This window comes from Paractinoplanes ovalisporus (assembly GCF_016834655.1).
GTDB lineage: Bacteria > Actinomycetota > Actinomycetes > Mycobacteriales > Micromonosporaceae > Actinoplanes > Actinoplanes ovalisporus.
In genome coordinates this window covers 57,277-287,962 of record NZ_JAENHP010000013.1, presented here as the reverse complement: position 1 = coordinate 287,962, position 230,686 = coordinate 57,277, and the positions used below count along the sequence as shown (strand labels likewise).

At 71.3% G+C, this 230,686-nt stretch carries 194 protein-coding genes and 4 pseudogenes (2 of these 198 running past the window's edge); 102 read left to right on the top strand and 96 right to left on the bottom strand.

Translation table 11 applies throughout. The annotated features are described in order from the left end of the window. The 7 genes from cpaB to JIG36_RS32490 all read right to left on the bottom strand — a co-directional run. A protein-coding gene (gene cpaB, locus JIG36_RS32520; protein ID WP_203380224.1) for a Flp pilus assembly protein CpaB crosses the window boundary here: on the bottom strand, positions 1–493 show its 5' portion. 308 nt of this gene lie to the left of the window's left edge; 493 of the gene's 801 nt are visible here — the first part of the coding sequence; the start codon lies at positions 491–493; its stop codon lies off the left edge, out of view. 71 nt (positions 494–564) lie between these two features. Beyond that, positions 565–1,806 (bottom strand): Tad domain-containing protein, encoded by a 1,242-nt coding sequence (locus JIG36_RS32515; RefSeq protein ID WP_236048585.1) that lies wholly within the window; start codon positions 1,804–1,806, stop codon positions 565–567. Next, positions 1,794–2,159: a TadE/TadG family type IV pilus assembly protein gene (locus JIG36_RS32510; protein WP_203380222.1), complete on the bottom strand. Its 366-nt coding sequence runs from the start codon at positions 2,157–2,159 to the stop codon at positions 1,794–1,796. The genes JIG36_RS32515 and JIG36_RS32510 overlap by 13 nt, the downstream gene beginning before the upstream one ends. Positions 2,160–2,268: 109 nt before the next feature. After that, positions 2,269–2,463 (bottom strand): Flp family type IVb pilin, encoded by a 195-nt coding sequence (locus JIG36_RS32505; protein WP_203380221.1) that lies wholly within the window; start codon positions 2,461–2,463, stop codon positions 2,269–2,271. Positions 2,464–2,559: 96 nt separating this feature from the next. Next, complete coding sequence (locus tag JIG36_RS32500; RefSeq protein WP_203380220.1) at positions 2,560–2,976, bottom strand: response regulator; 417 nt, start codon at positions 2,974–2,976, stop codon at positions 2,560–2,562. 129 nt (positions 2,977–3,105) lie between these two features. Then, entirely contained in the window at positions 3,106–4,029 is a 924-nt protein-coding gene (locus JIG36_RS32495; RefSeq protein ID WP_203380219.1) for a siderophore-interacting protein, read from the bottom strand. 77 nt (positions 4,030–4,106) lie between these two features. Then, positions 4,107–5,627 (bottom strand): CpsD/CapB family tyrosine-protein kinase, encoded by a 1,521-nt coding sequence (locus JIG36_RS32490; RefSeq protein ID WP_203380218.1) that lies wholly within the window; start codon positions 5,625–5,627, stop codon positions 4,107–4,109. Between the two features lie 174 nt (positions 5,628–5,801). Between JIG36_RS32490 and JIG36_RS32485 the strand changes: the two genes are divergently transcribed. Both JIG36_RS32485 and JIG36_RS32480 read left to right on the top strand, forming a co-directional pair. Then, positions 5,802–7,703: a beta-galactosidase gene (locus JIG36_RS32485; protein WP_203380217.1), complete on the top strand. Its 1,902-nt coding sequence runs from the start codon at positions 5,802–5,804 to the stop codon at positions 7,701–7,703. An 11-nt stretch (positions 7,704–7,714) separates the two neighbouring features. Further along, the gene (locus tag JIG36_RS32480) at positions 7,715–8,287 is read left to right on the top strand and encodes a hypothetical protein (RefSeq protein WP_203380216.1); all 573 of its coding nucleotides are present in this window, start codon (positions 7,715–7,717) and stop codon (positions 8,285–8,287) included. Here the strand turns inward: JIG36_RS32480 and JIG36_RS32475 are convergent. Together JIG36_RS32475 and JIG36_RS32470 are read right to left on the bottom strand one after the other, a co-directional pair. Continuing rightward, complete coding sequence (locus tag JIG36_RS32475) at positions 8,246–8,548, bottom strand: protealysin inhibitor emfourin (protein ID WP_203380215.1); 303 nt, start codon at positions 8,546–8,548, stop codon at positions 8,246–8,248. The two genes, JIG36_RS32480 and JIG36_RS32475, sit on opposite strands and share 42 nt — an antisense overlap. A gap of 7 nt (positions 8,549–8,555) precedes the next feature. Continuing rightward, entirely contained in the window at positions 8,556–9,410 is an 855-nt protein-coding gene (locus tag JIG36_RS32470; RefSeq protein ID WP_203380214.1) for a helix-turn-helix transcriptional regulator, read from the bottom strand. A 144-nt stretch (positions 9,411–9,554) separates the two neighbouring features. On the opposite strand from JIG36_RS32470, the gene JIG36_RS32465 reads away from it, so the two are divergent. The 3 genes from JIG36_RS32465 to JIG36_RS32455 all read left to right on the top strand — a co-directional run bounded on the left by JIG36_RS32465 (position 9,555) and on the right by JIG36_RS32455 (position 14,795). After that, entirely contained in the window at positions 9,555–10,628 is a 1,074-nt protein-coding gene (locus JIG36_RS32465; protein WP_236048582.1) for an FAD-dependent oxidoreductase, read from the top strand. Positions 10,629–10,729: 101 nt separating this feature from the next. Then, on the top strand, positions 10,730–13,633 hold the full coding sequence (locus JIG36_RS32460) for a glycoside hydrolase family 3 protein (RefSeq protein WP_203380213.1): 2,904 nt from the start codon (positions 10,730–10,732) through the stop codon (positions 13,631–13,633). Between the two features lie 151 nt (positions 13,634–13,784). Further along, positions 13,785–14,795 carry a LacI family DNA-binding transcriptional regulator gene (locus JIG36_RS32455; protein ID WP_203380212.1) on the top strand — a complete coding sequence of 337 codons (1,011 nt, stop codon included), beginning with the start codon at positions 13,785–13,787 and terminating at the stop codon, positions 14,793–14,795. 73 nt (positions 14,796–14,868) lie between these two features. On the opposite strand, the gene JIG36_RS32450 is transcribed toward JIG36_RS32455, so the two are convergent. Together JIG36_RS32450 and JIG36_RS32445 are read right to left on the bottom strand one after the other, a co-directional pair. Next, positions 14,869–15,279 (bottom strand): VOC family protein, encoded by a 411-nt coding sequence (locus JIG36_RS32450; RefSeq protein WP_203380211.1) that lies wholly within the window; start codon positions 15,277–15,279, stop codon positions 14,869–14,871. A 10-nt stretch (positions 15,280–15,289) separates the two neighbouring features. Next, positions 15,290–15,733 carry a helix-turn-helix transcriptional regulator gene (locus JIG36_RS32445; RefSeq protein WP_203380210.1) on the bottom strand — a complete coding sequence of 148 codons (444 nt, stop codon included), beginning with the start codon at positions 15,731–15,733 and terminating at the stop codon, positions 15,290–15,292. A 97-nt stretch (positions 15,734–15,830) separates the two neighbouring features. Between JIG36_RS32445 and JIG36_RS32440 the strand changes: the two genes are divergently transcribed. Continuing rightward, positions 15,831–18,077 (top strand): HelD family protein, encoded by a 2,247-nt coding sequence (locus JIG36_RS32440; protein ID WP_307873001.1) that lies wholly within the window; start codon positions 15,831–15,833, stop codon positions 18,075–18,077. Here the strand turns inward: JIG36_RS32440 and JIG36_RS32435 are convergent. After that, complete coding sequence (locus tag JIG36_RS32435) at positions 18,067–18,576, bottom strand: DUF4362 domain-containing protein (RefSeq protein ID WP_203380209.1); 510 nt, start codon at positions 18,574–18,576, stop codon at positions 18,067–18,069. The genes JIG36_RS32440 and JIG36_RS32435 overlap by 11 nt on opposite strands. A 545-nt stretch (positions 18,577–19,121) precedes the next feature. On the opposite strand from JIG36_RS32435, the gene JIG36_RS32430 reads away from it, so the two are divergent. From JIG36_RS32430 to JIG36_RS32405, 6 genes are all read left to right on the top strand, one after another. After that, positions 19,122–20,438, top strand: a complete 1,317-nt coding sequence (locus JIG36_RS32430) for an ABC transporter substrate-binding protein (protein WP_203380208.1) — start codon at positions 19,122–19,124, stop codon at positions 20,436–20,438. A gap of 65 nt (positions 20,439–20,503) precedes the next feature. After that, positions 20,504–21,388 carry a carbohydrate ABC transporter permease gene (locus tag JIG36_RS32425; RefSeq protein ID WP_203380207.1) on the top strand — a complete coding sequence of 295 codons (885 nt, stop codon included), beginning with the start codon at positions 20,504–20,506 and terminating at the stop codon, positions 21,386–21,388. Further along, entirely contained in the window at positions 21,385–22,266 is an 882-nt protein-coding gene (locus tag JIG36_RS32420; RefSeq protein ID WP_203380206.1) for a carbohydrate ABC transporter permease, read from the top strand. Before JIG36_RS32425 ends, JIG36_RS32420 begins: the two co-directional genes overlap by 4 nt. Positions 22,267–22,275: 9 nt before the next feature. After that, a complete protein-coding gene (yicI, locus tag JIG36_RS32415) occupies positions 22,276–24,513 on the top strand; it encodes an alpha-xylosidase (protein WP_203380205.1) in 2,238 nt (745 codons plus the stop codon). Between the two features lie 69 nt (positions 24,514–24,582). Then, positions 24,583–25,611, top strand: a complete 1,029-nt coding sequence (locus JIG36_RS32410) for a carbohydrate kinase family protein (protein ID WP_203380204.1) — start codon at positions 24,583–24,585, stop codon at positions 25,609–25,611. Continuing rightward, positions 25,595–27,037: a family 4 glycosyl hydrolase gene (locus JIG36_RS32405; protein ID WP_236048581.1), complete on the top strand. Its 1,443-nt coding sequence runs from the start codon at positions 25,595–25,597 to the stop codon at positions 27,035–27,037. Before JIG36_RS32410 ends, JIG36_RS32405 begins: the two co-directional genes overlap by 17 nt. 1,889 nt (positions 27,038–28,926) lie before the next feature. Here JIG36_RS32405 and JIG36_RS32400 read toward each other — a convergent pair. Then, on the bottom strand, positions 28,927–29,397 hold the full coding sequence (locus JIG36_RS32400) for a CGNR zinc finger domain-containing protein (RefSeq protein ID WP_203380202.1): 471 nt from the start codon (positions 29,395–29,397) through the stop codon (positions 28,927–28,929). A gap of 104 nt (positions 29,398–29,501) precedes the next feature. On the opposite strand from JIG36_RS32400, the gene JIG36_RS32395 reads away from it, so the two are divergent. The 4 genes from JIG36_RS32395 (at position 29,502) to JIG36_RS32380 (ending at position 33,413) form a co-directional block, all read left to right on the top strand. Then, complete coding sequence (locus tag JIG36_RS32395; protein ID WP_203380248.1) at positions 29,502–31,022, top strand: MFS transporter; 1,521 nt, start codon at positions 29,502–29,504, stop codon at positions 31,020–31,022. A gap of 264 nt (positions 31,023–31,286) precedes the next feature. After that, the gene (locus JIG36_RS32390; protein WP_203380201.1) at positions 31,287–31,847 is read left to right on the top strand and encodes a redoxin domain-containing protein; all 561 of its coding nucleotides are present in this window, start codon (positions 31,287–31,289) and stop codon (positions 31,845–31,847) included. A 93-nt stretch (positions 31,848–31,940) separates the two neighbouring features. Then, positions 31,941–32,621: a phosphatase PAP2 family protein gene (locus JIG36_RS32385; RefSeq protein ID WP_203380200.1), complete on the top strand. Its 681-nt coding sequence runs from the start codon at positions 31,941–31,943 to the stop codon at positions 32,619–32,621. 96 nt (positions 32,622–32,717) lie between these two features. Next, on the top strand, positions 32,718–33,413 hold the full coding sequence (locus tag JIG36_RS32380) for a phosphatase PAP2 family protein (RefSeq protein ID WP_203380199.1): 696 nt from the start codon (positions 32,718–32,720) through the stop codon (positions 33,411–33,413). Here the strand turns inward: JIG36_RS32380 and JIG36_RS32375 are convergent. Next, complete coding sequence (locus JIG36_RS32375; protein ID WP_203380198.1) at positions 33,399–34,880, bottom strand: mannitol dehydrogenase family protein; 1,482 nt, start codon at positions 34,878–34,880, stop codon at positions 33,399–33,401. The genes JIG36_RS32380 and JIG36_RS32375 overlap by 15 nt on opposite strands. Before the next feature lie 1,033 nt (positions 34,881–35,913). Between JIG36_RS32375 and JIG36_RS32370 the strand changes: the two genes are divergently transcribed. The 4 genes from JIG36_RS32370 to JIG36_RS32355 all read left to right on the top strand — a co-directional run bounded on the left by JIG36_RS32370 (position 35,914) and on the right by JIG36_RS32355 (position 39,596). Further along, complete coding sequence (locus JIG36_RS32370) at positions 35,914–36,651, top strand: Type 1 glutamine amidotransferase-like domain-containing protein (RefSeq protein ID WP_203380197.1); 738 nt, start codon at positions 35,914–35,916, stop codon at positions 36,649–36,651. Then, positions 36,627–38,192 (top strand): class I SAM-dependent DNA methyltransferase, encoded by a 1,566-nt coding sequence (locus JIG36_RS54320; protein WP_203380196.1) that lies wholly within the window; start codon positions 36,627–36,629, stop codon positions 38,190–38,192. Before JIG36_RS32370 ends, JIG36_RS54320 begins: the two co-directional genes overlap by 25 nt. A 232-nt stretch (positions 38,193–38,424) precedes the next feature. Beyond that, on the top strand, positions 38,425–38,802 hold the full coding sequence (locus JIG36_RS54315) for an HAD family hydrolase (protein ID WP_203380195.1): 378 nt from the start codon (positions 38,425–38,427) through the stop codon (positions 38,800–38,802). After that, positions 38,799–39,596: an HAD family hydrolase gene (locus JIG36_RS32355; RefSeq protein WP_203380194.1), complete on the top strand. Its 798-nt coding sequence runs from the start codon at positions 38,799–38,801 to the stop codon at positions 39,594–39,596. Before JIG36_RS54315 ends, JIG36_RS32355 begins: the two co-directional genes overlap by 4 nt. A 167-nt stretch (positions 39,597–39,763) precedes the next feature. On the opposite strand, the gene JIG36_RS32350 is transcribed toward JIG36_RS32355, so the two are convergent. Next, a complete protein-coding gene (locus JIG36_RS32350; protein ID WP_307873000.1) occupies positions 39,764–41,068 on the bottom strand; it encodes a HEAT repeat domain-containing protein in 1,305 nt (434 codons plus the stop codon). A 589-nt stretch (positions 41,069–41,657) separates the two neighbouring features. Here JIG36_RS32350 and JIG36_RS32345 point away from each other — a divergent pair. Beyond that, positions 41,658–42,515, top strand: coding sequence for a DUF3800 domain-containing protein (locus JIG36_RS32345; protein ID WP_307872999.1), 858 nt, complete (start codon positions 41,658–41,660; stop codon positions 42,513–42,515). A gap of 335 nt (positions 42,516–42,850) precedes the next feature. Here JIG36_RS32345 and aceB read toward each other — a convergent pair whose 3' ends face one another. After that, complete coding sequence (gene aceB, locus JIG36_RS32340; protein WP_203380193.1) at positions 42,851–44,473, bottom strand: malate synthase A; 1,623 nt, start codon at positions 44,471–44,473, stop codon at positions 42,851–42,853. Further along, complete coding sequence (aceA, locus tag JIG36_RS32335; RefSeq protein ID WP_203380192.1) at positions 44,473–45,762, bottom strand: isocitrate lyase; 1,290 nt, start codon at positions 45,760–45,762, stop codon at positions 44,473–44,475. Before aceA ends, aceB begins: the two co-directional genes overlap by 1 nt. 220 nt (positions 45,763–45,982) lie before the next feature. On the opposite strand from aceA, the gene JIG36_RS32330 reads away from it, so the two are divergent. Continuing rightward, positions 45,983–47,422 carry a helix-turn-helix transcriptional regulator gene (locus JIG36_RS32330; protein WP_203380191.1) on the top strand — a complete coding sequence of 480 codons (1,440 nt, stop codon included), beginning with the start codon at positions 45,983–45,985 and terminating at the stop codon, positions 47,420–47,422. 103 nt (positions 47,423–47,525) lie between these two features. On the opposite strand, the gene JIG36_RS32325 is transcribed toward JIG36_RS32330, so the two are convergent. The 3 genes from JIG36_RS32325 to JIG36_RS32315 form a co-directional block, all read right to left on the bottom strand. Then, positions 47,526–48,236, bottom strand: a complete 711-nt coding sequence (locus JIG36_RS32325) for an NUDIX hydrolase (RefSeq protein ID WP_203380190.1) — start codon at positions 48,234–48,236, stop codon at positions 47,526–47,528. Between the two features lie 172 nt (positions 48,237–48,408). Beyond that, positions 48,409–48,930, bottom strand: coding sequence for a DUF8453 domain-containing protein (locus JIG36_RS32320; RefSeq protein ID WP_203380189.1), 522 nt, complete (start codon positions 48,928–48,930; stop codon positions 48,409–48,411). After that, the gene (locus JIG36_RS32315; protein WP_203380188.1) at positions 48,927–50,441 is read right to left on the bottom strand and encodes a hypothetical protein; all 1,515 of its coding nucleotides are present in this window, start codon (positions 50,439–50,441) and stop codon (positions 48,927–48,929) included. The genes JIG36_RS32320 and JIG36_RS32315 overlap by 4 nt, the downstream gene beginning before the upstream one ends. 157 nt (positions 50,442–50,598) lie before the next feature. On the opposite strand from JIG36_RS32315, the gene JIG36_RS32310 reads away from it, so the two are divergent. The 4 genes from JIG36_RS32310 to JIG36_RS32295 all read left to right on the top strand — a co-directional run bounded on the left by JIG36_RS32310 (position 50,599) and on the right by JIG36_RS32295 (position 55,228). Further along, on the top strand, positions 50,599–51,336 hold the full coding sequence (locus tag JIG36_RS32310; RefSeq protein WP_203380187.1) for a lytic polysaccharide monooxygenase: 738 nt from the start codon (positions 50,599–50,601) through the stop codon (positions 51,334–51,336). A 62-nt stretch (positions 51,337–51,398) separates the two neighbouring features. Then, complete coding sequence (locus tag JIG36_RS32305; protein WP_307872998.1) at positions 51,399–51,878, top strand: DUF305 domain-containing protein; 480 nt, start codon at positions 51,399–51,401, stop codon at positions 51,876–51,878. Between the two features lie 11 nt (positions 51,879–51,889). Next, a complete protein-coding gene (locus JIG36_RS32300; protein WP_203380186.1) occupies positions 51,890–54,691 on the top strand; it encodes an NACHT domain-containing protein in 2,802 nt (933 codons plus the stop codon). Between the two features lie 9 nt (positions 54,692–54,700). Then, entirely contained in the window at positions 54,701–55,228 is a 528-nt protein-coding gene (locus JIG36_RS32295; protein ID WP_203380185.1) for a GNAT family N-acetyltransferase, read from the top strand. A 12-nt stretch (positions 55,229–55,240) separates the two neighbouring features. On the opposite strand, the gene JIG36_RS32290 is transcribed toward JIG36_RS32295, so the two are convergent. Beyond that, the gene (locus JIG36_RS32290) at positions 55,241–55,879 is read right to left on the bottom strand and encodes a response regulator (RefSeq protein ID WP_203380184.1); all 639 of its coding nucleotides are present in this window, start codon (positions 55,877–55,879) and stop codon (positions 55,241–55,243) included. Next, positions 55,876–57,066, bottom strand: a complete 1,191-nt coding sequence (locus JIG36_RS32285; RefSeq protein WP_203380183.1) for a sensor histidine kinase — start codon at positions 57,064–57,066, stop codon at positions 55,876–55,878. The genes JIG36_RS32290 and JIG36_RS32285 overlap by 4 nt, the downstream gene beginning before the upstream one ends. Positions 57,067–57,224: 158 nt before the next feature. On the opposite strand from JIG36_RS32285, the gene JIG36_RS32280 reads away from it, so the two are divergent. The 4 genes from JIG36_RS32280 (at position 57,225) to JIG36_RS54310 (ending at position 63,504) form a co-directional block, all read left to right on the top strand. Next, positions 57,225–57,977, top strand: coding sequence for an ABC transporter ATP-binding protein (locus JIG36_RS32280; RefSeq protein WP_203380182.1), 753 nt, complete (start codon positions 57,225–57,227; stop codon positions 57,975–57,977). Then, positions 57,974–60,502 (top strand): ABC transporter permease, encoded by a 2,529-nt coding sequence (locus JIG36_RS32275; RefSeq protein WP_203380181.1) that lies wholly within the window; start codon positions 57,974–57,976, stop codon positions 60,500–60,502. Before JIG36_RS32280 ends, JIG36_RS32275 begins: the two co-directional genes overlap by 4 nt. Before the next feature lie 102 nt (positions 60,503–60,604). After that, complete coding sequence (locus tag JIG36_RS32270; RefSeq protein ID WP_203380180.1) at positions 60,605–61,237, top strand: GNAT family N-acetyltransferase; 633 nt, start codon at positions 60,605–60,607, stop codon at positions 61,235–61,237. Between the two features lie 53 nt (positions 61,238–61,290). Next, complete coding sequence (locus JIG36_RS54310; RefSeq protein ID WP_203380179.1) at positions 61,291–63,504, top strand: N-acetylmuramoyl-L-alanine amidase; 2,214 nt, start codon at positions 61,291–61,293, stop codon at positions 63,502–63,504. A gap of 12 nt (positions 63,505–63,516) precedes the next feature. On the opposite strand, the gene JIG36_RS32260 is transcribed toward JIG36_RS54310, so the two are convergent. The 8 genes from JIG36_RS32260 to JIG36_RS32225 all read right to left on the bottom strand — a co-directional run bounded on the left by JIG36_RS32260 (position 63,517) and on the right by JIG36_RS32225 (position 74,048). Then, positions 63,517–65,511 (bottom strand): response regulator, encoded by a 1,995-nt coding sequence (locus JIG36_RS32260; RefSeq protein ID WP_203380178.1) that lies wholly within the window; start codon positions 65,509–65,511, stop codon positions 63,517–63,519. Beyond that, the gene (gene cheB / locus JIG36_RS32255) at positions 65,508–66,620 is read right to left on the bottom strand and encodes a chemotaxis-specific protein-glutamate methyltransferase CheB (RefSeq protein WP_203380177.1); all 1,113 of its coding nucleotides are present in this window, start codon (positions 66,618–66,620) and stop codon (positions 65,508–65,510) included. Before cheB ends, JIG36_RS32260 begins: the two co-directional genes overlap by 4 nt. Then, positions 66,620–68,761, bottom strand: coding sequence for a hybrid sensor histidine kinase/response regulator (locus JIG36_RS32250; protein ID WP_203380176.1), 2,142 nt, complete (start codon positions 68,759–68,761; stop codon positions 66,620–66,622). Before JIG36_RS32250 ends, cheB begins: the two co-directional genes overlap by 1 nt. A 55-nt stretch (positions 68,762–68,816) precedes the next feature. Then, entirely contained in the window at positions 68,817–70,289 is a 1,473-nt protein-coding gene (locus JIG36_RS32245; protein WP_236048580.1) for a methyl-accepting chemotaxis protein, read from the bottom strand. Further along, on the bottom strand, positions 70,286–70,840 hold the full coding sequence (locus tag JIG36_RS32240; protein WP_203380175.1) for a chemotaxis protein CheW: 555 nt from the start codon (positions 70,838–70,840) through the stop codon (positions 70,286–70,288). Before JIG36_RS32240 ends, JIG36_RS32245 begins: the two co-directional genes overlap by 4 nt. Continuing rightward, positions 70,837–72,249, bottom strand: a complete 1,413-nt coding sequence (locus JIG36_RS32235; RefSeq protein WP_203380174.1) for a CheR family methyltransferase — start codon at positions 72,247–72,249, stop codon at positions 70,837–70,839. Before JIG36_RS32235 ends, JIG36_RS32240 begins: the two co-directional genes overlap by 4 nt. Beyond that, a complete protein-coding gene (locus JIG36_RS32230; protein WP_203380173.1) occupies positions 72,246–72,737 on the bottom strand; it encodes a chemotaxis protein CheW in 492 nt (163 codons plus the stop codon). The genes JIG36_RS32235 and JIG36_RS32230 overlap by 4 nt, the downstream gene beginning before the upstream one ends. Before the next feature lie 87 nt (positions 72,738–72,824). Next, positions 72,825–74,048, bottom strand: a complete 1,224-nt coding sequence (locus tag JIG36_RS32225; protein ID WP_203380172.1) for an acyltransferase family protein — start codon at positions 74,046–74,048, stop codon at positions 72,825–72,827. A gap of 288 nt (positions 74,049–74,336) precedes the next feature. Here JIG36_RS32225 and JIG36_RS32220 point away from each other — a divergent pair, with 288 nt between their 5' ends. Further along, positions 74,337–75,359, top strand: coding sequence for a CAP domain-containing protein (locus JIG36_RS32220; protein WP_203380171.1), 1,023 nt, complete (start codon positions 74,337–74,339; stop codon positions 75,357–75,359). A gap of 357 nt (positions 75,360–75,716) precedes the next feature. Here the strand turns inward: JIG36_RS32220 and JIG36_RS32215 are convergent, their stop codons facing one another. Together JIG36_RS32215 and JIG36_RS32210 are read right to left on the bottom strand one after the other, a co-directional pair. Then, positions 75,717–76,061, bottom strand: a complete 345-nt coding sequence (locus tag JIG36_RS32215; RefSeq protein ID WP_203380170.1) for a hypothetical protein — start codon at positions 76,059–76,061, stop codon at positions 75,717–75,719. Beyond that, a complete protein-coding gene (locus tag JIG36_RS32210) occupies positions 76,058–76,333 on the bottom strand; it encodes a hypothetical protein (protein ID WP_203380169.1) in 276 nt (91 codons plus the stop codon). The genes JIG36_RS32215 and JIG36_RS32210 overlap by 4 nt, the downstream gene beginning before the upstream one ends. 225 nt (positions 76,334–76,558) lie before the next feature. Here JIG36_RS32210 and JIG36_RS32205 point away from each other — a divergent pair, with 225 nt between their 5' ends. After that, positions 76,559–77,263 (top strand): L,D-transpeptidase family protein, encoded by a 705-nt coding sequence (locus JIG36_RS32205; RefSeq protein ID WP_236048621.1) that lies wholly within the window; start codon positions 76,559–76,561, stop codon positions 77,261–77,263. Between the two features lie 24 nt (positions 77,264–77,287). Here JIG36_RS32205 and JIG36_RS32200 read toward each other — a convergent pair whose 3' ends face one another. Further along, positions 77,288–77,467, bottom strand: a complete 180-nt coding sequence (locus JIG36_RS32200) for a hypothetical protein (protein ID WP_203380167.1) — start codon at positions 77,465–77,467, stop codon at positions 77,288–77,290. 89 nt (positions 77,468–77,556) lie between these two features. Here JIG36_RS32200 and JIG36_RS54305 point away from each other — a divergent pair, with 89 nt between their 5' ends. The 3 genes and pseudogenes from JIG36_RS54305 (at position 77,557) to JIG36_RS32185 (ending at position 80,734) form a co-directional block, all read left to right on the top strand. After that, positions 77,557–78,882, top strand: a complete 1,326-nt coding sequence (locus tag JIG36_RS54305; RefSeq protein WP_203380166.1) for an efflux RND transporter periplasmic adaptor subunit — start codon at positions 77,557–77,559, stop codon at positions 78,880–78,882. Then, positions 78,879–79,547: pseudogene (locus tag JIG36_RS32190) on the top strand (ABC transporter ATP-binding protein); the annotation flags it as partial. The gene JIG36_RS54305 and the pseudogene JIG36_RS32190, both read left to right, overlap by 4 nt. A gap of 2 nt (positions 79,548–79,549) precedes the next feature. Next, the gene (locus JIG36_RS32185; protein ID WP_203380164.1) at positions 79,550–80,734 is read left to right on the top strand and encodes an ABC transporter permease; all 1,185 of its coding nucleotides are present in this window, start codon (positions 79,550–79,552) and stop codon (positions 80,732–80,734) included. 193 nt (positions 80,735–80,927) lie between these two features. On the opposite strand, the gene JIG36_RS32180 is transcribed toward JIG36_RS32185, so the two are convergent. Next, on the bottom strand, positions 80,928–81,347 hold the full coding sequence (locus JIG36_RS32180) for a MarR family winged helix-turn-helix transcriptional regulator (RefSeq protein WP_203380163.1): 420 nt from the start codon (positions 81,345–81,347) through the stop codon (positions 80,928–80,930). Positions 81,348–81,429: 82 nt separating this feature from the next. On the opposite strand from JIG36_RS32180, the gene JIG36_RS32175 reads away from it, so the two are divergent. Together JIG36_RS32175 and JIG36_RS32170 are read left to right on the top strand one after the other, a co-directional pair. Next, positions 81,430–82,212 carry an SDR family NAD(P)-dependent oxidoreductase gene (locus tag JIG36_RS32175; RefSeq protein ID WP_203380162.1) on the top strand — a complete coding sequence of 261 codons (783 nt, stop codon included), beginning with the start codon at positions 81,430–81,432 and terminating at the stop codon, positions 82,210–82,212. A gap of 84 nt (positions 82,213–82,296) precedes the next feature. Beyond that, positions 82,297–83,340 carry a GGDEF domain-containing protein gene (locus JIG36_RS32170; RefSeq protein WP_203380161.1) on the top strand — a complete coding sequence of 348 codons (1,044 nt, stop codon included), beginning with the start codon at positions 82,297–82,299 and terminating at the stop codon, positions 83,338–83,340. Positions 83,341–83,467: 127 nt separating this feature from the next. On the opposite strand, the gene JIG36_RS32165 is transcribed toward JIG36_RS32170, so the two are convergent. Further along, entirely contained in the window at positions 83,468–90,856 is a 7,389-nt protein-coding gene (locus JIG36_RS32165) for a hypothetical protein (protein ID WP_203380160.1), read from the bottom strand. A gap of 862 nt (positions 90,857–91,718) precedes the next feature. Here JIG36_RS32165 and JIG36_RS32160 point away from each other — a divergent pair. Continuing rightward, the gene (locus JIG36_RS32160) at positions 91,719–92,510 is read left to right on the top strand and encodes a pirin family protein (protein ID WP_203380159.1); all 792 of its coding nucleotides are present in this window, start codon (positions 91,719–91,721) and stop codon (positions 92,508–92,510) included. A 122-nt stretch (positions 92,511–92,632) separates the two neighbouring features. On the opposite strand, the gene JIG36_RS32155 is transcribed toward JIG36_RS32160, so the two are convergent. Continuing rightward, the gene (locus tag JIG36_RS32155) at positions 92,633–93,910 is read right to left on the bottom strand and encodes an NsdA family TPR-like regulatory protein (protein ID WP_307872997.1); all 1,278 of its coding nucleotides are present in this window, start codon (positions 93,908–93,910) and stop codon (positions 92,633–92,635) included. A gap of 185 nt (positions 93,911–94,095) precedes the next feature. On the opposite strand from JIG36_RS32155, the gene JIG36_RS32150 reads away from it, so the two are divergent. Together JIG36_RS32150 and JIG36_RS32145 are read left to right on the top strand one after the other, a co-directional pair. Then, positions 94,096–94,335 (top strand): hypothetical protein, encoded by a 240-nt coding sequence (locus tag JIG36_RS32150; protein WP_203380157.1) that lies wholly within the window; start codon positions 94,096–94,098, stop codon positions 94,333–94,335. 62 nt (positions 94,336–94,397) lie between these two features. Then, entirely contained in the window at positions 94,398–94,949 is a 552-nt protein-coding gene (locus JIG36_RS32145; RefSeq protein WP_203380156.1) for a DUF2321 domain-containing protein, read from the top strand. 54 nt (positions 94,950–95,003) lie between these two features. On the opposite strand, the gene JIG36_RS32140 is transcribed toward JIG36_RS32145, so the two are convergent. The 10 genes from JIG36_RS32140 to JIG36_RS32095 form a co-directional block, all read right to left on the bottom strand. Next, positions 95,004–95,288 (bottom strand): hypothetical protein, encoded by a 285-nt coding sequence (locus JIG36_RS32140; RefSeq protein WP_203380155.1) that lies wholly within the window; start codon positions 95,286–95,288, stop codon positions 95,004–95,006. Further along, positions 95,288–95,743 (bottom strand): hypothetical protein, encoded by a 456-nt coding sequence (locus tag JIG36_RS32135; RefSeq protein WP_203380154.1) that lies wholly within the window; start codon positions 95,741–95,743, stop codon positions 95,288–95,290. The genes JIG36_RS32140 and JIG36_RS32135 overlap by 1 nt, the downstream gene beginning before the upstream one ends. A gap of 353 nt (positions 95,744–96,096) precedes the next feature. Further along, positions 96,097–97,110, bottom strand: coding sequence for a hypothetical protein (locus tag JIG36_RS32130; RefSeq protein WP_203380153.1), 1,014 nt, complete (start codon positions 97,108–97,110; stop codon positions 96,097–96,099). A gap of 19 nt (positions 97,111–97,129) precedes the next feature. Then, positions 97,130–97,342, bottom strand: a complete 213-nt coding sequence (locus tag JIG36_RS32125) for a hypothetical protein (protein ID WP_203380152.1) — start codon at positions 97,340–97,342, stop codon at positions 97,130–97,132. Beyond that, complete coding sequence (locus JIG36_RS32120) at positions 97,339–97,713, bottom strand: hypothetical protein (protein WP_203380151.1); 375 nt, start codon at positions 97,711–97,713, stop codon at positions 97,339–97,341. The genes JIG36_RS32125 and JIG36_RS32120 overlap by 4 nt, the downstream gene beginning before the upstream one ends. After that, the gene (locus JIG36_RS32115; RefSeq protein ID WP_203380150.1) at positions 97,710–98,063 is read right to left on the bottom strand and encodes a hypothetical protein; all 354 of its coding nucleotides are present in this window, start codon (positions 98,061–98,063) and stop codon (positions 97,710–97,712) included. Before JIG36_RS32115 ends, JIG36_RS32120 begins: the two co-directional genes overlap by 4 nt. Before the next feature lie 121 nt (positions 98,064–98,184). Then, a complete protein-coding gene (locus JIG36_RS32110; RefSeq protein WP_203380149.1) occupies positions 98,185–99,756 on the bottom strand; it encodes an AAA family ATPase in 1,572 nt (523 codons plus the stop codon). Beyond that, on the bottom strand, positions 99,753–100,079 hold the full coding sequence (locus JIG36_RS32105) for a hypothetical protein (protein WP_203380148.1): 327 nt from the start codon (positions 100,077–100,079) through the stop codon (positions 99,753–99,755). The genes JIG36_RS32110 and JIG36_RS32105 overlap by 4 nt, the downstream gene beginning before the upstream one ends. After that, complete coding sequence (locus JIG36_RS32100) at positions 100,076–100,390, bottom strand: hypothetical protein (protein WP_203380147.1); 315 nt, start codon at positions 100,388–100,390, stop codon at positions 100,076–100,078. The genes JIG36_RS32105 and JIG36_RS32100 overlap by 4 nt, the downstream gene beginning before the upstream one ends. 353 nt (positions 100,391–100,743) lie before the next feature. Further along, positions 100,744–102,132: a recombinase family protein gene (locus tag JIG36_RS32095; protein WP_203380146.1), complete on the bottom strand. Its 1,389-nt coding sequence runs from the start codon at positions 102,130–102,132 to the stop codon at positions 100,744–100,746. Positions 102,133–102,195: 63 nt separating this feature from the next. On the opposite strand from JIG36_RS32095, the gene JIG36_RS53545 reads away from it, so the two are divergent. Both JIG36_RS53545 and JIG36_RS32085 read left to right on the top strand, forming a co-directional pair. Further along, complete coding sequence (locus tag JIG36_RS53545) at positions 102,196–102,318, top strand: hypothetical protein (protein WP_268919767.1); 123 nt, start codon at positions 102,196–102,198, stop codon at positions 102,316–102,318. Positions 102,319–102,997: 679 nt separating this feature from the next. Then, positions 102,998–103,435, top strand: a complete 438-nt coding sequence (locus JIG36_RS32085) for a hypothetical protein (RefSeq protein WP_203380145.1) — start codon at positions 102,998–103,000, stop codon at positions 103,433–103,435. Positions 103,436–103,475: 40 nt separating this feature from the next. Here the strand turns inward: JIG36_RS32085 and JIG36_RS32080 are convergent, their stop codons facing one another. The 4 genes from JIG36_RS32080 to JIG36_RS32065 all read right to left on the bottom strand — a co-directional run bounded on the left by JIG36_RS32080 (position 103,476) and on the right by JIG36_RS32065 (position 108,590). Then, entirely contained in the window at positions 103,476–103,880 is a 405-nt protein-coding gene (locus tag JIG36_RS32080) for a pyridoxamine 5'-phosphate oxidase family protein (protein ID WP_203380144.1), read from the bottom strand. Between the two features lie 357 nt (positions 103,881–104,237). Further along, positions 104,238–105,650, bottom strand: coding sequence for a DUF2252 domain-containing protein (locus JIG36_RS32075; RefSeq protein ID WP_203380143.1), 1,413 nt, complete (start codon positions 105,648–105,650; stop codon positions 104,238–104,240). Between the two features lie 186 nt (positions 105,651–105,836). Then, a complete protein-coding gene (locus tag JIG36_RS32070; RefSeq protein WP_203380142.1) occupies positions 105,837–107,066 on the bottom strand; it encodes a DUF1501 domain-containing protein in 1,230 nt (409 codons plus the stop codon). 6 nt (positions 107,067–107,072) lie between these two features. Next, positions 107,073–108,590: a DUF1800 domain-containing protein gene (locus JIG36_RS32065; protein WP_203380141.1), complete on the bottom strand. Its 1,518-nt coding sequence runs from the start codon at positions 108,588–108,590 to the stop codon at positions 107,073–107,075. A gap of 115 nt (positions 108,591–108,705) precedes the next feature. On the opposite strand from JIG36_RS32065, the gene JIG36_RS32060 reads away from it, so the two are divergent. From JIG36_RS32060 to JIG36_RS32050, 3 genes are all read left to right on the top strand, one after another. Next, on the top strand, positions 108,706–109,749 hold the full coding sequence (locus tag JIG36_RS32060; RefSeq protein WP_203380140.1) for an ROK family protein: 1,044 nt from the start codon (positions 108,706–108,708) through the stop codon (positions 109,747–109,749). A gap of 60 nt (positions 109,750–109,809) precedes the next feature. Continuing rightward, the gene (locus JIG36_RS54300) at positions 109,810–110,997 is read left to right on the top strand and encodes an MFS transporter (protein ID WP_203380139.1); all 1,188 of its coding nucleotides are present in this window, start codon (positions 109,810–109,812) and stop codon (positions 110,995–110,997) included. A gap of 105 nt (positions 110,998–111,102) precedes the next feature. Continuing rightward, positions 111,103–113,076, top strand: a complete 1,974-nt coding sequence (locus JIG36_RS32050) for a PPC domain-containing protein (RefSeq protein WP_203380138.1) — start codon at positions 111,103–111,105, stop codon at positions 113,074–113,076. Positions 113,077–113,107: 31 nt separating this feature from the next. Here JIG36_RS32050 and JIG36_RS32045 read toward each other — a convergent pair whose 3' ends face one another. Continuing rightward, entirely contained in the window at positions 113,108–113,440 is a 333-nt protein-coding gene (locus JIG36_RS32045) for an STAS domain-containing protein (RefSeq protein WP_133877285.1), read from the bottom strand. Positions 113,441–113,580: 140 nt separating this feature from the next. Between JIG36_RS32045 and JIG36_RS32040 the strand changes: the two genes are divergently transcribed. Further along, a complete protein-coding gene (locus JIG36_RS32040) occupies positions 113,581–114,051 on the top strand; it encodes a peroxiredoxin (RefSeq protein WP_203380137.1) in 471 nt (156 codons plus the stop codon). On the opposite strand, the gene zwf is transcribed toward JIG36_RS32040, so the two are convergent. Beyond that, the gene (zwf, locus tag JIG36_RS32035) at positions 114,048–115,541 is read right to left on the bottom strand and encodes a glucose-6-phosphate dehydrogenase (protein ID WP_203380136.1); all 1,494 of its coding nucleotides are present in this window, start codon (positions 115,539–115,541) and stop codon (positions 114,048–114,050) included. The two genes, JIG36_RS32040 and zwf, sit on opposite strands and share 4 nt — an antisense overlap. A gap of 154 nt (positions 115,542–115,695) precedes the next feature. On the opposite strand from zwf, the gene JIG36_RS32030 reads away from it, so the two are divergent. After that, positions 115,696–116,634, top strand: coding sequence for an exopolyphosphatase (locus JIG36_RS32030; RefSeq protein ID WP_203380135.1), 939 nt, complete (start codon positions 115,696–115,698; stop codon positions 116,632–116,634). A 162-nt stretch (positions 116,635–116,796) separates the two neighbouring features. Here JIG36_RS32030 and JIG36_RS32025 read toward each other — a convergent pair whose 3' ends face one another. Next, positions 116,797–117,633 (bottom strand): DUF1775 domain-containing protein, encoded by an 837-nt coding sequence (locus tag JIG36_RS32025; protein WP_203380134.1) that lies wholly within the window; start codon positions 117,631–117,633, stop codon positions 116,797–116,799. 80 nt (positions 117,634–117,713) lie between these two features. Here JIG36_RS32025 and JIG36_RS32020 point away from each other — a divergent pair, with 80 nt between their 5' ends. The 6 genes from JIG36_RS32020 (at position 117,714) to JIG36_RS31995 (ending at position 122,441) form a co-directional block, all read left to right on the top strand. After that, complete coding sequence (locus JIG36_RS32020) at positions 117,714–117,926, top strand: RNA-binding S4 domain-containing protein (protein WP_203380133.1); 213 nt, start codon at positions 117,714–117,716, stop codon at positions 117,924–117,926. A 144-nt stretch (positions 117,927–118,070) separates the two neighbouring features. Beyond that, entirely contained in the window at positions 118,071–119,441 is a 1,371-nt protein-coding gene (locus JIG36_RS32015; protein WP_203380132.1) for an ABC transporter substrate-binding protein, read from the top strand. Beyond that, the gene (locus JIG36_RS32010) at positions 119,438–120,397 is read left to right on the top strand and encodes a carbohydrate ABC transporter permease (protein ID WP_203380131.1); all 960 of its coding nucleotides are present in this window, start codon (positions 119,438–119,440) and stop codon (positions 120,395–120,397) included. The genes JIG36_RS32015 and JIG36_RS32010 overlap by 4 nt, the downstream gene beginning before the upstream one ends. Next, positions 120,394–121,245, top strand: a complete 852-nt coding sequence (locus JIG36_RS32005; protein ID WP_203380130.1) for a carbohydrate ABC transporter permease — start codon at positions 120,394–120,396, stop codon at positions 121,243–121,245. The genes JIG36_RS32010 and JIG36_RS32005 overlap by 4 nt, the downstream gene beginning before the upstream one ends. 129 nt (positions 121,246–121,374) lie before the next feature. Then, the gene (locus JIG36_RS32000; protein WP_203380129.1) at positions 121,375–121,941 is read left to right on the top strand and encodes a hypothetical protein; all 567 of its coding nucleotides are present in this window, start codon (positions 121,375–121,377) and stop codon (positions 121,939–121,941) included. Positions 121,942–121,943: 2 nt separating this feature from the next. Further along, positions 121,944–122,441, top strand: a complete 498-nt coding sequence (locus tag JIG36_RS31995; protein WP_203380128.1) for a copper resistance CopC family protein — start codon at positions 121,944–121,946, stop codon at positions 122,439–122,441. Positions 122,442–122,602: 161 nt separating this feature from the next. Here the strand turns inward: JIG36_RS31995 and ku are convergent. Beyond that, a pseudogene (gene ku / locus JIG36_RS31990) lies at positions 122,603–123,373 on the bottom strand (non-homologous end joining protein Ku); the annotation flags it as partial. A 122-nt stretch (positions 123,374–123,495) separates the two neighbouring features. Here ku and JIG36_RS31985 point away from each other — a divergent pair. Next, positions 123,496–124,167, top strand: coding sequence for an O-methyltransferase (locus JIG36_RS31985; RefSeq protein WP_203380126.1), 672 nt, complete (start codon positions 123,496–123,498; stop codon positions 124,165–124,167). Here JIG36_RS31985 and JIG36_RS31980 read toward each other — a convergent pair. Further along, complete coding sequence (locus tag JIG36_RS31980; protein ID WP_203380125.1) at positions 124,164–125,186, bottom strand: RNA polymerase subunit sigma-70; 1,023 nt, start codon at positions 125,184–125,186, stop codon at positions 124,164–124,166. The genes JIG36_RS31985 and JIG36_RS31980 overlap by 4 nt on opposite strands. A gap of 163 nt (positions 125,187–125,349) precedes the next feature. Here JIG36_RS31980 and JIG36_RS31975 point away from each other — a divergent pair, with 163 nt between their 5' ends. Further along, on the top strand, positions 125,350–126,174 hold the full coding sequence (locus JIG36_RS31975; protein ID WP_203380124.1) for an SAM-dependent methyltransferase: 825 nt from the start codon (positions 125,350–125,352) through the stop codon (positions 126,172–126,174). A 224-nt stretch (positions 126,175–126,398) separates the two neighbouring features. Next, the gene (locus JIG36_RS31970) at positions 126,399–126,929 is read left to right on the top strand and encodes a DUF1579 family protein (protein ID WP_236048578.1); all 531 of its coding nucleotides are present in this window, start codon (positions 126,399–126,401) and stop codon (positions 126,927–126,929) included. A gap of 56 nt (positions 126,930–126,985) precedes the next feature. Here JIG36_RS31970 and JIG36_RS31965 read toward each other — a convergent pair whose 3' ends face one another. Beyond that, entirely contained in the window at positions 126,986–127,741 is a 756-nt protein-coding gene (locus JIG36_RS31965; RefSeq protein WP_203380123.1) for an SDR family NAD(P)-dependent oxidoreductase, read from the bottom strand. Between the two features lie 159 nt (positions 127,742–127,900). On the opposite strand from JIG36_RS31965, the gene JIG36_RS31960 reads away from it, so the two are divergent. Further along, positions 127,901–129,019 carry a glycoside hydrolase family 113 protein gene (locus tag JIG36_RS31960; protein WP_203380122.1) on the top strand — a complete coding sequence of 373 codons (1,119 nt, stop codon included), beginning with the start codon at positions 127,901–127,903 and terminating at the stop codon, positions 129,017–129,019. Positions 129,020–129,067: 48 nt separating this feature from the next. Here the strand turns inward: JIG36_RS31960 and JIG36_RS31955 are convergent, their stop codons facing one another. From JIG36_RS31955 to JIG36_RS31925, 7 genes are all read right to left on the bottom strand, one after another. Beyond that, positions 129,068–130,273 (bottom strand): cytochrome P450, encoded by a 1,206-nt coding sequence (locus JIG36_RS31955; protein WP_203380121.1) that lies wholly within the window; start codon positions 130,271–130,273, stop codon positions 129,068–129,070. Between the two features lie 207 nt (positions 130,274–130,480). Then, a complete protein-coding gene (locus JIG36_RS31950; protein WP_203380120.1) occupies positions 130,481–131,245 on the bottom strand; it encodes a hypothetical protein in 765 nt (254 codons plus the stop codon). Positions 131,246–131,437: 192 nt separating this feature from the next. Next, the gene (locus JIG36_RS31945; RefSeq protein ID WP_307872996.1) at positions 131,438–132,289 is read right to left on the bottom strand and encodes an alpha/beta fold hydrolase; all 852 of its coding nucleotides are present in this window, start codon (positions 132,287–132,289) and stop codon (positions 131,438–131,440) included. Positions 132,290–132,393: 104 nt separating this feature from the next. Continuing rightward, on the bottom strand, positions 132,394–132,861 hold the full coding sequence (locus JIG36_RS31940; protein ID WP_203380119.1) for an enediyne antibiotic chromoprotein: 468 nt from the start codon (positions 132,859–132,861) through the stop codon (positions 132,394–132,396). A gap of 138 nt (positions 132,862–132,999) precedes the next feature. Continuing rightward, positions 133,000–134,589, bottom strand: coding sequence for a (2,3-dihydroxybenzoyl)adenylate synthase (locus JIG36_RS31935; RefSeq protein WP_203380118.1), 1,590 nt, complete (start codon positions 134,587–134,589; stop codon positions 133,000–133,002). Next, positions 134,586–139,619 carry a type I polyketide synthase gene (locus tag JIG36_RS31930; RefSeq protein WP_203380117.1) on the bottom strand — a complete coding sequence of 1,678 codons (5,034 nt, stop codon included), beginning with the start codon at positions 139,617–139,619 and terminating at the stop codon, positions 134,586–134,588. The genes JIG36_RS31935 and JIG36_RS31930 overlap by 4 nt, the downstream gene beginning before the upstream one ends. Continuing rightward, a complete protein-coding gene (locus JIG36_RS31925; protein WP_203380116.1) occupies positions 139,616–140,662 on the bottom strand; it encodes a methyltransferase in 1,047 nt (348 codons plus the stop codon). The genes JIG36_RS31930 and JIG36_RS31925 overlap by 4 nt, the downstream gene beginning before the upstream one ends. Before the next feature lie 170 nt (positions 140,663–140,832). On the opposite strand from JIG36_RS31925, the gene JIG36_RS31920 reads away from it, so the two are divergent. After that, positions 140,833–142,200 (top strand): FAD-dependent monooxygenase, encoded by a 1,368-nt coding sequence (locus tag JIG36_RS31920; protein WP_203380115.1) that lies wholly within the window; start codon positions 140,833–140,835, stop codon positions 142,198–142,200. 230 nt (positions 142,201–142,430) lie between these two features. Here the strand turns inward: JIG36_RS31920 and JIG36_RS31915 are convergent, their stop codons facing one another. Continuing rightward, positions 142,431–142,697, bottom strand: a complete 267-nt coding sequence (locus tag JIG36_RS31915; RefSeq protein ID WP_203380114.1) for a phosphopantetheine-binding protein — start codon at positions 142,695–142,697, stop codon at positions 142,431–142,433. A gap of 162 nt (positions 142,698–142,859) precedes the next feature. Between JIG36_RS31915 and JIG36_RS31910 the strand changes: the two genes are divergently transcribed. The 6 genes from JIG36_RS31910 to JIG36_RS31885 are packed head-to-tail and all read left to right on the top strand — an operon-like array spanning position 142,860 to position 152,261. Next, entirely contained in the window at positions 142,860–145,862 is a 3,003-nt protein-coding gene (locus JIG36_RS31910) for an AMP-binding protein (RefSeq protein WP_203380113.1), read from the top strand. Beyond that, positions 145,859–147,460: a tyrosine 2,3-aminomutase gene (gene cmdF, locus JIG36_RS31905; RefSeq protein WP_203380112.1), complete on the top strand. Its 1,602-nt coding sequence runs from the start codon at positions 145,859–145,861 to the stop codon at positions 147,458–147,460. Before JIG36_RS31910 ends, cmdF begins: the two co-directional genes overlap by 4 nt. Continuing rightward, a complete protein-coding gene (locus JIG36_RS31900; RefSeq protein WP_307872995.1) occupies positions 147,457–148,896 on the top strand; it encodes a tryptophan 7-halogenase in 1,440 nt (479 codons plus the stop codon). Before cmdF ends, JIG36_RS31900 begins: the two co-directional genes overlap by 4 nt. Continuing rightward, complete coding sequence (locus JIG36_RS31895) at positions 148,893–150,233, top strand: condensation domain-containing protein (RefSeq protein WP_236048577.1); 1,341 nt, start codon at positions 148,893–148,895, stop codon at positions 150,231–150,233. Before JIG36_RS31900 ends, JIG36_RS31895 begins: the two co-directional genes overlap by 4 nt. Then, positions 150,223–150,837 carry a hypothetical protein gene (locus tag JIG36_RS31890; RefSeq protein ID WP_203380110.1) on the top strand — a complete coding sequence of 205 codons (615 nt, stop codon included), beginning with the start codon at positions 150,223–150,225 and terminating at the stop codon, positions 150,835–150,837. Before JIG36_RS31895 ends, JIG36_RS31890 begins: the two co-directional genes overlap by 11 nt. Next, entirely contained in the window at positions 150,834–152,261 is a 1,428-nt protein-coding gene (locus JIG36_RS31885; protein WP_307872994.1) for a nucleotide disphospho-sugar-binding domain-containing protein, read from the top strand. Before JIG36_RS31890 ends, JIG36_RS31885 begins: the two co-directional genes overlap by 4 nt. Before the next feature lie 54 nt (positions 152,262–152,315). Here JIG36_RS31885 and JIG36_RS31880 read toward each other — a convergent pair whose 3' ends face one another. Genes JIG36_RS31880 through JIG36_RS31870 form a run of 3 tightly spaced genes read right to left on the bottom strand, consistent with a single transcriptional unit; the run spans position 152,316 to position 156,177 of the window. After that, positions 152,316–153,854 carry a 4-hydroxyphenylacetate 3-hydroxylase family protein gene (locus JIG36_RS31880; RefSeq protein WP_203380108.1) on the bottom strand — a complete coding sequence of 513 codons (1,539 nt, stop codon included), beginning with the start codon at positions 153,852–153,854 and terminating at the stop codon, positions 152,316–152,318. Beyond that, complete coding sequence (locus JIG36_RS31875) at positions 153,851–154,816, bottom strand: NAD-dependent epimerase/dehydratase family protein (protein WP_203380107.1); 966 nt, start codon at positions 154,814–154,816, stop codon at positions 153,851–153,853. The genes JIG36_RS31880 and JIG36_RS31875 overlap by 4 nt, the downstream gene beginning before the upstream one ends. Beyond that, a complete protein-coding gene (locus tag JIG36_RS31870) occupies positions 154,813–156,177 on the bottom strand; it encodes a nucleotide sugar dehydrogenase (protein WP_203380106.1) in 1,365 nt (454 codons plus the stop codon). The genes JIG36_RS31875 and JIG36_RS31870 overlap by 4 nt, the downstream gene beginning before the upstream one ends. Positions 156,178–156,377: 200 nt before the next feature. On the opposite strand from JIG36_RS31870, the gene JIG36_RS31865 reads away from it, so the two are divergent. Next, positions 156,378–157,601, top strand: coding sequence for a class I SAM-dependent methyltransferase (locus JIG36_RS31865; protein ID WP_203380105.1), 1,224 nt, complete (start codon positions 156,378–156,380; stop codon positions 157,599–157,601). 46 nt (positions 157,602–157,647) lie between these two features. Here the strand turns inward: JIG36_RS31865 and JIG36_RS31860 are convergent, their stop codons facing one another. Genes JIG36_RS31860 through JIG36_RS31845 form a run of 4 tightly spaced genes read right to left on the bottom strand, consistent with a single transcriptional unit; the run spans position 157,648 to position 161,708 of the window. Next, positions 157,648–158,739, bottom strand: a complete 1,092-nt coding sequence (locus JIG36_RS31860) for a carboxymuconolactone decarboxylase family protein (RefSeq protein ID WP_203380104.1) — start codon at positions 158,737–158,739, stop codon at positions 157,648–157,650. Further along, positions 158,732–160,366 carry an FAD-dependent oxidoreductase gene (locus JIG36_RS31855; RefSeq protein WP_203380103.1) on the bottom strand — a complete coding sequence of 545 codons (1,635 nt, stop codon included), beginning with the start codon at positions 160,364–160,366 and terminating at the stop codon, positions 158,732–158,734. Before JIG36_RS31855 ends, JIG36_RS31860 begins: the two co-directional genes overlap by 8 nt. Continuing rightward, on the bottom strand, positions 160,363–160,914 hold the full coding sequence (locus tag JIG36_RS31850; protein ID WP_236048576.1) for a DUF5987 family protein: 552 nt from the start codon (positions 160,912–160,914) through the stop codon (positions 160,363–160,365). The genes JIG36_RS31855 and JIG36_RS31850 overlap by 4 nt, the downstream gene beginning before the upstream one ends. After that, positions 160,911–161,708 (bottom strand): TIGR03084 family metal-binding protein, encoded by a 798-nt coding sequence (locus tag JIG36_RS31845; protein ID WP_203380102.1) that lies wholly within the window; start codon positions 161,706–161,708, stop codon positions 160,911–160,913. The genes JIG36_RS31850 and JIG36_RS31845 overlap by 4 nt, the downstream gene beginning before the upstream one ends. A 137-nt stretch (positions 161,709–161,845) precedes the next feature. On the opposite strand from JIG36_RS31845, the gene JIG36_RS31840 reads away from it, so the two are divergent. The 6 genes from JIG36_RS31840 to JIG36_RS31815 are packed head-to-tail and all read left to right on the top strand — an operon-like array spanning position 161,846 to position 171,950. Further along, positions 161,846–162,841 carry a DUF1702 family protein gene (locus JIG36_RS31840; protein ID WP_203380101.1) on the top strand — a complete coding sequence of 332 codons (996 nt, stop codon included), beginning with the start codon at positions 161,846–161,848 and terminating at the stop codon, positions 162,839–162,841. A gap of 37 nt (positions 162,842–162,878) precedes the next feature. Continuing rightward, complete coding sequence (locus JIG36_RS31835) at positions 162,879–163,850, top strand: DUF1702 family protein (RefSeq protein ID WP_203380100.1); 972 nt, start codon at positions 162,879–162,881, stop codon at positions 163,848–163,850. Between the two features lie 30 nt (positions 163,851–163,880). Next, positions 163,881–169,679, top strand: a complete 5,799-nt coding sequence (locus JIG36_RS31830) for a type I polyketide synthase (RefSeq protein ID WP_203380099.1) — start codon at positions 163,881–163,883, stop codon at positions 169,677–169,679. After that, complete coding sequence (locus tag JIG36_RS31825) at positions 169,676–170,110, top strand: acyl-CoA thioesterase (RefSeq protein WP_203380098.1); 435 nt, start codon at positions 169,676–169,678, stop codon at positions 170,108–170,110. Before JIG36_RS31830 ends, JIG36_RS31825 begins: the two co-directional genes overlap by 4 nt. Next, positions 170,110–170,607 carry a flavin reductase family protein gene (locus JIG36_RS31820; protein ID WP_203380097.1) on the top strand — a complete coding sequence of 166 codons (498 nt, stop codon included), beginning with the start codon at positions 170,110–170,112 and terminating at the stop codon, positions 170,605–170,607. The genes JIG36_RS31825 and JIG36_RS31820 overlap by 1 nt, the downstream gene beginning before the upstream one ends. Next, positions 170,604–171,950 carry a cytochrome P450 gene (locus JIG36_RS31815; protein WP_203380096.1) on the top strand — a complete coding sequence of 449 codons (1,347 nt, stop codon included), beginning with the start codon at positions 170,604–170,606 and terminating at the stop codon, positions 171,948–171,950. The genes JIG36_RS31820 and JIG36_RS31815 overlap by 4 nt, the downstream gene beginning before the upstream one ends. Positions 171,951–171,952: 2 nt before the next feature. Here the strand turns inward: JIG36_RS31815 and JIG36_RS52455 are convergent, their stop codons facing one another. After that, complete coding sequence (locus JIG36_RS52455; protein WP_236048640.1) at positions 171,953–172,291, bottom strand: hypothetical protein; 339 nt, start codon at positions 172,289–172,291, stop codon at positions 171,953–171,955. 105 nt (positions 172,292–172,396) lie between these two features. Then, a pseudogene (locus JIG36_RS52450) lies at positions 172,397–172,666 on the bottom strand (helix-turn-helix domain-containing protein); the annotation flags it as partial. Between the two features lie 770 nt (positions 172,667–173,436). Here JIG36_RS52450 and JIG36_RS31805 point away from each other — a divergent pair. The 10 genes from JIG36_RS31805 (at position 173,437) to JIG36_RS31760 (ending at position 183,481) form a co-directional block, all read left to right on the top strand. Continuing rightward, positions 173,437–175,338, top strand: coding sequence for a CRTAC1 family protein (locus JIG36_RS31805; RefSeq protein ID WP_203380094.1), 1,902 nt, complete (start codon positions 173,437–173,439; stop codon positions 175,336–175,338). Positions 175,339–175,358: 20 nt separating this feature from the next. Further along, entirely contained in the window at positions 175,359–176,291 is a 933-nt protein-coding gene (locus JIG36_RS31800; protein ID WP_307873004.1) for an enediyne biosynthesis protein, read from the top strand. Positions 176,292–176,617: 326 nt separating this feature from the next. Next, the gene (locus JIG36_RS31795) at positions 176,618–177,394 is read left to right on the top strand and encodes a helix-turn-helix domain-containing protein (protein ID WP_203380092.1); all 777 of its coding nucleotides are present in this window, start codon (positions 176,618–176,620) and stop codon (positions 177,392–177,394) included. 41 nt (positions 177,395–177,435) lie between these two features. Next, complete coding sequence (locus tag JIG36_RS31790; protein ID WP_203380091.1) at positions 177,436–178,611, top strand: acyl-CoA dehydrogenase family protein; 1,176 nt, start codon at positions 177,436–177,438, stop codon at positions 178,609–178,611. An 11-nt stretch (positions 178,612–178,622) separates the two neighbouring features. Beyond that, positions 178,623–179,036 (top strand): SgcJ/EcaC family oxidoreductase, encoded by a 414-nt coding sequence (locus tag JIG36_RS31785; protein ID WP_203380090.1) that lies wholly within the window; start codon positions 178,623–178,625, stop codon positions 179,034–179,036. A 93-nt stretch (positions 179,037–179,129) separates the two neighbouring features. Further along, positions 179,130–180,374, top strand: coding sequence for an aminotransferase class V-fold PLP-dependent enzyme (locus tag JIG36_RS31780; protein ID WP_307872993.1), 1,245 nt, complete (start codon positions 179,130–179,132; stop codon positions 180,372–180,374). Continuing rightward, entirely contained in the window at positions 180,374–181,252 is an 879-nt protein-coding gene (locus JIG36_RS31775) for a formylglycine-generating enzyme family protein (RefSeq protein WP_203380088.1), read from the top strand. Before JIG36_RS31780 ends, JIG36_RS31775 begins: the two co-directional genes overlap by 1 nt. Continuing rightward, on the top strand, positions 181,249–181,518 hold the full coding sequence (locus JIG36_RS31770) for a MoaD/ThiS family protein (protein ID WP_236048575.1): 270 nt from the start codon (positions 181,249–181,251) through the stop codon (positions 181,516–181,518). The genes JIG36_RS31775 and JIG36_RS31770 overlap by 4 nt, the downstream gene beginning before the upstream one ends. Continuing rightward, on the top strand, positions 181,515–182,471 hold the full coding sequence (locus JIG36_RS31765) for a quinone oxidoreductase family protein (protein ID WP_203380087.1): 957 nt from the start codon (positions 181,515–181,517) through the stop codon (positions 182,469–182,471). The genes JIG36_RS31770 and JIG36_RS31765 overlap by 4 nt, the downstream gene beginning before the upstream one ends. Continuing rightward, positions 182,468–183,481, top strand: coding sequence for a glucose-1-phosphate thymidylyltransferase (locus JIG36_RS31760; protein ID WP_203380086.1), 1,014 nt, complete (start codon positions 182,468–182,470; stop codon positions 183,479–183,481). Before JIG36_RS31765 ends, JIG36_RS31760 begins: the two co-directional genes overlap by 4 nt. Positions 183,482–183,536: 55 nt before the next feature. On the opposite strand, the gene JIG36_RS31755 is transcribed toward JIG36_RS31760, so the two are convergent. The 3 genes and pseudogenes from JIG36_RS31755 to JIG36_RS52445 all read right to left on the bottom strand — a co-directional run. Then, a complete protein-coding gene (locus JIG36_RS31755; RefSeq protein WP_203380085.1) occupies positions 183,537–184,736 on the bottom strand; it encodes an acyltransferase family protein in 1,200 nt (399 codons plus the stop codon). Between the two features lie 110 nt (positions 184,737–184,846). Beyond that, on the bottom strand, positions 184,847–186,208 hold the full coding sequence (locus JIG36_RS31750; protein ID WP_203380084.1) for an NAD(P)/FAD-dependent oxidoreductase: 1,362 nt from the start codon (positions 186,206–186,208) through the stop codon (positions 184,847–184,849). An 83-nt stretch (positions 186,209–186,291) separates the two neighbouring features. Beyond that, a pseudogene (locus tag JIG36_RS52445) lies at positions 186,292–186,555 on the bottom strand (ArsR/SmtB family transcription factor); the annotation flags it as partial. A gap of 194 nt (positions 186,556–186,749) precedes the next feature. On the opposite strand from JIG36_RS52445, the gene JIG36_RS31740 reads away from it, so the two are divergent. The 6 genes from JIG36_RS31740 (at position 186,750) to JIG36_RS31715 (ending at position 193,374) form a co-directional block, all read left to right on the top strand. Next, positions 186,750–187,940 carry an epoxide hydrolase family protein gene (locus JIG36_RS31740; protein ID WP_203380082.1) on the top strand — a complete coding sequence of 397 codons (1,191 nt, stop codon included), beginning with the start codon at positions 186,750–186,752 and terminating at the stop codon, positions 187,938–187,940. Positions 187,941–187,995: 55 nt separating this feature from the next. Next, positions 187,996–189,603 (top strand): MFS transporter, encoded by a 1,608-nt coding sequence (locus JIG36_RS31735; protein WP_307872991.1) that lies wholly within the window; start codon positions 187,996–187,998, stop codon positions 189,601–189,603. 57 nt (positions 189,604–189,660) lie between these two features. Beyond that, positions 189,661–190,677: a hypothetical protein gene (locus JIG36_RS31730; RefSeq protein WP_203380081.1), complete on the top strand. Its 1,017-nt coding sequence runs from the start codon at positions 189,661–189,663 to the stop codon at positions 190,675–190,677. A 77-nt stretch (positions 190,678–190,754) separates the two neighbouring features. Further along, on the top strand, positions 190,755–191,138 hold the full coding sequence (locus tag JIG36_RS31725; protein WP_203380080.1) for a hypothetical protein: 384 nt from the start codon (positions 190,755–190,757) through the stop codon (positions 191,136–191,138). After that, the gene (locus JIG36_RS31720) at positions 191,135–191,914 is read left to right on the top strand and encodes a YaaA family protein (RefSeq protein ID WP_203380079.1); all 780 of its coding nucleotides are present in this window, start codon (positions 191,135–191,137) and stop codon (positions 191,912–191,914) included. The genes JIG36_RS31725 and JIG36_RS31720 overlap by 4 nt, the downstream gene beginning before the upstream one ends. A gap of 86 nt (positions 191,915–192,000) precedes the next feature. Continuing rightward, positions 192,001–193,374, top strand: a complete 1,374-nt coding sequence (locus JIG36_RS31715; protein WP_203380078.1) for an FAD-dependent oxidoreductase — start codon at positions 192,001–192,003, stop codon at positions 193,372–193,374. A 41-nt stretch (positions 193,375–193,415) separates the two neighbouring features. Here the strand turns inward: JIG36_RS31715 and JIG36_RS31710 are convergent, their stop codons facing one another. Continuing rightward, positions 193,416–194,342: an esterase/lipase family protein gene (locus JIG36_RS31710; protein WP_203380077.1), complete on the bottom strand. Its 927-nt coding sequence runs from the start codon at positions 194,340–194,342 to the stop codon at positions 193,416–193,418. A gap of 341 nt (positions 194,343–194,683) precedes the next feature. On the opposite strand from JIG36_RS31710, the gene JIG36_RS31705 reads away from it, so the two are divergent. Beyond that, positions 194,684–197,365, top strand: a complete 2,682-nt coding sequence (locus tag JIG36_RS31705; RefSeq protein ID WP_203380076.1) for an AfsR/SARP family transcriptional regulator — start codon at positions 194,684–194,686, stop codon at positions 197,363–197,365. Here the strand turns inward: JIG36_RS31705 and JIG36_RS31700 are convergent. After that, positions 197,358–198,215, bottom strand: a complete 858-nt coding sequence (locus JIG36_RS31700; protein WP_203380075.1) for a UbiA prenyltransferase family protein — start codon at positions 198,213–198,215, stop codon at positions 197,358–197,360. The two genes, JIG36_RS31705 and JIG36_RS31700, sit on opposite strands and share 8 nt — an antisense overlap. A gap of 82 nt (positions 198,216–198,297) precedes the next feature. On the opposite strand from JIG36_RS31700, the gene JIG36_RS31695 reads away from it, so the two are divergent. Further along, positions 198,298–198,789: a GNAT family N-acetyltransferase gene (locus JIG36_RS31695; protein WP_203380237.1), complete on the top strand. Its 492-nt coding sequence runs from the start codon at positions 198,298–198,300 to the stop codon at positions 198,787–198,789. Position 198,790: 1 nt separating this feature from the next. Beyond that, on the top strand, positions 198,791–199,429 hold the full coding sequence (locus tag JIG36_RS31690; RefSeq protein ID WP_307872990.1) for a ribonuclease FAU-1 family protein: 639 nt from the start codon (positions 198,791–198,793) through the stop codon (positions 199,427–199,429). 97 nt (positions 199,430–199,526) lie between these two features. On the opposite strand, the gene JIG36_RS31685 is transcribed toward JIG36_RS31690, so the two are convergent. The 3 genes from JIG36_RS31685 to JIG36_RS31675 form a co-directional block, all read right to left on the bottom strand. Beyond that, positions 199,527–200,354 carry a TIGR02452 family protein gene (locus tag JIG36_RS31685; RefSeq protein WP_236048574.1) on the bottom strand — a complete coding sequence of 276 codons (828 nt, stop codon included), beginning with the start codon at positions 200,352–200,354 and terminating at the stop codon, positions 199,527–199,529. A gap of 164 nt (positions 200,355–200,518) precedes the next feature. Next, on the bottom strand, positions 200,519–201,307 hold the full coding sequence (locus tag JIG36_RS31680; RefSeq protein ID WP_203380074.1) for a TIGR02452 family protein: 789 nt from the start codon (positions 201,305–201,307) through the stop codon (positions 200,519–200,521). 89 nt (positions 201,308–201,396) lie between these two features. Further along, positions 201,397–202,341, bottom strand: coding sequence for an AraC family transcriptional regulator (locus tag JIG36_RS31675; protein WP_307872989.1), 945 nt, complete (start codon positions 202,339–202,341; stop codon positions 201,397–201,399). A 59-nt stretch (positions 202,342–202,400) separates the two neighbouring features. Between JIG36_RS31675 and JIG36_RS31670 the strand changes: the two genes are divergently transcribed. Then, positions 202,401–203,264 carry an SDR family NAD(P)-dependent oxidoreductase gene (locus JIG36_RS31670; protein WP_203380072.1) on the top strand — a complete coding sequence of 288 codons (864 nt, stop codon included), beginning with the start codon at positions 202,401–202,403 and terminating at the stop codon, positions 203,262–203,264. Here the strand turns inward: JIG36_RS31670 and JIG36_RS31665 are convergent. Then, on the bottom strand, positions 203,251–204,864 hold the full coding sequence (locus JIG36_RS31665) for a glycoside hydrolase family 10-like protein (protein WP_203380071.1): 1,614 nt from the start codon (positions 204,862–204,864) through the stop codon (positions 203,251–203,253). The two genes, JIG36_RS31670 and JIG36_RS31665, sit on opposite strands and share 14 nt — an antisense overlap. A gap of 42 nt (positions 204,865–204,906) precedes the next feature. Next, positions 204,907–206,106 (bottom strand): glycogen synthase, encoded by a 1,200-nt coding sequence (gene glgA, locus JIG36_RS31660; protein ID WP_307872988.1) that lies wholly within the window; start codon positions 206,104–206,106, stop codon positions 204,907–204,909. A gap of 135 nt (positions 206,107–206,241) precedes the next feature. Here glgA and glgC point away from each other — a divergent pair, with 135 nt between their 5' ends. Continuing rightward, a complete protein-coding gene (gene glgC, locus JIG36_RS31655) occupies positions 206,242–207,474 on the top strand; it encodes a glucose-1-phosphate adenylyltransferase (protein WP_203380070.1) in 1,233 nt (410 codons plus the stop codon). A gap of 6 nt (positions 207,475–207,480) precedes the next feature. Here glgC and JIG36_RS31650 read toward each other — a convergent pair whose 3' ends face one another. From JIG36_RS31650 to JIG36_RS31630, 5 genes are all read right to left on the bottom strand, one after another. Next, positions 207,481–208,479: an AraC family transcriptional regulator gene (locus JIG36_RS31650; protein ID WP_203380069.1), complete on the bottom strand. Its 999-nt coding sequence runs from the start codon at positions 208,477–208,479 to the stop codon at positions 207,481–207,483. A gap of 202 nt (positions 208,480–208,681) precedes the next feature. After that, positions 208,682–209,065 carry a phospholipase gene (locus tag JIG36_RS31645; protein ID WP_236048573.1) on the bottom strand — a complete coding sequence of 128 codons (384 nt, stop codon included), beginning with the start codon at positions 209,063–209,065 and terminating at the stop codon, positions 208,682–208,684. Further along, positions 209,062–210,456 carry a DUF4331 domain-containing protein gene (locus JIG36_RS31640; RefSeq protein ID WP_203380068.1) on the bottom strand — a complete coding sequence of 465 codons (1,395 nt, stop codon included), beginning with the start codon at positions 210,454–210,456 and terminating at the stop codon, positions 209,062–209,064. The genes JIG36_RS31645 and JIG36_RS31640 overlap by 4 nt, the downstream gene beginning before the upstream one ends. 14 nt (positions 210,457–210,470) lie before the next feature. Next, on the bottom strand, positions 210,471–210,740 hold the full coding sequence (locus JIG36_RS31635) for a hypothetical protein (protein WP_203380067.1): 270 nt from the start codon (positions 210,738–210,740) through the stop codon (positions 210,471–210,473). A gap of 91 nt (positions 210,741–210,831) precedes the next feature. Then, positions 210,832–211,734, bottom strand: a complete 903-nt coding sequence (locus JIG36_RS31630; RefSeq protein ID WP_203380066.1) for a lytic polysaccharide monooxygenase — start codon at positions 211,732–211,734, stop codon at positions 210,832–210,834. A 110-nt stretch (positions 211,735–211,844) separates the two neighbouring features. Between JIG36_RS31630 and JIG36_RS31625 the strand changes: the two genes are divergently transcribed. Then, positions 211,845–212,213: an FKBP-type peptidyl-prolyl cis-trans isomerase gene (locus JIG36_RS31625; RefSeq protein ID WP_203380232.1), complete on the top strand. Its 369-nt coding sequence runs from the start codon at positions 211,845–211,847 to the stop codon at positions 212,211–212,213. A gap of 108 nt (positions 212,214–212,321) precedes the next feature. Then, complete coding sequence (locus JIG36_RS31620) at positions 212,322–213,170, top strand: helix-turn-helix domain-containing protein (protein WP_203380065.1); 849 nt, start codon at positions 212,322–212,324, stop codon at positions 213,168–213,170. On the opposite strand, the gene JIG36_RS52440 is transcribed toward JIG36_RS31620, so the two are convergent. The 5 genes from JIG36_RS52440 to JIG36_RS31600 all read right to left on the bottom strand — a co-directional run bounded on the left by JIG36_RS52440 (position 213,052) and on the right by JIG36_RS31600 (position 215,697). After that, entirely contained in the window at positions 213,052–213,600 is a 549-nt protein-coding gene (locus JIG36_RS52440) for a DUF6010 family protein (RefSeq protein ID WP_236048597.1), read from the bottom strand. The two genes, JIG36_RS31620 and JIG36_RS52440, sit on opposite strands and share 119 nt — an antisense overlap. A gap of 145 nt (positions 213,601–213,745) precedes the next feature. Continuing rightward, on the bottom strand, positions 213,746–214,117 hold the full coding sequence (locus tag JIG36_RS31615) for a VOC family protein (protein WP_203380064.1): 372 nt from the start codon (positions 214,115–214,117) through the stop codon (positions 213,746–213,748). 55 nt (positions 214,118–214,172) lie between these two features. Next, complete coding sequence (locus tag JIG36_RS31610; RefSeq protein ID WP_203380063.1) at positions 214,173–214,361, bottom strand: hypothetical protein; 189 nt, start codon at positions 214,359–214,361, stop codon at positions 214,173–214,175. 299 nt (positions 214,362–214,660) lie between these two features. Beyond that, positions 214,661–214,810: a hypothetical protein gene (locus JIG36_RS31605; RefSeq protein ID WP_203380062.1), complete on the bottom strand. Its 150-nt coding sequence runs from the start codon at positions 214,808–214,810 to the stop codon at positions 214,661–214,663. Further along, positions 214,807–215,697 (bottom strand): hypothetical protein, encoded by an 891-nt coding sequence (locus tag JIG36_RS31600; protein WP_203380061.1) that lies wholly within the window; start codon positions 215,695–215,697, stop codon positions 214,807–214,809. The genes JIG36_RS31605 and JIG36_RS31600 overlap by 4 nt, the downstream gene beginning before the upstream one ends. Before the next feature lie 519 nt (positions 215,698–216,216). On the opposite strand from JIG36_RS31600, the gene JIG36_RS31595 reads away from it, so the two are divergent. From JIG36_RS31595 to JIG36_RS31580, 4 genes are read left to right on the top strand one after another with little or no spacing between them, the layout of a single operon-like run. Continuing rightward, on the top strand, positions 216,217–218,754 hold the full coding sequence (locus JIG36_RS31595; RefSeq protein ID WP_203380060.1) for a PEP/pyruvate-binding domain-containing protein: 2,538 nt from the start codon (positions 216,217–216,219) through the stop codon (positions 218,752–218,754). Then, positions 218,751–219,335, top strand: coding sequence for a hypothetical protein (locus JIG36_RS31590; protein ID WP_203380059.1), 585 nt, complete (start codon positions 218,751–218,753; stop codon positions 219,333–219,335). Before JIG36_RS31595 ends, JIG36_RS31590 begins: the two co-directional genes overlap by 4 nt. Positions 219,336–219,339: 4 nt before the next feature. Next, positions 219,340–219,930 (top strand): TetR/AcrR family transcriptional regulator, encoded by a 591-nt coding sequence (locus JIG36_RS31585; protein WP_203380058.1) that lies wholly within the window; start codon positions 219,340–219,342, stop codon positions 219,928–219,930. Next, on the top strand, positions 219,927–220,220 hold the full coding sequence (locus JIG36_RS31580; RefSeq protein WP_203380057.1) for a cold-shock protein: 294 nt from the start codon (positions 219,927–219,929) through the stop codon (positions 220,218–220,220). The genes JIG36_RS31585 and JIG36_RS31580 overlap by 4 nt, the downstream gene beginning before the upstream one ends. Before the next feature lie 234 nt (positions 220,221–220,454). Here JIG36_RS31580 and JIG36_RS31575 read toward each other — a convergent pair whose 3' ends face one another. Beyond that, positions 220,455–221,606 (bottom strand): hypothetical protein, encoded by a 1,152-nt coding sequence (locus JIG36_RS31575; protein WP_203380056.1) that lies wholly within the window; start codon positions 221,604–221,606, stop codon positions 220,455–220,457. Between the two features lie 162 nt (positions 221,607–221,768). Next, entirely contained in the window at positions 221,769–222,662 is an 894-nt protein-coding gene (locus JIG36_RS31570; RefSeq protein WP_203380055.1) for a helix-turn-helix transcriptional regulator, read from the bottom strand. A gap of 238 nt (positions 222,663–222,900) precedes the next feature. On the opposite strand from JIG36_RS31570, the gene JIG36_RS31565 reads away from it, so the two are divergent. Genes JIG36_RS31565 through JIG36_RS31550 form a run of 4 tightly spaced genes read left to right on the top strand, consistent with a single transcriptional unit; the run spans position 222,901 to position 228,814 of the window. Further along, complete coding sequence (locus tag JIG36_RS31565; RefSeq protein ID WP_203380054.1) at positions 222,901–225,759, top strand: glycoside hydrolase family 78 protein; 2,859 nt, start codon at positions 222,901–222,903, stop codon at positions 225,757–225,759. A gap of 12 nt (positions 225,760–225,771) precedes the next feature. Continuing rightward, positions 225,772–227,085 (top strand): ABC transporter substrate-binding protein, encoded by a 1,314-nt coding sequence (locus JIG36_RS31560; protein WP_203380053.1) that lies wholly within the window; start codon positions 225,772–225,774, stop codon positions 227,083–227,085. Between the two features lie 2 nt (positions 227,086–227,087). Further along, positions 227,088–227,993, top strand: coding sequence for a carbohydrate ABC transporter permease (locus JIG36_RS31555; protein ID WP_307872987.1), 906 nt, complete (start codon positions 227,088–227,090; stop codon positions 227,991–227,993). After that, entirely contained in the window at positions 227,990–228,814 is an 825-nt protein-coding gene (locus JIG36_RS31550; RefSeq protein WP_203380051.1) for a carbohydrate ABC transporter permease, read from the top strand. Before JIG36_RS31555 ends, JIG36_RS31550 begins: the two co-directional genes overlap by 4 nt. Positions 228,815–228,864: 50 nt before the next feature. On the opposite strand, the gene JIG36_RS31545 is transcribed toward JIG36_RS31550, so the two are convergent. Beyond that, positions 228,865–230,686, bottom strand: the 3' portion of a protein-coding gene (locus JIG36_RS31545) for a glycoside hydrolase family 5 protein (protein WP_203380050.1). 14 nt of this gene lie beyond the right edge of the window; 1,822 of the gene's 1,836 nt are visible here — the last part of the coding sequence; its start codon lies beyond the right edge, outside the window; its stop codon occupies positions 228,865–228,867.

Sequence of the window (230,686 nt, the reverse complement as noted above, 5' to 3'; positions counted from 1 at the left end):
GCGGGTTGTTCGCGGTCTCGGTGCGGGGCACGGTGACGAACACGGTGACCTTGTCGCCGCGTTTGATGTTGCCGGCCACCTGCGGGGCGATGCTGAGCTCGACGCTGACCGCGAGCATGTCGGCCGGCACCTTGAACGTCGGGGTGGGGCTGGCCGTCGGCCGCGACGCCGCCTCGAACTGGCGGCTCAGCAGCATCTGGTCGGGCAGCAGTTCGGCGTTGAGCTTCTTGCCGTCCATCGCGGAGTCGAGCTTGGTCAGCGCACCCGACGGCACGGTCTCGGCGGGCATCAGCACCTGACGCACGAGGCGTTTGGACCGGATCTGGGCGGCGGTGGTGCCGCTCGGGATGGTGGCGGTGGCGAGCAGCACCCACGTGCCCTTCTTGCCCTCGACCGCGCGGCGGTCGGCGGTGCGCGCGTAAGCCACGACCGCCACCGCGCTCAGGAGCGCCAGCATGGCGGCGAAGCCCAGCATCACGATGCGCCTGCGCATCTCCTACCTCCTCTCCGAGCCAGAGATCCCGTACGTCCGAAGGCCGCGCCGCGTCATGCCGTGCGCCCGATTCATCCCGTACGTCCGATGATCGTGGCGCCGAAGTCGGGACCGGTGCCGAAGTTCGGGCTGTCGACGGGCACCAGCGTCTTGGTGAAATAGCCGAGGATGCACTGGGACAGACCGCAGAGCGCGTTCTGCAGGAGCCCGGGCGCGCTGCCGTTGAGCAGGCTGCCGACGCCGTTGAGCAGGCCGCCGAGCAGGCTCGTGTAGCCGGTGAAGACGAACGGCGCGAACCCGGCGATCCGGTAGGTCGGGGCGATCGACAGCAGGGTCTGCTCGATCTGGTCGAAGATCGGCACCAGCACCGGCTGCTTGCTGGTGAGCTGCTGCTGGAGCCGTCCGGCGCAGGGGATGCCCTGGGTGAGGCCGGAGAGCACGAACGACCGCGGCAGGTCACCGACCTTGAGGCTGATCTCACAGTTGGCGTCGGGCGGGGACAGGTCGTTGTTGGCGAGCCAGACCCATCCCCGGGGAACGGTGAGGTCGACCGGCGAGGTGCACGAGGGCAGCGGCAGACCGAGCACGGCCGCCGGGAGCACGGCCGGGATGGCACTCTCGGTGGTGGCACTGGGGGCCGGCATGCCCAGCACCGAATAGAGACCGAGCTGGCTCAGCAGGGGATCGAGGGGACCGTAGAAGGTCGACCCGTTCTGGGTCATGCGCTTCCAGTCGCACATCGAGAAGCCGAGGGCCAGCACCTTGGTGATGCCCGGCGGTCCCCACGCCACCCGTCCGCAGGCGCCGACCCGGGTGCCGTTGTAGGTCGTGCCCGCCAGGGAGCCGGCGAAGGTGGGCGGCAGCAGGGTGGAACCGTTGGCCAGCTTGGTGCTGGTGCGCACCTCGACATACTTGCCGCCGGTCACGGTGTTGGCCGGGCAGGCGGTGGGACTGCTCCAGGTGCAGCCGGTGGTGAACGAGAAACAGACCTGCGCGTCGGCCGTGCCGCGTTTGGTGTTCTTCGCGGCGTACGTCTGGGCGACGGAGGTCTGGGCGGCGACGGTGCAGGTGGTGGAGTCTCTGATGCAGCGCATGGCGATGGCCCACGACGCGGCGTCGGCGCCGGTCTGCAGCTGGGTGCGCTCGTAGGAGAGCTGGGTGACGTCGATGACGAGGGCGCCCGTCCCGAAGAAGACGCCGGTGCTCAGAAGCACAGCAAGGAGCGCGGCGACAGCGCCGTGCTCCGAGTCTTCTCTTCGATTGACGCGCAGAAGGGCGGACAACACCCGCCGCACGAGGCTCATCCGGTGCATGACATCACCCCGGTCGCGGTGACCGAGCCGAGGTTCCCGCTCGCGCCGAACAGCTGCATGAACGCGAAGACCGGGGTCAGCGGCGTGAACGTCTGCCGGGCGGTGACGGTCGAGTCGGTCAGTCCGGAGCCGCCGGTGCAGACGGTGAGCGTGGGGTACGTGAGAGTGCCGCCGCTGTTCGCCACGGCCGAAACCTTGGTCTGAACAGCGGCGGCAGTTCCGTTCAACGCGCCGACGCGGGCCCCTTCCCGCACGGCGGCAGCCAACTGGGTCTGCTGTTGCAGAGCCCGGCCGAAGTCGATGATCCCGAAGACGAGCAGCAGGATCACCGGCAGCACGATCGCGGTCTCCACCGCGGCCGCACCCCGGTCGCCCCGGGCCGGCCGGCGTACGGCACGCGGCCCGGAGCGTTCAGGAGCACGACTGGCGGAGCACACGGTTCGTGGCCACCGGCCTTTCGGGTCAGGGGGCGACGAGCTTGTTGCCCACAGAGGTGAAGAGGGCGCCGATCTTGTTGCCGAACAGCGTCGCGCCGGTGATCAGGGCGATGGCGATCAGCGTGACCAGCAGGCCGTACTCGACGGCGGTGGCGCCTTCGTCGTCGTTCTTGGTCAGACGGGCCTGGATGTAAGCGGCGACGTAGTGCAGCGGCAGCATTTGGGTTCCCCCCCGTTTTGGTCAGGCGCGGTGTTCCGTGCCTGTGCCATATGTATCGGGACCCAGTGCTGAGAGTTAAGCCGGATGTACGCAGAGTCAGGGTGCAGGAGCGTTGCTGTTGTGCTGGGCCAGAACCGAGCGCAACATGCCCGCCAGCTGGTCGGCCGTGAACGGCTTGGCGATGAAGGGCGCGCCGCGCTTGATGATGCCCCGCCGGATCGCGATCTCCTGCGGCATGCCGGAGACGTAGACGGTCTCCATGCCGGGTCGCACGGCGTGGGCCGACCGGGCCAGCTCGCCGCCCGAGACCCCGGGCAGCCCGAGGTCGGTCAGCAGCACGTCGATCTTGCCCTCATGCACCCGGCACTTGGTGATGGCGCTGACCGCGTCGGTCGCGACCAGAACCTGGAAGCCGCGCAGCTCGAGCATCTGGGACGTCATGTCGCGCAGGTCCTCGTCGTCCTCCACCAGCAGGACGACCGGACCCTGCTGGGGCGCCGAGGTGTTCCACATCGCCTCTCCCCTCAGGCTCGGGCTCGGTAAAGCCCACCAGCCTCAGACGGCTGGGCGCCTCACCTGAAACGCTAGGCGACCGGACCACCCTGCCGGAGGAATTCGGCGGAAAACGGGATAAGTGACTGGCTACGAGCCTTCGGCGCGGCCCAGGCGCCAGTAGCCCATGAAGGCCACCAGCTTGCGGTCGACGCCGCACTCGGCGACCAGGTGGCGGCGTAACTTCTTGATCATCGCGACCTCGCCGGCCAACCAGGCGTAGAACCGGCTGACGTCCACGACCTCCTCGGGGACCTCCCAGAGCACGTCGTGGTCGACGTCCACGTCCTCGAGCTCGACGGCCGGGCCCAGCTGCTCCTCGCCGAAGATCCGGCGGGTCGCCGCCCGTACGGCGGGAATGAGCTTGTCGCCGTGGACACCGCCGTCGCGGGCCAGCCAGGTGATCCGCACGCCCTCGGGCGCCGTCAGCTGCTGCGCGTCCTCGGCCGAGGGCGCCTCGAGCAACGCCTCACCGCGGGCGTCGGCCGGCAGGCGCTCCAGGATCGAGGCGATGGCCGGCACCGCGGTCTCGTCCCCGCCCAGCAGCAGGCACTCGGCGTGCGCGGGCGGGTGGAAGTCGATGCCGCCGTGCAGCCCGTCGAACCGGGCGTTCGGGCCCATCAGGTAGGCCGGGGTGCCCGGACCGGCCTCGGCCGCGAACTTCGACGCGGGGCCCTCGATGCCGTGCAGCACCATGTCGACGTCGACCTCGCGCAGCTCGGGCCGCACGGCGCGGACCGTGTACGTCCGGATCGGGTTGCGCCTCTCCTCGGGCAGCTCACGCCACTCGGTGTACCAGTCCTCGCCGGTCGGCAGGTGGGCCAGGCCCGAGCCGGGCAGCGGCGGGATCAGCTTGATCCGCTGGTCGAAGCCGTTGTCGGCGAAGCAGTCGAGGTCGTCGCCGGTGAAGGTCACGCGCACGAAGTGGGGGCTGAGCCGCCGCACCGCACGCACCTCGGTGGCGAAGAACCGCCACGGCACCGTGCTGGTGGCCGGGTCGACGGTCTGGGTCACGAGAGGCCTCCTGAGCAACTTCCGGAACTTAAGGCATGCCTAACCTAACCCGTCGGTTCCGGAGCTGACCAGTGGGGCTACTTCTCGGCCGGCGCCCCCTCCTTCTCCTCCGGGGTGGCCTCGGCCGCCGCCTTGGCCTGCACGCGGGCTTCGGCCTCGGCCTTCGCGGCCGACGTGTAGACGCGGGGCTTCGGGATCGCCGCCTTGGCCCGGGCCGGCCGGGGCTGCTTGGGCTTGGGCGCAGCCGGTTTCTCGGGCTCCGGGTGCGGCGGAGGCGGCGGGTCGGCCGGCCCCTCGAGCAGGGCGAACCGGTCGACCGGGGGAGCGGCGAGCGCGGCCGGAGCGGGCGCCCGACCCGAACGGGTGCGGGGGATCAGACCGCCGTCGCGCTCGGGCACCCCGATCAGCACGGCCGCGACCCGGCCCGGCGCGACCTGTTCGAGCTCGCCGGCGGCCCGGACGGCGGCGGCCCGGGTGCCGCGGCGATAGTCGGTGACCAGCAGCACGTGGTCGCTGTGGGCGGCCAGGCCGAGCGCGTCGGCCACGCTGAGCACCGCCGGGGAGTCGAGCACCACCACGTCGACCTGGGTCTTCAGCTCGTGCAGCAGGCCGGTCAGCCCGCCCGCCGCGAGCAGGTCGGGGTCGCCCTCACGCTCGGCCCCGGCGGCCAGCACGCGCAGGTTCACGATCGCCCCGGCGGCCAGCGTCTCGGCCAGCGAATGCTCCCCGGCCAGCACGTTGGTCAGCCCGCGGTCGCGGGACAGGTCGAACATCAGGTGCAGCGCCGGGTTGCGGACGTCGGTGTCGATCAGCGCCACCCGGCGGCCGGCCTGGGCCAGCGCGACGGCCAGGTTGGCCGCGACGGTGCTGCGGCCCTCGCCATCGCGGCCGCCCGCGACCAGCACCGTCGACGGGCCCTCGAGACGCGGGTCGAGCCGGGCCCGCAGGAAACGGTAGGACTCGGCGTCGGCCGAATCGGGGGAGCGAAGCAGCACCGGAAGCGGGGCGCCCGGACCGCGCGAGCGGCGGGCGCGGGGGATCGTGGCCAGCACCGGCACGCCGGTCGCGCGCTCGAAGTCGGCGCGTCCCCGGATCCGGTCGCGGCGCCGGGCCAGCACCACTGCCGAGAGCAGGCCGAGCAGCAGGCCCAGGGCCGCGCCGGGGACCAGATAGACCCAGAGCGGCCGGCGCTGCTCCTCGGCCCGGCTTGCCGGCGAGACCAGCGAGGCGGCGATGCCGTATTGCGTGATGCTCGAGTTGCGGTAGCGCACATATTCCGCGGCGACGGCCTGGGCGCGCTGCTGGGCGGTCGTGGCGTTGCGGTCGGTGTAGGTGAAGACGACCGCGACCCCGCCGTCGTCGGCCGGTTCGACGGTCAGGCCGCGGGACAGCTGCTCCTCGCTGATGCCCAGCCCTTTGGCGACCGTCTGCAGCACCGTCGTCGAGCGGGCGATCTCGCGTTCGGTGCCGGGGTTGGCGGCCACCGCCGGGACGTCGGGCTTCAGGCGGGGGCTGGCGACGGCGGTCGCGACCGATCGGTGATCGGGCTTTTCGAGGAGGCTCACGGCAAAGGCCCCGGCCGTGATCACAACGGTCACCAGAAGGATCCACCAGCCGTACCCACGCAGAAGTGGCACAGGTCTGCCGTCCGTCGTCATGCCGGGTCCGCCCTCCCGTCGATGCCGCCTGGCCCCGAGCCTACGGCGGGATCGACGCGAGCCGCTACCGCCGCCGCTGTCGGTTACCGGCGGGTTCTGCCGCAGGATAGGGGCATGCCGATCTTCTACGGCGGGGACTACAACCCCGAGCAGTGGCCGCCGGAGGTGTGGGCCGAGGATGTGCGCCTGATGCGGGAGGCCGGGGTCAACCTGGCCACCGTGGGCGTCTTCTCGTGGGCCCGGATCCAGCCCGACGAGGGGGTGTTCGACTACGCCTGGCTCGACCGGGTCGTCGACATGTTGCACGACGCCGGCATCGCGGTCGACCTGGCCACCGGCACCGCCTCGCCGCCGCCCTGGCTGACCGCGAAGTATCCGGGCGTGCTGACCGAGAACGCCGACGGCGTGGTGCGCTGGCCGGGCAGCCGCCAGCACTACGCCCCGACGTCACCCGACTACCGCCGACTGGCCTCGGCCCTGGTCGAGGCCACGGTGGAGCGGTACAAAGACCATCCGGCGGTGGTGCTCTGGCACATCAACAACGAGCTCGGCTGCCACGTCGCCTACGACTACTCCGACCAGGCGGCCGTCGCCTTCCGGGCGTGGCTGCGGTCGCGGTACGGCGACATCGACACCCTGAACGACGCGTGGGGCACGATGTTCTGGTCGCAGCGCTACACCGGCTTCGACCAGGTGCTGCCGCCCCGGCACGCGCCCTACAGCGTCAACCCGGGCCAGGTGCTCGACTTCCGGCGGTTCAGCTCCGACATGCTGCTCGAGCTGCTGCGCATGGAGAAGCGGATCATCCGGGAGTCGGGCGCGACCCAGCCGCTGACCACGAACATGATGAGCGCCTTCGAACCCACCGACTACTGGTCATGGGCGGACGAGGTCGACGTCATCGCCGACGACACCTACCCCGACCCCCGAGACCCGGTCTCCTACCGCGACGGCGCCTTCGCCCGCGACCTGATGCGCTCGCTCAAGCCGGGCCGGCCGTGGATCCTCATGGAGCAGGCGTCGAACTATGTGAACTGGCGGCCCAACAACGCGGCCAAGAAGCCCGGTCAGATGGCCGCGATGAGCATGCAGGCGGTCGGCCGGGGCGCCGACGGCGTGCTGTTCTTCCAGTGGCGGCAGTCGGCGGCCGGGGCGGAGAAGTACCACTCGGCGATGCTGCCCCACGGCGGCCCGTCGACCCGCACGTTCCGGGAGATCTCGAAGCTGGGCGCCGAGCTGGCGGCGCTGGGCGACCTGCCCGCGCCGGGCGGGGAGGCGCCGGTCGCCATCGTGCTCGACTGGGACAGCTGGTGGGCCCTCGACCAGCCCAACCATCCGGCGCCGCTCGACTACATCGCGCAGGTGCGGGCGTGGCATGCCGCGTTCCTGGCGGCGGGCGTGCAGACCGATTTCGTACGGGCGTCCGGCCCGTTCGACGGATACCGCCTGATCGTCGCGCCCAGCCTGCACCTCGCGCCCGGCTTCGACGCGCTCACCGCATACGTCTCCTCGGGCGGGAGCCTGCTCACCACCGCGTTCACCGACATCGTGGACGAGCACGACCGGTTCCGGCCGGGCGGCTTCACGCAGCGGCTCGGCCCGGTGCTGGGGGCCTCGGTCATGGACTTCGCCGGCGTGCTGCCCGGCGAGGCTCCCGTACACGGGGAGGGTTTCCGCTTCGAAGGCACGGCCGTGGCCGAGGTGCTGCACGTCGAGGGCGCGACGGTGCTGGCCACGTTCGGCGACGGCGCGCCCGCGTTCATCCGCCACACGTACGGCTCGGGCCGCGCCTACCACCTGGCCACGGTGGCCGACGAGCCCGGCGTCGCGGCCCTCACGGCGTACGTCATCGACGCCCTGGGCCTGCCCCCGGTGGTGGCGAACCTGCCCGCCCACGTCGAGGCCTGCGCCCGCGGCCCGGTCGTCACACTGATCAACCACAATCCGACGCCGATCGAGGTCGGCGGCGAGATCCTCGAGCCGTACGGCTACCGGCTCACCGGCCTTGCGGAGTGAAGCAGGCAGTGGTGGAGAAACAGCGGTTTCTGGTGCTGCACGACTACGGCATGGGTGGGCTCTGGTGGTGGGTGCACGCCCGGTCGGCCCGCGAGGTGGTGGAGACGTTCGCCGAGGCCGAGGTGGTCGACGATCCCGAGACGATCGCCCGGTTCGCCGACGACGACGATCTGGACGAGGTGGACGTCGACGACGCGGTGATGCCGCCCGGCCTGGACGACATGCGGGCCCGGCGGGACGAGCAGCGGGGCCGGCCGGGGTTCGGCGCGCTGGCCGACCGCGAGATCGTCCATCTGCGACGGGCGTGGGACGAGGACGATCCGGCGGTCTATCTCATGGAGGTGGGCCGCGACGGGCGGCGGTTGCGGCAGGTGGAGTTGCGCGAGACCGGGCCCGGGGTGCGCGGTGTGCCGGACGACTGGGCCTTCAACCCGCCCGTGGTCGACATCTTCGACCCCGTGCTGGTCGAGCAGCAGATCGACCAGGCCGAGTTCGAGCGGGCGTGGGAATCGGCCGTGCCGGACGACTCAACGGTTGACGGCTCAGCTTTCGACGGTGACCAGGAACTGGAGGACCGGCTGTAGGGCGGGCGGGACCGACGCCTGCGAGACGGTTCCCTTCCAATGGTCGTCGCCGCGTTGCAGGGTCAAATGGTAGGTGAACAGGTCGGCGCCGGCGGCCGGGTGTGCGCTGCCGTGCAACGAGGTGAAGTCGACTGTGGACAGAAGCTGGCGCAGCCGGGCCGACTGCGGCGGGGGCAGGCTGCGGGAGTCGGCCACGGTGTGCAGCGGGCGGCCGGTGAAGCCGCCGGTGCGGTGCAGTTCGGCTCGGACGTGCTCGGACATGACTCTCCTAACCGGAGACCAGACGCAGCGGAGGGTGGGCGGCCGGGCCCTCCAGGGCCTCCGTGGTGGCGGGGTCGGCGGGCAGATAGACGAGCAGGCGGAGGCTGTCGTCGGCCGGGAGTTCCAGGGATTCGTACGCGAGGCGTAGCGGGCCCAGCGACGGATGGTTGACGCGCAGGACGCCGGTGGGGGCCGGGATGCCGGGGACCGTGGCCACGCGGGCGGTGAACTCGTCGCCCGCGGTGACGGCGAGCTCGTCGGCCAGGGCCGCCACATAGGGGTCGGCGCGGAACGGCCCCTCCTTGAGCGTGGCCACCCAGTGGTCGGCCACCGCGGGCCACTCCGGGAACACTTCCCGGGCGCGGTCGCCGGTCAGGACGTACCGCAGGAGGTTGGGCGGATCGGTTCCCTCGCCGGCCAGGCCCAGGGGAGCGGCGAAGGAGTCGAACGACGCCGTGCGGGCCACCAGGTCACCCAGGTGGTTGACGAGCACGGCCATCGTCGGTTCGAGGCGTTCCAGCAGAGCGCGGACCGTGGGGCGGACGACCCGGTTGGGCGTCATCTCGGCCCGGCACGGGAAGCGGGCCTCGGCGCCCTTGGTCAGCCGATAGAGGTGAACACGCTCGTTGCTGGTCAGCCGCAGCACGTCGGCCAGCGCGCCCAGCACCGGCGGCGAGGGGTGACGGTCGCGGCCCTGTTCGAGGCGGGTCACGTATTCGACGCTGACGCCGGCCAGCGCGGCCACCTCGGAGCGGCGCAGCCCGGGGGTGCGGCGGCGCGAGCCCGTGGGCAGGCCGGCCGTGGCGGGGTCGATCGACTCACGGCGGCTGCGCAGGAACAGGCCGAGCTCGTTCCCGCTCACCGGCCGGCCTCGCCTCTGCTCGCGCCGACCTCGGCGGTATTCATCCGTCGACCGTAGCTCCGGCGCGGCGGCTTAGCGTGTCCCCGCTGCTACCCGTCTGAGCCCGGCCTGGTTGCGGAACGGCCGGGACAGCACGGTTGCGGCATGAGCGAAAAACGAGTGATCGTGGTGGGCGGCGGTTACGGCGGCATCACCGTGGCCAAGGCGCTGGACGACGTGGCCCGGGTGACGCTGGTCGAGCCGCGGGCCAATTTTGTGCACAACGTCGCCGCGCTGCGGGCCGTCGTCGACCCGTCCTGGGCCGAGAGGATCTTCATCCCGTACGGGGGAATGCTCGTCCATGGCGACGTGCGGCGTGACCGGGCCGTGGCCGTGCGCGAAGGAACCGTCGAGCTTGCCTCGGGTGACGTGCTGACGGCCGACTATGTGGTGCTCGCGACCGGGTCGTCCTACCCGTTCCCGGCGAAGATCGAGGACGACGGGCCGCAACGGCTGCACGAGCTGCACACCGCCCTGCTCGGGGCCGGGAGTGTGCTGCTGATCGGCGCGGGGCCGGTCGGGATCGAGTTCGCGGGCGAGATCAAGGCGGCCTGGCCGGAGAAGCGGGTGATCGTCGCCGACCGTTCGGCCGAGCTGATGCCGGGCGACTTCCCCGAGGAGTTCCGGGTGCGACTGCGGGAGCAGATCGACGAGATGGGGATCGAGCTGCGGCTGGGGGTGGACGCGGCGGAGATCGAGACCGACCTGTCGTTCCGGTGCTACGGCGCGGAGGTGAACACGGACTACCTCGGCGGTGGGCGGGTCGACGTGGCGCCTCACGGGGGTGGGCGGGTCGACGTGGCGCCTCACGGGGGTGGGCGCGTCGACGTGGCGCCTCACGGGGGTAGGGGTGTCGAGGTGACGCCGGAGCTGCGGGTGCGGGGAAGCGGGACGATGTTCGCCGTCGGTGACATCACGGCGCTGCCCGAGCTGAAGATGGCGCGGCTGGCCGGGATGCACGCCGAGGTGGTGGCGGCCAACATCCGCTCGCTGCTGGCCGGGGGAACGGCCGACCGGACGTACGCGCCTCAGCCCGACGCCATCGTGCTGCCGTTGGGGCCCAAAGGCGGCGTCACGTTCTCGCCCGAGGTGGGCGTGCTCGGCGCCGCCGAGAGCGCCGCCATCAAGGACGGGTTCTACCTGGACATGTACCGGGAACTGCTCGGCGCGAACGGCTGATGTACATCTGATCGACGTGCATCTATGGTGAGCGGATCCGCCGCATTATCGAAGCGCTTCGACGGGCAGGTCGGGCGCATCGCCGATGAGGAGAACCGCTCATGCGAAGGCGTTTCCTGGCGGTCCTGGCCGCCGGGTTGCTGGCCGCTCCGGTCGTCCCCGGAGCGGCCCGCGCCGAACCGTCCTATCCGTTCCGTGACCCCGCCCTGCCCCTGCAGGCGCGCGTCGACGACCTCGTCGGGCGGCTGACGCTCGACGAGAAGGTCGCCATGCTCCACCAGTTCCAGCCGGCCGTCCCGCGGCTGGGCGTCGGCTTCTTCAAGACCGGCACCGAGGCGCTGCACGGCGTCGCCTGGTCGACCGACATCGACAACGGCGGCGCCGTGGTGACCGCCGACGGCACCAGCTTCCCGCAGGCGGTCGGGCTGGCCAGCACCTGGGACCCCGACCTGATCAAGCGGGTCGGCGCGGTGGTGGGCGACGAGGCCCGCGGCTTTTACGCCCGCGACCCGCGTGTGTTCGGGCTCAACCTGTGGGCGCCGGTCGTCAACCTGCTGCGTGATCCCCGGTGGGGGCGCAACGAGGAGGGCTACTCCGAGGACCCCTACCTGACCGGGGCGATCTCCACCGCGTACGGGAAAGGGTTGCAAGGTCCTGATCCGGCGCATCTGAAGACGGCGCCCACCCTGAAGCACTATCTCGCCTACAACAACGAGAAGGGGCGCGACGTCACCTCGTCCAACGTGCCGCCGCGGGTGCTCAACGAATACGACCGGGCCGCCTTCAAGCCGGCGCTGACCGCCGACGCGGCGACCGGCGTGATGGCCTCCTACAACCTCGTCAACGGGCGGCCCACCACAGTGGACCCGGATCACGCCGGGCTGCTGCGCGACTGGTCCGACTACCCGCTGTTCAACGTGAGCGACGCGTGGGCGCCGGCCAACCTGACCGGCTCGCAGGGCTACTTCGCGACCCAGGCCGAGGCGAACGCGGCGCTGCTCAAGGCGGGGCTGGACAGCTTCACCGTCAACGACACCAACGGCGCCCCCACGGTCGCCGCGGTCAAGGAGGCGCTGGCCCGGGGACTGCTCACCGAAGGCGACGTCGACAAGGCGGTCGGGCACGCGCTGAGCATCCGGTTCCGGCTCGGTGAGTTCGATCCGGGCGGGGGCCCGTACGGGGGAATCGACGCCTCGGTCATCAACGCGCCGGCCCACAAGGCCCTGGCCCGGGAGGCCGCGGGTGACGCGATGGTGCTGCTGAAGAACGCGCGCGGGACCCTGCCGCTCAAGCCCGGCGGGACGGTTGCCGTGGTCGGGCCGCTGTCCGACACGCTCTACACCGACTGGTACGGCGGCAAGCTCCCGTACGAGGTGACCGCCGTCGACGGCATCGCGTCACGCTCGACCGTCCGGGCCGGCTCGGGCGCCGACCGCATCGCGCTCAAGCAGGTCGCCACCGGCCGCTACCTGACCGCCAACGGCACCGGCCTCGCCACCGTGACCGGCGCCGCCCCCGACGCCGCCGCGCAGTTCGACGCCGTCGACTGGGGCCAGGACGTGCTGACCCTGCGCAACGTCGCCACCGGCCGCTACCTGGGCTCGTTCGACGGCTCGTTCGGCACCCGTGACGAGCAGCCCGGCGGCTGGTTCGTCCAGCAGCAGTTCAAGATCGAGCCGCAGGCCGACGGCAGCGTGGTGCTGCGCTACGCCGGGTACGAGACGACCGAGAGCTGGTTCGGTCCGAACGTGTACGTGACGGCCGGCCCCGACGGCCGGTTGACGCTCGGGTCGCCGGACGCGGCCGGGGCCACCCGTTTCACGCGGGAGGTGCTGCGCAGCGGTATCGAGGACGCGGTGGCGGCGGCCTCGGCGGCGCAGACCGCGGTCGTGGTCGTCGGCACCCAGCCCATGATCAACGGCCGGGAGGCCCACGACCGGACCGGCCTGAGCCTCGGCGACGCGCAGATCGCCCTGGTCAGGGCCGTGGTCAAGGCCAATCCCCGGACGGTCGTGGTGCTGCAGACGAGCTACCCGGTCACCGGGCTGCCGGAGGACGTGCCGTCGGTCGTGTGGACCACGCACGCCGGGGCCGAGACCGGGAACGCGCTGGCCGACGTGCTCTTCGGCGACCGCGATCCGGCCGGACGGCTCACCCAGACCTGGCCGCGCTCGGTGTCGCAGCTCCCCGCCGACCTGGGCGAGTACGACATCATCTCGTCCCGGCAGACCTACCAGTACTCGCCGGACCGGCCGCTGTACCCGTTCGGCTTCGGCCTGTCCTACACGAGCTTCGCCTACGGCCCCCTGTCGGTCGGCGACGGCCGGGTGCGGGTGACCGTCCGCAACACCGGGAAGCGGGCCGGCTCGGAGACCGTCCAGCTCTACACCCATCAGCGGTCGTCGCGGGACCCGGTCGCGGTCAAGCAGCTCCGCGGCTTCCAGCGGGTGACCCTCGGGCCCGGCCAGGCGAAGACGGTGACGTTGCCGCTCCCGGCCTCGGCTCTGGCCCGGTGGGACCAGACCCGTAGCCGCTGGATCGTCGAGTCGTCCACCTATGACGTGCTGGCCGGTTCGTCGTCGGCCGACATCCGGGCCCGGGGCGTGCTGCGGGTCGCGGGCTCGGTGATTCCGCCCCGCGCCCTGTCGGCGGTGCGGGCCGAGACCTTCGACGCGTACGAGGGTGTCCGCCTGCTGGACGAGACGAAGGCCGCGGGCACGGTCGTCGGCGCGGTCGCGGACGGGCAGTGGGCCGCCTACAAGGACGCCGACCTGCGAGGCGTCACGTCGTTCACGGCCCGGGTCGCCTCGCCGGGACCCGGCACGATCCAGATCCGGTCCGGTTCGCCGACCGGGAGGCTGCTCGGAACCGCGCCGGTGGCGGCCACGGGCGGTGTGTACGAGTACGCCGACGTGCGGGCCGCGCTGACCCGCACCAGCGGCCGCCACGACGTGTATCTGGTGCTGAGCGCCGGGGTCCGGCTGGCCGAGTTCGCGCTGAGGTAGGGCCCGGACGGGCGGGGGTGTCGGGCGACGACTCGTCCGATACCCCCGTTCCGGCCGGGTTTGCCGAGCTCATGCGGCGTACGCTTGCCGGCCTGCGCCCGGCCGTCGCTTAGGATCCCCACGAAGCAGGCGGCACGCGAGGGGAGGGCGGATGGCGACGATCAACGACGTGGCGAAGGCGGCGGGGGTGTCGCCCAGCACGGTGTCGTACGTGCTCAGCGGCCGCCGGCCGATCTCGGCCCAGACGCGGGAGCGGGTGCAGGCGGCCATCGCCGAGCTGGGCTTCCACCCGCACGCGGGGGCCCGGGCGCTGGCCAGCAGCCGGACGAGCGTGCTCGCCCTGGTCGTGCCGCTGCGCGTCGACGTCAACGTGCCCGTGATCATGCAGTTCGCGACCGCCGTGGTGACCGCCTCGCGCACCCACAACCACGACGTGCTGCTGCTCACCAAGGACGAGGGCACGGCCGGCCTCGAACGCGTCGCGCACAGCACCATGGTCGACGCGCTGATCGTGATGGACGTCGAGCGGGACGACGTACGCATCCCGGCCCTGCGCCGGCTCAAGCAGCCGTCGGTGCTGATCGGCCTGCCCGAGGACCCGGCCGGCATCGTCTGCGTCGACCTCGACTTCGAGGCGGCCGCCGCCGAGACCCTGCGGCACCTGGCCTCCCACGGGCACCGCCGGATCGCGCTGGTGGGTCCGTCGCCCGCCGTCTACAAGCGAGGCACCACGTACGCGGAAAGGTTCCTGACCGGTTTCACCGCGACCTCGGAGGAGCTGGGCCTCGAGACGCTCGCGCACCCCTGCGAGCCGGGGCGGGAGGGCGTGCGGGCCTGTCTGGCCGACATCGACGCGCAGCTGCCGGGGGCGACCGCGTTCGTCGTGCACAACGAGGAGGCCCTGCGGCTGGTGCTGGAGGAGCTGCAGGCAAGCGGGCGGCGGGTCCCCGCGGACATCTCGGTCGTGGCCGTCTGCCCGCGGGACGTCGCCCTCAACATGCCGCTGCCGCTGACCTCGGTCGACATCCCCGCTCACGACGTCGGCGGGCTGGCGGTCGAGACGGCGATGAAACTTCTCGACGGGCGTCAGACCGAGCCCGTGAGGTTGCTCCCGCCCACTCTGGTCGAGCGCGAAAGCACTACCCGAGCACCTGGTCGCTGACGTCCGGTCTCCTGAGCGCCCGGTCCCCTGAGCGCCCGGTCTCCTGAACGCCCGGTCTTCGTACCGCCGCGTCTCAGATCGCCTGATTGATGCGGACCATGTTGCCGGCCGGATCGCGGAAGGCGCAGTCGCGCAGCCCGTACGGCTGGTCGGTCGGCTCCTGCACCACGTCGGCGCCGTTCTTCTGCACCTGATCGAACGCCTCGTCGACGTCGGGGCTGCTCAGCACGATGCTGGCGTAGCTGCCCTTGGCCATCAGCTCGGCGATCACGCGCTTCTCGTCGTCGGTGAGGCCAGGGTCGATGGCCGGTGGGTGCAGCACGATCGACGTCTGGGGCTGTCCGGGCGGGCCGACCGTGATCCAGCGCATCTCGCCGTAGCCGACGTCGTTGCGGACCTCGAAGCCCATGGTGTCGCGCCAGAAGCCCAGCGAGGCCTCGGGGTCGTCGGCCGGAAGGAAGGTGTTGTGAATGGTGAGGTTCATGCCCTCAACGCTAGAGCCCGCCGCTGGGGGTTGCTTCTCGATTCCTGACCGGTCGGGTGACCTGCTTGACGACGCATCCCGGCAGCCCCTCGGCCTGCGACTGCTCGGCGGTCAGGCGGCGGTAGGCGCTCGGTGACATGCCGACCAGCTCGGAGAAGCGGGTGCTGAACGTGCCGAGCGACGAGCAGCCGACCGCGAAACACACGTCGGTGACGCTCAGGTCGCCGCGCCGCAGCAGGTTCATCGCGCGCTCGATGCGCCGGGTCATGAGATAGCTGTACGGGGATTCGCCGAACGCCCCGCGGAACTCGCGGCTCAGGTGACCGGCCGACATGTTCACGCCCCGGGCCAGGGCCTCGACATCGAGCGGCTGGGCGTAGTCACGGTCGATGCGATCCCGGACGCGGCGGAGAAGCTTCAGATCCTTCAGGCGTTGCTGGTGCTTGTCCGCCATTCCCGCCACTTTTACCGTATACCACACATAGGGTCTTGCGGCAAGACCCCGGGCCTGCCGGAGAATCGCTGACCGTAGCCACTCTCAGGGGGAAAGTGTGGATTCGTTCAACCTGCCCGGCAACCTCGCCGCCAAGGCCGACCCGGCCCTGATCGCCGAGGACACCAAGCACTTCGCGGCCATCGCCTCGAGCCTGACCGCCACCATCGCCGACCTCACCCAACGGCTGGAGACCGTGCGCAAGGCGCCCGCCGGCAAGGGGCGTCAGGCCGTCGACCGCGACGAGGAGGTGAAGCGGCTGACCGCCCGGTTGCGCTCGCTCCGGCGCTACAGCCTCGACATCTGCCTGGGGCGGATGGTCTCGGGCTCCTCCCCGGTTTACATCGGCCGGTTCGGGCTCACCGACGACGACGGGCGACGCCTGCTCGTGGACTGGCGGTCGCCCGCGGCCGAGCCGTTCTTCGGGGCCACCCACGCCAACCCGATGGGCCTGGCCAGCCGCCGCCGCTACCGGTGGACCGGCGGGCAGGTCACCGACTACTGGGACGAGGTGTTCACGCCGGGCGCGCTCGAGGGGCACGCCGCGCTCGACGACCAGTCCGCGTTCATCGCCAGCCTGGGCAGCAACCGGTCGGCGCGGATGCGGGACGTGCTCGGCACCATCCAGGCCGACCAGGACGCGATCATCCGGGCCGGGTCGGGTGGCGCGCTCGTGGTCGACGGCGGGCCCGGCACCGGCAAGACGGTGGTCGCCCTGCACCGCACCGCGTACCTGCTCTACTCCGATCCGCGTCTCGGTGACCGCCGGGGCGGGGTGCTCTTCGTCGGGCCGCACGAGCCCTATCTGGCGTACGTCTCGGACGTGCTGCCCAGCCTGGGTGAGGAGGACGTGCAGACGTGCACGCTGCGCGACCTGGTGCCTTGGTCCGTGGCTGACACTTCTGCGGCTGCCTCTTCTGGGGCCGGCTCCATTTCGGCTGATTTTCCGGCCGGCTCGGTTTCGGTCGGCTCGGTTTCGGTCGGCTCGGTTTCGGTCGGCTCGTCTTCGGTTGGCTCGTCTTCGGTTGGCGATGCGTTGAAAACTTCCGTCGGGATGGTGCGGGCGATCGAGGCCGCGGTGCGGTTCTATGAGGAGCCGCCGGCCACGGGGATGACGGTCGCGACCGAGGACGACGACATCCGTCTCACCACCGACGACTGGGACGAGGCGTTCGGCGCGCCCGGCCCCGGGACCCCGCACAACGAGGGGCGCAGCCAGGTGTGGGAGGAGCTGATCACGATCCTGCTGGCCAAGTACGAGGGGGAGGAGCCGATCGACCTCGTACGGGGAACTCTCCTGCGCGACCGTGAGCTGGCCTCGGCCTTCAACCGGGCCTGGCCGATCCTCGAACCGTCCGACATCGTCGCCGATCTCTGGTCGGTGCCGGCGTACCTGCGCAAATGCGCGCCCTGGCTCAGCTCCGACGAGATCCGGTCGCTCCAGCGGGCCGACCCCCGCGCCTGGACCGAGGCCGACCTGCCGCTGCTCGACGCGGCGCGGCTGCGGGTCGGGGATCCGCTGGTGTCCCGTGAGGAGCGCCGTCGCGATGCGGCCGAGGCCGCCCAGCGCAAGGGCTATGCCCGGGTCATCGACGACCTGATCGCGTCGCACGAGTACGACGACGGCGAAGGCCTGATGCAGATGTTCATGCAGCAGGACATGCGGGACGTCCTTCTCGACGAGGACGCGTTGCGGAGCTCCGATGTGGACCGGTTGGCCGGGCCGTTCGCGCACATCGTGGTGGACGAGGCCCAGGAACTGACCGACGCCGAGTGGCAGATGCTGTTGGTGCGCTGCCCGTCGCGCAGTTTCACCATCGTGGGCGACCGGGCCCAGGCGCGGCACGGGTTCACCGAGTCGTGGTCGGAGCGGCTCGGGCGAGTGGGGCTGGAGCGCGTCCACCTGGCGTCTTTGACCATCAATTACCGCACGCCGTCGGAAATCATGGCCTCGGCCGAGCCGGTGATCCGGGCCGTGCTGCCGGACGCCAACGTGCCCACGTCCATTCGCGACAGTGGCGTTCAGGTGGCGTACGGGCCGGTCTCCGATCTGCCGTCGATCATCGCCGAGTTCGTCGCGTCCTCGGGGGACGGTGTCGCCTGCGTGATCGGGGATCCGTCGTTCGCATGGCCGTCGCCGCGGGTGCGGTCGCTGACGCCGGTGCTGGCCAAGGGGCTCGAGTTCGACCTGGTGGTGCTGGTCGACCCGGAGCGTTTCGGCTCCGCGGACTCCATCGAGCGGGCCGTGGACCGCTACGTGGCGATGACCCGCGCGACGCAGCGGCTGGTGATCCTCACTTCCTGACCGGCGCGCAGGTGGTGAAGTCGATGCCCTGCGTGGCCGGTTTCGGGCCCTGGCAGTTCTCGGTGGTGATGGTTTTGGGACCGAAGTTGTCGGCACGGGAGTCGGTGACGACCTCGGTGTGGCCGTCGGTGCCGGACGTGTAGGTGACCTGGATCGGGTCGCCCTCGACGGTGGGCCAGGTGACGGTCAGGGTCGCCCGGTGGCCGGCGCTCGCCGCGTCGATGAAGCAGCGTTTCGCGTTGTCCGGTAGCGCTTCGCCCTGGCCGAGTCGGAAGGTGCCGCAGTCTTGGGCGCCCTGGCCGGGGTTCAGAGTGGTGCTGGGCTGGTCGGGACCGCCGCCGGCGAGGGGCCGGGGCCCGAGAGTCGGATCAACGAGCGGCGCCGTCGTGGTCGGGGTCGCCGTGGGGGTGCCTTCGCCTGTGCTGCCTTCGCTTGGAGTGGCGCAGGCGGCGCAGGTCAGCAACGTCATCAGGGGAGCGAGGCCGGTCAGTCGACGCACGGCGGAAGCCTTCCTCGGCGTGGGCGGGCGTTCAGGGGCGTGGATGGGGCGTTCGGGTAGGACGCTCGGGAGCCACGCTGGGTTCCGTCACTGATCGTCAGGGAAAACGCGGTGACGTTGGCCCGCGCTGACGGGGTGGCCCGCGCTGACGGGGTGGGTCGAGGGTGGCTGCCTAGCCTCCTAGGATACCGAAGGAGGTGTGTGGGGGGTGGATGCAGGCTGCGCGGAGGTGGGCAACGACGTGGCGGGCGGACTTGGACGTTGAGCGGCTGCGTCCCGATCGGTGCGCAGGCGGACGCCGGTGCTCGGGTCGGGACGGCGTGCCTGGGTTGTGGCGGGTGCCGGGAGCGTTCCCATGGGTGGGGTCTCAGTCTTGGAAATGTCGTTGACACACCGTTGACATGTGGGCGCGGGCGGGCCTAGCGTCTGCGCAAAGTCCCGCGTCGAAGCGCTTCGACACCAGCGATCCCGGTCAGTGAACAAGGGGCTGGGGTCGGCGGATCGTCGAAGCGCTTCGACGGACCCCTCCCGGAGGACGAACAGACATGATTCGATCGCGAGCCGGCCTCTCGGCCGGTGCACTGTTGATGGCCGCCTCGCTCGCTCTCACCGCTTGCGGCGGTTCCGGCGATGGCGACAGCTCGAACGAAGGCGCCGACGCCAAGACCCTGACCCTGTGGCACTACGAGGGGCCGACCAGCGCGATGGGCATCGCCTGGAACAAGGCCATCGAGGAGTTCAAGGCCAGCCACCCGGGTGTCGAGGTGAAGTTCGAGGAGAAGGGCTTCGAGCAGATCCAGCAGAACGCCCAGATGATCCTCAACTCGGACAGCGCCCCGGACATCATGGAATACAACAAGGGCAACGCCACGGCCGGTCTGCTGTCGAAGCAGGGGCTGCTCACCGACCTCACCGAGGAGGCGGGCAAGCGCGGCTGGGACAAGGCCCTCAACTCGAGCCTGCAGACGACCACGAAGTATGACGACGACGGCATCATGGGCTCGGGCAAGACGTACGGGATCCCGAACTACGCCGAGTACGTCGAGGTCTACTACAACAAGGACCTGTTCAAGAAGTACAACCTGCAGGTCCCGACCACGCTCGACGAGTTCACCAAGGTGATGGACACCTTCGTCCAGAACAAGGTGACCCCGCTCGCCGTCGGTGGCGCCGAATACCCGGCCCAGCAGATCCTCTACTCGCTGGCGCTGAGCAAGGCCGACCGCGCCTTCGTGGACGACTACCAGCTCTACAAGAACAAGGTCGACTTCAAGGGCCCGCAGCTCAAGTATGGCGCGGACACCTTCAAGCAGTGGGTCGACAAGGGCTACATCGCCAAGACCTCGGCCGGCATCAAGGCCGAGGACATGGGCGTTTCGTTCACCCAGGGCAAGTTCCCGATCATGATCTCGGGGTCGTGGTGGTACGGCCGGTTCGTCAACGAGATCAAGAACTTCGAGTGGGGCACGTTCCTGTTCCCGGGCAACAAGCTGCACCCGGGCTCGAGCGGCAACCTCTGGGTGGTGCCGGAGAAGAGCAAGGCCAAGGCGCTCGCGTACGACTTCATCGACATCACCATGAAGCCGGAGATCCAGGCGCTGCTCGGCAACAACGGCGGTGTGCCGGTGGCGGCCGACGCGGCCTCGATCACCGACGCCAAGAACAAGGAACTCATCGAGAACTTCAACAAGATCTCGTCCGAGGACGGTCTGGCCTTCTACCCCGACTGGCCGGCCCCGGGCTACTACGACGTGCTGGTCGCCGGCGTGCAGGGCCTGATCAACGGCTCGAAGACCCCGGACCAGGTGCTCGACGAGATCGCCAAGCCGTACGACGAGAACCTCGCCGACCTCGGCAAGTGACCCGAGGCGCGGGTGGACCGCACACAAAAAAGGGCGGTCCACCCGCGTACGGAAGGAAGGCTTTTATGAGGCGCAGAGGCTATTGGCCCTTCCTCATCCCCGGCGTGCTGGCGAGTGTCCTGGTCATCGTCGTGCCGCTGGTGATGACCGTCTACACGAGCTTCACCAAGTGGAACGGCGTCGGCGAGCAGCGCTGGATCGGCTTCGACAACTACACCCGGTTGTTCGACGACACGCTGTTCTGGTCGTCGTTCGGCAACATCGTGCTGCTGATCCTGGCCATGGCCGTGGTGCCGACCCTGCTCGGGCTGTTCCTGGCCGCGGTGCTGTTCGACTATGTGGCCAAGAAGTTCAGCAGCCGCTGGGCGTCGTTCTTCCGGTCCGGGTTCTATCTGCCGCAGATCATCCCGGTGGCGGTCACCGGCATCCTGTGGGGCTGGATCCTGCACCCCGAGTACGGCGCGCTCAACCGGATCCTCGACACGGTCGGGCTGGGCGGCCTGGCCCACAACTGGCTCGGTGAACCGGGTTCGGCGCTGTACAGCGTCATGGGCATCATGATCTGGGTCCAGCTGGGCTATCCGATCGTCATGTTCATGGCCGGTCTGCAGCGGGTCGACCCCGAGCTCTACGAGGCGGCCGACCTCGACGGCGCGACCTGGTGGCAGCGGTTCCGCAAGATCACGGTGTATCTGATCCGGCCCGAGTTCTACGTCGTGCTGGTGACGACCACGATCGCCGCGCTGAAGATCTTCGGTCCGATCTTCGTGCTGACCGGCGGCGGGCCGAGCAACGCCACGCTCGTGCCGTCGTACTTCGCGTACAAGAACTTCTTCGAGAAGGCCCAGGTCGGGTACGGCTCGGCGATCTCCACGGTGCTGACCGTGCTGATCATCCTGCTGTCCATCGTGTTCCTGCGCCTGCAGAACCGCGCGGAGCGTAAAGCATGACTCTCACCGCAAATCGGACGCCCGTCAAGCCGGCCGAGGATGTCAAGGCGGCGAAGCGGTCAAATCCCGTACGCTTCGTCATCCTCGCGGCCCTCCTGGCCCTCCTGCTGATCGTCGTAGCGCCGTTGCTGATCATCGCGATCAACGCGGTGAAGAGCCCGGCTGATTACGCCAGTGGCGGCCCCCTGTCGTTGCCTCCGCATCTCTACTGGGACGGCATCGTCGACTTCTGGAACCGGGTCAACTTCGGCCAGAAACTCTGGAACAGCTTCGTCACGAGCTTCGTGGTGGCGGTCCTCGGTGTGCTGCTCTCGATCCTCAACGCGTACGCGCTGGGCATCGGACGGGTGAGGGGGCGGGTCTGGTTCCTGGTGTTCTTCCTGGTGGCGAACCTGCTGCCGCAGGAGGTGCTGGTCTATCCGCTGTACTTCCTGAGCAAGGAGGCCGGCCTCTACGACAGCCTGATCTCGATCGTCATCATCTTCACGGTCATCCAGGCCGCGTTCGGCACCTACCTGCTGACCTCGGTCTATCAGGAGTTCCCGACCGAACTGCTGGACGCCGCCGACGTCGACGGCGCGGGGAAGCTGCGCACGTTGTGGAGCGTCGTCGTGCCGGTCAGCCGGCCCACGCTCGGCGTGCTGTTCACGTTCTTCTTCATCTGGACCTGGAACGAGTTCTTCCTGCCTCTGGTCTTCCTGGTCAGCAACGACAACCAGACCGTGCCGGTGGCCCTCGGCGTGCTGCAGGGCGACCGGCTGATGGACGCCACCATGACCAGCGCCTCGGGGCTGATCGGCATCCTCCCGGCCCTGATCTTCTTCCTCATCTTCCAGCGCACCCTGACCCGCGGCATCACCGCCGGCGCCATCAAGTAAAGGACGCTCATGAAGTTCACCGACGGGTACTGGCTCAAGCGCAAGGGACTGACCGTCCTGCACCCGGCTCAGCTGCGGGACACGCAGGCCGACGAGAAGACCCTGACCGCGTATGCCACGACCAAGCCGGTACGCAGCCGGTCGGACACGCTGGACACGCCCCTGATCACGATCAAGGTCGAGGCGCCGATGCCCGACGTGATCAAGGTGACGCTCGGGCACTTCCTCGGCGGCGCGGCCAAGGGACCGAACTTCGCCGTCACCACCGAGGACCACGACGTCACGATCGGGGAGAGCACGCTCACCTCGGGGCGTCTCACGGCCTCGTTCCGTACGGGAGAGAAGTGGGGTCTTGATTTTGAGGCGGACGGCAAGCGGCTGACCGGAAGCGGCTGGCGGGGCATGGGAATCGTCGACACCGCCGACGGTGAGCATTTTGTGCACGAGCAGCTCGACCTGGGCGTCGGCGAGGCCGTCTACGGGCTGGGGGAACGGTTCGGCCCGCTCGTGAAGAACGGGCAGAGCGTCGACATCTGGAACGAGGACGGCGGCACCAGCAGCGAACTCGCGTACAAGAACGTGCCGTTCTATCTGACCAACCGCGGCTACGGCGTGCTGGTCGACCACCCGGGCAAGGTGTCGTTCGAGGTGGCCAGCGAAATGGTGTCGCGCACCCAGTTCAGCGTGGCCGGGCAGACGCTTTCCTATTTCATTGTGTACGGGCCCACGCCGGCCGACGTGCTGCGCAAGTACACCGCGTTGACCGGCCGGCCCGCGCTGCCCCCGGCCTGGTCGTTCGGGCTGTGGCTGACGACGTCGTTCACCACCCCGTACGACGAGGAAACGGTCACGTCGTTCGTGGACGGGATGGCCGAGCGGGATCTGCCGTTGAGCGTGTTCCATTTCGACACGTTCTGGATGCGTGAGTTCCACTGGTGCGACTTCGAATGGGACCCGGCCATTTTCCCGGACCCGCCGGGCATGCTGAAGCGGCTGCACGACCGGGGCCTGCGGACGTGCCTCTGGATCAACCCGTACATCGCGCAGCGGTCCGCGATGTTCGCCGAGGGACTCGCCAACGGCTATCTCGTCCGCAAGGCCGACGGCGACGTCTGGCAATGGGACAAGTGGCAGGCCGGAATGGCGCTGGTCGACTTCACCAACCCGGATGCGCGCGAATGGTATGCGGCGAAGCTGGCGGCCCTGGTCGAAATGGGGGTCGACGCCTTCAAGTCGGACTTCGGCGAGCGGGTTCCGACCGACGTGGTCTGGCACGACGGGTCGGACCCGGAGCGGATGCACAACTACTACACGCAGATCTACAACCAGGTGGTCTTCGACGTCCTGCGTTCGGCGAAGGGCGAGGGCGAGGCGGTGCTGTTCGCGCGGTCGGCCACCGTGGGCGGGCAGCAGTTCCCGGTGCACTGGGGCGGGGACAATTCGGCCACGTACGAATCCATGGCCGAGAGCCTGCGCGGCGGCCTGTCGCTGATGAGCTCGGGCTTCGGGTTCTGGAGCCACGACATCGGCGGGTTCGAGGGCCGTCCCGACCCGGCCGTGTTCAAGCGGTGGATCGCGTTCGGGCTGCTGTCGTCGCACAGCCGGCTGCACGGCAACCACTCGTACCGGGTGCCGTGGCTGTTCGACGACGAGTCGGTCGAGGTGCTGCGGGCGTTCACCCACCTCAAGTACAGCCTGATGCCGTACCTCTGGAACGCCGCCCGCGAAGCGCACGAGCAGGGCCTGCCCGTGATGCGCCCGATGATCCTGGGCTTCCCGGACGACCCGGCGGTGACCCATCTCGACCGGCAGTACCTGCTCGGCGGCGACCTGCTGGTGGCGCCGGTGTTCAGCGAGGACGGCGAGGTCAGCTACTACGTGCCGGCCGGGCGCTGGACACGGTTCACCGACGGGTCGGTGGTCGAAGGGCCGGGCTGGGTGCACGAGACGCACGGCTTCGACAGTGTGCCGCTGCTGGTGCGGCCGGGTGCGGTGATCCCGGTCGGGGCGCGGACCGATCGGCCCGACTACTCCTACGCGGACGGCGTGACGTTGCGGCTTTTCTCGCCGGCTCTCCTTGGTGAGTCGACGACCGTACGAGTGGGGGAATCGGTCTTCACGGTGACGCGTGACGGTACGGCGGTCCGTGTCGATCGGGACGGTCCCGCCCTGCCGTGGCGGGTGGAGGTCGTCGATGGTCCGTCCGCGGACATCCCCTTCGATACGGCGTCCTGGGTTCTGGGGTAGCTCGCTTTGTGGGTGGGGTCGCATCGTTTGGGCGGCCCCACCACGCCTGACCTCGCATAGGATCTCCAGATGACCCCGGAACTGGACCTGTTCGTTCCCGGTGTCGTCTATCTCGACATCATCTTCACCGGCCTGGAAGGCCTGCCCGAGCCGGGCACCGAGGTGTGGGCGTCGGGCATGGGCTCCTGCCCCGGCGGCATCGCCAACCTGGCTGTCGCCGCCGCGCGTCTCGGCCTGCACACCGGGCTCGGCACGGCGCTGAGCACCGACGCGTACGGGGATTTCTGCGCCCACATCCTCTGCGAGCAGGAGAACATCAACCTGGACGCGTCCCGCCGCATCGACGGGCACTCGCCGGTCACGGTTTCCCTCGCGTACGACCGGGACCGCAGCATGATCACCCACGGTCACCCGCTGCCGGTCGGCGCCGACGGCCTGGTCGGCGAGCTCCCGACCTGCCGGGCGGCGTCGGTCTCGCTGACCAAGGACCGGCTCGGCTGGGTGCGCCGGGCCAAGGAAGCGGGCACGATGGTGTTCGCCGACGTGGGCTGGGACGCCAGCGCCGAATGGCCGCCCGAGGTGCTCGACATGCTCGAGGACTGCCACGCCTTCCTGCCCAACTCGGTCGAAGCCATGCAGTACACCCGCGCCTCCACCCCCGCCGAGGCGCTGCGCCGGCTGTCCGGCTTGGCTCCCGTTGTGGTGGTGACCTGCGGCGGCGACGGTGTGCTGGCCCACGACGCGCGCACCGGCGAGACCGTGCACGTGCCGGCCGTGCCGGTGCCCGCCCTCGACCCGACCGGGGCCGGTGACGTGTTCACGGCCGGGTTCATCCTGGGCAGCCTGCGCGAATGGCCGCTGGCGCAGAGCCTGGCCTTCGCCAACCTGATCGCCGGCCTGTCGGTGCAGCACTTCGGCGGGTCGTTGTCGGCGCCCGGCTGGGGCGACATCGCGGACTGGTGGCGGCAGGCGGCGACCCTGCCCGACCTGGCCGCCCGTTACGCGTTCCTCGACGACGTGATTCCCCGCGGCGAGCAGCGCACGGTGCGCCGGGCCGGGGCCACCATCGCCCGTCTTTCGGATGCCCATGTCTCCTAAGAAGCTGGTCATCCTGGGCGGCGGCGGATTCCGGGTGCCGCTGGTCTACGGCGCCCTGGTCGGTTCGTTCATCGACGAGGTCGTGCTGCACGACGTCGACACGTCCCGGTTGTCGGCGATCGGGCGGGTGTTGCGCGGTTTCGAAGGCGGTCCCCGGGTTTCGGCGACCACCGACCTGACCGAGGCGCTGACCGGGGCGACGTTCGTGTTCAGCGCGATCCGGGTGCACGGGCTCGAGGGGCGCGTGATCGACGAGCGGGTGGCCCTGGGCGAGGGATTGCTGGGCCAGGAGACGGTGGGGGCGGGCGGGATCGCGTACGGGTTGCGGACCGTGCCGGTGGCCCAGGCGATCGCGCGGCGCATCAGTCTGGTGGCGCCCGACGCGTGGGTCATCAACTTCACGAATCCGGCCGGCCTGGTGACCGAGGCGATGTCCCGCTTCCTGGGCGACCGGGTGATCGGCATTTGCGACTCGCCGGTGGCGCTGGTGCGGCGGGTTTTGCGGGCGCTCGGGCGGTCGTCGGCCTTTTCTTATGGCGCTGCTGGGTTTTCGGGGGGCTCTTCTGCGAGTTCTTCTGACGGCGGTGCTGGGGCTTCTGCGAGCTCCTCTGGCGGCGGTGTCGGGTCTTCTGCGGGTGCCGGGCCCTCGACAGTCTCGGTTGAGTACGCCGGGTTGAACCACTTGGGCTGGCTCACCGCCGTACGGGAAGGGGAGCGTGACCTGATCCCGCAGCTGTTGGCCGACGAGGCCCGGGTCGAGTCGTTCGAGGAGGGCCAGCTCTTCGGCGCGGCCCGGCTGAAGGCCCTCGGGGCGGTGCCGAACGAATACCTGCACTATTACTACGACCACGCGGCGGTGGTGCAGTCGTTGCTGGCGGCCGAGGAGACACGTGGCGAGTTCCTGCTACGCCAGCAGCGCGAGATCTACACCCGCCTGACCACCTCCGGCGCCGACGCGCGGTCAGCGTGGGACGCCGCACGCCGCGACCGAGACGCCACCTACATGGCCCAGGAGGGCTTGGGTGAACGCGACGCCGAGTCCGTCGAGGGCGGCGGTTACGAGGGCGTGGCGCTGGCTTTGATGACGGCGATCGCCACCGACACACCAACGCCGCTGATCCTGAACGTCCGCAACCGCAGCACCCTATCCGCCCTGGACGTTGATGCCGTGGTGGAGGTGCCCTGCCTGGTAGATGGTTCAGGCGCGCGGCCGCTGCCATCGAGCGGCTTGTACGCGCCCGGAGTCCCGCTGGTGCAGAGAATCAAGGCCACCGACCGGGCCGTCCTGGAGGCAGCCACACACGGTTCCCGAGCCGTAGCCGTGCGGGCCATGGCTTCCCACCCCCTGATCGACTCAGTCCCCATCGCGCGGCGGTTGATCGCCGAATATCAGGGGCGGCTCCCAGAATTGGCATACTTGAGCTGACACGAGGCCCCCTTTCTTGTCAGACCGCGGCGCTAGTGTCGGTTCACTCCCTGGGCGGGCGGGGGAGGTGGTGGCTGCTCCTCTTTCGAGGCGGTGTTTTGTATTGCATCTCGAATGCCCGGATTCGCGGCTTGATGCACGAGTTGAGCGCTTCCGCCACCTGATCCCTCCCCCCGAAGCGATCAGGTAAATGGGGGAATGGGGCCGTCGCGGGCACAATTTCGAGACACGATTCGGGGTGGGCGGCCGGGTCGTTCGCCGCAGCACCCCCTCGGCGTCCAGATGGTTGGTGGGCTCGTTCAGCAGCAACACATCCGGCTCGTCACAGCCTACGGACTGCGCACGAACTGGCATCCCGATTTCTTGCCACCGAGACCGAATACTTCGGGGCGCATATAGGAGCCGCAGTCGACGCTCTCCACCGCCTTTGAATCGGACGGCCTGCTTTACCGCTACGGCAACCGTGCCACACGCGCGGCGTAGTGCAGTCCAGTTCGTCACTGACATGCGGAGTTCGCGCGTGGCTTCCGCGGCCGCCGCCTTCAAGTGTGCGTTTGCCGAGCATCGTCCACGGCTCGAACGGCCGAGGACATCGGAGAAGGCTCTGCCATCGGTTGTCGGGGTTGGATGGAGGGCTGTCCCGCATCGGGTAGTCGAGGTTGACCGGGGCTGGTCCAATTTCGGGTCGTCCAGGTTGACGGAGGGCTGGCCCTGTTCTCGGCCGGCCGAAGTCGACGACGGACAGTCGCGCGCGGCGGTTCTCCCTGCTCGGGTTGCATGTGCGGGCCTTGCTTCTTCCGGGCGTGATGCTTTTGCCGGCCTGGTCCCCTCAGGCCGAGACGCTTGCGCTGCTAGATGCTGTGAGGCGGCGGCGTGGCCGGAAGTTTGCAACGGCGCGCTTATGGATCGCGGGGCGTCACGGTGGTCACGGTTATAACGCAGCCGCGCGGCGTGGCGCTGGGCGAGCCCCCAGGCGCGGTGTCTCGCATGCTCGCGGCGAAACTCTTCACCCTCTGGGGAATAGTTGCGGCGCTTTGTGCGGTCGCGCATTCCGGCAAGTTCCGCCCGGCTGAACAATTGAAGCTGTCGCATGCTCAATTATCTCGCACCAAGCTACCGCCACATCAGCATTCGATCGTGCCAAAATGGCGAAACGCAAAAATGAAAGAGGGCGCAGAGAGGCAACGAGAATTTCGCGTTACAGGCCGCCGCCACAATACCGCTCAGCGAAAGTGGCGGCACCCACCCGGACCACGCCGCGCCCGCCGCCTGGTGAGCCGCGCGACCACCGGCTCGCGGTGAGTGGCGGCACCCCGCAGTGACCACGACGGCGGGCGCCTGGTGGGCTGCGAAACCATCGGCTCGCGGTGGGTGGCGGCACCGAGGGTGACCATGACGGCGGGCGCCTGGTGGGCCGCCCAACCATCGGCTCGCGGTGGGTGGCGGCACCGAGGGTGACCACGACGGCGGGCGCCTGGTGGGCCGCGCAACCATCGGCTCGCGGTGAGTGGCGGCGCCCAGGGTGACCACGACGCCCGGCGCCTGGCTAGCTGCGTGACCACCGTCCAGCCCGAGTGGCCGCACTCGCCGCGACAAACACAGAAGGTCGGGGCCGCTGGGCGAGCGCCGTCGTGGCTGCGCTGGGTGCGGCCGCTTGCGGTGGGTGGGTGGTTGGCGGCTTGCCAGGCGCCGGGCGTCGTGGTCATTGTGGGTGCGGCCGCTCGCGGTGGGTGGGTGGTTGGGCGCTTGCCAGGCGCCGGGCGTCGTGGTCACCGTGGCTGCCGCCGCTCACGGCGAGCCGATGGTCGCGCGGCCTGCTGGGCGCCGGCCGCCGTGGTCCACCGTGGGCGGGGTGGCGCTCTCCTGGCCTCCGCCTGCTGCCTGGGCGCTCAGCTCTGGGCTGCGGCTTCGGCCTTTCGCTTTCGGAAAGCGGCCGCCCGCGCCCGGTTCTGGCATGTCAGGCAGCAGAAACGGCGCTTCCCGGCGGGTGACGTGTCTACATAGACGTCTGCGCACTGGATGTCGGCGCACACGCCGAGGCGGCCGGGATGGTGGGCCAAGTGGTGGCGCAACGCCAACGCGGCCGCGGCCCTGGGGGCCTGGGCCGGGTCGTCCACCGTCCAGGATTCGGTCAGGTCGGGGGCGAGCTCGGGGCGTACGAGAGTGGCCCGCAGCAAGTCAGTCACCAGCGCTGCCCTGGTGGTGGCGTCATCGGCCGCGAATATCGGGTGCAAGTCGTCGGCCAGGGACCTCTGTTCGGCGCCGGGGTGGGGGGTGCGGCCGTCCATGCGGCAGGGCACGGTTCCCCACTCGTTGACCAAGGTCACCACCTCGGCGATGTCCATCTCTGTCAGCCGCATCCTGTCACCGTAACGCAATGGGGGCTGTTTTCGCGTTGCGGTGGGCGGGGATCATCCGTAACGTCATGACTGTCTTTATTGCGTGACGGAGGGATGTGTTGGTGATGCGTGCGAAGGCCGACGCACGTGACTGGCTCGGGCTTGCGGTCCTGGCTCTGCCCTGTCTGCTGGTGTCGCTCGACGCCGAAGTTCTCAACATGGCCGCACCCCAGCTGGCCGGCGACCTCCGCCCCACCGCGGTGCAGCTTCTCTGGATCATGGACAGTTACGTGTTCGTGGTGGCGGGGGCTCTGATCGCCATGGGGGTGCTCGGGGACCGGATCGGGCGGCGCCGGCTGCTGCTCTGGGGCGCCGCTGCCTTTGCGTTCTCGTCGTTGCTCGCGGCCACCGCCCGTACGCCGGAACTGCTCATCGCCGCCCGTGTGCTGATGGGGCTGGCGGGTGCGTCGCTGATGCCGTCGACGCTGGCGCTGATCCGGGCCATGTTCGCCGACGCGCGTCAGCGGGGGATCGCGCTCGGCGTCTGGGCCGCCTCGTTCTCTCTGGGTGGGCTGGCCGCGCCGCTCATCGGCGGGGTGCTGCTCGAGCACTTCTGGTGGGGCTCGGTCTTCCTGCTCGCGGTGCCGGCGACCCTGCTGCTCATCGTGCTCGGGCCGGTGCTGCTGCCGGAGGCCCGCGACGGCGACGCCAAGGGATTCGACCTCGGGGGTGCGGTCATGAGCCTGGCCGGGGTGCTGATTTTCGTGTACGGGATCAAGCGCCTCGCCGCCGAGGGTGCGGTGGCCATGCCGTTCCTGGCGATCGTGGCCGGCGGCGTGCTGGGCGCGCTGTTCCTGCGGCGGCAGCGTCGCATCGCGCGCCCGCTGCTCGACCTGGGCATGTTCCGGGACGCCCGGGTGCGGGTCGCGCTGTCGGCCAACGCGCTCTCGTTCTTCGTGCTCTACGGCACCCAGCTCGCCATCGTCCAGTACCTGCAGATCGTGCTCGGTCTGTCGCCCCTGCGCGCGGGGCTGTGGGCGCTGCCCTCGGTGGTCGCGTTCCTGACCGCGTCGCTGCTCGGGCCGGTGCTGGTGCGCTGGTTCCCGGCCGGGCGGGTGGTTGCCGTGGGCGCGGTCGTGCTGGCCGCCGGGCATGCGGTGATGGCCTTGACCCCGTACGGCGGTGGGCTTGCCGCCCTGGTCACCGGCATGGTGGTCGGGGGTCTGGGGCTGGCGCCGGTCTACACGCTCACCACCGATCTTGTCGTTTCCTCCGTACGGCCGGAGCGCGCCGGAATGGCCGCGGCGGTGACCGAGACCGGGGCCGAGCTGGGCGGCGCCGTGGGGATCGCGGTGCTCGGTTCGGTGGTCGTCGCCGCGTACCGCACCGGGATGTCCGGAGTGCCGGGCCTGCCCGCGGACGGCACGCTGATGGACGCGGCCGCCGCCGGCGCGGGTGTGGCCGAGCGCGCCTCCCATGCGTACGGGAATGCCTTTGCCCTGGTCTCTCTCGTCGCCGCGGCTCTGGTGGCGGTGGCGGCGGTGCTGGCCTGGCGAGTGTTGCGGCCCACTGTGGTGGCGGTCGATGAAGCCGCGCCCGAACCGTCCGATATGGTCCCGTGCGCGACCGGTGCCGCGCGCCGGTGACGTTCATCCCTTACGTTCCCGGCGCCCATCCCGCTAAGCTACATCTCCTATCTGTGAAATAGCCTATCGGCGATGCGGGCGCGGCAAAAGCAGCGCGGGCGCGGCGAGAGGCAAAAGCAGCGCGGGCGCGGCGAGAGGCAAAGGCGACGCGGGCGCGATGACGGGCAAAGGCAACGCGGGCGCATTGAGGGCAAGGACGGCGTGAGCGCGATGGCAAGCAAGGGCGGCGTGGACGCGATGACGGGCAGAGGCGGGGGAGGTGCGATGACGGGAACCAGGGCAACGACGCGGGTGGCGGGCCTCCCGCTCGACCGCGACGACATCTGGAGCCGCCTGGTCAAACCGGGCGACCGGCTGCCGTCGGCGGTGCTGCTCGAGGCCGACCTCGGGCCGATCCACCTCGACCGGCTACGGCTGACCGGGCCGATCGTGCTGGTCTTCTTCCCGTACGCGTCGTCCGAACCCGCCAACGCGGCGCTCGGTGACTACGAACGCCACCTCTACCCGGTGCTGCTCGGGACCGACGCCCATCTGGTCGCGGTGAGCCCGCAACGGCCCGACCGGCTGGCCGAGGTCAAGCGGCGGCACGACCTGAGCTACTTCGTCGGGGCCGACCCCCGCCACCAGCTCATCGACGCGTTCAACCTGGGGTTCCAGGCGCCCGGGGCCGAGGTGCTGCTGGGCGCGGGCCGGTCGGTCCTGCCGTTCCCGGCGGTCGTGGTGGCCGACCGGGCAGGCGTGGTGCGTCACGCCGACGTCCGCCCCGACGGCGCGGCTTATCCCGGCCCCGAGCAGGTGCTGGCCGCGGTCGAGGCGCTGCGCTAGCGGCTGCGGCGAGGCCGATCTCCGGATCGCGCCCGTCCACTGAAGTGAACGGAAGGTGCATCGGAGGTTAATAGCCGGGTATAGCTAGTCGCGATGAGAGATCAGGAACGGGCCCTCGAAGCGCGCGTGGCGGCGGCCGCCGCCGGTGCGGTTGTGCTGCTCGTGCCGTTCGCGGTGATCGCTGCCCTGATCGTCGGGAACGTCGACTGGCTGCACGACCTCGACCACGATGTCAGCGTGCCGGTGCACGACTTCTCGCTCGCGCACCCGGGCTGGGCGAGCTTCATGTGGTGGTGGTGCCTGGTCTTCGACCCGTGGACCTGGCGGGCGGCGGCCCTCGCGCTGGTCATCTGGCTGGTGCGGCGCGGGGCCCGTCCCTCGGCCTGGTGGGTGGGTGTCACCACGGTCGCCGGTGGGCTGCTCGGCATGTTGCTGAAACTGGTCTTCGAACGGGACCGCCCCTCGTTCCTCGACCCGGTGGCGACCGCGGTCGGCTATTCGTTCCCGTCCGGGCACGCGCTGAACAACGCGCTCGGCGCCGCCGTCGTGGTGATGGTGCTCTGGCCCGTGGTGCGTCACCGGCGCCTGCTGCTGGCCGCCGGCATCGCCGTCCCGGCCCTGACCGGGCTGTTCCGGATCGGGCTGGGCGTGCACTGGCTCAGCGACGTCGTCGGCGGCTGGCTGTTCGGACTGGCGGTCGTCGCCGCGACGACGGCGGCCTTCGCGGTCAAGACGAAACGGCGGGCGAGGACAAAGGCAACCGTCGACGTGTAGCGCGGCGTCCGCGGTCAGGGCGCGACAAGAACAGGGACAAAGACTAAGACAACCATCGAGGTATAGCGCGCGCCACGATCGGGTACCAGGGCCGCCATGCCCCCCGTCATCGCGCAAGTGGCCAAGCGGCTTCTGCTGCCCGTGGCCGCACTCTTCGCCGTGATGGTCGGCCTCGGTCTGCTGGTGACGCGCGTGGCCGAGAAGGCCTGGCCGTTCACGATCGAGGACGACATCAACCGTGGCCTCGAGGCCCACCGCACCGCACCCCTGAACGTGATCAGCGAGATCACCAGCCTGATCGGCAGCACCCCGGTCATCATCGCCGTCACCGGGGTGGTCGCCGCGATCCTGCGCTGGAAGCTGGGCCGCTGGCGCGAACCGCTCTATCTGTGCGCCGCGGTCAGCGCCCAGGCCCTGGTCTTCCTGTTCACCACGCTGGTGATCGACCGTGAACGTCCGGCCGTGCACCGCATGGACGACTCGCCACCCACGTCCAGCTTCCCGTCCGGGCACACCTCGGCCGCGGTCGCCCTCTACGTGGGCATGGCCTTCCTGTTCTTCACACTGCTGTACCGCACCTGGGCCCGGAGCCTGATCTGGCTGCTCGTCCTGGTGCCGGTCCTGGTGGCGCTGGCCCGCCTCTACCGCGGCATGCACCACCCGTCCGACGTGCTGGCGTCGTTCCTCAACGGCTGCACGTGCGTGGCCATCATGGCCCGCCAGATCCTGAACCGGGCCGTCGACTGGACAGTGCCGGCCCGGTTCCGAACCGCTCGGTTAAAGGCTTCCTGACACCAGCGCCTCGAGGGTGGCCTTGGCACCCCGGGAGTGCAGGGACGACAGGACGGAGGTGTACGCCGAGACGAAGCGCTCGCTCTCGGCCAGGTCACCGAAGAGGTCGCGGTCCTGGATGAACGCCAGCGGCTCCTCGCGCTGGCGCCGGGCCGCCGCGTTGAGCTTGTCGCGCAGCCGGTCGACGATCTCGATCGGCTCGCCCTCCTCGTCGACGCCCTCGTCGTAGCGGGCCCAGGAGGCGACGACCGCCGTGGCGAGGATGATGTCGCCGCCCGAGTCGAGGTTGTGACGGATCACCGGGAGCAGCCACTTCGGGATGCGGTCGGAGCTCTCCGCGCACAGCCGGGCCACGGTGTCCTTGACCTGGGCGTTGGAGAACCGGTCGATCAGCTGGTGCTGGTATTCCCGCAGGTTGATGCCGGGGACCGGCTCCAGCGTCGGCTCGGCCTCCTTCTCCATGTACGCCAGCAGGAACTTCGCGAACGCCGGGTCACGGGCCACGTCGTGCACGAGGCGGTAGCCCGACAGGTAACCGAAGTAGCACAGCGCCTGGTGCGACGCGTTCAGAAGGCGCAACTTCATCAGCTCGTACGGCTCCACGTCCGGAACCACCTGCACGCCCGAGTCTTCCCACGGCGGGCGGCCGTTGCCGAAGCTGTCCTCCAGGGCCCACTGGGTGAACGGCTCGCACACCACCGGCCAGCCGTCGTCGACTCCGAAGTGCTTGCGCACGTCGTCCCGGTCGTCGTCGGTGGTCACCGGCGTGATCCGGTCGACCATGCTGTTCGGGAAGAGCACATTCCCTTCCACGTACGCCGCGAGGTCGCTGTCCCGCAGCGCCGCGAACGCGACGAAGCTGCGCCGGGCGGCGTCACCGTTGCCCTGGATGTTGTCGCAGCTCATGATCGTGAACGGCGGGAGCCCGCGCTCGCGGCGGCGCTCGATGGCCGCCGTGATCAGGCCGAACGTCGTCCTGGGGGAGCGCGGCTGGGCCAGGTCGTGCTGCACGTCGGGGTTCTCGGCCATGAACTCGCCGGTCACCGCGTTGAAGTTGTAACCGCCCTCGGTGACGGTCAGCGACACGATCCGGATCTCGGGCGACGCCATCTTCTCGATCACCGCGTCGGGGTCGTCCGGCGCGAACAGATATTCCTTGATCGAGCCGATCACCCGGGCGTCGAGCGTGCCGTCGGGCGACTTGACCACCAGCGTGTAGAGCCCGTCCTGCGCGTCGAGCACCTGCTGCATACGCCGGTCGGCCGGCATCACCCCCACACCGCAGATCGCCCAGTCGAGGGCCTTGCCCTCGTTCATCAGGCGGTCCAGGTACATCGCCTGGTGCGCGCGGTGGAAACCGCCCACCCCGAAGTGGACGATGCCGGTGGTCAACGCCTCCCGATCGTACGAGGGGACGGCGAGGTCTCCGGACAGTTGGCTGAGGTTCTCAGCGTTGAGGGGCAGCATGGTGGCTCTTCCTCCCGGCAGTGGATCGGGGATACCCAAAAGCATCCCATTGGATGGTCCAGGTCACGGGCGACCGGCTTGGGGAATCTTCTGATGGCAACGGCCGTGCGAAACCACCCCGCAGGGTGTGAGCGCGCGGAACACGCCGTAAATTGATGCCCGGTTCAGCGCTCGCCATGCCCGTTTCCCACAACCGGCCTCCGCGCGACACCGCCAAAATTCCCTCCCGTACGCCCCCACGCCCGCCCGCCCGACCGAACGCGCGAGCCCGATCGTGCGTCCGCCCGGGTGCGCGAGTCTGGTCGCGCGCTTGCTCGGACGCGCCCGCCCGATCGCGCCCGCCTGTTCAAGGTGCGCGAGTCTGATCGCGCGCTTGGCTGTTCGTGCGCGCGTGAGTGGTTTACGTGTTCGTCTGATGGGTGCGCGCGAGCCTGATCGAGCTTCCGGCTGTTCGTGAGCGCGTGAGTGGCTGCGTGCCCGGCGGTTCGTGTGCGTGGGCGGTTGCGCGTTCGTCCGTTCGGAGTGCGCGAGTGTGATCGCGCGGTTGGCTGTTCGTGCGTGCGTGAGTGGCTGCGTGCCCGGCGGTTCGTGTGCGTGGGCGGTTGCGCGTTCGTCCGTTGGGGCTGCGCGAGTGTGATCGCACGGTTGGCCGTGCGTGCGTGAGTGGCTGCGTGCCCGGCGGTTCGTGTGCGTGGGCGGTTGCGCGTTCGTCCGTTCGGGCTGCGCGAGTCTGATCGCGCGGTTGGCTGTTCGTGTGCGCGTGAGCGGTTTGCGTGTTCGTCCGTTTGGGTGCGCGAGCCTGATCGAGCTTCCGGCGTTCGCGTGTGTGTGAGCGGCTGCGCGTTTGCTGTTCGTGTTCGCGCGAGCGGCTGCGCGTTTTGCTGTTCGCGTGAGTGGCTGCGCGTTCGTCTGTTCGGGGTGCGCGAGTTTGATTGCGCGCCTGCTCGAATGTGCGCGAAAAGACCGAGCTGCTGTCCGCGACGGCCGGCCGTACCGGGCAGCGCGGGACGGCCGCAACCGCGAGGATGGGGGCATGAGAGCGCTCCTCACCTCGTCCGGGATCAGGAACCGCAGCATTCACGACGCGCTGGTCGACCTGCTGGGCAAACCGGTGGCCGAGTCCCGCGCGCTGATCGTTCCGACCGCCCTCCACCCGTTCCCCGGCGGCGCCGAGATGGCGTGGCGGACGGTCACCGGCCAGGGGTCGGCACCGCTGGCCGGACTGGGCTGGAAATCGCTGGGCCTGCTGGAACTGACCGCGCTGCCGCATATCGCCGAGGCGGCCTGGGTGCCGGCCGTCCGCGAGGCCGACGCCCTGCTGTTCTGCGGCGGCGACCCGTTGTTCCTCTCGGCCTGGATGCGTCGCTCCGGGCTGACCGCGCTGCTGCCGTCGCTGCGGCCCGAGGCCGTCTATGTCGGAGTCAGCGCCGGAAGCATCGCCGCCACCACCACGTTCGTCGAGACCTTCGACGACCCGCCAAGCGCCGACGACGAGCCGCTGAAGTCGGAACCGGCCGTCTTCACCACCCCCGACGGCGACCTCTCCCGGCTTCTGGTCACCGGCCGGGGTGCGGGCCTGGTCGGCTTCGGGGTGATCCCGCACTTCGAGCACGAGCACCACCTCGACGCGTCACCGGCCAATGCCGCGATCTGGGCCTCCCACATCCCCGCCCCCACCTACGCGATCGACGACGAGACCGCCATCAAGGTCGTCGACGACACCGTCGAGATCGTCTCGGAGGGCCGGTGGAAACTGTTCACACAGCCGTGACGCGGGAGCTGCTGGCGGCCGGGTGGACCCACGCCGGCGCCGGGGACTGGGCGGTCGCGCTGCGGTCACCCGACGGGTGCCGGGCCGCGCGGATCAGCCCGTTCGACCCGGTCGGCCCCTACACGGCTGCGCTTTACCGCGAGGCCGCCCACACCCGGCAGGTGCCGCGCCTGTTCGAGCACCGGCGCCTCGACGGCGGGGGCGACCTGCAGATCCTGGAATGGCTCGACCCGGTGCCCGAGCCGGAGGCGGCCGCGTTCCTCCGGTCCATCGCCGCCGGGGAACCCGAGGTGGCCGAACTGGCGGGCATCGTCCGGCGGGTACACGAGCGTGCACGACGCGAATTGCCCTGGTGCGGCCCGCTCGACACCAACCCGGCCAACGTGATGCGCGGCGACGACGGGCGGCTCGTCATGATCGACCCCTACTACGCCGACGGTCCGGCGCTCTATGCGACGGCCGCACGCGAACCCGAGGTCGTGGCGGCGCGGATCCCAGAGAACGAACGGCGCTACATGACCGAGATCCCGCTCGCCAGTTCGGGCCCGTGGAAACCGGCCGAGCGGGAGGCCATGCGGGCCGGGCTGGCGGCGGCCGACCGGCGCCCCTTCGACGACCAGCTGATCACCGATCCGGCCGAGCCGGGGGTGGAGGCGGCCGACCGGCGGCCCTTCTACGACCAGCTGATCACTGGTCCGGCCGGGCCGTGGGTGGAGGCGGCCGACCGGCGGCCCTTCTACGACCAGCTGATCACTGGTCCGGCCGGGCCGTGGGTGGAGGCGGCCGACCGGCGGCCCTTCTACGACCAGCTGATCACCGATCCGGCTGAGCCGTGGGTGGAGGCGGCCGACCGGCGGCCTTTCTACGCTCGGCACGCCGGCTTCTACGACCAGCTGATCACCGACCCGGCCGGGCCGTGGGTCGAGGCGGTTGACCGCGAACTCGGCGGCCCGGCTGCCGTACTCGACGCGGGCTGCGGAACGGGCCGGCACGCGGCCGGGTTGATCGCCCGGGGACATCGGGTCGACCTGGTGGACGCGTCGGCCGACCTGCTCGCCATCGCGGCCGCCCGGTGCCCTGGTTCGCGGGCGACGCGGGCCGACCTGCGGCATCTGAAGACCGAGCCGGTGTACGACGCGGTCACCTGCCGGGGCGTTCTCAACGACCTGATCACCGACGACGAACGCCGGGCCGCGCTGCGGTCGCTGACCGGGAGCCTGCGTGCGGGCGGGTTCCTGCTGCTCGACGTGCGCGAACGGGAGGGGTCGCGGCGCCGCGCCGACGGTTCGGCAAAGGTGCGGCGGGCCGGTCCGCTCACGTTCACCAGCCGTACGACCTGGGACAGCGGCCTGCTGCGGGTGGCCGAGACCTACGACCTGGACGGGCAGACCACGCATCACGAGTTCACGATGCGCCCCTGGACGGAGGAGGAGCTGCGCGCCGGCCTGAGCGGGTGCGGCCTCGACGCCGTACGGGTGGAACCGGGCATCGGACGCCGCACCCCCGACCGCCTGTACGTGGTGGCGGGGCCGCGCTCATGAGAGGGGCCAGGTGACGCTTGTCGGGAGGGCGGGTGGTGCGCGCGCGGACGGCCGGGTGGCGCCTGTGAAGAGGGCCAGGGGTGGTGCTCGTGGGAGGGGCCGGGAGAGGGCTGGGTGGCGCGTGCAATGCCCGGTGCCGTGCGTGGGGAGGGCGGGTGGCGTGCGCGTGGACGGCCAGGTGGTCCCCGTAAGGACGGCCAGGTGACGCTTATCAGGAGGGGTCGGTGGCGCTGTGAAGGCTGTGGTCTTTGACCTGCTTTACACGCTTGTGCACCCGGGGAGGTATCCCGGCGGCACCGGCCGGGCTGGGTGGCTGAGCGGGATTCTCGGGATCGACGCGGAGGTTGTTCGGCGGCGGGGGGCCGAGTTCGAGCCGTGGCTGGAGTCGGGCCGGGCCGACCGCACCGAACTGGAGTGGATCCGCGACCTTGCCGGCGAGCTCGGGGTGACCGTGACCGGGGACGACCTGACCCGCATCGACGCCGGCTGGGGCCTGACCCGGCGCGAGGCTCTGCTCGACCCACCGCCGGCGACGATCGCCACCCTGCGCGCGCAGGCCCACAGCTCGGTCACCGCCCTTCCGGACGTCAACCCCCTGGTCGTGCCGTGATTCGCGCCGTCGTGACGGATCTGGACGGGACGATCGTGCTGGCCGGTGACGTGGTCACGCCGGCCACGGTGGCGGCGGCGGGACGGCTGCGCGAGCTGGGCATCCCGCTTGTCGCGGCCACGGCCCGGTCGCCCGCCGGGGTGGGACGGCTCGGCGGGTTCGGGCGGGGGTTCGCGCTGGCGGTCGGCAACGGCGGCTCGCGGGGCTGGGATCCGGCGACCGGGCGGACTCTGTGGGAGGAGTTCATCGAGCCGGACGAGCTGCAGGACCTGGCCGGGTTCGTCGGTTCGATGCCGGGTGCGGGCATGTCGGCGTTTGTCGTCGACGGCCGGGTGATGACTCCGGAGCACGTCGTGCTGCGCGGCGGCCTGCCGTCCGAGCCGTGGCGTGAGATGGGCCTGGGTGATTTGTGGAGGAAGCCCGCTTACGCCGTCGACATCCGGCATCCCACGTTGAGCTCGGACGAGCTCGTGGCGGGGCTGACCGCGGCTGGCTTGAGCCGGCGGGTCACGATCTCCTACTCGGCCGACCACCTCGTCGACATCGGGCCGCTCGGTGTGGACAAGGGAACGGGCGTACGGCGGGCTCTGGATCTGCTCGGCCTCTCGCCGGCCGAGGCCGTCGCGTTCGGGGACATGCCGAACGACCTGCCCATGTTCGCCGCGTGCGGACGCTCGGTGGCGATGGGGAACGCCCACACGACCGTACGCGCGGCGGCCACCCGGGTCACGGGGAGCGCGGCCGAGGACGGTTTCGCGCGGGCGTTGACGGGAGTGGGCGGTCTGCTCGGGTAGCCATAGGGCGGCGGGCGTTGACGGGAGTGGGTGGTCTGCTCGGGTAGCTACAGAGCGGCGGGCGTTGACGGGAGTGGGTGGTCTGCTCGGGTAGCTACAGAGCGGCGTGCGTGGCCGGGGGTGGGTGGTCTGCTCGGGTAGCTACAGGGCGGCGGGCGTCGCGCACTTTAACGGGAGTGGGCGGTCTGCTCGCGTAGCCACAGGGCGGCGGCGTCGCGAACCTCGGTGGACGGGTCGTCCAGGAGGTGGCGGATCTGGTCCTCCAGGTGGCGGGAGTCCTTCTTCCAGAACAGCAGCGACAGGATCGCCATGCGGCGTACGGCCGGGTCGGGGTCGTTGCGGGCGGTCGCGGCCAGGGCGGGCAGCACGTGGCGGCCGAGGTTGCGCTCGCCCAGCACTCCGGCGGCGTGACGGCGGATCAGCGGGTGCGGGGACGACAGGGCCTCGATCGCGGTAGCCGCCTCGTCCGGTGTGATGGCGCAGCTGCCGCGGCCGGGGCGCAGACAGTCGTCCAGGGCGGGGGAGTAGCCGGGCCAGCGGGTGAGAACGTCGGCCAGCGGGGTGTAGTCGAGCGGCGCGAACCGGACCGCGGAGTTGCGGAACGACGTGTACGGCGCGGCCACCGCCCCGGCCACGACGTCGGTGGGCAGTGCGGACCGGCGGTCAAGCACCACGTCGAGCCGGCCCAGCCGGGAGAGCGCGACCGCGGTCCAGGCCAGGTCGGGGCCCTTCGCCTTGCGCAGAGCTGTGGTCAGCGCCGCTACGACCTCATCGCCGGGCTCGCCGATGTCGGCCAGCAGCCGGGCCGCCTGCCACGCCCGGTCGCGCACGGTCAACAGCGGGATCAGCGCCGGCCAGGCGTCTCGGCCCAGGGCGCGGAGCGCGTCCTCGATGTCCTCCGACATGAGCGGACCGTCGAAGCGACCCAGCCGACCGACCAGCTCGGCCGCCCGGTCGGCGGGCGGGAGACCCTGGAGCCGGGCGAGTTCCGCGGTCCGCTCGTCGAGCTCGGGGAACAGCCGCCGCACGTCGGACGCGGGCAGCACACGCCGGATCAGCTCGGCGTGGTGTTCGTCGTCGAGCAGGACCACGACGAAGTTCCGGTCGACCACGCCACGGGTGCGCAGCGTCTTGCGGGCCGCTTTGCACGCCCGTACGAGGGTTCCCAGGTATTTCCGGAACGTCGCGTGCCAGCGCGCGGTCGTCCCGGAGCACGCGGCCGTGGTCAGGTTCTTCTCCCACTGGCGGCCCACCTCGTCGGGCAGCCACTCGTCGTCGTCGAACGTCCAGTCGGCCGGGCTCCAGCCCTCCGGGTCGCCGGTGACGGCCAGCGACGGCAGCGTGATCACGCCGTCCTGCTCCCGGTAGAGATGGTGCAGCGCCGCCGCGCCCAAGTGCTCGCCCGAGGCGGCCGACACCACCGCGGCCACGATGCCGTCGTGCACGACCCGTTCCATCTCCGCCCAGTCCACCCCGCCATCCTGCCCGACAACCACCCGCGACCGGGTTGCCCGACGCGGTAGGGGATGGGCGCTGTCCGATGACCGGCTGTGATCGGGTTGTCCGTCGGCGGTGCGTGGACGGGGGATGGGGCGTGCGTGCGGCCGGCCGTGATGGGGTTGTTCGATGGCCGCTCGGGGATGGGGCGTGCGGCCGGCTGTGATGGGGTTGTTCGACGGCTGCGCGGGGATGGGGCGTGCCGCCGGCTGTGATGGGGTTGTTCGACGGCTGCGCGGGGATGGGGCGTGCGGCCGGCTGTGATGGGGTTGTTCGACGGCTGCGCGGGGATGCAGGTGCGGCCGACTGTGATCGGGCTGGTCAGTGGCGGCGTGGAGTGCATCGGTGGCTTGTTGTGATGGGGTTGTTCGGTGCCGGCGTGTGGGCGGCTCGCCGTGATCGGGATGTTCGAGCGGCGCGCGAGGGCTGGGGATGGGGATGTGCGGGCGACCGGTCGGGATGGGGTTGTCTGGCGGCGGCGTGCGGACGGGGGATGCGGGCGCTGTTCCGGTGGGTGGCCGTAATCGGGTTGTTCGATGAGGGTGGGCGGACGAGCATGGGGGCGTGCGGACGCCGATGCAGGGTGGGCTGCCGCCGGTCGGGGCGGTGGCCGGGCCCGTGGTGCGGATCGCCTGTGACGAGTCCGGGTTCTCCGGCACCAATCTGCTCGACCCGGCCGATCCTGTGATCACGCACGCGAGCGTCGACCTGAGCGAGGCCGAGTCCGACGAGCTGATCGGGGCTCTGCGGTCGCGGTTCCGGTTCTCGCCCCACGAACTCAAGTCGGGCCGGCTGCTGCGGGCGGGCGTGGCGGCCGGCTGGTTTCAGCAGGCGCTGCGCGGCCGGGCCCTGGTGCAAGTTGTCGACAAGGAGTTCTTCCTGGTCACACGGATCGCCGATCTGCTGCTGGCCGAACCCTCGTACGCGACCGGGACGCGCCTCACCCTCGACCGGCGTGCGGATGCCGTCGCGCTGCTTCCCGCCGTACGGGAAAAGGGTCTGCTTCCGCTCTTTGTCGAGTTGGCGCGCACCAAACATCGCCGGGCGACGCGGGCCGATGTGGACCGGTTCGCCGAGCTTTCCGGGATTGCGCGCGAGCGGGTGGAGGCCCTGCCGGTCAGTCGCGAAAACCTCGAACCGCTGCTGCCGGCGCTGGCCGAGACGGTGTTGAGCTGGAGCGAGGGCGGCCGGCGGGTGCTGGTGACGCACGACGAGCAGAGCGCCCTGACCGCCGACCGGCTCACCCGGCTGCAGCTGGCCCTGGCCGGTGACGACGGCGTGTCGCCGCTGGCGGGGCTGGTCATGGCCGACTCCCGCGACGACCCGCGCGTCCAGGTGGCCGACCTGCTGGCCGGCGTGGCCCGGCGCGGCACCCTCGACCCGGCCCTGCTGGCCCCCTACCCGCTGGTCAGCGGCGTTTGAAACGCGGCTCCGAGATGGGTGCCCGGCCTGGTCAGTGGTGATGGAAACGCGGTTCAGGTGCGCTCGCGGCGTGACGGGAATCGTGAGGGGACGGCCCGGTCGAAACCGTGTGGGAGCGGCCGGGTTGGGACCGGGTGGGAATCGTGAGGGAGCGGTCGGATGGAAACCGTGACGGAACGGCCGTGAGGAAACGGTGAGTGGGGGGCCGTCTGGGAACGGTCGGGTATGAACCGTGAGAGGGCGGCCGAGCGGAAGCCGTGACAGGGCGGCTGGACCGACACCGAAGAGCGCGATCCCCCCGTACGGGGAAATCGCGCTCTTGGTCTCCGAGAGGATCAGACGGCGACAGGCGCCTGATCGGGAACCGGAGCGGCTGACCCGCCGGACAGGTGCCGAAGGTAGGCCGGCAGGGTCAGGAACTCGGGACAGGTGCGCTCGGTCAGCAGCACCGTGAGCAGGGTGCGGGCCTGGCCGAAGAGCCGGGCCGCCTCCTCGTCGAGGGCGCCGGTCTCACTGAGCACGTCGACCTCCTCACGCAGCATCCGGGTGACCAGGGCGGCGCTCACCGGAACGCCGTAGTCGGTCGGGGTGGCGGCGTGGATCCACTGCCACAGCTGGGCCCGGCAGATCTCGGCGGTGGCCGCGTCCTCCATCAGACCGCCCAGCGCCACCGCGCCCCGGCCGCCCAGCCACGCCGCGATGTAACGCAGGGCGACACTGACGTTGTTGCGCAGCGCGACCTCGGTGATCTGGACGCCGAGCACCTTCACGTCGAGCAGTTCGGCCGCCGTCACCCGCACGTCCTCGCGCTTGCGGACGATCTGGTGCGGCTCCTCGCCGAGCCACTGGTCGAACACCTCGCGGCACGTCTCGACCAGGCCCGGGTGCGCGACCCACGAACCGTCGAAGCCGTCGCCGACCTCGCGCCGCTTGTCCTGCCGCACCTGGTTGAGGGCGCGCTTGGCGGCCACCGGGTCCTTCGACGGGACGACCGCGGCCATGCCACCGATGGCGTGTGCGTTACGGCGGTGGCAGGTGCGCACCAGCAGCTCGGTGTAGGCCCGCATGAACGGCGTGGTCATCGTGATCTGGGACCGCTCGGGCAGCACCATGTCCGGCCGGTTCTTGATCATGCTGAACAGGTAGTCCCAGCGGCCCGCGTTCAGGCCGGCCGAGTGTTCCCGCAGCTCGTACAGGATCTCGTCCATCTCGAACGCGGCGGTGATCGTCTCGATCAGGACCGTGGCCCGGATCGTGCCGCGCGGGATGCCGAGTGCCTCCTGGGCGAAGACGAACACGTCGTTCCACAGCCGGGCCTCGAGATGCGACTCGAGCTTGGGCAGGTAGAAGTACGGGCCGCTGCCGCGGTCGAGCTGCCGCTGCGCGCAGTGGAACATGTAGAGCCCGAAGTCGAACAGCGCCGCTGACACCGCCCGGCCGCCGATGCGCAGGTGGCATTCCGGCAGGTGCCAGCCGCGGGGCCGCACCATGATGGTCGGGGTCCAGCCGTTGACCCGGTACTCCTTGCCCGACGCGTCGGTGAAGTCGAGCGTGCCGTCCAGCGCGTCGCGCAGGTTGGCCTGGCCGAGCACGACGTTCTCCCAGGTGGGCGATGTGGCGTCCTCGAAGTCGGCCATCCACACCTTGGCGCCCGAGTTGAGCGCGTTGACGGTCATCTTGCGCTCGGGCGGCCCGGTGATCTCGACGCGCCGGTCGAGCAGGTCGGGCGCCGGCGCGGCGACGGTCCAGTTTCCGTCCCGCACCGACCGGGTCGAGGGCAGAAAGTCCAATTCGTTGGTACGGGTCGTACGGCGGCGACGGCGACGTTCGAGGAGCTGGACGCGGCGGGCGCCGAACTCCCGGTCGAGCGCGACGACGAACTCGATCGCCGCCGGGGTCAGGATGTCGGCGTAGCGACCCGACGTCGTACCGGTGATGGTGATCTCTTCGGCACCCATCAGAACTGCTCCGTCTCGGTCGAGCCCTTCAGGGCGGTGGTCGAGCTGTCGGGGTTCAGCGCGGTGGAGACGGCGTCGAAGTAGCCCGTCCCGACCTCGGCCTGGTGCTTGGTGGCGGTGTAGCCGTCGAGCTCGGCCGCGAACTCGGCCTCCTGCAGCTTCACGTACGCGGTCATGCCGGTCTCGGCGTAGCCGCGGGCCAGCTCGTACATCGAGTGGTTGAGCGCGTGGAAGCCGGCCAGCGTGACGAACTGGAACTTGTAGCCCATCGCGCCGAGCTCCTTCTGGAACCGCGCGATGTCGGCGTCGTCCAGGTTCTTCTTCCAGTTGAACGAGGGCGAGCAGTTGTAGGCCAGCATCTTGCCGGGGTGCTCCTTGTGCACGGCCTCGGCGAACGACTTGGCGAACTCCAGGTCGGGCTTGCCGGTCTCGACCCACAGCAGGTCGGCGTAGTCGGCGTAGGCGACCCCGCGGGCGATGGCGGCGTCGGGGCCGCTGCGCACCCGGAAAAAGCCTTCCGCCGTACGCTCCCCGGTGATGAACGGCTGGTCACGCTCATCGACGTCGGTGGTCAGCAGGTCCGCCGCCAGGGCATCGGTCCGCGCGATGACCAGCGACGGCACGCCCAGCACGTCGGCCGCCAGCCGTGCCGCGTTCAGGGTGCGGATGTGCTGGCCGGTCGGGATGAGCACCTTGCCACCCAGGTGGCCGCACTTCTTCTCGCTGGCCAGCTGGTCCTCCCAGTGCACCCCGGCCGCGCCCGCCGCGATCATGGCCTTCATCAGCTCGAACGCGTTGAGCGGGCCACCGAAGCCGGCCTCGGCGTCGGCCACGATCGGCGCGAACCAGTCGCGGTCGTGCTTGCCACTCGCGGTGTCGATCTGGTCGGCCCGCATCAGCGCGTTGTTGATGCGGCGCACCACCGCCGGAACCGAGTTGGCCGGGTAGAGGGACTGATCGGGGTAGGTGGCGCCGGCCAGGTTGGCGTCGGCCGCGACCTGCCAGCCGCTCAGGTAGATGGCCTTGAGGCCGGCCCGGACCATCTGCGTGGCCTGGCCGCCGGTCAGCGCGCCCAGCGCGTTGATGTAGTCCTCGCTGTGCAGCAGCTCCCAGAGCCGCTGGGCGCCGCGCTCGGCCAGCGTGTGCCGCTCCTGGACGCTGCCGCGCAGCTTGACCACGTCGTGCGCCGTGTAGCTGCGCTTGATGCCCAGCCACCGGGGATCGCCGGCCCACGCCCGAGTGAGGTCCGCCGCGGTACCGCCCCGAACTTCGGTCAGCTGATCAGTCATCGCTTTATCCCTTCCGTGCCCTGTCGCTTGTGTCCCTGGATCCCGCTGTCGCTCGTCCCATGCGTTCGTCCGGCGGTCGTTCCGGCGTCGCGCGTTCCGCCGCCTGTGTTCGCCGCCGTGTGTTTCGCCGGGAAGAACTCGACTATCGCTGGCCCCACAACCCCCTCTGAAGCCATTTGTGAGCAGAAGAAACGCGAAATTTCTGCTAGCGTCAAAACGCGTGACCGCTTCTGACAATGTTGACCTCGTGACCCTCGGCCAGCGGCTGCGTCACCAGCGCAAATCGAAGAACATGACGCTCGAGCAGCTCAGCCAGGCGGTGGGAAGAGCGCCGTCCCAGCTGTCGCTGATCGAGAACGGCAAGCGGGAACCCAAGCTCTCGGTGCTGCAGGCCATCGCGGCCGCCCTGGGGGTGCCGCTGCAGGACCTGCTGCGGCCCGAGGCGCCGTCGCGGCGGGCCGGGCTCGAGATCGACCTCGCGCACTTCCAGCAGTCACCGGCGTACGCGGGACTGGGGTTGCCCTCGGTCAAAGGCGGGCGCCGGCTGCCCGCCGACGCGCTGGAATCGCTGGTCGGCCTGCATCGGGAACTCAACCGGCTGCTCACCGAGCAGAGCGCGACCCCCGAGGTGGCGCGCCGGGCCAACGCGCAACTGCGGGTCAACATGCGCGAGCGGGACAACTACTTCGCCGAGATCGAGCAGGCGGCGGCCGACGTGTTGCGCTCGGTGAAACACACGACCGGGCCGCTCAGTCAGCGCGGCATCCTCGACATCGCAGCGCAACTGGGCTTCACGTTGCACTACGTGAACGACCTGCCGGGCTCGACGCGCTCGGTGACCGATCTGGTCGGCCGGCGGATCTATCTGCCCCAGGTCGCCAGCGGCAAGGGACACGATCCGCGCGCGGTGGTGCTGCAGACGCTCGGCCACTTCGTGCTGCGCCACCCCGAGCCGGCCGACTACGCGGCCTTCCTGCGACAGCGGGTCGAGGCCAACTACTTCGCGGCGGCGCTGCTGATGCCGGAGAAGTTCGCGGTGCGGTTCCTGGGCGAGGCCAAGGCCGACCGGGCCCTGGCCATCGACGACTTCCGCGACGCGTTCGGGGTGTCGTACGAGACGGCGGCCCACCGGTTCACGAACCTGGCCACGCACCACTTCGGCATTCCCGTGCACTTCACGCGCGTGCACGAGAACGGGATCGTCTACAAGGCGTACGAGAACGACGGGGTCCGCTTCCCGTCCGACGTCACCGGGGCCATCGAGGGGCAGCCGATCTGCCGCCGGTGGGCGTCGCGCACGATCTTCCAGGCGGACGACCCGTACTCGTCGTTCTACCAGTTCACCGACACGTCGGCCGGAACGTACTGGTGCACGGTCCACATCGAGTCGACGCGGTCGGGGGAATTCTCGGTCACGGTCGGCACGCCGTACGAGCACGCGCGCTGGTTCCGCGGCGGAGACACTTCCCGCCGTACGGTCTCACGCTGTCCCGACCCCGGCTGTTGTCGCCGTCCACCGGCCGCGCTGGTGGACCGCTGGGCCGGTCATGCCTGGCCGAGCGCCCGGGTGCACTCCCACCTGCTGGCCGCCCTGCCGCCGGGCACGTTCCCGGGTGTCGACGCGCAGGACGTCTACGAGTTCCTGGAGCGGCGGGCCTGACCCATCGGCCAAGGCGGTTACGAGTGCCTGGTGCGGTGGGCCTGACTCATCGGGCGGGCGGCTACGAGTGCCTGTGCGGGGGCCTGACCCATCGGGCGGGCGGCTATGGGTTCCTGGGGCGGCGGGCCTGCACCATCGCGTACGCGGCCAGCAGGAACTCGTCGGTGACGTGCCCCTCGACGATCAGGTCGGCCAGCTCGTCCGGGGTCACCACCCTGATCTCGTCGACCCCCTCGGCGACGGCGTCGTCGGTCATCCGTTCCGGCAACGACGCGGCGTCGATCCGTACGAGATAGATCTCGTCCTCACCCAGCCGGCCCAGCAGTTCCGGCGCCTCGGCGGTGACCCCGAGCTCCTCCGCGAGCTCGCGGGTGGCCGTGACCGGCCCGGTCTCGCCCGGTTCGGAGAAGCCGCGCGGCACTTCCCACTGCCAGTCGCGCGCCTCGTGCCGGAAGCGCCGAACCAGCACCAGCCGGCCGTCGGTGAGCATCGGCAACATGGCCGCCCCGGGCCCGTCGACCGCGCCCAGGAGCCGGAAATAGGGCCCGATGCTGCCGTCCCGGAACCGGACCGTGTCCCGTAGCGCGATGAAGTACTTGTCCTCGTAGATCACACCCATGTCGGCGAACTCGGCCGGGATGCCCCGCTCCCGCGACCGCGCCGCCCACTCGTCGGCACAGGCCAGCTGCGCTGCACGGTCGAACACGATCTCGTAGGCGGCGCCCGGCGGATTGACGAACAGCTGCGGTCGCTCGGCCCGCAGCTGGTCGTATCGGTCGAGCCGCCACGCCCGGCGATGAGTCTCGTCCGCCATGCCGCTGGACCTCCGTCTTCGCCGTGCCTCGTCGTCGATCTCGCTCCCGACCGTCTCACAGCGTTCTTTCACCGGCCGGGCGCTGACGGCCGTCTCTCGGCGCTCGTTCGCCGGCCAGGCGCTCCCGACCGTCTCACGGCGCTCGTTCGCCGGCCGGGCGCTCCCGACCGTCTCACGGCTCTCGTCCGCCGGCCTCCAGCTCGTTGCCGTCGGCGTCCAGGCGGCGGGGCGGGCCGTTGTTCGAGCGCCGCCACAGACGGCCACTGCTGTCGCGGAACTCCACCCTTCCGGCGACGAACGGCTCTTCCCCGTACGGCGCATTGATCGTGATCTTGCGAGATTTCTGCGGCTCCAGCACGACCGTACGGGGGATGTCGCTGTCGCGGCCATCGGTGAGCACGATCGGGCGACCGTCGCGGACCAGCCGGACGCGGACGTCGAAGACCGGCCGGTTCCCGAAGTTGGTCAGCTTCAAGGTCGCCTGACCCGAGTTGAGCACGCCCTCGGGGTCACCGAACATGACCAGCCCAGCCTCGGCCGCCTCGTCCTGCTGCCGCTGCCGGTCGAGCCGTGCGACGTCGGCGCGCCGGGCCCGAGCCTCGCGGCGCAACGCACCCCAGGTGACCACCAGCGCGGCGAAGGTGACGGTGGCACCGGCCGCGCTGGCCACCGCCTCCACCGCGTCCCAGTTCACGCGGCCTCGTCCCCGAGATCACGCTCGAGGCCGCCGTCGCGGCTCCCCGGGCCCCGGTCGACACGGCGGGCACCGGCCGCCTCGAGCTGGCCGACCGCCTCGCGCAGGAACTGCACCGGGTCTTCGACGTCGAACGGCTTGAGGTCGACCGCGACCAGGTGACCACCGCGCCGGGCGGCCTGGGTCTCGACGTCGTCCCCCGAGACCACCACCCGCGACATGCCGCGGGTGCGCTGCGGCTGTGACGGCGGCGTGCCGACCTGGCGATAGAACAGGCGCCCGCCGAACCAGCGCACCTTGAGCAGCACGCCTGCGAAGTCGAGGTTGAAGCCGAACCCGGTGGTGAACCGCAGGCCACGCCGATTGTCGCCGGCGATGCGGGCCAGCCGTTCCAGCAGGGCGCTGTAGGTGCGTTGCAGGGCCTGGGCGCCGCTCTCGAACGTCTCCGGATGACCGACCACATCGGCCAGGGCCGCCATGTAGGCATGCCACTCGTCGGTGCCGCGGGCCTGCACGATGTCGGTCAGGCCCAAGTCGCCCAGCGGCGGGACCACGAGCTGGTTGGTGGCGAGGTCGAACGCCGTACGACGGATCACCAGCTGCTCGAGGATCTCCGCCTCGCCGAGCGGCTTCTCCTGGCGCTCGGTGCGCGGCGTCCACTCCTGCAGGGCCGACCGGTTGAGCGAGTCTTCCGGGCGCAGCGGATAGCGGTCGAGCGTCTCGGGCAGGGAGGTGTTGTAGGCCAGGTCGATCAGCTGCTTGAGCTCGCCCGCGAACCGTTTCGACCGTGAGTAGCGCCCCTCGGCCGGCTTCCCGTCGACCACGAACTCGGTGTAGAAGTCTTCGCGCATGACCCAGTGATCGGCGTGGAAGGCCCACGCGGCAGCGTCGGACAGGCGGGCGCCGAGCGCGGTCGCCCGATCGGGCGGCAGACCCAGATGGCTGGCGAAGACCTGATCGCCGCCGTCGTAACACTTCGACTGGAGCGACATCACGAACTCGTGGAACCGCTTGTTGAGGCCGCGGGCGATCGCGTTGCGGTTGGCCTCGCTCGACTGCCAGGCCAGGCGCACGCACGACATCTCGGTCTCGCGGGCCACCTCGAGCCAGGGCGCCCAGCCGGTCAGGCCCGAGATGCGGGAGCCGGCGTCGTTGTCGATGGGCGAATCCTCGGCGTAGAGGAACGGCACCAGCACCCCCGACCCGAGCAGGGCGCGGAACGCCTCGCGGCCGGGCCCGGGCTGGGCGAAGTCGCGGATGACGGCCGGGTTGTTGAAGAAGTACATGCGGTTGACCACGAGCTGTTCGGCGTTCAGGACCGCTCGCAGATATTCGGTGCGGACCACGGCCTCACGCTCGGCCCGTACGTCGTCCAGGCTCAGGCCTTCGTCGATCATCCGGGTCAGCAGGCCGCGCGGCACCCACTGGTTGTCCAGCGTCTGAGCGACGGCGGCGAACGGCCGCAGATCGCGGGGCAGCAGCCGGGTGAACGAGGCGTCTTCGGTTCCCACGCCAGACACGATGGCACAACCGTGCACAAGGGACTGCCCCGCCGGTTTCTGCCGCTGTTTCGAAAAACTCGATTAACTCTCTTTACTGTTAACACTGTTGAACTTATGTTGGTCGATATCTGGCCCGAGCCCCCACTCGGCGATTGAGGAGTTCCTCATGAGACGAAGGTTCACCCTCCCCGCACTGACCGTCGCCGCGACCGCGGCCGCCCTCACCGTCGGAGTCTCCCCGGCTTCGGCGCACGGCTACATCTCGTCCCCGCCCAGCCGCCAGGCCAACTGTGCCAGCGGCGCCGTCGCCAACTGCGGCGACATCATCTATGAGCCGCAGAGCGTCGAGGCCCCCAAGGGCTCGATGCAGTGCAACGGCGGGGGATCCCGGTTCGCCGTGCTGAACGACAACAGCAAGAACTGGCCGGCCGCCTCGGTCGGGCAGACCGTCACCTTCAACTGGGTGCTCACGGCCCGCCACTCCACCAGCACGTGGGAGTACTTCATCGGCAACACGCTGCTGGCCTCGTTCAACGACGGCGGCGCGCAGCCCGGCGCGACCAAGTCCCACTCGGTCAGCATGCGCGGCTTCAGCGGCCGCCAGACCCTGCTCGCCCGGTGGAACATCGCCGACACCGCGATGGCGTTCTACTCGTGCGTCGACCTGAACATCGGCGGCGGCACCACCAACCCGCCCACCACGCCCCCGACCACGCCTCCCACCAACCCGCCGACGACTCCGCCCACCACCCCGCCCGCGAGTGGCACGTGGCGCGCCGGGGTGGCGTACTCCGTGGGCAGCGTCGTCACGTACAACGGCCGCTCGTACACCTGCCGCCAGGCGCACACGTCGCTGGCCGGCTGGGAGCCGCCGAACGTCCCCGCCCTGTGGGCCGCCAACTAGCGGCGGCGGTCTGCGCCGTCCTGCTATTGGTCTCCGGCTGCACCTCGCAGCCGGAGACCGCGGTGTCCACCGCCCCCGCCTTCAACAACACCGACGTGATGTTCCTGCAGATGGCCCTCACCCAGATCGACGAGGGCGAGCCGCTGGCCACACTGACGGAGGAACGCGCCACCGACCCGGCCTTACGCACGCTGGCTACCGAGCTGCGGACCCAGTGGCGCGAGGAGTCCGGGACGATGGAGCGCTGGCTCCTCGGCTGGCAACAACCGCTGAAGGCCGACCCGTCGGCGGGCATCCACGAGGGCCACGGCGACCTCCACTCGTTGCGCGATGCCGACATCGCCGAGCTGCGCAATTCCCGGACCGCGTTCGACCGTACGGCGGTGACCCTGCTCCTGGGCCACCTGGGCAACTGCGTCGAGACCGCCCGCATGGAGACCGCCGGCGGCGCCTACCCGCCTGCCCGCACCATGGGCGAGACCGTAACGGCCCGCCGTCAATCCCAGATTCAGGCGCTCCTCAGGATGGCCGCGCCCGGCTAGCGTCTCTCGCTGTGCCCGGTATCGAGTCCTCACTGTCCAAAGCAGCCGCCCGGGTGGCCGGCCACTTCGTGAGCAACACCCGCAAGGACGCGCAGGTGCGCCGGCTGCGTGACTCCGCCCGGCCGTTGATGGCCGAGGAGACGGCCGCCGGGCTGCTCGACGACCTTTCAGCTTCCGAGGCGGCGGGCGTGGCCCGATACATGGCGTCACCCGAGTTCGAGTCGGTCGTCATGAACGCCGTCATCGCCCGCATGCACCGCACCGCCAAGAAACGCGAGGAACACGCTTCGGCCGTACGGGAACAGCTGCGCCAGGGGCTGCGACTGGCGACCGGTCTTCCGGGGGAACGGCTGCTCGGCCTGACCGACGTGGTCCTCGACGGTGTGCAGGCCGCGGCCGGACCCACCGCCCAGCGGTCCGACCTCGTGCCGGAAGCCCTGGTCGCGCAGGGCCACCTGACCGCGCTGGCCGCCCGCACGGGCGCGCTGCTGAGCCGGATCACCGACGAGGCCGCGATGCACGAGGACTTCCTCGACATGCGGTCGCAGGTGTCGCAGCTGCACGCCGAGCTGCGCATGCCCCAGTCGGCCAAGGCCCGCAGCGTGCCGTGGGACAGCCTCTACGTCGCGCCGGCGGTGCACCACGAGTCGCGTGAGGACCTGACCGTCGACCTCGACGAGCTCACCGAGCCGGGCCGCCGGCACGTCATCCTCGGCGATCCTGGCGCCGGCAAGTCGACCCTGGCCGAGAAGCTGGCCCACGATCTGGCGGCTGACCCGACCGGCACGGTCGTCCCGTTGCTGGTCGTGCTGCGGCACTTCTCGGCCGCCCTCGAGACCGGCGAACGGACGCTGGCCGAGCACCTGGTCACCGTGAGCCGCGACCCCTACAACGTCACGCTGACCCCCGACGCCGTCGACTACCTGCTGATGAACGGGCGGGCCGTCGTGATCCTGGACGGGCTCGACGAGCTGAGCGACGTCGCGCTGCGTCGCCGGGTCGCCGATCTGGTGAAGGGCTTCGTCCTGCGGCATCCGCTCGTGCCGGTCGTGGCCACGTCACGCCGGGTCGGGTACGCCGAGGCTCCCCTCGACCCGTCCCTGTTCCGCACGTGCGCGCTGGCGCCGTTCGACCGGGCGAAGGCCGAGACGTACGCGCGGCGGTGGTTCGCGCTCGACGAGGGCACCCCGGAGGCGGAGCGCTCACGGCTCGCGACCGCGTTTCTCAATGAGAGCGAGACGATCGAAGACCTGCGCAGCAGCCCGTTGCTGCTCAGCGTGCTGTGCGCTATGTACGCGAGCGACCACTACATCCCCGGCAACCGCGGCGAGGTCTACGAGCGGTGCGCGCTGATGGTGTTCGAGCAGTGGGACCGGATGCGCGGCATCTCCCGCAAGCTCGGCTTCGAGGGCCGCGTCCGCGGTTCCGTGCAACATTTGGCGTGGACGTTGTTCACCGAGCACACCGTGCCCGAGCAGCCCCGACGCCGGGTGCTGCGGATCGTCGAGGATCACCTCGTCGGCAAGGGCTTCGACGAGGACCAGGCGGCCGAGGTCGCGGCCGAGTTCCTCGACTACTGCGCGGGCCGGGCCTGGATCCTGGCCGAGGTCGGCTCGACCCCGACCGAGCCCATCTTCGGCTTCGCCCACCGGACGTTCCTCGAGTACTTCGCCGCCGAATGCCTGGTCCGACGCGCGAAGACTCCCGAGGTGGTGTGGGCCGAGCTGGCCGACCGGGTGCGGCACAGTCAGTGGGAGGTGGTCTCGCAGCTCGCGGTGCAGTTGCTGGAGCGCAACGTCGAGGACGGCGGCGACACGCTGCTCGGGCTCGCGCTCGACGACCTGGACGCGGCCACCGAGAGCCGGGAGCGGGACGCGCTCGTGGCGTTCGCGGCGCGGTCGCTGGGTGACGTGGTCCTTTCGCCCGACATGGTCGAGCAGATCGTGGACGTGTGCGTGGACCGGGCGCTCGCTTACGGCGAGGCGGACCGCATGCAGATGTTGCCCTCCGGCGCGGACTTCGCGGCGCTCGAAGCCTCGGACTTCCCGCTCCATGCGGCCATGTATCGCTGCCTGCCCGACAATCTGCCGTTTGTGCACCGTCGCCTCGAGATCCGGCTCGGAGAGCTCCTGGAGGCGGAGAACGGCGTGGCCTTTCTGCTGGTGTCCCACCTCGACCGGCGGATGCGCAACGAGAACGACGCCCGGGCCGAGGTGTGGTCGGCATTGAAGCGGGAACTGCAGGAACGGCACGGGGAGGTCTTCGAACGCTGGCGTGCACGAAGCCCATGGGGCCGGGCGGGTGACGACGCGGCCGTGCACGAGGTTTTGGACCACCACGGCCTGCTGCCCTTCTTCACGACAGACGTGGTCATGTCGGGTGCCGGCTACCCGTGGGTGGCCTACCTCCTGATCGACATGGACTCGGATCCTGAGGAGAGGCGGCGACTGCCGAAGGCGGTCGCGCGTGAGCTCAGGGACAGTTTGATCGGTCGGCCGACACCCTGGTTGCCCGCTCAGCGACGGCCGGGCGACATCCTGCCGTTTCCCATCGCTCCGATCGAGGCGGCGTTCCGCGACGCGGACGGGGAGGACCTGGCGACGTTCCTCGTGTTCTTCCTGCCCTACCTGGAGTGCGACGAACGCTCGGCCCGGGAAGGAGTGGCGAAGTGGCTGCTCACCTCACGGACCACCCATGCCCGGACCGAGGACGTCGACGGTCACCTGGCCGACTACGGCGTCCCCGAGCACGTACGGGAGTTCCTGGTCCGCTGGGTGCGGAGGCAGATCTTCGTCGTGGAGCCGGCGAACTAGGGTGACGGGGTGCCTGAACTGATCGAACCCACGGTCCGCTTACGTAAATCCTGGCTGGAAGCCCGCGACGAGTGGGTGCCCGGCACACACATGGACGGACACGGCGTACGGGAAACCGATGATCTGGACTCCGAGGCCGGGTTCGCCGCGTGGGTGGCCGACCTGCACCGCCAGGCCGACCCGGCGATTCCGCCGGTGGAGGGCTGGGTGCACTGCACCTACCGCTGGATCGTCGAGGACGACCAGTTCCTGGGCTCGGTCTCGTTGCGCCACGAGCTGAATCAGATGCTGCTCGACATGGGCGGCCACATCGGCTACGGCATCCGCCCCTCGGCCCGCCGCCGGGGACTGGCCGCGTGGGCCCTGGGCCAGACGCTCGGCACGGCCCGCAACGAGCTGGGCCTCGACCGGGTGCTGCTGACCTGCCGGCCCGACAACATCGGCTCGGCCCGGGTGATCGAGGGAGCCGGCGGCGTCTACGAGGACACCCGCACCACCGGCCCCCACACGCTCAAGCGTTACTGGATCACGCTCTAGACGCCGGGGCGGTCAGCCGAGGAGTTTGCGCTCCCAGGCCCACGCGGCGATCTCGACCCGGTTGCGGGCGTTCAGCTTGGTCATGACGCTGCCGACGTGGGTCTTCACGGTTCCGATGGAGATGAACAGCTGGGCCGCGATCTCGGCGTTGGTCAGGCCCTTGGCGGCCAGGCGCACCACGTCGAGTTCGCGTGGGGACAGGCCGCCGTCGTCGTTGGTGGGGGCCGGTGGGGAGAGGTGTTCCAGCAGGCGCACGGTGATGGACGGGCTGATCAGGGCGTCGCCCGAGACGGCGGCCCGCACGGCCTCGACCAGCAGGGCCGGGCCGGAGTCTTTCAGCAGGAAGCCGGCCGCGCCGTTGCGCAGGGCCTGGTGGACGTATTCGTCGAGGTCGAAGGTGGTGACCACGACGACCTTGACCGGGTCGGTGACGCCGGGGCCGGAGAGCAGGCGCAACGCCTCCAGGCCGTCCATCTTGGGCATGCGGATGTCGAGCAGGGCCACGTCGGGCTTCAGCTTGCGGGCCATCGCGACCGCCTCGACGCCGTCGTTGGCCTCGCCGACCACCTCCATGTCGGGCTGCGCGCCGATGATCATGCCGAAACCGGTGCGGACCATGGCCTGGTCGTCGGCGATCAGTACGCGGATCATGAGCTCGTCCTCGGATCGATCGGGAACGCGGCGTCGACCACCCAGCCGCCCTCGATGCCGGGCATGGCGTTGATGCGGCCGCCGACCGCGCGGACCCGTTCGGTCAGGCCCACGAGACCGTACCCCGGGCGCTCCCGCGGCGCGGGCGTGCGGGCCGGAACCACCCCGTCGTTGGCGATGCGCACCAGCAGCCACTCCGGCGTACGGCGGATCCAGATGTCGGCCGCCGTGGCGGCGGGGGCGTGCTGGCGCACGTTGGTCAGCGCCTCCATCACCACCCGGTAGGCCGAGGTGGACAGCTCGACCGGCAGCCCGCCCAGGTCGCCGTCGACGTGCATCCGGGCCTTGGCGCCGCCGGCCGTGTTGAACTGGTCGATCAGGGTGCCCAGATCGTTCACGCCGGCCACGGGGGCCAGCGGCGCGTCCGGTTTCGACTCGGGGTCGCGCAGCACGCCGACCATCCGCCGCATCGACGCCATCGTCTCGGCGCCGGCCTGTTCGATCTGGTCGAGCGCCTGCAGCACCCGTTTCGGGTCCTGCTCGGCGATGAACTTGGCGCCCTGGGCCTGCACCACGATGCCGGTCACGTGGTGGGCGATGAAGTCGTGCAGATCCCGGGCGAACTCGGCGCGCTGCTCGGCCCGTACGGCGTCGAACGCCCGCTGCCGGGAGCTCTCGATGATGCGCAGGTAGATGCCGAGGCCGATCGCGGCCGCGGCCGCCAGCGCCTGGATCAGGCCGAAGATGACGTAGACGTAGCTGGTCTCGGCGCGCAACGGGGCGAAACTGACCGCGGCGCCCACCACGACGAGCGCGGAGAACCCGAGACCGGCGGTGGAGTGCCGGGCCACCACGAAACAGACACCGAGCAGCGCCGCCGACTCGGCGAGACCCCAGCTGGCCCCGTACGAGGAACCACCGGCCGAGGCCGCCGAGAGCAGGGTGACCAGCAGCGAGAAGCCGCCGAGGGCCATGGCCGCCTTGGGCAGGCGGGTGGAGCGGGGCCGGTGCACCGGTAGCCAGACCGCGGCCGCCGCCATCGCCAGCAGGATCTTGACCAGGCCCAGCGGTTCGGAGTTGCGCAGCAGGCCCTGCGCTATGTCGAAGATGCCGAGCAGAGCCATGGCGCCCAGCGCGGCGAGCTGGGCCAGGCGGCGGAGCACCATCCGGTTCGGGTTGTTCTGCATCGTCACCCAGCGTATGCGCTGGCCGGGGGTCACCCATCGGCCGAAAGTCAGACTCACCGCTTGTGACGAGCCTGGCCGCGGGCCGATGTGCCGGCCCCTCGGCTGCCCCCATGATCTGCCACAACAACGACGCATACGACGAATGACGTGGAGAGAACATGCTGACGCAGAGCGTGGACACGCTGGCCGCGGTCGCCGCCGTGGATCTGGTCAAGGTCTACGGCAGCGGCGACACCGCGGTGCGGGCGCTCGACGGCGTGACCGTCGGGTTCGCCCGCGCCCAGTTCACCGCCATCATGGGGCCGTCCGGGTCGGGCAAGTCCACCCTGATGCACTGCCTCGCCGGTCTCGACACCGCCACCTCCGGGCAGGCGCTGCTGGGCGGCACCGACCTGACCAAGCAGAGCGACAAGGTGCTGACCAAGGTGCGCCGTGAGCGGATCGGGTTCGTCTTCCAGGCGTTCAACCTGCTCCCGCAGCTCACCGCGGCCCAGAACATCACGCTGCCGCTGGAGCTGTCCGGCCGCAAACCCGACGCGCACCTGTACGCCCACCTGACCGAGACGCTGGGCATCGTCGGCCGCCTCGACCACCGTCCGGGCGAGCTCTCCGGCGGCCAGCAGCAGCGTGTGGCCCTGGCCCGGGCGCTGATGTCGCGGCCCGAGGTGGTGTTCGCCGACGAGCCCACCGGCAACCTGGACTCCCGCTCGGGCGCCGAGGTGCTGCTGTTCCTGCGTAACTCCGTGCGGGAACTGGGCCAGACGATCGTCATGGTCACCCACGATCCGGGCGCCGCCGCGTACGCGGACCGGGTTGTTCTGCTGGCCGACGGTCGGGTGGCCGGCGAGCTGGACCGTCCCGACATCGCCTCGGTCACCGACGCCCTGCAGAGCCTGGCGGTCGCGCGATGAGTGTGCTCCGCACCCAGCTCCGGGGCGTGGCCCGAAGGCCGTCCCGCCTGCTGCTGACCGGCTTGGCCGTGCTGGTCGTCTCGTTCGTCGTCTACGCCACGGTGCTCGCGCAGCAGATCACCGAGCGCAGCGTGCTCAACGGTCTCAGCGGCACCCCCGAGGCGGCCGGCGTGGTCGTGCGCAACGGCACGGTCACCTCGGCCGACCTGGCCCGGGTGCAGAAGATCCCCGGGGTCGAGGAGGCGGTCGGCCGCGTCGACAACGGCGGTCAGGTCGGCGGCGAGTACCTCTCGCTGCTCAGCGACCCCGGCACCGGCCCGCTCGCCCTGACCACGGTCAGCGAGGGCCGCTACCCCAGCAAGCCGGGCGAGATCGCGGTCACCCCGCGCACGGTCGAGCGGATGGGTCTCAAGCCCGGCTCGGTCGTCTCCGCGCAGATCCGTTACGACGAGGACGGCAAACCCCTCGCGCCGTCGAAGCTCACGGTGGTCGGCGTGGTCCAGGTCCGCGACGACTACGGTTTCCAGGCGTACGGGCCCACGAGCGCGATGCTCCAACTGGGCGGCTACGACTACCTGAGCCGGATCGAGATGCGGCTGGCCCCGGGCACCGACGCGGCCAAGGTGATCGACCAGGTCAACGCGGTGTTCACCAGCGCCAAGATCACGCCCGACGAGCGCCCGCAGGTGCAGGACGGCACCACCGTGCGGCACGAGGAGGCCGAGGCCGCGGCCGAGGAGGTCAACACGATCTTCGCGGTCATCGCCATGTTCGTCGCGATCGCCGTGGTCGCCGCGGGCCTGGTCGCCACGTCCACGTTCCGCATCGTGTTCGCCCAGCGGATGCGTCAGCTCGCCCTGCTGCGGGCGGTCGGCGCCGGCCGCGGCTCGATCACCCGGGCCCTGGCCGTCGAGGGCGCCCTGACCGGCCTGGTCACGGGTCTGACCGGCGTGCTGATCGCGCTCGGCGTCGGCCATCTGCTCCCGGTCGTGGCCGGCTGGTTCGACAAGCAGATCTCCTCGCCCGGCTTCCCGGTCCCGGCCGCCCTGCTGACCGTGCTGCTCGCCGTCGTGCTGACCACGGTGGCCGTGCTCGCCCCGGCCGCCTCGGCCTCGCGGGTGTCGCCGCTGGAGGCGCTGCGGGGCTCCGGCACCACCGGCGCCCGCCGCGACATCGGCAAGCTGCGCTGGGCCGCCGGCATCGTGCTGGTCATCGGGGCCGTGCTCACCGCCGCCTACATCGTGACGAACCTGCCGGGCCGCGAGGACACCGACTACAACCCCCAGACCAACCTGTTCGCGCTGGTCGCCTCAGGCGCCTTCGCCTTCTTCGCCCTGGTCACGCTCGGTCCGGTGCTGGTGCGGCCGGTGCTCGCGCTGCTCGGCTGGCCGCTGCGCCGGTCGAGCCCGGTCGGCCGCCTGGCCGCCGGGGGAGTGGGCGCCGCCCCGCGCCGGGCCGCCGCGGTCTCGGTGGTGGTCGCGCTGGGTGTCACGCTGATCGCCGGCACGCTGGTCGGCGGGGCGTCGCTGCGGGTGCTGGCCGACCGGGAACTGGCCGCATCGGTGCCCGCCGACTACGAGATGCTCGGCGTCGACGAGTCCCCGGTGCCGGTCGCGCTGGCCGAACAGCTCAAGAAGCGGGAGGAGCTCAAGGACGTCACCCCGTACCGGCGGATGCCGGTCAAGCTGGGCCAGAACGAGGACCTGGCCGTCACCGACCTGTCGATGACGGCGCTGCCCGAGCTCGAGAAGCTCGAGATCCGCTCCGGCTCCCTGGCCGACCTGGGCCCGGGCAAGATCGTGCTGTCCGGCTTCGGCGCCGACATCAGCGGCAAGAAGGTCGGCGACCAGATCCAGCTGCAGGCCGGCCAGCGCACCGTGACGCTGACCGTGGCCGCCCAGTTCGCCGCGGACGCGCCGCTGCACGCCACGGCCGTGCTCGACCCGTCCGACCTGACCAAGCTCGGCGCCCCGGCCACGTTCTCGGGTGTGCTGGCCAACGCCCGGGCGGGCGGCGAGACGGGCCGGACCAACGGGAACCGCGCCATCCAGGACGCGCAGGTCGCCGCGGGCGGCAAGTGGAAGGTTAACGTGCTGGCCGACCAGCGCGACCAGCTCAACGACCAGGTCGACATGCTGCTGCTGATCGCGATCGGCCTGGTCGGGCTCACCGTCATGATCGCGGTGGTCGGCGTCGGCACCACGACCGCGCTGTCGGTGGTCGAGCGGGTCCGTGAGTCGGGGGTGCTGCGCGCGGTCGGCCTCTCCAAGGGTGGGCTGCGGGCGATGCTGACGACCGAGTCCGCGCTGTACGGGGCGATCGGCGCCGCCGTGGGGCTGGTGCTCGGGGTCCCGTACGCCTGGCTGGCCGTGAAGGCGCTGGGGCTCAACTCGCCCTTCGCCCTTCCGGTCGGGCAGCTCGCGATCGTGTTCCTGGTGCTCGTCGCGATGACCGCGCTGGCCGGGGTGCTGCCCGCCCGCCGCGCGGCCAAGGTGAGCCCGGTGGCCGCCCTGGGCGCCGAGTAAAGCCGGTAAAGAAAGCCGGTAAAGCCCGAGGAGGGCCCGCTGAAGCCGGGCCGAGCCGGTAAAGCGAATGCGCGCGAAAGGCCGGCCGGATATACCGCAGGGATGGACGAATACTGGCCCCTGTTCGGTCTCCGGCTGGCCTTCCGCGACGTGGTGCTGCGGCCGATGCGCGAGGACGACCTCCCGCACCTGGCCGCGGCGCTGCCGGACGACGTCGGGCACGACCCCCGGCTGGCGCTGTTCGCGTCGCAGGACATGGCGGCCAACGAGCGGCGCCTGTTCTGCCAGGGCTACTGGAAGGCGCTCGGCACCTGGGACCCGGAATCGTGGGTGCTGCACTTCGCGGTCGCCTACAGCGACGAGCTGGTCGGCGTGCAGACGCTCGAGGGCGACAACTTCCCGAGACTCCGTACGGTGGATTCGGCGTCCTGGCTGATCCGCGAGGTCCGCGGTCGTGGGGTCGGGGTGGCGATGCGCACGGCGATGCTCCAGTTCGCGTTCGGCCCGCTCGGGGCCGCGGCCGCGATCACCTCGGCCACCGTCACCAACGCCGCCTCGCTCGGTGTCTCGCGCCGGGTCGGCTACTCGGAGAACGGCGTCAGCCGCATCGTCGACACCGGGGGTGACGTGGCCGAACTACAGCATTTCCGCCTCACTGCGGATCAATGGACCGGCGCCGACGTGACCATCGACGGATTCGATCCCTGCCGGCCCTGGTTCGGGGCACCAGGCTGAGGAATCATTCGATACCCTCACGCGCGGTTCGCTGAGATCAACGGGGGAGCGCAGTGGGACGTCGACTGGTGATAGGGGTGGGCGCCGCCGTCGCGGTGCTGGCCGCGGGTGGCGGCGTGGCCGTCCTGACCTGGCCGTCCTCGGCCGCCCCGGCGTCGCTGCCGGAGACGATCGCCTCGGTGCCGGCAGCCCCGGCCGCCTCGGCCCCGGGCTCGGCCCCGGCGAAACCGGCCGGGCGCACCACGCTCAACGCCCTCGACCTGACCAGGCTCGGCTCGTCGCGCACGCTGCCGCCGCGTACCACCAAGCGGTTCAGCCTGGTCAGCGTCAACTGGACGAGCCCGAAGGACAAGCCCGCGGGCACCGTGCAGGTGCGCACCCGCAACGCCGCGAACGGCGCCTGGAGCGGCTGGCAGTCGCTGAAGGTGGCCGAGGCCGCGGTCGACCAGCCGGGCGAGCTGGCCCAGCTGCGCGGCCGCACCGAGCCGATCTGGGCCGGGCCGTCCGACGGCGTGGCCGTCCGGGTGTCCGGCTCCGCAGCGCTGCCGGCCGGGCTGCGTCTCAAGCTGATCGACCCCGACAACCCGACCAGTGGGGGCGTCGGTGGCGGCGTGCCGCTCGCGGTGCCCACCAGCGCCGGGCCGACCGTCGACACCAGCCCGCCCCCGCCCGCGCAGCCGGAGGAGCAGGCGACCACCGGTCCCACCACCGCGGCCCCGACCGTTCCGGCCCCGACCACGAAGGCGCCGGCTGGGCCGGCGCCCATCAAGGCGGCTGCGATGCCCGCCATCGTCTCGCGGGCGGGCTGGGGCGCCGACGAGAAGAGTGTCAAGGCGCCCCCGGCCATCGCCGCCGACGGCGTGAAGATGGTCTTCGTGCACCACACCGCGGTCAAGCAGGTGCCATGCGCCCAGTCGGCGTCGCAGATCCGCAGCATCATGGCCAACGACATCGACGACGGTTTCGACGACCTCGGCTACAACTTCGTGGTCGACCAGTGCGGCACGGTGTTCGAGGGCCGCGGGGGCGGCGTGACCAAGGCGGTCGTCGGCGCGCACGTGGCCGGCTTCAACACCGGCTCGGTCGGCATCGCGCTGCTGGGCGACTACACGAGCGTCCGGCCGACCCAGATCGCCCTCACGAAGATCGCTGAGCTCGCGGCGGCACGCCTGGCCGCGTACGGGAATGACGCCTCGGGTTCGGTCGAGATGACGGCGGGCGTGGCCGGCAAGTGGCCGCTCGGCACCAAGGTGATGCTCCCGCGCCTGTCCGGTCACCGGGACGCCGCGCAGACCGCCTGCCCCGGCAACTCGATGTATCCGCTGATGGGCGTGATCCGGGCCCGCGCCCTGCTGCCCGGGCTGGCCATCACCGGCCTGACCGGCGGGCCGCTGGTCAGCGCGACCGGCAGCTACTACGTGCGCACGACGGCCCGGCTGTCCTGGAACCTCGGCGGCGACCTCGGCAACGTGGGCCGCTACGACATCCTGCTCGACAACCAGGTCACCAGGACCCTCACCGGCAACGTCGAGCGCTCGACCGACGTCGACATCCCGGTCGGCGCCCACACCTTGGCCGTGAGGGTGGTGCACGCGACCGGCGCGGCCGACGTGACCCCGTCGATCAAGGTGTTCGGCGACCGCAGCGCCCCGACGTTCCCGGCCGCCCCCGCGGTCGCGCTGCGCACCGGCACCTACTCGACCACCGCGGTGCCGGTCACGGTGACGTTCCGCTCGGCCGACAACGTCAAGGTGTTCGCTCAGAAGGTGACCTCACCGGCCGCGGTCGCGCTCGGCGCCACGTCGACGGTCTGGTACCCGACGGTGAAGCCGGGCACCCCGGTGACCTACACCGTGGAGGCCCGCGACTGGGCCGGGAACATCGGCAAGGGGTCGCTCGTCAAGACGATCACCCAGATGCCCGAGACGTCGGCCAAGGCCACCGGCACGTGGTCGCCGCGGGTGGCCTCGACCTATCTGGGCGGCCGGGCGCTGGCCGCGTCGGCGAAGAACGCCAAGCTGGCCTACACGTTCACCGGGCGTTCGGCGGCGCTGACCTTCACCCGTACGTCCGCCACGGGTGTCGCCTCCGTCTATGTGGACGGGGTCAAGGTGGCCACGGTCGACACCAAGGCCTCGGGCACGGTCCACCGCCAGACGCTGTGGGTGCGCGCCCTGACCGCCAAGACCCACACCGTCTCGGTCGTGGTCGCCGGCACGAGCGGCCGTCCCACGGTCATCTCGGACGGCCTCACCTACGTCCCCTGACGGTTCGGCCGTTCAGCCGTGCCGGCGGGCCTGAGCCCGCCGGTCCGGCGACGCCCCCGGGCCGCTCTCCGGGGGCAGCGTGAACCAGAACGTCGCGCCCCGGCCGTTCTCGCCCTCGGCCCAGATCTCGCCGCCGTGACGCTCGACGGCCCGGTGCACGGTGGTCAGGCCGATGCCGGTGCCGGGGAAGTCCTCGGCGCTGTGCAGCCGGGCGAACGGCCGGAACAGCTCGCCCGCCTTGCCGGCCGGGAACCCGGCGCCGTTGTCGCGCACATAGAACCCGGCCGGGGCCAGGCCGACCTCGATCGCCGGGTGCTCGACCTTGCGGGTGAACTTGACCGCGTTGTTGATCAGGTTCTCCAGGATGACCCGGACCAGGCCCTCGTCGGCGTCGGCGCCCATCCCCTCGGCCACCGTGAACGCGACCTTGTGCTCGGGGTCGCGGGCCTCCACCTCGCCGATCACCGACCACGTGGTCGCGGTCATGTCGAACTCGGTCCGGCGCAGATCACCCCGGCTGGCCCGGGCCAGGATCAGCAGCGACTCGACCAGGTCGGCCATCCGGTGCGCGGCGGCCTGGATGCGGCTCAGGCGGCGGCGGGCCTCGGCGCCCAGCGGCTCGTCCTCGTCGTCCAGCATGTGCTCGGCGAAGCTGCTGATCACCTGCAACGGCCCGCGCAGGTCGTGCGACACCGAGCCGGAGAACGCCTCCAGCTCCCGGTTGCGCCACTCCAGTTCCTCGACCAGCGCCGCCCGGGTCTCGGCGAGCTGCCGGGCCGACCGCTCCTCGGCCGCGTCCAGCTCACGGCGCATCAGCTCCTCGCGGATGCGGCGGCTCTCGTCGTGCGACTGCTTGCGGCGGATCTGCGTACGCACATGGGCATGCAACGCCTCGGCGGCCGAGTCGGCCCGCACGTAGTCGTCCGCCCCCGACGCCAGGCAGGTCAGCATGTCGTCGTCGGTGGCGCCGGTCATCACGATCGGTGTCTCCCCGATCCGCGGCACCTCCTTGATCCGCCGGCACGCCTCGGCCCCCAGATCGCCGCCGGGGCCGAGCCCGAGCACGATGCAGTCGACCGGCTGCTCGGTGAGCAGGTCGAGCGCGTCGCCGGTGTCGGCCACCTGGATCACGTCGTAGCCCTGCCCCTGCAACGCCGCGGCCAGGTCGGCCAGCCGCAGCCGGTCGGGGGTCAGCGCCAGCACCTTGCTCGGGCCGTGCGAGCTGCCGGTGACCTCGATGGGCAGCTGCTCGGAGCTCTGCCGCAGGACCGCGTTCAGCTTGGCCGGCACGATCGCCAGGTTCTGCTGCTTGCGTACGAACGCGTCGGCCCCGGCGTCGAGCATCTGCAGCTCGGTGGCGTAGTCGTCGGCCGCGGTCATCAGGATGCACGGGGTGTCGCGCAGCGCCGGGTCGAGCCGGATCCGGCGGATCACCGTGGCGCCGTCGATGCCCGGCATCACGCCGTCGACGATCACCGCGTGCGGGCGGCGGTCGGCCGCCATGCGCAGGCCCTCCTCGCCGCTGGGGGCGGTCAGCACGGCGTAGCCCTCACCCTCGAGCAGCTCCCGCAGCTGTTCCCGGAACGTCATGCTGTCGTCGACGATCAGCACCTGGGTGCGGTCGTCGAGGCGGCTCGGCCCGTCGCCCAGCAACTGCCGCACCCGGGCCACGACATACCCCGCGTCGTACGGCTTCCCGACGTACTCGTCGGCCCCGATGCGCAGCCCCGCGAGCCGGTCGGCCACCTCGTCCACGCTGCTCAGCAGCACGGTCACCACGTCGGCCCGGCTCGGCATGCCGCGCAGCTCGGTGAGCAGTTCGAGGCCGTCGGCGTCGGGCAGCATCACGTCGAGTACCGCCGCGTCGAACTCGCCGGTGGTGAAGGCCGCCCGCGCCTCGGCGCCGGTCGCGCACAGGATCGTGCCGAAGCCGTCCGCCTCGAACACCTCGTGCAGGTCCATGCGGACGGTCAGGCTGTCGTCGACGATCAGCACCCGGTGGTTCATCGCCGGCTCCCCGCGAGCTGGAGCTCGGTGAGCTTGGCGGCGATCCGGGCCGGCGGCAGCACGTGGACGGCCGCGCCGAGCAGGGCGGCCTCGCGGGGCATCCCGTAGACCACGCAGCTCGCCTCGTCCTGGGCGAACGTGACCGCACCCCGGCCCCGCATCATCAGCAGCCCCTCGGCGCCGTCGCGGCCCATCCCGGTCAGCAGGCAGCCCGCGGCCGACGGGCCGTACTCGGCCGCGATCGACTCGAACAGCACGTCGACCGACGGGCGGCAGGAGTGCCGGGGCGGCGCGTCGCTGAGCCGCACCAGGCCGTCGCGCACCAGCATGTGACGGTCGGGCGGGGCCAGCAGCACCCGGCCCGCGGCCGAGGCCAGCGGCGTACGGTCGCGGGCATAGCTCACGTCGCGCCCGGTCTGCCCGGCCAGCCAGTCCGAGAAGGCCACGGCGAACGGCTCGCTGGCCGCGATGTGCTGCACGCACAGGACCGGCGGGCGGAACCCGGCCGGCAGCGCCCGCAGCAGCTCGGTCAGCGCGCCCGGCCCGCCCGTCGACGAGCCCAGCGCCACCGCGTGCAGCGTCTCCTTGGGCGCCGACAGGGGCAGCGACAACGGCGATGACGGCGGCGACGACGGCAGCGACGACGGCAGTGGCGTCAGCACCTCTGGGGCGCCGGGGCGGCCGCGACCGTCGAGACGGGCCCGCGGATGGGTGATCACCCGGATGCGGGAGACGAGCCGTACGGCCGCGCACAGCCGCCGCCCCCAGTCGGCGTCGGTGGCGTCGCCGCGCGGCTTCTCCAGCACGTCGACCGCGCCCGCGGCGAGCGCGTTGTAGGTGCTGAACAGCTCCTTGCGGTCGGCCGAGGAGACGACCAGGATCGGCGTCGGGTGCTCGGCCATGATGTGCTCGGTGGCGACCAGGCCGCTCATCGTGGGCAGCATCATGTCCATCGTGACCACGTCGGGACGCAGGCGGGCCACCATCGCGACCGCGTCGCCGCCGTCGGTCGCCTCGCCCACGACCTGCAGTTCCGGGTCGGCGGCGAGCGACTCGCGCAGGTGGTGGCGCATGGTCGCGGAATCCTCCACGAGCAGGACACGGATCATCAGAGGATCAGCCTCCGGATGTGGGCGAGCAGCTCCTCCTGGTTGAACTCGCCCTTGATCACGTAGGCCGACGCGCCCACCTCGGTGCCCTTGCGCTTGTCCTCGGCGCTGGCCCGCGAGCTCACCAGGATCGCCGGCACGTGGGCCAGCTGCGGGTTGGCCTTGACCCGGGCGACGAACGTGAAGCCGTCGATGCCGGGCATGTCGATGTCGGAGAGGAACAGGCCGTACTCGCGGCTGCGCGCCCGTTCCAGGCCCTCCTCACCCGACGCGGCCAGGTCGACCTCGTAGCCGGCCGACTCGAGGATGCTGCGCTCGAGCATGCGGGTGGTCAGCGAGTCGTCCACGACCAGGATGGGCATCTTGGGCCGGGCGTTGTTCTGGCCGTCGCCCCGGGCCGCCGCGCTCTCCTGGCGGGCCTCCGCGACCAGCCCGTGCGCGTCCAGCACGAGCCGGGGGTTGCCGTCCAGGTCGATCGAGACGCTGGCGATCACCGGCGCGGCCGGTGCCAGGTCGGGCAGCGGGCGGGCGACCAGGGTGGTGATGCCGGCCAGGCGGTCGACGCCGATCGCCACCGTGTCGCGGTCGGCGGCGAGCACCACGGCGACCCCCGATCCGGGCCCGGCCTCGTCGTCCGGGGTGGCGTGCAGGACGCCGGCCAGCGGCAGGAACGGCAACACCTCGCCCTCGTGCGCGAGCCGGGCGGTGGCGGTGGCGGCGGTCATCTCCTCGGCGGCCAGGCGCACGCAGCGGCGCACGGCGTCCAGCGGCATCGTCGCGGTCGTGCCGCCGGCCTCGACGATCAACCCGTTCATGCTGAGCAGGGTCAACGGCACGATCAGCCGTACGGTGGCACCCTGGCCGGGCCGGTTGTCGATGGCGACCTCGCCGCCCAGTTGCAGAGCCACGTCCCGGGCCACGTCCATGCCGATGCCGCGGCCCGCCACCTCGGTGACCCCGGGCGCGGTGCTGATCCCGCCGTGCAGCACCAGGTCGATCAGCGCCTGGGGGCCGGCGTCGGCTCCGGGGCGCAGCAGGCCGCGCTCCTCGGCGGTGCGGCGCAAGGCGGCCAGGTCGAAGCCGCGCCCGTCGTCGGAGCAGCGGAACTCGGCGTACCGGCCGCGACGCTCCACGAACACGCTGACCGTGCCCTCGGCCGGTTTGCCGGCGGCCAGACGCTGCGCCTCGGGTTCGATGCCGTGCACGACCGCGTTCCGTACGACGTGCAGGAACGCGCCGCTGATCAGGTTGAGCAGATGGGGTCCCATCCGCACGTCGGCGCCCGAGGCCTGGAACCGGACCCGCTTGCCCTCGGCGTCGGCGGCGTCGCGCACCGCCCGGCGCAACGCCGTGAAGATGGAGCCGGCCGGCACCAGGCGCAGCCCCTCGGCCCGGCCCCGCACCTCGTCGAGCTCGCGTTCGACCTGGTCGACGGCGTCGGTCAGGCGGCGGCCGAGCGCGCCCAGATCCGCGGCCAGACGGCGGATGGCGGTGCGGGCGCCCGCATCGGACACCGTCGTGCGGCCCACCCGCAGACGGTCGGCCAGCGACTCCACGTTGCGGTGCAGCCGGGCCAGGGTGCGGCCGCCCTCGCGCAGCGGCGCGATCCGGGCGCTGGCCTCGCCGATCGCGTCGAGCAGCTCGTCCAGGTCGGCGGTGGCGGCCCGTTCCGGCTGCCGATCGGCGGCGGCCTCGGAGAACCCCTCGGGCGCGGCCGGGTCGGCGTAGGGCACAGCCGGCGCGGCGGGTGGTGGTGCCACCGGCGGCGGTGTCGCGGGTGGGACGGGCGCGGCCTCCGGCGGGGTCTCCACGGTCGGCGCCGGGGGCGCCGAGAGGGCGGTCACGAAGCCGGCGATCTCGTCGTTGAGGCGCAGCAGCTCGCGCATCTCGTCGGCCGGGAGCGCCGGAGTGCTCTCGTCCCGGTGCGGGACCAGCACCTCCTCGAACTCGTGGGCCCGGTCCGCGATCTCGGTCTGTTTGACCACACGGGCCGCGCCCTTGAGGGTGTGCGCGAACCGCAGCAGCCGGGCCACCAGGTCGGGCCCCGGCTGCTGGTCCAGGTCGAGAACGCCCGCGCTGATCTGGTCGACCAGTTCGCGGGCCTCGATCCGGAAATAGCGCAGCGGATCGCGGTCGGTCATGAGCGGCGCTCACGACGTCCGGGGCCGGGAGGGCAGGACCATGTGGGCTCGGCCATCAGTGACGTCCGGTGCCGACCAGGTCCAGCAGCTCGCCGGAGAGCGTGGAGAGATGCGCGGCGGTCTGCTTGGTCTGCACGGCGCTGGACTCGGTCTCGCGGGTGACCCGGGCCGTGTCCGAGGCGGCGACGTTGACCTGCTCGACGGCGGTGGTCTGCTGTTTCGTGGAGAGCTCGATCTCGCGGGTGGCGTCGCTGGTGGTGGAGACCAGGTCGGCGATCCGGCGGAACGAGCTGGTCGCCTCGTCGAACTTGCGCGACCCGGAGTCGACCGCCTTGGCGCCGATCTCGGTCGCCATCACGGTGGTGTTCACCGCGCCCCGGACGTCCTCGATCAGCGCCCGGATCTCCTTGGCCGACCCGGCCGTGCGGTCGGCCAGCTTGCGGATCTCCTCGGCGACCACCGCGAACCGGCGCCCCCACTCCCCGGCGCCGCTGGCCTCGATGGTCGCGTTGATGGCCAGGATGTTGGTCTGCTCGGCCAGCTCCGACACCAGGTCGACGACGCCGCCGATCTGCTGCGACTTCTCGCCCAGGGCGAGCATGTGCTGCACGATCTGGTCGACCTGGGTGCGGATGGCGGCGATCGAGGCGCGGGTCTGGTCGATGGTGGCGTCGCCGTTGCGGGCCGCGTCGGCCGTCTCCTCCGCGATCTTGGAGACCCGCTGGGCGCTGTCCGAGATCTGCCGTGAGGTGATCAGCAGCTCGCTGATCGTCGTGGTGATCTCGTTCATCGCGCTGGCCTGGTCGCGCCCGCCCGAGGCCTGCTGCGCGGCGGCCGCCTCGAGCTGGGCCGACGAGCTCTGGATGTGCCCGACCGCGGCGCCCACCTCGCGGCGCAGGTCGCGGCTCAGCTTCCAGGCGACCAGGGCCGCGGCCAGGATCAGCACCATGCCGATCGCGATGATGAAGACCATCGCCTCCACGGCTCGCTGGGACGCCGCGTCGCTGCGGCTGTCGACGACCGTGGTCTGCCGGGCGATCAGGTCCGCGATCGCCTTCTGCACCGTGATCCGGGCCGCCTTGACCTCTTCGTTGCCGGAGAGCTGGTTGACGTTGACCAGGCTGGTCAGCTTCGCGCGCTGCTCCATCACCGGCGCCAGGATCGCGGCGTGCTTGGCCTCGGCCTCGGCGACCGCCTCGAGCCGCTCCTTCGAGCCCGGATCCGTGATCGACGCCCGCAGCCGGTCGACCTCGTCGAGGAACCGGGTCCGGTCCTGGGTGGTCGCGTCGAGGTATTCGTCGCTGCCGTTGAGCAGGTAGCCGCGGTAGTCGGCGATGCGCGACTCCATCGCCGCGCTCAGCGCCTCCGACCCGACCAGGTTGACCCGGGCCGAGGTGATCACGCCGTCCTTCGTGGTCAGCACGTAGCGCAGGGCCAGCACCGAGGTGGCGGTCATGATCAGGGTCAGCGCCAGGGTCAGGCCGAAGCCGGCGGCCAGCTTGTTGCCGAAGGTGCGTCCGGCCATCATGGTGCGTTCCCCTCGTCGGTGGCTTGGGTGTGGCCGGCCAGGGCGTGCACCATGGCACGGGTGGCCGGGATGTCGATGATCGGGCGGCTCCCGCCGGGCAGGTCGACGAGCCCGCGCAGGCTGCCCCGCCGCCCGTCGCCGGCTTCGTCGCCCGACTCCCGGATGATGTCCGAAGTGGCCGCCCGCACGTGGCCGTCGAGCTCGTGGAAGGCCAGGCCGAGCTGCGGCGTGCCGGCCGCGAGCACGAGCCAGCGCGGCACCTCGTCCACCGGGTGCCCGAGCAGTGCGGCCAGGTCATAGACGGGGACCACGGCACCGGCGAACCCGGCCAGGCCGAGCAGGGCCGGCTGCGGTCCGGGCAGCTGCGTGACCGGGCGGTCCGGGTGCACGCCGGAGGTCTGGGAGAGCCGGATCGCGTACGGGCGTCCGCCGGCCCGGATCGTCAGGAGCTCGAGGTGTTCCTCGTCGTGGCTGCGCGCCGGTTCGGCGAAGGACTGGTCGAAGTCCTCGCGCAGGTCCCGCAGACGCCGGCTGACCGTTCCCGAGCTCACCGGCGCACCCCGCAGGCGTCGAGTTCGGACCGGCACACCACCGTCAGGGCGATGCGGCCGAACCCGCCGCCGAACAGGGTGATCCGCTGTTCGTCCTCCTGGCTGAGCAGGTCCAGCGCGCGCTCCAGCTCGCCCGCCGCGGTGCGGTCGTCGCCCTGCCGCCGGGCGAGCTGCCCCAGCCGCATCCGGGGCAGGGCGAAGGACGGGTCCAGGTACGCGGCCAGGCGGTACTGCCCGATCGCCTCGGCCACCGCCGAACCGTCCTCGAGACACAGCCCGAGCAGCTGGTGGGCGTCCGGGTTGAGCCCGTTCTCGTCGCTCAGCTTGCGGGCCAGCACGATCGCCTCGTCGAGCCGTCCCGACTGGGCCAGCAGCACACCGTGCAGCAGCCGTTCCCGGGGCGGCAGGGGTTCCGGGTGGGGCGAGGTGATCAGGTCCAGGGCCGCGCGGAACTGTTCCTGGCGCAGCAGGTCGAGGGCGCGGTTGTAGGTGTTGTCGTCGATGGCCGCGGTCGGCGGGGCGGCCGGGGCCGCTCGGGGAGCGGCGACCGGTTCCGTCTGCGTCTGGGCCGGGGCGGTCCGCCGTACGGGACCTCCGGTCCGCCGGTAGAAGAAGGTGTGGTGGCTGTGCCGGAGCTCCAGCCCGGCGGGCGCGCTGCCGAGCGAGTCGGTGTGGCCGAGGAAGAGGTAGCCACCCGGCACCAGGGCGTTCGTCATCCGCTGGACCAGCGACGACACCACGTCCGGGGTGAGGTACATCAGCAGGTTGCGGCAGAAGATGATGTCGTACTGCTCGGGCTGCCACAGCACCGGGTCGGGTTCGGCCACGTTGGTCCGCTGGAACCGCACCAGCCGGCGGATGTCGTCGACCACCTTGTAACCGCCGTCGGCCGACCGGAACCAGCGCCGCCGGATGTCGTCCGGCGTCTCCCGCAGCGACCAGGTCGAGTAGGACGCCTTCTCGGCCCGGCGCAGCACGGCCGGGTTGGCGTCGACGCCGACGACGTTGATCAGCCAGTCCGGGTCGAGGCGGGTCTGCCGCGCCGCGATCGCCAGCGAGTAGGCCTCCTCGCCGGAGGAACAGGCGACCGAGAGCAGCCGCAGGGTCCGCTGGGCCGAGCGGGCGTTGGCCCGGTCGGGCAGAGCCTCGTTGCGCAGGGCGGCGAACTGCTCGCCGTGCCGGAAGAAGTACGTCTCGGTGATGCTGATCCGCTCGATCAGCTCGTTGACCTCAGCCTCCCACGGCCGCGCGCCGAGCCGGTCGAGATAGTCGCCCCGGCTCATCCCGTGCTGGGCGGCCCGATCGCGCAGCAGGTCGGACAGCGGCCGGGCGTCGTTGTCGGCGAACGTCCACCCGAGCCGCCGGGCGAGCAGGTCCCGGAAGCGTGCGGTCTCGCCGGCGGAGCTCACGACGGGGTGCCCGCGGCGGCGGCCGCTTCCCAGACCTCGTCGGGCACGGCCCGCATGCTCTGCAACAGCAGCAACGGTTCGGCGCCGAGGGTGCCGACCCCGGCCACCAGCCGGGTGCTGCCCCCGCCGAGCAGCGCCGGGTGCCCACCCGTGGCGTCGGCCTCGACGTTGCGCATGCCGAGGATCTCACCGGTGGCCAGGGCGATCGCCCCGCGCTCGGTCCGGACGGCGAGGTAGCGCTCGGGCTCGGCCGTTCCGCCCCCGAGCAGCCGGGACACGTCGATCACGGGAGTGGGCACACCGCGCAGCACGGTGATGCCCCGGACGAACGGGGGCGTGCCGGCCAGCGCCCGCGTCTCCAGCGGTCGCATCGTCTCGATGATCTCGTCCAGCCGCAGCGCGCAGAGCAGCGGTCCGGCCCGGAAAACGAGCGACTCCACCCCGGCGCCCTCGTCGAGGTGCGCGGGCGCATGTCCGTACTGCCGCATTCGCTCAGGTTAGCGAGACTTCATCCCGGATAGCCGAGATTCCTTCACAACGGCTCCCGCTCGGGCCGCGTCCCCGTTCGTCGGCGGCTACCGCTCGGGCCGGTCCCCGTCCTCCAGCGGCTCCGCCCGGCGGCCGGCTATGGGCAGCCCCGGGTCGTCCCGCGGTGTCGGCGGCCAGTTGGCGGGGGCCCGGGTCATCGCGGCGGCGGCACTGGACCGGTGATGGGCGGCGGTCACCGGGAACTCCGGCTGCTCCTGGGGCTCGGGTGCCGCGTGGGGCGGGCGGGTGTCCGGCCAGATCCGCAGGCGGCGCCGCGCACCCAGGTCCTCGGCCCAGCCGAACGCGAGCATCGCCAGCAGCGTCAGCACGAACGCCGCGACCAGGTCGGTCACCGCGCCCAGGCGGTCGCCCAGGTCGTCCAGCGCGAGCACGGTCAGCACCGGCCACACCGCCGCGATCGCGATGTTGTGCCACAGATAGATCGTCACGGCCCGCGCGTTGACCACGGTGACCGCCTTGTCGAGCGGCTTGACCCGTTCCAGCCAGCCCATGGCCGGCTGCCAGCGCAGCACGATCAGCACGAACGCGAGCGACCACAGCGCCTGCGACTCGGAGATGTCGTTGAGGTCCCAGCTGCCTTCGCCGTGCGCCCAGTAGAGCGCGGCCGCGGCCATGACCAGCGCCACCGGGTAGGCCAGCCACGGCTTGAGCCGCTGGAGCCGGCCGTCGTGGTGCGCGAAACCGGCGACCCAGCACGCGCCGTACGTGACGAAGTCCCACAGCGCGGCATCGGCGGTCTCGGGCAGCTCGAACCCGGTGAGATCGAGCGCGGCCAGCATCAGCAGCGGCAGCGCGACGGTGGCCCAGCCGATCCGCTTCCAGAGCGCGAACAGCGCCGGGGAGAGCAGCACGAACCAGACGTACGCCCGGATGTACCAGAGCGGCTCCCAGACGTCGATGGCCTGGTCGCTGCCCGGGGGGTCGCCGATCGGGAAGATCCAGAACAGCAGTCCGGGCAGGCTGAACGGGTGGTCCCCGTCGCTCTCGCGCGCCCAGCCCGCGACCAGCATGACCGGCACGGCGATCAGACCCAGCAGCCACAGCGGGGGCAGCAGGCGGCGCAGCCGCGAGGTGATCACCTTTCCGGCGTCCCGCTTGGACAGCGACGCCGCGGTCAGCGAGCCGGCCAGGGCGAACATGACACCCATGGCGGGCAGCACGATCGACAGCCAGGGCCATCCGAAGAGGTGGTAGACGATCACCCGGACGATCGCGGCGGCACGGAGCAGATCCAGGTAGCGATTGCGCACCGCGACGAGAGTGCCAGCCCGCCCCTCGGGCCGGGACCTCCGTGCGGTCGGGGAAGACAACACCGCAGGCTTACCCCGTACGCATGAACTGTCCGGTTTGTCTGTGCGAGTGTGCGACGTCCGTGCCTCTGTTTTCCCAGCTCGCGGACCTGTTCGCGGAGACGTCGGCCGGTATTGGTGGTGACGGGTGTCCCGCCCCGAAGTGACCTTGGCCGGGTTGTGACGTTGACCCCCGACGTGGGCGGTCCGGAACGGCCGGGCCCGGGGATCGATGGGGATTACGGGGTTATGCGGAAACCACTCGTGGTGGTCTGTGCGGCGGCTTCGGCGCTCTTGCTCGCGGGCGGCGTCGCGGCGACGTCGGCCAGCGCCGACGAGCGGCCGGGCTGGAGCGACTTCTTCTGGCCGAGCCTGTTCGGATCGGACTCGTCGCCGGACGGCTTCCCGGGCGGCTCCCGGGACACCGCGGCCGACCCGTTCGCCGACCGGGGCGCGCCCGAGCGGCCGACCTTGGACGACCCGGCGGCGGACGACAGCGACGACGCCGGTTCCGCCTCCCGCCCGAACCGCGCCCGCCCCGACGGTGACGCGGCTCCCGACGCTCCCGACGCCGACGACGCTGCGGGGGCTGACGGTGCCTCGGGTGCCGACGATGCTCCCGGTGGCGACGCTGCTTCCGGTGCTGATGCTGCTTCCGACGCTGATGCTGCTTCCGGTGCAGACGCTGATTCCGGCACCGACACGCGCGGGTCCGGGGGGCGGTCGCGTCAGCAGGCCGACGCCCACCGCCAGGCCGCCCGCCCGCATGGGGCCGCCCAGCAGCCCGGCTTCTCGGCCCAGCGCCAGCCCGCGGCCAACTCCGGTGTGATGGCCGGCGCCCGCCAGGCCGTCACGTCCCGCGACGTCTCGGCCAGCCCCGGCGCGCCGGTGCAGCAGCGCGTGCTCGGCCTGATCAACCAGAACCGCCGCCGCGGTGGTTGCCACTCGCTCACCCTGGACCGCCGCCTGATCGAGGCGGCCAACGACCACGCGGCCGACATGGCCCGCCGCGACTACTTCGACCACCAGTCCCCGAACGGCGACAGCGCCGGCGACCGGGTCAGCGAGGCCGGTTACCGCTGGAAGCGCTACGGCGAGAACATCGCCCGCGGCGCCGACAGCGCGTACGAGGTCGTCAACGGCTGGATGAACAGCCCCACCCACCGTCGCAACATCCTCGACTGCCGCCTGCACCAGATGGGCATCGGCCTGGCCATCTCGGGCGACCGCACCCCGTACTGGGTGCAGGACTTCGCCACCCCCGACGCGTAACCCACCCGTCGCCCGGACGCCCGTCGCACTCGCGGCGGGCGTCCGACGTATGCGGTGCCCGCTTGCGGCGGCCTTGCGCGGGCGGACTTCAGTGGCACGGGTCGGTGGCGCGGCTACTTGCGGCGCCGGCTCCCGCGCGAGCGAATTTCAGTGGGGTGGGTCGGCGGCGTGGCTACCTGCGACGCCGGTCTCCGCACGGGCGAATCTCCGTGGGGTGGGTCGGCGGCGCGGCTACTTGCGGCGGTTGGCGGCGATGACCGCGACCATCGTGCCGACGATCATCAGCACGACGATGAGACAGACCAGCAAGTGCCACGGCTTGAGAGCGCCCATGACCGGGGACCCTACCGGTCGCCGTCAAGCGACGTGACGGGCCGGGCGCAGCAGGGTCAGGGCCCGCAGGGCCTCGGCGCGGGAGATCGGCTGGTCGTCGTCGGCCTGGACGGCCAGCGCCATCTCGATGGCCTGGCGGATCCAGGCGGTCTTGGGCACCTCGGCCGCCTGGGCGGCGGACGCCACGGCCTGGTCGAGTTCGATCGGCAGGCGCAGCGAGCGCACGACCATGACCGAGGAACCGGCGGCGGGCAGGGAGTCGAGCAGGGCCTGCTCGTCCTGCGGCTCGGGCGGGGGCTCGAAGGCGAGCCCCGTCATGAAGGCGGCGAGTTGTTCGGGCGTCTGCGGCACCGCGTCGTCGTGACTCATCGGTTCTCCTCCCACCTGCTGAACTCCACCAGCTCGGCATCCGTCATGTCGCGCGCACCGATGATTTTCCAAGTGTGACCGGCCGTGTGGTAGACCGCCACGATCAGTGGCCGGCTCGTCGCGGTGCGGCTCCAGACAGTCAGAACGGGCACTCCGGTGTCGCTGACCGCCCGCCGTGGCCACCGCCGGCGAGCTTCCAGCGCCTGCCGCACCTCACGGGGCTCGATGCCGAGCAGAGCGGCCAGGGCCCACTCTTCCCATTCGTACGGCACCTCCCCAGCGTACTACGTGCGTATTACCTACGGCGTACGGGCAAATCGTGATCAATAAGCCTCAACCCGCGGTTGCGGTCGTCGATGTGGCCTACCGGTTTCGCGCCACGCTCCCGCCGTGGGAGTTGTGTGCGGCTTCGCTGTGCTTCTATGTGCGCACACGTTTCCTGGGGAGGAACCACAGTGAGAGTGAGACGGGTTGGCGCCCGCCTCACCGGGGCCGTTCTGGCGGCCCTGGTCGGCGGCGGTCTCGGTGCGGTGGCGCTGTCACCGGCCGGCGCCGGTGCGGCGGTCGGGGCGCCGGTGACCACGACGGTGACCAAGGCCGCGGCCGCGGGCTGCGCGACGGGCAAATATCAGAAGCAGGTCGAGTGGTGGCTCCACAAGCTCGGCGGCTTCGGCAAGACGACCGTGGACGGCAAGCAGTCCGCCGCCGACTGCGCGGCGATCAAGAAGTTCCAGCAGCGGTACGGCATCCAGCCCGCTCAGGGTCTGGCCGGTCCGACCACCTACGACGTCGCCAGCCGGCTCGGCCGCACCAAGGTCGAGGCGTGCAAGGCGAAGAAGTCCGGCACCACGTTCTGCGTGAACCTGACCGAGCAGACGGCCTGGATCATGAAGAACGGCAAGCGGCTCACGAACCCGACCGTTGTCCGTACGGGCATGAAGGGTTACCGCACGCCGGCCGGCACCTTCTCGATCAACAAGCGCACGAAGAAGGAGTGGTCCGACCCGTACGAGGTCTGGCTGCCCTTCTGGCAGCGCTTCAAGGGCGGGATGGGCTTCCACCAGACCACCACCTACATCCACGACAAGTGGCGGGGTTCGCACGGCTGCGTCAACCTGCTCAAGCAGGACGCGCAGACGTACTACTCGGTCGGCAGGATCGGCATGACGGTCAAGGTCATCGGACGCCGTCCGGGCACGTAAAGAGCAGTCGATGAAGGCGGGTCGCTAAGCAGCGGCCCGCCTTTGCGCGTGCGTGGTCAGGATCTCGTGACGCGGGACCAGGCGCTCGCCGCCGGCCGAGGTGATCACCCGCAGCCCCTCGCGGCCCAGCGTGTAGCGCACATCGATGAACCGGCTCACGGTGTCGTCGTGATGCACGACCGTCAGCTCGTCGGCTCTCAGCATTACTCACGTCCTTAGTTCGTGGTGCGAGCGGTAATACGGATCCGGTCGCCCGAGGGGTTCAGAACGCGCGTCGGCATAGAGTGGCGTGCGTGCCCCGCAGACTCCCGCGCCCCGTCGTGCTCGCCGTGGCGGGGATCTTTCTCGTCTCGTCGACCGCGGCCTCCTGCAACGACGAACAGACCGACGTACGTCTCGGCGAGGCGTCCCGCGGCACGGTGGCCGAGATCGTCGAGGCGCCCGGTTCGGTGACCGCCCGGGCCGCCGCCACGGTCAGCGCCCCCTCCGCCGGCACCCTCGACGACCTGCGCGTCGAGTCGGGGCAGCGGGTCAGCAAGGGCCAGGTCGTCGCCGTGATCGACGCGCCCGACCTCGAGGCCCGGCGCCGGTCGGCCGAGCGGGCGCTCGAGCAGGCCTCCCGGGGCGGCGGCGGCTCGATCGGAGGCACGTCCGGGTTCACCTCCGTACGGCGTAAGACCGACAAGCAGGCGGCCAAGGCCTTCGACGAGGCCCGCGCGGCCGCCCAGAAGATCACCGACCCGGCACTGCGCGACGTGCTGCTCAAACAGGTCGACGCGGCCAAGCAGCAGTACGACGCCGCCTCGGCCGCCGCCGGGGCCGCCCTGCGCTCGGTGCAGCGCGGCGTGGCGTCGCTCGGGGAGGCGGTCAGCTCGCTCTCGGCCGCGCAGCGGCTCCAGGCCCAGCAGGCGTACGAGCTGGCCGACGCCGCCGTCGAAGCCCTCACCCTGCGCGCCCCGGTGGCGGGCGTGGTGCAGATGGGCGGGACGTCGAGCGGCGGCTCCCCGGCCCTGTCCGACCTGCTGGCGGGCGGATCGGCCCCGCAGACGGCCAACCTGCCGGGAGTCGACGAGGCGGTTCCGCGCGGTGCGTACGTGGCGGCCGGCACCCCGATCCTCACCGTGGTCGACGTCAGCCGGCTGGGACTGACCGCCGAGGTCGACGAGACGGATGTGCTGCTCGTCCGGGCCGGGGTGAAAGCGACCGTCGAGCTCGACGCGGCCACGGGGTCGAGCTACCAGGCCACCGTACGGGCAATCGATCTTCTGCCGACGACGTCGAGCCGCGGCGGGGTGTCGTACAAGGTGCGTCTTGATCTCGCCGGTGGCAAGGACGCGGCGGGCGGGACCGCGCCCACCCCGCGGCCCGGCATGAGCGCCGTCGTGCGGCTGCAGGTGCGGGAGGCCGACGACGCGGTCACCGTGCCCGCCTCGGCGATCATCAATGTCGACGGCAAGGACACGGTGTGGGCCGTGCGCGGCGACCGTTACGAGCGGGTGCCGGTGACGCTCGGTGTGCAGGGCGAAGACGTCGTGCAGGTCACCGGCGGGATCGACGCGGGCGCCCGGATCGCGGTGTCGGGCGCCGACGAGATCCGGCCCGGCGACCGGCCCTCATGACCGCTCCCGCCATCGTCGCGACCGACATCAGCCGCACCTACGACCTCGACGGCGTCTCGGTGCCCGCCCTGCGTGGGGTCTCGCTCAGCATCGAGCCGAGCGACTACGTGGCGATCGTCGGCACCTCGGGCTCGGGCAAGTCGACGCTGATGCACCTGCTGGGCGGCCTCGACCGGCCCTCGGCGGGCACGCTGCTGATCGGCGGGCGGGACGTGTCGACGCTGAACCCGGCCGAGATGGCCAAGCTGCGCAACGAGACCATCGGCTTCGTCTTCCAGTCGTTCCACCTGCTCGCGCGCACCACCGCCCGCGACAACGTGGCCCTGCCGCTGGTCTATCGCGGCATCGGCCGCCGCGAACGCCGGGAACGGGCCACCGCGATGCTCGATCGGGTCGGCCTGTCGCACCGCCTCGACCACCGCCCCAACCAGATGTCGGGCGGCGAGCAGCAGCGCGTGGCGATCGCCCGTGCCCTGGTCACCGACCCGTCGGTGCTGCTGGCCGACGAGCCCACCGGCAACCTCGACTCGACGACCGGCCAGTCCGTGCTGGGCCTGCTCGAGTCGCTGAACGCCGAGGGCGTGGCGGTGGTGCTGGTGACCCACGACCGTGAGGTGGCGGGCCGGGCGCGGCGGCAGATCGTCATGAAGGACGGCGTGATCGTCCGGTGAGACTCGCGGAAGCCTGGCGCGTCGCGCTCGACGCCCTGCGCGCCAACCGGCTGCGCAGCATGCTGACCATGCTCGGCATCATCATCGGCGTGGCCGCGGTGGTGGCGCTGGTCGGCATCGGCACCGGCACCAAGGGCCAGATCGAGCAGCAGGTCGAGGGGCTGGGTTCCAACCTGCTGCTGGTCGTGCCGGGCCGGCTCGAGGCGGGGTCGGCGCCGGCCGCGTCGACCATGGACCTGGACGACGTCGAGGCGGTCGCGCGGGTGGTCGGCGACCGCGACCGGGTGGCCGCCACCATCGCGTCGGGGGAGACGGTGCGTGCCGGCTCGCGCTCGACGTTCGCCAGCATGCAGGGCGTTCTCGAGAACACGCCCGACGTCTTCGTCCGCCGGCTCGACCGCGGAACCTACCTTTCCCGTACGGACGTGACGACCGGCCGCCGCGTGGCGGTGCTCGGCGCCGGCACGGCCACGGCCCTGTTCGGCGACCGGGATCCGATCGGCCGGCAGATCACGATCGGCGGCGTCCGGTTCCGGGTCATCGGCACCTTCGAACGGCTCGGGCAGAGCCTGGGCGTCGACCGGGACAGCGAGGTGCACGTGCCGGTGACCGCGGCCCAGCGCCTGCTCGGCACCGACCGGATCGACGGCCTGGCGATCCGCGCCCCCGACCGCGAGCGCATCAATCAGTTGTCCACCGCGGTGGTCTCGGTGCTGAGCGACCGGCATCCGGACACCGACTTCAGCGCCGTCACCCAGGAGCAGATCCTCGGCGTGCTGGGCGACATCCTGGGCGTGCTGACCGGGGTGCTGGCCGCGATCGCCGGGATCAGCCTGCTCGTCGGCGGTGTCGGCGTCTCGAACATCATGCTCGTGTCGGTGCGTGAGCGGACGAAGGAGATCGGCCTGCGCAAGGCCGTCGGCGCCCGGCCGCGCGACATCGGCGTGCAGTTCCTGCTCGAGGCCGTGCTGCTCACGACCATCGGCGGGGTGCTCGGCATGGCTCTCGGCGTCACGGCGGCGCTGCTGGTCGACCGGTTCTCGCCCGTTCCGGCCGCGATCACGTGGTGGTCGCTCGCGCTGGCGTTCGGCGTGTCCGCGTTCGTGGGCATCGTCTTCGGGGTGGTGCCGGCGCAGCGTGCCGGTCGCCTCGATCCGGTGGTCGCACTGCGTACTGAATGAGCCGGCGCTGATTCCCTGTTTCGCCGCTTCTCTTGTCCGGCCGCTTCCTTTGTCCCGTCGCCTCCCTTGTCCGGCCGCTTCCCTTGTCCCGTCGCCTCCCTTGTCCGGCCGTTCCCCTTGTCCCGTCGCTTCCTTTGCCCGGCCGTTCCCCTTGTCCCGTCGCTTCCTTTGCGACGCCGCGAGCGGGCCGTAGTCAGGCCGGGCTGAGCGCGCGGTTGAGCAGCGCGACGAGCTGCCGCAACTCGCTCGGCGAGAGCGCCGCCAGCGGGGTGCCGGCCAGGGCCGCCTCGACCACCTCGGCCCGCACCTGACGGCCCTTCGGGGTCAGCACCAGCACCCGGGAGCGGCGGTCGGCCGGGTCGACCGACCGCTCGACCAGCCCCCGGTCGACCAGCTGATTGGCCATGAAGGTCAGGTTCGGGGCGTTGCAGTGCAGGCGCTCGGCCATCACCTTCATCGAGGGCGGCGGCTCGTCCGGGTCGATCACCCACAGCGCCTGGAACGTGGCCTGGGTCAGGTTGTGGGCGGCCAGAGCCGGCCCGGTCAGGTCGACGGTCCGCATCCAGATGTCGTACGTCGCGGTGACGGCCGCGGTGAGCTCGGGTGCGGTCATGCCTGCCATCCTACTGATGTTTCGAGACTCGAAGTATCGTGCTAGCGTCAATGCTTCGAGACTCGAACTAATGGAGGACTCCATGCGGGACATCACCGCTCTCGTCACCGGCGCATCCAAGGGACTCGGACGGGCGTACGCGCTGGAACTCGCCCGCCGCGGAGCTCGGGTGATCCTTCTGGCCCGCTCGGGAAGCGATCTAGAAGAGCTGGCCGCGACCATGCAGAACGCCGTCGTCATCACCGGCGACCTGACCGCCCGCGGCGGCCCCGAGCGGATCCTGCGCGAGCTGTCCGACCGCGGCCTGGTCGTCGACCTGCTGATCAACAACGCCGGCATGGGCAGTGCGGGCCCGTTCCTCCAGCGCCCGCTCGAACCGCAGCTGCGCTCGGTCGACCTCAACATCAGCGGCCTGCTCACGCTCACCCACGCGCTAGGAGCCGAGATGGTGGCCCGCGGCGCCGGCGGCATCATCAACGTCTCGTCCACCGCGGCCTTCCTGCCCCTGCCGTACCAGGCCAGCTACGCCGCGACCAAGGCGTTCGTGCTCTCCTTCAGCGAGGCGCTGGCCGAGGAACTGCGCGGAACCGGCGTCCACGTCATGGCCGCACACCCGGGCGCCATCGCCACCGGCTTCTTCGACGGCACCACGGCCACCATCGACCCCGGCGCCGACACCCCCGAGACCGTCGCCGCCCAGACCCTCGACGACTACGCTCGCCGGCGTCCCGTCTCCTACCCGGGCCGCGGCGTCAACCGCGTGATGACCTGGCCCGCACGCCTCCTACCCCGTACGGTGGTGGCCCGGGTGGCCGCAGCCTTCAACCGCCGCCAGCGCCTCCACGAGACCGTCGACGTCGCCTAGAAGCGCTCGGCTCTGCGCGGTCGTTGCCGGTCGGCGTCTCGCCGCCCCGCTCAGCTCCGCGTGCTCCTCGCCGATCGTGGGGGAGTGCGCTATCAGCTCCGCGACGAACAGGGGGCAACCCGCAGCGTCGCGTATCTGATGCTGGCCGCGGCGCCGGTCGTGTTCCTCACGGGCATCGTGCTGCCCGACGAGCACCCGGTGGCCTGGGTCCTCGCCATCTCGCTGACCGTCCTGTTCATGGGCGCCGGCGGCGCGCTCTCGATGTGGCGGCCGCGCACCCTGCCCCGGCTGTTCTGGCTGATCCTGCCGTTCGTGGCCGTCGCCACCATCGCCGGGCTGAACATCGCCTCCCGCGACGTGGCCGCCGGATCCCAGCTGTTCTACCTGTGGCCGGTGCTCTACACGGCCAACTTCCTCAGCCACCGGGTCACCGCCATGATCCTGGCGATGGTGTCGGCCGGGCACGCGTCGGTGGCGTTCCCCGTGCTCGGCCTCGCCCCGGGCCTCGCCGACTGGATCTCGGTGACGGTCGCGCTCAGCCTCACCGCGATCGTGGTGGCCTCGCTGCGGAACCGTAACGACCGGCTCCGCGCGGTGCTCGAGTCGCAGGCGCTGGCCGACCCGCTGACCGGCTTGGCCAACCGGCGCTCCTTCGACGACGAGCTGGACCGGTCGGTCACCTGGGCGCGGGAGAGCGGCGAGCCGCTGGCACTCATGACGGTCGACATCGACCACTTCAAGACCATCAACGACACATGGGGGCACGGGGTCGGTGACCAGGCCCTCCAGGTGGTGGCGGCCTGCCTGCGTACGGTGGCCCGGCGCGACCGCGACATGGTGGCGCGCCTCGGCGGCGACGAGTTCGCCGTGCTGCTGCGCACCGACCGGCTGAGCGCGCGGCGGGCGGCCGACGAGGTCCGTACGGCGTTGGTCGCGGTCGACGGTCTGCCGTGCGGCTCACCCGGGCTCAGCATCGGCATCGCGCTGGTGCCGGATCACGCCCTGACCGCGGAGGAACTGCGCGCGGCTTCGGACGCCGCCCTCTACGAGGCGAAGGAGGGCGGCCGGGGCCGTACGGCGATGGCCCACCCACCCGCACCCAGGCAGAAGGTCAGCGCGCCCGGTTGACCGGCTGCTCGGCCGACCTGCCGGCACCCCGGCGTGACTGTATGACCGGCTGGCCGGCCGACCGCCCGCGCCCCGGCGTGACTCGACAACCGGCTGCTCGGCCGACCGCCCGCGCCTCGGCAGGAGGTCAGCGCGGCTGGATGACCGGCTGCTCGGCGGTGTTCTCGTCGAGTCCTGACTTGGCCATCCCGAGGATCTCCTCCCGCGTACGCGGGTAGGGACCCCAGCCGTCCCGCAGCACATGGATGTAGACGGCCTCGAGACACACTCCGACACGCGCGGCCAGATCGGTGTCCTCCGGCGTCCCCAGCCGTACGGCCCGGGCGAAGTGATCCAGCGACTCCATGTGCCGCCCCTGGTCGAAGCAGCAACGGCCGGCGTTCTCGTGGACCACGCTGCGCAGCGTCTCCGGAACTTCGGAACCGGTCGCCTTCGCGAAGAGCCGGTCGGCCTCCTTGAAGTCGCCGCGCAGCCGCAGAATGTGCGCCAGCTCGGCCTGCGCGATCACCTCGGACTGCATGTCCCGGGCCGACTCGGCATGGGCCAGAGCAAGCCGCGCAGCCGCGGCGGCCATACCCAGCTCACCGAGCAGCCGGTACACCTCGGCCCGTACGCTCAGCAGCCCCGCCTTGGCCACGTTGTCCACTTCGTCGGCGAGCGGCCCGTCCAGCCGTTCGCCCAGCTCACGCAGCGCTTCGCGGTCGTCGACAACCTCGCGCAGCGTCCCACCGTCAAGCCGCCACCGGATGGCTTCGAGGTCAGCCGCGGACAGGGCCGGCCGCTCAACCTCCCGCTCCACCTGAGCCCGATTGCCTTCCGGCTGGTGGGCCGCCATGTGCTCATCGATCTTCGCCCGTACGGCGGTGGGGTCGAGCGTCTCATCCGTCTGCTCGCCTGCGACCGCCTGGCTCGGCTGCTCGCCTGTGACACCCCGCCCCGGGTGTTCGCCCGTGGCCGTATGGCTGGGTTGTTCGCCCGTGGCCGTACGGCTGGGTTGTTCGCCCGTGACTGTCCGGCCCTGGAAGAGCCCCGTGACGTCGAGGTCGATGACGACGCCGTCCGTCGGTGCTTCGCCCCGCTCGGCCACGGTCGACCCGGCCACGTCCGCGGCCTGGTCTGTCGCGCCGCCCGCTTCGTGCGCAAACCCTTCCGGCACGGCTCCGGAACTGCCCGGCCGCGTCGCGGTCGCTCGTTGCTGCGACGTGCCCGTAGCCCCGTTCGCGTTCTGCGACGTGGCACCCAGCTCGCCCGAGTTCGCGTCCCCGGCCTCATGCGGCGAGGGGTTGGCGTGCTCCGGCTGCGACGCGGCGCCCACTGTGGCCGCTTCCGCCGGCGGGGCGGTAACGGCGTTCCCGCCCGGCGTCGGCTCGTCCGCCTTGGCCGAGAACCACATGCCGCCGAAGTCGGTGTCGGCCGGACGCTCCGGCGCATCGGCCCCGGAAACCACAAGCCGCCCGATCGGCCGGATGTTGTGCAGAGTGCCATCCGGATCCATGTACGGCGCCGCGTGCGCCCCCAGCCGGTTCGGATCATCCGGCGCCGAGCCACCCTGCTCATCACCGTCATCCGGCCCAGCGTGCCGAGAGCCACGCGTGGCCTCCGCCGCCTCAACCGGAGAATCCACCGGCATCCGAGGCGCCGGAACCGCCCCCGGCATCTGCTGCTGCTCCTGCTGCCGCACATCAGCGCCGTCGGCCCACTGCTGAGCGTCCTCGCCAGCCGGCGCGCTGTCACCCACTCGCGGCTGCTGCGCGTCGCCGTCCGGCCATGGCTGCGGCGTGTCGCTGTCCGCCCAGTGCTGTGAGTCGTCGCCCGTCACCGAGCCGTCGGCCACTCGCAGCTGTCGTGCGTCGCCGTTCGGGCGTAACTGCGGCGTGTTGCTGTCCGCCCAGTGCTGTGAGTCGCCGTCCGTCACCGAGCCGTCGGCCACTCGCAGCTGTCGTGCGTCGCCGTCCGGGCGTGACTGCGGCGTGTCGCCGTCCATCCAGTGTTGCGAGTCGCCGCTGGTCGGCGAGCTGTCGCCCACTCGCGGCTGTCGTGCGTCGTCGTCCGGCCATGGCTGCGGCGTGTTGCTGTCCGCCCAGTGTTGCGAGTCGCCGCTGGTCGGCGAGCTGTCGCCCACTCGCGGCGGCCATGCGTCGCCCTCGGCCCGCGACCGCGGCAGGTCGTCGTCGGCCGACGGGCGTGGCTGTTGCGCGGTGTGTCCGAGCCCCGGCTGCTCCGAGCCGGCGCTGTCGGCGGGCGGCGCGGATCGCGGCCGGAGCGGGAAGCCGATCTTCGCAGTGGCCTGAGGACCACCCGGCGGTTCCTCGCCGCCCGGCGCCAACGGCTGCGTCGGCAGGGCCGTCAGGTCCTGATCTCCGGCCGGGCTCACCTGCCGCGGAATACTCCGTCCCCGCTCGCCTCCACCAGGCGCGCTGACCGGAGCCGAGGCGAGCGAGGTAGGCCGCTCCGCCGAGGCGCCCCGATGCTGCGGCGGAGCCCACGGCGAGTCGGGCAACCCTTGAGCCGCCTGAATCCGGAACCCGGCCGGCGACTCCGGACGAACCGCGTCCACCCGCCCCGGCGCCTGCCCACTCGGCTCCTGACTGCGCAGGCTCTGCTGTCCGGGGATCGCTGCCTGCGGAGCCTGCTGCCCGGGGATCGGCGTCTGCGGAGCCTGCTGCCCGGGGATCGGCGTCTGCGGAGCCTGCTGTCCGGGCGCCGGCTGGCGGGCGGCCAGTTGCTCGGCTGCCGTACGGGGGCGCTGCGGCTCCTCGGCTTCCGTCCAGCCGGACTCCTGCTGGTCAGGAGCCTGCTGGCGAGCGGCCGGCTGTTCGTGTGTCGCTGCGCCCGGGCGTGGCGACTCGCCGGGGAAGTGCTGCCCCGGGGCGTGTTGTCCGGGTGCGTGCTGACCAGGGATGTGGCGTGCGGGCCCGTGGCCTCCGGGGGCGAAATCTCCGGATGCCTGCGGACGCGGAGCCTGCCCGGCGGCCACCGTCGGGGTCGAGGGCTGCTGCCCACGCATCTCCGGCTGGTGGTCGTCGTGCTGGTCGTGATCGTGTTTGTCGGAACCGTGGCCGAAAAGCTTGTCCACGGCGCGGCGGAAGACCCCACCGGACTTGTGGTGGGACTGTTCGTCCGGCGCATGCTGTTCCGGAGCGGGCTGCGCCGGCGCTGACTGGGCCGGGGCAGGTTGGACCGGCCCCCGCTGGACCGGCACGGACCGCTGGCCACCACGCTCGTCGCTCGGCCACGGTCCGCGTTCGGCCTGGCCGCCATGCGCGTCGCCGGGCCAAGGTCCAGGTTCGGCCTGGCCGCCATGCGCGTCGCCGGGCCACGGTCCGCGTCCGGCCTGACCATCATGCGCGTCGCCGGGCCACGGTCCGCGTTCGGCCTGGCCGCCATGCGCGTCGCCCGGCCACGGTCCACGTTCGGCCTGGCCCGGCGCGAAGCGGCCGTCACGCGACGGCTCTCCGTGAGGCTGTGCCGAAGGCGGCATCTGGCCGGGGGAGACCGGAACCGAGCCGCCAGGCGCCTGGCCGTGCACCGGCGACGCCGAGGACGGCCAGCCGTCGGCCGGAGCCTGCGGCGCGGGCGAGACCGGAGGCGCGGCGTGCGCCATCGAAGGCGGAACCGCAGCACCAGGTGGAACCGAGGCACCGGGCTGGGCCGACGTGCCGGGCGGAACAGCGGCCGCGGGCGAACCCTGCGTACCCGGTGTGCCTGGACGGCCCGCGGCACCGGGCGATACCGGCGAGGCGGGAACTCCGTGCTGCGCAGGGTGCGCACCCGGGATCACGGTCGGCGGGACCTGAGCGCCCTGCGGTGCCGACGGTGAAACCGGGGCGGCGTACGGCGGCGAGTTCGGAGCGGACTGCTGCGGAACTCCGCGTCCCGCCTCCCCCGAAACAGGGCGCATGGGAGCGCCCGGCACCGGGCCCCGCGCCGCGGGTTGTCCAGCCGGGTCCTGCGGCATGCCGCGCTGAGCATCGCCCGGGACCGGCCCGCGCGACGTCGGCGGCTGCGCGCCCGGGTTCTGCGGCATTCCATGCTGCACGTCGCCGGGGACCGCCCCACGCGACGGCGACTGGGCGCCCGGGTTTTGTTGCATACCGCGCTGCAAATCGCCGGGGACCGGTCCGCGCGTCGGCGGCTGCGCGCCCGGGCTCTGCGGCATGCCGCGCTGAGCATCGCCCGAAACGGGTCCACGGGCGGCGGGCTGCTGCACGTTCGGGTCCCGTTGCGTTCCGCGCTGATCGCCGGGGGCCTGGTCCGGGACGCCCGGTCGCTGAGGCGCGGGAGCAGCCGGAACTGGCCCGCGTGCCGCGGCCGGCGGCACGGAGACGGGCGGCTGCTGGCCGGGGCCGACCGGTCGAGGGGCAACACCCGGCTGCTGACCGCCGGGAGCGGCCGGCACTGGGCCGCGCCCAGGTGGCATGGCAACGGGCGGCTGACCCGCGCCCGGCGGGGGACCGGCCGGCGACACCGGACGGCCGAAACCGTGGCTCGGCAACGCGGCCGGAGGCGCCTCGTCCGGCACCATCGACCACGGATCGTCACCCTCGGAGAGGTAGACGTGCGCGGTACGCGGGCTACGCCGCGACCGCTGCCCGGGCGGCATCTCCAGCCGCGGATCGGTCTCCGAGAGCGACAACCTCGGGTCGGTCTGCGAAAGCGACAGGCGGGGATCAGTCTCGGACAGCGAGAGCCGCGGGTCGGTCTCGGACGGCGACCGTTCGCCCGGCCCGCGCGACGGCGGAACGTCCCCGCGCCTCGGCTGCCCCGGCACCGCGTCTCCGCGCGCAGGCTGAGAAGGCCCGGCCGTCCCACGTCCCGCGACCTGACCCGGTCCCACCGGACCTCGTGCCGCGGCCTGACCCGGACCAGCAGGCGCGTTCTGGTCGAGCGGGCCGCGTGCTGCGGCTTGTCCCGGGCCGGTGGGCGAGTGCGGGTCGGGTGCTCCGGCCTGTCCCGGATGTGCGGGTGCGTTCGGGTCGAGCGGGCCGCGTGCTCCGGCCTGCCGCGGGCGTGCGGGCGCGTTCGGGTCGAGCGGGCCGCGGGCTGCGGCCTCTCCCTGGCCCTCGGGCGTCCGTGGTGCCGGTGCGTGCGGGTCTACGGGACCGCGCGCTGCGGCCTGTCCGGGCCCCGCCGGTGTCTGCGAGCCGCGCGACCCGGGCTGCCCCGGTCCGGCGGTGGTGGGCGCCTGCGGGTCGAGCGGGCCCCGAGCTGCCGCGTGACCCGGCCCCGAGGGCGCCTGCGGAGCAGCCGGTGGCCCCTGCGGCGTGACGGCGGCACGCGCGGCCGGAGCCTGTGGCGGCACCGCGACCCGAGCGGCCGGCGCCTGCGGCTGAGCCTGGCCGGGCCCACGTGTGGGCTGCGGCGGAGTGGCCGGCTGTTGCGCTGCGGGCCGCTGAGCTGCCGGCGGCTGCTGAGGGACGGCGCGCGGAGCCGCGGCCGGCTGGCCGGCCGGGGTCGCAGGCGTCGGCGGCGGGCTGACGACCCGGGCCGCGGGGGTCGGGGCGTGCGTGCCGACGACGCGCGGCGTTGCCGGAGGCTCGGCCTTCTTGACGACCCGCGGTGCCGGCGGCGGCTCTTCCTTGCCGATGACCCGCGGCGTCGCGGGAGGCGGGGTCTTGCTGATCACGCGTGGACCGTCGCCGCCGTCGGTCTCCGGGTTCTGCGGGGCCTCCTCGAGCTCGGCCGCCGGCCGCGTCTCCCGCTCGGGCGTGCCTTCCTCGACCCAACCCTGCTCGTCCGAGGACGAGGACGACGCCGGGACCGTGGCCGGGGCTTCCTCGACCCAGCCCTGACCTCCGACCGGCACGCGGTCGTCCCAACCCTGACCATCCCACGTCTGGCGGCGGTCGCCTTCCCGCGACTCGGGCGTGGTGGGCTGGCGGCGGTCGCCCGGCCAGTTCTCGGCGGAGGCGGCGGGCGTCTGGCGGCGGTCGCCTTCCCACGTCTCGGGCGTGGTGGGCTGGCGGCGGTCGCCCGGCCAGTTCTCGGCGGAGGCGGCGGGCGCTTGGCGGCGGTCGCCTTCCCACGTCTCGGGCGTGGCGGGTTGGCGGCGGTCGCCCGGCCAGTTCTCGGCGGAGGCGGCGGGCGCTTGGCGGCGGTTGCCTTCCCAGGTCTCGGCGGGAGCGGAAGCGGCCGGCGTCTGGCGGCGGTCGTTCTCCCAGGTCTCCGCAGGCACCGAGGCCGCGGCGGGCGGCTGGCGGCGGTCGCCTTCCCACGAATCGGGTGCGGACGGCTGGCGCCGGTCGCCCTGCCACGGCTCGACAGGGGCCGAGGCGGCGGGACGGCGACGGTCGTCGACGATCTCGCCCTCGATGACCTCGCCCTCGATCGTGCGCGGGGCGTCCTCACGCGGCGGGGCCCAGCCACGCCGGTCGTCGGCCTCGCCCGGCCACGGGCGACGCTCCTCGTACCCGTCGCGACGGGGATCGCGCCGGTCGTCGTAGCCGTCGCGGCGGCCTCGCGGGTCGTAGCCGTCGCGGCGCGGGTCATAGCCGTCCCGGCGCTCGTCATAACCCTCGCGGCGAGGATCGAAGCCGTCGCGCCGGTCGTCGAACGCCGTGTACTCGTCGCGGCGGGATCCGGGACGGCGGCGATCGCGTACATCCGTACCGTCGAAAGCCTGGTCTTCCGGCCGGCCACGCTGGGGGCCCGGTTCGTCCCAGAGCATCGCGGCGCGCCCACCCGACCGTACGTTCTCGTCGGGGTAGGGCCGGCGGCGCTCGTCGTAGTCGTAGACCTCGTCGCGCGCGGGACGGCGCTGCGGACGGGAGCGCTCGTCGTCAGGGCGGCGGTACTGGTCGCGGGGCGGCGCCTCGGGCACCCGCGCGCGGCCACTGGCGGCCGGCTGCTCGGGGCGTTCCTCCTCGCGGCGCGGACGCTCCTCGGGGGCGCGCCGCGGACGATCTTCGGGACGGCGGGGACGTTCCTCGGCGCGACGCGGACGTTCGTCGGCGCGTCGGGGACGCTGCCGCCACCGGCCGGGTTGACGTTCCTCGTGCTCGGCCTGGCCGGAGTCGCTGCGGCTGACCGTCTTCACGCCGGGGTCGGGTCCATGCCCGTACGCCACCAGGTCGCGATGGTCGTACGGCTCGTCGATGTCGTCGTGCAGGTCGTACCGGTCGTCGCGCCGTGTGTACGTGGTGTCGGGCGCGTCGAAGTCGGCGCCGAGCTCGGGCCGGTTGAAGTCGACCTCGTCGAAGTCGTCACCGGCCAGGTTGGGCTGGGACGTGTCGATCGGCACGAAGTCGGGGTCGTCGAGCCAGCTCGGCCGCTGCGAGTCGAACGCGGCCTGCGGCGCACGCTGGGGCGCACCGGAGTTGCCGGTGGCACGACGCTGACGGCGCGCGGCCAGCTCGTCGACCGGGCCACCGGAATCGCGGCCGCCACGCCGGGTCGGGATGACCGGGTCGGGGGTGTCGCGGCGCTCGTACTGCCGTTCCTGAACGACGGCCGCGCTGGGCATGATGGAGTATTCGGAATACTCCTCGTCCCAGTATTCGTCGTCCTCGAAGCTCATGCGGCCGCTCCCGGGCCGTGCGGACGGGAACCACGCTTACGGCAGAAGAGAGAGCCCCCCTCGCTCCATCGCCGCATGCTCGCCCCCCGTTCGTCACGCGTGCCCGGATCGTCCCCTCCCACGCGGTGGATGTGGAAGGTTAACCACGGATTTGCGAGCTGCGCCACCACCCCCTGGAGCGCCGCCCGCGGCCTCGCCGCGGAGTCAGGACCGCCGGGCGGCCCCGGCTCGCCGCTCCGCCGGGCTTGTTTCCTCGGCGGAGAGTACGCGGGGCGGCAGCGAACAGTTCAAACGCTGTCGGCTGATGTACAGATCGTTCGATGGGCGGGACGGGCCGTCACCGTCCGTCGCAGCGTGAACTTAAGCAATTCTTAAACTCGTTCCGGCGATACGGACGAGTAACAAGGCCACCCGATCGAGCGAGGGCAGGCCGGTGGCCCGATCGTCCGGCAGTGGCGAAGCACACGCTCCCCACCAACGGATCAAGGTGCTAGGGGATGTCACGGTGGAGGAGCGCCCAGGACAGCGTGGTCCTGGGTGGAGCCAACGACACCGATCGAAAGGAGCGGAATCATGCCGCGCCTCGACCTCGGCGCCGTACGCGCCACCTGGCGGACGGCCCTGCGCCGTCTCGACGCCTGGACGCTCGAGACCCTCAACTCCCCGGCCGGCGGCCGCCGCCCCCGTCTCTGAGTGGCCGCCACCGCGTACACCTAACGCGAACGCTCACATCGTCCTGCCCCCCATGCCGGTGTGAGGTCGTGCCTGCGCGGTTGTGCCGGGAAAGGAACGGCGGCGGGGTTGCCCCCCGCCGCCGTTTCTCCGCACTGTTTTTGTCGGACCCGGGCGGTAGCTTCTTTTCATGAGCAGCTTCGAAGCAGACCCGGTGGAGCTGCTCGAGGGCGCCCCCGTCGCGCTCGGTGGCCCCCGCGGCTTCGCCGTCACCCGCACCCTGCCCAACCGCGGCCGGCGCATGGTGGGCGCGTGGTGCTTCCTCGACGCGTACGGGCCGCATGATCTCGCGACCTCCGAGGGCATGCGCGTCGGCCCCCACCCGCACACCGGTCTGCAGACGGTCACGTGGCTGCTCGCCGGCGAGGTGCTGCATCGCGACAGCCTCGGCAGTCTCCAGCTGATCCGCCCCGGCCAGCTCAACCTCATGACCGCCGGGCGCGGCATCTCCCACTCCGAAGAGACCCCGGCCGACCACACGCCGATCCTGCACGGCGTCCAGCTCTGGGTCGCCCTGCCTCACGCCGCCCGCGACATGCCACCGGTCTTCGCGCATCACGCCGACCTGCCCGTCGTCACCGAGGCCGGCCTCACCGCCACGGTCCTCATGGGCAGCTTCGCCGGCGCCACGTCCCCCGCGCAGTGCCACACCCCGCTGGTCGGCGCCGAGCTCAGCCTGGCCTCCGGCGCCGAGTCCACTTTGTCGTTGAGACCCACTTTTGAGTACGCATTTCTGGCCCTCGACGGCGCCCCCACGGTCGACGGCACCACGCTGAAACCCGGCCCGCTGCTCTACCTGGGAGCAGGCCGCGATTCCGTACGGGTGGCGACGAGCTCGCCCGCGCGCCTGCTCCTGCTCGGCGGCGAGCCGTTCGAGGAGCGCATCGTCATGTGGTGGAACTTCGTGGAGATCGGCTCTTAGACCCTGATATACACGCGGCGCCCGTACTAACGTGCGGCAAGCTCGCGCACACGGGTGCGACGGCCCGAATCCGTTGCGGTGTAAGGGATTCCGCCTCTTGCCGGCGAGCGTTGCCGAGGATGTCAGGCGGGCGGGGTGGCGGCCTCATCCTCGAAAGCGTCGGCCGCCGGGTTGCCGCGATGATGACCGAGCCGTCGCCGCAGTTCGGCAACGCGGTCGTCTGCCCGGGCGGACCCGGCGTTGCGGGACAGGCGCAGCGCCCGCGTCGCGGCGTCGGCGGCGCGCTCGACCTCGTTGGCTTGCAACAGCGATTCGGCGAGCCACGTGAGGTAGAGCGACGTCTCGCGCCCGGTGTCCTCGCCGTACCCGGCGGTCGCCTGTTCGAGAATCGGCACGGCGCGCAGCGGGCGCGCGAGTTCCGTCCACACCCGCCCCGCCATGATCTCGATCTCGCCCTCGTCGAGCCAGTACGTCCAGATCGGGTCATCGCCGGGGCGGCGATGGTCGTACTCGGCCTCGACCGTGCCGAGGGCTCGCTCGGCGTCGCGCGCCTCACCCGCCCTCGCTGCCGACCACGCGACCCGCTCGGCCAGCAGCGCCCGGGTCGTCGCCGACGCCTCGCCGCGAGCGCCGACGTACGCCGAGCGCGCCAGCGTGACCGCCTCGCGGGCGTCGCCGACGTTGGCGACTTGGTACGCCAGCGACGAGAGGTTGTTGGCTGCCCCCGCGACGTCGCCGCCCGCGTGCGCCGCCCGGACGCCGAGCAGGTAGGCGGCCTCGGCCCGGTCGTGTGCGCCCGCGTCGGAAAGCGTCCATCCCGCAAGCTGACACAGCTCGCCGACCGCGACGAGCAGGCGTCGGCCGACGTCCTCGGAGTACGCGCCGTCGCGCAGCAGGGCGGTCGTCGCCGTCAGTTCGGCTGTCACCATGTCGTGCGTGTCGGCGCCGCCGACGTGGTCGTCGAGCAGGCGCAGTTGATGCACCCGCGCCTCGACCTGCTCGACCTGCTCGACGCCGATCCGGCGGCCGGCACGGATCGCGGTCAACTGCGGCGGCTCGGCGATCAGCCATTGGTGCGCGAGGCTCACGGCGTTCTCGGCGGTCGGCCGCTCGGCCACGACGGCGGCGGCGAGCCGTTCGGAGTCGGCCGGTCGCCATAGGCCGGAATCGAGCCGCCACGGTTCGGCCGCCTCGGCGACCGGCGGCAGCAGCGCGACGAGCCCGCCGCCCGCACCGAGTGCCTGATCGAGGGCGAGGGCGAGTTCGGGGCTCGGCTGACGACGACCGTTCTCGATCCGGGAGAGATGGCCCGCGTCGAGGTGCGCGCGGCGGGCGAGTTCGCGTACGGACAGGTCGGCGCGCAGACGCCGCAGGGCTTGCCCGAACGTCTCCACCGCCACCCCCGAACGTGAGTCCGCGTGTTGCCAGCGTTGCCAGTCGGCCGCTGCGGTGCAGGGCAACGCGGCAGTCCTACCGGTTCCCCAGCGTGATCGCGAGGCTACTCCATACGGGGATGAGGCCGCTGCGCTCGGACCGGCGAGAGATCCACCGGGCGCGGCGCCGCCACACGATCGAGGGGGCAGGCATGAGTGAGGACGGCATCGACTGGACTCGCTGGCCGCGCACACGTCAGGCCATCGCCGCTAGCGAGCCCGAGGCGTACGACCTCGACGACAAGGACGACGCGCCGGAACGCGGGCACCGCCTGCTGCGGGCGATGGCCGAGGACAGCGGCGGGGCGATGCGGCAGGTCGAGCCGGGTCGGTGGTACGTCAGCAAGCTCGGCGGCGAGCCGCCGGTCGGCGGGCAGACCGGCACGGAGTAGGCACGCGACGACGGGCGCGGCGTCCGTCCGCCCCGGACTGCCCGCCCGTACCCTGCTCGGCCATGACGACCCCTCATGACTCGGCCGCACCGGCCAATTTCTGGGCGCGGACCGACAAAGGCTTGACCGGCTTCCGGGCCGCTACCGTCTGCCGGAACGGCCATGAACAAACCGTCGACGAGGACGAGTTTCCGGGCGACGATCTCGACTTCTGCTCGTACTGCTCGGAACGGGTCCTCGGCGGGTGCCCGAACTGCGGCCGCCGCCTGCGCGGCGCGTCACGGTCGATCACCCTGCGGCCCGGTAGCAGTCCGGCCCCCGGGCAGGCGCACCAATGGTCGGCGTGCGACCGCTGCGGCGACCCCTACCCGTGGGCTGACCGCGAGACCAAGATTTCTCACCTGCTGCGGTCACTCAGGCAGGACATTCCCGAGCACGATCGCGAGGTCATTGCCGACGACCTGCAACGACTGCGAGACGTGGAACTCGGCGAGGATCCTGAGACGGAAGGCCGGGTGATGTCCGCGTTCAAGCGCGGGGCGTTCGTCTCTGCGGTCGCCGCCGATGCGCTCGGCGGACTGATCAGTGACATCGTCTCGAAACAGTTCCTCTGACCATAGGCAAACGCCCCGGATTCGTTGGTACGTAAGCGGATCCGGGGCGTTTGCCTATGCGGGGCGTTGCTGATCGGCCGCCTCGCGGTCGGCACGCCAGATCGCCGCGTCGTGCGCGTGCGAGGGGAACCATGGCCGCTGCCCGTGCCGCTCGGCGTGGCCGGGAGCCTCGACGCACGCGCGGTCCACCGAGAACCCGTTGAGCCGGACGACCTCGGCGGCGGCGGCCGGCAAGCCGGGGTCGGTGCGCCGCATCTCAACGAAACGGGCCTCGATGGCTTGGATCTCGGCCTCGGTCGAGCCGCCGGCAGAGGGTGCGTCGTCGTCGCGCCAGGCCATCACACGCTCCTAAGTTCGGCGCGGCCACTCCAACGGGCGCGGGCCGCCGCGCTCGCGTGCTGCGACGCCAGCGACGCGCCGCCGCTACTTTTGCCGCCGCCAGCGGCCTCGGGCAGGCCGACCGGCAGCCGCAGTTGCCCGACCTGCCGCCCGAGCGTCACGGCCTGCTGCCGCTGCTCGCGCATGATGGTCAGCCGCTCGCGGACGGCGGCGAGCTGCACCTCGGGGTCGTCCGTCGTCGCGGCGATCTTGTCGACCTCGGCCCGCATGGCGTCGAGCGCGTCGAGCCGGTCCTTGGCGAGCACGAGTTGCCGGACCATCTCGGCCTCGTGTCCGGTGTATTTGATCCGCTCCCGCTCGGCGTAGGCGTGCAACGCGGCGTAGAACGCGGCGGCGCCGTCGCCAACCCCGGCCGGCAGTGGCCCAATCCGCTCACTATCAGTGATGCCGGTCATGTCCGGTTCTCCCTATATCGGTTTTATGTGGCTAGATCGGGCACGTATCCGGGCGGAAGCGCTATCCTCCGCCGCGCCGACCCCTCCCGGGTGGGGGGCATGCCCCAGTACCCCCCTGGCCTGGACTTACGTTGTGTGACCGCGCGGCGGGCGGCGCTGGTGGATCGCAGCGGGAAAGGATGACCTCGCTCCTCACCATCGGCCCTGAACGCATTGGGTGACGTTGACGTCGGCCCGCCGCGCGGTCAGTCATCGGCGCGTGGCTCGCCGCCCGCGCCAGGCGTGGCGCGGGCGCATACGGCGCACACGCCAGTGAGGTACGGGCAGCAGCACGCAGCTCACGGCCGCCGCCGTCATGCCGCGTCCGGCGAGCCACCCCGGTACCCGGACCGGAGGCCGTCGAGCAGGGGTGGGGGTGCCTCGGCTCGACGGGGGGTACGTCCCGCGCGGTGCGCCCGCAACGCCGCGTGCTCGACCGAATCGCGGTACGACTCCTCGTACAGCCGCTGTTCGGTCGCGCGCTCGACCTCAAGGCGCTCGTCGCGCTTGGCCCGGTGCGCATCCCGCGCTGCCCGCCACGCCGCCTGCTCCTCGGCGAGGGCGGCCTCGCGGGCCTCGGCCGCCTCGGCGAGATCCTGATCAGCGTTGGCGGCGGCCTCGCCGGCAGTGAAGATGCCGGGGTGCCGGCCGTGCTCGTCGATCACGAGGTCGGCCATGAGCCGCGCGCCGGACGGCTTGGGCGCCCGGGAGTCGTACGCCGGGACCGTGCCGAACCGCACGGGCGGCAGGCCCCGGCTAGGGAAGCGCAAGAGCCGTTCCTCGTTGACGCCCTCGCGCCGGAAGATGAGCGGCACGGCCCGGTCGCTGACGAGCGCCCACAGCAGCTCGACCAGGCGCTCGCGCCGCGTCCACAGCTCGCCGAGCACGAGCCACGCCTCGCGGGCCTCGTCGCTCGTCGACCGGCGTACGACGTCGCTGTCGTTGCGCAGGCCGTCGACCAACGGGGCGAGGTCGGCCGCCTCGTCGAGCAGCGCCTCGTACGCCGGGGCGAGGTGCTCGGTGATGAGCCGGTCGCCGAGGTCGCGTACGGCGCGCATGGCGGCCTTGTCGATCTCGCGGTGCGCGGCCCGGAAGTCCCATCCCGGCCCGGGGGTCGCGATCTTGGCCTTGGCCGGTGCCCCGGTGACCAGCGAGCGCACCCGGTCGCGCTCGCTCTTGCGGGCGCCGGTCCGGTCAGCGTCCTCCTGCTCGCGCAGTTCGGCGCGTCGCTTGCTGTGACCGTCGAGGATGTCGACGAGCTCGCCGCCGAGCCCGGCGGCCTGCCAGCGCTCGGCGAACCTGCGGTCGAGGATGAACTCTCCACTCATGATCTTCTGTCCTCTCTGGTCAGCCGCGCCGCACGTTGGCGACGAGCTTGAGCGGGTCGGTTTCCTCGTCGTCGGCCTCGGGCGCAGCGGCGTAGGCCGCGAGGACGACCTCGGCCTCGTCGGCGGGCAGCGACCGCAGGGCCGCCAGCGCCTCGGCACCCTCGGGGCTAAGCTGCACGGCGTCCTCGTCGGCGCCGGTCGCGGTCGTGGTGGTCGTGTCGTTGCTGGTCATGCTGCTTTCTCCTCTGTGTTGGTGCGGGTGGTCAGGTCGGCCGCCGGCAGGAACTCGGCGGGCCAGCGGTAGACGGATGTGACGCGCATGTTGTGCGGACTGCACCACGCGCTGCGCAGCGGCTTGCGTTGCACCACGACGTCGTAGCCGTCCGGGTAGCCGTCGCACAGGCCACGGCGAGACGTGACGTCGCCGGGGACGTACGTCCGGCGGCGCGCGGTGCCCGCCGGGTGCATGTGCCAGACGCGACAGTGCGCACAGGGAACGGCAAGCCATGCATGCAAGTCGCGTCGCACCTCGTCGTCGTCGGGCTCGACGAGGTGACCAGGAAGGCGCGGCGTGCCGGCCGGGGCGAGGGTGAGGGCGGTCATCGGGTGGCCTCGACCTGCTCGGCGACGACGAGGCACACGTCGTCGCACGCCTCGTGCGCCGCGCTGTACGCCGCGAGCCGGTCGCGGTCGTGGCGGGCCTGCCGCTCGGCGGCCGAGGCCGTCTCGAACAGCGTGAAGCCGTAGCCGAGCAACTGGCCGTGCTCGACGGTGACGGGGACCGGCACAGCGCCGTCCTCGTGCCGCCAGGCGATCACCCTGGAGACCGCGACGTCCTCGGCCAGCGGCTCGCGCTGGCAGGCGGGCGTGCCGTTGGGGTTGCCCGCGCGGAAGACCGTTGCCGCGAACAGCGGGTATGCCTGCGGCACGATCGGCTTACTTTCCTGCGTCATGTCTATCTCTCCCTAATGGATCGGTTTCGTGTCCGTCCGCCGTCCGCGCTCCGCACCCCTTAAGGGGTGCGGCCAGTGGACAATTCGCGGACGACTCTGACCAGCTCGTATAGACGCTTGCCTATCGGCTGTCCGCGAGGGTGTCGCGGACGCGAGTTCTGCTCACTTTTCCGTCCGGAGGCGGTTCCGCCGAGTCCGGCCTGAAGGGGTTAAAGTCGCTGGTCAGGCTCGTCCGCAGCTCGCGGACGGACGGCGCGGACGCGGCGGATTGCCCGATATCTGCCGCGAGCATCCGCTCGACCATGCCCCGGTCCTTGCCGGACTGCCCGCCGCTCGGGTCGTCGAGCGTCAGGCGCCCGCCGGCCGCCAGATAGACCATCTGGTACGTCTCGCCAGGCCTGTTCGGATCCTCGCGCGGCGTGAGCAACTGCGTGATCACCGAGAAGAACACCGTGCGGCCCATCCGCCCCGGGCTGTCCTTCGGCAGCGACTCGGACAGGTCGCAGTACGCCCGCCACAGGTCCGCCCTCGTGCTGCCCCGGCCGGGGTCGTCCTGCTGCAACAACGTCTGGACGATCCAGCGCTGACGCTCAACCGAGAGCGAGTCGCGCTCGCGCTGGCGCATGGCTTCCATGATCGAGATTCCCGGCCCGCCGGCAGCAGGCCGCAGCACCTCCCGCCCGACGACGAGCGAGCTGACCGGCCGACCGCGCTCGTCGCTGCCGAGGTCGACGACCTTCATGAGCAGCGGCATGGTTCCGAGGTCGTCCGAATCCTTCGACTTTTCCAGCGTCAGGTAGGCGGTCAGCATCTCCTTCCGGACCATCCACGTCCTGTCCGCGGCGCCGCGGACGACGCCCGAGCCGCGCTCGACCATTCCCGCCTTGGTCGTGTGGTGCACGGTCAGAACGGCCGCGCCGGTCGCCACCTTGAGCGCGTCGATCTGCTTGACCCATGCACCCATCTGCCCCGCGTCGTTCTCGTCGAGCCCGTCCGAAAGCCGGGCCTGCGTGTCCAGCACGATCAGCACGGCGCCGATCTCCCGGGCGAACTCGATGACCGCTGCCCACTGCGGCGACCGCCACAGCGCGCCGTACGCGCCGCGCACGACCACCTCGGGCGCCATCGGCAGCACGCGCAGACCGCCCGGGGACAGGCCGCGATCCTTGGCCCATGCCGCCGCCCGCTTACGCAGGCCCCGGGCACCCTCCGCCGCCACGTACAAGACCGGGCCTTTGCGCACCTCCTTGCCCTGCCACGGCAGGCCCGTCGCAACGTGACAGGCCCAGTCAAGGGCAACGAACGACTTGAACGACCCCGGCTGACCGATGATCCAGTTGGTGCTGTCGAGGTCGAGCACGTCGTCGATCAGTGGCTCGGGATCCGGCATCGCGAGCAGGCCCCCGAAGTCGAGGACGTGATCCGCGACGCGGAACTCCGGCGCCAGGCGTCCCGCCTCGGCCGCCTGCGCGGCAACGGCAGCGGCGAGCTCTTCCCGGGCCTTGAACTCGGCCGCGATCCGGATGCGGTCGTACTCGCCCGGTTCGAGCCGAAGCGCGAGATTGCCGAGCTCGGCCCTGACCCCACCGGTCCGGTGTCGGCCGCAGGGCGGGCAGTAGACCTTGCCCGGGTCGTCGTCGCCGGGGACCGGCGCGAGGTCGTCCTCAGCGGTGCAGGTGGCGCAGGTCGTCATGTCGCTGCCTCGGCGTGCAGGCCGACGAGGGTGACGACACAGAACGCGCAGTAGGCGACGCGGCCGAGCAGGCGTGCCGGCCCGTGGTCAAAACAGCCGTCACACGGCTGCACGACGACCGGCCGCCGACCGTCGCCGGCAACCCGTACGCAGTCCGCGCACAGCGGCCCGACCGGGGCGTGATTGTCGTACGTCGCGCCGACAGTCGGCATCGAGCGGCCGAGGCACCCGCGGCAATCTGCGGTAGCCTGTTCGGGGATCAGGAACCCCGTTGAGAGGTCGTCCGCGTGCGGGCGGCCTCTTTCCATGAGCGAGGTGGTCACGCCGCCGCCTTGAGGCCGTCGCCAGGCTCGCCGAGGGCCGCGCGAAGCGTGGCGGCCTGCTCGGCGGTCAGCTCGGGCGCGCGGTCGACGATCGCCCTGATGTGCGAGTCGAGCGTCGTGCGGGCGGCGGCAGCCTTGCGTGCGCGCTCACGGCGAAATTCGGGGTCGGCGAGCTTTCCGCGCAGGGGCAGCTTGGGAATGACGGGCTTGGGGGTGACGGTCGCGTCCTTCGCGCTCCGCAGCAGGCGAAATTCGGGGTCGGCGAGCTTTCCGCGCAGGGGCAGCTTCGGCACGACGGGCTTGGGGGTCACGGTCGCGTCCTTCGCGCTCCGCAGCAGGCGTCACCCCGCGCTATGGCTCGACTCGCATTCTGCGTCTGGCCGACCTTGTGACCCGATACATCCCTCGCGGGCGTACCCGACGGGCGTCAAAACCGCTCACCGCCGGACGTCGCCGAAAACTTAGCTGCTTCGCGGGATGGCCGTCAACCCGTCGATGGCGCGTTTCCGCAGGTCAGCCTGCTAGGTAGCTGCTAGGTTCCTGTTAGTTCGCGACCGTCCACGCTGCTCAGGAATACAAAACCTAATAGGTTTGCCGACCATTCCGAGGGCAAAAATAAATCGCCCCGGCCGCAATTAGCCGGGGCGATTGTGGGCGCGGTCACCTATTCGAGAACGCCCCACGTCAGCGGGTCGCCATGCCAACGGGAGGGGGCGAGCCGCTGAAACGCGCGGTGCTCGCGCTCGATGTCCGGCGTACGCCCCGGCAGGCCCTTTCCGATCCGGACATCGGCCAGGGCCTTCACGATCTGCCTGCGACCCACGACGGTCGCGTTGTCCCATTTCGCCGTCAGATTCGGGTGGGGGTCGTCGAGCACGTCGCGCAGCACGGCGGGCAGCCTCGCCGCTCGTGCCTCACGCTCAAGCCCTTCGATCTGGTCTTCCAGCCCCGCCATGATGGCCGCAACCCGCGCCGGGGAGTCCTTGCCGCGCTTGGCGATCGCCTCCCACTCCGCGAGCTGCATCTTGAGCCGGTCAGCCTCGTCTTGGGCGCGTTGCGCGGCGTCCTCGTCGCCTACGGCCATGGCGCGCAGGGCGTCGGGCCGCGCGAGGCGTTCCCGGAAGATCTTCGTCAGCATGGCGTCGATGTCCGCCAACGGCGCCGAGACGCACCGCTTCACGCTGCACCGGTAGAAGCCGACGGCCTGCTCGATCGGCGCCTCGCACACGGCGCACACGGCGAGGTAGCTCAGCAGGTGCTTTTGCCGGCCGGGACGGGTGATCCGCCGGTCCGGGTTGCTCAGCACAGCTTGCGCGTCGCGGAACGCGGCGGGCGTGACAAGAGACTCCCAGGTGCCCTTGTGCTCGCGGCCGTTGTGCACGCGGATGCCGAGGTACAGCCGGTTGCGGGCGATACGGCGAACGGCGTTGGTCGTCAGGCCGAGATCCTTGCCGATGCGCATGATCGGATCACCCGCCCCGACCCTCTTGAAGATCGTGACGACGTTGGCGGCCTCGGGCTGCTTGGGCACCCATCCGAGGCGCTTGCCGGTCTCAGTGTCGAACTGGCGGGCGTAGCCGTACGGGACCGGGCCGCCGGGGGGCAGTCCTGCCGCAGCGGCGCCCGCGTGCCCCCGCTTGGTGCGCAGGCTCAACAGCTCGGATTCGTAGGCGCTGGTGATCCCGTCCTCGGCGAGCGTCTTCCAATCACGGGCCTTATTCAGGTCATATAGACGTTCATCTTTGATGACGTAGATCCGGACCTTGCCGCGGCGGCAATCGGACAGGAACGCGAGCCACGTCTCGGCAGTGCGGTCGCCCCGGCTGGACTCCCACAAGATCAGTACATCGAGATTGGCGGCTTGCACGTCGGTGAGGACCCGAGCCCAGTCATCGCGGCCCTTGGTGGCGTAGCGGGAGGCCGAACGGCCGTCCGAGTAGTCCCCGGCATGGGTCCAGCCCTCATCGCCGATCACCTGGTGACCAGCGTCGATCTGCTCGGCGATGCTCTTAGCCTTGTTACTGCTCTGCCGCCCGTACACGCCTGCTCGCATGGCTCGAATCTAGCAGTCTAAGAACGCAACTTCGTAGCCCGCGACCACGACGAGATAGTCCAGATGCGAGCCGACTGGTCCGACCACACCCCACGTTTCGGCGAGGTCCACGGCTACGACGGCCCGCCCCTGCCACCCCCACCCATGCCCATCACCCGCCTGGTTCCCCGAGGCCGCATCCGCTGACCCGCCGTACCAGCGTCGCGTCCCGTCGGCGCCCACGGGCCGCGTTCGGGCTCGCGCTGCGTTCCGGCTCGCGCTGTTCCGGCTTGCGCCGCGTTCGGGCTCGCGCTGTTCCGGCTCGGGCTCGTGCCGTTCGGGCTCGCGTCGTTCGGGCTCGCGCCGTTCGGGCTCGTGCCGTTCGGGCTCGCGCCGCGTTCGGGCTCGCGCTGTTCCGGCTCGGGCTCGTGCCGTTCGGGCTCGCGCCGCGTTCGGGCTCGCGCCGCGTTCGGGCTCGCGCCGCGTTCGGGCTCGCGCCGAGTCGGGCTCGCGCCGAGTTCGGGCCTGCGTCGCGACCCCGGATCGTGCGGCGTTTCGGATCGTGCGGCGTGCCGGCGTCGCGGCCCTGACCGCCACCTGCACTCACGTCGCGTCCGCACCTGAGCTGTGAGTGGCGCCGCGCTGCGCGCCTCGTGGAATCTGCCTGCGGGCGCGCCAGTGGTTTCAAGCCGTTCGGTGCGCGGGTTGAGCTGACGGTGACGCCGGGCTTCGGATGGGCGAAACTCCGGTCGGTGGGTGTGGCGCGGCGTCGGGTTTTGCGGACGGCGCACGTGGTGTGCGTTGGGGGTGGCATTCGGGTTGACGGTGGTTCGCCGTGGGCGGATCGTCGAGATACGGCCTGTCTGCCGTTTCGCAGGGAGCACCAGTGGACTTCTGGGATATGGGGAAGCTTGCCCTGATCGTGGCCACACCGACTCTGCTCGGCGCGGTGGTGATCTACGCGCCTAAGTGGTGTGCGGTCATCGCCGCACGGTGGGAAGCGGTGCGGCCGCATCCGCCGCAGCCGATCGGGCCGCCTATCGAACAGCTGGCCGCCGATCTGCGCCGGCTGTTGAAGCTGCACAACGAGCTGACCGCCTCGGCGCACCTCGCCATGCGGGCCCACCGGCTCTGGGCCGTCGAGGCCGCCATCGGCACGCGGGCGATCGAGGCCGCCCGGGCGTTGGATCTGCCCCATCCGGAACTCGGCCCGCACGAGACCATGACCCGCCGCCAGCTGCATGACCTGCTGATGTCCCTGGCCGGCGCCGGTCTCGTCCTCCCGGCCAAGGTCGGCCCCTTCACCTCCGACGGCCGCATCTGATCGCCCGCCGCCAATCCCGACGCGACTGCCTCGGGGCTGCTCAGGCCGTGAAGGTGCTCGAACCGAGGATCTTCGTGACGCTGATTTCGATGGCCACGCGCGCGGGGTTGGGGCGGGGCTGACGGTAGCGGGCCGCATAGCGCTTCTCGGCCTCGGCCACCGCCTCAGGGTCGTCCCGGATCACCGCGAGGCCCTCGACGGTTGTCCAGCGTGGCCCCTCCACCTGGCAGATCGCCACCCGCGCCTGGCCTTTGCGGACGTGTCGCACGTGGGCCGACGTCGCCGAGGAGATCACGCGGGCCAGGCCGGCCGCGGGGTCCAGGGTCGCGCCCACCGCCACGACGTGCGGGGAGCCGTCCGCGCGCAGCGTAGTAAAGGTGCAGAGGTGTCTTTCTGCCCAAAATTCCGACAAGTCGCGGTTGCTGATGTCAACGCGCCCGCTCATCGACCGACCATCTTCAACACACGCATCCACCCATCATGCGCGGCATGATCATCAAAGGTCCCGCCGGGGTCCGCAAGAGAACAGAGCACGCGCGACCAAGGCGTGCGCGGAGGGAATGCCCGATGAGTGCACGCGCGACGAGGCGACGCCTGACATGGGTAGGAGGAACGCTCGGAGTCAGAGGCACCCGAACGTCAGCCGCCGCGCAGAGCATGATCAGCCGAGGGCAGGCGGGGATCCAACCAGCCCTACCCCTCCCACCCGGGGGCTGGCCTCAAAATACGCCTCACGGTGGGGGCAAATCGGAATGTCCACAGGGCGCCGCCCCGTGATTTGCCGTACAAAGAGCCGCCCAGGTCAGGCGACCTCGGCGGGAAGGATGCCCTGGCGCACGGCGGCCACCAACGCCGCGTGGTCGCTCTCGACCTGGTCGGCGTAGGTGCGGGCGAAACGGCACAGCGCGTCCGCCATCTTGTCGCTCCCGCCGATGTACCCGGCGATCATCGAGGCCCCGCTGGTGCGCGCATGCGACTTGGCCAGCAGGTAACCGCAGATCCCGGCGTAGTCGGCCAGCGCCCGGGCGTCGATGTCCTCGACGATGATCGCGCCCTTCATGTCGCGGAACTGCCGTACGTAGAACTGCGTCTCGCCGACCGTGGCCCAGCCCAGCAGCGGGTCCGACACCGTCTGCAGGGCCTGCTGGTATTCGACCACCCGCTGCCCCTGGTGCCGGTGCCAGGCCGCGTCGCCGTGCTGGTGCCGGGCGATCACCGAGCGGCGGGCCTGCTTGAGCTGCAGGAACACGACGTCCGAAGGGCTGCTTCCCTCACAGAGCGCCACGTACGCCAGCAGTCCCACCGACCCGACGCCGACCACCTTGTGCGCGATGTCGACGATCCGGTAGCCGGCCAGGATCCGCGCCCAGTGCGGCGGCAGCGTGTTGAGGTAGCCGTCGAGTGCCTCGGCCAGCTGGTCGACCTCGACCGGACTGGGCCTCGTGATCAGCGGCGGTTCCTCGACGAGCCGGGCCGTGCCGTCGCGGCGCTCGGTGAAGCGGGGCAGCGCGCGGTCGCTGGTACGGCGGCGGGCCCGCCGGGCCGCTCGGTCGATCTCGTCGCGGAAGCTGGCCCGCGACGCCGCCGAGCGCAGACGTTCGACGTCCATCTGGTTGAACGAGCGGGCCAACAGCGGCTGGTCAGCGAGGTGGCCGATCTGTTCCCGGTACTCCTCGACGCAGTGCATGACGGCGTCGGCGCAGGCGCTCTCCTTGAAGCCGTTCTGCCGGCCGGCCACGTGCACGCTGACCACGAGCCGCCGCAGGTCCCACTCCCAGGCGCCGGGGTGTGCCTCGTCGAAGTCGTTGAGGTCGAACACCAGCTCGCGTTCGGGGGAGGCGTAGAAGCCGAAGTTCCCGAGATGGGTGTCGCCGCAGATGACCGGGGTGATGCCGGTCGCGGGCAGGCAGGCGAAGTCGTCGGCCATGACGTTGGCCGAGCCGCGCAGATACGCGTACGGGGATTGGATCATCCGCCCGATCCGGACCGGCACCAGCCACGCCTGTCGCCCCTGGTTGGCGTGCATGATCTGGGTGACCGGGTCGACCCGGAAGTGCGGCGCGTTCCAGTAGGCCATCTCGGACCGGTGTGACCGCTCGCGCAAGGACCGGCCCAGCTCGTAACGTTCGGCCCGCGGGCGGGCCGGCATCCGGAGTGAGGCGAAGCCCTCGTCACTGGCGTCGCCCAGAACGACATGCCCGGTTGCAGGTTCCATCAAGGCCACCCTAAGGCTGATCGACTAGATCAACTAGAGGCGGGAAGCTCCCCTCTTCAAGGACCACACCGACGGGTTAACAAGTTCGTAACATGAGGTGTCAGCGCGCGGTCGCAAGGCCGAACGTCGATGGCGACAGCCCGTCAACGTGCAGCAGCGAGGCCGAACGTCGACGGCGACGGCCCGTCAGCGTGCAGCAGCGAGGCCGAACGACGACGGCGACACCGACGGAAAGACCTGAGCCAGCGATCCGAAGCCGCACCGCTTCTGCAGAATCTCGCCGATCACGGACCGGTAATCGGTGGTCACCGCCAGGTCGCCGGCCACCAGCGCCCCCGGCGCCAGCCCGGGCCACTTGGCATAGACCTTGCCCCCATTGACCGCCCCACCGAGCAGCAGCATCGCATTGCCGTGCCCGTGATCGGCACCCCGCGAGCCGTTCTCCTGCACCCGCCGCCCGAACTCGCTGATTGTCAGCAGCGTCACCGACTTCATCCCTTCGGGCCCGAGGTCGGCCGCGAACGCCGCCAGCGTCAGCGCCAGCTCGTTCAGGTTGTCGTACATGCGCTGACCCTTGGCCGCCGTGCCCAGCCCCTCGTGCATGTCCCAGTCGCCGCAGTCGACCGAGACCGCGGCCAGGCCCACCTTGGCCTTGACCAGGCGCGCCACGTCGCGCAGCGCGTTGCCGAGCTCGGTCGCCGGATAGGTTGCGGCCGGCGTGTACGCCGTAGCGCGCACACCGGTGGAGGCCGTCAACGCCCGGTCGGCGGCCAGGGCCGGCCCCGACAGCAGCACGGGCGCGTCGGCGTACAGGGAACGCAGCGCCGCCGCCACCGGACGCTTGGCCGACTCCCCGGCCAGCGTGAACTTGTCGACCGACGACATCGAGACCGACGGTGTGGCGCCGGCGAACAACCGGTCCGGCATGGCGTGCCCGACCGAGATCCCGGCCAGCGGTCCGGACGCGCCGCTGACGCCGAGCATCCGCTCGAGCCAGCCGCTGCGGATCGAGGTGCCGGGCGCCGCGTTCTCCATCGCCTCCATGGCCGCGAAGTGCGAGCGGGTCGGGTTGGACTGGCCGACCGCGTGCACGCCGGCCAGTTGGCCGCTCTTCCACAGCGGCAGCAGCGGGGCCAGCGCCGGGTGCAGGCCGAACATGCCGTCACCGGCGATGACCTGGGCCTTGGGCACGCCGATGGTGGGGCGCGCCTTGTAGTAGTCGGTGTCGCCGATCGGGGCCAGCGCCGACAGGCCGTCGAACCCGCCGTGCAGCGAGAGCACGATCAGCGTGTCACCGGTGTAACCGGCGTCGGCGTACGCGAGCTGGGTCGAGACACCCGCCCCGGCCAGACCGGCCAGGGTGGCCGCCCCGAGCAGCCCGCGCCGGGACAGGGTCGTTTCGCCGCAGTCAAACATCTTCCATCACCTCAGCTGGAACGAGGGCGCGTCGAGGACCAGCGCGATCAGGTATGGCGCGTGGCCGGCGAGCGACTTGTCGGATGCGGTCAGAGGACTGGTCGGCAGCTTGCCCGCGACACTGAGCACGGCGGCCGTGTGCTGGGCCGGCAGTTTGGTGCCGACCAGGCGCGTGGCGAGGGCGTCGACCAGCGCGCCGTAGGTGCCCGGCAGCGTCGGGACCAGCGACTTCAGCATGTCGGCGGGCCGCGTGAACCAGCTCGGGTACCAGCCCGCGGCCAGGTTGAGGTGGTTGTTGCAGCGCAGCAGGAAACCGGACGGCGAGGCCCAGGCCGCGGCCACGTCGGGGTAGCCGTTCGGCGGGGCCCACCGGAACGGCGCGTTGCCCGCGTAGACCAGGCCGTTGTAGAGCGCGTCGAGCAGCTGCAGGCCCGACTTCTCCGGTCCCAGCCCGAGCGTCCGGATCGTGGCGGTCAGGTCCTCGATGGGCGTACGGGTCTTCTGCCCGATCGCGGCCGCGAACTCGGGCGAGGTGAACAGGGCCTTGAGCACCGGCTTGATCGCGGTCTTGTTGTCCAGGTAGACCTTGGCGAGCTTGGTGACCAGCGAGGCCGGCGCGACGTCGGCCACGAAGCGCTGGCACAGCTTGGTGGCCAGGCGCTGCGCGGTGGCCGGGTGCATGGCGAGGTGGTCGGCGAAGGCCAGGGCGGCGCTCTCGCCCACGGCGGCGGTCGCGTTGGCGTGCTTGAAGCCGAGGATCTCGACCGCGCCGGTCACGTGCTTGGACCCGTCGTAGAGGTACGCACCGGTGGTCTTGTTGACGGTGAGACCGGTGAGCAGGCGAGCGCCGGCCTGCACGTCCTGCTCGGAGTAGACGAGACCGACCGTGTGCAGCTCCATCAGCTCACGGGCGTAGTTCTCGTTGGGGTGGGCCTTGGTCGACGAGCGGTTGTCCAGGAAGGTGAGCATCGCCGGGTGCTTCATCGAGGCCTTGAGCATGTCGGCGAAGCGCCCGAACGCGTACTTGCGGATGACCTGGGCGTCGTAGTCGGCGCGGCTGTCCCACGTCTGGCTCGACGGCGCGGCCACGTGCAGGTGGTTGGCGAAGAACATGACGGTCATCTCGAACAGCTGCCGGTTGCTCCACGCGGCGCGGGCGACGGCGGCCCGGCCGAGCTGCTTGAACCCGTCGTAGGAGTTCTTGGCCAGCTTCGAGCGTGTGGTGGCGATGCTCGCGCCGGCCAGCGGCAGGCGCGCCATCAGCTCGTCGCAGACCGGGTCGGCGATCTTGGTGGGATCGAGCTGGCGGTCGAGCCAGGCGACGGCGCCGAGCTTGCGGGCCTCGGCCAGCGACTCCGGGGTCGGGCCGAACGTGGCCCGTCGCACCAGGTGCGCGATCGGGTCGGCACTGACGAGAGAGGCGGCGTCGAGGGAAACAGCAGCGGCCTCGGCGGGTGCGGCCAGAACAGTGGCAGCGACAGCGGTGGCGGCACCGGCGGCGAGAAGCGTGCGTCGGGTCGTCATGCCCGACCCTTCGACCCGCGCGTGCCCGTCCGTCGTCCCTGCAACCATGACTAACGGACCCGCAATCCGCCCGCACCCGTACCGCGGGGGCGAAGTCGGACGTACGCTCAAGCCTGTGGATCAGGTTGAATCGGTTCGTACCCCCGCGTCCTGGGTTGTGGTCGGTCTCGACAACGGCGGCACCTGCAACAACGCCACCGTTCTGGACGCGACCGGTCGATATCTGGTCGACAATCTGGTCGAGAATCCGAGCCTGGTGACCGACGGGCCCGAGTCGGCGATCGACCAGCTCGCCGAGGCCTTCCACAACATCCTCGACCTGACCAGCACCCCGCTCACGCTGGTGCGCGCGGTCGGGCTCGACACGCCCGGCCCGGCCAGCGCCAAGGGCGTCATCTCGTCGAAGGGCGCGACCAACTTCAGCATGGTCTCGTGGCACGGCTTCGACATCCGCAGCGCCCTCGAGGCCCGCATCGGCCTGCCGGTCTTCTATCTCAACGACGCCAACGCGGCGGCCCTCTACGCGCACCACCGGCTCTTCGGCGCCGAGGCGATGACCAAGTCGTCGGTCGCCGCGATCGTCGGCACCGGCCTGGGCGGCGGCGTGGTCGAGGACGGCCGCGTGGTCAGCGGCGCCGCGGGCATGGCGGGCGAGCTCGGCCACGTGCAGATCCCGCTGCACGGCGTGCTCGAGGTCGGTCAGCCCGTCCCCGAGTGCAACTGCGGCTTCACCGGCGACGTCGAGAGCATCGCGTCGCTCACCGGCATCAAGAAGAACCTGCTGCCCTACTGGCTCACCCGCTTCCCTGACCACCCGCTCGCGGCCGAGCCCCTGCCTCAGGCCGCCAAACAGCTGCGCTCGTACGCCGAGAAGGAGGACCCGCTGGCCCTGGCGGTCTTCGAGCAGCAGGCGAAGGCGATCGGCAAGCTGTTCACGATCGCCGCCAACTTCACCGACCCCGACGCCTACCTTCTGGGCGGCGGCGTGGTCGAGGCGGCGCCCAAGTTCCGGCAGTGGTTCCTCAACACCGTCCGCGAGAACACCCAGCTGCGCGCCGAGCAGCAGTCCGCGGCCACGTTCGCGCTGGTGGCCGACCTCGACATGGCCGGCGCCCGGGGCGCCGCGGTGGCCGCGCTGGAAGCGGTGCAGAACGGCTGATCTTGCCGCCGGAAGCCGGTTGGCCCATCATGACTGCCTGCCTGATCGAGGGAGGCGTCGGTGGGAGAGGTGACCGGGGGTCGCCGCGCGGCCTGGGTCGCGGGCGGCTATGCGGCGCAGGGCCTCGGCTACGCGGCCCTGGTCACGGCGTTGCCCCAGCTTAAGGAGCGGCAGGGCGTCGACGACACGTACGTCTCGGTGATCCTGTTGCTGGTCTGTGTGGCGGCGGCCGGCGGCTCGGTGGTGGCCGACAAGGTCGCGGCCCGGTGGGGGAGCCGGTTCGCCCTCGCGGGCGGCCTGCTCACGGTCGCGGTGGCGCTTGCGCTGATCACCGTACGGACCCCGGTCGTCGCGTTCAGCGCGGTGCTGATCATCTATGGCGTCGGCCTCGGCGCCGTCGACGCCAGCCTCAACATGCAGGGCGTGCTGGTGCAGGCACGCCTGGGCCGCAGCGTGATGAACCGCCTGTTCGCCGCCTACACCGCCGCCGCGATCATCGCCGCCCTGCTGATGTCCGCGTTCGCGGCGGGCGGGGCGGGCGCGTCGGTCGCGGTCGGCGTCGCGTCACTCTTCGCTTTCGCGTACGTGGTGACGGCCTGGCACGCGCTGGAACCGGCTCGCACGGTGGCGGCCCATCATCCGGCCCACGTGACGGGGACCGGAACCCGGCGCATCATTCTGGTCTGCGGCGCGTTCGTCTTCACCGGCTTCCTCGCCGACTCCGCGATCAGCACCTGGAGCTCGATCTATCTCGACGACTCCCTGGCCGCCCCGGTCGCCGTGGCCCCGCTCGGTTACGCCGCCTACCAGGCCACCGTCCTGCTGTCCCGCCTGACCGGCGACCACCTGGTGCCACGTCTGGGCCGCACCACCGCCGTCACCGCCGCCCTGCTGATCTGCGCCTTGGGCTGTGGCCTGGTCACCGCCGTGCCCTCGATCGCGGTCGCCATCGCCGGGTTCGCCCTGGCCGGCCTGGGCGTGGGCCTGCTCATCCCGCTGGCCTTCAGCGCCGCCGGTGAGGCCGCCGCCGGTCGCAGCGACGAGGTCATCGCCCGGGTCAACCTGTTCAACTATGGCGGCGCATTGCTCGGGGCCGTGCTGTTGGGCGCCCTCTCCGAGCCGGTCGGCCTGCGCCTGGCGTTCCTCATTCCGGTGCTGGGCCTGCTGCTCACGCTGCCGGTGGTCCGTGCGCTGCGCCATCTGCCGGCCGCCCCGGCGATCGCGGCACCCACGGTGATTGGTAAGTAACCGTTACGGATCATCGACATTTATAGATATTGACGATCTTCTTCAGTAGCGTCGGTCGTGCCGTCCGCGGCCGGGGGGCCGCCGATGGGCTGAAGGGGGAAATTGATGCGAAGAAGCATCGCGACCGTCTCCGTGGCCGTTCTGGGCCTCGCGCTGATCACGCCGGGGGCCGCACACGCCGAACCGTCGCCGTCCGGTGACCCGTTGAGCCCGGCCGACCAGGCCTCGCTCGCCGCGGGTGTCGGGATCGCGCCCAAGGCTCCGTACGGGGCGAAACCCAAGGGACCCAACCCGTTCCTGGCCGAGGTGGCCGATCCGGCCAAGGTCGACTACTCGGGCTGGGTCAACTACATGAAGACCCAGTCCCAGGCCAAGGCCGCGGCCCGGCTCAGCGCCCAGAAAGCGGCGGGCAAGGCGGCCAAGGCGGCCACCCCACCCGTGGTGGTCGACGAGGACGAACTGCCCGGCACCTCCGGCGGCAACGACATCCCGGTCAACGCGCAACGGATCACCGGCTACGGTACGGGCTCGGGTCAGTTCTCGAAGCTCCGCATCCTGGGCAGCCTCGACAACGAGACGGTGAGCACGCCCACGGTCGCCCCGGCGCCCGAGGACGACGGCTCGATCACGCTCGCGGGCGCCACCGGGATCGGCGTCGGCACGCAGCGCGGAGCCGTGATCAACTCGCAGATCGGCGACGGCCCGCACGGGCGGCAGACCGGCGACGGCAGCAACGACTTCGACTTCTTCAAGATCACCGCGCAGGCCGGCAAGACCCTGACGGTCCAGACCGCGACCCCGACCGGGCCGCTGGACACGGTGCTGCAGCTGTTCGCCCCGGACGGCACGCTGCTCGCGGTGAACGACGACTTCGGCGGCCTGGACAGCAAGATCACGTACCAGGTGCCCGCCACCGGTGACTTCTATGCGGCCGTCGCGGCGTACGGCGGCCTGCCCGCCGACCCGTTCGACTCGGGCAGCGGCGGCGGCATCGGCGACCCGACCCCGCCCACCGAGGGCCCGTACACGCTGACCGCCACCTCGGCCGGTGTCGACCAGGACTTCTTCGCCGTCAAGCTCAAGGCCGGCGATGTCATCGGCTCCTCGGTCAAGGGCTCCGCGACGTACCTGACCGTCTATGACACCGTGCCGCGTGAGGCGCACGGCTCGCGTCAGGACGCCTCCTTCATCTACCCGGCCGACTCGCCGCTGCCGGCCGGTGGCAACGCCGTGACCGACTACGTCGCGACCAAGGCCGGTTGGCACTACGTCGGCGTCGCGACCGGTTCCGGGGCGTACGACATCACGGTCGAGGCCTACCGTCCGGTGCTGCAGGGCGCCAAGCCGGTGCAGACGCTCTACCTGGACTTCGACGGCGCCCGGGTGAACACCGCCGTGCTCGGCGGCGCCGGCAACCGCGACCTCAGCCCGCTGGCCGCCTTCCTGACCAGCTGGGGCCTGACCCGCGCCGACGAGGACGCCCTGATCGACGCCGTCGTCGCCGGGGTCACCGAGAACATCAAGCACGACCTCGAGGCGAGCGGTCTGAACAACAAGTTCAAGATCAAGATTGCCGACAGCAAGAACAACGCCGACCAGTGGGGCAAGGCGAACGTCAGCCGGGTCGTGGTCGGCGGCACGATCGACGAGTCGGGCATCGACACGATCGGCATCGCGCAGAGCATCGACCCGGGCAACTTCGAGACCGAAGAGACCGCCCTGGTGCTGCTCGACGTGCTGAGCTCGCCCGCCGACTCGACGCCGGCCTCGCTCAACACCTACCTCGGGCCCACCAGCGACCGCCTCGCGTTCGTCGCCCAAGGCCTGAGCAACGTGATCGCGCACGAGGCCGGGCACTTCTTCGGCAACTTCCACACCGACAACCAGGACGAGTTGCCGAACCTGATGGACGCGGGCGGCACCGGCTTCGGCACGCTGTTCGGCGTCGGACCGGACAACATCGGAGGCACGGCCGATGACGTCGACGTCGACTTCGGCGACAGCACGTTCCTGCCGGCCGAGGGCTTCGTCGGCACCGAGGACACGCTGGGCCGCATCGTCTTCGGCGTAACCAGCTAAATCCCCGTACGGGGAAACCGCTCTGGGGGGTTTAGTCCTTCAGGGCGGTTTCCACGTCGGGGAACAGGGCCAGATAGTCGGTGAGGCCCAGGGTGTCGAACAGGCGCCGCAGGAAGCCGGACGGCGCGGCCAGACGCACCCAGCCGTCGCGTTCGGTGGCCCGCCCGTGGGCGGTGACCAGCACGCCGACTCCCATCGAGTCGCAGAAGTCCAGCCCGGAGACGTCGACCACGACCCGGGGGGACGGGCGGTCGACCAGGCGGGCGAGATTCGCCTTGAGCACGGGCGCGGTGTCGATGTCGAGCGAACCGCGCAGCACCAGCACGGCCGTGTTCGGCGGGTGGTGCGCGACGGAGACCTGCATGGTGTTTCGCTTTCGGTATGGAGCTGCGGGGGCGGATCGTGCGGGATCGATCAAGCGGGCGGACAGGGGTCGGTGTGGTCTCAGCCTAGGCGAGGCGGGCCCTGATGGCCGAATCGGCTACTCGGGAGTAAGTTGCTGCTGTGAGTCTTGATGCGGGTGACGTCGTCGACGATTTCGAACTCGAGGACCAGGACGGCGTGCCCCGGCGGCTGAGCGCGCTGCTGGCCGACGGTCCGGTGGTGCTGTTCTTCTATCCGGCCGCCATGACGTCGGGCTGCACGGCCGAGGCCTGCAACTTCCGTGACCTGGGGGCCGAGTTCCGCGAGGCGGGCGCGCAGCGGGTCGGCATCAGCCGCGACAAGCCGGCCAGGCAGAAGCAGTTCTCCGACCTGCACGGCTTCGACTACCCGCTGCTCAGCGACCCCGACGGCGCCGTCGCGTCGAAGATGGGCGTCAAGCGCAAGCTGCCGCTGGGCCCGCTCAGCACGAAGCGGATGACCTTCGTGATCGACACCGACCGGCGCGTTCTCGAGGTCATCCACTCCGAGCGGGACATGACCGAGCACGCCGCGAGGGCCCTGGAAGCCCTCGCGGCGAAAAAGAACGCTTAAATACTGTTCTTCCAGGCCCGGCCCGAACGCCCGATCAGCCGGTCGGCGTCGGCCGGGCCCCACGAGGCGGCCTCATAGGTCGGGATGGGCGAGTTGTCGGACGCCCAGTGCTCGATGATCGGGTCGACCACGCGCCACGACTGCTCGACCTCGTCGCTGCGGATGAACAGCGTCGGGTCGCCCAGCAGCGCGTCGAGCAGCAGGCGCTCGTACGCCTCGGGGCTCTCCTCGGCGAACGTCTGCTCGTACGAGAAGTCCATCGACGCCGTACGGACGCGGAACGAGTGCCCCGGCACCTTGGCGCCGAACCGCAGCGAGATGCCCTCGTTGGGCTGGATGCGCAGGATCAGCGCGTCGGCCTCGAGACCGGTCAACTGGTCCTGCGGGATGGGCAGGTGCGGGGGCCGCTGGAACTGCAGCGCCACCTCGGTCACCCGGGCGGGCAACCTCTTTCCCGTACGCACGTAGAACGGCACCCCGGCCCAGCGCCAGTTGTCGACGTTGAGCCGCATGGCCGCGTACGTCTCGGTGCGCGACAGCGGGTCGACGCCCACCTCTTCGCGGTAGCCGGCCATCAGGTCGTCGCGGGTGCCGCCGCGGGTGTACTGGCCGCGCACCGCCAGGTCGGCGATGTCACGGTTGGTGGGCAGCCGGATCGCCTGCAGCAGCTTCACCTTCTCGTTGCGCAGGCCCTCGGCCTCGAACGACGCCGGCGGCTCCATGAGGGCGAGCGCGAGCACCTGCAGCACGTGGTTCTGCACGATGTCGCGCATCGCGCCGGCGTGCTCGTAGAAGCCGCCGCGGGTGCCGACGCCCAGCGTCTCGGCCACCGTGATCTGCACGTGGTCGACCCAGGAGCGGTCCCAGATCGGCTGGAAGATCGAGTTGGCGAAGCGCAGCGCGAGGACGTTCTGCACCGTGTCTTTGCCCAGGTAGTGGTCGATGCGGAAGACCTGGGGCTCGTCGAACGACCCGTGCACGACGGCGTCGAGCTCGCGGGCACTCGGGAGGTCGCGGCCGTACGGCTTCTCGATCACCAGCCGCGAGAAGGAGCCCTCGCGCGCGTGGTTGAGGCCGGCGCCGGCCAGCCCGTGGATCACCGGCTCGAACGCCTCGGCCGGGGTCGACAGGTAGAACAGGCGGTTGCCCGCCGTGCCCCGCTGGGCGTCGAGCTCGTCGAGGGTCTCGGCGAGGCGCTTGTACGTGTCGGGGTCGTCGTAGCCGCCCGAAACGTACCGGATTCCGCCCTGAAGCTGGGCTTTGTCGGTTAGGGTGCGGTCGCCGAGCGCGCTGGCCGCGAACTGCTCGTCGGCCATCGGTGTGCGCGCGACGCCGACCAGCGCGAACTGGCTGGGCAGGCGATTGTGCCGGGCGAGGCTCTCCACGGCCGGCAGGAGCTTGCGGCGGGTCAGGTCGCCCGAGGCGCCGAAGATCACCAGTGTGGCGGGCGGGGCGCTGCGCTCCTGAATGAGCTGAGGGGCGTTGTCCATGGTTATTACGTGTCCTCCGACCGTTGGGACCGTCCGGGAAAACTCTACGCAGCGTGGAGCCGGAAAGGTTCACATCCATCCCCCGATGCGACCCGGAATACAGCGACAAAAGTGGCAAACTGGGGTGTACCTGGTCTGCTCCTGAGGGGGACTCGTGAAGTACCGGCTCGTGACGCGCAGCGACTTCGACGGTTTGGTCTGCGCGGTGCTGCTGCGCCACCTCGACATGATCGGGGACATCAAGTTCGTCCACCCCAAGGACGTCCAGGACGGGGAGGTCGAGGTCACCGAGAACGACATCCTCACCAACCTCCCGTACGCACCGGGCGCGTACATGGTGTTCGACCATCATCACTCGGAGACGTTGCGTAACGAGGGCAACCTCGACAATCACGTGATCGACGCCGACGCGCCGTCCGCGGCCCGGGTGATCTACGAGCACTTCGGCGGCAAGGCGCGCTTCCCCAAGGTCTCCGACGACCTGATGCGCGCGGTCGACCAGGCCGACTCGGCCGACTACTCGCTCTCCGACGTGCTCAGCCCCTCGGGCTGGACGCTGCTCAACTTCCTGATGGACAGCCGCACCGGGCTGGGCCGCTTCCGCGACTTCACCATCTCGAACTACCAGCTGATGATGCAGCTGATCGACGCCTGCCTGGAGATCCAGGACGTCGCCGACATCCTGGCCCTGCCCGACGTCAAGGAACGGGCCGACCTCTTCCACGAGCAGCACGACCTGTTCGTCAAGCAGCTGAGGCGGGTCTGTCACCTCGAGGACGACGTGGTCGTGGTCGACCTGCGCGACGAGGAGGTCATCCACGCCGGCAACCGCTTCATGGTGTACGCGCTGTTCCCCGAGTCGCGGGTGTCGGTGCACATCATCTGGGGCCGGCAGAAGCTCAACACCGTCTTCGCCTGCGGCAAGTCGATCCTCGACCGCACGTCGCCGGTCGATGTCGGCGAGGTCATGCTGCGCTACGGCGGGGGCGGGCACATCGCGGCCGGAACCTGCCAGGTGCCGCACGAGGACAGCGAGCGGGTCGAACGCGAGATCGTGGACGCGCTCAAGACGCCGCGGACCGTCTCGGTCTGAGACGGCCCGCGGCGGGAGATACTCGGGGGACGGGAGAAACTCCCGCCCCCCGTTCGCGGATCGTGGGTCATGCCCATTGACCCCATCCGCCGGTCGTGCGCCGCGCCCCACGCGCGCCATCACGACTTTCGTCCCGCGTCCACCAGCGCGGGAGCGTCTTTGTCAGCCCTTGTAGGCCCACTTGCTGTTGCCGCTGCCGGCCGTGACCGGCTCCTTCTCCTCGGCGGCGGTCTCCTCCTCCGGGGTTTCCTCGGTGGGGGAGTCGTCGGTGTCGTCGTCGGCGCGGTGACGGCTGCGGTACATGACCACGGCCCCGCCCAGCAGGGCCAGCCCGGCGACGACCCAGCCCGCGATCGACCAGATCGACGGGCCGCGGTCGGCCTCCTCGATGGCGGCCTTGAACAGCTCCGCCTCCTGGGCGGCCTGCTCGCCGGCCGTGGTGCCGGTGGCGGCGCCGCCGTGGTGACCAGCCGGCGCCGCGGCGCCGGCCGGGGCGGGCGTCAGGGTCAGCGTGGCCGGGGGCTCGGCCGGGCCGGCCTTGCCGTCCGCGTAGGACGTGGAGATCGTGAACTGCATCGAGCTCAGCGTCGGCAGCGGCCCGATGGCGATCCGCACGACGGTGCTCGCGCCGGGGGCGAGATCTTTGCCGGGCGCCGCGGTCCACTCGATCGCCGAGGCGGTCTCGGTGGTCGGGGTGTCGCCGTGCAACGTCGGCAGGGCGGTCGACAGCTTGCGCTGCTGGATCAGGGGACCCCAGTTGTCGATCGAGAGCGGGTAGATCTCGGCGACCGGAGTGTCTTCCGGGATCTGGAGCCTGATCTTGTGGACCGGTTTGTCGCCCTTGTTGGTGACCTTGAAATCGAGGTTGTCACCGCTGCCTTGGACCGCTGTCGTCGGCGAGACCGTCACGTCGGCGAAGGCCGGGGTGGCGGCGAGCGCGCCGAGAGCGGCGGCGACGACCGGTACGCCCGCAAGACGGGCCAGCTGAGAATGCCTCACGGGGGGTAGTTCGGATCACACGGCCCAAAGGTTCAACGCCCCCGGAAAACTTTTCTGAACGCCTGGCGGATGATGGCGGGATGCGTGACGTGCCGATCGACGGCGACATGATCAGACTCGGTCAGTTCCTCAAGCTCGCCGACCTCATCGACACCGGTGGCGAGGGCAAGGTCCTCATCGCCTCGGGCGACGTGTCGGTCAACGGCGAGGTGGACACCCGCCGGGGCCGCCAGTTGCACCCGGGCGACGTGGTCGAGGTCTTCGGACGACAGGCCCGAGTGGCCTCCACATAGGACCTTCGGGGGAATCCCGACGCAGCGTGACGAAAGGTTGACATCCTGTCGATCTCAGGCATGTACTGATGCCCGGTGTGTTACTGGCGTCACACTTTTGGGTAGGTGACGCCGAAACGGATCAAGCCTCGCCGGGGAGGCCGGATGTCACGCACGCACAGACGTGCCCTGCTCGCCGCCGCCGCTGCCGTCGTGCTCACCCTCACCGGGTGCGCGGGATGGGGCGGCGGGCCAGGCGGTGGAGGGCCCGACAGCATCAACGTCCTGATGGTGAACAACCCGCAGATGATCGATCTGCAACGGCTCACCGCGGACAACTTCACCAAGCAGACCGGCATCAACGTGAACTTCACGGTGCTGCCCGAGAACGACGTCCGCGACAAGATCAGTCAGGAGTTCTCGAGTCAGGCCGGTCAGTACGACGTGGCCTCGCTGAGCAACTTCGAGATCCCGATCTACGCGAAGTCGAAGTGGATCGCCCCGCTCGACGAGTACGTCCAGGCCGACACCCAGTTCGACCAGGACGACATCCTCAAGCCGATGACGCAGTCGCTGACCGCGGACGACGGCAAGCTCTACGGCGAGCCGTTCTACGGTGAGTCGTCGTTCCTGATGTACCGCAAGGACGTCCTCGAATCGAACAACGTGCAGATGCCGGAGAAGCCGACCTGGCAACAGGTCGCCGACATCGCCGCCCAGGTCGACAACAAGCAGCCCGGCATGCGCGGCATCTGCCTGCGCGGGCAGCCCGGCTGGGGCCAGATCTTCGCGCCGCTCACCACCGTGGTCAACACGTTCGGCGGAACCTGGTTCGAGAAGGACTGGACCCCCAAGGTCGACGGCCCCGAGTTCACCGAGGCCACCAAGTTCTATGTCGACCTCGTCCGCGCCCACGGCGAGAACGGCGCCCCGCAGGCCGGCTTCACCGAGTGCCTGAACAACCTCATCCAGGGCAACGTGGCGATGTGGTACGACGCGACCAGCGCCGCCGGTTCCCTCGAGGCGGACGACTCGCCGGTCAAGGGCAAGATCGGCTACGCGCCGGCGCCGGTCGTCAAGACCGACAGCTCGGGCTGGCTGTACGCCTGGTCGTGGAGCATCCAGCAGGCCAGCGACAAGAAGGACAACGCCTGGAAGTTCATCTCGTGGGCGTCCAGCAAGCAGTACGAGGAACTGGTCGGCCAGCAGGTCGGCTGGTCCAGCGTGCCGGCCGGCAAGCGCGCCTCGACCTATGAGAACCAGGACTACCTGAAGGTCGCGTCGTCGTTCGCCGAACCGACCAAGGCGGCCATCGAGGCGGCCGACCCGCGGAACCCGGGCGTGCAGGAGAGGCCCGCGATCGGCATCCAGTTCATCGACATCCCCGAGTTCACCGACCTCGGCACCCAGGTGTCGCAGTACGTGAGTTCGGCGATCGCCGGTCAGATGAGCGTCGACGACGCACTCAGCCGGGGCCAGCGCCTCGCCGAGGACGTCGCCGAGCGCTACCAGTCCCGCGAGGAGGGTTCGGGATGACATCAGTCGCCGAAGAGGCCGGGACACAGACCGAGGCCCCGAAACCCACTCCGGGCGTGGCCAAGCGGGCCTCCGCGTGGGCCCGCCGGGCGCCGCTGCTGCCCGCGCTCGTCTTCATGATCATCGTGACCCAGCTGCCGTTCGTGGCGACCCTGGTCATCTCGTTCATGGACTGGAACGCGTACTACCCCGACGAGGTCGGCTTCGCCGGGTTCGACAACTTCGCCCGCGTCTTCACCGACGTCAACATGCGGGACGCGGTCTGGACCACGATCCTGCTCACCGCCGGTGTGGTGCTGATCAGCCTGGTCCTCGGCCTGGGCATCGCGCTGCTGCTCGACCGCAAGTTCCGGGGGCGGGGCGCCGTCCGTACGATGATGATCGCGCCGTTCCTGGTCGTCCCCGTGGCCGCGGCGCTGATCTGGAAGCACGCCCTCTACAACCCCGAGTACGGCCTGTTCAACGGCGCGCTCACGTGGATCTGGGGCCTGTTCGGCTCGGACAACCCGCCCCAGCCCGACTGGATCAGCAACATGCCGCTCTGGGCGGTCATCTTCTCGCTGGTCTGGCAGTGGACGCCGTTCATGATGCTGATCCTGCTGGCCGGGCTGCAGGGCCGTCCGCTCGACGTGATCGAGGCGGCCCGCATCGACGGCGCCAACAACTGGCAGATCTTCCGCAGCATGACGCTGCCGCACCTGCGGCAGTACCTGGAACTGGGTGCGCTGCTCGGCTCGATCTACATCGTGCAGAACTTCGACGCGGTCTTCACGATCACGTCGGGTGGTCTGGGCACGGCGAACCTGCCGTACACGATCTACCAGATCTTCTACCAGGCCCACGACTACGGCCGGGCGTCCGCCGCCGCGGTCATCGTCGTGATCGGCACCATCATCATCGCGACGTTCGCCCTGCGTACGGTCTCGTCGCTCTTCAAAGAGGAGGGTCGCCGATGACCGCCGTCGCTGCTCCGGTGAACAAGAAGAAGGAGGGCCGCGGAGGGGCATGGCTGTCGCTGCTGGCCTGGGTGATCGGCATCCTGTTCGTGCTGCCGGTGCTGTGGATGGTCCTGACCAGCTTCCACTCCGAGGCCAACGCGGCACAGAACCCGCCGGCCGTCTTCGCGCCGTTGACGCTCGAGGGCTACCGCGAGTTCTTCTCCGGGGGCGCGTCGCCGTGGCCGCCGCTGCTCAACTCGCTGACCGCGAGCATCCTGTCCACGGCCATCGTGCTGCTGCTGGCCATCCCGGCGGCGTACGCGCTCAGCATCAAGCCCGTGAAGAAGTGGAGCGACGTGCTCTTCTTCTTCCTGTCGACCAAGATGTTGCCGGTGGTGGCCGGTCTGCTGCCGCTCTATCTGTTCGCCCAGAACGCCGGGCTGCTCGACAACATCTGGCTGCTGATCATCTTCTACACCTCGATGAACCTGCCGATCGCGGTGTGGATGATGCGCTCGTTCCTGAGCGAGGTGCCGGTCGAGATGCTCGAGGCGGCGTCGGTCGACGGCGCCGGGCTGACCAAGACGCTGCGCTCGGTCATCGCCCCGGTCGTCATGCCCGGCATCGCCGCCACCGCGCTGATCTGCTTCATCTTCAGCTGGAACGAGCTGTTGTTCGCCCGGGTCCTGACCGCCACCGTGGCCGAGACCGCGCCGGTGTTCCTGACCTCGTTCGTCACCAGCCAGGGCCTGTTCCTGGCTCAGCTCTGCGCGGCCGCGTTCGTGGTCTCGCTGCCCGTGCTGGTCGCGGGTTTCGCCGCCCAGGACAAGCTCGTGCAGGGCCTGTCGCTCGGTTCGGTGAAGTAAGCGCCCATTCCGTTCTGAGAAAACGTGGCCGGTCCGGATGCCCCGGGCCGGCCACCGCATTTACGAAGACGAGATCTCCCCGCCGGTCGCGCACGCTCTGACCTAGTGCCAACTGATGGGGAGGGGTCGATGACCGATCGACGGCAAGTGCAGGCGGTCGACACGCCGCGGCTCAAGTGGGGGGTGAACGGCAGCCACCACCGGCTGATGCTCAACCTGTTCATGCTGGTGACGCTGGCGCACTGGGCCGAGCATCTGACGCAGGCCTGGCAGATCTGGGTGCTGAACTGGCCCCGCCCGCAGGCCCGGGGCGTGCTGGGGGTCCCGTTCCCGGCCCTGATCTCGTCGGAATGGCTGCACTACGGCTACGCCATCGTGATGCTGTTCTTCCTCTTCCTGCTGCGACCGGGCTTCACCGGACGCAGCCGGACCTGGTGGACGGTCGCGCTGGTGATCCAGTTCTGGCACCACATCGAGCACTTCCTGCTGCTCCTGCAGGCCCAGACCGGTCACCCGCTGTTCGGTCAGGCCGTTCCGACCAGCATTCTCCAGTTGGTGCTGCCCCGGGTCGAGCTGCACCTGTTCTACAACACCGTGGTCTTCATCCCGATGGTGATCGCCATGGTGCTGCACCTGCGCCCGACCCGGGCCGAGGCGGACCAGATGGTGTGCAGCTGCCGCCCGCGGATGGCCTGAAGGTGCGGACTCGACACTGGCTGGCCCTGACGATCGCCGGGGCCAGCCTGCTTCTCGCCCTCTTCCTCGCCGGCGGTGACCAGGTGCGGTGGGAGGGGGTCGAACCGGGCGACGGCGCCACGGGGCCGGCTCCGCAGGTGGTCGCGCTCCGGTTCAGCGACGTGCCCGAGCCTGGCGTGGTGCACCTGGAGGTGATCGGGCCGGACGGCCGGGACGTGGTGCGCGGAACCCCGGCGGTGCAGGGCGACCGGATCGTCGCGTCGGTCGACGCCGGGGCCGACGGGCTCTATCAGGTCACGTATCACGTCGAGCTGGCCGGTGCCGTCGTCACCGGAAGCTCGGCGTTCTCCGTCGGTGCGGGCGCCGCGGGCGGGACGGAGGCAGCCGGGGGTCACGCCCACCTGCAGCGCGACCCGATGAGTGCCGGGCTGCTGCTGCTCGATCTCGTGCTGGTGACGATCGTGGCCGTGCTGATCCTCCGACGGCCGCGGCTGCGCTGAGCCCGCTTCAGGCCGCGTCGCTTTCGCGGGCGCGGCGGGCTCGATCTACCGACGCTTGTATGTGTTGAGCCCGCTTCAGGCCGCGTCGCTTTCGCGGGCGCGGCGGGCTCGGTCTACTGATGCTTGTATGTGTTGAGCCCGCTTCAGGCCGCGTCGCTTTCGCGGGCGCGGCGGGCTCGGTCTACTGATGCTTGCAGGGCCGCCATCAGATCGACGCCGCTGGTGGCGGCCGGCTCGGCCGGGGACGGGGCGGGACGGCCCTCGATCCGGGCCTCCAGCACCTCGCGCAGCGCCACCCGGTACTCGTCGGTCAGCTCGGCCGGGTCGAAGGACGCGCTCATCGAGTCGATCAGGGACTCGGCCATGGACAGCTCAGCCGGCTTCACCGGCACGTCGGTGTCGAGGAATCCGAAATCGGGGGTACGCAGCTCGTCCGGCCAGAGCATGGTGTGCAGCACGAGCACACCGTCGCGGACCCGCAGCGCGGCCGGTTGCTCGCGGCCGCGCAACGCCACCTTGACCACGGCGACCCGGTCACCGTTGCGCAGGGCGTCACGCAACAACGCGTACGGGCGCAGGGCGATCGGATCGGGCTCGAGGAAATACGTGCGCTTGTAGAGGATCGGGTCGACCTCCGCGCGCGGCACGAACGTGACCACCTCGATGATCCGCGAGCCGGCCAGCGGCAGGCCGTCCAGGTCGTCGTCGGTGAGCACGATCATCTCGCCGCCACCCAGGTCGTAGCCCTTGGCGATGTCGTCCATCGGCACCTCTTCGGCGCAGGACGAGCAGACCCGGCGGTGCCGCACCCGGCCGCCGTCGGCGCGATGCACCTGATGGAACCGCACACTCTTGTCCTCGGTGGCCGCATAGAGCCGCACCGTGATCGACACCAGGCCGAAGGAGATCGCGCCCTTCCAGATCGCTCGCATGACTCCACCCTGGCATCCGGCGGGCGGCCCCTCGTCCTCTCGTGTGCGCAGCATTGTGCGAGGTGGGCCGGGCTGCGAGGGGCGCCAGACTGCTGAGGGAGACTCTCGACGGAGGCGGCCGCATGACCGGACCCAAGCACCTGACCATCACGCCCGCCCTCGGCGCGTATCTGGCCGCCGGGTCGACCGCGCCCGAAGCGGTCACGGCGAGCCTGGCCCGTCGCACGGCCGAGCTGGGTGACGCCGCGGGCATGATGATCCCGCTGGAACAGGCCGGGCTGCTGACCCTGCTGGCGCGGCTGCTGGACGCCCGTACGGTGATCGACGTCGGCACCTTCACCGGGCTCTCGGCCTTGGCCCTGGCGCGGGGTCTGGCCCCCGGCGGCCGGGTGATCACCTGTGACAACAGCGACGAGTGGCGGCCCTTGGCCGAGGAACACTGGCAGCGGGCCGGTGTGGACGACCGGATCGATTTCCGGGCCGGGCCGGCCGCCCGCACCCTGCGCACGATCAGCGGGCCGGTCGACCTGGTGTTCGTCGACGCGGACAAGATGAACTACCCGCTCTATTACGAGCTCGCCGTGCCGTTGCTGCGCCCGGGTGGCCTGCTGCTGCTCGACAACGTGCTGCTCGACGGCCATGTCGCCGACCCCCAGGGGGCCGGCGACATGCTGATGCGACGCTGCGCCGAACGGGTCGACGCGGTGAACCGGCAGGTGGCCGCCGACGACCGCCTCGACGCCGTGATGCTCCCGATCGCCGACGGACTCACCATCGCCCGCCGCCGTTTCTAGAGCGTGGCGGGAAGGCCGAAGTCGGCAAACACCTCGGGGCCGAACGCCGTGATCTCGGCGATCATGCCCTGCTCCAGGCGGAACACGTTGAGCACCTGCGGCGTGAAGTCGGCCTCGCCGGGGCGGCGGACATAACCCGCCACGGCCGGCTGCCGGTTCGCCCGGGTGGGCATGGCCCGCCACTCGCCGAAATAGGCCGGCGACTGCGGGTCGAACTGGGCCATCAGCCCGGCCACGAAGGCGTCGCGGCCGAGGATCCAGAGCGCGTCCGGCGGCATGGTGACCCGGACGTCGGTGCGCAGCAGCTCGGCGAACCGGTTCGGATCGGCCTTCTCGAGCGCCTCCACACACTGCTGCAGCAGGGCACGCTCGGCCTCACTGGGATCGGTCGAGGGGCCCCACTCGGCGCGCTCGGCCGGCAACCTGTCCTTGAGGGTGGCCCGGGCCCGCTGCAGGGCGCTGTTGGCCGAGGCCACGCTGATGTTGAGGGCGAGCGCGGTCTCGTTGGCCGACCAGGCCAGCACGTCGCGCAGGATCAGGGTGGCGCGCTGCTGCGGTGGCAGGTGCTGGATGGCGACCAGGAACGCGAGCTCGATGGTCTCGCGGGCGATGACCAGGCTGTCGGGTTCGGCGTCGGCCGGCGCCACCTGGTCGAGCAGTTTGTCGGGGAACGGCGACAGCCAGGGCACCTCGGTCTGGTCGGAGCCGGACGGCGTCGCCTCCATCGAGAACGCCGGCTGGCGGCGGGCGATCGGGTTGCGGGCGACGCGGCCCAGGTGGTCGAGGCAGGCGTTGGTGGCGATCCGGTAGAGCCACGCGCGGACGGTCGACCGGCCCTCGAAGCTGCTCCGGGCCCGCCAGGCGCGCAGATAGGTCTCCTGGACGAGGTCTTCGGAGTCTTCGAAGGAACCCAGCATCCGGTAGCAGTGCACCTGCAGTTCGCGGCGGTGCCGCTCGGCCAGCTGGGTGAACTCGGACTCATCGATGGCGATCGCGGTCGAGCTGTGGTCTTCCGACATGAACTCCCTTTCCTGGCCTCACCCGAGGGCGCCCGACGCCTCACCCGGGGGCGCCCGACCGGCGTTGAACGGCAGGGCAATTCCAAGGATGAGTCACCGAAGCACCGACTGCGAATGTTACCCGCAGGAGATCGACGATCCAGAGAGGAATGGTGCCGACGAGATGGATGCCACCAGCTCGGCCACTGACGAGATCGGCAAGATGTACGACGAGACCGCCGGACTTTCGCAGATTTTCATTGACGGGCAGGAGCATCTTCCGTACTGGTTCGACGATCACGATGACACCCCCGCGGTGGAGGCGGCCCAGCGGATCACCCGGAAGGTGGGTGACGCGCTCGGGCTGCGGGCGGGGGAGCGGGTGCTGGACGCCGGCTGCGGCGTGGGCGGCCCGGCGGTGCAGCTGGCCCAGGAGTTCGGCGTCGCCGTCGACGGTGTGACGATCAGCGCGGTCCAGGCCGTCGAGGCGACCGCCCGCGCGTACGGGCAGGGCGTGCAGGACCGGGTCGCCTTCCACCACGGCGACTACGGCTGGCTCGACTTCGGGACGGGACACTTCGACGCGGTCGTCGCCATGGAGTCGCTGAGCCACGCGGCCGACCTGCCGGCGGTGCTGGCCGAGCTGGCGCGGGTGCTGCGGCCCGGCGGCCGGCTGGGGATCAGCGAGATCACCCGCGAGGCGCTCGCCGGGGACAAGGCGGCCCAGTTCGCCAAGACGTTCCAGGTGCGGCAGCTGCTGAGCGGGCCGGAGTGGATCGCCGCGCTGCGGGCCGCCGGGTTCGACGTCGAGGAGCACACCCAGTGCGGTCCTCGGGTCTACGGCATGGGGCTGCGTTACCTCGACCGGGCCGACGAGCTCGCTGACGATCTGGTCGCGCGCTTCGGCCCCGACACCGTGAGCGAGCTCAAGAGCGGCTATCGGGACTATTTCTCGTGGGGTGACGCGATCGGGTACTCCGTCCTGGCGGCCCGCAAACCGTACCTCTGACCTGCACTTCCATCCTCGATGCGGGCGGTGCGCGACACGGGTCGGGCGCACCGCCCGTACGGCTCGAGGAAATTTTTCCGCCGGGACCGATGAGTTGCCCGGCACCCCGTCGTCTCAACTTTCAGAATGCGGCGCCCGGTCCTCCCCCGAGGGACGTCCGCCCGCCCGACGCGGGCGGCAGGGGCGCCGCATCTACAAAGTGATCAACGACGCTAGGAGACCCGATGTCGCAAGAAGCTCTCACGCACGACGGCCCGGCCGCCGACGGGGCTCCGCCGGAGGGCATGCCGATGCCGCCGCAGCCCGATCCGAAGCTGCGTCAGCTCGACTACCTGGTCGGCACGTGGAAGATGAGCGGTGTGACCGAGGAAGGCCCGATGGGCCCGCCGGCGCAGATGGGTGGCACCGAGACGTTCGAGTGGCTCGAGGGCGGCTTCTTCCTGGTGCACCGCTGGGAGGGCTACATCGACGGCCCGATGGGCAAGATGCCCGACGTGGGCTTCGAGTTCTTCGACTACGACCCCGAGAGCGGCAAGTTCCGCTCGCACTACTTCAGCAGCTTCGGCCCCTACCACCCCGAGCAGAGCCACTACGTGGGTGAGTTCGACGGCGACAAGCTGGTGCTCGTCGGACCGGCCAAGTACGTGCGCGAGCTGCAGGCCGACGGCACCATCAAGTACGACTGCGACTTCCCGGTCGGCCCCGACCAGTGGGTGCCGTTCATGCACGCCAAGCTGGAGAAGGTCAGCGACTGACACGCCGGCCGGTCACCGGGACGCCAGCCGCACGGGCGTCCCGGTGACCGGCGTCCTCATCCCTGCGTCGTCGCCGGGATGAGTCCACCGTCGACCAGGATCTCCTGGCCGGTGATGTAGGACGACCGGGGGGACAGCAGGAAGGACACAGCCTGTGCCACGTCCTCCGGCGCCCCCAGCCGGCCCAGCGGGACCTGCCGGCGGCAGGCCTCCTGTTCCTCGGAACTCTTGGCAATCCCGAGGAACATGTCGGTCACGATGTAGCCGGGGCTCACCGCGTTGATCCGGATGCCACGCGGGCCGAGGTCGGCCGCCATGGAGCGGGCGAGGTTGATGACGGCGGCCTTGCCGGCCGCGTAGACCGGGGTGGCGGCCAGCCCGCGGTGCGCCAGCCAGCTGCCGTTCAGCACGATCGAGCCGCCCTCCGAGAGCAGCGGCAGCGCGCGTTGCACGGTGTGGAACGCGCCCCGGACGTTGGTGTTGGTCACCAGGTCGTAGTCGTCGTCGCTGACCGACGAGGCCGGGCCGAAGACCGCGACGCCGGCGTTGACGAACACCCCGTGCAGCAGGCCCGACCAGGTCAGGACGGCGTTCATGAGCCGGGTGACCGCGTCCGGGTCGGAGACGTCGGTCGGGACGGTGAGAAGCCGGTCGCCCGCGCCGAGTTCGTCGGCCGCCTCGCTGAGCCGCCGCGGGTCGCGTCCCGCGATCGCCACCCGGGCGCCCGAGCCGAGCAGCGTCCGGGCCGTGGCCAGGCCGATGCCGCTGCCGCCGCCGGTGATCAGGACGGTCCTGCCGTCGAATTCCGCCATGCCGAGAAGTCTGGCAACCACCGGGGATCACCGGCATCTCACTGTGTGCGCGGTCGGAGCACGGAGAAGTGCCCGGCCAGAGCACCGGGAAAGGTGCCCGGCCGATCCGCCGGGTGCGAGCGTCGGGTGCGTCCCAGCATCAGGCGAGAGGCGGAAACGATGACCGGCGAATCCGGCAGCAGGCGGCACGGCACGAGCTGGCCACCTCGGTACCGCGGCGTCACCTACGACACCGGAACCAATTTCGCCACCGGTCAGGGCGAGCTGTCCCGGACCGTGTGGAGCACCGAGCGCATGACCGGCGAGGTCCGAGCCGTCGCCGAGCGGCTGCACGCCAACTCGATCACCGTCTACGGCTCCGACCTGGGCCGTCTCGAGGCCACCGCCCGGGCCGCGGCTGACCACGGGCTGCACGTGCGCCTGCAGCCGCGCCTGGTCGACCGGCCGCAGGACGAGGTGCTGGAGCACCTGGCCGCGGCGGCCGCGTTCGCGGGCCGGATGCGCCGTGAAGGCGCCGCGATCGCGGTGAACGCCGGCTGTGTGGCGTCGGTGTTCGTGCCCGGCATCGTGCCGGGGGAGCGTTACCACGAGCGGATGGCGAACATCTTCGCCGCGGCCGAGCACCGGGTGCTGACCCCGACCGGGGCGGTCGACCTGGAGGCGGGGGCCCAGCGGCTGAACAGCTTCCTGGACCGGGCGGTCAAGACCGTACGCCGGGAGTTCGACGGTGAGGTCGGTTACGCGGCGGCGCCGTTCGAGGACGTCGACTGGCGTATGACCGACGTCATCGGCCTCATGCATTTCTACACCCTGCAGTACCCGGCGGACATGGCCGAGCGCTGCCGGGAACTGCAGCGCTACCGGGCCTGGGGCAAGCCGGTGCTGATCGCCGAGTTCGGCACGGCCACGTGGGCCGGTGCGGGCGAGCGGGCCTTCATGTCGTTCGACATCGTGGACCGTACGGGCGCCGCGCCGGTGGTGGTCGACGGGGTCGTCCGTGACGAGGACGCCCAGGCCGACTTCCATCTGTCCATGCTGGAGACCTTCGAGCAGGCCGGGATCGACGGGGTGGCCGTGGCCGAGTTCATCCACCCGACCCACCCGTGGTCACCCGACCCGCGGTTCGACCTCGACGCGGCGAGCATGGCCATCACCCGGACGGTCCGCGCCGACTACGCCGACCCGGACTCGGCCTACCACTGGGAACCCAAGGCGTCGTTCCACGCGCTGGCCGACTACTACGCCGACGCGAGACGGGCCTCCGCGCACGACGAATAGGCTCAAGACACGGCGGCCGGCCCCGATCCGGGGCCGGCCGCTCTGCGTTCACCAGGTGACGGGCAGGCACTCCACCCGTTCCAGCGGGCCGGTGACGCTGGTCGGCACCTCGCTCTCCGGCACGGCCAGGCGCAGCCCCGGCATGCGCCGGACGATCCCGCCGAAAGCCAGCTCCAGTTCGAGGCGGGCCAGGTTCTGCCCGATGCACTGGTGGATGCCGTGCCCGAAGCCGAGGTGACGGCGGTTTCCGCGCCGCACGTCGAACTCCTCGGGGCGATCGAGCAGCTCGGTGCTGAAGTTGGCCGCTCCGGCCCCGATCAGGATGCCGTCGCCGGCGGCGATCCGCTGCCCGCCGATCTCGATGTCGGCCAGCGCCGCCCGCGAGATGCACTCGATCAGCGATACGTACCGCATGATCTCCTCGACCGCCCCGGGCACCAGGGCCGGGTTGTCGCGCAGGGCGGCGAACTGGGCCGGATGCCGCAGCAGGGCCATCATGCCCAGAGAGATGACGTTGGCGGTGGTGTCCTGCCCGGCGATCAGCATCAGCATCGCGTACTGGACCAGATCGTCGCGGCCGAGCTCGACGGGGAACGCCGGATCCGCGATCAGGTCGTCGAGCAGCCCCTCGCCGGGCCGGGCCGTCTTCTGGTCGACCAGGTCACCGAAGTACGCGGTCATCGCGGCCACGGCCGCCTCGGCGCGCTCCGGATCGGGGTCGAACAGCGCCCGGGCCGGTTTCTCGAACGCTTCCCGGTCCTCGTAGGGCACACCCATCAGCATGCAGATCGCCATGGCCGGCACCGGCAGGGCGAACGCCGAGACGAGGTCGGCCGTGCGGTCCGGGCGGGCCAGCATCTCGTCGAGCCGGTCGTCGACGATACGTTCCAGAGCCGGGCGCAGCTCGTCGATCCGGCGTTTGGCGAAGCTGGAGATCAGCATGGCCCGCTGCCGGGTGTGCACCGGCGGGTCGACGCCGATCAGCACGTCGGTGTAACCGGTGTCCTCCAGCCCGGCCATGTCCGCGCTGAGCACGGGGAAGTTGGCGTGGTGGGGGTCGATGGAGACGCGGCGGTCGGCGAGCAGGGCGCGGGATTCGGCATAGCCGGTCACCAGCCACACCACGCGCCCGTCATAGAGGCGGACCGGGGCGACCGGGCCGCGCTCGCGCAGCGCGGTATTGCGGTGCGAGGGCCGGTAGGGGCACTCCCGGCCGATCGGGTATGCCGGGGGCTCGTCGCCGGGGACGGTCATGGTCTCTCCTTCACGAAGGTCAGATGCTGCGGCGCCGCCACCCGGGCCCGGGTGGCGGGAGTGGCGGCGGTGCCTTGGGGTCGGAACGCATGTCCTCAGCCTGCTGGGGCCGGTCGGCACTGTCGCCTCTGGACGTGCGGACGCGGACGTGCCCGCGTCCGGGTGGACGCGGGCACGCCCCGGGAGGACCGGGATCTCAGGAGACCGTCAGCTGATGGCCTGCAGGTTGGAGAACATGGTGTTCACCGCGGTCGTGGAGAGCGAAGCGGTCGGCTCGACCGACCACAGCAGGTTGTCACCCACGGCGGCCACGACGACCTCGGCCTCACACTGGGTCTCGACCGGCACCGTGTTCGCGGTGATGCCCTTGCCCGTCGCCGGCGTGAGGAAGGTGGTGGTCAGGGTGGTGTTGAGGGACTTGGCGCCGCCCACGTTGGCCTTCGCCGCGTGCGTCTTGTAGGAGATGGAACCGGCCTTGACCGCGCCCTTGCCCGTGTCGAGGTTGATCGTGCCCTTGGTGCAGGTGCTGATCACCTTGGCCACGTTGTCGAGGGCCTTGTCCGCGCCGCCCGGGATGTGGAACACGGCGGTGAGGAAGTAGCGCTGGAGGCTGTTCGGAGCGACCGAGGCCGCCCGCTCGCCCGACTGCAGCGAACCGGTGATCTTGGAGAGGTCGCCCAGGGCGTCGGTCATGGTCAGGCAGCCGGCGGGGCTCGAGGTCAGGCCGGGGCCCGCCTCGAACTGCTTGGCCGCCATGGCCTCGGCCAGGGTGAACTGCTTGGTGATGGACGACGTCGCCGGCTGCTTGGCCGCCGGGATGAGCACCGACTTGAGCTGGTCGGCGTTGAGCTGCGGGGCCGGGGCAACCTGCGAGCTCGCCACCGCGCCGGTCGTGCTCGACGCGATGAAGAGCGCGGCGATCGCGGCGGCGGTAACCGCTACGAACGCCGTGACCTTGGATCGTTTGCGCATTCTTGTCTCCACATCGCCCTCGTCACGAGGGCATTCGGGGGTTACGGCGACAAAGGCGCCGAATGGATTCGGTGACCGGGCCCTCCCGCCTGATCGATCACCTGTTCCAAGTATGCGGAGAATTCCGCGGCCGGTCGCCTTCCAGGATGCGCGCACATTTACCGGCATTATTCAATGAATAAACGTGATTGTTTATCCGGCGAACAGGCGGAGCAGATCGTCGGCGAAGCCGGACGGATGGGTGACGGGGCCGGCGTGCCCGCCCGGCAGGTGCGTCAGGGGCCGGTCGAGCTGCTCGGCCAGGGCCCGGATCGGCCGGTAGGCGAACTCCTGGCGCCCGGTGTCGCTGCCCGCCGGGACCAGCCGGTCGGCGACGGCTCGCAGGGCGTCGAGGTCGAGCCGGTGCCGCGGCCACGAGCGGACCTCGTGCTCGAACCAATAGACCGTGTTGCGGCGCAGGCGGGTCAGCAGCCGCTCCAGCTCGGCCGGCGGCAACTCGGACCCGGCCGGTGGGCGGGTCTCGCCGCCCAACCCCACATGCTCGCGAAACACCGCCTTGGCCTCGGTCAGACCGTGCCGGCGATAGGTCGTGTAGAGGTCGTCGTAGAAGCCGATCCAGTGCTCCGCGTCCGGCAGCACCGACGCCAGTGGCGGCTCGTGCACGACGATCCGCCGGACCCGGTCCGGGTGCTGCTGCAGGAGCTGGAGCGCGACCACGCCGCCGGAGCAGGACCCGAAGACGTCGGCCCGGCCGCCGGCCAGATGGTCGATCAGGTGCCGGGCGTCGCTCGCGTCCTCGGCGACCCGGCCGTCGTCCGGCCCGTCGGTGAACCGGGTGCTGCGCGAGAAGCCGCGGCGGTCGTAGGAGATCACCGTGCGGGTCTCGGCCAAAGCGTCGGCCATCGGTCCGTACGGGGTGGCGTCACCGTTTCCGGTGGCGATCAGCAGCAGTGCGGGACCGCTTCCGCGAACCTCGTAATAGAGGCTCGCATCGGGCAGGCTCAATCGGCCGGTGCGGGCTCGCGACGATTGTTCGATCGGCACAGAATGCCTCCGGAAAATGAGGGAATGGTGATGCCACGGTAGGCATTAATACCTACCGTGGCATCTTCCCGCGAGGCATCAGGCGGCCCCGCGCGCCCGGGGGATCAGGCGAAGCTGATGGCGGCGCCGGCGTTGTCGCCGTTCTCGTTGAACATGCCGAGACCGCACTCGACGACCGTGCAGTCGACGGACGGGCCGGGGGTGCCGTCCGGGCCGACACTGCCCTGGAACTTGATGCGGACGGTCAGGTTCGCCCGGGCGTTGCCGTCGGCATCCGGCCGGACGGTCACCAGATCGGCGCCGTTACAGGAGAACACCTCGCCGACCAGACCGCACTCGCCCAGCGTGTAGGTCGTGCCGACCTGCAGGCCGGCGGCCGTGATCGAGATGGTCTGGCCGTCGCGCAGGCCGGTCGACGGCGAGGCGGTCATGCTGGCGGCCTGGACCTTCTCCGAGGCGGGCTCCTCGGCGGCGGCGCCCGGGGCCTGCAGTGCCAGCGTGAGGGCGGCCGCCGTGGCGAGCGCGCCACCGGCGCCGACGAGGATCCGGCGCTTGTTCATGTGCACGGACATGCGTACTCCAATTCGCGGTGCGAGGGGGTCAGTCGATGCGTCCGGAGCGCGAAGAAAACCGGTTGGCCCATCCGGTTCTATCTGTTGAGACGATGCGTGCCCGCGGAACTCATCGCTGCGGCGGAAGAAATTTCGGAATCAGCCGCCCACCAGGGCACGAATCGCCGCCTTGTCCGGCTTGCCGACCGGCGTACGGGGCAGGTCGTCGACGACCACCAGCCGCTCCGGCGCCTTGAAGGAGGCCACCCCGCGCTGACCGAGATGGACCCGGATCTCGTCCAGATCGAGCCGGTGACCGGGCCGCAGCCGGACCACCGCGCACACCCGCTCACCGACCACCGGGTCGGGCACCGCCACCACGGCGGCCTCGGCGACCGCCGGCAGCTCCTGCACGAGCGACTCGATCTCGCCGGCCGCGATCTTCTCGCCGGACCGGTTGATCAGGTCCTTGACCCGGCCGCAGACGACCACCGACCCGTCCACGATCCGCACCACGTCGCCGGAACGGAACCAGCCGTCCGCGGTGAACGAGACGGCGTTCTGCTCCGGGGCCCGGAAGTAGCCGCGCGGTGTGTAGGGACCCCGGACCAGCAGTTCGCCCTCCTCGCCCGGGGCCACCGGCCGCCCGTCCCGGCCGATGACCCGCAATTCGTCGTACGGGCTGATCGGCCGCCCCTGCGTGCCGGTGCGCACGGCCGGCGAGTCGTCGGCCCGGGTGAGGCAGACCAGGCCCTCAGCCATCCCGTAGACCTGCTGCACGGCACACCCCAGGGCCGGGCCGATGGCCGCGATCACCTCGGGCGCCAGCATCGAGCCGCCCACCTGCACGGTCCGCAGACTGCTGAGGTCGTACGGACTCTCCGACGCGGCCTCGGCCCAGCGCACCGCCACCGCCGGAACCGCCGCGGTGTCGGTCACCCGCTCGCGTTCGACCGCGGCGAAGAACACGTCCGGACGGGGTGACGAGCGCATCACCACCCGTCCGCCGGCCCGCAGCGTGCCGAGGATCCCCGGGTTGGCCAGGGGGAAGTTGTGCCCGGCGGGCAGGGCCGCCAGATAGACCGTCCCACTCGTGTAGCCGCAGGCCGCCACCGCGCGCCGCACGTTGTAGCCGTAGTCGTCGTGGGTGCGGGCGATCACCTTGGGCACCGCGGTGGTGCCGCCGGAGAGCAGATAGACCGCCACGTCCGAGCCGGTCGGCGGATCCTCGATCGGCGCCGCCGGACCGGCGGCCAGGTCGTCGAGCGCGACGCTGCCGGCCCGGTGGGGCCGGCCCGCGACGATCACCGAAGCGCCCTCGGGCCGCACCCGATGGGCCAGCGCCTCGTGGTCGTAACCGCGCCACTCGTCCGGCACGATCACCGCCCGGACACCGACGTGCGCGCCGATCGCGCCCATCTCGTGGTCCCGGTGGGCGGGCAGCATCAGGACCGGCGCCACCCCGATCCGCAAACAGGCCAGCAGCACCTCGACAAAGGCGACCGTGTTGGGCAGCTGCAGCAGGACCGCATCGCCGCGCCGCAGGCCCAGCCCGCGCAGCCCGGTTGCCAGCCGGTCGGCCCGCCCGGCCAGCTCGCCGTAGGTGAGGGTGGTCTCCTCGTCGGTCACCGCCACCCGGTCGCCGCGCAGCTCGGCCCATCGGGGCAGCCCGGACGCGATCGCCTCACCGGTCCACAGCCCGGCGGCGCGGTAGGCGCGGGCGGTGTCGTCGGGCCAGGGTGTGGTCATGGCTGCCCCTGTTCATCGAGCGGGTCGGCGGCTTCGGCGGTTCTGGTGGCCTCGTCGAGCAGGTCGGCGGCGTAGGCGGCGATCCGCGCCACCGTGGGCCGGTCCCAGAGCAGCGTGGCGGGCAGGGTCACGCCCACCTCCTGTTCCAGGCGCAGCCGGATGCGGGTGGTCATCAGCGAGTCCAGGCCCATCTCGGCCAGCGGGCGACGGACGTCCACGTCGGACGCCGCCAGCCCGGTCTCGGCGGCCACCCGCTCGGCCACCACCGTGGTCAGCACGGCCCGCCGCTCGTCCCCGGTCGTCGCCGCCCACGGCGCGGGCGCCCCGGTCGCGTCGAGTGGGCCGGCCGCCGGCGGGGTCAGCTCGCTCAGCAGGGGCACCCGGGACGGGCCCCGGATCGGCAGCACCACGGCGAATTCGGTGTCGAGCCGGTCGAGCCGTTCCCAGGCGGCGAACGCCTCGTCGGCGCCGATGTCCCCGGCGCCCCGGGCGGCCAGTTCGAGGTCGGTCACCTCCGACGAGGTGGACATGCCCAGCCCCCGCCACGAGGTCCAGGCGATGCTGAGCGCGCCCCGGTCACCGCGCTCACGCCGGTGCGTGGCCAGGGTGTCGAGATAGGAGTTGGCGGCGGCGTACGCGGCCTGACCGGGCAGCCCGAGCAGCGGGCCGGCCGATGAGAACAGCACGAAGAACGCGGTCGTGCCGGGCGGGAAGAGCTCGTGCAGCACCCGCGCGCCGTCGGCCTTGGGACGCAGCACCGCCCGCAACGACTCCTCGTCGAGATCGCGCAGCATGCGGTTGTCCAGCGCGCCCGCCGCGTGCACGACGCCCCGGATCGGGGGCAGCCCGAGCGCTTCGGCCGACAGCGCCCGGGCGGCCGCGGCCCGGTCGGCCACGTCGACCTCCACCACGACGACGTGCGCACCGAGCGCTTCGAGCGAGCGGACCGTCTCGATCCGCTCGCGCAGACCCGGGTCGCTCACGTCGTCCCAGCGGCCACGCGGCGGCAACCCGTGCCGTCCGGCCAGCACGAGCCGGCGCGCGCCCCGGCCGGCGAGCCGGAGCGCGGTGGCCCGGCCGAGCGCGCCCAGACCGCCGGTGATCAGGTACGTGCCGTCGGGCTGGATCGGCACGGCCGGGCGCCGCGGCACGTCGTCGGGGGCACGCAACCGGGCCACCGCGGGACGGCCGCCGCGGATGGCGACGACGTCCTCACCGCGGACACTGTCGAGCACCGCGGGGATCGCGGCGAGGTCGGCGTCGTCGGCGATGTCGATCACGCCGCCCCACATGTCCGGCTGCTCGCCCCCGATCACCCGGCCGAGCCCCCACAGGGTGGAATGGGCCAGGGCGCCGTCCCGGACACCCCGGGTCACGCACCAGAGGCGTGATTCCGGCTCGGCGACGAGCCGTTGCGCGGTCTCGGCCAGCAGCCAGGCCGCCTCGTGCGGATCGTCGGGCGGCACGACGACGACGTGGCCCGGCGTGGACGAGCGAAGCCCGCGCAGCGCATCCCTCAGCACCGACGGGGGCCCGACCAGCTCGACCGGCGTGCCCGGGCCGGCCGGGGGCGTGACCGGCAGCGGGATCCAGGCGGCCACGTGCAGGTCGCGGCCACCGCCCGGTGCGTCCGGGTCGCTGTCCAGCCGGCCGTACCGCAGGTCGTGCAGCCGGGCCACGACGGCCCCGGACGCGTCGGCCACCTCGGCCTCGACGGTCTCCGGGCCCGTGCGCCGCACGACGACACGGGCCTCGCGGGGCGCGACGGGGGCCAGGGTGAGCCGGCCCAGCCGGGCGGGCATCCGCAGCACCGGAGGACCGTCGAAGATCACCGATGCGGTCGAGAGCACGGCGTCGAGCAGCGGCGCCCAGCCCGGATCGCCGGTGGTCACGACGGCGTCGAGCAGGCCGGGGGCGCCGGCGAGGGTCTGCACCGTCCACTCGAAACCCATTGCCGTCACGTCGAGCTCGGCCAGCCGCTTGACCACGTGACCCGGATCGAGCGCGATGGCCGGCCCGGTGACGACGAGCTGGTCGCCGGTGCCGCCCGCGGGCCGCACCAGAGCCGTGGTGTGGGTGAGCCAGCCGGTGTCGTCACCGTCGATGCGGGTGGCCAGCCGCAGCGTGCCGTCCTGCCGGACGACCCGCAGCTCGCGGCCGTGGGTGAGGCTGACCGGCACCCGCAGTGCCACGTCGGCCAGATCGGGCCACGGCCGGCCCTCGGCGCCCGCGGTCACCAGCGTGTGGAGCAGTGCGGCGGCGGGCACGATCTCGACGCCGCGCACCGGATGCCGCCCCGGGTAGGGGCGGGAGGCCAGATCGACCTCGGTCGACCACACCTCGATCTCGCCCGCGCCGGGGATCGTCGTGTGCTCCCCGAGCAGCGTGTGCGCGGCCGGATCGTGCGGACGACCGGCCGGGCGGACCGGCGGTTCCGGTGCCCAGTGCGGACGGTGCTGCCACACCGTGCCGGGCAGATCGACCAGGCGCCCGCCGGGCCAGCAGGCGTCCCAGTCGATGCGGACGCCGTTCGTGTAGAGGCCGGCCAGGGCGGCGCGCAGCAGCGGGAGGGCGGGCTTGCGGCGGCGCAGCGAGACCGCGACGTACACCTCCGGGGTCTCGGCCAGGGTCTCGCTGATCGAGTGGGCCACCACCGGATGCGGGGAGATCTCGAGGAACACCCGGTGCCCGTCCTCGGCGGCGGCGGCCACCGCCCGATCGAGGTGTACGCGGCCGCGCAGGTTCAGGGCCCAGTACGCGCCGTCCCGCGGATCGTCGCCGCGCGGATCGTCCAGCGCGGTGCTGTAGACCGGAATGCGGGCCGCCGCCGGGTTCAGCCGGGCGGCGGCCGCGACCAGGTCGTCGAGCAGCGGATCCATCTGCGGGCTGTGGAACGCGACCGGCGAGTCGATCGCGCGGACCGCCACCCCGGCGTCGCTCCACCGCCGGGACAACCCGGCGACGGCTTCGGTGTCGCCGGACACCACGGTCCAGGCCGGCGAAGCGGTGATCGCGACTACTACGTCGTCCCGGCCGCCGAGCCGGGCCTCGACCTCGGAGCCGGGCAGGTTGACCATCGCCATCGCGCCCGCGCCGATCGCCGGGCGAAGCAACACCGACCGCCGGCACACCAGGACCGCGCCCTCCTCCAGCGTGAGGACGCCGGCGGTCACGGCGGCGGCGATCTCGCCCACCGAGTGGCCGATCACGGCGTCGGGACGGACGCCGGCCGACTCCCAGGCGCCGGCCAGCGCCATCTGGACGGCGAAGATCATCGGCTGGACCAGATCGACCGGCTGCTCCCGGTCCTCGGCGAGCAGCGTGCGCAGCGACGCCCCCAGCTCCTGCTGGAACACCGGGTCGAGACGGTCGGCGACGGCCGCGGCGGCGGGTTGCCCGGCGATCAGATCACGGGCCATACCGGTCCACTGTGAGCCGTGGCCGGAGAACACCCACACGATGCCGCGGCCGGTGCCGGCCGGTGCGGTCGCCCGGAGCCGCCGCAGCCCGGCGACCAGACCGGCCCGGTCGTCGGCGGCGACGGCGGCGCGGTGGCGCAGATGCGCGCGGCGGACGCCGAGGGTGTGCCCGACGTCGGCCGGACGCAGCGTGGGATCGGCCTCGAGGCGGTCGGCCAGGCGCCCGGCCAGAGCGGTGAGGGCGGCCGGTCCGGCCGCCGACAGGGGGAAGACCCCGGCGCCGGACGGGTCGGGGCCGGACGGGTCGGGGCCGGGCGCGGGTTGCGGTGCCGCCGCCTCCAGGATCACGTGGGCGAGGGTGCCGCCATACCCGTAGCCGGAGACACCGCAGCGGCGCGGGCCCGGCCCGTCCGGCCAGGGCGTCAGCCCGGTACTGACCCGCAGGCCGGCCGTCGCCCAGTCGACGGCCGGGGTGGGCCGGGTGACGTTGAGGCTGGGCGGGATCGCGCCGTGCCGCATGGCCAGGACCGCCTTGATCACCCCGGCCACGCCCGCGCCCGCCTCGAGGTGACCGATGTTCGGCTTCACCGACCCGATCAGGCAGGGCGGGCCGTCACGACCGGCGCCGAAGACGGCCGACATGGCCGCGGCCTCCATCGGGTCGCCGGCCCGGGTGCCGGTGCCGTGGGCCTCGACGTAGGCGATCGTCGCCGGGTCGACCCCGGCCGTCGCGTAGGCGCGGCGCAACAGGTGGGCCTGGGCGTCGCCGTTCGGGGCCATGATGCCCTCGGTGCGGCCGTCCTGGCGTACGGCGCTGCCGCGCAGCACGGCGAGGATCCGGTCGCCGTCGCGTTCGGCGTCACGCAGCCGCTTGAGCACGACGACCCCGCCACCCTCACCTCGGCCGTAACCGTCGGCCTCGGCGTCGAAGGACTTGCTGCGGCCGTCGGGCGCGGTCGCCCCGGCCGCCTGCAGCACCCGGGACAGCCCCGGGGCGGCCATCACGAGGACACCACCGGCCAGCGCGACCGGGCATTCGCCGCTCCGCAGGGCCTGGGCCGCCAGGTGGATGGCGACCAGCGAGGACGAGCAGGCGGTGTCCACCGCGATGCTGGGGCCGCGCAGGTCCAGGTGGTACGAGACCCGGTTGGCGACCGCGCAGTAGGCGCCGCCGATGCCGGTCCAGGCCTCGATGGCGGGCAGGTCCTCGAGCAGCCGGCGCCCGTAGTCGTCGGCGCCGACGCCCATGAACACGCCGGTGTCGGTGCCGGCCAGGTCCGGTGGCGGCAGACCGGCGTCCTCCAGGGCCTGCCAGGCCAGTTCGAGCACGATGCGCTGCTGCGGATCCATCTGGGCCGCCTCGCGCGGGGTGAGGTCGAAGAACTCGGCGTCGAACCCGGCGATGTCGTCGAGGAAGGCGCCCGCGGCCGGGGTGTCGCGCACGGCGGCCGCGTACGCCGGGCTCTGCGCGGCGTACCAGGCCCAGCGCTCCGGCGGCACCTCGCCGATGACGTCACGCCCCGAGCGCAGCAGGTCCCAGAACTCCTCGGGCGAATCGATCCCGCCGGCGAACCGGCAGGCCATGCCCACGATGGCGATCGGTTCGGTCATTTGCGGCCCACCACCAGGGCGTGGCTGTAGCCCAGCCGGTCGTGACGCTCGACCTTGGCAAAACCGGCCTCGGTCAGGGCGTCGGCCATGTCAGCGGCGCTGTAGGCCATGCCCTCGCCGGAGGCCAGGGTCAGAAAATAGGGCGAGACCAGGCCCGCGCTCATCGGGCCGGTCCCGGCGTCGTCGGAGACGAAGTTGTAGATCAGGCAGGCGCCGCCCTCGGGCAACGCGGCGTGGCAGCGGCGCAGCAGCTCGACACTGCGCGACAGGGCCCAGATCTCGAAGATGTGGCAGATCAGGATCGCGTCGTGGCCGGTCGGGATCGGGTCGCGGAACATCTCACCGGGCACGAACCGCATCCGTCGTCGCACGTCGGGGTCGGTGGTGCGGTCGCGGGCGATGCCGACGACCTTCTCGTGGTCGAGCAGCGTGGCCGTCAGGTCCGGGTAGCGGGCGAGCAGGGCCCGGCTGTTCGCGCCGTCGCCGCCGCCGAGATCGAGCACGTTGCGGACGCCGGTGAAGTCGTAGCCGTCGAGCAGCAGCGCGACCGACTTGCGGGAGGCGTCACCCATGTTGGCGTAGAAGACCTCCTGCAACTCGGGGTGGGCGGTCAGCCGCTCGTAGAGGGTGCCGCCGGGCCCGTCGATGCTGCGCAGCCCGACGTTGGTGTCGCGCCGGACCGACTCGGCCAGATCCGGCATGGCCGCGTTGATCACTCGCGCCTGCACGTCGATGAGGGCGCCGAGGTAGCGCGGCGAGTCCCGTAGCAGCTTCTCGCGGACGAGCGGCGTGTTCACGTACCGGCCGTCGTGCCGCTCCAGCAGGCGCAGGCTGGTCAGTCCGAGCAGCAGCACGCGGGCGGGCTGTCCGGCCACGCCCAGCGCGGCGGCGGCACCGGTCACGTCGAGCCCGCCGGCCGCTTCGATGTGCTCGAACAGGTCGAGTTCGAGACCGGTGCGTACCAGTTCGAACGCGGTGGCCCCGTGCACCAGGATCCGCAGGTAGTCGGCTTCCGGCAGGGTGATGTGGCGGTCGGTGGGCATAGTTCTCCGCTTCGGGTGGCCGGGGCAATTGCACCGATCGTCGGGCGGCCGGCCGGGGCGTTTCACCTTCCGGGATGCGAGCGGACCCGCCTTGCGCACAGGCGCGGGTGCGCACGTGTCCGGCCCGGCCGCACGATCGAGATGTGCTCTCCCGAGGCGGCAGGCGACGCGTGACGATCATCGGTGCCGGCCCGGCCGGGCTGCTGCTGGCCCGGACCCTGGCCCGGCACGACCCCACGTCGGTGGTGGACGTCCATGAGCGGCGTCCGGCCGGCGCGGACGCCGGTTTCGGGGTGAGCCTGTCGGCGCGCACCCTGCGGAATCTGGCCGGGCACGATACGGACCTGCACCGGCGGATCATGGACGCGGCGGTGGCGCAGCGCGCGATCGAGGTGCGTACCCCGACCGGATCCGTCCGCTACGAAGGGTTCGAGGTCGCGGCGGTGTCGCGCGGAGCATTGCTGAGCGCGCTCCACGACGGAGCCGTCGAGGCGGGTGCCCGCGTCCATTTCGGACAACCGGTGGCGCCGGGCGAGGCCGAGGGTGACGTGGTGGCGGTGGCTGACGGCGCCGCCTCCGCACATCGGGAGGCGGCCGGGGGCGGGTTCGGCACCTCCGTCCGTACGGGGAAATCGTGGTTTGCCTGGTTGGGCACGCCGGCCGACCCGGGCGACGCCGCGGTGATGGCTTTTGAGGAGACCGCGTGGGGACCGATGGCGCTGCACCTCTACGCGTATGCCGAGGGGAAGAGCACCGCCGTCGTCGAGATGGACTCGTCGACGTTCCGGCGGGCCGGATGGGGTGGGGCGGTCGGCGAGGATGATCTGCGGACGCTGGCCCACGTGTTCCGGGGCCCGCTCGGCGGCCGCCCCTTGACCGGTGCGACGAGCCGCTGGCGCCGGTTCCCGGTGGTGCGCAACGAGCGGTGGTCGGCCGGGCGTACGGTCCTGCTCGGCGACGCCGCGCACACCGCACACTTCACCGTCGGGTCGGGCACCCGGATGGCGCTCGAGGATGCCCTCGAACTCGGGCTGGCGCTGGCCGGGGAGGACTCGGCCGAGGCGGCCTTCGCTCTCTACGAGCAGCGGCGGCGGCCCGAGGTGGAGCGCCTGCAACGCTGGGCCGAACCGAGCATGCTCTGGTGGGAGACGTTCGGCCGGCGGATGCGGCGCCCGGTGGAGCAATTCGGTCTGCACTTCCTGACCCGTACGCCCGCGATGACCTACGACGCCCTGCGCCGCCGCTGCCCGGGCGCGCTGCGCGCCGCCGAACTGGCCTGGAAATCACCGGGGCCGGACACCGGTCCGGCCGTGTTGGTGCGTCCGGAACTCGAACGGGACGGCTGGTGGCACCGCATGCTCCGCACGGCCGACGAGATCGGTGACGGCGTGCCGGTCGGCATCGTCGTACCCGCGTCCGCGTCCGACCCCTGGCCCGGCCGGATCACGTTGGCGCTGATCACCGGCCGGGCCGACTTCGTCGTCGCGCGCCCGCTCAGCGAGGCGCAACGGGATCGGGCCGTAGCCCCGGAGCGGTAGTGACGGCCCCGGCCCCGGACGGCCCGTCGTAAAGGACCTCGCCGGTGCCGAGCCCGCCGTGGGCGAACTCGGCCATCCACCGGCCCGCGCACTCGGCGTCGGCTACTTCGGCTAGCACCTGAAGATGGCCCGTGGCCAGGTCGTAGAGCTTGATGACCCACATGCCGTGCCTCCCGCGCACGTCGGGGCGGTGGCCGCCGGGGCCCGTCCTCCCCGGCGGCCACCGCCGGTCAATCGCGGTCCGCCGGGGCGGCGAGCACCGCGTCGATGAAGGCGGGCAGGTCGGGGTCGTCGAAGAGGACGGCCACGTCCACGTCGAGGCCGAGCTCGTCCTCGATGCGGGCGACGATCCGGACCGCCGAGATGGACTGGCCGTGCAGTTCGAGGAACGTGCCGGCGTCGCCCGTCCCGAGCACGTCGCGCCAGATGCCCGCGATGCGTCGCTCCATGTCGTCCCGGTGCCGTTCGGTGGCGACCGGGATGATCTCGTCCCTCATCTGGCTGCTCCTGTTTCTCGGGCCCGGCGGAGGCGTTGCCACCGCTCGTAGTCAGGGTCGGCGCAGACCCGGCCGGCGGGCATCTCCGCGCATGCGCAGCGACCCGGCCACCGCGCACGTCATGAGGTGAGCCGGCCGCGGCCGCACCAGAAGACTGCTGACGTGACGAACCACGACGAGCTTTCCCAGGTCGGGGCGGGCATCTGGTTCCTGAGCCGGCTCTGCCCGCCGGACGTCGCGCTTACCGTCACCCGCACGTTCCGCGTCGACGGTCCGCTCGATGTGCCGGCCGTGCGCGCGGCCTGGGAAGCGGCCCAGCTCCGCCACGCCGCATTGCGAACCACAGTGGACGATCGTGACGGCGTGCCGGTCGCCCGGTGCGCCGAGGCGCCGCACCCGGACGCCTACCGGGTCGCCCGTGGTGACCGTCCCGGCGCCGCCGAACGCGAGCCGCTGAGCCTGGCCACCGGCCCGGTCGCGCGCCTGACCGTGATGACCGTCGCTCCGGCGCGCCACCTGCTGGTGCTGGCCGCGCACCGGGCCGTAGCCGACGAGGACTCGCTCACCGTGCTGGCCGGCGAGATCCTCACCGGCCGGACCGCGGTGGCCGCCGCGGCGGTGGGCGGGCGTGCCGGCGCCTCCGGGCTGCAGCGGGCGCGCTGGTGGGCCGAGCAGCTGCGGGGTGTCCGCCCGGCGCGGCAGGCGCCGGCGGTGCGGCCCGGCCCGATGCGGACGGTGGCCTTCGACTGGGGCAGCGGGCTGGCCGCCGGGTTGCGCGGTCTCGCCCGAGCGGAGGGTGCCACGGTCGCGACCGTGCTCCTCGCCGGTCTGCAGGTGCTGCTCGACCGGCACGGCCGGTACGGCGTGGTGGCCGGCGTCCCGCTCTCGCTGCGCGGTCCGGCCGACGCCGACACCGTCGGGTCGTTCACCACGCTGCGCCCGGTGCTGCCGGTGGTGCGGGACGACATGCCGTTCCACCAGGCCGTCCGGCTGCTGACCACGCAGGCGCACGAGGCCCTGCGGCACGCGCTACCGTTCCCGGCGGCGGTCCGTGCGGCCGCGCCGGCTCGCGACCGCAGCGGCCAGCCGCTCTGCGACGTGCTGCTGACCGTCGCCGCCGACCCGGTCGCCCCCGAGGTGCCGGGCCTGCGCGTGACCACTGTCCGCGGCAGCGCGGCCCCGCCCTTCCCCGGCCTGGCGCTGCACGTCGACCTGCGTGACGGCACCGTCGCCGGCGAACTCGCCGCGCCCGTCGGGCATCTCGCCCACGCCGAGGCCGAGGGCCTGCCCGCTCAACTGGCGACCCTGCTGGAAGCCGCGGTCGCCGACCCGGGCCGGACCGTCGGTGACCTTCCGCTCGCGTCCGCACCGCCGAGCGAGCCGGCGCCCCGGCCCGCCGCCGGCACCACCGTGGTCGCCCTGATCCGCGACCGGGTCCGGAGCGAGCCCGGCGCCGTGGCCGTTGACGACGGCGCCCGGACCACGTTCGCCGAGCTGTGGGAGCGCAGTGGACGGCTGGCGGCCTGGTTGTGCGCCAACGGGTTGCGGCCGGGAGCCGCGGCGGCGGTTCGCATGTCGCCCGGCGCCGCCCAGGTCGCCACCACCCTCGCCGTCCTGCGGGCCGGCGGCCACGTGACCTGGCTGGCTCCCGGCGGCGTGACCGCCCGGGCCCGGCAGGTGCTGGCCGGGTTACGTCCCGAGCTGCTGCTGCTCGACACCGACCCGGCCGCCGACGAGCTGGCCGGACGGCATGACGGCGTGACGCTGACCGTGCCGGACCCGCCGGACGGGCTGCCGTTCGACCGGGACGAGCCGGCCGCGGACGGACTCGCCTACGCGGCCTTCACCTCCGGGTCGACCGGACGGCCGAAAGGGATCGCCCAGACCCACGCGGCGCTGGCCCAGTTCGCCCTCTGGCTGGGCGGGGCGATGCGACTGGGCCCGGATTCGCGGCTGGGCCAGTGGGCCGCCGTCGAACACGACCCGAGCATCTGCGAGACGTTCGCGATCCTGGTCGCCGGGGGCACCCTCTGCCCGGTTCCGGCCAAGGTGCGGCCGCATCCGGAGCGATTCGCGCGGTGGCTGGCCGAGCGGCGGATCACCGCCCTGCAGACCGTGCCGAGTTTCGCACGGGAACTGCTGCGCGCCTTCCGCGCCGACGGGGGGCCGGCCGGGCTCGCCGTGCTGGTGCTGATGGGGGAGGCCACACCGGCCGCGGTGGCCGCCGGGCTGGCCTCGGCGCTGCCCGGGGCGCGGCTGCTCAACGTCTATGGCCCCACCGAGACCGTCGCCGCCACGTGGCACGAGATCGGCCCGGGGGACCCGCCGGGTGTGGTGCCGATCGGACGGGCCATCGACGGGCGGCACGTGCTGGTGCTCGACGAACGCGACCGGCCCTGCCCGCCCGGCGTGCGCGGCGAGCTGGTCGTCCGCAGCCCGTACGCGATCCGCTCCTATCTCGGTGCCGACGCCGGGCCGCGCACCGTGTTCCGTCCGGTCGCGGGCCTGCGCGACGGCACGCCGACCTATCGCACGGGCGACCTGGCCCGGTCCGGATTCACCGGCTCGATCGAGTTCGAGGGCCGCGGCGACCACCAGGTGAAGCTGGCCGGAATCCGGATCGAGCTGTCGGCGGTGGAGGCCGCGCTGGCCGAACTGCCCTCGGTCGCCGATTGCGTCGTGCTGCCGGTGGCCGGTCCCGGTGGCCTGGTCGAGGGTCTGGCCGGCTATGTCGTCGCGGGCCCCGAACCCGACCCCGCGGCCTGGCGGCGGCACCTGCTGCGCCGGTTCGGACCCGCGATGCTGCGGCTCGAGCTCCACACCGCGGACGGCATCCCGCGGACGGCCGTCGGCAAGGTCGACCGTTCCCGCCTGCCCCGGACCGCGACCAGCGCCGACCGGCCCCCCTCGGACGCCGACCGCCGGATGGCCGGAATCTGGGCCGCCACCGGCATCGCCGCGGACAGCCCGGACACCAACTTCTTCACTGCCGGAGGCGACTCGCTGGCACTGCTCCGGCTGGCCGTCGCCATCCGGCGGACGCTCGGCGTCACCGTCGCCCTGCCCGACCTGCTGGACGCACCGACCGTCGCCGGTATGGCCGCGACGGCGGCCCACGCGGGTGCCGACATCCCGCCCGACCCGAAGGGGAACACCTCTCCATGACCCATGACCAGACCGCTGAGGTCGTGCTCGACGGCGCGACGCTGAACACCGCCGCGGTGCGCCGGATCGCCGAGGCCGGCGCGCCCTGTGCCGTGCCGGCCGACGCGTTGCACGCCGCCCGGTTCAGCCGTGAACAGTTCGAGAAGACCGTCCGCGCCGGGGTGCCCGTCTACGGGGTGACCACCGGCTACGGCGAGATGATCTACATGATGGTCGATCCGTCGAAGGAGACGGAGCTGCAGACCAACCTGGTCCGTAGCCACAGTGCCGGGGTCGGGCCGCTGTTCCCGGCCGTGGAGGCCCGGGCGATCGTCGCCGCCCGGCTCAACGCCTTGGCCAAGGGCCACTCCGCGGTACGCCCCGAGATCATCACGCGCCTCCAGTCGTACCTCAATCTCGGGATCGTCCCGGCCGTGCCCGAGATCGGGTCGCTCGGGGCCAGTGGCGACCTGGCCCCGCTCTCGCACATCGCCGCCACGCTGATCGGCGAGGGCTACGTGCTGCGCGACGGCAAGCCGGTGCCGACCGGCCCGGTGCTCCGCGAACACGGGATCGAGCCGCTGCGGCTGCGCTTCAAGGAGGGCCTGGCCCTGATCAACGGCACGTCGGCCATGACCGGCTTGGGCGCGTTGCTGGTCGAGCGGGCGGACGAGCAGGTGCGGCAGGCCGAGATCGTGGCCGCGCTCGTGATCGAGGCGCTGCGCGGGTCCACCGGCCCGTTCCAGCCCGAGGGCCACGACATCGCGCGACCGCACCCGGGCCAGATCGCGTCGGCCCGGCACATGCGGGAGCTGCTGGCCGGCAGCGGGCTGACCGAGAGCCACGCCGAACTACGGCAGCAGTTCGCCGATCGCAAGCGGCCCGGCGAGGAGGTCCAGCGCACCGATTTCTATCTGCAGAAGGCCTACTCGCTGCGGGCCGTGCCGCAGGTGCTGGGCGCGGTGCGCGACACCGTCGAGCACGCCCGCCGTACGGTCGAGATCGAGCTCAACTCGGCCAACGACAACCCGCTGTTCTTCGCCGGCGGTGAGGTCTTCCACGGCGCCAACTTCCACGGTCAGCCGGTCGCCTTCGTCATGGACTACCTCACGATCGCGCTGACCCAGCTCGGCGTGCTCTCCGAACGGCGCACCAACCGGATGCTCAACCGGCACCTGAGCTACGGGCTGCCGGAGTTCCTGGTCGCCGGCGAGCCCGGCCTCAACAGCGGTTTCGCCGGCGCGCAGTACCCGGCGACCGCTCTCGTGGCCGAGAACCGCACGATCGGCCCGGCCAGCATCCAGAGCGTGCCGTCCAACGGCGACAACCAGGACATCGTCAGCATGGGCCTGATCGCGGCCCGCAACGCCCGCCGGGTGCTGGCCAACAACGACCTCATCCTCGCCGTCGAACTGCTCGCCGCGGCCCAGGCGGTGGACGTCGCCGGGCGCCGCGACCGGCTCGGCGCGGCCGGGCGGGCCGCCTACGACCTGACCCGATCGATCGCCCCGGCTCTCGGCGAGGACCGCTACATGGCCGATGACATCGAGGCCGTGGCCGGCTCCCTCACCCGCGGTGAGTTGTGGCGGGCGGTCGACGACCGGAAGGAGAACCAGTGACCGGGTACGACGTCGTGGTCATCGGAGGGGGCCCCAGCGGCTCGACCGTCGCGACCTTCGTGGCCATGCAGGGGCACCGGGTGCTTCTGCTCGAGAAGGAGAAGTTCCCGCGCTACCAGATCGGCGAGTCGCTGCTGCCCTCGACCGTCAACGGCATCTGCCGTCTGCTCGGTGTGAGCGACGCCCTGGCCCGGGCGGCCTTCCCGATCAAGCGGGGTGGCACGTTCCGGTGGGGGCGCAACGAGGAGCCATGGACCTTCGCCTTCGGGCTGTCCCCGCTGCTGTCCGGCGACAGCGCCACCGCCTATCAGGTCCGCCGCATGGAGTTCGACCAGATCCTGCTCGACAACGCCCGGGCCAACGGGGTCGAGGTGCGCGAGCAGGTGACCGTGACGGGGGTCGTCGAGGACGAGACGGGCCGGATCACCGGCGTGCTGACCGATGACGGATCCGGGCCGCGTACCGAGATCCGCGCGAAGTGGGTGGTCGACGCGTCCGGGCACACCAGCCGTACGCACCGGCACGTCGGCGGCGAGCGGCACTACGCCGAGTTCTTCCGCAACCTGGCGCTGTTCGGCTATTTCGAGGGCGGCAAGCGGCTGCCCGCACCCAACTCGGGCAACATCCTGGCCGCGGCGTTCCGGTCCGGCTGGTTCTGGTACATCCCGCTCTCCGACACGCTCACCAGCGTCGGAGCGGTGCTGCGGCCCGAGGCGCTGGACCGGGTGCACGGCGACCGCGAGAAGTTGCTGCACGAGCTGATCGCCGAGTGCCCGATCATCGCCGATCACCTGCGGGAGGCCCGGCGGGTCACCCAGGGACCCTACGGCGAGATCCGCGTACGCAAGGACTGGTCGTACCTCAAGGACGGGTTCACCCGGCCCGGCATGATCCTGGTCGGGGACGCCGCGTGCTTCATCGATCCGGTGTTCTCGTCCGGCGTGCACCTGGCGACGCTCAGCGCGCTGCTGGCCGCCCGGTCGATCAACACCATGCTGGCCGGTACGGTCGGCGAGTCCGACTGCCTGGCCGAGTTCGAGAGCCGCTACCGCCGCGAGTACCAGGTGTTCCACGACTTCCTGGTCGCCTTCTACGACACCAACCAGGACGAGGATTCGTACTTCTGGAAAGCCAAGCGGATCAGCGGTGACGGCGCCGCGGTCCCGGCCGAGTCGTTCGTGGAGCTGGTCGGAGGTATCGCCTCGCGGGAACAGGCGCTGATCGACGCGGTCGACCGGGCCGTCGCCGTCGCGGGGGAGGACCGCGACCTGCTGTCCGCCCCCCAGATGCGCGGCGTGCTGCGCGAGGGCGTGCGGGTCCAGGTGCAGGCGGCTGTCGGGGGCAACGCGGACGAGCAGGTGCCGGTGCGTCCCGGCGGCCTGGTGCCCAGCGCCGACGGAATGCACTGGGCCCGTCCCGCCGTGGTCACGTCATGACGCTGACGCCGACCGCGGGGCACGTGGCGCTCAGCAGCCAGCAGCGGTTCCTGCACCTGGTCGACTCCGGCGCCGACAGCGGTCCGTTCGGCCCCCGCTACACGATCGTCGGCGGCTGGCGGCTCACCGGCCCGGTGCGCGACGACGCGCTGCGGGCCGCGCTGGGCGACGTCGTCAACCGGCACGAGGCGCTCCGCAGCCGGATCGTGCGGGACAGCACCGGGGCCCACCAGCAGGTCGTGTCCGGCGTCGAGCCGGACCTGACCGTGCGGACCTTGCGGGCCGGGCCGGCCGGGCGCGACCAGCGGGCCGAGGAGCTGCTCAACGAGGTCGAGGCCGACGACCTGCCGCTGGGCCGGATGCCCGTCCTGCGCGCGGTGCTGGCCCGGTTCGACGCCGGTGACGCCGTGCTGGTGCTGGCTGCGCATCACACCGCGGTGGACGGCTGGTCGATGCAGGTGATCGCCCGCGACCTGGCCGCCTGTTACGCGGGCCGGCTCGACGGCGCCCCGTCCGGTCTGCCCGCGGTGCGTCAGTACCGCGAGTACGTCGGGTGGCAGCAACGAACCGCCGGGACCACGGCCAATGATGCGGCCCGACGCTACTGGCGCGACGCGCTCGACGGCGCCGAGATGACGCCGCTGAGCCTCGACGTGCCGCGCAGCGCCCAGGGCGAGAACGTGACGTCCTGGCATCGTTATGCGTTCGGCCCCGGCGTGAACGACGCGGTGAACCACCTCGCCCGGACGCACCGGTGCTCGCCGTTCATGGTGATGCTCGCCGCCTATGCGCTGCTGCTGCGCGACCGCACCGGCCGCGACGATCTGGTCGTGCCGACCTTCACGCCCGGGCGCCGTCCGGGCTGGACGGCCGGGATGGCCGGTGTCTTCTTCAACATGCTCCCGGTGCGCGTGCGACTGGACGGCCGGCCGGACACGGCCGCCCTGATGGCGCGGGTGCGGGCCGCATGCCTGGCCGCGTACCGGCACGAGTTGCCGTTCATCGACGTGGTGCGCGAAGCGCCCGGGCTGATGGGTGCGGTGTCCGGGGAGTGGCACTCGTCCTGCACGTTCCAGCTGGTCCAGTTCCCGATGACGGCGACCGGGGAACGGGTCGGCGACGTCGCCTGGAAGGCGATGCGCCGCCGGCTGCTCTCCGCCGTCCGTGGCTCGCAGATCCCGGACGGCGCGCTCTGGACGGTCGAGCTGGACCCGGCCGGCGCGGTCGGCGGCATCGGCTACGGGGCCGCCCAGTTCTCCCCGCGGACCGTGCAGGACCTGGCCGCCGGGTACGGCCGCACCCTCGCCCGCATCCTTGGAGGTGACGATGTCCCCTGACCTGATCGAAGACCGTGACGTGGACGCGCTGGCCGCGTCCGTGCTGCGCCTGATGAACGCCCGGAAACCCGGCGCCGACTACCTGCTCGACGTCTCCGCGATCCCCGGCCTGCCGCCGCTCTTGTCGCAGTACGTCCGCCACGTCGAAACCGGCAGCGCTGAGGCCGGCCGGTTCGACGTGGTGACCGCCCTGGGGCCGTCGCTGGCCGGGCTGTCCCTGGCCGGTTACACCGCGGCCGTACGCCGCCTGGCCGCGCACCTGGTGCCCGGCGGACTGCTGATTCTGGAGCCGTTCCGGTTGCCGGGCGCGCAGGCCGGCCGTGGCGTCCACGCCGAGGTCAACCGGTACGAGGACCGGACTGTCTCGTCGGTGCGGCACGTCGCACCGCGCGACGGCGCACATGTGGTGGCCCGGCACGCGCTCATCGCCGACGAGCACGGAGTCCGGCATGTGCACGACGAGCGGGTCTACCACTCGTTCGGCCCGGTCGAGTTGCGTGTCGTTCTCGCCGCCGCCGACTGTGCCGCCGATCTGCTTCCCACCGCCCTGGCCGGGGGCCCCGTGGTCCTCGGCACCCGTCGCCGCACCCCGCGAGGAAGATGATGAAGGTTCTGTTCGCCATCGATCCGTCGATCGCCCACCTCTACCCGATGGTCCCGCTGGCCTGGGCGTTGCAGAACGCCGGCCACGAGGTGCGCCTGGCCTCGTTCGGCGGGTTCGCCGACCGGATCGCCGAGACCGGGTTGACACCGGTGCAGCTCGGCGACGAGGAGTGGGCGGCCCGTGTGTCCGACGACGCACTCGAGCCCAACGGTCCCGAGCAGGCCCAGCAGTATGCGGACGTGCTCGGCCTGACCGCCGACGAGCGCGAGTACTGGTACCTCTTCTACCAGTACCTGCTCACCCCGATCTCCGACTATCTGCGGGTCGACCGGCCCGAGCCGCACGCGCTCATCCGGTTCGCCCAGGACTGGCAACCCGACCTGGTGATCTGGGACCTGACCCAGGCCGCGGGCGCGATCGCGGCCCGGGTCAGTGGCGCGGCCAGTGCCCGGCTCGTCTTCGCGTGGGACCCGACCGGGTGGAGCCTGGACCGGCTCGCCGCCCGGCCGGACGAGCTGACCGCGGCCGGGCTCGACCCGAACCCGCTGGCGACCGTGGTCGGTCCGCTGGCCGAGCACTACGGCGTCGAGCTCGACCACGAGTTGCTGGTCGGGCAGTGGACGATGGACACCGCGCCGCCCGGGCTGAGTCTGCCGACCACCACGCGCAAGGTGCCGGTGCGGTACGTGCCCTACAACGGTGCCGCCCCGATGCCGGAGTGGCTGCACGCACCGTCGTCGCGACCGCGGATCTGTCTCTCGCTGGGCGAGTCGTACCGGCGTTTCATCCGCGGCGATTTCAACCGGACGCCGATGCTGCTGGAGGCGCTGGCCGAGCTCGATGTGGAAGTGGTGGCCACGCTCAACGAGGTGCAGCTCGACGGCGCGGTGCCGCCGCCCAACGTCCGGCTGGTCGAATATCTGCCGCTGAACCAGATCCTGCCGACCTGCGCGGCGGTCATCCACCACGGTGGGCTCGGCACCTTCCAGGCCGCGGTCGCGGCCAACCTGCCCCAGCTGGTCTGCGACACGCTGGAGAGCATCATGCTGCGCTTCGAGGAGGCCGAGCCGGAGGAGCCCGGCGCCGAGCGCGACGACACCGGGGTCTATCGCTCCGGAGTCGAGTACGGCGTGCGTGGCCCCGAGGAGCAGGAGAAGGAACCGGTGCGCTGGGTCATGCCGGCCAAGAAGCTCGAGGCCACGCCGGTCTCCGACTATGTGATCTCGCGGGGGGCCGGCGTGCGGCTCAACCACCAGGCGCAGACCGTGGCCGAGCTGCGCGAGTCGATCCGGGCGGTGCTGACCGAGCCGTCGTACCGGCAGGGCGCCCAGGCGGTGCACGACGTGTGGCGGGCCCTGCCGGCGCCGGCCGACGTGGTGCCGGTGCTCGAGACCATGACGGCGGACGTGCGCCGCACCCGCTGACCGTACGACGAAGCGCCCTCCGGAGAACCGGAGGGCGCTTCGCGGTGCCGGTGTTCAGGCGTTGAACCGGCGGAACACCTCGGCCCGCAGATCGGCCTGGTCGGTCAGATCCGGCACGGTCCAGCCGTCGAGGTCGTACTCCTCGAGACAGGTGTCCACGAAGGATCGGTAGGCGGCGAGGCGGCCGTCCGCGGTCGCGGCCCCGAGCAGCTCGACCCGGGTCGCCTCGTGGTTGCCGGCGTAGTTGCGTTCGTAGAGCTCGTGGCGACCGGCGAACTCCGAGCCGGCCGCGTCCCAGAGCAGCTTCATGACCTTGATCCGCTGCTCGGCGCCGGCCCCGTGCGAGCCCCGCAGATAGCGGTCGAGCACGGGACGCAGGTCAGGGGCGAGCAGGTCGGCCGCGCCGGACGGGACGTAGGTGAGGGCGCTGGCCACGTCCTGCAGCACGATCTCGCGGACCCGCGGGTACCCGGACTGCATGAACCAGCGGTACGCGCCGCCGTAGACCGGGTTCGGCAGCACGGCGCCGTTGTGCCAGGGCACCGGGTTGCGGGCCGCGGCGTCACCGAGCGCCTCGATCATGTCGCGCCAGGCCAGCACCTCACCGAGCCGGGCCTGCACGCCGCGGAAGTCGGCGGTGCCGGTCAGGTCGAGCGCCTTGGCCAGCAGACCGGCCAGGAATTCGAGTTTGACCGCGAGCCGGGTGCAGCCGTGGAAGGTGAACCGCTGGCTGAACCCGGACCGTCCCGCGAACGACTGCACCTTGGCGATGTCGCCGTAGATGAAGACGTTCTCCCACGGAATGAGGACCTGGTCGAGCACGAAGATCGCGTCGTTCTCGTCGAGCCGGGAGGAGAGCGGATAGTCGAACGGGCTGCCGGTCACGGCGGCCGCGGCCCCGTAGGACTGCCGGCAGATCAGCTTCACGCCCGGCGCGTTCACCGGCACGGTCGCCACCAGCGCGAACTCCTTGCGGGCGACGGGCAGTCCGGTGTGCGCGAGGAACGTGTAGTGGGTCAGCGGGGCCCCGGTGGCGATCACTTTGGCCCCGCTGACCACCAGCCCGGCGTCGGTCTCGCGCTCGACCTTCAGGAACACGTCGGCCACCTCGTCGGCCCGCCGTGAGCGGTCGACCGGCGGGTGCACGATCGCGTGGCTCCAATAGAGAACCCGCTCCTGAGACCGGCGGTACCAGGAGCGGGCGTTGTCGTCGAAGGGCGCGTAGAACTCCGCGTTGGCGCCCAGTGTGCCCAGGAACGAGGCCTTGTAGTCGGGGCTGCGGCCGAGCCAGCCGTAGCTCATCCGGGCCCAGTGCCGGATCGCGGCGCGGTCGGCGACCAGGTCGTCGGCGCTGCGCGGGGTGGTGAAGAACCGGTGGGTCCAGCCGCCGCCCTCGGCCGGGGCGATCAGCACGTCACGCTGCGCCGGGTCGTGCAGGGCATCGTAGAGGCGGGCGGTCATCCGGATCGGGTTGTGGAACGCCGGGTGGGTGGTGACGTCGCGGACCCGCTCACCGTAGAGGTACACCTCGCGCCCGTCGCGCAGGCTCTCGACGTACTCGTCGCCGGTGAAGGGAACCACGGGCCCGGTCATGCCGCTCCGCTGTCGGCCAGCGCCAGCCACCGCGGGTTGGCGCGGGCCCAGTCGATGGTGCGCAGCAGGCCCTCACGGATCTCGGTGGTGGCGGTCCAGCCGAGCAGCTTCTCGGCCCGGCTCGCGTCCGGCACCCGGCGTCGCAGGTCCTCGTAGCGCGCGCCGAGGACGGCGGCGGTGTCGACCGCGCGGGCCTCGGGCGACTCGACCAGCTCGCCGATCAGCCGCACCACGTCGCCGATCCGGCGCTCGCGCGTGCTGCCGAGGTTGACGGCCAGACCGGCGGCGTCCGGGCACGCGGCGGCCCGGACGGTGGCGTCGACCGCGTCGGCCACGTAGGTGAACGCCCGGGTCTGCCCGCCGTCGTCGTAGATCAGGGGCGAGCGGCCGTTGAGCACCCGGTGCACGCTCCGGCTGACCAGGTAGGCCGGGCGCTGCCGGGGCCCGTACACGTTGAAGTAGCGGACCACCGTGGCCGGCAGGCCGTACTCGCGGACGAAGCCGAAGGTCAGGTGCTCGGCCAGGGCTTTGCTCGACGAGTAGGACCAGCGGTCGGCCGAGGTCGGGCCGAGCACCCGGTCGCTGTCCTCGTGCCAGGGCACCGCCGTGTTCTTGCCGAACACCTCACTGGTGCTCGCCACGACCACCCGGGCGCCGACGGCGACCGCCCGTTCGAGCACCCGCCGGGTGCCGTTGAAGTTGATGTCGACCACGTCGAGCGGCCGGGCCAGATAGTGGTCGACGCCGACGACGGCGGCCATGTGGAAGACCACGTCGACGTCGGAGGTGATCGCGGCGGCCAGGGCCTGCGGGTCGCGGACGTCGCCGGCGGCGAACCGGTGGCCGTGCCGGCCGTCGGCGGTGTCGAAGACGGTGACGTCGTCGCCGTCCTGCTCGAGACGGTCGGCGAGGTGACTGCCGATGAACCCGGCGCCGCCGGTGACGACAACGCGGCGGCTCATCGGCCGATGCCGCGGTAGGTGAAGCCGGATCGGCGCAGCATGGCGATCTTCTCCTTCGGGTAGTAGGCCCGGCCGTCCAGCACCAGGCAGGGGCGCGACACCGGCAGGGCGGCCCAGTCGAGGCCGGCGAACGCCCGGTGCGCGGCCAGCACCGCGACACAGCGGGCGCCGCGGACGGCGTCGTCCAGGTCGGCGAGCGGCCGCACGCCGAGGTCGCGCTCGGCGGCGTCCGGGTCCACCAGCGGGTCGTGCACACGCACCTCGACACCGGCCTTCACCAGGGCGGTGATCACGCCGCGGGCCGGTGTGGCGCGCAGGTCGCCGGTGTCGTTCTTGAACGCCGCGCCCAGCACCGCGACCGGCGCGTCGGTGAGGTCGTGCCCCGCCGCCTCCAGTTCGTCGATGATCAGCTGGGCGGTGTGGTCGGGCATGCCGTCGTTGACCTCACGGGCCGTCGGTGCGGTTCGGATCCGTAGCCCGCGGCGCTGGGCGGCCCGGGTGATCATGTGCGGGTCCTTGGTCAGGCAGGAGCCGCCGACACCGGCGCTGGGCAGCAGGATGTTCACGGTCCCGGCGCCCTTCGGGATCGAGTTGGCCGCCGCGATCACGTCGAGTACGTCGGCGCCGTACAGGGCGCAGAACTTGGCCAGCTCGTTGGCGAGCGCGATATTGGCGTCGATCCACCAGTTGTCGGCCAGCTTGACGATTTCGGCCGCCTCCAGCGAGTCCTGCGGCAGCACCGGCAGTCCGAGCGCGTCGCGCCAGAACGCGGCCGCGACGTCCCGGTTCTGGGGGGTGAGACCGCCGACCACAATGGGCAGCGTGCGCAGCTCGGCCAGCGCGGTGCCCTCGGCCAGCCGCTCCGGGGCGAAGGCCAGCCCGAAGTCGGCGCCGGCGCGCAGTCCGTTGCTTTCCAGCAGAGGCTTCACCAGCGTACGGGTGGTGCCCGGCGGCACGGTGCTCTTGAGCACCACCAGCTGGCCCGGCCGCAGCACGGCGGCCAGCGACTCGCACGCCGCGCGCAGGGCCCGGTCGTCGAGTTCGCCGTCCTCGAGCACGGGGGTGCCGACCGCGATCAGCACCACGTCGGCCGCGGCGACGGCGGCGTAGTCGGTGGTGCCGCTGAGCCGCCGGGTCTCGACCGCCCGGCCGAGCAGGACGTCGAGCCCAGGCTCGTGGATCCGGCTGTGCCCGCGGCCCGCGGCGGCCGCCACCTCCGGGTCGGCGTCGACTCCGATCACCGTCAGCCCGCGGACCGCGAGCGTGGCCGCGACGCAGATGCCGACGTGGCCGAGTCCGAGAACGGCGACGGCACGGCCGCGGGGCGGTGCGGACGAGGTCGCGGGAAATACCGGGGTCATGGCCGGCCCCTCCTTTTCGATACGCGCGGCGGTCCGCCACCGTTGCCGCGGTGACGGACCGTTCGTCTGAAAGTCTCGGTATCCGGGGCGGGAGCAGGCACCTTCGCCGATGCGCAGCACACCGCACCCAGGGATGCGCTCGTGGCCCGGTGCGGATCGGACGATGGCAGGACGTACCCCTGTCACGAGGAGCTGGGCCGATGACCGTCAACACGTGCCGGATCTGCGGGAGCGCGGTGCGCCCCTGCCTCGACCTCGGCCGGCAACCGGTGTCGAACGCCTTCCCCCGCCCCGCCGACGCCGGCGCCGAGACGTTCTTCCAGCTGGCCGTCGGGGTCTGCACGGGGTGCACGATGGTGCAGCAGCTCGACGTGCTGGGCGCGGAGCACATGTTCACCCCCGACTACCCCTACCGTTCGTCCACGTCGGCCGGTCTGCGGGGCCACTTCGCCGAGGTCGCCCAGTGGCTGCGCGAGACCGAGCTGACCGGGCCCGATCCGCTGGTCGTCGAGATCGGCAGCAACGACGGCGTCATGCTGCGGTCGCTGGCCCGGGCCGGGATCCGGCACCTGGGCGTGGACCCGTGCGTCGGCGCCGGTGAGACGGCCGCGCGCGACGGCGTACGGGTCCGGGTCGGCTTCTTCGACGAGCGGAGCGCGGCGGTGATCCGGGCCGGGGAGGGCCCGGCCCAGGTGATCTTCGGCGCCAACACGATCAGCCACGTCGGCGACCTGGGCTCGATCTTCCACGGGGCGGTGCGGCTGCTCGCCGACGACGGCGTGCTCGTCATCGAGGACCGCTATCTCGGCGACATCCTGGCCCACACCAAGTTCGACCAGATCTACGACGAGCACGTCTATCTGTTCGCCATCCGCTCGGTGCGCGCGGCCGCACACACGTACGGGCTGGAGCTGGTCGACACCGAACCGCTGGACATGCACGGCGGCGCCATGCGGTTCGTGGTGGCCCGCCCGGGGCGGCGCACGCCGACCGCCCGGCTGGCCCGGATGCTGGCCGAGGAGGACCGGATGGGACTGGCCTCGCCGGCCGTGTTCGACCGGTTCCGCGCCGGCCTCGAGACCATCGCGAAGGATCTGGTCGGCCTGCTCACCGATCTGCGGGCGGGCGGGTCCACGGTGGCCGGCTACGGCGCCACGTCCAAGAGCGCGACCGTCACCAACTACTGCGGCATCGGTCCCGGCCTGGTGCCGCTGGTCTACGACAGCACCCCGGAGAAGCAGGGACGGGTCACGCCGGGCATGCACATCCCGATCGTCGACGCCGCCCGGTTCGCGGAGCCCTATCCGGACTACGCGCTGCTGTTCGCCTGGAACCACGCCGACGAGATCATCGGGCGGGAGCGGGCGTTCCGCGAGAGCGGCGGCCGCTGGATCCTCTACGTTCCCGACGTGCACCTGGTCTGACCCGGTGGGGCGGGACCGGCCGCCGGGCCGGTCCCACCCCCCACGTTCACCCGGTGACCGGGCAGCGTCCGGCCGGCTCGGAACCGGTGACGAGCGTCCCGTGGCCGTCGAGCCGGGCTGCCCGGTGCCGGGCGGCGGTGAACGCGGCCCACCCGGTGAGCTCGAGCAGGCCGCCGTCGCCGTGGTCGAGCCGATAGGCCTCGATATCGGCCACCGGCACCCGATAGGACGCCTCGGCCGTGCTGATCGCGAGCCGGCCGGCGAGCTGGTCGGCGGCCGGCAGAGCGGACACCGCCTCGTCGATCTCGGCCTTCGTGGTCGCCGCCGTCCCCGCGGCCGCCCGCCGGGCGACCAGGGCCCGGACCGGCTCGGGCACCGACCGCGAACCCGCCGCCTCGAACACGGCCGTGGTGCGCCCGAGCGCCTCGGCGATCGGAGCCCGCTTCCCGGCCCAGGCCAGGTCGGCCGGGAGCGGGACGGACGGCAGCAGGTCGAGATCCACGCCCGGCCGCCCGGCCCGCCGCGCGAGACGGCCCATCACCCGCGCCCCGACCCGGCGACCGGCCCACCCGGAGCCGGCCGGCAGCGGCGACGGCTGCAGGAAGATGTTCACCATGCGGTTGAGGTATTCGAAGGTCAGGGCGACCGCGGTCGCCTCGGCCAGGGCGCCCGGCCCCCAGGACGGCGGCGCCGAGGTCGCGCCCCCGTCCTGGCCGGCCCACCCGACTACCGCCCGCATGGCGCTGCCCGCGACGTCGTCGAACCGGCCGGCCGCGATCGCCGCCGCGTCGGTGCCGCCGATCAGCCCGATCAGCGCGCTGCCGTGCACGTCGACGCAGTAGGGGCAGCGGTTGCGGTCGGACACCGCGGCCGCCACCGCCTCGCGGACGGCCCGGTGCAGCACCCCGCCGGTCAGCAACGACTCGCGCAGCATCAGCCAGACCGCGGCCAGCAGGTCGGGGGCGGGGGAGTGCAGCGCCACCGGCGGCGCCAGCATCCCGAAGTCGTGCTCCACCCGCCGATAGACGTGGGCCACCACACCTTCGGCCTGTCGGGGGTCGACCGCCTCGACGTGGCGGATGTGGCTCATGGTGATCCGGCGGGTCACCCCGGCCAGCACACCGCCGCCGTCAGTCACGGCTCACCGCCGGGGTACGCACCCGGGTGCCGCCCAGTGGCGGGGCCCCGTGTGTGACCTCGACCCCGCGCTGCCGGGCGGCGTCGATCAGGCCCGGCGCGGCCCGCTCGGCGAGGGCCGCGATGGTCAGGGCCGGGTTCACGGTGAGGGCCCCCGGCACCGCCGAGCCGTCGGTGACGAAGATGCCCGGATGCCCGCGCAGCTCGTGCCGGTCGTCCAGGGCCGAGGTGGCCGGGTCGTCGCCGATCCGGCAGGACGCCAGCGGATGCACCGTGTACGCGCCGACCAGGTCGTTCGTCCACGGCGCGACCTGGGCGATGCCGTCGCGCTCGAGGATGTTCTTGACGTCGGCGTCGGACTCGGCCCAGCCGCGCAGCGTGTTCGGTGTCGGGCGGTAGCGCAGCGCGCCCCGGCCCAGCATCTGCTGGGCGATCCGCTCGGCGTTGCCGGTGGGCGGCGGCGGCCCGAAGACGCCCTCGTTGTCGTCCTCGCTCATCGTGAAGACGGTCAGCCACGACCGCCACCGGCGGAGCATCTCCTTCTTCTCCCGCCCGAACCAGCTCGGCCCGGCCGCCCCCGGCACCTGGGCCAGCACGGTGCCGAGACCGGGCGGGAAATAGAGCTGCTCGAGCGAGTAGCGGCTGTACTCCGGCAGCGACCCGTCGAGCCGGTCCCAGTTGGCCACGCACGGGCCCTTGCCGATCTGGTACGCCTCGTACGCCCGCCCGTCGCCGCGGTCGAGACCGAGCACCTCCCGCGCCCGGCGCTCGTCGATCACCGCGGTGTTCAGCCGCTCGCCGTTTCCCGAGAAGTACCGGCCGACCGCGGCCGGCATCGTCCCCAGATCCGGTTCGGACCGTTGCAGGATCACCGGGGTGGCGCCCGCCCCGGCCGCGAGCACCACCAGTTTGGCCTCGATGACGCCGCCGGGCCGGCTGATCCGGTAGTCGCTGTCGTCGACCAGGTTGTAGTGCACCTGATAGGCGCCCTCGCTCGTCCGCGTGAGCCGCTGCACCTCGTGCAGAGGGCGGATCGTGGCGCCGTGGGCCTGGGCCGCGGGCAGATAGTTGAGCAGCAGCGACCGCTTGGCGTCGACCCGGCAGCCGGCCATCATCCAGTTGCAGTTGGTGCATTTCGGCTTGTCGATCGCGGACGGTGACGGGTTCGCCGTACGGCCCGAGTGTGCGCACGCGGCCGCGAACAGACCACCCGCGTACGGAACGTCCGACCAGCTCTGCGGGGTGATCGGCAGGGCCTCGCCGACCACGTCGTACCACGGGTCGAGGGTGTCCCGGGTGATCGCGGCCGGCCACATCCGCCGGCCGATGCTGCCGCGCCGCTCGAAGACGAACCGGGGAGCTCGCGGCATCGTGGCGAAGTAGACGACGCTGCCGCCGCCGACACAGTTGCCGCCCAGGATGCTCATCCCGTCGCCGACCGTGAAGTCGAAGATCCGGGTGTACGAGGTGCCGAGCAGGAAGTCCTGGTCGAACTCCTCGCCCCGCAGCCACGGGCCGCGTTCCAGCACCGTCACCCGGGCACCGCCCGCGGCCAGGTGGTAGGCCGCGATGGCCCCGCCGAACCCGCTGCCGACGATCACGACGTCGGTGCGCTCGACGGCGCTCATCGGGGGCTCCCGGACGGCGTGGTGTCCGGATGCGGCGGGGCCAGCGCCCGCCCGTACGAGAAATGCTCGAAGCCCCACTGCCCGTCGGCGCCCGGCGGTGCGTAGCCGAGCAGCCGCAGCCCCGGGTGGCCCTCGGCCATCGCCTCCACCGTGTGCTTGTGCGGCGCGCAGTCGAACGCCATGGTGCAGAACAGGGCCGCGCCGAACCACACGTCGCGTTCGGCGTGCGCCGGATCGGTCAGCTCCTGCACCAGCGCGGTGCGGTCGTCGAAGGCGAGGGCGACGAAGGCCGGCAGCGCCGGGTCGACCGCGGCCCCGGTCCGCCGCTGGTAGGCGCCGGCGTGCATGTTGAGCAGACCGGCCATCCCGTCGAGGGCCTCGGTCAGCCCGAGCGCCGGGTCGGCCAGCACGGTCAACGCGCCCGCCTCGACCGCGCCCGGATCGTCGGAGACACCGCAGATCGCCGGGTCGTCCGGGAATCGCTTGCAGCCGGGAATGACCGTGTCGGCGAACGCCTCCAGGGTCATCGTCGCGGTGCGGCTGGTCATGGCCCCACCTGCGCGAACTGGCCCGGCCGGCGGCCCTCACCGGCCGGGCCCCGATAGGCCTGGGCGATGTCGAGCCAGCGGTCGGCCTCCGGCCCGGACGCGGTCAGGCCCAGGTCGGCCCGGTGCCGGCGGCGGGTGATCAACAGGCACAGGTCGACGGCGTCCCCGCTGACCGTCTCGGCGTCGTCGGCGCCGAGCACCCAGCGGGCTCCGGACGGCGCCCGCAGGTCGAACCGCGGGGCGGCCGCGGGCGGGGTCAGATCCCGGGCCAGATAGCCGAAGTCCCAGGTGCGGTGTCCGAACTCGACGATGTGGCCGATCCGGTCGGTGTACTGCGGGGTCACGCCCAGGGTGTCGGCCACGTCGTGCCCGTGCCCGAACAGCTCGGTCATCCCGGCCGCGGCCAGCACCGGGGCCGGGATCGGACGGACCAGCCACGGCACCAGCGTGCCGGCCGGCACCGCCGAGAGCGCGCTCACCGCGCCGGTCCACTCGGTGCGCCAGCGGGCGGTCATCACCCCGGCGTCGGCCAGGAAGCGGTGCAGCGCGGCGGTCACGTTCGCGTCGAAGTCGGGTCCCAGGCTCGCCGCCATCGCCTGGAACGCCGCGGGATCGGAGGCCGCGGTGGCGGCCATCCGGAACACCGCGGTCAGGTGGGCGACCTGGTGACGGATGCTCCACCGGGGCGCCGGGGTGGGCTCGCTCCAGAGGTCCGGATGCAGGCCCGACAACAGCTTCTCGAACTCGGTGCAGTCGGCCGCCAGGGCCGAGAACACATCGGTTTGCTCGGTCATGAGCCGAGCGTGCCGATCGCCGCCGCGCACCGTCCCCTCTGACCGTGCGCGGCGGCCCGCAGACGGCACGGCGGAAGAGGATCCGGTCACCGTCCGGCCCGCACGATGAGACGGCCGCGTCAACCGGAGGTGCACTCATGCCCACTGTCCTCGGTTCTCTTCGCCGGCTCGCCCTGAGCCCGCCGCTGGGCGCGGTCGGTTTCGCCGCCCGGGGTTTCCCGGTGGTCGCGTCCGCGGTGACCGCCCGCCTGGAACGCATCCCCCAGACCGTCGTGTGCGGTTTCGAGTGGGGCACCGATGTCCGTGACGTCGACGAGCTGCGGCTGCGGCTCGATCTGGTCGAACCGGAGTTGCGCGGCTTCGCCTACGAGGGAGCCACCATGGCGCTGACCGTGCGGGGCGCGATGGCCGGGGGACGTAACCGGCTGGCCCGGGAGCTGCTCATCGGGCCCGGCCGGCCGCACACCTTCCTCAACTACATCGGCATCGGGTTCGCGATGGCCCGGCTGCCCCGGCCGCTGTGGCGTGGCATCGTGCCCGATCTCGGCGGCACCCCCTACTACCCGACCATGAGCTGGCTCGCGGTGGACGGCTACGGGTTCGACCGGGCCTATTTCGACACCGCGCGCTGGGTCGACGGTCAGGAGAAGGCCCGGCCGTACGACTGGGACAACGCCCCCGACTACTTCCCGCGCGCCGCCGATCAGGGCGTCGGGCGGGCCCTGTGGTTCATCCACGGAGCCGATCCGACCGCGGTGGCGGCCGCGGTCGGACGCTTCGATCCCGGCCGGCACGGCGACCTGTGGAGCGGTGTGGGCCTGGCCGCGACCTTCGCCGGCGGGGCCGAGGCCGAGGGCCTGCGGGAGATGGCGCGGCGGGCCGGGCCGTACCTGGCCGACTGCGGTCAGGGTGCGGTGTTCGCCGCGCGGGCCCGTTCGTTCTCCGGCACCGTCCCCGCGCACACCGCTCCGGCGGTCGAGGTGCTGACCGGCCTCGCCGTGGCCGCCGCTTCCGAGCTCGCCGACGACGTCGCGACCGGGGGGCTCGCCGCCGAAGGGTCCGACCGGCCGGCCTACGAGGTCTGGCGGTCCCGTGTCCGCAGCCGGCTGGCCGCCGAGCTGCTGAGCCGATGAGAAGCCGAGCCGCTATGTCGATGAGAAGAGGAGAACAGTGGGAACTTGGGGATCGCTGCGGCGCCGGGTGCTGACGCCGGCCATCAGAGAGACGTCGATGGCGGTGCGCGGCTTCCATGTGAAGAGCGCCGAGGGCCGCGAATTGCTGGAGACCATCGGCGCCAGCTTCCTCCAGGGGTACGGCGCCGCCGCCGAGGCCCGGGAACCGGGTGACGCGGAGTTCGAACTCGAGTCGGTGCCGGTGCGGTTCCGCGGTTTCGCCTATGAGGGGGCCGCGATGGGGTTCGGCGTGCGCGACGGCCTCCCGGTCGGTGGCGGTGGACGCGTCCAGGGCTTCCTGGCCGGGCGCGGAGATCGGCACATCTACATGGCCTACGTCGGGGTGGGCTGGGCGATGGCGCGGCTGCCCCGGTTCCGGTGGCGGACCCTGCACGCGCCCGATCCGCTGCTGCGCTGGCTCGCCCTCGACGGCTACGGCTTCCACCAGGCCTACTTCCGCACCCAGCGATACGTGCACGAGCAGTTCCGCGAGGCACGATTCCCCTATCCGGACCCGGATCCCGCAGGCTATGCGGCCCGCGCCATCGACCAGGGCATCGGACGGGCGCTCTGGTTCGTCGGCGGCACCGACGTCGAGCGGGTGACCGAGCTCGCCGCGGCCTACGCCCCCGAGCGCCGTTCCGATCTCTATGGCGGGATCGGGCTGGCCGCCACCTACGCCGGTGGCGCCGACGGGCACGAGCTGGCCGAACTGCTGCGCCGGGCCGGTCGCCACGCCAGTGACCTGGCGCAGGGATCGGCCTTCGCGGCCTCGGCCCGGACCCGGGCCGGGCTGGTGGTGCCGCACGTCGACCTGGGCACCCGGGTGCTGTGCGGCCTGTCCGCGGCTCAGGCGGCGGAGGTGTGCGACCGCACCCGGCCCCGCGAGGGCACCCCCGGCGGACTGCCGGCGTACGAGCGCTGGCGGCAGGCCGTGCGCCGGGAGCTGGCGCCGGCCGAACGCCATTAGTTTTCCGCTGATCGAGAGGTTCGCACCAAGATGAGGATCGCCGTCGTCGGCATGGCTTGCCGATATCCGGACGCGTCATCGCCCCGGGAACTGTGGGAGAACGCGCTGGCCGGGCGCCGGGCGTTCCGCCGGATGCCGGACGAGCGGATGCCGTTGCGTGACTACTGGTCACCGGACCCGGCCGCGCCCGACCGGTTCTATGCGGCCAACGCCGCCGTGCTCGAGGGCTGGGAGTTCGACCGGGTCGCCTTCAAGGTGGCCGGCAGCACGTTCCGGGCCACCGACCTGAGCCACTGGCTGGCCCTCGAGGTCGCCGCGGCGGCGCTGGCCGACGCCGGCTTCCCGATGGGCGCCGGGCTGCCCCACGAACGTACGGCGGTGGTGGTGGGCAACACCCTCACCGGCGAGTTCTCGCGGGCCGCTCAGCTGCGCCTGCGCTGGCCCTACGTGCGGCACACGGTGGCCGCCGCCCTGCTCGACCAGAAGTGGGACGAGGACCGGATCGCGGAGTTCCTCGACCGGCTCGAGGCCGACTACAAGGCCCCGTTCCCGCCGGTCGACGAGGACACCCTGGCCGGTTCGCTGTCGAACACCATCGCCGGTCGCATCTGCAACCACTTCGACCTGCGCGGCGGCGGCTACGTCGTGGACGGCGCCTGCTCGTCGTCCCTGCTGTCGATCATCACGGCCTGCCGGTCGCTGGTCGACGGGGACGCCGACGTGGCGATCGCCGGCGGGGTCGACCTCTCGATCGACCCGATGGAGGTCATCGGGTTCGCCAAGACGGGCGCCCTCGCCACCGGCGACATGAAGGTCTACGACCGCGACTCCAACGGCTTCTGGCCGGGCGAGGGGTGCGGGATGGTCGTGCTGATGCGGGAGTCCGAGGCCCGCGCGGCCGGGCACCGGGTCTACGCCACGGTCGCCGGGTGGGGGGTGTCGTCGGACGGCAAGGGCGGCATCACCCGGCCCGAGGTCGACGGCTACCGGCTGGCGCTGCGCCGGGCGTACGACCGGGCCGGGTTCTCGCTCGGCACCGTCGCGCTGTTCGAGGGCCACGGCACCGGCACCAAGGTCGGCGACACCACGGAACTCACCGCCCTGGCCCGGGCCCGGCAGGCCGACGGCCCGGTCTCGGGGCCGGCCGCGATCGGCTCGATCAAGGCGATGATCGGTCACACCAAGGCCGCCGCCGGGGTGGCCGGTTTCATCAAGGCGGTGCAGGCGGTGCACCACGAGGTGCTGCCGCCGACGGTGGCCTGCTTCGACCCGATGGAGCCGCTCACCGGCCCGGACGCCGTGCTGCGGGCGCTGCCGCGGGCCGAGCCGTGGCCGTCCGGGCAGCCGGTGCGGGCCGGGGTGACGGCGATGGGGTTCGGTGGCATCAACACCCACGTCGTGATCGAGAACCCACAGCCGCGGCGGGCCGACCGGCTCGCACCGCGCACCGCGGCCCTCACCGGCTCCATCCAGGACGCCGAGCTGCTCGCGTTCGACGCGGATGACCTGGGGCGGCTGCGCGACCAGGTCGGCGAGGTCGCCGAGGTGGCCGGTCGGCTGTCGTTCGCGCAGCTCGGCGACCTCGCTGCGACGCTGCGCGACCGCAACCGGGACCGGCCGCTGCGGGCCGCCGTGGTGGTCACGTCGCCCGACGACGCCGACCGTCTTCTGCGCCGCCTGGCCGAACTGCTCGCCAAGGGCGAGACCGGCCTGGTGGACGGGGACGGCCGGGTGTTCCTCGGCCACGTCACCGGCCCCGGCCGGATCGGGCTGCTCTTTCCCGGCCAGGGATCTGGATCGGGTATCACCGGCGGTGCCCTGGCACGCCGCTTCACCGAGGTCCGCGAGGTGTACCGGCGGGTGGACCTGCCCCGCGGCGGTGACCTGATCGCCACGTCGGTCGCTCAGCCCCGCATCGCCGCGGGGTCCGTGGCCGGGCTGCGCGCCCTCGACGTGCTCGGGCTGCGCGGCACCGTCGCGGCCGGGCACAGTCTGGGCGAGCTGGCCGCCCTGTGCTGGGGCGGCGCGATGGACGACGACACCCTGCTGCGGCTGGCCGCGCGCCGGGGACAGCTGATGACCCGGCCGGACGGCGGCGGGGCGATGGCCGGCCTGGGCTGCGGCCCGGCCGACGCGGAGCGGCTCACCGACGGGCTGCCGGTGGTGATCAGCGGTTACAACGGCCCGGAGCAGACGGTGGTGTCCGGTCCGGCCGAGGCGGTGCAGGAGGTGTGCCGGCGGGCGACCCGGGAGTCGGTGCCCGCGACGCCGCTCGCCGTCTCCGAGGCGTTCCACTCCCCGCTGGTGGAACCGGCCGCCGAGGCCTTCGCCGCGGTGCTGGCCGAGATGCCCCTGGGCCCGGTCACCCGGCGGGTCGTCTCCACCGTCACCGGGCGGTCGATCGCGGCCGACGAGGATCTCGCCGCGCTGCTGCGCCGGCAGATCACCGCGCCGGTGCTGTTCCACCAGGCGCTGGCCGTTGTCGCCGCCGAGTCCGACCTGCTGGTCGAGATCGGACCGGGCCGGGTGCTGTCACGCTTGGCCGCCGCGGCGACCGACGTCCCGGTGGTGGCGCTCGACACCGACGACGAGACGCTGGTCAGCGCGCTGCGAGTGGTCGCCGCGGCCTACGTACGGGGTGCGGGCGGGTTGCCGCCGGCACTCTTCGACGACCGGCTCCGGCGCGAGGTGAGCCTCAGCGGGCCGCTCGACGTGCTGGCCAACCCGTGTCATCAGGCGCCGGCGGTCGACGTGCTGGGCGGTGTCGGCCAGGGCGCCTGGGCGTCAGCCGGCCCGGAGGCCGTCACCGCTCCGGCCCCGGCCGAGGACGACCGGATCACCGAACCCACCGTCGACCTGCTGCGCCGGCTCGCCGCCGAGCGGGCCGAGCTGCCGGTGGCGATGGTGCGCCCGGAGAGCCGCCTGCTCGACGACCTGCACCTGAGCTCGATCACGGTCGGCTCGGTGGTCAACGACGTCGCCGCCCGGCTGGGCATCCCCCCGGCCGGCGCTCCGCTCAACTTCGCCACCGCGTCGGTCCGGGAGCTGGCCGACACGCTCGACGAGGTGCGGGCCACGGTCGCGTCCGGCGGCGCCACCGATCCCACCGTGGCCGGCGCGGCGACCTGGGCCCGGGCCTGGCGGGTGGACGACGACCCACAGCCGCGGCCCGAGCCCGGCGAGACCGAGCCCGACGGCCGCTGGCGGCTCTATTCCGAGCCCGGCGAGCCATGGGCCGACGAGCTGAAGCACCGCATGGAGAGCGCCGGCGCCGGCGCCGGTGTGCTGGTCGTGCTGCCCACGGACTGCTCGGTCGAGCACCTCGACCTGGCCCTGCGTGGCGCCCAGGAGACGATGACCGGCGGGGCCGGGGAGCGGTTCGTGCTCGTCGACGCCGACCCCGGCGCGGCCGGCCTGGCCCGCACCCTGCGCCTGGAACGGCCCGGCATCCGGGTCACCATCGTGCACGCCCCGCGCGACGAGCGGCTGGCCGAGCGCGTCGTCGCCGAGACCCGCGCCACCCGCGGATTCACCGAGGCCCGGTACGGCGACGACGGCATCCGCCGGGTGCCCACGCTGCGGGTCATGCCGGTCGAAGCCGAGCACAGTCACGGGCCGCTCGGCCCGGATGACGTGTTGCTGGTCACCGGCGGCGGCAAGGGCATCACCGCCGAGTGCGCGCTGGCCCTGGCCGGCGACAGCGGCGCCCGGCTCGCGGTGGTCGGCCGCAGCGATCCCGGCCGGGATCCGGAGCTGGCCGCGAACCTGGAGCGGATGTCGCGGCACGGCCTGACCGTCAGTTACGCCCGGGCCGACGTCACCGATGCCGCATCGGTGCGGAACGCGGTCGGCACGCTCACCGCCGAGCTCGGGCCGGTCACCGCGGTGCTGCACGGCGCCGGTCGCAACGAACCGGCCGGGCTGCCGCAGATCGACATGGCGGCGGTGCGGAGCACGTTCGCGCCGAAGCTCGACGGCCTGCGCAACGTCCTCGCCGCGGTCGACGCCGGCGGGCTCAAGCTCCTGGTCAGCCTGGGCAGCATCATCGGGCGGGCGGGGCTGCGGGGCGAGGCGCACTATGCCTGCGCGAACGACTGGATGGCCCGGCTCACCCGCGAGGTCGGCGAGAAGCACCCCGGTTGTCGCGCGATCTGCCTGGAGTGGTCGGTCTGGTCGGGCGTCGGGATGGGCGAGCGGCTCTCGGTGATCGAGAACCTGACCCGCGAGGGCATCGCCCCGATCACGCCGGCGCAGGGCATCGAGGTGCTGCGCCGGCTGGTGACCGACCCCGCCGCGCCGCCGTCGGTGGTGATCAGCGGGCGGACCGCGGGTCTGGACACCATCGCGTACGACCGGCCCGAGCTGCCCCTGCTGCGGTTCGTCGACCGGCCGCTGGTGTGGTTCCCCGGCGCGGAACTGGTGGTCGAGACCGAACTGAGCGCCGGCAGCGACCTCTACCTGGCCGATCACCGCCTGGACGACACGCTGCTGTTCCCGGCCGTGTTCGGGATGGAGGCGATGGCCCAGGTGGCCGGGGCCCTGCTGGACACCGGGACTGCGCCCGGCTTCTCCGATGTGGAGTTCAGCCGGCCGGTGCAGGTGCCGCCCGGCGGTTCCACCCGCATCCGGATCGCGGCCACGGTCACTGTCCCCGAAACGGTGGACGTGGTGATCCGCAGTGCCGAGACCAGGTTCGGTGTCGACCACTTCCGCGCGCGTCTGCACTACGACGGCGCCGTGGTGCCGCCGGGGGAGCCGTCACCGGCCGGCGACGCCGGGAGCGCCGTGGCCCTCGACCCGGCCACCGACCTCTACGGCGGCCTGCTCTTCCAGGGTCCGAAGTTCCAGCGGTTGGTGCGCTACCACCGGGCCGCGGCCCGGTTCGCCGACGCCGATCTGAGCCTGCGTCCGGTGGCCTGGTTCGCCGGGTTCCTGCCGGACCGGCTGATCCTCGGCGATCCGGGCGTGCGGGACGCGCTGATGCACGGCAACCAGGTCGGCGTTCCGCACGCGACGCTGCTGCCGACCGGTATCGAGCGGATCTGGTCGGCCGGGCCGGCCCTGTCCGGCGAGGGTGAGGTCCGCTTCACCGCAACCGAGCGCCGGCGCGACGGTGACACCTACGTCTACGACGTCGCCGTCCGCGATGCGGCCGGTGACGTGCTGGAACGCTGGTCCGGGCTGACGTTGCGGGCGGTGCGGACCCGGCACGACGGCGACGGGTGGACCCCGGCCCTGCTCGGGCCCTACCTCGAGCGGATGACCGGCGAGCTCACGGGGGTGTCGGTCGGTGTCGCGGTGGAGCCGGACGACCCGGCTGACGCCGACGGGGCGGGCGGCGCCATCGAGATCCGCCGTCGTCGCTCGGCCCGGGCCCTGGTCCGCATCACCGGGGCGCCGCTGGAGGTGCGCTACCGCCCCGACGGGCGCCCCGAGATCGACGGCGGCGACACGGTCTCGACCGCGCACGCGGCCAACCTGACGCTGGCCGCGCTCGGTGCCGGCCCGGTCGCGGTCGACGCCGAGGAGGTGGTGCCGCGGTCGGTCAACGAGTGGCGCGGACTGCTCGGCGTCCACGCCGGTCTGCTGACCGACCTGGTCGACGAGGACAGCCTGCAGGTCGCCGCGACCCGCCTCTGGGTGGCCGTGGAGTGCCTGCAGAAGGCCGGTGAACCGCCGGCGGCGCCCCTCACCGTGGAGCCGGAGAGCCGTCCCGGCTGGCAGTTGTTCGCCTCCGGGGCACTCCGGATCGCTACGGTCGACGCCGCCCTGCGCGACGGCCCGCGCCGGGTGGTGCTCGGAGTCCTGACGAAGGGACCGCAGCGATGAACCGCTATTTCGAGTACCGCCACGTGGTCGGCTTCGAGGAGACCAACCTCGTGGGCAACGTCTACTACGTCAACTACCTGCGCTGGCAGGGCCGTTGCCGCGAGATGTTCCTGCGGGAGCGGGCCCCCGAGGTGCTGGCCGACCTGCACGACGACCTCAAGCTGTTCACGCTCAAGGTGGACTGCGAGTTCTACGCCGAGCTGGCCCTCTTCGACGAGCTGGCGATCCGGCTGCGGCTCATCGAGCTGGCGCAGACCCAGGTGGAGTTCGGGTTCGACTACGTACGGGTCGGCCCGCTCGGCGAGACACTGGTGGCCCGGGGAATGCAGCGGATCGCCTGCATGCGGGGGCCGAACACCCGTACGGTGCCCGTCCGGGTGCCGGATGCCCTGGTGCGTGCCCTCACCCCGTACGCCGAGGCGGTGCGGTGATGGAGCGCCGGGCACTCCGCAAGGCGTACGGCGCCTTCGCCACCGGGGTCACCGTGGTGACCGTCGGCGGGGCCGCTCCGCACGGGATGACCGCCAACTCGTTCACTTCGGTCTCCCTGGATCCGCCGCTGGTGCTGGTCTGTGTCGACCGGACGGCCCAGATGCACGGCCGGATCGACACCGAGCCGGTGTTCGGGGTGTCGGTGCTGGCCGCCGAGCATGACAAGCTGGCCCGGCACTTCGCCGACCCGGACCGGCCGGAGGGGGCGCCACAGTTCGACGGCGTCGACTGGGAACCCGGCCCGCGTACCGGGGTGCCGTTGATCTCGCGGGCCCTGGCCTGGTTCGAGTGCGAGGTCGCGCGGCGTTACGACGGTGGCGATCACACGATCGTGCTGGGCCGGCTGCTCACCGCCGAGCGGTGCGGGGACGGCGGCGGTCTGCTCTTCCAGTACGGCAACCTGTGGCCGGACGAGTCGGCGCGGGGCTCGCGATGAGCCGCCCGAAGCTGCCGGGGCCGTCCCGCGCGTCCGCTTTCCGCCAGCTGATGATCATGCAGCGGGACCGGATCGGGATGATGACGGGGGCGGCCGAGCGCTACGGCGACGCGGTCGCAGTGCCGGTCGCGCACAAGACGCTGTACTTCTTCAACCACCCCGATCTGGTGCGGCATGTGCTGGCCGACAACGCGGCCAACTACCGCAAGGGGATCGGTCTCAGCCACGCCCGGCGAGCCCTGGGCGACGGCCTGCTGACCAGCGAGGGTGAGCTGTGGCGCAAACAACGGCACGTGATCCAGCCGTCGTTCCAGAGCCGCCGGCTGGCCCGGCACGCCGACGCGATCGCCCAGGAGGCCGGTGCCCTGGTGACCCGTCTCCGCAAGCGCAGCGGCGGCGAGCCGTTCGACGTGGTCACCGAGATGACCGGGCTCACCCTCGGCGTGCTCGGGCGGACCCTGCTCGAGAGCGACCTCGGCGGGTTCTCCACGCTCGGCGACGCGTTCGGGGCGGTGCAGGACCAGGCGATGTTCGAGCTGGCCACGTTGAGTGCTGTGCCGATGTGGATGCCACTACCGCACCAGATGCGGTTCCGCCGGGCCCGCCGGGAGCTGCAGCGGGTGGTCGACCACCTGGTGCGCGAACGGGGTGACCGGGCGGGCAGCCGCGACGACGTGCTGTCGCGTCTGATCGTCTCGGCCGGGCAGGAGCGTGATCCGCGCGTCGGCCGGATCCGACTGCGCGACGAACTGGTGACCCTGCTGCTGGCCGGGCACGAGACCACGGCGAGCACACTGTGCTGGACGCTGGCCCTCCTCGACCAGCACCCGCAGGTGCGTGACCGGGTCGCCGAGGAGGCCCGGGCCGTGCTGGGGGACCGGCTCCCCGGACACGCCGATCTCGCCCGTCTCCCCTTCGCCACGATGGTGGTGCAGGAGGCGATGCGGCTCTACCCGCCGGTCTGGCTGCTGCCGCGGCAGTCGCTGGCGGACGACGAGGTGGGCGGGCACCGGGTGCCGGCCGGCGCCGACGTGCTCGTCTGCCCGTACACCCTGCACCGGCACCCCGAGTTCTGGGAGGATCCGGACCGGTTCGACCCGGACCGCTTCGACGGGAAGCGTCAGCGGGACCGGCCGCGCTATGCCTACCTTCCGTTCGGTGCCGGTCCGCGGGTCTGCGTCGGCAGCGTGCTGGGCATGATGGAGGCGGTCTTCGTGATCGCCCTGGTGAGCCGGGAGCTGCGTCTCACCGTCCAGCCGGGCCACCGGGTGCGCCCGGAGCCGATGCTGTCGTTGCGGATCCGTGGGGGACTGCCGGTCACGGCAGGCCCGGCCGCGTCGTGACCTCAGGCGGCCGATCGCCGGTGGGGCTGGGCCAGCCGGTGGAACGACAGCACCGCCGGCGGGTCGGTCGCGACCAGCGGACGCAGCGCGACATCGAGTTTGATCTCGCTGGTCGTCCGTGACGTCACGATCGGCCCGGTGCGGGCCACGCTCTCATGGCTCTCGTGGTCCCCGAACGGGTAGGCGACCAGATGCCACGTGCCGGGCCCGATGTCGGTCAGCTGGTAGGGGCCCGACGCGGTGGCGATCGTCCAGCTCGCCGGCAGCCCCTCGGCGATCGGGTCCGGGAACAACCCCAGGAAGACCGGGGTCGTCGAGGGCGCCCGGATGAGCCCGCTCAAAGTCGAGCCCGGCGCCACCGGCGCCGGGCTCGGGAGCGCGGAGTGGGGTGCCCCCCGTCGGTAGGCAACCGGAGTGCATCCGACCCCTCGGTTGAATCGAGCACTGAAAGTGCTGACGCTGTTATAACCCACCGAAGTTCCGATGTCGGCCACGGAACGCGCTGTGGTGCTGAGCAGCCGCTTGGCCTCCTCGATGCGAACAGCGCTCAGGAAGCGGCCCGGGGAAATTCCGGTGACCCGCTGGAAAACCCGGGTGAAATAGAACTTGCTGAATAGGGCAGCCCGGGCGAGATCGTCGACCGACAGGTCCTCGCCGATGTTGCTGTGTATGACGGAGATGGCTCTTTCGATCGCGTCCTGGGTCGCCAATTTCATGCCTTTCCGGCGCGTGGCGGGAGTGTGCCCACACGCGACCAAACGAGGATGCGAGAGCCGGTGACGTCACGCACTGTCAGCGAGGTGTTACTGCGCGTTTGCCCGATGCTACCGGCGCCTATGGGGTCGGGCAACAGACGCAGGCGCTACGAAATTCATCGATGTGCAACCGATCATGGACACACATATCCGTCGATGTATTGGACCGTAGCCAATGATCCGCATTGGTTCCATTCGGCCTGGTGGGACGATGCCGGGCTGTCTGAATGGTTAACTCCGCTGATCCATTCGGGCGTGTGTCGCTCCGGTCCCGGAGGCCGGCCGGAGGTGTCCTAACAGGATGGTTTGTCCTTCGGTGGGACGCCACGCCGTTGATCTTTGTCGGATAACTCTCACTGTTCGCGGGGCCGGCGATGTGACGGCAGCGTCCGTCCGAGCCGAAAAGCGCAAGCGGTGAGATGAGCCCACGAGCCCGGCCCGCCATGCTCTGTATGGTCCGCCGGTCGGCTCACGGCCGGTCACTCGACGGCCGGCCGGTCCGAGGCCGCGCGCCAGGCAGGACCGGCGATCCGAATGCCACGAACGGGTGGAAAGCGGCGCCGGAAAATGCGTGACGTGGCGAGCGCGGACCTTCGTCGTCCGATCGCGGCGCTGTCGTGCGGGTCTTTTGGCCCGCCCATTCCTGGCGCCGCCGTCCGTAGGGAGAGCCGTTGCCCGCGCAACCGGCCGGCGTATTCCGCCGGCTTATCCCCGCACTTGTCGTCATCGTTATGCTGGCCGGCACGTTTCTGGTGGCCCGCCAGCCCACCGCGTCGGCGACGACACGTGCGGAGATCGCCTCGCAGTTCGGTTTCACCGAATTGCCGATCGCGCTTCCGGAAGGCCTGTCGAAGCGCACCGTCCGCAAGGTCAATCCACGCTACGAGCACATCCGGTCCTGGATCTCGTCGGTCGGCGCGTCGATCGCCGCGGGCGACCTGGACGGTCGCGGCAAGGCCGACGATCTCTGCCTGGTCGACACGCGCAGTGACACCGCCGTCATTACTCCCGCGCCGGAGTCGGGTGGCACCTACCGGCCCTTCGTGCTCGACCCGGCTCCGCTGCCGGTGCACGACGCGATGGCCCCGATGGGTTGTCTGCCCGGCGACTTCAACGAGGACGGGCGGATGGACGTCCTCGTCTACTACTGGGGGCGGACGCCGGTCCTCTTCCTCCGCGAACCCGGTACAGGTCCGCTGAGCAACGATTCGTACCGGCCGACCGAGCTGATCCCGCAGTCGACGACCACGCACTACCGGGGTCCGCTGTGGAACACCAACGCCGTGGCCGCCGCCGACTTCGACGGGGACGGGCACCTGGACCTGGGCATCTTCAACTACTTTCCGGACACCGAGGTGCTCGACCGCGCCGGCCTGCCCAACGTCACCATGAACGACTCGATGTCGCACGCCCGCAACGCGGGCGGCGCGCACGTGCTGCGCTGGGTCGGGGTCAGCGCGGACGCCGAGCCGGTCGTGCACTACGTGGAGGACGAGGCCATCGACCCCGAGTACGCCAGTGGGTGGACGCTCGGCGCCGCGACCGCCGACCTCGACGGTGACCTGAAGCCCGAGCTCTATCTGGCGAACGACTTCGGGCACGACCGGTTCTTCCACAACGTCTCCGAGCCCGGCCGGATCCGGTTCGCCCTGGCCGAGGGCAGCCGCGACGCGGTGACCCCGAAGTCGCTGGTGATAGGCCACGACTCGTTCAAGGGCATGTCGATCGAGTTCGGGGACCTGCGCGGCGAGGGCCGGTTCGACGCCTTCGTCAGCAACATCACCACGTCGTGGGGGCTCGAGGAGAGCAACTTCGTCTGGCTGAACACGGCCGCCGACGCGCAGCAGGCGCGCGGCGACCTGATCCGTGGCCGGGCCCCGTTCCGCAACAACGCGGCCGACATGAACATGGCCTGGTCCGGCTGGGGCTGGGACGCCAAGATGGCCGACTTCGACAACAACGGCACCGTCGAGGTGGTCCAGGCCCTCGGCTTCATCGACGGCCGGATCAACCGCTGGAACTGGCTGCAGGAACTGGCCATGAGCAACGACCTGATGCTGAGCAACCCGGACATGTGGCCCAAGGCCGAGCCGGGTGACGACATCGCGGGCTCCCAGCCGTTCGCGTTCTGGGCCGCCGAGGGCAACGGCCGGTACACCGACGTTGCCGGGCAGCTCGGCATGACCGACACGACGCCGAGCCGGGGAGTGGCCGTGGCCGACGCCGACGGTGACGGCCGGCAGGACTTCGCGGTGGCGCGGCAATGGGCTGCGCCCTCCTATTACCGCAACACCACGCAGGCGCCCGGCGACTACATCGGACTGCGCCTCTACCGGCCGGCGGAGGGCGCCGGCGACGACGTGATCGGCACCCCGGCCTACGGGGCTCAGGTGCGGGTGACCACGGCCGACGGCCGGGTCCGCCTGGCCCAGCTCGACGGCGGCGGCGGTCACTCCGGCAAGCGCAGCCTCGACGTCTTCGTCGGGCTCGGCGACACCGGCGGCGCCCCGGTGCAGGTCGCCATCGTCTGGCGGGACCGTGCCGGCCAGGTGCACAACCAGACCACGAGCATGACCTCCGGGTGGCGCGACCTGATGCTCACCGACAAGATCGAGGAGGTCTCGAAGCCGTGACCACCGTTCAGCCGTCCCGGATCGGCGCCGGTACGCCGGTCGTCACCGCGCCGCCGGCGCCGCCCGCGCCGGTCAAGAAGCCCGACCCGCGCTATCTGGCGCTGCGCAACTTTGCCATCTCCATGTCCGTCTTCAACATCTTCGGCTATACGCTGCTCGGTTTCGAGCAGCCGTGGAGCTGGCCGTTCTGGTCGTTGCTGCTGGCCTACTCGGCCGAGTACCTGATCGAGGTGATCAGCGCGCGGGTCGCCGGACGGAAGGTCTCGTTCGCCGGTCGGGGCTTCCGCGGCCACTTCGAGTTCCTGCTGCCCGCGCACATCACCGCCCTGGCCGCGAACATGCTGCTCTACGCCAACGACCGGTTCGCCCCGATCGCCTTCGCCGTGCTGGTCGGCATCGGCGGCAAGGTGCTGTTCCGGGCGCCCCTCAACGGCCGCATGCGGCACTTCATGAACCCCTCGAACCTGGGGATCACCGCGGCCCTGCTCTGCTTCCCGTGGGTGAACGTGGCCCCGCCGTACCACTTCACCGAGAACGTGCCCGACATGATCAGCATCCTGATCCCGGTCATCATCATCACCTCCGGGACGGTGCTCAACGCGATGCTGACCAAGCGGATCCCGTTGATCCTGGGCTGGCTCGGGGGCTTCATCATCCAGGCCGTGGTGCGCCACGAGATCTGGGATGTGGCGGTCTGGGCCGCCCTGCTGCCCATGACCGGGGTCGCCTTCGTCCTGTTCACCAACTACATGGTCACCGATCCCGGCACCACCCCCACGGGCGGGCGCAATCAGTTCATGTTCGGCGCCGGCGTGGCCACGGTGTACGCGGTCCTGATGACCTTCAACATCGTCTACACGATGTTCTTCGCCGTCACGATCGTCTGCCTGATCCGGGGCGTCAGCCTCTGGTACCTCTGGCTGCGCGACCGCCGGGTCACGGCGCCCGCGTGACCGGCATCGGCCGGTAAGGCGGCGGGCCGCCCGGTCGAAGGCCGGGCGGCCCCTCCCGGGGCAATTATTCAAATGTGCTCAGTCGCGGCAATTTTCGAGATGCCGTTCGCAGTTCTTGTCGAGAAGATTACCAATGTCAAGAGACGTCGACCGATGGTCCTACACGCCATCAAGCCGATGTTCCTCGCGATGCCGGAAGCCCTGAATCAACGACGTTCGGGCAGCTCAAGACCGGTTCTGACGCCATTGTGTGGTCTTTGTTCGGAACGGTCCCGGGTCACTTTCCGGCATGCCTTGCAAGTATTTCTGCGGCACTGGGGGAAATGATGAGCGATCCACTGGAGAATGCCGTCGGCCGTGCCTTGCGGATGATGCGGGAAAACATCGGCGAGCCGCTGACCGTCGACGACATGGCACGAGCCGCGATGTTCAGCAAGTTCCACTTCACCCGGGTGTTCCAGCGGGTCACGGGCGTTTCGCCGGGCCGGTTCCTGTCCGCCCTGCGCCTGCAGGCGGCCAAGGATCTGCTGCTGGCCACCGACATGAACGTCGCCGACATCAGCGTCCACGTCGGCTACAACAGCGTCGGCACCTTCAGCTCGCGGTTCACCCGCAGCGTGGGCCTGCCGCCGACCGAGTACCGGCGGACCCGGGGTGTCGGCCACGCCGTCAAGGTCGAGGAGCCGGTCGAACCGGCCTCCGGCGTGGTCACCGGCACGCTCCGGGTCGCCGGTCCGGCCGAGGTCGACGTGGCGTTTCTCGGCCTGTTCAGCAGCTGGGTGCCGGAGGGCCGGCCGGTCAGCTGCGCGGTACAGCGAGGCACCGGCCGCTTCCTGCTCGACAAGGTCCCGGACGGCGTGTGGCACCTGCTCGTCCAGGCCGTCGCCACCCCGGCCGAGGAGGACGACCCGGCCGCCCGCCGGATCCTCGTCGGCAGCGCCGGCCCGATCGTGATCCGTGACGGCCGGACCACCCACGCGTCGCTCAGCCTGCGCCCGGCCCGGCTCTTCGACCCGCCGCGGCTGCTCGCGTTGCCCGATCCGCGAACCGTCCCGCCGGTACGCCGCATCCGCGAGCGCGTCCTGGCCGGCCGCGCCGCCTGAACCCCGCCCCACCCATCACCCCTCAGTGAGGAGAGAGCACCATGTCCGAGATCCCCGGCCGCACCGACCTGGTCAGACAGGCCGCCGAACTGGCGCCCCTGTTGCAGAAGCATGCGATCTGGCACGAGGAGAGCCGGCGCATCCACGACGACGTCATCGACGCGATGACGTCGGCCGGTATCTTCCGGATGCGCACCCCGAAACGGTACGGCGGCTACGAGTGCGACACCCGCACCGTGGCCGAGGTCGCGGCCGAACTGGCCCGCGGCGACGGCTCCGCGGCCTGGGTGGCCTCGGTGTACTGGATCCCGACCTGGATGGCCTCGATGTTCCCGCACGAGGTGCTGGCCCAGGTCTTCGAGGAGCCGGACACCCGGGTCTGCGGCACGCTCAGCCCTGGTGGCATGGCCGTGCCCGCGTCCGGTGGGGTGGTGCTCAACGGCAAGTGGGGCTTCATGACCGGAGCCCTGCACAGCAAGTGGCACGTGCTGGTCGGCGCCAAGGTCACCCCGGACGAGCCGCCGCTGCCGATCGTGGCCCTGGTGCCCACCGCCGATCTGCAGCTCTTCGACGACTGGCACACCTCCGGGATGCGCGGCAGCGGCAGTGTCAGCGTTGTCGCGCAGGACGTGTTCGTGCCCGCCGCGCGGATCCTGCCCCTGCCGGCCGTGCTGCAGGGCAAGGCCGGGTGGCGGGCCGATGTGGAAGGCGCGATCTATCGTGCGCCGCTGCTGCCGGTCGCCTCGGCCTGTTCCGTCGGAACCGCGCTGGGCCTGGCCCGGGCGGCCTACGACACCTTCATCGAGCGCCTGCCCAACCGGAAGATCACCTATACCGACTACGAGGCTCAGGCCGACGCGCCGCTGACCCACCTGCAACTGGCCGGGGCGGCCCAGCGCATCGACGAGGCCGAGTTCCACGTGCACCGCCTCACCTCCGCGGTCGACGGCAAGGCCGCGCGGGCCGAGACCTGGACGCTGACCGAGCGGGTGCGGGCCCGCGCCGACATGGGCCGGGCGATCCGGCTCGCCCTGGAGGCGACCGACCTGCTGGCCGGCGCGAGCGGCGGCTCGTCGATCGCGCTCGAGGTGCCGATCCAGCGCATCCGGCGTGACCTGCAGGCGGTGTCCCTGCACGCCCTGATGAACCCGGACACCAACGACGAGCTCTACGGCCGCGTCCTCAGCGGACGCGAGCCGAACTCCCTCTACGTCTAAGGAGCCCCGAAGTGACCGAATCCACCACCCCCGGCGTCGCCGACCACGCCGCCGTCGCCACGATCCCGGGCCGCGTCGTGCAGTTCTGGGCCGCCGGGGACGCGGCCGGCTTCGCCGGTCTGTTCACCGACGAGGGCACGCTCATTCTGCCCGGCGTCTTCGTCCAGGGTCGCGCGGCGATCGAGGCGTTCCTGGCCGAGGCGTTCGCCGGCGCCTACAAGGGGACCCGGGTCACCGGTGACCCGATCGGGCTGCGGTTCTTCGGCGGCACGGTCGCCATGCTGCAGACCGACGGCGGCTTCCTCATGGGCGAGGAGGAGACCGTCCAGGACGCGTACGCCGTACGGGCCTCCTGGCTGCTGGTGAAGCAGGACGGCGCCTGGAAGCTGGCCGCATACCAGAACAGCCCCAAGTTCGCCGCCTGACCGCAGCCTCCCGCGGCCCCGCATCCGGTCACCGGGTGCGGGGCCGCATCGCGGGAGATGAGGGGACGCCGGTTCCTTGCCACGCTGAACAGCGTGACTCTTGATATCGGCCGCATCCGACGGGACTTCCCGATCCTGCACCGGTCGGTGCGGGGGCAACCTCTGGTCTATCTCGACTCGGCCGGCACGGCGCAGACCCCTCAGGTCGTGCTCGACACGATCGACGGGCACCACCGCCGGCATCACGCCAACGTCGGGCGCTCCGCCCACACGCTCGCGGCCGAGGCGACCGCCGCGTACGCGGACGCCCGGGCCGTGATCGCCGGCTTCATCGGCGCCGCCGACCCGGACGAGGTGGTCTTCACCCGCAACGCGACCGAGTCGCTCAACATGGTCGCCCATGCCTTCGAACCCGCGGCCGCCGAAGGGGATCCGCGGTGGCGGATCGGTCCCGGCGACGAGGTCGTGGTGACCGAGATGGAGCACCATTCGAACCTGTTGCCCTGGTACGAGCTGTGCCGCCGTACCGGCGCCACCCTGCGCCGGCTGAGGCTGACCGAGGACGGCCGGCTCGACCTGTCCGCGTTGCCGATAGTGATCGGTGACCGGACCCGGGTGGTGGCCTGGACCCACGTGTCCAACGTGCTCGGCACGGTGAACCCGGTGCAGAGCATCGTGGCGCGGGCCCGTGCGGCCGGGGCGATCACCGTGCTCGACGGCGCCCAGTCGGTGCCGCACCGCCCGGTCGACGTCGACGCGCTCGGCGTCGACCTGCTGGCCTTCAGCGGCCACAAGATGTGCGGACCGACCGGGGTCGGGGTGCTCTGGGGGCGCGCCGAGCTGCTGGCCACCATGCCGCCCATGCTCGCCGGGGGAGGCATGGTGGCCGATGTCGGCGCGAACGGCTTCACCACCCTGCCTCCGCCGGCCCGGTTCGAGGCCGGAACCCCGCCGATCGCCCAGGCGGTCGGGCTGGCGGCCGCCGCCGGCTACCTCAGCGGCCTGGGCCTGGCGGCCGTGCACCGGCACGAGCAGCGCCTGATCAGCCACGCCCTCGACAGCCTGGCCGGCATCGACGGGCTGCGGGTGTTCGGGCCGCCGGACCGGGCGGGAGTGATCTCCTTTGTGCTCGACGGCGTCGAGGCGGCCGATCTGGGCCGGCAGCTCGATCGGGCCGGTGTGCAGGTCCGCGTCGGGCGGCACTGCGCCGCCCAGGTCTGCGAGCGTTTCGGCGTGCCGGCCCTGGTGCGGGCGTCGTTCCACGTCTACAACACCCTGGCCGACGTGGACGCGTTGGCCGAGGTTGTGGCGGCCGCGCGAAAGGGGGCCGTCGCCTGATGGACGACATGGTTCTCGTTCCGGGCGCCCGGTTCGACCAGGGCACCCCGGAACACGTTCTCGACTGGCTCCTGACCCAGCCCCAGACGTTGCCCCGCATCTGGTTCGCCGACGAGACACCGCGGCGGCCGGTGACGGTCGCGCCCTACCTGATCGACCGCCACCCGGTCACGGTCGCCCAGTTCCGCGAGTTCACCCGCCGTACGGGATATCGCACCGACGCCGAGGAGCGCGGGTTCGGTCTGGTGTACGACGTCGACGGCTGGGTCGAGCGGCCCGGCGTGGCCTGGCACTCGCCCGGCGGCCCGGACACCGGCTCGCCGGACTACGACGACCACCCGGTGGTGCACGTCTCCTGGCGGGACGCCACGTCGTACGCGGCCTGGGCCGGCAAACGCCTGCCGAGCGAACCGGAATGGGAGCTGGCCGCCCGCGGCCCCGAGTTCCGCATCTGGCCCTGGGGCGACGACTGGGACCCGTACCGGGCCAACACCGCCGAGCTGCACGCCGGCCGGCTGGACGACCTCGGCGCCTGGCAACGCTGGTGGCGCAAGGAGTGCGAAGGCTCCGGCCCGGTACCGCGTACCACGCCGGTGGGCTTCTTCTCGCCGCACGGCGACAGCGCGGCCGGGTGCGCCGACATGGCCGGCAACGTCTACGAGTGGACCGCCACGTTGTCGCACCTCTATGACCCGTCGACCCGGTGCGACCCGACGGTGAACCGGGTGATGGGTCGCTACCGGGTGATCCGGGGTGGCTCGTGGATGAACTTCCGCTATCAGGTCCGGTGCTCCGAACGTATGCACGGCGATCCGCTGGGCTGGTCCAGCTTCGCCCATGGATTCCGCTGCGCCCGCACCCCCGTGGAGGACAGATGACCGTCAGGATCGTGGTGCCGTCGGTGTGGAATCCCGACCACCGCACCGATTTCGAGAGTGTGGCCGGTCCCTTGCCCGAGTTGATCCGCCGCTTCGCTGACGAGTATCCCGGGATGCGCCGGCGGCTGGTCGACGCCGACGGGACCCCGCTGGGCTATGTCAACGTCTGCGTCGACGACGTCATGGTGCCCCGGCATCAGCGTGACCACACCGTGGTCCCGGCCGGCAGCACGGTCACCTTCATCGCGCCCATGGCGGGCGGATGACCGCCCGGGTCGTGGTCCTGGCCGAACAGGGCGGCCCCGACGTGCTGGGGGTGAGAACCCACGAGATCCCGGAGCCGCCCCCGGGCCACGTGCTCGTCGAGATGGCCGCGGCCGGGGTCAACCAGGTCGACCTCTATCAGCGGTCCGGGGCCTACCGGGTCGAGCTGCCGTTCGCGCCCGGTTTCGAGGGGGCGGGCACGGTCCTGCGTACGGGAACCGGGGTCGTCGCGGTCGAAGCGGGCGACCGGGTCGCCTTCAGCGGCGTGCCCGGCGCCTACGCCTCGCACTGCCTGGTCCCGGCCGAGCGACTGGTGCCGGTGCCGGTCGGCCTGAGCCTCGAGGACGCGGCGGCCGGTCTGGTGCAGGCGATGACCGCTGACATGCTGGCCCATGACGTGGTCGACCTCGGTCCGTCGTCGCGCTGCCTGGTGCTGGCCGCCGCGGGCGGGGTGGGTGGCCTGCTCTGCCAGCTCGCGGCGGCCCGCGGCGCGACCGTGATCGGCGCCGTCGGCGATCCGGCCAAGGCGCCGTCGGTGCCGGCCGCTCACGTGGTCTCCTACGCCGGTGGGCATTTCGCCGACGAGGTCCGCGCGCTCGGCCCGATCGACGTCGTCTTCGACGGCATCGGGGCCGCGACGGCCGGCGAGGGCCTACGGTGTCTGCGCCCGCGGGGCGCCTACGTGCTCTATGGCCGGGCCGGTGGACCGCCCGAGCCGGTCGCCCCGGACCAGCTGCGCGCGGCCGGATCGGTCACCTTCACCAGCGTCTCGCTGGCCCACTTCGACCCGGACCCGGCGCACATGCGGCGCCGGGCCGGCCGGGTCCTCGACCTGGTGTGCCGCGGCGATCTGCGGATCCGGGTGGCGGCCGCGTTCCCCCTGGAACGGGCGGCCGACGCCCACCGTCTCGTCGAGTCGCGGTCGGCCGCGGGCAAGGTGCTGCTGATCCCATGAGAGCCCTCGTGCTGGCGGGCGGCACCGGATCCCGGATGCGCCCGCTGACCCATTCCCGTCCCAAACAACTGATCCCGGTGGCCGGCCGGCCGATCCTCGACCATGTGCTGGCCGCGGTGCGGGCGGCCGGGGTGCTCGACGTCGGCGTCATCGTGGGCACCGGCGCCGCCGCCGACCAGATCCGCCGGCACGTGGGCGACGGGTCCGGCCTGGGCCTGCGGGCCGTCTGCCTGACCCAGGAGCGGCCGCTCGGGCTGGCTCACGCGGTCCGCACCGCCCGGCCGTTCCTCGGTGGCGACGACTTCCTCGTCTATCTGGGCGACAACCTGCTGGCCGAGGGAATCAGCGAGGCGGCGGCCCGGTTCCGCCGGGAGCGTCCGGCCGGTCATCTGCTGGTGCAGAAGGTGGCCGACCCGCGGGCGTTCGGTGTCGCCGAGCTCGACGCGACCGGCCGGGTCCGGCGGGTGGCCGAGAAACCGGCCGAGCCGGTCAGCGACCTGGCCCTGACCGGCGTCTCGTTCTTCACCCCGGCCCTGCACGCGGCGATCGCGGCGATCCGGCCCAGCACGCGGGGCGAGCTGGAGCTCACCGACGCCGCGCAGTGGCTGGTCGGCCGGGGCGCGCGGGTCACCGCCGAGGAGTACGGCGGCTACTGGAAGGACATCGGGTCGGTGCCGGATGTGCTGGCCGCCAACCGGCGCGTGCTCGACGGTGTCGTCGTCGCGCCCACGGCCCGGATCATCGGCGGACGGATCGAGGGCCCGGCGGTCATCGGGCCGGGCGCGGTGGTCGAGAACTGCCACCTCGGTCCGTACGTGGCCATCGGCGCCGGCTGCCACGTGCGCGACAGCCGGATCTCCGACTCGGTGCTGTTCGACGACGTGCGGGTCTTGTCGGTGCCGGAGCTGACCGGTTCGGTGCTCGGCCGCGCGGCGGTGGTGCGGGGCCACGGACCCGGGCCGATACGCCTGGTCGTGGGCGACGACAGCATGGTCGACCTCACCGCCTGACCGCAAGCGAATGGGGACGCCCGGCCGGGCGTCCCCATTCGTGTTCCCCTGAACCTCAGGGGCGCAACGCCGGCTCGGGCGCGGCCGGCTGAACCGGAGCCACCCGGCGCTCACTGCGCGGGCGCGACCAGCGGCGCATCGCCGGTCGCTCCACGGTCACATAGAGGATCTCGGCGACGACAACGCAGATGACGTAGAACGCGATGATCACGAGGATCGCGGCCCAGGTCGGGAACTGCCGCTGGGTGTACATGCCGACCACGCCGTTCTCTCCGTTGAAGGCGGCGTGGACCATGAAGAGCACGGTGATGTGCGAGACGAAGAACGCGTACATCCGGTCGCCCAGCCAGACCATGAAGCGGCCGTTGACCAGGGTGCGACGCCCGCGCATGTCCGAGACCGCCAGCGCCGGGATGAGGATCGCGATCGGGATGAGCGGGATCACCGTCCAGCCGTGGAAGATCGGACGGTCCAGGGTGGCGAGATAGACCCCGGCCGTCAGCAGCGACGCCGGCAGCGCGGTGATCCCGATCCACTTGCCGGTCAGCACGATCCGGGCCATCAGGATGCCGACCACGAACTCGAGCGAACGGGTGAGCGGGAAGTAGAAGCCGAACCAGTGCTGCGGGAACGAGATCTCCGGCGCGGTGAACGACGGCGGTGTGGTCGGCAGCCACTGGTGGGCCACGAGGGGCACCAGCGCCGACAGGGCGACGACGCCGATCGCCCAGCCCCACAGGTGTCCCGGCTTGATCTTCTTCACCAGCACGTACAGCACCGGGAAGATCAGGTAGGCGAAGACGTCGATGTTGGCCGACCACATCGGACCGTTGAGGTTGCTGAACAGCGTGTCCTGGTCGGGGAACCACGCGGTGACCAAGAACAGCCCGGCCAGGGCCTTGAGGGTCTTGATCGGCACCTCGGTGGGCAGCCAGAGCAGCAGGATGACCAGGTAGAAGACGACGTGGTTGGGCACCAGCTTGAAGAACCGGCGGCGCCAGAACCGGGCCGCCGTGTCGGACTCGCTCGCGGTCCAGGTGACCACGAATCCGGTGAGCACGAAGAAGAAGCCGACCCCGAAGACACCGAGGTTGGCCGCGTAGTGGATGTAGGTCATGAAGGCGGCCGGGTCGGCGAACAGGCCCAGCGCGATGATGTGCGTGGCGAACACGCCCATCCCGGCGAGCACCCGCATGCCGGTGAGCGAGGGCAGCCGGTTGCCCGGTGTCTCGGTCCCGATCGGTGCAGTGGTCATGATTCCTTGCCTCTCGGATCGGCCCGCCCGCATCGGGCGGGAGACAGAAAGGGCCGCCCCGGGCGACGTATCGGCGACGGGCCCGGGGCGGCCGGAGGGGTGGAGCGAGGTCAGCGACCGGCGATGGCCGCCGGCAGGCGCATCGGCGGCAGCGAGTGCCGCAGCACGCGCAGCGCCAGCGCCGGGGCCATCAGCGCGGGCAGCGGGTCGACCAGGCCGGCGACCCGCATGAAGGCCTCGGTCACCTTCGGGTCCCGGGTGGCGGCGAACTGGAGCCGGGCCATGTAGGCCTGCATCGCCTTCCACGCCGCGGTGCGCTTGCCCTCGACACCCGGGAAGCTCAGGTTGATGCCCTCGGTCATCTCCCAGGCCGGGTCGACGATCTTTCCGGCGATCCGGGTGAACGCCAGCGCGTCGGGCGCCTCGCCCTTGCGCAGCTCGTCGCGCAGGGCCAGGGCCTGCAGCGCGGCCAGGCTCTGGGCCTGCGCGAAGACGGGGTTGGGCGTGCAGACCGCGTCACCCATCACGAGCAGCCCCTCGGGCATCCGCTCCATCCGGTCGTAGCGGCGGCGCAGCGTGGTCGGGAAGCGGAACAGCACCGGGTCGTTGATCGGCTCGGCCTCCACCACCGCCTCGTGGATCTCGGGGGCGGCCAGCGTCTTGAGGAACGCGTTGTAGCCCTCCGGGTCGGTCGGCGGGTGGTCGCCGAGGAGCCCGTACGCGGTCAGTTCGACCAGGCCGGCGTCGGTCTTGGTGAAGATGGCGCCGCGGGGGAGCCCCGGGTTGGCGACGGTGACGATCGAGTGGTCGTTGCCGAACGGGTCGGTGCGCAGCCGGTAGTGCCGGGTGACGTAACCGAGCCCGATCTTCGAGCCCTCCTCGGCGACCCGGGGGTAGCCGTTGTCCTCCAGCCAGACCGGTGTGCGGGAACCGCGGCCGGTCGCGTCGATCACCAGGTCCGCGTCGAGGATCTCCTCCACGCCCTTGCCGTCGTTGCGCTGTACCTTGACACCGGTGACCCGGCTGCGGTCGGCGCTGAAGACCAGCCCGGTCAGGTCGTACCGCTGCTTGAAGACGACGTTGCCGAGCGCTTCGACGCGGCGGCGGATGTGCGCCTCGAGGATGGGCCGGCGGGCGCCGATGTTGGTCATCCCGGCCCGGGTCTGCTTGAGCCGCTTGCCGTTCATGTACCAGCGCACGGTGCCGGTCATGTCGGTCTGCGGGCAGCCGTCCCGGATCATCTCGGCGATGATCTCGGGGAACAACTCCTCCATGACCCGGGCGCCCTTGACCAGCAACCCGTTGATGTGCCGGGCCTGCGGGGCCCCGCGGCGCGGCCCGTCGACACCGACGATCTCGTCGCGGTCCACGATGACCACTTCGTCGTAGTGCTCGGACAGTGGGCTGGCGGCATAGAGCCCGGTGACGCTGCCGCCCAGCACGACGGCGCGGGCTCCGACTTTCTCAGGCATGACGATCGACTCCCTGTTGATGACGGACGATCTCGTGAAGGTTTTCAGTCGCCCGATCGGGCGGGCATCTTCTGAACTGCGCCGCGCAGCTCGTCCAGCCAGTCGCCGGCGACAACCAGCGCGCCGTCCTCCAGCCGGCAGGGCCGGCGCTGGGCGATCCGGGCCCGGCTGATCAGCCCGGCCGCCTCGAGCACGTTCAGGTGCCGCCCCACAGCGGGCAGGCTGATCGAGAAGGACCGGGCGAGCTCGGTCAGCCCGGCGTCGCCGGACCTCAGCCGCAGCAGGATGGCGCGGCGGGTCGGATCGGCCAGCGCGCCGAAGATGCGGTCGAGGGCGTCGTTAGCCACGGTGGCGGTCTCTCCTGTCCGGACCACGCGGTCGCGTCGATCCCAGGCTGCGGGCCCGCCCGCCCGGCGTGCATCTCCAGCTGTGCGAGGGGTGCCGCCGGGCTGCCGCATTCGTGAAGGTGCAGCCGGTCCGGGGGCGATGCCACGGTCTTGGGCGAAGTCAACAAACTTGCTCACATCGAGGACGGAGCACCATGCAACCGTTTGAGATCAACGTCCGGCAGTCGGAGCTCGACGATCTGCGCCGGCGGCTGGCGCAGACCCGGTACGCCCCGGACCTGCCGGGCGTCGGATGGTCGCGCGGCGTACCGCAGGACTATCTGCGGGAACTCGTGACGCACTGGCTGACCAGCTACGACTGGCGCCAGGCGGAGGCCGAACTGAACCGGTACCCGCAGTTCACCACCACCATCGACGGCCAGAACGTCCACTTCCTGCACGTCCGGTCGCCCGAGCCCGGTGCGCTGCCGCTGGTCCTGACGCACGGGTGGCCCGGTTCGGTCGCCGAATATCTCGACGTGATCGGCCCGCTCACCGACCCGGTGGCCTACGGCGGCCGCGCCGAGGACGCGTTCCACCTGGTCATCCCGTCCATTCCGGGGTTCGGCTTCTCGGGGCCGCTGACCGAGCCGGGCTGGCACATCGGCCGTGTCGCGGCGGCGTGGGCCGAGCTGATGCGCCGTCTCGGCTACGACCGGTACGGCGTGCAGGGCGGTGACTTCGGTTCACCGATCTCGCTCGCCGTCGGCCGTCTCGAGCCCAAGCAGGTGGTGGGCGTGCACTGCAACATGCTGACCGTGTTCCCGTCGGGTGACCCGGCCGAGATGGCCGCGCTCGCCGCCGGCGACCAGGAGCGGCTGGCCGGCCTGGCCCGGTTCGACGCCGACGGCTCCGGTTACCGCAAGCTCTACTCGTCACGGCCGCAGACCGTGGCGTACGCGCTGAACGACTCACCGGCCGGGCACCTGGCCTGGATCCTCGAGCGCTTCCGGGAGTGGACCGGCGCCGAGACCCCGGACCAGCTGATCCACCGCGACCGCATCCTCACCACCGTGATGATCTATTGGCTGACCCAGACGGCCGGGTCGTCGGCGCAGATGTACTACGAGATCACCCAGGCCCAGCAGGCGATCACCGGCAACGCCGACGGCGACATGCTCGACGGCTACCGGGAGGATGCGCTCGAGGTGCCGCTCGGCGTCGCGGTGTTCCCGTTCGACTGTTTCAACCCGGTCCGGGCCTTCGCCGACCGGGACTTCTCCACCATCACGCACTGGACCGAGTTCGACCGCGGCGGTCATTTCCCCGCCCTGGACGTCCCCGACCTGTTCATCGACGACGTCCGCGCCTTCTTCCGTACGGTGCGCTCCGCATCCGACCGATGAGTTCCCAGATCGGTGGTCGTCTCAACAGGTGACCCATAGAGAGGGGTTGAGAAACGTGACCACAGAATCCGGGGCGCCCGCCCTGCCGATGGCCGGCCGTCGCGAATGGATCGCGCTCGCCGTGCTCTGCTTTCCCACGCTGCTGACCACCGTGGACGTCAGCGTGCTCATTCTGGCCCTGCCCCGGATCGCCGCTGATCTGGACATGGGCGTCAACGCGCAGCTCTGGTCGGCCGACATCTACGGCTTCATGCTGGCCGGTTTCATCGTCCTGATGGGCACCCTGGGTGACCGCATCGGTCACAAGAAGGTGCTGCTCACCGGCGCCGCCGTGTTCATCGTGGCCTCGGCCGTGGCCGCCTACGCGGGCTCCACCTGGGTGCTGCTGGGCGCCCGGGGCCTGCTCGGCATCGCCGCCGCGACCGTGATGCCGAGCGTGCTCGCCCTGATCAGCCGGATGTTCCCGAACCCGGCGCAGATGGGTGTCGCGATGGGCGTCTGGGGCACCTCGATCATGCTCGGCGTCATCCTCGGCCCGGTGGTCGGCGGCCTGCTGCTCGGCTGGTTCTGGTGGGGCTCGATCTTCCTGATCGGCATCCCGGTCATGCTGCTGCTCCTGGTGCTCGGGCCGAAGCTGCTGCCCGAGACGGCCAACCCCGAGGCGGGCCGGCTCGACGTGGTCAGCGCGCTGATCTCGCTGGCCGCGCTCCTGCCGTTCGTCTACGGCCTCAAGGAGGTCGCCCGCGCGGGCTGGGCGGCCACCCCGGTCGCGCTGATGGTGATCGGCGTCGCCTTCGCGGTCCTGTTCGTGCAGCGTCAGCGGACCCTGGCCGTGCCGATGGTCGACCTGGGCCTGTTCCGGATCCCCGCGGTCGGTTCGACGATCCTGCTCGGCCTGGGCTTCGGCTTCATCATGGGCGGCATCGGCCTGGTCACCACCCTCTACATGCAGCTGGTCGAGGGTATGACTCCGGTCCGGGTGGCCGTCTGGATGCTGATCCCGTCGTTCGCCATGATCATCGGTGGCAACGTCGGCCCGCTCCTGGCCCGCAAGATCAAACCGGGCTGGGTGCTCTCCGGCGGTCTGGTGATCGCCTCGGTCGGCACCCTGATCATGACCCGGGTCAGCCTGGCCGGCGGCCTGACCACCCTGATCATCGGCCTGGTGGTCATGTATCTGGGCGCCAGCCCGGTCGGCACCCTGGCCAACGCCGTCATGATGACCAACACCCCGCCGGAGAAGGCGGGTGCGGCCGGATCGCTCTCGTCGACCGGTGGCGAACTCGGTGTCGCGCTCGGCGTCGCCCTGCTCGGCAGTGCGGCGAGCGCGGTGTACGGCAACTCCATCACGCTCCCCGACGGTCTGCCGCCGGAGGTGGCCGCCCCGGCCGGGGAGAGCATCGCCGCGGCGTCGGCGATCGCCGGCACCCTGCCCGGCCCGGTCGGCGGTCAGCTGCTCGACGCCGCCCAGGACGCGTTCACCTCCGCCCTGCACGGCGTCACCTTCCTCACCACGCTGGTCTTCCTGGTGCTGGCCGCGATGCTCGCGATCGGCCTGCGCCGGGTGCAGCCGCTGACCGGCCCGCCCGGCATGCCGCACGGCGACATGCCGCCGGCGGCCGAGGAACCGGCCACCCCCGCTCCCGTACGGGATCCGGTCTGACCCCAGGCGGCCGTGCGTCCCCGGGCGCACGGCCGCCCACCCCCGAGAGGAATCCCTGTGCCTCGCCGTTCAGTCGTTCGCGTCGGCGCCGTCGTCGCCGGTGCGCTCGCCCTGCTGATCCTCGTTCCGGTCACCCCGCACGTGGTGGCCGCGACCAGGAACCCCCGAGTCCCGGTCTGCGTCGCCGTCGCCGACAGCTCCCGTGGGGAGTTCACCCTCAAGGTCGCCCAGTCGACAGTGGACGACCTGATCAAACGCACCCGGTCCTACCCCGGCCGGTGCGCCTCCTACGGTGGATCGAAGAAGGTCGGTGAGGGCCGGGCCTACGCCTTCACCCAGTCGGACGGCAGCGTCCCCGAGAGCATCGGCGTCGTGATGACCGAGGCGGCCCTGCGCGGGCTGCCGACCCATCCGGTGAACGAGGGCCGCTGGTGCTTCGACGTCGACGGCAACGGAACGAACGACCCGCACACCGAGTGCACCGGCGGGTACGAGTCCGAGCTCCCGCTCAGCGACGAGTTCCTCGCCACCGCCGACACCCCGTTCAAGTACGCCCTGCTCAACTGGAACCCGATGGGGCACATGCCACCCGGTATCTATGACCGCCCCCACTTCGACGTGCATTTCTACATCACCCCGAACGAGGAACGCCTCGAGATCAAGCCGGGTAAGTGCGGCATGCTGGTCGACTGTGACGTGTGGGAGGTCGGCAAGCTGCCCCTGCCGCCCGCCCAGACCCCGAAGGACTACAGCGACTTCGGCGCGGTCGAGCCGGGCATGGGCAACCACCTGATGGACCTGACCGGTCCGGAGGCCAACGGGGCCCCGTTCACCCGGACGTTCATGTACGGCTCGCACTACGGCCGGCTCACCTTCTGGGAGCCGATGGTCACCAAGGACTACTTCGACCGGGTCGTCTCCGGCGCCGAGCCGGGCGGCTGTGCCCCGCTCAAACTCGCCGAGGAGTACGCGGTGCCCGGCTGGTATCCGACCCGCTACTGCATCACGCACCGGGCCAACCGCGACGAGATCGTCACCTCGCTCGAGGGATTCGTGCGGCGCGGCGTGGGCTGATCCGAGTACGGACCCGGTCACGCACCGTCGGTATAGTGACCTTGTCCGGTCCGGCCGATCGTGGAGGATGCTCGCTGATGGCCAAGGTGGATAACGCGGTCAACAAAACCGAGGAGGTCGACGCGTTCATGGCCGACCTCGACCACCCGTTCAAACCCGGTGTCGAGCTGATCCGGGCCCACATCAAGGCCGGCAACAAGGGCATCACCGAGCAGGTCAAGTGGAACGCGCCCTCGTTCTCCTACAAGGGCGTCTATCTCACCACGTTCAACCTGTTCTCGCGGCCCAAGGTGTTCCTGGTCTTCCACCACCCGCACGTGGTCACCATCGACGACGAGCGGCTGGAGGGCAAATACCCCGACCGGCGCCTGCTCTTCTTCGACGATCTGGCCGACGCCAAGAAGAAGAAGCCCTTCGTGCGCAGCGTCGTCACCGAGCTGATCAAGACGATCAACAAGTGATCATCCTGCTCCACTCCTCGAAGACGATGCGCCACCCGGCCAACGCCGGTGCACCGCGAACCACCCCGAACCTGCTCGGCCAGGCCCAGGTGCTGGCCGAGCAGGTTCGCTCGCTGTCGCTCGACGAGATGGTCACGATGATGGCCGTCTCGTCCGAGGTGGCCCGGCGCACCGCCGAGCAGATGGTCGAGTGGAGCGCCGAGGGCGAGCAGTGGCCCGCGGTCGACTGCTTCACGGGCGACATCTACAGCGGCCTGCACGCCGGTGACCTCTCGGCCGCCGACCGTGCCTACGCCGAGAAGACGCTCTATATCCTGTCCGGGCTCTACGGCGTGCTCCGGCCCGGCGACGGCATCCGGCCCTACCGGCTCGAGATGGGTTACAAGCTGCCCCGGCCCGGGTTCGCCAGCCTCTACAAGTTCTGGGGCGACGAGGTCGCGAAGCTCATCCCGGACGGGCCGATCGTCAACCTGGCCGCGCAGGAGTACAGCCGCGTGGTCACCGCGCACATCGACAAGACCCGGGTTGTCACGCCCAAGTTCCTCTCCGTCGACCCGCGCACCGGCGAGGCCAAGTTCATCGTCGTGCACGCCAAGATCGCGCGGGGCATGTTCGCGCGCTGGCTGCTGACCGAGCGCGTGCGTGACGTGTCCCGGCTGCGCGATTTCGCCGAGATCGGCTACGAGTTCGACGAGGCCGGCAGCACCCCGGCCCAGCCGCTGTTCATCGCCAAGGAGTTCGGCGGCAAGGGGTTGAGCATCCGCCTGGAGAAGTGATCGCGAGCGCACATCCGGAGATGCCGGAGACCGGAGTGGTCGGCCACGCTGGCTGAGATCACTTTCCGAGATCCAGGGGGAACCAGATGAGGCAGGTCGGACACCGGGCGGTCGTCCTGGGCGGAAGCATGGCGGGGATCCTCGCCGCCCGGGTGCTCGCCGAGGCGTACGAAGAAGTGATCGTGGTCGAACGGGACCGGGTGCTCGGCGTGGACACACCGCGGCGGGGTGCGCCGCACACCGTGCACGCTCACGGCCTGCACGCTCGAGGGCATCTCAACCTCGAAGAGCTGTTCCCGGGCTTCACCGACGACCTGCGTGCGGCCGGAGTGCCGACCGGCGACCTGGGCGAGATGCGCTGGTTCTTCAACGGCCGCAAGATCAAGCCGGCCCGCACCGGGCTGATCTCCGTCACCGCGCCCCGGCCGGTCCTCGAGAACCAGGTACGCAACCGGGTGGCCGCGATGGAGAACGTCACCTTCCTCGAGGAGCACGACATCCTCGGGCTGATCGCCACCGACGAGCGTGAGCAGATTGTCGGCGTACGGATCCAGTCGCGGGCCGACGGTGCGGAGCCCGAGTCCCTCGACGCCGACCTCGTGGTCGACGCCACCGGCCGCGGCTCGCGCACCCCGGCCTGGCTCGACGAGCTCGGCTACCAGCGCCCCGAGGAGGAGAAGGTCAAGGTCGGCCTGGCCTACACCACCCGGCACTTCCGCACCCGCCCCGAGATGTTCGACGGCGACCAGTCGATCAACCCGGTGGCCTCGCCCGGCCACCCCCGCGGAGCGTTCTTCGGGCAGGTCGGCAAGGACATGTGCATCGTGTCGCTGACCGGCCTGCTCGGCGACTATCCGCCCACCGACCCGGAGGGCTTCCTCGAGTTCGCGCGGTCGTTGCCGGTGCCGGACGTCTACGAGGGCATCAAGGACGCTGAGCCCCTTGACGAACCGGTGTCGTTCCGCTTCCCGGCCAGCGTGCGCCGCCGTTACGAGAAACTCCTGCGGTTCCCCGGACGCTTCCTGGTCATCGGCGACGCGTTCTGCAGCTTCAACCCGGTCTATGGCCAGGGCATGAGCGTGGCGTCGATCGAGGCCATGACGCTGCGCGATCACCTGCGTCGTGGCGAGGCGCCGGACCCGCTCCGGTTCATGACCGACATGGCGAAGGCGGTGGACACCCCGTGGGACATCTCGGCCGGCGGTGACCTCGACTTCCCCGGCGTCGAGGGCGAGCGCACGCTCAAGGTGCTGGTCGGTAACGCGTATATGGCGCGCCTGCAGTACGCGGCGACCCGGGACGAGGCCGTCACCGACGGCTTCATGCGAGTGGCCGGCCTGATGGATCCACCGGAGGCGCTGATGCGGCCGGCCATGATGCTGCGGGTTCTGCGCCATGCGGTGCGGCGCCCCGAGCCCGGGCCGTCGTGGCTGGACACCTCACCGCAGACGGTCGTGTGAAAGGTGGCCGGTCCGTATGCCGCGGACCGGCCACCGCTCGTCTACCAGAGGCGCCAGAAGAAGCTGGCGTTGCGGGCGACCACCACCGGGCTCGCGCCGCGGTTCTGCACGATCCAGCGGTTCTGATAGAAGTTCCAGTACCGGGACTTGTACGCACCGGACGTCTTCTTGTGGATGACGCCGTGCTCGAGGCCCTGCTTGCTGATGAAGACCACCTTGTGGCCGGCCGACATGCCGCCCGCGGCCTTCGGGTTGTTCGAGACGGCCGACTGCCACGAGACGAGGTCGTCGTCACCGGCGCCGAGCAGCGTCCAGTCGGTTCCCTGGGTCGACTGCGGGTTCTTGCTCAGCCACTTCAGGAACGCCGACCCCGGCCGCATGTCGACGCACTGGCCGCCGCAGAGCCGGGCGAAACCCGCCCCGGTGTGCGGCGTGCTGAAGGTGACCACGTCTTCCACATAGAGCCGCGGCGGCCAGCCGCGCAGCTTCTTCTGGACGCCCGTGATCGCGGCCCGGATGATCAGGCCGCCCATCGAGTGGCCCACGGCGTCGACCGAGATGTTGCGCCGCGTGTAGCGGTTGTAGATGTCCCAGGCCAGCGCCTTGCCGATGTCGTCGAGGTTGCCGGCCCGGTTGCCGAAGTTCCCGATCCTCGTGTTGCAGCTGCGGTCCTTCGTGTAATAGGCGACGGTGTGCTGCGGCCCGCGGGCGCCCAGCGCGCGGTAGCGGCCGATCGCCGCGTTCCAGGTGCCGGCGCAGTTGGCCGACGGCGGGTTCTCCCGCATGATCCCGTGCACCCAGTAGATCGGTTCGTTGAGCGAGTCGTTGCGGGGCGGCACGGCGGCCGCCTGGATCGGCGCGGATGCCGCGGCGGCGACCGGAGTCGGCGCGGCTTGGGCCGGCGCGGCCAGGGCCAGGCCGGACGCGACCGCCGCGGCCGTCACCAGCACCGCGAGTGAGTTTCGCATTGATGACCTCCGAAGTGCGTGTCATGGACGCATCGAAGAGTGCGACGGCGGTGTTGGCGGATTGTTGGCGTGTCACCTTCGAGACCGGGTGCACTGATAAGAACTGATAAATCGGGCAGAGGTGTTGCCCGGTATTGCCAGCATCGGCGTGAACAACAGCTCGCCGTTGCCTGCATCGGGGTGACCAACGGCCCGCCGTTGCCCGCATCGGGGTGACCAACGGCCCGCCGTTGCCAGCATCGGCGTGAACAACCGCTCGCCGTTGCCCGCATCGGGGTGACGAGAGACGTGACCAGAGAGCAGAAGAACGAGACCACCGACAGCATCGAGGGGGATGCGCGTTGCGTGAGTTCCGGCTCCTCGGCCCGGTGGAGGTGTGGACGGACGGCCGTCGCCTCGACGCCGGCCCGCCCCAGCAGCGGCTCGTCCTGGCCGCCCTGCTCGCCGACGCCGGCCGGGTGGTGCCGGCCGAGAGCCTGATCGCCCGGCTCTGGGACGACGACCCGCCGGCCGCCGCGCGGCGGGCCGTGCACGTCCACATCGCCCGGGTGCGGCAGCTCCTGCGGCTGACCGGCGACCACACGGCGCTGACCGGCACGTCCGGCGGCTACCGGCTCGACGTCGAGCCGGACGAGGTCGACCTGCACCGCTACCGGCGCCTCGGCGACCGGGCCCGCGACGACCCGGCACCCCGGAAGCTGCTCGACGAGGCGCTGGCCTGCTGGCGCGGCACACCCCTGGCCGGTCTGCCCGGCCGGTGGGCGGCCGAGACCCGCGACGCCTGGTCGCGCCGCCACCTCGACACGGTGATCGCCTGGTCGGCGGTGGCCGAGCCGGGGCCGGCGGCCGACACGCTGAGCGGCCTGGTCGAGGAGCATCCCCTGGTCGAGCCCCTGGCGGCCGCGCTGATCCGGGCCCTGCACCGCGCCGGGCGCACCGCCGAGGCGCTCGACTGCTACGCCCGTACGAGGAAAACGCTCGTCGGCGAACTCGGCATCGAACCCGGCCCGGAACTCACCGAGGCGCACCGGGCCGCGCTCAGCGAGCCGATGCGGGAGCGACCGGCCCAGCTCCCGACCGGCGTGCCCGGTTTCGCCGGTCGCCACGCCGAACTGGCCGCCCTCGACACCGCCGTCGGCCAGCCGCTGATCGTCATCTCGGGCACGGCCGGCGTCGGCAAGACGGCGCTCGCGGTGCACTGGGCCTCGACCGTGGCCGGACGGTTCCCCGACGGCATTCTGCACGTCAACCTGCGCGGATACGCCCCGCGCGGCTTGGTGACCACGGCCGCCGAGGCGGTGCGCGGCTTCCTGGAGGCGTTCGACGTGCCGCCCCCGGCCGTCCCGGTGACCCTGGCCGCGCAGGTCAGCATGTACCGGCGGCTCGTGGCCGGGCGGCGGATGCTGGTGCTGCTCGACAACGCGCGCGACGCCGAGCACGTGCGGCCGCTGCTGCCCGGCTCGCCCGGCTGCCTGGCCGTGGTGACCAGCCGCCACCTGCTGCCGGCGCTGGTGGTGACCGACGGCGCCTACCCGCTGAACCTCGACCTGCCCAGCGTCGCCGAGTCGCGGCGGTTGCTGGCGGCCCGGCTCGGCGCCGACCGGGTGGCCGCGGAACCGGGGGCGGTCGACGAGATCATCGACCGTTGCGCCCGGCTGCCGCTGGCCATGACCCTGGTCGCGACGCGGGCCGCGGTGCATCGGCGGTTCGCTCTGGCCGCGCTGGTCGGGGAGCTGCGCGAGGCCGGGGACCGGCTGGACGCGCTGTCGAGCGTGGACCGCAGCATCGACGTCCGCACGGTGCTGTCCTGGTCGTACGAGGGGCTCAGCGACGCCGCGGCCGAGCTGTTCCGCCTGCTCGGACTGCACTGCGGCCCGGACGTCACCGCCCCCGCCGCGGCCGCCCTGCTCGGCGTTCCGGTGCGGCGGGCCGGCGAGCTGCTGGCCGAGCTGGCCGACGCGCATCTGATCGTCGAGCACGTGGAGGCGCGCTTCACGATGCACGACCTGCTGAAGGCGTACGCGGGGGAACTGGTTCTCAGCGACGACGGCGAAGAGCCTCTGCGCCGGGTGCTCGACTTCTATCTGCACAGCGCGGACGCGGCGGACGGTCTGCTCTATCCGCACCGCGACGAGATCACCCTGGACCCGGCGGCGGACGGGGTCACCGCGCAGGCGTTCCGCACCGACACACAGGCCGCCGCCTGGCTGTCCGCGGAACGGCCGGTGCTGCTGGCCGCGGTCGAGCAGGCGTACACCTCCGGACATCTGGCGCACGCCCTGCGGCTCGCGCTGACGCTGGTCACCTTTCTCGACCGGCGCGGCTGGTGGGACGAGCTGATCGCCGTGCTGCACGTGGCGCTGCACGCCGCGCGCCGGCTCGGTGACGCCTCCGGCCAGGGGCAGACGCTGCGCATCCTGGGGCTGGCCCACGCCCGGCTCGGACGCTATGACGAGGCGGCCGGGCTGGCCCGCGACGCGCTCGGCGTGTTCGAGGCCCACGGCGACCGCGGCGGTCAGGCCCGCGCCCACCGCGACCTGGCCAACCTGTGCTGGCGCGAGGGGCGGCGTCCGGACGCGTTGCGGCACGTGCGCCGGGTGCTGCAACTCTCCGAGACGGCGGGGCTGCGGGCCGGATCGGCGTTCGCGCTGTACTCCGTGGCCTGCGTCTATTTCCTCACCGGCGACCAGCCACGGGCGGTGGCGATGTGCCGCGCGTCGGTCGCGGCCTACCGCGAGCTCGGCGACCGGGTCGGTGAGGCGGTCGCGTGGGAGGGGCGCGGGCTGGCGCACGCCGAGATGGGGCACACGCGGTCGGCGCTGATCTGTTTCCGGCGGGCGTTGCGGTTGCGCGAGGCGAACGGCGACCGCTACCTGGTGGCCGACAGCCTGCTGCTGATCGGCGACACCCAGTCGGCCGCGGGCCGGGACGATCAGGCCCGGGAGGCGTGGCGGGCCGCGCACGACATCCTGAGCGAGCTCGGCCATCCCGACGCCGAGCGGGTCAAGGCCAAGCTCAGGTGACGGCCAGGGCGAAGCCGGCGGTCGGGATCGCGAAGAAGATCGAGAGAACGGCCAGGCGCGGGATGCTCGGGCGCCGGGTCAGGATCGCGTACGCGGCCAGGAGAACCGGCACGGTGAACAGCTGAGGCACGAGCGTGTCGCGGGGCACGACCGTGTCGGTGGCGGCACACAGGACCGAGGTGACGAGGCCGGCGGTCCAGAGCAGAAGACCGATTGCGTACGCCGTACGGGCTCCGAAGCGTACGGCGAAAGTGGTGTCTCCGCTCGTCGTGTCGGAGGGCAGGTCGGTGACCGTGGTCGGCACATAGAGTGCCGCCGCGAAGAGCAGACCGATCAGCCCGAACGGCCACGGGAACGCCCACGGGTCGTGCGTGATCGACCAGCCCGCGGCGGGCGAGACCACCCCGACGACCAGCGCGTTGACCGCGACGTCCCAGCCCGGCCGGGTCTTGAGGCGCAGCGGGGGAGCGCTGTAGGCCCAGCCGAGCAGCAGCACACCGGCCACCCCGAGCACGAACAGCGGCCTCACGAACAGCGCGGCGACCAGCGCGGCCCCGGCGATCCAGCGGTACCAGGAAGCCAGGGCCGCGTGGTCGACCGCGCCGGTGACCAGGGGCGACGAGGCCTTACGGGGGTTGATCCGGTCGCTGGCGAGGTCGTGCCGGTCGTTCTGCGCCAGCACGGCGCCCCAGACGAGCGGGCCCAGAACGAGCAGCGCCAGCAGGGTCCGCGGCACGTCGACCGGGGTGAGTTGCCGGTCGGCGAGGACCATGCCCAGATAGGCCGGCACCCACGAGACCGGCCAGAACCAGGGTCGCGACACGGCGACCACCAGAGTGGCTGCTGTCATGCCGGGATCGTGCCCTGCCCGTGCTGACAGGGCCCTGAGAAACTACCCACCGCGACGGAGAAGACTGGGTAACGTGCGCATCGTGTTGATCCGGCAGTTCACCGAGTCCGACTGGCCGCAGGTGTGGGAGATCGTCCGGTCGGTGGTGCGCGCCGCCGACACGTTCACCTACGACCCCGCGATGACCGAGCAGCAGGCCCGGGCGATCTGGCTCGAGTCCCCGCCCGGCGAGACGGTGGTCGCGGTCGACGGCGACGAGGTGCTCGGCACGGCGAAGGTCGGCACCAACAAGCCCGGCCCCGGCTCCCACGTGGCCACCGCGAGCTTCATGGTCGCTCCCGTGAGCCGAGGTCAGGGCGTCGGCACGGCCCTGTGCCGGTTCGCTCTGGAGTGGGCCCGGCAGCACGGCTACGCCGGCATGCAGTTCAACGCGGTCGCCGAGTCGAACAAGTCGGCCGTGGCCATCTACGAACGCCTGGGGTTCACCGTCGTCGGCACCGTGCCCGGCGCCTTCGCCCACCCCGTCCAGGGTCGGGTCGGCCTGCACATCATGTACGCCGACCTGACCGCCTGAGGTGCCCTGGGCCCACGGCGAGACCGTGCTTTACCGGTACGGCCGGGAGGGCCGAACCCGCTTCGCCCGGGTGGGCCGGGTGCTGACCGACGACGACGCCGGGCTGGCCCTGTGGATCGCGCCCGGTTCTCCGCAGATCGAGTCGGTGCTGGCCGACGGCCGCGGTCTGCGTGAGTTGCCGCTGGCGGAACGTTTCGACGCGCCCCGGGTCCGCCGCGAGACCACCTGGCGCGGTTCCGGCATCGTGCAGTTCGCCCCGGCCGCCGGCGAGTGGTCGGTGTGGTGGTTCTTCGCGGAGGACGGCGGGTTCGAGGGCTGGTACGTCAACCTGGAAGCGCCCCAGGTCCGGTGGGAGCGTGGAATCGACAGCAGCGACCGCGCCCTCGACGTGTGGATCAGTCCCGACCGGGTGGCCCACTGGAAGGACGAGGACGAGTTCGCCTTCCTGACCGGCCGGCCCGGCCGCTGGACACCGTCGCAGGCCGACGCCATCCGAGCCACCGGCCGCGAGCTGATCGACGTGGCGGCGGCCGGGGCGTTCCCGTTCGACGGCACCTGGACCCACTATCGCCCCGACCCGGCCTGGGGTCCGGTCGCGCTGCCCTCGGACTGGGACCGCCCCCACCTGGCCGGCGCCTGACCTCCGACCGATCGCCGCGCGGCGGGCCGTTCTCGATCGCGTCGCAGCTCGTCGCGTCGCAGCTTGTGTCGCGGCGTGTCTCGGCTTGCGCCGCGTGTCAGTTCAGCGCGGCGGCGAAGGCGGAGCGGGTCGGGCTGTCGCGGGCCTTGTCGAGCACGGCGAAGACCACTTCGTCGAACCACGGGGACGCACGCAGGGCCGTGGCGAAGGCGCCCGCCACGACCGCCGGATCGTTGCCGAAGACGCCGCACCCCCAGGCTCCCAGCACCAGACGGCGGTGGCCGTGGGCGGCGGCCACTCGCAGCACCCGGGTCGCGCGGCGTTCGAGCACGGTCGGAACCGTGGGCAGCAGGCCGGGCTGGTTGCGGGCGATGGCGGAGCGGTTCGGCGCGGCGGCGGTCAGGAACGTGACCGGATAAGGGTCCGCGAGCAGGGCGCCCTTGTCGTCGCGGAAGACCGGCACGTCGGGGGAGTAGATGACGCGGTCGGTGTAGGTCAGCTCGGCGTGGGCGCGGTGATGCGCGTAGAAGTCGCCCGCCGCCCGCAGGCACGGGTAGAGCGCCGAGGCGCGGGCCAGGCTCTCCTCCTGGGCCTGGGCGCCGTTGAGGAAGCCGCCGCCGGGGTTGCGGGCCGACGCGAAGACCAGACAGGCGACGTCGCCGCCCAGCCGTCGCGCGGCCTCCAGCGTCGTCTCGCCGGTCACGGTCACCGCGGCGGTGGACGACGCCGGGGGTTCGTCGAGAGCGTCGTCCGGCAGATAGAGACGCGTGCCCTCAACCGCCCGCCCGACCTGCTGGGCGATGTCCGCGCCCGGGTAGCCACCACGCTCGGCGATGGCCACCGTCTCCCGGGCGATGGCCCGCAACCGACTGCTCACGGCGGCCATCATCCCGGCCCGCCACCCGACCTCGCGACCGATTTCCATCAGCACGATCCCCGACAGGGACCGCACCCCTGCCTGGCCGACGCCCACGATCCAGCGCCCTCATCCGGGCACGTCCTCCCGTTCAGCGCTTCCGATCAACGCTTCAGATCAACGCTTCCGTGCGGCGTTGCCGTGAGGCGCGCTTCCGCGCAGTGGTCTCGGGATCAGGGCTCCCGGCTCAACGCCGCGGCAAAGGCGGAACGGGTCGGGGCGGCAGGGTGGTGGTCGAGGACGGCGAAGACCACCTCGTCGAACCAGGGGCGGTCGCGCAGCGTGCGGCCGAAGATCTCGGCAACCGTCGCCGGATCGTTGCCGAAGACGCCGCACCCCCAGGCTCCCAGCACCAGACGGCGGTGGCCGTGGGCGGCCGCGACCTCCAGGATGCGGGCCGCCCGCCGCTCCAGCACCACCGGAACGCCGGCGCGCCGGGACTGCTCGAGCACCGCCGTGTTCGGGGCGGCGCAGGTCAGGAACGAGACCTCGTACGGCTCGTCGAGCAGTTCACCCCGGTCGTCGCGGAACACCGGCACCGCCGGCGAGTAGATGACGCGGTCGGAGTAGACGGGGTCGCCTTGGGCCTGGTGGTAGGCGTAGAAGTCGTCCACCGCGCGCAGGCAGGGGTAGAGCGCCGAGCTGCGGGCCAGGAACTCCTCCTGCGCCTCGGCGCCGTTCAGAAAGCCACCGCCCGGCTTCCGTGCCGACGCGAAGTTGAGGCAGGCCACCTCACCCGCGAGCCGCCGCGCGGCGGCCAGGGTCGTCTCTCCGGTCACCTCGATGTGGGCAACCACCGGCGGGAGATCCGGCTCAGGCAGCTGCTCGTCGGGGAGGTGGAGCCGCGTGCCCGCGACCGCCTTCTCGACCTGACGCCCGATGTCCGCACCGGGATAGCCACCCCGCTCGACGATGCCCACGGTCTCCTCGGCGATCGCGCGGAGCCGACTGTCCCGTTTCACCTTCCCATCATCGCGGCCGTGGCAGCCGCGCCGCGACCCCGGACGAGATCTCCCACCGCGCCGCGACTCGAGGACGAGGCCGTCGGCAGTCACCCCGCTGCGAATCCGGACCTGCTCGCCCGCTGTGCCGCGAGCGATGGTGAGAAAGCGTTCCGGTACGCGCGGGGCGAACGCCCGGTCACCCGTTTGAAGGCGTTGCTCAGCGCGCTCTCCGAGGCATAGCCGACCTCCCGGGCGATCGCCGCCACGGTGTCGTCACCCCGGCGCAGACGGGCCGCCGCCAGCTCGATCCGCCAGCGGGTCAGATAGTCGAGGGTGCCCTGGCCGACGACCCGGCGGAACCGGGCGGCCAGCGTCGAGCGGGACACCGCGGCCACCGTCGCCAGCTCGGCCACCGTCCAGGCGTACGCGGGTCTCGCGTGCATCGCCCGCAGCACCGGCGCGACCACCGGGTCGGAGAGGCCGGCCAGCCACCCCGCCGGCGGCGCGCTCGAGGCCAGGTGCGCCCGCAGCACGTGGATCAGCATGATCAGGGCCAGATGCTCGGTGACCAGGGTCGACGCCAGGGGCCGGTCACGCTGCTCGGCCTCGATCTGGCCGAGCGCCCACCGCACCGCGCCCGCCGTCTCGCCCGGCACGTGCACCACCGGCGGCAGCGCGTCGAGCAGCAGCTCCTGGGCGCGTTCGCCGAAGTCGAACCGCCCGCCGATCAGATGGACGTCGTCGCCCGAGCCGGCCCGCCCGAGCCCGTCGGCGAAGATCACCCCGGCCGGGATCGTGGGGAGGGTCAGGTCGCTGGCCAGCGTGAACGCCACCGGCCGGGTCAGCAGGAAACAGTCGCCGGGCGCGAGCGGATAGACCTTGTCCTCGACCAGCAGAAGACAGTTCCCCTTCCGTACGGCGTTGAACTTGACCGCCGCCGCCGGCGCGAACGAGACCGCCCAGTCGCCACCCGCCACGAGTCCCGCGGAGAGGCTGCTGCTCGTGCCGACGAGCGTCAGGACATCCTCGAGGGGATCGTTGTGGACGTTCACGCAACTATCCTGGACCTTCAAGCATTCATCGTCCAGCATTCCCGGCGCACGATGAAGCCATGACCTTTCCGTTCACCGCCCGTTCCACCGCCGCCGACGTGCTCGCCGGAGTCGACCTCACCGGCCGGCGCATCCTGATCACCGGCGGCACCTCCGGTCTCGGCCGGGCCGCCGCCGAGGCGTTGCGCGACGCCGGGGCCGAGGTCGTCACCCCCTCCCGGGCCGAGCTCGATCTGGCCGACCTCGCGCAGGTGAAGGCGTACGGGGAGAAGGATCTTGACGTGATCATCGCCAACGCGGGCGTCATGGCCGTCCCCGAGCGCCGCCTCACCCCGATCGGCTGGGAGTTGCAGCTGGCTACGAACTTCCTCGGCCACTTCGCGTTGATCACCGGCCGGCGCGACCGGCTGCGCGCCGGCGCCCGCATCGTCGTCGTCAGCTCCGGCGCCCAGCTGCGGGCCGGCGTCGACTTCGACGACCCGCATTTCGAGCGGCGCCCGTACGACCCGTGGACCGCCTACAGCCAGTCCAAGGCGGCCGAGGTGCTGCTCGCCGTCGCGATCGCCCGCCGCCGGCCCGAGGTCACCGCGAACGCCGTCAACCCCGGCCGCGTCCACACCAACCTGCAACGCCACATCGACGCCGCGACCATGCGGGCGCTCGGCGCGATGGACGACAACGGCGATCTGATCCACCCCGAGGGATACAAGACCCCCGAGCAGGGCGCCGCCGGTGAGGTCATGCTGGCCGCGTCGCCGCTGCTCACGGGCGTCACCGGCCGCTACTTCGACGAGGACAACCAGGCGGCCGAGGTGGTCGCCGGCGGCCCCGAACCGATGACCGGCGTCGCCGAGTGGTCGGTCGACCCGGCCGCCGCCGACCGGCTGTGGGAGCTGGCCGAGCGGGCCGTCAGGACGTCGTGAGCGGCTTGCTGACCGGTCCCTCGTTGCCGGAACGGTCCAGGCCGCTGAGGCAGTACGTCACCGGGCCCGCCGGCGGCGCCGGGTCGACCACCTCGGCTCCGGCCCGTCCGGTGGCGACCAGCGCCGCCGAGGCGCCCGCGACCCGGTAGAGGGCCCAGCTCGTCGCGCCCGCGGCCTCGGCCTGGAACCGGACGCCCTTGTCGAAGCGGGTCGCCGAGACCAGGCGGGCTGCCTGCGGCGGGGCGGCGGGCAGGCGGGCCATGCGGGGCAGCAGCGCGGGGGAGGCGTAGTGCTTGTCGCGGTAACGGGTGACCGCCCCGAGCCGGTCGGCCCGGATCTGCTTGGCGCTGAAGTGCACCTGCCCCTGCACGCCGGCCTGGTCGTTGAGCACCATCTGCCGGTCGAGCTGGGCCGGGTCGCTCCACGCGCCCTCCTCGCCGATGCGGTAGTCGGCCATGCCGATGTAGAGCTGCACGTTCGTGCCCTTGGTGAGCGCGGTCCACCAGGGCAGCAGCTTCGCGTAGTCGGCCTTGGCGAAGCCGATCGTCCAGTACAGCTGGGGCACGATGTAGTCGAGCCAGCCCTGCTGCACCCACTTGCGGGTGTCGGCGTAGATGGCGTCGTACGACTCCAGGCCCCGGCTCTGCGAACCGTCGGGGTCGTTGGCGTAGTTGCGCCAGATGCCGAACGGGCTGATCCCGAACTTCACCCACGGCTTCATCGCCTTGATCCGCTCGTCCATCTCGCGGACCAGCGTGTCGACGTTGTCGCGCCGCCACTGGGCCCGGGCCTTGCCGGCGCCGTATTTCGCGTAGCTGGCGTTGTCGGGGAAGTCTTCGCCGGCTTTCGGGTACGGGTAGAAGAAGTCGTCGAAGTGCACGCCGTCGACGTCGTACTTCTGCACCGCCTCGAGCATCGAGTCCTCGACGAACTTGCGGGCCTCGGGGATGCCCGGGTCGAAGTAGAGCCGCGCGGTGTCGCCCTTGGGATAGGAGATCGCCCAGTCGCGGTGCGCGAGCAGCGGGTGGTTGGGCGCGAGCTTGGCGAAGTCGGCGCCGGGGCCGACCGGGCCGGGCTGGGTCCCGCGGTAGGGGTTGAACCACGCGTGGAACTCGAGGTTGCGGGCGTGGGCCTCCTTGACCATGTAGTCCATCGGGTCCCAGCCCGGCGACTTGCCGTCGCGCTTGCCGGTCAGCCATTCCGACCAGGGCGCGTACGCCGAGGGCCAGAACGCGTCTCCGCTGGGCCGGACGTGTACGAAGATCGCGTTGTGGCGCTGGGCCACGGCCAGGTCGAGCCAGCGCTGGTACTCCGCCTTCACCTGGGCCTGGGTCAGGCCCCGCTTGCTCGGGAAGTCGATGTTGGTCACCGTGGTGAGCCACATGCCGCGCAGCTCACGAGCCGCCTTCACCGGCACCGTGCCGCACTTGCCCGGCGTTCCGGTCGGGGGCACCGACGTGGACGGCCAGGGCGCGCCGGCGGCCGGGGTGGGAGTGTAGGTGGCCGCTCGCAGCAGCCCGATGCCGAGAACCGACGTCGCGAACAGCACCGCGGCGAGGGTGAGAGTCAGCTTCACGGGTGGGCGGGGGAGGCGGAGCATGGGGACCAGTGTGCCCTGTCCGGGCGCTTGCGCGCCCGGACGTCAGAGAACAGTGCGGTAGACCGCGAGCGTCTCCTCCGCGATCCGGGCCCAGCTGAACTTGTCGACCGCGCGCCGGCGCCCGGCCAGCCCCATCGTGCGGGCCCGCTCGGGGTCGCGGACGAGCTCGGTCATCGTGGCCGCCAGGTCGGCGACGAACTTGTCGGGGTCGACCGGGGTGCCGGTGCCGTCCTGCACCTGCTCGATCGGCACGAGCAGGCCGGTCTCGCCGTCGGCCACCACCTCGGGGATGCCGCCGGTCGCGGTCGCCACCACGGCGGTCTCGCAGGCCATGGCTTCGAGGTTCACGATGCCCATAGGTTCATAGATCGAGGGACAGACGAACACAGTCGCGTGGGTGAGAACCTGGATGACCTCGTGCTTGGGGAGCATCTCCTGCACCCAGATCACGCCGTGCTCGTCGCGGGCGGCGCGCAGCTCGTCGGCCAGCGCCTCGACCTCGGCCGCGATCTCCTTGGTGTCGGGCGCCCCGGCCAGCAGCACGATCTGGGTCTCGGGCGGCAGCGACCGGCACGCCTTGAGCAGGTAGGGCAGGCCCTTCTGGCGGGTGATCCGGCCGACGAAGACGACGCTCGGGCGGCCCAGGTCGATGCCCAGCCGCTCGATCACGTCGGTGCCCCGGTCGGGGGTGTAGAGCGAGGTGTCGATGCCGTTGTAGACGACCTGGATCTTGTCGGGGTCGACCGAGGGGTACGCCGTGAGCACGTCGCGCTTCATGCCGGCCGAGACGGCGATGACCGCGTCGGCGTTCTCGATGGCCACCCGCTCGCAGAACGACGACAGCGCGTAACCGCCGCCCAGCTGCTCGGCCTTCCACGGCCGCAGCGGCTCGAGACTGTGCGTGGTGACGACGTGCGGGACGCCGTACAGCAGCTTGGCGGTGTGCCCGGCGAAGTTCGCGTACCAGGTGTGACTGTGCACGACGTCGGTGCCCTCGGCGCCCGCGGCGATCTCGAGGTCGACGCCCATGGTGCGCAGCGCGGCGTTCGCCCCGGCCAGTTCGGCCGGTTCCGGATAGGCCGTTACGCCCGGCTCGTCGCGGGGTGCACCGAAACAGTGCACCCGTACGTCGGCGAGATTGCGCAGATCGCGCGTCAGGTATTCCAGGTGGACGCCGGCGCCGCCGTACACCTCCGGCGGATATTCGCGGGTGATGAGGTCAACGCGCAATTGTTCGGCCACGCCCGCAGCCTAATCCTTGATCGGGAGTCTCGCGCTCGGGGATCAAGATCAGTTACCCTGTGCGTCGCCGGGAAGACCACGGCGAGTTCCCTTCTTCGGCTGGCGCTCCGGCTGGCGGAAAGTTAGCGTCCTTCCATGGCTGTCAAGGTGCTTGCGATCGTTCTGGCCGGTGGAGAAGGTAAGCGCCTGATGCCCCTGACGGCGGACAGGGCCAAGCCCGGTGTCCCGTTCGGCGGCATCTATCGCATGATCGACTTCGTGCTGTCGAATCTTGCCAACGGCGGTTATCTCAAGATGGTCGTCCTGACCCAGTACAAATCCCATTCGCTCGACCGGCACATCTCCAAGACGTGGCGCATGTCGACCCTGCTCGGCAATTACGTCACGCCCGTGCCGGCCCAGCAGCGGCTCGGCCCCCGATGGTTCGCCGGCTCGGCCGACGCCATCTACCAGAGCCTCAACCTGATCAACGACGAGTCCCCCGACTACGTGATCGTGTTCGGCGCCGACCACATCTACCGCATGGACCCGAAGCAGATGGTCAACGACCACATCGCCTCGGGCGCCGCGGTCACGGTGGCCGGCATCCGGCAGCCCAAGTCGATGTCCGACCAGTTCGGCGTCATCGACGTGGCCGAGGACGGCAAGCGGATCAAGGCCTTCCGCGAGAAGCCGCGCGAGGTCGACGGCCTGCCCGACGCGCCCGACGAGATCTACGCGTCGATGGGCAACTACGTCTTCACCACCCGGGCGCTCTGCGAGGCCGTCACCAAGGACGCGCAGGACCCCGACAGCAAGCACGACATGGGCGGCAACATCATCCCCATGCTCGTCGAGCGCGGTGAGGCGAACGTCTACGACTTCCGCGACAACGAGGTGCTGGGCAGCAACGAGCGCGACCGCGGATACTGGCGTGACGTGGGAACGCTCGACTCGTTCTACGAGGCCCACATGGACCTCATCGCCACCGAGCCGATCTTCAACCTGTACAACCACGACTGGCCGATCTTCACCAATTACGGCTCGTGGCCGCCGGCGAAGTTCGTGCACGGCTACGACGACCGCCAGGGCCGCGCGATCGAGTCGATGATCTCGCCCGGTGTCGTGGTCTCCGGCTCGCTGGTCGAACGCTCAGTGATCTCCCCGAACGTCCGGGTCAACTCGTGGGCCCACGTCGAGGGCGCGGTGCTGATGGAGGGCGTGTCGGTCGGCCGGCGCGCGGTCGTCCGCAACGCGATCATCGACAAGAACGTGGTCATCCCGGAGGGCGCGCAGATCGGCGTCGACCTCGACCGCGACCGGAAGCTCTACACGGTCTCGGACAACGGGGTGGTCGTCATCGGCAAGGGCCAGAGGGTGGAGCTCTAGGCGCTTCTAGCGCCGGTCCCGCAGCGTCTGCGACGGGGAGACGCCGTAACGGTCGCGGTAGGCCCCGGCGAACCGTCCGAGGTGGGTGAAACCCCAGCGGTACGCCACCTCGGACACGTTCACCTGCCACGGGTCCGACCGCGACAACTCGGCGTGCACCCCGTCGAGGCGTAATCGGCGCAGATAGGTCAGCGGCGACATGCCGACGTGCTGCCGGAACGACTCCTGCAGCACGCGGACGCCCACCCCGGCGACGGCCGCGAGGTCGGCCGCGGTGAACGGGCGCCACGGCTCGGCGTGCATGGCGTCGAGCGTGCGTTTCACCGTACGGGGGCGGTTCGGTCCCTGCATTCCGGCCGGCTCCTCGCCGTACGGGTGCTCGACCGTCAGGGCCAGCCCGCTGACCACCATGTCGCGCCAGCGGCCGGCCATACGCGGCTGAGCGGAGAGGCCGTCGCCCCGCCGCAGCTCGCCGAAGAGCAGGCGGACCAGGGCGACCCACGTACGACCGGGGGCGTCGACCAGATTGAAGCTGCCGCCCAGCAGCAGCGGCGTGACGACCTGCTGATCGAGGGCGGCGTCGAGCTCACGTTCGAGGGCGCTCCGCTCGACCTTCACGCTGAGCAGGCGGCAGCTGCCCGGCCACTCGAGGTCGATGTCGCCGATCGGGCGAAAGACCGCGGCCCGCGTCGGGTCGGCCAGCACGGTGGTGCCGCGGTGCCGTGAACGCAACATCCCGCTCAGCGGCGCCAGCACGTGGTACGACGTCTCGAGGTCGGCGATCGCGACGTGGATGTCGCTGCCGTAGCTGATCTCGCCGACCGTGATCGGGCCCAGCTCGACGACGTCACCCCGGAAGGCGAACCCGGACCGGTCACCGACCGGGTTCACCCGCAGGGGACCGTAGAACATGCGACGGCAGAACGCCCTGGCCTCGTCCACATCGGTCGTGGCGAGCGAGAATCGGGCGGACGCGTCCGGTCGGGTCTGCTGGCCGCCAACCATGGCGTCCAGCCTAGCGCCTGTTCCGCAGCTGAGGCGGGGCTGCGTCGAGGCCCAGATTCCCCTTGGCGGCGTCCCGTGGATGCCCGGCTCCCGGTGTTGGAACCGGGCATCCACGGGCCACCACCAGGCGAAATCTGGACCGCGCCTCGCTCCCACCTCAGCTGCGGAACAGGCGCTGAACCCGAACGGGCGCAGGCACCTTTCAGGCGACGGCGGCAGCCACCGGCCAGGTGAAATCGGCGACGCCGCCGCTGGGCACGTCGACCTCGCCGAGCGGCGTGACCGGGTTGTCCCAGACGGTGTAACGGCCCTCGGGCAGGCTGTCGAGCACGACGCTGTAGCAGACGCCGCCCCACACGTAGCGGGCGCGGACGGCCGCGTGCGTACGCCGGGCCGGGTCGTCGACCGGGCTGACCTCGATCTCGCGGCCGTGCATCCGGCCCGGGGTGTTGATGATCAGCGCGCCGATGCCGTTGCCGATGTTGAGCATCACCGTGCCCTGACCGCTCGGGGTCATGCTGTGCCAGGACGGGCTCTCGTGCTCGTGCTTGTGGGTGTGGGTTTGCTCGTGCGTGGGGGTCGTCATGAGGGGTTACCGAATCCGTCGAAGGGGGTGCCGAGGTAGGGGAACTTCTTGAGCAGGCCGGCGCTGGCGTCCTTGATGCTGAGGCCCTGCTCGACCAGCGCGGCCGCGGCGTCCGGCTCGAAGTCCTTCTCGACCAGCGGCAGCGTCACGCCGGCGATGGCCCGGATCGAGATCGAGACGACGTCGTCGGCGATCCGGCGGCCGTTCGGGAAGCCGGCCAGGTCACCGCCGACCACACCGAACTTGTTCGGCTCCTTCGACGGCGGGATCGCGGTGTTGAGCCGCAGCATGTCGGCCTGCACCTCGCCGGTGTTGTTCTGGAAGTTCTCGATGATGCCGTCCGGGATGCCGGTCAGCAGGATCGCGACGAGGTCGGCGCGGGCCTTGCCCTTCTTGTCACGGGCGGCCAGGTTGTCGAACAGGCCCGGGTAGAGCACCGGCAGCAGCGTCTGCAGCTCGGGCTTCTCGACGAACTGGGCGAAGCGCTTGTCCTCGGCCGGGGAGAGGCTGTTCCATTTGTCCTTCTCGGCCATCGGCACGATGACCTCGTTGAACAGCGGGTTGCCGAGGCGGGACACCTGCACCTGCGGGCCGACCACGACGTCGTCGTTCTTCTTGTCGCCGTTGCGGACCTGCACCTGGCGGCGGCTCGCGGAGGTCCAGACGCCGATGACGGCCTCGGGGTCGCGCCCGCGCACCTTCTTCTTGCCGTCACGGCGTACGGAAGCAAGCGGCACTTGAATCGCGATGCTGTGCACGTTCAGCTTGTCGGTGGCGTTGACGGCCTTGCCGGCGTAGTTGAACAGCGTCTGCCCGACCAGGTGCTTGTCCTGGAAGGGGCGCAGCGTGCCCAGGTCGAAGATCGCACCCAGGTCGACGAAGAACGCGTCGGCGCGCTGACCGGCGAAGACCTTCTCACCCGACTTCAGCTTGGCCACGGCGTCGGCGGCCAGCCCGTCGTAGTCGGGGATGGACAGCTTGCCGACGTTGCACGGCGGGCAGGGCAGCTTCTTGGCCAGCACGGTGCTCTTGCCGTACGAGTCGACCTTGGTGACCGAGAAGAACTGCCGGCGGTTCCAGTTCTCGCTGTCGAGCGAGTCGATGGGGCCGGTGTTGTAGAGGAACGTCTTGTCGTTGCGCAGCTCGGTGCGGAACCGGAACTGATAGGTCAGGTCGGGGCGCGCGTCCCCGTTGGAGTCGATGTGGATCTCGTAGAGCACGTCGTCGCCGAACTCGAAGAAGTTCGGGCCGCTGGCCGGGAGCTGCAGCGGGACGTAGTTCGCGATGATCGTCACGGTGTCCGGGTCGTCCGGGCTGACGAACGCGTAGAGATCGGAGCTGTCGGCGACCGGATCCTTGCTGATCTCGGGAGCCTCGCGGTGTGAAGACACGGTGTTCTCTCCCCTCAGCCCTTGGCCGACTTGAGCAGCTTGGCGGCGAGCTTCTTGTCGGTGAGCGTGCTCTTGGAGCCGCCGACGAACACGTCGAACGTGCCCTTCTCGGCGTCGCGCAGCGACAGGACCAGCGGACCGGCGCCCTTCGGCGTTTCCTCGTTCTCGCCGGCCAGGCTCAGCCCGGCCACACCGGCCACGGAGACGCCCACACCGGCGGTGGCGGCGATCGCCAGGACACGGCGGCGGTTGACGCCTCGCTGACCGTAACGAACTCGGCTCATCTCGGCCTTTCCTTAAACCTTGGGGGGGAGGCTGGGAAAATGCTGTGCGTTTTGTCGACGCCCATCAGTACGAGGCGTCAGCCGTTGCGGTTCAACGGTTTTCGCGTCGTCTGCGGAGAATTGCTCCGGTGCCGGCCCAGGCAATCGCGGCGAAACCTAAGATCAACGCTCCGGCGATGATCCAGTGACCCAGCGTCACCTGGCTGGTGTCGTCCTTCTGGGCGGCGACCGGGTTGAGATCGATTTCCGGGGCTGCGGTCGCCGGCTTCGCGCTTGTCGGCGTCGGCTTCGGCGTGGCACTCGTCGCCCGTACGGCTGGTGCTGCCCTTGTTGTTGCCGGGGCTTGCGGCGGGGCTTTTGTCGCTTTTGCGGCGGCGGCCGGGAAGACCAGATCGGAGCAGGAGTAGTACGTGTCCGGGGTCTGCGACGTCTCCCACACGATGTAGAGCATGTGCCGCCCCGTACGCGCCGGCAGCTTGGCCCGCAGCTGGTACGCCCCGTCGTTGAGGTCGGGGTCGGTGACCGACGCGAGCGGCTTGCTGCCGAGGTCGTCCCAGGTGAGAGCCTTCTCCGGGTCGTACGCGGGCTTGGTCAGGAAGATCCGGAACTCGCCCGCGTGCGGGATCGTCGCCCGATAGTTGATCTTCAGGTTCTGGCCCGGGGTGACCTTGGTGGCCGGGAAGTCGTCGCGGGCCAGGTCGAGGCCCTTGAACGCGTCGAGCCCGCCGCTGCACAGCTCGCCGTCCGGCACGACCTCGCGGTCCTTGCCGTTCACGTCGGCGATCCGCAGGTTGTCGAAGTTGCCGAAGCCGCGGCCGTTCGCCTTGCGGGCCGCTTTGCAGGCCGCGTTGCCGGTCTCCTCGCCGCCGTCGGCGCACGCGGCGGTGCGGCTGATCGGCGTCGTCGGAGCCCCGTGGGCCAGGGCCGGTGCGGGCGCGGCGGCCAGGACGGCGGCCGCCGTGAACGCCCCGGCGGCCAGACGATCGATTCTCACGTCCCTGCAATACGGAGAATTGGCCTGAGTCGTTCAGCACGTCCACCACCGGCTGTGACCGGGCGTGTGATTGCATGGCGGGGCTCGACAGTCAACGAATGGAGTTCCCCATGGACAAGCCCGACGTAGGCCCGATCGAGGGCGCGCCTCCGGCCGACCTCGTGATCGAGGACATCACCGTCGGCGAGGGGCCCGAGGCGCAGCCCGGTCAGTACGTCAACGTTCACTACGTGGGCGTGGCACACTCGACGGGCCGCGAGTTCGACGCCTCGTACAACCGTGGCGAGCCCTTCGCCTTCCCGCTCGGCGGCGGCCAGGTCATCGCCGGCTGGGACCAGGGCGTGGCCGGCATGAAGGTCGGCGGTCGCCGCAAGCTGACCATCCCGCCCCACCTGGGCTACGGTGCCCGCGGCGCCGGCGGCGTGATCAAGCCGAACGAGACCCTCGTCTTCGTGGTGGACCTCCTCGGCGTGCAGTGACACTCCCGGTGCGGCGTCACGCTTTTTCCGGGCGTGGCGCCGCACTTTTTCTGGCGTGACTCTGCACCGCCCGTCAGCCTTCTTTGAGCGTGGCTCTACCATTGCGCGGTGGCCGGACCAACGCTGAGTCGCCGCCGCCTCGGAGCGGAGCTGAAACGCTGCCGCGAATCGGCCGGCCTGACCCAGGAACAGGTGTCCCAGGCCTTCGAGTGGCACACCGCCAAGGTCACCCGCATCGAGACGGCCCGGGTCACCGTGACGGCCAGAGACGTTCAAGACCTGCTTTCCCTGTACGGCGTCCACGACCGTGAATACCGCGAGGAACTGCTCAAACTGGCCCGTGCCTCCCGCGAGCGCGCGTGGTGGGCCGACTACCGAGACCTGGTCCAGCCCGACTCGTTCGTCAGCCTGGAGTCGGAGGCGTCGGCGATCCTGTCCTGGGAGCCCACCCTGTTCCCCGGCCTGCTGCAGACCGAGCCGTACATGCGGGCCGTCCTCAGCACAGTCCCCGGCTTGACCGACCCGGAACGCCTGGACCGGGCAGTCTCCCTGCGCCTCGCTCGCCAACGCCGGCTCGGCGACTCGCCTCCGATCGAGGTGATGGCCCTGCTGGACGAGTCGGTGATCCACCGCCGCATCGGTGGGCCGCAGGTCCGCAACGACCAGCTGCGCCACGTGTTGGAGGCGTCCGAGCTCCCGCACGTGACGGTCCAGATCCTCCCGTACGGCGCCGGCGCCTACTCGTTGCTGGGCAGCTCCACCGCCGTGCTGTCGTTCCACCAGGCCCCCGAGCTCGACGTGGTCTTCGTGGAGGGCATGCGCCCCACGAACCAGCTGCTCAAACAGCCCCACGAGGTCGACCGCTACCGGACCCTGCTCCTCGGCGTGGCCGAGAACGCCCTGGACCCCCAGGCCACCCGAAAGCTGATCGAGTCCGAACTGACCCCTGACCCGTAGCCGGGTGGGATCCGCTCTGCTCGCTCGTGGAACGTCGGGAGCGGAACCGTCGGGAGCGGACCCGGAGGATCAGTTCCTTGGGGGAGCGGCCCCCGGCGAAGCACCACAGGGCGATGACCGGGTCGCAGATGGCGCAGCCGAACGAGGAGTCGTGCAAAGACGGGATCAGTGGGGTGCCGCGCCGGTGGTGGAGGATGTCCCAGGCCGTGTGGAGGAGCCAGCCGATGCCGATGAAGGTCCAGGAGCGCAGGCCGGCCCAGGCCACCGCGACCATCACGGCGGCGAAGGCCAGCTCCCACAAGCCGAAGCCTCCGCCGCTGATGTAGATGCCGCCCGCGCCGGCTATCAGCAGAGCGTTCAGTCTCTGCCTCTGCGGTTCGGGGACGAAGCTGACGACGCCGATGAAGATCAGGGCGATCACGACCGGCATGACGTATCGAAGCACCACTCACCACCCAGGAGACGCAGGCGTGGACGGGGAGGGAATGCCTGCGCGCTGAAGCGTATGAGCGGCCCGGGTGGCGAAGAAGGGCCTCGGTTGCCAGAAGTCGACGGGATCCGGCCAGGTGAGGAGGTCAGCCGTTGGGGCGGGTCTCGATGGCCTGCAGCGACCAGCTGTTGCCGTCGGGGTCGCGGAAGTAGACGAAGTTGCCCCAGGGCTGCTTGTCGACCTCGCTGGCCTCGATGCCGGCCTTGACGAGCGATTCGCGGGCGGCCTCGGCGTCGGCCACCACGCACTGGATCTCCTGCGTGCCGGGCGTCTTCTCGGTGATGCCCTCACCGAGCACAATCGAGCAGGCCGAGCCGGGCGGCGTCAGCTGCACGAAGCGCAGACCCTCCTGCACACGATGGTCGTGATCGGCGTGGAAGCCCACCTTCTCGTAGAACGCCTTGGCGCGGTCGACGTCGGTCACCGGGACGGGAATGAGCTCGATCTTCATATCCATGAGAACCACCGTAGGACGCATTCAGGTCACTTCCTGACCTGAATTCCGGACGCGGTCAGTACTCCGCACCGAGGGCACTGATCAGCCGGTCGGGGGTGAGCCCCAGGTCGTACAGGACCTTGGTGTCCCTCGGATTTTCCAGGTCGAGCCGGTCCGGCAGCTTGTCACGGACGGACTCGGCGAAGTCGGGCCCATAGGCGCGGCGGATCACGTTGAGCGCGTGGGTCCTGGTGACGACAGCCATGGTGAACTCCTCTCCACCCTGATGACCGTGGAGCCCCGCTTTCTGTGACAGCGTGGCGGGACCGACCGGCCGCAAAGGTCCACGCTGCTCGGACACCCGGCCGGACGCAAGGGGTGCGGCGGGTCGCGCCGCATGCCGCACCCGGCCGAGGTCACCGTGGTGGCGTGCACGCGGACGAGAACGTCGTCGCCGCGCGGTCTCCACCGGGTGCAGCATTTCCGGCGGCCTTATGCGTCGAACCTCACCGCTCGCATGTGGCCGATCGTGCGGCCCATGCGCTGGGACGCGGCTGAGGTGGGTCAGCGCCGGTAGTCGCGTGGGGCGGTCTGGGCCGGGCGGCAGCCCTGACGGGCCGGAACGGATTCGGTCCGCTCCGGCCCGCGATCGATCCCGTCGTCCCCCGCGACGTCGCCGCGGCCGGAATCGAACGGCTCTCCGAGAGGAGTCATCGGTTCCCCTTGAACTCCGCGCAACCCTTCTCGTCGGGCAGCAGCGGGCGGAAGTTGATGAGATATTTCTGTCCGTCGGCGGTCCACGGCGTCATCTGGTTGGCTTTCTTCGCCGCGGAGGTCACCTTATCGAGATCCGCGCCGGACACCACCACACAGCCGATTTTGACGGCCGGGTTCAGGTAGTCACCGGGCAGCGCCGGGCCGGGCCAGGCCATCTCGGCCTGCGCGGGCTCGCCGCCGGACTGCTGGGTCCAGGGGCGGGCGAGAACGGCGAGAGATTCCGGCACGTACGGCGTGGAGGCCGTCGCGCCGTCACCGGCGGCGAGCTCCTGGAGCTTCTTGACGTACGCGGCCAGCGTCGCGCGGGCGCTCTCTTGCGCGTCGGTGAGCATCGGGTCGTTGGCCTGCGCCTCGTTGAGCGCGACGACCGCCACCGACTGGGTCGTGCCCTGGTCGTTCCTCACGGTCACGCGGGTCGTCGGCGCGTCGGCGACGTTGGGCTGGCCGAAGTCGGTGCCCGGTTTGACCCCCGCGTCGGAGGCTTCCTTGAGCAGCTGTTGCACCTGATCGGGGCTGAGCGTCAGCACCTGCAGGTTGGGCATCGCGGGCCCCGGATAGATCGCCGGGACCGGGCCCTCGGTGATCACGCGGCCGTCGGCGTAGACGCTGATCGACGGCAGGGTGCCCACGGTGCGATCGGGCGGGACGAACCCACCGTACGACTCCACGCGCGCCACGAGTTCGTCACCGCTCTGGGGATAAGCGGAGGCGCTCCGAGGCGAGCCGGAGCCCGGCGCCCCGGCGTCGGTGCCGGGCTGCGCGCAGGCAGCAAGCAGGAACAGGGGAACGGCGGCGGCCATCAGGGTGCCGCGGAGACGAGTCATGTCCGTTCAGACGATCCGCATCCGCCCGCGGTTCCGGCTCTGTCACGAATTGGCCGGAAGATTTTCCCGCCCCGCCTGATTTCGCCGGTGCCGGGGTGCCGGGCCGAGTGCTGGGTGCGGGGCGGGTGCGGGTGCCGGGCCGGGTGTCGGGTGCGGGGCCGGTGCGGGTGCCGGGTGCGGGGCCGGTGATCATCGCTGGCCCTGTGGAGCAGCCGCCCATACCCCCGCCCACCCGGGGAGTCGAGGTCGACGCTACGCCTTGTCAAGCCGGAGGCGCGGAGTTGTCCACAGCTGGGCGTGGTCGGGAACCGCGATTATCCCCAGGGCCGCGTTTGCATTGCAGTTGTATTGGAAAGACGCTACCTTTGGCAATGCAGTCGTATTGCTAACGGGGAGGGCTCATGGGCGTCGTTGATCTGCGGGAAGTCTCGGCGGCGCAGGTTGGGCTGGTCGGCGGCAAGGCGGCGGGGCTGGGGGAACTCCTGCGCGCGGGGGAACGGGTGCCGGCGGGGTTTCTGTGTGACTGTGACCACCGAGGCTTCTGAGTTTTCGCGGGACGAGATTCTGAACGCGTACGCGGGGATGGGCGGGGGAGTGGTGGCGGTGCGTTCCAGTGCGACCGTCGAGGACGCTCCCGGTGCCAGCTATGCGGGGATGTTCGACACCGTGCTCGACGTGTGCGGCGCCGACGAGTTGATCGCGGCGATCGAGCGGTGCCAGGCTTCGGTCAGTAACGCGCGCGCGGCGGTCTATCGGGGTGGGACGGGGCGCGTGGCGGACGTCGGCCGGGGCGAAGGTGAACTTCCAAGCGGTGCGCGGACGCCGGGGATGGCTGTCGTCGTTCAGAGGATGGTTGCGGCAGAGACGGCGGGGGTGCTGTTCACGGCCAACCCAGTGACCGGCAACCGCGCCGAGATGCTGGTCGAATCGGCGGCGGGTGGCGGGTCGGTGGTGGTCGACGGTGCTGCTGGTGTCGAGCGGCGGCTGGTGGGGGCCGATGAGCCGCTGCGGGAGGTCGGTGAACGGCTCCAGAGGCTGTTCGGCGTGCCTCAGGACGTGGAATGGGCGCTCGACAAGAACGGCGACCTGTGGATTCTGCAGTCGCGGCCGATCACCACGCTCTTTCCGGCGCCGCCTTCGCCGACGGGCGGGCCGCGGGTCTATCTCGAGTTCGGGCACGTGCAGGGCATGCTCCAGCCGGTCACGCCGATGGGCACGGACACCCTCAAGGACCTGGTCCGGGCCATGCTCGCGCCCCTCGGGCTCCGGGTCGAGATCACCGACATCGGGGGGCGGCTCTACGGCGACCTCACCGATCTGGTGCGTGACCCGGTGGCCCGGAAGCGGCTGGTCCCGCTCATGGCGGTCGACTTCGGGCCGCGGGCCCAGGCCGTGATGCGCCACGTGCTGGACGACCCGCGGTTCGCGCCCCGGAAGAAGCGCGCGAAGAAAACCAGGGAGAAGTCCGGCAAGGCGCGCGGGGAGGGGTCGGGCAAGGCGCGCGGGGAGGGGTCGGGCAAGGCGCGCGGGGAGGAGTCGGGCAAGGGGCGTGCGGAGAAGTCGGGGGAGGAGTCGGGCAAGGCGCGAGCGACGAGGTCAGGGGAGGAATCCGACAGGAAGCCTGGGACGAGCGGTCGGCCGCCGATCGGGCGCGCGATCCGGGGAGTGCTTGGCGCCCTCGTTGCGCCGGACCGCGCCCGGAGCCGCCTCGAGCAGGAGATCGAACGCACCCGGAGAGCGTCCGAGGACGACGGCCGCGACCTCGCCACGGACGAGCGTCTGCAACTGGTCCGAGACCACGATCAGACGGGAGGAGCCGACGCGATCATCTGGCCGATCGTGGCCGGCATGCTGGCCAGTGCGCTTCCGCCGAAGCTGCTGGGCGACGTCGCGCGGCCGGAGGAGATCCACGCGGTGCTGGGCGGCATGCCGCACAACGTGACGATCGAGATGGATCTCGCGCTGTGGCGGCTCGCCCGGGGTGCGACCGGCGCCGACGACGTGGATCTGAGCGGTTTCCTGACGGCGTACGGGCATCGCGCGGCCGCCGAAGTGGACCTCGGTGTGCCACGGTGGTCGGAAGACCCGGCTCCCGTACGGGCGGCCCTGGCCAACCTGATCCGCGTGACCGACCCGGAGCAGGCGCCCGACGTGCGCTTCGCCCGGGCCGCCGAGCGGGCCGAGGCCACGCTGCGGGAACTCGGCGCTCGGGCGAGACGGCGCCGGCCCGTACGGGGAACGCTTGCCGTTTTTCTTCTCGGTCGTGCGCGGCGGCTGGCCGGGTTGCGGGAGGCGGGCAAGTTCGCGGGCCTCTACCGGCTGGCCGAGATGCGGCGTCACCTGCTGGCGGTGGGTGCCGACCTGGTGGCGGCGGGCGTGCTCGACCAGCCCGGCGACATCATGTTCCTCACCCTGGAGGAAGCGACAGCAGCCACCGAAGCAGCGACAACGAGGCCCGAAGCAGCGACAACGAGGCCCGAAGCAGCGACAACGAGGCCCGAAGCAGCGACAACGAGGCCCGAAGCAGCGACAACGAGGCCCGAAGCAGCGACAACGAGACCCGAAGCAGCGACAACAGCCACCCAAGCAGCGGCGACGGCCACCGCCGTACGAGAAATGGTTGCCGAACGCCGGGCCTGGCACGAGCGGGAATCCCGCCGCCGGAACGTGCCGGTCGCCCTGCTCTCCGACGGCACCGACATCGAGGCCGTCCTCCCCGCGCCCGCCCACGAAGGCGCCCTCAAGGGTGTCGGCGCGTCGGCGGGCAGGGCGACCGGTCCCGTACGCGTCGTGACCGACCCCGCCACCGCCCACATCGAACCGGGCGAGGTGCTGGTCACGTCGACGACCGACCCGGGCTGGACGCCTCTGTTCCTCACCGCGGCCGCGCTCGTCACGGAGACCGGCGCGGTGATGGCACACGGACCCACGGTCGCCCGCGAGTACGGCATCCCGGCTGTCATCTGCGTGCCGGGGGCCACCCGTCACCTGCGTACGGGCCAGATCGTCACCGTCGATGCCGCCGCCGGCACCGTCACCGTTCAGGAGGAGTCATGAGGGAGTTGCTGCGGCGCGAGGGCGAGACCTGGCGCAACCTGGCCCTGTGGGCGACCCGGCGCCCGGTGGATCTCCACGGCGGTGAGGCGTACGGCTATCTGGGCGTGATCAAGCCGATCCTGGGCGTCTTCCTCGGGCTGTCGATCGTGGAGATCCCGGTGCTCGACCTGATCGTCAAACACGTGGTCCCGTGGGGCCCGGCCCGCATCATCATGCTGGTCATCAGCGTGTGGGGCCTGTTGTGGATGCTCGGCTTCCTCGGCGGCCTGATCCGTCACCCGCACCTGGTGCTCGCCGGCGGCCTGCGCGTGCGGATGAGCTCGGGCGTCGACCTGACCGTGCCGTGGGCCGACGTCGAGTCGATCGGCAAGCGCTATCGTTCGATGCCGTCGAGCCGCGCCGTGCAGCTCGAGGACGGGGCGTTGCACATCGTGGTCGGCAGCCAGACAAGCATCGACGTACGCCTGAGCCGCCCTCTCGACTGGAAGGGCGAAACCGTTTCCGAGGTACGGCTTTACGCCGACGACTCCGACGGCCTGGTCCGCGCGGCCCGCCGCCATCTCGACGCCGTCAAGGTCTGAGCCCATGCCGAAGATCGTCGACCACGACGCCCGCCGCCGCCTGATCGCCGACGCCCTCATGCGGGTGGCCGCCGAGCAGGGCCTGGAAGCCGTGAGCCTGCGCCACGTGGCGGCGGCGGCCGGCGTCTCGGCCGGGATGGTGCAGCACTACTTCCACACCAAGGACGAGATGATGGCGTTCGCGCTGTCGGCCGTGATGGACCGCAGCGAGGCCCGCATCCGCGCCGCGGTGGAAGCGTTGGGCGCCGACCCGCCACCTCGCCTGCTGCTGCGCACTCTGATCGCCGCGCTGCTGCCGCTCGAGGGCACCGCCATGGCCGACGGGCGGGTGGCGCTGGCGTTCCTGGCCTACGCCGCCGTACGCCCCGAGGCCGGCCAGAGTCTGCGTCCCGGCACTTCACAGATGGTGGACTTCGTGGCCGGCCTGCTGCCCGAACCGCACGGCGCCGAGTCGGCGACCGCGTTGCTGGCGCTGATGGAGGGCCTGGGCGTCTATCTGCTGGGCGGCCAGCTCACCCCCGACCAGGCCCTGGCCACGCTGGACGCGCAATTGGACCTGCTTTTCGGCCCCCCCGGTGCCACACTCACGCGATGACCACAACAACCGGCACCGTACGGGATTGGAACGCCGACGAGGGCTGGGGAGTGCTCGACTCCGAAGCGACCCCTGGCGGTTGCTGGGCCCACTTCGGCGCCATCCTGGCCGACGGCTACCGCGCGCTCGCCGCCGGTCAAGCGGTCTCGTTCGAGTTCGAGACCGCCGACCAGGACGGTTACGCCTTCCGAGCCGTCGCCGTCTGGACCGGATCCGAGCGCCCGCCCGGCCCGGCCCCGCAACCGCTGTCGACGGCCTACACCAGCACCTTGCACCTGGAGTTCGACTAGCGCCTGTTTCGTGGCTGAGGTCCAGCGCATCGTCGATGACCTCCGCCCGGCGCGCTCGACACCATGACGCGGCCGGAGGCCATCCACCGGCACGCCGCGGCTGCCTCGCCAAAGATCCCGTAGTGCTGAACGCGTCGAACCTGCCCATTTGCCGGCTGCCGCGGAGAACGGCGCTTACCGGCGCCCGCGGGTCGGCCTGACTGGATGGTCATCCGTGGCGCGGGCTCGCGGTCATCACTCACCTGCCGGCTCGGGCCCTTCCGCAGGGGCCGAGTCGGCCGGGTCCGCGGCGGTGCGGGGCCGAGGTGCCGGTACGGGCGGACGCCGGTCCTCGCTGATCCGCGCCCACCAGCGCCGGAGCCGCCCGCTGACCGGTCTCAGCTCCACGACCCCTAACGTGGCCAGCGCGACGCCGCCCCCGACAACCGCGGCGCCGGCCAGCACACCTCCGTCTTGTATCCACGCCACCCCGAGCACGACCGCCGCGACACCAGCCCCGACGATTGCGGCGGCTCCCAGCATGCCCCCGCCCCGCGTTACTGCCACCCCGTACACAGTCATCGCCACGCCCAACCCGAAGAGCGCGACCCCGCCCAGAACGCCTCCGTTCCGCAGCACCGCGACCCCGCCTACGGCCGCCGCGACACCAAGGCCGAAGAGCGCGGCCCCACGCGGTGGAACCCGGTTCCGCAGCAACGCCGCCCCGTACACGGCCACCGCGACTCCGATTCCGAGGACTGCGGTACCTGCCAGCGTGTCCCCGTCGTGCAGCAGCACCACGCCGACCACGGCCGCCGCGACGCCGCCTCCAGCGATTGCGGCCCCACCCAGGGCGATCACGTTCTGCGTCAATGCCCACCCGCAAACGCACACCGCGACTCCCATTCCGAGCAATCCGGTCCCGGCCAGCAGACCCCCGTTACGCAGCGCCTCCACCCCGAGTGCGGCCAGCGCGACGCCGCCCCCGACGGCCGCCGCCCCGCTGAGGAGGAGGCCCGCGGTCTCCAGGGTGGTGGTGAGCAGGATCGTGACCGTGAGCAAGGCGGCCGCGATCGCGGTGAGCGTGATCGTCCAACCAGGTATGGCCAGGGTCAGCAGGACCGCGGCGGCGGCCACGATCCACAATCCGGCCCGGACAGCCCTCTGCAGCGCGGAGCCGGGGTAGCGGCGCAGCCAGGCGGCCAGGCCGGCGGTTGCGGCCAGCCCGGTGACGGCGGCCAGCGCGCGCCCGGCGCGCCCGTCGTCGCTGAAAATGTTCACCACGATGCCGACGGCCATGTTGTTGAGCAGGAACCCGGCGAGCAAGCCATGCCATCCCAGTCGGGGTCCGCCCCGGCCGGCGCCCGGTGGCGTCACCGCCTGGTCGGCGTCCATGATGTCGAGCATGGACCGGCGGGTACACGCCGGGGAAGCCGCGGACGAGAAGAGCCAGCGACGCGGTGCCGACGGCTGCAGCCGAGCCGCGCCATTTGCGCGGCGCAGCGCCCCTTATCGGGTGACAGTGGCCGGTCGAGGTGAGCCGCGTTCCGAGACGACAACGCGATCAGGTCAACCTCGGGCGCGGGTGAAGCGGGTTCGGTAGGTCGACGCGCTCAGGCCGTAGTGGGACTTGAAGCGCCGCGCGAAGTAGTTCTGGTCGGGCCAGCCCACCGACTCGCCGATGCGGTTGATCGGCTGGTCGGTGTGCAACAGGCGGGCCGCCGCCAGTTCGACGCGGAAGCGGGACAGGTAGGCCATCGGGGGCAGACCGGTCGCCGCCTTGAACAGGCGGACCAGGTAGCCGGGGGCCAGGTGCAGTTCGGCCGCCAGCTCGGTCAGCGTCCACTGGTATGCGGGACGGTCCTCCATCATGCGCATGGCGTCCAGCACCGCCGCGTGGGTGCCGGCCGAACCGCCCGACAGCGAGTCGGTTCCGGCCACGACCCGGGCCAAGGCGCTGAGGAACAGGGTCAGGCGGCCGACCAGGTCGCCGCGGTATTCCGTGGGGGGCAGGGCCCGCAGTTTCTGCAAGCCGTCGAGGTGTTCCAGGCAGCCGGTGAGGGCTTCGTCCCGCAGGTGGGTGTAGAGGATGCCGCGCCGCTGGCCGGAGTATGGGCCGGTCCACAGCAGGTGGCCCAGTTGCGGGTCCTGCCGGGTCCAGGCCAGCTCGCGCCGCAGCAGCTCGGTCGAGAAGCAGCAGTTGTAGAGGTCGAGCCGTTCACAATTCTCGTAGCCGTGCCACACGCCCGGCCGCAGCAGCACGGCGTCGCCGATCGTCAGCTCCTGGCGGCCGGCCAGGCTGTGGTGCACGCCCGTCCCCGAGATCACCACGGCGATCTCCACGAAGCTGTGCGTGTGCACCGGATGCAGGCCCTGATGCAGGTAGTGGCCCGCGTACGCCACCGACCCGTCGATGAAGTGCAGCAACGTCCGGGTGTTCTCGACCGGGGGGTCGTCGGTCATGCCTCACCGTAGGCCCTGTCGCGGAATCCGCCCAAGGGTGGGACGCGGCCGGGACCGGGGTGAATTTTGTGCTAGCTCCGGTTCATCACGGGCTATGTCGTGGGCCACACCGAAACGCAGGATCGGGGGCACGGCGAAACGTTCCCGCCACGAAGCCGAAACAAATTGACCGCGCCCTATCGCCCGCCGGTTCTTGAATCGTTTCACGGACAAAAACGATAAAAGCAACAGGAGTGACATGCCGGATATCCACGCCCCCCTGGGCCTTCGGTTCGACCACCATCACGGCACCATGATCGGCCTCGGCACGCCCACTCCCCGCCTCTCCTGGCAGCTCGCGGACGCCCCCGAGGGCTGGACGCAGAGCCGCTACCAGATCGAGATCACCCATGGCGGCGCGACCGAGGTCTTCGAGGTCGAGTCGGACGAGCAGGTGCTCGTGCCCTGGCCCGGCGCCCCGCTGACGTCCCGGGAGGCCGCCACCGTACGCGTCCGGGTCGCCGCCGACCTTCCGGACAGCGACCACGCCACGACCGTTCAGGGCGGCGAGGGCGGCGAGCGGGGCGAGGGGCCGGCCACGTGGAGCGAGTGGAGCGAACCGGCAACGGCCGAGGCCGGTCTTCTCCACCCCGAGGACTGGACCGCCCGCTTCGTCAGCCCCCGCGAGCTCGGCGCCTTCGGGAGCCCGTCCCCGATCCTCACCGGCACGATCGAGCTTCCGGCCGGCATCACGAAAGCCCGCCTGTACGCCACCGCACACGGCCTCTACGCGGCGAGCGTCAACGGCCGGCGGGTCGGCGACGAACAGCTCGCGCCCGGCTGGACCGCCTACCAGCACCGGCTGCGCTACCAGACCCACGACGTCACCGACCTGCTCGCCGAGGGCGTCAACCGGATCGAGGTGCAGCTCGGCAACGGCTGGTTCCGCGGCTACCTCGGCTTCCGCAACCAGCACAGCCTCTATGGCGACCGGCTCGCGCTGCTGGCCCAGCTCGAGGTCGAGACCGCCGACGGGCAGGTGCACACGCTGGCCACCGACGGCACGTGGACCGCCCGCGAAGGCACGATCGTCGACGACGACCTCTACAACGGCCAGCACACCGACCTGCGCCGCGCGCCCGGGCCGGAGTCGCCGGTCGACGTGCTCGACGCCGACCTGAGCCTGCTCGTGGCCCCCGACGGCCCGCCCGTACGGATCACCGAAGTCCTGCCCGCCCGCAGCGTGTTCACCTCGCCGTCGGGCCGGACGCTGGTCGACTTCGGCCAGAACCTCGTCGGCTGGGTCCGCCTGACCGTCCGCGGCGGAAATGCCGGGGACGCCGTACAGATCAGGCACGCCGAGGTCCTGGAGGACGGCGAGCTCGGTGTCCGCCCGCTACGTACCGCGAAGGCCACCGACGAGTGGATCCTGGCCGGAGCCGACGACACCGTGCTGGAACCGAGCCTGACGTTCCACGGCTTCCGCTACGCCGAGGTCACCGGCATCGACGACCTGCGAGCGGACGACATCGAGGCCGTCGTCGTCGGCTCCGACCTCCGCCGTACGGGATGGTTCGAAAGCTCGGACCCGCGGCTCGACCGCTTGCACTCCAACGTCGTCTGGGGCATGCGTGGCAACTTCGTCGACGTCCCCACCGACTGCCCGCAACGCGACGAGCGCCTCGGCTGGACCGGCGACATCCAGGTCTTCTCGCCCACCGCGTCGTTCCTGTTCGACTCGGCCGGCTTCCTCACCAACTGGCTCGCCGACCTCGCCGCCGAACAGCAGAAGGACGGTTCGGTCCCGTACGTGGTCCCGGACGTTCTGCGGCAGCCCGGGCCCGCCACCGCGGCGTGGGGCGACGCGGCCACCATCGTGCCCTGGGTGATCTATCAGCGCACCGGCGACCTCGGCCTCCTGCACCGGCAGCTGCCCAGCATGCGGGCCTGGGTCGACCGGATGTCGGCGCTGGCCGGCCCGGCCCGGCTGTGGGCCGGCGGATTCCAGTTCGGCGACTGGCTCGACCCGACCGCCCCGCCCGAGGACCCGTTCCGGGCCAAGGCCGACCCCGACGTCATCGCCACCGCCCACCTGGCCCGCTCGGCCGAGGTCGTGGCCCGGGCCGCGCTCGCGGTCGGCGACGGCGACGTGGCCCGCGAGTACGGCGAACTGGCCGAACGGGTGCGGGAGGCGTTCGCCCGGGAGTACGTGACCGACGGCGGCCGGGTGCTCAGCGACGCCGCCACGACCTATGCGCTGGCCCTGCAGTGGGCACTGCTGCCCACGCCGGAGCAGCGCCGGCACGCGGGGGAGCGGCTGGCCGACCTGGTCCGCACGGCCGGGTTCCGGATCAGCACCGGGTTCGTCGGCACGCCCCTGATGACCGACGCGCTGACCGACGCCGGGCACCCCGATCTGGCGTACCGGCTGCTGCTGCAGACCGGCGTGCCGAGCTGGCTCTACCCGGTGACCATGGACGCCACCACGGTCTGGGAGCGGTGGGACAGCATGCTTCCGGACGGCTCGATCAACCCGGGCGAGATGACGTCGTTCAACCACTACGCGCTCGGGGCGGTGGCCGATTGGCTGCACCGACGCGTCGCGGGCCTCGCCCCGGCCGGGCCCGGCTACCGCCGGATCGAGGTGCGGCCACTGCCCACCGGCGAGCTCACGCATGCGGCGGCACGGCACCTCACGCCGTACGGGGAAGCCTCTGTCGCCTGGAAACGCGCAGATGGTGAGCTGCGGCTCGACGTGGTGGTGCCGGTCGGCGCGACCGCCACCGTGCACCTGCCCGCGGGCGGGGAGCCGATCACCGTGGGTCACGGCCGGCACGGATGGGTGGTCGACGACCCGTACGGGGAAACGAGCGCACTGCCCGCCGAGCCGAGCGTCCGGCAGCTGATGGACCACCGCCCCAGCTGGGACAAGGTTGTCGCCGCGGCGACCGAGGCGGGTGTCGCGACCGGCGAGGCCGACCTGGCCGCCCGGCTCGAACGCTATCTCGACGCGCCCGCCACCGAACTCGCCGGCGCCGCCACCGCACACGGCTTCATCCCCGGCGGCGACGTGCTCGCGGCCCGCCTGCAGACCCTCCTCTCCTCCGAACACCGATAAGGGAGTCACTTCATGAAGCGACGTCAGATAGGCCTCGCCGTGCTCTCCGCCGCCGCCCTGGCTCTGAGCGCGTGCAGCGCCGGCAGCCTGGGCAGCAGCGACGAGGACAGTGGCGGCGGCAAGGTCACGCTCTCGTTCCTGACCGACAACCAGCCCGAAACGGTCAAGATCGCGGAGGGGCTGGCCAAGGACTTCACCGCCAAGAACCCCGACATCACGATCAACGTCGAGACCCGTCCGCAGGGCACCGAGGGCGACAACGTCGTCAAGACCCGGTTGTCCACCGGCGACATGACCGACATCTTCATGTACAACTCGGGCTCGCTCATGCAGGCCCTCGCGCCGCAGAAGAACCTGACCGCGGTCGACGAGTTCGCCGACAAGCTGGACGACAACTTCAAGAAGTCGGTCGGCTCGGACGGCAAGATCTACGGCGTGCCGTTCGGCAACTACATGGCCGGGGCGATCCTCTACAACAAAGAGGTCTACGACAAGAACGGCCTGAAGGTCCCGACCACGTGGGACGAGTTCATGTCGAACAACGCCAAGCTCAAGGCGGCCGGTGTCGACCCGGTCATCCAGACGTACGGAGAGACCTGGACCTCGCAGCTGTTCATCCTGGGCGACTACTACAACGTCGAGGCCTCCACGCCCGGGTGGGCCGACCAGTACACGAAGAACCAGGCCAAGTACGCGACGACGCCCGCCGCCAAGGCCGGCTTCGACCACCTGCAGGAAGTGCACGACCAGGGCTACGTGAACAAGGACTTCGCGTCGGCCAAACTCACCGACGGCCTCAACAAGCTGGCCAAGGGTGAGGGCGCGCAGTACCCGATCCTGTCGGCGATGCTCAGCCAGCTGATCGCCGACAACCCCGGCACCGAGAACAAGATCGGCCTGTTCGCCATCCCCGGCACCGACGCCGCCAAGAACGGCCTGACCGTGTGGGCGCCGAACGGCCTCTACATCCCGAGCAGCACCACCGGTGACAAGCTGGCGGCGGCCAAGAAGTTCCTCGGGTTCGTGGCCAGCCCCGAGGGCTGTGAATCGCTCGGCAAGGCGTCGCAGCCGACCGGCCCGTACGCGGTCTCGGGTTGCAAGCTGCCCGACTCGGTGCCGCAGGCGGTCAAGGACATGCAGACCTACATCGACAAGCCCGGCGCGTCCGGTCTGGCCCTGGAGTTCCTCTCCCCGGTCAAGGGCCCGGCCCTCGAGCAGATCTGCGTCGAGGTCGGCTCCGGCATCCGCAAGTCCGACGCGGCCGCCAAGCTCTACGACGAGGACGTGAAGAAGCAGGCCCAGCAGCTGGGACTCGAAGGTTGGTAACCGTGGAGGCCCGGCCGCGCACCAGCGTGGCCGGGCCGGTCTCCTCCGGTCGTAAGAAGAGCCCGTACTCCAGCTGGTTCTACCTGCCGGCCGCCATCGTGTACGCGGTGCTGTTCCTCGTGCCGACGGTGACGTCGTTCTACTTCAGCCTGACCCGCTGGAGCATCTTCGACTCGCAGTTCATCGGGTTCGACAACTACGTCACGTTCTTCCGGGAGCCGGCGCTGGTCTCCGGCCTGTGGCACACCGTGGTCTACGCGGTGATCACCTCGGGGCTCAAGGTCGTGCTCGGCCTGGGCCTGGCGGTGCTGCTGACCTCGCAGATCATCGGCCGCGGCTACCTGCGCTCGGTGGTGTTCTTCCCGGTGCTGGTGAGCACGATCGGCGTCGGCCTGACCTTCACGATCCTGATGGACCCGGAGGACGGGCTGATCAACGAATCGCTGTCGTTGCTCGGCATCCAGGGGCCGGGCTGGCTCACCGACCCCAGCTACGCGCTGCTGTCGGTGGCGCTGGTCGACGTGTGGAAGGGCGTCGGCCTGGCCACGCTCATCTACATCGCCGGCATCGTGTCGATCCCGCAGGAGTACTTCGAGGCGGCCCGCGTCGACGGCGCCACCGCCTGGCAGAACTTCCGCAGCATCGTGCTGCCGCTGGCCCGGCCGGCCACGTTCACGGTCATCCTGCTCTCGCTGATCGGCGGGCTGCGCTCGTTCGACCTGATCTGGGCGATGACCCGGGGCGGTCCCGGCTTCACCTCCGACGTGATCGCGTCGGTGATCTACAAGCAGTACCAGGCGGGCTTCTACGGCCTGTCGACGGCGGGCAACGTGGTGCTGTTCCTGCTGGTGACGGCGATCATCTTCCCGCTGTCGCGATACCTGAACTCGCGGGAGGTCGACCTGTGAAGTCTCGCAATCCCGCGCTCAGCATCGTGGCCATCCTGCTGTCCATCGTGGTCTTCCTGGTGCCGTTCGCGTTTATCCTGCTGACCGCGGCCAAGAACCGGCAGGAGGCGTCGCGGCTCGATTTCACCTGGCCCACCCAGTTCCAGTTCGTGCAGAACTTCGTGGACGTGGTGCAGGCCCGCGACTACATGCTGATCATCGCCTTCATCAACAGCACGATCCTGACGGTGGCCTCGGTGACCATCATGGTGGTGCTGGCCGCGATGGTGGCGTTCGTGCTGCAGCGGCGGCGCACCCGGTGGACCGGTCTGGTCAACTTCCTGGTGCTGTCCGGCCTGATCATCCCGCCCGCGGTCGTGCCCACGATCTGGGTGCTGCAGAAGCTCGGGCTCTTCCGGACGATGCCCGGCCTGATCCTGGTCGAGGTCGCGTTCGGCCTGTCGTTCTGCATCCTGCTGTTCCGGGCGTTCATCGCGACCATCCCGCGCGAGCTCGACGAGGCCGCCATCATCGACGGCGCCGGCCCGCTGCGCCTGTTCTTCCGGGTCGTCCTGCCGCTGCTCAAGTCGGTCATCATCACGTGCGTGGTGGTCCAGTCGGTGACGGTCTTCAACGACTTCGTCAACCCGCTGTACTTCCTGCCCGGTGACCAGAACGCCACCGTGCAGCTGACCCTCTACAACTTCTCCAGCTCGTACTCGACCCAGTACAACCTGCTCTTCATGGACATCCTGCTGATCACGATCCCGCCGCTGATCATGTTCTTGTTCTTCAACAAGCGCATCGTCGCCGGCATGACCGCGGGCGCCATCAAGGGCTGACCCACCCGGTTCCGGGGCCGCGCTGTTGCCTCAGCGCGGCCCCTCCGCGCTCACGGCAGCCGGCGGCAGAACAGGGCGTCCGGCGTACGGGAGGAGAAGGCTCTTCCGGTGTAGGCGATGCCGGCCGCGTACTCGTCGGGGGCGCACTGGCCCTTGTAGCGGCCGTTGGCGAAATCGCCGCCCGGGTTGCCGGACGGGCGGTTGTCGCTGCGGTCGAACCAGACCGTACGGCCGGTGCCGGCGCCCGCCGAGGGGGAGGTGGCGCAGAGGGCGCTCGACATGGCGGCCCCGCGGACGGCGTACCCGACGAGCAGCGAACCGGCCGGGCACTGCAGTTTCGTGTAGCCCGACGCCCAGTCCTGCGTGACGTGCTGCTCGTTGCGGACGACCTGGTACGAGGTCCACGACGAGCCGCCCACGCACAGGGCGCGGTTGCCGGTGTGGGCCAGGCCGGCCAGGCGCTGACCGTCGGGGCAGGCGGCCTTGCGGGCGCCCGAGTCCCAGTCGGGTTCGGCCCGCATCCGGAGCGAGGCGATGAAGTCGGCGTTGTCGGGGCTCAGCATCGACCACGGGGTCACCGGCTCGACCGGGCCCGTGTGACCCGAGGCGACCAGCCGGTTCCAGATCGGCGTCCGCCAGTCGTCGAAGCCGCTCAGATTGCCCGCCCTGTCCCAGAAGAGCAGGCCCCAGCCGTTGCTCCCGCGTTGCTCGGTGAAGCCCACGGCCGGCCAGTAGGCGAAGTCGGCGTCGGTCTGGATCAGGAAGTCGGTGAGGTTCGTGAACCAGGTGCGCTGCGACGAGCCGGCGGGCGAGTTGCCGTCCACGCCGAACTCGCTGATCCAGACCGGCGCGGTGAAATGCTGGCCGGCCTCGGTCGCCACGTACAGCGCGTCGCGCTGCAGCACCTGGAACAGCTCTTCGCGGCTGAAGTCGCGGTAGCGGGGATCGGTCGTCTCGCCGGTGCCGGTCGCGCCGCTGTGGTTGGGGCCGGTGTAGTCGTAGAAGTGGGCCGCGTAGACGAGCTTGCCGCTGGCCACGAGCGTGTGCGACAGGGTGCGTACGGGCTTGAGCGTCGGGCGCTCGTGGGCGAACCCGTCGACCGGGATCCCGGTCCAGTTGATGCCCTCGACGATGATCAGCAGGTTCGGGTTGGCCTCGCGCAGGATCCGGTCGCCCAGGCGCCGCGACGCCGCGAACCAGTCGTGGTCGTTGCCCCAGCCCCAGTTCGGGTCGTCCAGCACCGTACGGCGTACCTCGTTGTAGAGGTCGGCGCCGACCACACGCGGGTTGTCGCGGTAGCGCCGCACCATGAACAGCCAGGTGTCCTCCCACTGCTGGGCGCTCTGCGACGTGTTCCACCGCTCGTTGCCGTCGACCCCGCAGCACCAGCGCGTCGTGTTCGTGTGGTTGTTGAGGATCACCGCGAGACCCGCGCTCGTCAGGGCCGCGACCACCGCGTCGTACACCGCAAGCGGGGTTTTGCCCTTGAGCTGCGGGTTGGCCGCGACGTAGCGGTCACCGACCGGGGCCGCGTCGCTCGCCATCGCGCTCGAGAACGGCAGGCGCACGCTGTTGATGCCGATCGCCCGGAAGTTCTCGACGATGGTGGCGATCGGCGCCCGGTCGAGGCCCATCGGCACCCGCCCCGAGTTCTCCCCGGCGTGGTGGTTGGCGTCGGCCTCGGTGTCGCCGGAGCCGTTGTACGTTCCGCTCGCGCCGTGCCAGTTGGCCGAGCGCAGCTTGAACCGGTTGCCGTCGGCGTCGACGATCCAGCGCCCGCGCGTGCTCAGCGGGGCCGTCCACGCAGGTTCGGCGGCGGAGGAGGACGCGGCGGAGGGGACGAACACCGAACCGGCGACGAGCGCCAGAACC

Coding starts and splice junctions, on each gene's coding strand:
- JIG36_RS32005 (WP_203380130.1), top strand. CDS start 120,394: ATGACCGCCGTCGCTGCTCCGGTGAACAAGAAGAAGGAGGGCCGCGGA.
- JIG36_RS31855 (WP_203380103.1), bottom strand. CDS start 160,366: ATGAGCGCCGTCGAGCGCACCGACGTCGTGATCGTCGGCAGCGGGTTC.
- JIG36_RS31765 (WP_203380087.1), top strand. CDS start 181,515: ATGACCGCCCGGGTCGTGGTCCTGGCCGAACAGGGCGGCCCCGACGTG.
- JIG36_RS32015 (WP_203380132.1), top strand. CDS start 118,071: ATGTCACGCACGCACAGACGTGCCCTGCTCGCCGCCGCCGCTGCCGTC.
- JIG36_RS32230 (WP_203380173.1), bottom strand. CDS start 72,737: ATGCGGCAGTACGGACATGCGCCCGCGCACCTCGACGAGGGCGCCGGG.
- JIG36_RS32270 (WP_203380180.1), top strand. CDS start 60,605: ATGGACGAATACTGGCCCCTGTTCGGTCTCCGGCTGGCCTTCCGCGAC.
- JIG36_RS32505 (WP_203380221.1), bottom strand. CDS start 2,463: ATGCTGCCGCTGCACTACGTCGCCGCTTACATCCAGGCCCGTCTGACC.
- JIG36_RS32165 (WP_203380160.1), bottom strand. CDS start 90,856: ATGAGCTTCGAGGACGACGAATACTGGGACGAGGAGTATTCCGAATAC.
- JIG36_RS32515 (WP_236048585.1), bottom strand. CDS start 1,806: ATGCACCGGATGAGCCTCGTGCGGCGGGTGTTGTCCGCCCTTCTGCGC.
- JIG36_RS31850 (WP_236048576.1), bottom strand. CDS start 160,914: ATGACCAGCCGCACCGCGACGATGACCCTGGAGGCGTTCGCCGACACG.
- JIG36_RS32390 (WP_203380201.1), top strand. CDS start 31,287: ATGACGGGAACCAGGGCAACGACGCGGGTGGCGGGCCTCCCGCTCGAC.
- JIG36_RS31895 (WP_236048577.1), top strand. CDS start 148,893: ATGACGCTGACGCCGACCGCGGGGCACGTGGCGCTCAGCAGCCAGCAG.
- JIG36_RS32220 (WP_203380171.1), top strand. CDS start 74,337: ATGCGGAAACCACTCGTGGTGGTCTGTGCGGCGGCTTCGGCGCTCTTG.
- JIG36_RS31865 (WP_203380105.1), top strand. CDS start 156,378: ATGACCGTCAACACGTGCCGGATCTGCGGGAGCGCGGTGCGCCCCTGC.
- JIG36_RS31935 (WP_203380118.1), bottom strand. CDS start 134,589: ATGACCACACCCTGGCCCGACGACACCGCCCGCGCCTACCGCGCCGCC.
- JIG36_RS31875 (WP_203380107.1), bottom strand. CDS start 154,816: ATGAGCCGCCGCGTTGTCGTCACCGGCGGCGCCGGGTTCATCGGCAGT.
- JIG36_RS32110 (WP_203380149.1), bottom strand. CDS start 99,756: ATGACGACCTGCGCCACCTGCACCGCTGAGGACGACCTCGCGCCGGTC.
- JIG36_RS32275 (WP_203380181.1), top strand. CDS start 57,974: ATGAGTGTGCTCCGCACCCAGCTCCGGGGCGTGGCCCGAAGGCCGTCC.
- JIG36_RS31795 (WP_203380092.1), top strand. CDS start 176,618: ATGAGCGATCCACTGGAGAATGCCGTCGGCCGTGCCTTGCGGATGATG.
- JIG36_RS32215 (WP_203380170.1), bottom strand. CDS start 76,061: ATGAGTCACGACGACGCGGTGCCGCAGACGCCCGAACAACTCGCCGCC.
- JIG36_RS31950 (WP_203380120.1), bottom strand. CDS start 131,245: ATGCGCAAACGATCCAAGGTCACGGCGTTCGTAGCGGTTACCGCCGCC.
- JIG36_RS32045 (WP_133877285.1), bottom strand. CDS start 113,440: ATGCAGGTCTCCGTCGCGCACCACCCGCCGAACACGGCCGTGCTGGTG.
- JIG36_RS32245 (WP_236048580.1), bottom strand. CDS start 70,289: ATGATGGCCGGACGCACCTTCGGCAACAAGCTGGCCGCCGGCTTCGGC.
- JIG36_RS31600 (WP_203380061.1), bottom strand. CDS start 215,697: ATGACTCGTCTCCGCGGCACCCTGATGGCCGCCGCCGTTCCCCTGTTC.
- JIG36_RS32425 (WP_203380207.1), top strand. CDS start 20,504: ATGAGGCGCAGAGGCTATTGGCCCTTCCTCATCCCCGGCGTGCTGGCG.
- yicI (WP_203380205.1), top strand. CDS start 22,276: ATGAAGTTCACCGACGGGTACTGGCTCAAGCGCAAGGGACTGACCGTC.
- JIG36_RS32420 (WP_203380206.1), top strand. CDS start 21,385: ATGACTCTCACCGCAAATCGGACGCCCGTCAAGCCGGCCGAGGATGTC.
- aceB (WP_203380193.1), bottom strand. CDS start 44,473: ATGGGTGCCGAAGAGATCACCATCACCGGTACGACGTCGGGTCGCTAC.
- JIG36_RS31770 (WP_236048575.1), top strand. CDS start 181,249: ATGACCGTCAGGATCGTGGTGCCGTCGGTGTGGAATCCCGACCACCGC.
- JIG36_RS32290 (WP_203380184.1), bottom strand. CDS start 55,879: ATGATCCGCGTACTGATCGCCGACGACCAGGCCATGGTCCGCACCGGT.
- JIG36_RS31710 (WP_203380077.1), bottom strand. CDS start 194,342: ATGCGAAACTCACTCGCGGTGCTGGTGACGGCCGCGGCGGTCGCGTCC.
- JIG36_RS32465 (WP_236048582.1), top strand. CDS start 9,555: ATGAGCGAAAAACGAGTGATCGTGGTGGGCGGCGGTTACGGCGGCATC.
- JIG36_RS32400 (WP_203380202.1), bottom strand. CDS start 29,397: ATGCGGCTGACAGAGATGGACATCGCCGAGGTGGTGACCTTGGTCAAC.
- JIG36_RS31670 (WP_203380072.1), top strand. CDS start 202,401: ATGACCTTTCCGTTCACCGCCCGTTCCACCGCCGCCGACGTGCTCGCC.
- JIG36_RS31615 (WP_203380064.1), bottom strand. CDS start 214,117: ATGGATATGAAGATCGAGCTCATTCCCGTCCCGGTGACCGACGTCGAC.
- JIG36_RS31565 (WP_203380054.1), top strand. CDS start 222,901: ATGCCGGATATCCACGCCCCCCTGGGCCTTCGGTTCGACCACCATCAC.
- JIG36_RS31610 (WP_203380063.1), bottom strand. CDS start 214,361: ATGGCTGTCGTCACCAGGACCCACGCGCTCAACGTGATCCGCCGCGCC.
- JIG36_RS31805 (WP_203380094.1), top strand. CDS start 173,437: ATGCTGGCCGGCACGTTTCTGGTGGCCCGCCAGCCCACCGCGTCGGCG.
- JIG36_RS32455 (WP_203380212.1), top strand. CDS start 13,785: ATGGCGACGATCAACGACGTGGCGAAGGCGGCGGGGGTGTCGCCCAGC.
- JIG36_RS31700 (WP_203380075.1), bottom strand. CDS start 198,215: ATGACAGCAGCCACTCTGGTGGTCGCCGTGTCGCGACCCTGGTTCTGG.
- JIG36_RS32115 (WP_203380150.1), bottom strand. CDS start 98,063: ATGACGCAGGAAAGTAAGCCGATCGTGCCGCAGGCATACCCGCTGTTC.
- JIG36_RS31790 (WP_203380091.1), top strand. CDS start 177,436: ATGTCCGAGATCCCCGGCCGCACCGACCTGGTCAGACAGGCCGCCGAA.
- JIG36_RS32410 (WP_203380204.1), top strand. CDS start 24,583: ATGACCCCGGAACTGGACCTGTTCGTTCCCGGTGTCGTCTATCTCGAC.
- JIG36_RS31750 (WP_203380084.1), bottom strand. CDS start 186,208: ATGCCTGAGAAAGTCGGAGCCCGCGCCGTCGTGCTGGGCGGCAGCGTC.
- JIG36_RS31830 (WP_203380099.1), top strand. CDS start 163,881: ATGAGGATCGCCGTCGTCGGCATGGCTTGCCGATATCCGGACGCGTCA.
- aceA (WP_203380192.1), bottom strand. CDS start 45,762: ATGACTGATCAGCTGACCGAAGTTCGGGGCGGTACCGCGGCGGACCTC.
- JIG36_RS31605 (WP_203380062.1), bottom strand. CDS start 214,810: ATGACTCCTCTCGGAGAGCCGTTCGATTCCGGCCGCGGCGACGTCGCG.
- JIG36_RS32375 (WP_203380198.1), bottom strand. CDS start 34,880: ATGCTGCCCCTCAACGCTGAGAACCTCAGCCAACTGTCCGGAGACCTC.
- JIG36_RS32445 (WP_203380210.1), bottom strand. CDS start 15,733: ATGGCGGACAAGCACCAGCAACGCCTGAAGGATCTGAAGCTTCTCCGC.
- JIG36_RS31635 (WP_203380067.1), bottom strand. CDS start 210,740: ATGAGCCGAGTTCGTTACGGTCAGCGAGGCGTCAACCGCCGCCGTGTC.
- JIG36_RS32175 (WP_203380162.1), top strand. CDS start 81,430: ATGCGGGACATCACCGCTCTCGTCACCGGCGCATCCAAGGGACTCGGA.
- JIG36_RS31725 (WP_203380080.1), top strand. CDS start 190,755: ATGGCCAAGGTGGATAACGCGGTCAACAAAACCGAGGAGGTCGACGCG.
- JIG36_RS32485 (WP_203380217.1), top strand. CDS start 5,802: ATGCCGATCTTCTACGGCGGGGACTACAACCCCGAGCAGTGGCCGCCG.
- JIG36_RS32075 (WP_203380143.1), bottom strand. CDS start 105,650: ATGGAACCTGCAACCGGGCATGTCGTTCTGGGCGACGCCAGTGACGAG.
- JIG36_RS32120 (WP_203380151.1), bottom strand. CDS start 97,713: ATGACCGCCCTCACCCTCGCCCCGGCCGGCACGCCGCGCCTTCCTGGT.
- JIG36_RS31885 (WP_307872994.1), top strand. CDS start 150,834: ATGATGAAGGTTCTGTTCGCCATCGATCCGTCGATCGCCCACCTCTAC.
- JIG36_RS31775 (WP_203380088.1), top strand. CDS start 180,374: ATGGACGACATGGTTCTCGTTCCGGGCGCCCGGTTCGACCAGGGCACC.
- JIG36_RS31825 (WP_203380098.1), top strand. CDS start 169,676: ATGAACCGCTATTTCGAGTACCGCCACGTGGTCGGCTTCGAGGAGACC.
- JIG36_RS31650 (WP_203380069.1), bottom strand. CDS start 208,479: ATGGTTGGCGGCCAGCAGACCCGACCGGACGCGTCCGCCCGATTCTCG.
- JIG36_RS31560 (WP_203380053.1), top strand. CDS start 225,772: ATGAAGCGACGTCAGATAGGCCTCGCCGTGCTCTCCGCCGCCGCCCTG.
- JIG36_RS31685 (WP_236048574.1), bottom strand. CDS start 200,354: ATGGAAATCGGTCGCGAGGTCGGGTGGCGGGCCGGGATGATGGCCGCC.
- JIG36_RS32280 (WP_203380182.1), top strand. CDS start 57,225: ATGCTGACGCAGAGCGTGGACACGCTGGCCGCGGTCGCCGCCGTGGAT.
- JIG36_RS32260 (WP_203380178.1), bottom strand. CDS start 65,511: ATGAACCACCGGGTGCTGATCGTCGACGACAGCCTGACCGTCCGCATG.
- JIG36_RS31955 (WP_203380121.1), bottom strand. CDS start 130,273: ATGACCGTCCCCGGCGACGAGCCCCCGGCATACCCGATCGGCCGGGAG.
- JIG36_RS32150 (WP_203380157.1), top strand. CDS start 94,096: ATGAGTGAGGACGGCATCGACTGGACTCGCTGGCCGCGCACACGTCAG.
- JIG36_RS31580 (WP_203380057.1), top strand. CDS start 219,927: ATGACCACAACAACCGGCACCGTACGGGATTGGAACGCCGACGAGGGC.
- JIG36_RS31840 (WP_203380101.1), top strand. CDS start 161,846: ATGCCCACTGTCCTCGGTTCTCTTCGCCGGCTCGCCCTGAGCCCGCCG.
- JIG36_RS32200 (WP_203380167.1), bottom strand. CDS start 77,467: ATGCTGAGAGCCGACGAGCTGACGGTCGTGCATCACGACGACACCGTG.
- JIG36_RS32385 (WP_203380200.1), top strand. CDS start 31,941: ATGAGAGATCAGGAACGGGCCCTCGAAGCGCGCGTGGCGGCGGCCGCC.
- JIG36_RS32380 (WP_203380199.1), top strand. CDS start 32,718: ATGCCCCCCGTCATCGCGCAAGTGGCCAAGCGGCTTCTGCTGCCCGTG.
- JIG36_RS32130 (WP_203380153.1), bottom strand. CDS start 97,110: ATGAGTGGAGAGTTCATCCTCGACCGCAGGTTCGCCGAGCGCTGGCAG.
- cmdF (WP_203380112.1), top strand. CDS start 145,859: ATGACCCATGACCAGACCGCTGAGGTCGTGCTCGACGGCGCGACGCTG.
- JIG36_RS31645 (WP_236048573.1), bottom strand. CDS start 209,065: ATGACGACCCCCACGCACGAGCAAACCCACACCCACAAGCACGAGCAC.
- JIG36_RS32460 (WP_203380213.1), top strand. CDS start 10,730: ATGCGAAGGCGTTTCCTGGCGGTCCTGGCCGCCGGGTTGCTGGCCGCT.
- JIG36_RS32325 (WP_203380190.1), bottom strand. CDS start 48,236: ATGGCGGACGAGACTCATCGCCGGGCGTGGCGGCTCGACCGATACGAC.
- JIG36_RS31845 (WP_203380102.1), bottom strand. CDS start 161,708: ATGACCGAGCAAACCGATGTGTTCTCGGCCCTGGCGGCCGACTGCACC.
- JIG36_RS32500 (WP_203380220.1), bottom strand. CDS start 2,976: ATGTGGAACACCTCGGCGCCCCAGCAGGGTCCGGTCGTCCTGCTGGTG.
- JIG36_RS32010 (WP_203380131.1), top strand. CDS start 119,438: ATGACATCAGTCGCCGAAGAGGCCGGGACACAGACCGAGGCCCCGAAA.
- JIG36_RS31755 (WP_203380085.1), bottom strand. CDS start 184,736: ATGACCACTGCACCGATCGGGACCGAGACACCGGGCAACCGGCTGCCC.
- JIG36_RS31940 (WP_203380119.1), bottom strand. CDS start 132,861: ATGTCCGTGCACATGAACAAGCGCCGGATCCTCGTCGGCGCCGGTGGC.
- JIG36_RS31890 (WP_203380110.1), top strand. CDS start 150,223: ATGTCCCCTGACCTGATCGAAGACCGTGACGTGGACGCGCTGGCCGCG.
- JIG36_RS32000 (WP_203380129.1), top strand. CDS start 121,375: ATGACCGATCGACGGCAAGTGCAGGCGGTCGACACGCCGCGGCTCAAG.
- JIG36_RS32475 (WP_203380215.1), bottom strand. CDS start 8,548: ATGTCCGAGCACGTCCGAGCCGAACTGCACCGCACCGGCGGCTTCACC.
- JIG36_RS32310 (WP_203380187.1), top strand. CDS start 50,599: ATGAGACGAAGGTTCACCCTCCCCGCACTGACCGTCGCCGCGACCGCG.
- JIG36_RS32285 (WP_203380183.1), bottom strand. CDS start 57,066: ATGCAGAACAACCCGAACCGGATGGTGCTCCGCCGCCTGGCCCAGCTC.
- JIG36_RS31925 (WP_203380116.1), bottom strand. CDS start 140,662: ATGCCCACCGACCGCCACATCACCCTGCCGGAAGCCGACTACCTGCGG.
- JIG36_RS32065 (WP_203380141.1), bottom strand. CDS start 108,590: ATGACGACCCGACGCACGCTTCTCGCCGCCGGTGCCGCCACCGCTGTC.
- JIG36_RS31570 (WP_203380055.1), bottom strand. CDS start 222,662: ATGACCGACGACCCCCCGGTCGAGAACACCCGGACGTTGCTGCACTTC.
- JIG36_RS31985 (WP_203380126.1), top strand. CDS start 123,496: ATGACCGGACCCAAGCACCTGACCATCACGCCCGCCCTCGGCGCGTAT.
- JIG36_RS32070 (WP_203380142.1), bottom strand. CDS start 107,066: ATGTTTGACTGCGGCGAAACGACCCTGTCCCGGCGCGGGCTGCTCGGG.
- JIG36_RS31980 (WP_203380125.1), bottom strand. CDS start 125,186: ATGTCGGAAGACCACAGCTCGACCGCGATCGCCATCGATGAGTCCGAG.
- JIG36_RS31870 (WP_203380106.1), bottom strand. CDS start 156,177: ATGACCCCGGTATTTCCCGCGACCTCGTCCGCACCGCCCCGCGGCCGT.
- JIG36_RS32145 (WP_203380156.1), top strand. CDS start 94,398: ATGACGACCCCTCATGACTCGGCCGCACCGGCCAATTTCTGGGCGCGG.
- JIG36_RS31625 (WP_203380232.1), top strand. CDS start 211,845: ATGGACAAGCCCGACGTAGGCCCGATCGAGGGCGCGCCTCCGGCCGAC.
- JIG36_RS32080 (WP_203380144.1), bottom strand. CDS start 103,880: ATGAGCGGGCGCGTTGACATCAGCAACCGCGACTTGTCGGAATTTTGG.
- JIG36_RS31970 (WP_236048578.1), top strand. CDS start 126,399: ATGTCGCAAGAAGCTCTCACGCACGACGGCCCGGCCGCCGACGGGGCT.
- JIG36_RS31585 (WP_203380058.1), top strand. CDS start 219,340: ATGCCGAAGATCGTCGACCACGACGCCCGCCGCCGCCTGATCGCCGAC.
- JIG36_RS53545 (WP_268919767.1), top strand. CDS start 102,196: ATGCGAGCCGACTGGTCCGACCACACCCCACGTTTCGGCGAGGTCCAC.
- JIG36_RS31960 (WP_203380122.1), top strand. CDS start 127,901: ATGACCGGCGAATCCGGCAGCAGGCGGCACGGCACGAGCTGGCCACCT.
- JIG36_RS31590 (WP_203380059.1), top strand. CDS start 218,751: ATGAGGGAGTTGCTGCGGCGCGAGGGCGAGACCTGGCGCAACCTGGCC.
- JIG36_RS31760 (WP_203380086.1), top strand. CDS start 182,468: ATGAGAGCCCTCGTGCTGGCGGGCGGCACCGGATCCCGGATGCGCCCG.
- JIG36_RS32020 (WP_203380133.1), top strand. CDS start 117,714: ATGCGTGACGTGCCGATCGACGGCGACATGATCAGACTCGGTCAGTTC.
- JIG36_RS32430 (WP_203380208.1), top strand. CDS start 19,122: ATGATTCGATCGCGAGCCGGCCTCTCGGCCGGTGCACTGTTGATGGCC.
- zwf (WP_203380136.1), bottom strand. CDS start 115,541: ATGGACAACGCCCCTCAGCTCATTCAGGAGCGCAGCGCCCCGCCCGCC.
- JIG36_RS31815 (WP_203380096.1), top strand. CDS start 170,604: ATGAGCCGCCCGAAGCTGCCGGGGCCGTCCCGCGCGTCCGCTTTCCGC.
- glgC (WP_203380070.1), top strand. CDS start 206,242: ATGGCTGTCAAGGTGCTTGCGATCGTTCTGGCCGGTGGAGAAGGTAAG.
- JIG36_RS31880 (WP_203380108.1), bottom strand. CDS start 153,854: ATGACCGGGCCCGTGGTTCCCTTCACCGGCGACGAGTACGTCGAGAGC.
- JIG36_RS32140 (WP_203380155.1), bottom strand. CDS start 95,288: ATGGCCTGGCGCGACGACGACGCACCCTCTGCCGGCGGCTCGACCGAG.
- JIG36_RS31575 (WP_203380056.1), bottom strand. CDS start 221,606: ATGCTCGACATCATGGACGCCGACCAGGCGGTGACGCCACCGGGCGCC.
- JIG36_RS32405 (WP_236048581.1), top strand. CDS start 25,595: ATGCCCATGTCTCCTAAGAAGCTGGTCATCCTGGGCGGCGGCGGATTC.
- JIG36_RS32450 (WP_203380211.1), bottom strand. CDS start 15,279: ATGAACCTCACCATTCACAACACCTTCCTTCCGGCCGACGACCCCGAG.
- JIG36_RS32135 (WP_203380154.1), bottom strand. CDS start 95,743: ATGACCGGCATCACTGATAGTGAGCGGATTGGGCCACTGCCGGCCGGG.
- JIG36_RS32250 (WP_203380176.1), bottom strand. CDS start 68,761: ATGACCGACCGCGATCCGCTGCGCTATTTCCGGATCGAGGCCCGCGAA.
- JIG36_RS52440 (WP_236048597.1), bottom strand. CDS start 213,600: ATGCCGGTCGTGATCGCCCTGATCTTCATCGGCGTCGTCAGCTTCGTC.
- JIG36_RS31715 (WP_203380078.1), top strand. CDS start 192,001: ATGAGGCAGGTCGGACACCGGGCGGTCGTCCTGGGCGGAAGCATGGCG.
- JIG36_RS32050 (WP_203380138.1), top strand. CDS start 111,103: ATGCGAAGAAGCATCGCGACCGTCTCCGTGGCCGTTCTGGGCCTCGCG.
- JIG36_RS32095 (WP_203380146.1), bottom strand. CDS start 102,132: ATGCGAGCAGGCGTGTACGGGCGGCAGAGCAGTAACAAGGCTAAGAGC.
- cheB (WP_203380177.1), bottom strand. CDS start 66,620: ATGATCCGTGTCCTGCTCGTGGAGGATTCCGCGACCATGCGCCACCAC.
- JIG36_RS31915 (WP_203380114.1), bottom strand. CDS start 142,697: ATGAGGGACGAGATCATCCCGGTCGCCACCGAACGGCACCGGGACGAC.
- JIG36_RS31820 (WP_203380097.1), top strand. CDS start 170,110: ATGGAGCGCCGGGCACTCCGCAAGGCGTACGGCGCCTTCGCCACCGGG.
- JIG36_RS32125 (WP_203380152.1), bottom strand. CDS start 97,342: ATGACCAGCAACGACACGACCACCACGACCGCGACCGGCGCCGACGAG.
- JIG36_RS32395 (WP_203380248.1), top strand. CDS start 29,502: ATGCGTGCGAAGGCCGACGCACGTGACTGGCTCGGGCTTGCGGTCCTG.
- JIG36_RS31975 (WP_203380124.1), top strand. CDS start 125,350: ATGGATGCCACCAGCTCGGCCACTGACGAGATCGGCAAGATGTACGAC.
- JIG36_RS32160 (WP_203380159.1), top strand. CDS start 91,719: ATGAGCAGCTTCGAAGCAGACCCGGTGGAGCTGCTCGAGGGCGCCCCC.
- JIG36_RS31665 (WP_203380071.1), bottom strand. CDS start 204,864: ATGCTCCGCCTCCCCCGCCCACCCGTGAAGCTGACTCTCACCCTCGCC.
- JIG36_RS31740 (WP_203380082.1), top strand. CDS start 186,750: ATGCAACCGTTTGAGATCAACGTCCGGCAGTCGGAGCTCGACGATCTG.
- JIG36_RS32180 (WP_203380163.1), bottom strand. CDS start 81,347: ATGACCGCACCCGAGCTCACCGCGGCCGTCACCGCGACGTACGACATC.
- JIG36_RS31930 (WP_203380117.1), bottom strand. CDS start 139,619: ATGACCGAACCGATCGCCATCGTGGGCATGGCCTGCCGGTTCGCCGGC.
- JIG36_RS32370 (WP_203380197.1), top strand. CDS start 35,914: ATGAGAGCGCTCCTCACCTCGTCCGGGATCAGGAACCGCAGCATTCAC.
- JIG36_RS31965 (WP_203380123.1), bottom strand. CDS start 127,741: ATGGCGGAATTCGACGGCAGGACCGTCCTGATCACCGGCGGCGGCAGC.